At 56.1% G+C, this 227804-nt stretch carries 222 protein-coding genes, 4 tRNA genes, 1 other RNA gene, 2 pseudogenes and 1 riboswitch (1 of these 230 only partly in view); of the genes and pseudogenes, 125 read left to right on the forward strand and 104 right to left on the reverse strand.

All coding sequences use genetic code 11. The features are described from left to right. From APT89_RS13925 to APT89_RS13955, 7 genes are all read left to right on the forward strand, one after another. Nucleotides 1–1907, forward strand: the 3' portion of a protein-coding gene (locus APT89_RS13925; protein WP_041910624.1) for a ComEC family protein. It extends 358 nt beyond the left edge of the window; the window shows 1907 of its 2265 coding nt (coding positions 359–2265); its start codon lies off the left edge, out of view; its stop codon occupies nt 1905–1907. Between the two features lie 36 nt (nt 1908–1943). Continuing rightward, on the forward strand, nt 1944–3692 hold the full coding sequence (msbA, locus tag APT89_RS13930) for a lipid A ABC transporter ATP-binding protein/permease MsbA (protein ID WP_028012570.1): 1749 nt from the start codon (nt 1944–1946) through the stop codon (nt 3690–3692). Beyond that, nucleotides 3689–4666 carry a tetraacyldisaccharide 4'-kinase gene (lpxK, locus tag APT89_RS13935; RefSeq protein ID WP_041910623.1) on the forward strand — a complete coding sequence of 326 codons (978 nt, stop codon included), beginning with the start codon at nt 3689–3691 and terminating at the stop codon, nt 4664–4666. The genes msbA and lpxK overlap by 4 nt, the downstream gene beginning before the upstream one ends. Nucleotides 4667–4710: 44 nt before the next feature. Further along, on the forward strand, nt 4711–5940 hold the full coding sequence (locus tag APT89_RS13940; protein WP_060572719.1) for a winged helix-turn-helix domain-containing protein: 1230 nt from the start codon (nt 4711–4713) through the stop codon (nt 5938–5940). A 45-nt stretch (nt 5941–5985) separates the two neighbouring features. Next, nucleotides 5986–6168 (forward strand): protein YcaR, encoded by a 183-nt coding sequence (gene ycaR, locus APT89_RS13945; protein WP_006174474.1) that lies wholly within the window; start codon nt 5986–5988, stop codon nt 6166–6168. Beyond that, nucleotides 6165–6911, forward strand: a complete 747-nt coding sequence (kdsB, locus tag APT89_RS13950; RefSeq protein ID WP_028012573.1) for a 3-deoxy-manno-octulosonate cytidylyltransferase — start codon at nt 6165–6167, stop codon at nt 6909–6911. Before ycaR ends, kdsB begins: the two co-directional genes overlap by 4 nt. Nucleotides 6912–7052: 141 nt before the next feature. Next, nucleotides 7053–7946 carry a YcbJ family phosphotransferase gene (locus tag APT89_RS13955; protein WP_028012574.1) on the forward strand — a complete coding sequence of 298 codons (894 nt, stop codon included), beginning with the start codon at nt 7053–7055 and terminating at the stop codon, nt 7944–7946. Here the strand turns inward: APT89_RS13955 and elyC are convergent. Further along, nucleotides 7923–8702 carry an envelope biogenesis factor ElyC gene (gene elyC, locus APT89_RS13960; RefSeq protein WP_028012575.1) on the reverse strand — a complete coding sequence of 260 codons (780 nt, stop codon included), beginning with the start codon at nt 8700–8702 and terminating at the stop codon, nt 7923–7925. The genes APT89_RS13955 and elyC overlap by 24 nt on opposite strands. Nucleotides 8703–8826: 124 nt before the next feature. Here elyC and cmoM point away from each other — a divergent pair, with 124 nt between their 5' ends. The 7 genes from cmoM (at nt 8827) to APT89_RS13995 (ending at nt 19464) form a co-directional block, all read left to right on the forward strand. Then, entirely contained in the window at nt 8827–9606 is a 780-nt protein-coding gene (gene cmoM / locus APT89_RS13965) for a tRNA uridine 5-oxyacetic acid(34) methyltransferase CmoM (protein WP_028012576.1), read from the forward strand. 3 nt (nt 9607–9609) lie between these two features. Continuing rightward, complete coding sequence (mukF, locus tag APT89_RS13970; protein WP_041910621.1) at nt 9610–10932, forward strand: chromosome partition protein MukF; 1323 nt, start codon at nt 9610–9612, stop codon at nt 10930–10932. Then, on the forward strand, nt 10913–11617 hold the full coding sequence (gene mukE, locus APT89_RS13975; protein ID WP_008499954.1) for a chromosome partition protein MukE: 705 nt from the start codon (nt 10913–10915) through the stop codon (nt 11615–11617). Before mukF ends, mukE begins: the two co-directional genes overlap by 20 nt. Further along, the gene (mukB, locus tag APT89_RS13980) at nt 11617–16068 is read left to right on the forward strand and encodes a chromosome partition protein MukB (RefSeq protein ID WP_041910620.1); all 4452 of its coding nucleotides are present in this window, start codon (nt 11617–11619) and stop codon (nt 16066–16068) included. Before mukE ends, mukB begins: the two co-directional genes overlap by 1 nt. A 178-nt stretch (nt 16069–16246) precedes the next feature. Beyond that, nucleotides 16247–18070 carry a L,D-transpeptidase gene (gene ldtD, locus APT89_RS13985; RefSeq protein WP_041910619.1) on the forward strand — a complete coding sequence of 608 codons (1824 nt, stop codon included), beginning with the start codon at nt 16247–16249 and terminating at the stop codon, nt 18068–18070. A gap of 174 nt (nt 18071–18244) precedes the next feature. Then, entirely contained in the window at nt 18245–18796 is a 552-nt protein-coding gene (locus tag APT89_RS13990; RefSeq protein ID WP_028012580.1) for a YcbK family protein, read from the forward strand. Nucleotides 18797–18816: 20 nt separating this feature from the next. After that, nucleotides 18817–19464 carry an MBL fold metallo-hydrolase gene (locus APT89_RS13995; protein WP_028012581.1) on the forward strand — a complete coding sequence of 216 codons (648 nt, stop codon included), beginning with the start codon at nt 18817–18819 and terminating at the stop codon, nt 19462–19464. 48 nt (nt 19465–19512) lie between these two features. Here the strand turns inward: APT89_RS13995 and aspC are convergent, their stop codons facing one another. From aspC to pncB, 4 genes are all read right to left on the reverse strand, one after another. Beyond that, the gene (gene aspC / locus APT89_RS14000; protein ID WP_045630029.1) at nt 19513–20703 is read right to left on the reverse strand and encodes an aspartate transaminase; all 1191 of its coding nucleotides are present in this window, start codon (nt 20701–20703) and stop codon (nt 19513–19515) included. Nucleotides 20704–20887: 184 nt separating this feature from the next. Next, on the reverse strand, nt 20888–21994 hold the full coding sequence (locus tag APT89_RS14005) for a porin (RefSeq protein ID WP_041910616.1): 1107 nt from the start codon (nt 21992–21994) through the stop codon (nt 20888–20890). A gap of 605 nt (nt 21995–22599) precedes the next feature. Beyond that, nucleotides 22600–24000, reverse strand: a complete 1401-nt coding sequence (asnS, locus tag APT89_RS14010) for an asparagine--tRNA ligase (protein WP_047362727.1) — start codon at nt 23998–24000, stop codon at nt 22600–22602. 167 nt (nt 24001–24167) lie between these two features. Continuing rightward, the gene (pncB, locus tag APT89_RS14015; RefSeq protein ID WP_045630030.1) at nt 24168–25370 is read right to left on the reverse strand and encodes a nicotinate phosphoribosyltransferase; all 1203 of its coding nucleotides are present in this window, start codon (nt 25368–25370) and stop codon (nt 24168–24170) included. Between the two features lie 254 nt (nt 25371–25624). Here pncB and pepN point away from each other — a divergent pair, with 254 nt between their 5' ends. Further along, complete coding sequence (gene pepN / locus APT89_RS14020; protein WP_041910613.1) at nt 25625–28237, forward strand: aminopeptidase N; 2613 nt, start codon at nt 25625–25627, stop codon at nt 28235–28237. An 88-nt stretch (nt 28238–28325) separates the two neighbouring features. On the opposite strand, the gene ssuB is transcribed toward pepN, so the two are convergent. From ssuB to ssuE, 5 genes are read right to left on the reverse strand one after another with little or no spacing between them, the layout of a single operon-like run. After that, nucleotides 28326–29096: an aliphatic sulfonates ABC transporter ATP-binding protein gene (gene ssuB / locus APT89_RS14025; RefSeq protein ID WP_060572720.1), complete on the reverse strand. Its 771-nt coding sequence runs from the start codon at nt 29094–29096 to the stop codon at nt 28326–28328. Continuing rightward, entirely contained in the window at nt 29093–29884 is a 792-nt protein-coding gene (gene ssuC, locus APT89_RS14030; RefSeq protein ID WP_028012588.1) for an aliphatic sulfonate ABC transporter permease SsuC, read from the reverse strand. Before ssuC ends, ssuB begins: the two co-directional genes overlap by 4 nt. A gap of 9 nt (nt 29885–29893) precedes the next feature. Next, a complete protein-coding gene (ssuD, locus tag APT89_RS14035) occupies nt 29894–31039 on the reverse strand; it encodes an FMNH2-dependent alkanesulfonate monooxygenase (RefSeq protein WP_060572722.1) in 1146 nt (381 codons plus the stop codon). After that, nucleotides 31036–31998, reverse strand: a complete 963-nt coding sequence (locus APT89_RS14040; RefSeq protein ID WP_028012590.1) for a sulfonate ABC transporter substrate-binding protein — start codon at nt 31996–31998, stop codon at nt 31036–31038. The genes ssuD and APT89_RS14040 overlap by 4 nt, the downstream gene beginning before the upstream one ends. Then, entirely contained in the window at nt 31991–32566 is a 576-nt protein-coding gene (gene ssuE, locus APT89_RS14045; protein ID WP_028012591.1) for an NADPH-dependent FMN reductase, read from the reverse strand. The genes APT89_RS14040 and ssuE overlap by 8 nt, the downstream gene beginning before the upstream one ends. 249 nt (nt 32567–32815) lie before the next feature. Between ssuE and pyrD the strand changes: the two genes are divergently transcribed. Continuing rightward, nucleotides 32816–33826: a quinone-dependent dihydroorotate dehydrogenase gene (pyrD, locus tag APT89_RS14050; RefSeq protein ID WP_045261711.1), complete on the forward strand. Its 1011-nt coding sequence runs from the start codon at nt 32816–32818 to the stop codon at nt 33824–33826. 165 nt (nt 33827–33991) lie between these two features. Further along, nucleotides 33992–34534 (forward strand): cell division protein ZapC, encoded by a 543-nt coding sequence (zapC, locus tag APT89_RS14055; protein WP_045630034.1) that lies wholly within the window; start codon nt 33992–33994, stop codon nt 34532–34534. On the opposite strand, the gene APT89_RS14060 is transcribed toward zapC, so the two are convergent. Beyond that, nucleotides 34531–35640, reverse strand: a complete 1110-nt coding sequence (locus APT89_RS14060; protein WP_060572723.1) for a YcbX family protein — start codon at nt 35638–35640, stop codon at nt 34531–34533. The two genes, zapC and APT89_RS14060, sit on opposite strands and share 4 nt — an antisense overlap. A 98-nt stretch (nt 35641–35738) precedes the next feature. Between APT89_RS14060 and rlmKL the strand changes: the two genes are divergently transcribed. From rlmKL to rmf, 6 genes are all read left to right on the forward strand, one after another. After that, on the forward strand, nt 35739–37847 hold the full coding sequence (gene rlmKL, locus APT89_RS14065; protein WP_041910608.1) for a bifunctional 23S rRNA (guanine(2069)-N(7))-methyltransferase RlmK/23S rRNA (guanine(2445)-N(2))-methyltransferase RlmL: 2109 nt from the start codon (nt 35739–35741) through the stop codon (nt 37845–37847). 12 nt (nt 37848–37859) lie between these two features. Further along, nucleotides 37860–39767, forward strand: a complete 1908-nt coding sequence (locus tag APT89_RS14070) for an ABC transporter ATP-binding protein (protein ID WP_028012596.1) — start codon at nt 37860–37862, stop codon at nt 39765–39767. A gap of 12 nt (nt 39768–39779) precedes the next feature. Then, entirely contained in the window at nt 39780–41033 is a 1254-nt protein-coding gene (pqiA, locus tag APT89_RS14075; protein ID WP_041910607.1) for a membrane integrity-associated transporter subunit PqiA, read from the forward strand. Between the two features lie 4 nt (nt 41034–41037). Further along, a complete protein-coding gene (pqiB, locus tag APT89_RS14080) occupies nt 41038–42678 on the forward strand; it encodes an intermembrane transport protein PqiB (protein ID WP_060572724.1) in 1641 nt (546 codons plus the stop codon). After that, on the forward strand, nt 42675–43241 hold the full coding sequence (gene pqiC, locus APT89_RS14085; protein ID WP_041910606.1) for a membrane integrity-associated transporter subunit PqiC: 567 nt from the start codon (nt 42675–42677) through the stop codon (nt 43239–43241). Before pqiB ends, pqiC begins: the two co-directional genes overlap by 4 nt. 256 nt (nt 43242–43497) lie before the next feature. Then, the gene (gene rmf, locus APT89_RS14090) at nt 43498–43665 is read left to right on the forward strand and encodes a ribosome modulation factor (protein ID WP_013097261.1); all 168 of its coding nucleotides are present in this window, start codon (nt 43498–43500) and stop codon (nt 43663–43665) included. A gap of 71 nt (nt 43666–43736) precedes the next feature. On the opposite strand, the gene fabA is transcribed toward rmf, so the two are convergent. Further along, on the reverse strand, nt 43737–44255 hold the full coding sequence (gene fabA / locus APT89_RS14095; protein ID WP_000227926.1) for a bifunctional 3-hydroxydecanoyl-ACP dehydratase/trans-2-decenoyl-ACP isomerase: 519 nt from the start codon (nt 44253–44255) through the stop codon (nt 43737–43739). Between the two features lie 68 nt (nt 44256–44323). After that, entirely contained in the window at nt 44324–46084 is a 1761-nt protein-coding gene (locus APT89_RS14100) for an AAA family ATPase (protein ID WP_041910605.1), read from the reverse strand. A gap of 185 nt (nt 46085–46269) precedes the next feature. On the opposite strand from APT89_RS14100, the gene matP reads away from it, so the two are divergent. Beyond that, nucleotides 46270–46722 carry a macrodomain Ter protein MatP gene (gene matP, locus APT89_RS14105; RefSeq protein WP_023332611.1) on the forward strand — a complete coding sequence of 151 codons (453 nt, stop codon included), beginning with the start codon at nt 46270–46272 and terminating at the stop codon, nt 46720–46722. A gap of 63 nt (nt 46723–46785) precedes the next feature. On the opposite strand, the gene ompA is transcribed toward matP, so the two are convergent. Beyond that, a complete protein-coding gene (gene ompA, locus APT89_RS14110; protein ID WP_108780329.1) occupies nt 46786–47841 on the reverse strand; it encodes a porin OmpA in 1056 nt (351 codons plus the stop codon). Nucleotides 47842–48195: 354 nt separating this feature from the next. Then, a complete protein-coding gene (gene sulA, locus APT89_RS14115; RefSeq protein ID WP_041910604.1) occupies nt 48196–48705 on the reverse strand; it encodes an SOS-induced cell division inhibitor SulA in 510 nt (169 codons plus the stop codon). A gap of 217 nt (nt 48706–48922) precedes the next feature. Here sulA and APT89_RS14120 point away from each other — a divergent pair, with 217 nt between their 5' ends. Then, nucleotides 48923–49549: a TfoX/Sxy family DNA transformation protein gene (locus APT89_RS14120; protein WP_041910603.1), complete on the forward strand. Its 627-nt coding sequence runs from the start codon at nt 48923–48925 to the stop codon at nt 49547–49549. Here the strand turns inward: APT89_RS14120 and yccS are convergent. Continuing rightward, on the reverse strand, nt 49506–51668 hold the full coding sequence (gene yccS / locus APT89_RS14125) for a YccS family putative transporter (protein ID WP_041910602.1): 2163 nt from the start codon (nt 51666–51668) through the stop codon (nt 49506–49508). The two genes, APT89_RS14120 and yccS, sit on opposite strands and share 44 nt — an antisense overlap. A 19-nt stretch (nt 51669–51687) precedes the next feature. Then, nucleotides 51688–52134: a YccF domain-containing protein gene (locus APT89_RS14130; RefSeq protein WP_045630040.1), complete on the reverse strand. Its 447-nt coding sequence runs from the start codon at nt 52132–52134 to the stop codon at nt 51688–51690. A 123-nt stretch (nt 52135–52257) separates the two neighbouring features. Between APT89_RS14130 and helD the strand changes: the two genes are divergently transcribed. Beyond that, on the forward strand, nt 52258–54312 hold the full coding sequence (gene helD / locus APT89_RS14135; RefSeq protein WP_060572725.1) for a DNA helicase IV: 2055 nt from the start codon (nt 52258–52260) through the stop codon (nt 54310–54312). Nucleotides 54313–54369: 57 nt separating this feature from the next. Here the strand turns inward: helD and mgsA are convergent, their stop codons facing one another. Together mgsA and csgI are read right to left on the reverse strand one after the other, a co-directional pair. Beyond that, complete coding sequence (gene mgsA, locus APT89_RS14140; RefSeq protein ID WP_041912035.1) at nt 54370–54828, reverse strand: methylglyoxal synthase; 459 nt, start codon at nt 54826–54828, stop codon at nt 54370–54372. A gap of 80 nt (nt 54829–54908) precedes the next feature. Continuing rightward, a complete protein-coding gene (csgI, locus tag APT89_RS14145; protein WP_060572728.1) occupies nt 54909–55571 on the reverse strand; it encodes a curli synthesis inhibitor in 663 nt (220 codons plus the stop codon). Between the two features lie 173 nt (nt 55572–55744). Here csgI and APT89_RS14150 point away from each other — a divergent pair, with 173 nt between their 5' ends. Then, complete coding sequence (locus APT89_RS14150) at nt 55745–56158, forward strand: CoA-binding protein (protein ID WP_028012609.1); 414 nt, start codon at nt 55745–55747, stop codon at nt 56156–56158. 38 nt (nt 56159–56196) lie between these two features. Here APT89_RS14150 and hspQ read toward each other — a convergent pair whose 3' ends face one another. Both hspQ and rlmI read right to left on the reverse strand, forming a co-directional pair. Further along, the gene (gene hspQ / locus APT89_RS14155) at nt 56197–56514 is read right to left on the reverse strand and encodes a heat shock protein HspQ (protein ID WP_008499919.1); all 318 of its coding nucleotides are present in this window, start codon (nt 56512–56514) and stop codon (nt 56197–56199) included. 60 nt (nt 56515–56574) lie between these two features. Next, complete coding sequence (gene rlmI, locus APT89_RS14160) at nt 56575–57765, reverse strand: 23S rRNA (cytosine(1962)-C(5))-methyltransferase RlmI (protein ID WP_045630042.1); 1191 nt, start codon at nt 57763–57765, stop codon at nt 56575–56577. Nucleotides 57766–57857: 92 nt separating this feature from the next. On the opposite strand from rlmI, the gene yccX reads away from it, so the two are divergent. Further along, entirely contained in the window at nt 57858–58139 is a 282-nt protein-coding gene (yccX, locus tag APT89_RS14165) for an acylphosphatase (protein WP_045630043.1), read from the forward strand. Here the strand turns inward: yccX and tusE are convergent. Both tusE and APT89_RS24720 read right to left on the reverse strand, forming a co-directional pair. Further along, on the reverse strand, nt 58136–58465 hold the full coding sequence (tusE, locus tag APT89_RS14170; protein ID WP_028012611.1) for a sulfurtransferase TusE: 330 nt from the start codon (nt 58463–58465) through the stop codon (nt 58136–58138). The two genes, yccX and tusE, sit on opposite strands and share 4 nt — an antisense overlap. A gap of 69 nt (nt 58466–58534) precedes the next feature. Further along, nucleotides 58535–58678, reverse strand: coding sequence for a LuxR C-terminal-related transcriptional regulator (locus APT89_RS24720; RefSeq protein WP_223239634.1), 144 nt, complete (start codon nt 58676–58678; stop codon nt 58535–58537). A 24-nt stretch (nt 58679–58702) separates the two neighbouring features. Here APT89_RS24720 and APT89_RS23510 point away from each other — a divergent pair, with 24 nt between their 5' ends. Further along, nucleotides 58703–58882, forward strand: coding sequence for a hypothetical protein (locus APT89_RS23510; protein WP_072201744.1), 180 nt, complete (start codon nt 58703–58705; stop codon nt 58880–58882). A gap of 49 nt (nt 58883–58931) precedes the next feature. Here APT89_RS23510 and yccA read toward each other — a convergent pair whose 3' ends face one another. Further along, nucleotides 58932–59591 carry an FtsH protease modulator YccA gene (yccA, locus tag APT89_RS14180; protein WP_060572733.1) on the reverse strand — a complete coding sequence of 220 codons (660 nt, stop codon included), beginning with the start codon at nt 59589–59591 and terminating at the stop codon, nt 58932–58934. Nucleotides 59592–59860: 269 nt separating this feature from the next. On the opposite strand from yccA, the gene APT89_RS14185 reads away from it, so the two are divergent. Together APT89_RS14185 and APT89_RS14190 are read left to right on the forward strand one after the other, a co-directional pair. After that, nucleotides 59861–61489, forward strand: coding sequence for an ABC transporter substrate-binding protein (locus APT89_RS14185; RefSeq protein ID WP_041910595.1), 1629 nt, complete (start codon nt 59861–59863; stop codon nt 61487–61489). Nucleotides 61490–61633: 144 nt separating this feature from the next. Next, a tRNA-Ser gene (locus APT89_RS14190) sits at nt 61634–61721 on the forward strand. A gap of 67 nt (nt 61722–61788) precedes the next feature. Here the strand turns inward: APT89_RS14190 and APT89_RS14195 are convergent. From APT89_RS14195 to APT89_RS14215, 5 genes are all read right to left on the reverse strand, one after another. After that, entirely contained in the window at nt 61789–62625 is an 837-nt protein-coding gene (locus APT89_RS14195) for an alpha/beta fold hydrolase (protein ID WP_041910594.1), read from the reverse strand. A gap of 225 nt (nt 62626–62850) precedes the next feature. Then, complete coding sequence (locus tag APT89_RS14200) at nt 62851–63069, reverse strand: acyl carrier protein (protein WP_028012621.1); 219 nt, start codon at nt 63067–63069, stop codon at nt 62851–62853. Between the two features lie 17 nt (nt 63070–63086). Further along, the gene (locus APT89_RS14205) at nt 63087–64520 is read right to left on the reverse strand and encodes an AMP-binding protein (RefSeq protein ID WP_060572736.1); all 1434 of its coding nucleotides are present in this window, start codon (nt 64518–64520) and stop codon (nt 63087–63089) included. Continuing rightward, on the reverse strand, nt 64517–65635 hold the full coding sequence (locus tag APT89_RS14210) for an MBOAT family O-acyltransferase (protein ID WP_041910592.1): 1119 nt from the start codon (nt 65633–65635) through the stop codon (nt 64517–64519). Before APT89_RS14210 ends, APT89_RS14205 begins: the two co-directional genes overlap by 4 nt. 128 nt (nt 65636–65763) lie before the next feature. Beyond that, nucleotides 65764–66900 (reverse strand): D-alanyl-lipoteichoic acid biosynthesis protein DltD, encoded by a 1137-nt coding sequence (locus tag APT89_RS14215; RefSeq protein ID WP_060572738.1) that lies wholly within the window; start codon nt 66898–66900, stop codon nt 65764–65766. 279 nt (nt 66901–67179) lie between these two features. On the opposite strand from APT89_RS14215, the gene APT89_RS14220 reads away from it, so the two are divergent. Next, nucleotides 67180–67267 (forward strand) — tRNA-Ser (locus APT89_RS14220). A 44-nt stretch (nt 67268–67311) separates the two neighbouring features. Here APT89_RS14220 and APT89_RS14225 read toward each other — a convergent pair. The 3 genes from APT89_RS14225 to hpxO are packed head-to-tail and all read right to left on the reverse strand — an operon-like array spanning nt 67312 to nt 70463. Further along, nucleotides 67312–68247, reverse strand: a complete 936-nt coding sequence (locus APT89_RS14225) for a PDR/VanB family oxidoreductase (RefSeq protein ID WP_060572740.1) — start codon at nt 68245–68247, stop codon at nt 67312–67314. An 11-nt stretch (nt 68248–68258) separates the two neighbouring features. Beyond that, on the reverse strand, nt 68259–69293 hold the full coding sequence (hpxD, locus tag APT89_RS14230) for a molybdenum cofactor-independent xanthine hydroxylase subunit HpxD (RefSeq protein ID WP_060572744.1): 1035 nt from the start codon (nt 69291–69293) through the stop codon (nt 68259–68261). A 15-nt stretch (nt 69294–69308) separates the two neighbouring features. Beyond that, entirely contained in the window at nt 69309–70463 is a 1155-nt protein-coding gene (gene hpxO, locus APT89_RS14235) for an FAD-dependent urate hydroxylase HpxO (RefSeq protein ID WP_060572747.1), read from the reverse strand. Between the two features lie 239 nt (nt 70464–70702). On the opposite strand from hpxO, the gene uraD reads away from it, so the two are divergent. Further along, nucleotides 70703–71203, forward strand: a complete 501-nt coding sequence (gene uraD, locus APT89_RS14240; protein ID WP_060572749.1) for a 2-oxo-4-hydroxy-4-carboxy-5-ureidoimidazoline decarboxylase — start codon at nt 70703–70705, stop codon at nt 71201–71203. After that, nucleotides 71200–71523: a hydroxyisourate hydrolase gene (uraH, locus tag APT89_RS14245; protein ID WP_060572752.1), complete on the forward strand. Its 324-nt coding sequence runs from the start codon at nt 71200–71202 to the stop codon at nt 71521–71523. Before uraD ends, uraH begins: the two co-directional genes overlap by 4 nt. Here uraH and guaD read toward each other — a convergent pair. After that, nucleotides 71503–72819 carry a guanine deaminase gene (gene guaD / locus APT89_RS14250; RefSeq protein ID WP_060572755.1) on the reverse strand — a complete coding sequence of 439 codons (1317 nt, stop codon included), beginning with the start codon at nt 72817–72819 and terminating at the stop codon, nt 71503–71505. The two genes, uraH and guaD, sit on opposite strands and share 21 nt — an antisense overlap. Before the next feature lie 101 nt (nt 72820–72920). Beyond that, the gene (locus APT89_RS14255; protein WP_060572757.1) at nt 72921–74417 is read right to left on the reverse strand and encodes an NCS1 family nucleobase:cation symporter-1; all 1497 of its coding nucleotides are present in this window, start codon (nt 74415–74417) and stop codon (nt 72921–72923) included. Between the two features lie 144 nt (nt 74418–74561). On the opposite strand from APT89_RS14255, the gene APT89_RS14260 reads away from it, so the two are divergent. The 3 genes and pseudogenes from APT89_RS14260 (at nt 74562) to puuE (ending at nt 76965) form a co-directional block, all read left to right on the forward strand. Continuing rightward, a complete protein-coding gene (locus APT89_RS14260) occupies nt 74562–75278 on the forward strand; it encodes a GntR family transcriptional regulator (protein ID WP_045630054.1) in 717 nt (238 codons plus the stop codon). Next, nucleotides 75278–76145, forward strand: a pseudogene (locus APT89_RS14265) (aspartate/glutamate racemase family protein); the annotation flags it as partial. The gene APT89_RS14260 and the pseudogene APT89_RS14265, both read left to right, overlap by 1 nt. Then, the gene (gene puuE, locus APT89_RS14270) at nt 76066–76965 is read left to right on the forward strand and encodes an allantoinase PuuE (protein WP_370529578.1); all 900 of its coding nucleotides are present in this window, start codon (nt 76066–76068) and stop codon (nt 76963–76965) included. The pseudogene APT89_RS14265 and the gene puuE, both read left to right, overlap by 80 nt. A 48-nt stretch (nt 76966–77013) precedes the next feature. Here the strand turns inward: puuE and hpxZ are convergent, their stop codons facing one another. From hpxZ to hpxW, 4 genes are read right to left on the reverse strand one after another with little or no spacing between them, the layout of a single operon-like run. Then, a complete protein-coding gene (gene hpxZ, locus APT89_RS14275) occupies nt 77014–77400 on the reverse strand; it encodes an oxalurate catabolism protein HpxZ (RefSeq protein WP_060572763.1) in 387 nt (128 codons plus the stop codon). Then, nucleotides 77397–78794, reverse strand: coding sequence for an AtzE family amidohydrolase (locus APT89_RS14280; RefSeq protein ID WP_060572765.1), 1398 nt, complete (start codon nt 78792–78794; stop codon nt 77397–77399). Before APT89_RS14280 ends, hpxZ begins: the two co-directional genes overlap by 4 nt. Continuing rightward, nucleotides 78791–78979: an oxalurate catabolism protein HpxX gene (hpxX, locus tag APT89_RS14285; protein WP_028012637.1), complete on the reverse strand. Its 189-nt coding sequence runs from the start codon at nt 78977–78979 to the stop codon at nt 78791–78793. The genes APT89_RS14280 and hpxX overlap by 4 nt, the downstream gene beginning before the upstream one ends. Nucleotides 78980–78989: 10 nt before the next feature. Further along, a complete protein-coding gene (hpxW, locus tag APT89_RS14290; protein ID WP_060572767.1) occupies nt 78990–80573 on the reverse strand; it encodes an oxamate amidohydrolase in 1584 nt (527 codons plus the stop codon). A gap of 143 nt (nt 80574–80716) precedes the next feature. Here hpxW and hpxU point away from each other — a divergent pair, with 143 nt between their 5' ends. The 7 genes from hpxU (at nt 80717) to hpxK (ending at nt 87088) form a co-directional block, all read left to right on the forward strand. Beyond that, nucleotides 80717–81556 carry a MurR/RpiR family transcriptional regulator HpxU gene (gene hpxU, locus APT89_RS14295; protein WP_045261682.1) on the forward strand — a complete coding sequence of 280 codons (840 nt, stop codon included), beginning with the start codon at nt 80717–80719 and terminating at the stop codon, nt 81554–81556. 191 nt (nt 81557–81747) lie between these two features. After that, the gene (locus tag APT89_RS14300; RefSeq protein WP_060572769.1) at nt 81748–82530 is read left to right on the forward strand and encodes a transporter substrate-binding domain-containing protein; all 783 of its coding nucleotides are present in this window, start codon (nt 81748–81750) and stop codon (nt 82528–82530) included. A 4-nt stretch (nt 82531–82534) separates the two neighbouring features. Continuing rightward, a complete protein-coding gene (locus APT89_RS14305; protein WP_041912033.1) occupies nt 82535–83200 on the forward strand; it encodes an amino acid ABC transporter permease in 666 nt (221 codons plus the stop codon). Next, nucleotides 83200–83856: an amino acid ABC transporter permease gene (locus tag APT89_RS14310; RefSeq protein WP_014883296.1), complete on the forward strand. Its 657-nt coding sequence runs from the start codon at nt 83200–83202 to the stop codon at nt 83854–83856. Before APT89_RS14305 ends, APT89_RS14310 begins: the two co-directional genes overlap by 1 nt. Beyond that, nucleotides 83837–84574 carry an amino acid ABC transporter ATP-binding protein gene (locus tag APT89_RS14315; RefSeq protein WP_060572772.1) on the forward strand — a complete coding sequence of 246 codons (738 nt, stop codon included), beginning with the start codon at nt 83837–83839 and terminating at the stop codon, nt 84572–84574. The genes APT89_RS14310 and APT89_RS14315 overlap by 20 nt, the downstream gene beginning before the upstream one ends. A 13-nt stretch (nt 84575–84587) precedes the next feature. Beyond that, a complete protein-coding gene (locus APT89_RS14320; protein WP_060572774.1) occupies nt 84588–85829 on the forward strand; it encodes a pyridoxal-phosphate-dependent aminotransferase family protein in 1242 nt (413 codons plus the stop codon). Further along, nucleotides 85826–87088 (forward strand): allantoate amidohydrolase, encoded by a 1263-nt coding sequence (gene hpxK / locus APT89_RS14325; RefSeq protein WP_060572775.1) that lies wholly within the window; start codon nt 85826–85828, stop codon nt 87086–87088. Before APT89_RS14320 ends, hpxK begins: the two co-directional genes overlap by 4 nt. Here hpxK and APT89_RS14330 read toward each other — a convergent pair. Then, entirely contained in the window at nt 87054–88055 is a 1002-nt protein-coding gene (locus APT89_RS14330) for a magnesium transporter (protein ID WP_060572777.1), read from the reverse strand. The two genes, hpxK and APT89_RS14330, sit on opposite strands and share 35 nt — an antisense overlap. Before the next feature lie 60 nt (nt 88056–88115). Continuing rightward, nucleotides 88116–88285: riboswitch (M-box (ykoK) riboswitch) on the reverse strand. Nucleotides 88286–88440: 155 nt separating this feature from the next. On the opposite strand from APT89_RS14330, the gene APT89_RS14335 reads away from it, so the two are divergent. Next, entirely contained in the window at nt 88441–88944 is a 504-nt protein-coding gene (locus APT89_RS14335; protein WP_041910556.1) for a DedA family protein, read from the forward strand. 1 nt (nt 88945) lies between these two features. Here the strand turns inward: APT89_RS14335 and APT89_RS14340 are convergent, their stop codons facing one another. Then, nucleotides 88946–89695, reverse strand: a complete 750-nt coding sequence (locus APT89_RS14340) for an SDR family oxidoreductase (RefSeq protein ID WP_060572780.1) — start codon at nt 89693–89695, stop codon at nt 88946–88948. A 100-nt stretch (nt 89696–89795) separates the two neighbouring features. On the opposite strand from APT89_RS14340, the gene APT89_RS14345 reads away from it, so the two are divergent. Then, nucleotides 89796–90155, forward strand: a complete 360-nt coding sequence (locus tag APT89_RS14345; RefSeq protein ID WP_023335206.1) for a winged helix-turn-helix transcriptional regulator — start codon at nt 89796–89798, stop codon at nt 90153–90155. A gap of 1 nt (nt 90156) precedes the next feature. Here the strand turns inward: APT89_RS14345 and APT89_RS14350 are convergent, their stop codons facing one another. Next, the gene (locus APT89_RS14350; protein WP_028012646.1) at nt 90157–90951 is read right to left on the reverse strand and encodes an SDR family NAD(P)-dependent oxidoreductase; all 795 of its coding nucleotides are present in this window, start codon (nt 90949–90951) and stop codon (nt 90157–90159) included. A 125-nt stretch (nt 90952–91076) separates the two neighbouring features. Beyond that, nucleotides 91077–91520 carry a winged helix-turn-helix transcriptional regulator gene (locus APT89_RS14355; protein ID WP_028012647.1) on the reverse strand — a complete coding sequence of 148 codons (444 nt, stop codon included), beginning with the start codon at nt 91518–91520 and terminating at the stop codon, nt 91077–91079. A gap of 152 nt (nt 91521–91672) precedes the next feature. Between APT89_RS14355 and agp the strand changes: the two genes are divergently transcribed. Then, on the forward strand, nt 91673–92914 hold the full coding sequence (gene agp / locus APT89_RS14360; protein ID WP_060572782.1) for a bifunctional glucose-1-phosphatase/inositol phosphatase: 1242 nt from the start codon (nt 91673–91675) through the stop codon (nt 92912–92914). A gap of 34 nt (nt 92915–92948) precedes the next feature. On the opposite strand, the gene APT89_RS14365 is transcribed toward agp, so the two are convergent. Both APT89_RS14365 and wrbA read right to left on the reverse strand, forming a co-directional pair. After that, nucleotides 92949–93176, reverse strand: a complete 228-nt coding sequence (locus tag APT89_RS14365; protein ID WP_028012649.1) for a YccJ family protein — start codon at nt 93174–93176, stop codon at nt 92949–92951. Between the two features lie 18 nt (nt 93177–93194). After that, complete coding sequence (gene wrbA / locus APT89_RS14370) at nt 93195–93791, reverse strand: NAD(P)H:quinone oxidoreductase (protein ID WP_041910554.1); 597 nt, start codon at nt 93789–93791, stop codon at nt 93195–93197. Nucleotides 93792–94181: 390 nt separating this feature from the next. On the opposite strand from wrbA, the gene APT89_RS14375 reads away from it, so the two are divergent. After that, entirely contained in the window at nt 94182–94352 is a 171-nt protein-coding gene (locus APT89_RS14375) for a general stress protein (protein WP_001273664.1), read from the forward strand. A gap of 116 nt (nt 94353–94468) precedes the next feature. After that, nucleotides 94469–95389 carry a DMT family transporter gene (locus tag APT89_RS14380; RefSeq protein ID WP_041910553.1) on the forward strand — a complete coding sequence of 307 codons (921 nt, stop codon included), beginning with the start codon at nt 94469–94471 and terminating at the stop codon, nt 95387–95389. Nucleotides 95390–95498: 109 nt separating this feature from the next. Here the strand turns inward: APT89_RS14380 and rutG are convergent, their stop codons facing one another. The 7 genes from rutG to rutA are packed head-to-tail and all read right to left on the reverse strand — an operon-like array spanning nt 95499 to nt 100933. Then, entirely contained in the window at nt 95499–96821 is a 1323-nt protein-coding gene (gene rutG, locus APT89_RS14385; RefSeq protein ID WP_047364260.1) for a pyrimidine utilization transport protein G, read from the reverse strand. A 21-nt stretch (nt 96822–96842) separates the two neighbouring features. Continuing rightward, the gene (rutF, locus tag APT89_RS14390; protein ID WP_060572784.1) at nt 96843–97334 is read right to left on the reverse strand and encodes an NADH-dependent FMN reductase RutF; all 492 of its coding nucleotides are present in this window, start codon (nt 97332–97334) and stop codon (nt 96843–96845) included. 12 nt (nt 97335–97346) lie between these two features. Further along, complete coding sequence (locus APT89_RS14395) at nt 97347–97937, reverse strand: malonic semialdehyde reductase (protein ID WP_060572786.1); 591 nt, start codon at nt 97935–97937, stop codon at nt 97347–97349. Nucleotides 97938–97946: 9 nt separating this feature from the next. Next, a complete protein-coding gene (rutD, locus tag APT89_RS14400; protein WP_060572788.1) occupies nt 97947–98747 on the reverse strand; it encodes a pyrimidine utilization protein D in 801 nt (266 codons plus the stop codon). A gap of 7 nt (nt 98748–98754) precedes the next feature. Next, a complete protein-coding gene (rutC, locus tag APT89_RS14405) occupies nt 98755–99141 on the reverse strand; it encodes a pyrimidine utilization protein C (RefSeq protein ID WP_008499822.1) in 387 nt (128 codons plus the stop codon). An 11-nt stretch (nt 99142–99152) separates the two neighbouring features. Then, nucleotides 99153–99842, reverse strand: coding sequence for a pyrimidine utilization protein B (rutB, locus tag APT89_RS14410; protein ID WP_028012657.1), 690 nt, complete (start codon nt 99840–99842; stop codon nt 99153–99155). After that, nucleotides 99842–100933 (reverse strand): pyrimidine utilization protein A, encoded by a 1092-nt coding sequence (gene rutA / locus APT89_RS14415; protein ID WP_041910549.1) that lies wholly within the window; start codon nt 100931–100933, stop codon nt 99842–99844. Before rutA ends, rutB begins: the two co-directional genes overlap by 1 nt. A 245-nt stretch (nt 100934–101178) precedes the next feature. On the opposite strand from rutA, the gene rutR reads away from it, so the two are divergent. Next, complete coding sequence (rutR, locus tag APT89_RS14420) at nt 101179–101817, forward strand: HTH-type transcriptional regulator RutR (protein WP_028012659.1); 639 nt, start codon at nt 101179–101181, stop codon at nt 101815–101817. Here the strand turns inward: rutR and APT89_RS14425 are convergent. Further along, on the reverse strand, nt 101814–102209 hold the full coding sequence (locus tag APT89_RS14425) for a lysozyme inhibitor LprI family protein (RefSeq protein ID WP_060572790.1): 396 nt from the start codon (nt 102207–102209) through the stop codon (nt 101814–101816). The two genes, rutR and APT89_RS14425, sit on opposite strands and share 4 nt — an antisense overlap. Nucleotides 102210–102260: 51 nt before the next feature. After that, a complete protein-coding gene (putA, locus tag APT89_RS14430; protein WP_060572792.1) occupies nt 102261–106223 on the reverse strand; it encodes a trifunctional transcriptional regulator/proline dehydrogenase/L-glutamate gamma-semialdehyde dehydrogenase in 3963 nt (1320 codons plus the stop codon). A gap of 422 nt (nt 106224–106645) precedes the next feature. Here putA and putP point away from each other — a divergent pair, with 422 nt between their 5' ends. Then, on the forward strand, nt 106646–108154 hold the full coding sequence (putP, locus tag APT89_RS14435; RefSeq protein WP_041910546.1) for a sodium/proline symporter PutP: 1509 nt from the start codon (nt 106646–106648) through the stop codon (nt 108152–108154). A 115-nt stretch (nt 108155–108269) separates the two neighbouring features. Then, nucleotides 108270–108689, forward strand: coding sequence for a DUF3574 domain-containing protein (locus APT89_RS14440; protein WP_041910545.1), 420 nt, complete (start codon nt 108270–108272; stop codon nt 108687–108689). Nucleotides 108690–108737: 48 nt separating this feature from the next. Here the strand turns inward: APT89_RS14440 and APT89_RS14445 are convergent, their stop codons facing one another. Next, a complete protein-coding gene (locus APT89_RS14445; RefSeq protein ID WP_041910544.1) occupies nt 108738–109922 on the reverse strand; it encodes a NupC/NupG family nucleoside CNT transporter in 1185 nt (394 codons plus the stop codon). A gap of 251 nt (nt 109923–110173) precedes the next feature. Between APT89_RS14445 and efeU the strand changes: the two genes are divergently transcribed. The 4 genes from efeU to phoH all read left to right on the forward strand — a co-directional run bounded on the left by efeU (nt 110174) and on the right by phoH (nt 114752). Continuing rightward, nucleotides 110174–111007, forward strand: coding sequence for an iron uptake transporter permease EfeU (efeU, locus tag APT89_RS14450; RefSeq protein WP_060572794.1), 834 nt, complete (start codon nt 110174–110176; stop codon nt 111005–111007). Nucleotides 111008–111047: 40 nt separating this feature from the next. Continuing rightward, nucleotides 111048–112175: an iron uptake system protein EfeO gene (efeO, locus tag APT89_RS14455; protein ID WP_028012666.1), complete on the forward strand. Its 1128-nt coding sequence runs from the start codon at nt 111048–111050 to the stop codon at nt 112173–112175. A 5-nt stretch (nt 112176–112180) separates the two neighbouring features. Next, on the forward strand, nt 112181–113464 hold the full coding sequence (gene efeB / locus APT89_RS14460) for an iron uptake transporter deferrochelatase/peroxidase subunit (RefSeq protein WP_028012667.1): 1284 nt from the start codon (nt 112181–112183) through the stop codon (nt 113462–113464). Between the two features lie 499 nt (nt 113465–113963). Continuing rightward, on the forward strand, nt 113964–114752 hold the full coding sequence (gene phoH, locus APT89_RS14465; RefSeq protein WP_024908976.1) for a phosphate starvation-inducible protein PhoH: 789 nt from the start codon (nt 113964–113966) through the stop codon (nt 114750–114752). A gap of 722 nt (nt 114753–115474) precedes the next feature. On the opposite strand, the gene APT89_RS14470 is transcribed toward phoH, so the two are convergent. The 3 genes from APT89_RS14470 to APT89_RS14480 all read right to left on the reverse strand — a co-directional run bounded on the left by APT89_RS14470 (nt 115475) and on the right by APT89_RS14480 (nt 117258). Next, a tRNA-Ser gene (locus APT89_RS14470) sits at nt 115475–115562 on the reverse strand. Nucleotides 115563–115699: 137 nt separating this feature from the next. Further along, a complete protein-coding gene (locus APT89_RS14475) occupies nt 115700–116377 on the reverse strand; it encodes an isochorismatase family protein (protein ID WP_045261664.1) in 678 nt (225 codons plus the stop codon). Between the two features lie 20 nt (nt 116378–116397). Continuing rightward, nucleotides 116398–117258: a pirin family protein gene (locus APT89_RS14480; RefSeq protein ID WP_045261663.1), complete on the reverse strand. Its 861-nt coding sequence runs from the start codon at nt 117256–117258 to the stop codon at nt 116398–116400. 109 nt (nt 117259–117367) lie between these two features. On the opposite strand from APT89_RS14480, the gene APT89_RS14485 reads away from it, so the two are divergent. Then, on the forward strand, nt 117368–118273 hold the full coding sequence (locus APT89_RS14485) for a LysR family transcriptional regulator (RefSeq protein WP_028012669.1): 906 nt from the start codon (nt 117368–117370) through the stop codon (nt 118271–118273). Between the two features lie 242 nt (nt 118274–118515). Here the strand turns inward: APT89_RS14485 and APT89_RS14490 are convergent. Beyond that, nucleotides 118516–118651: non-coding RNA, RtT sRNA (locus tag APT89_RS14490), on the reverse strand. A gap of 44 nt (nt 118652–118695) precedes the next feature. Next, nucleotides 118696–118783, reverse strand: a tRNA-Ser gene (locus APT89_RS14495). 232 nt (nt 118784–119015) lie between these two features. Between APT89_RS14495 and ghrA the strand changes: the two genes are divergently transcribed. From ghrA to APT89_RS14515, 4 genes are all read left to right on the forward strand, one after another. Continuing rightward, nucleotides 119016–119954, forward strand: coding sequence for a glyoxylate/hydroxypyruvate reductase GhrA (ghrA, locus tag APT89_RS14500; protein ID WP_028012670.1), 939 nt, complete (start codon nt 119016–119018; stop codon nt 119952–119954). A gap of 84 nt (nt 119955–120038) precedes the next feature. Beyond that, the gene (locus APT89_RS14505; RefSeq protein WP_028012671.1) at nt 120039–120776 is read left to right on the forward strand and encodes a phosphatase; all 738 of its coding nucleotides are present in this window, start codon (nt 120039–120041) and stop codon (nt 120774–120776) included. Nucleotides 120777–120796: 20 nt separating this feature from the next. Beyond that, nucleotides 120797–121351: a TorD/DmsD family molecular chaperone gene (locus tag APT89_RS14510; RefSeq protein ID WP_060572795.1), complete on the forward strand. Its 555-nt coding sequence runs from the start codon at nt 120797–120799 to the stop codon at nt 121349–121351. Between the two features lie 96 nt (nt 121352–121447). After that, on the forward strand, nt 121448–121930 hold the full coding sequence (locus APT89_RS14515; RefSeq protein ID WP_072201771.1) for a DUF1097 domain-containing protein: 483 nt from the start codon (nt 121448–121450) through the stop codon (nt 121928–121930). 44 nt (nt 121931–121974) lie between these two features. Here the strand turns inward: APT89_RS14515 and csgG are convergent, their stop codons facing one another. From csgG to csgD, 4 genes are read right to left on the reverse strand one after another with little or no spacing between them, the layout of a single operon-like run. Further along, nucleotides 121975–122808, reverse strand: a complete 834-nt coding sequence (gene csgG / locus APT89_RS14520; protein ID WP_028012674.1) for a curli production assembly/transport protein CsgG — start codon at nt 122806–122808, stop codon at nt 121975–121977. Nucleotides 122809–122834: 26 nt separating this feature from the next. Beyond that, nucleotides 122835–123248 (reverse strand): curli production assembly/transport protein CsgF, encoded by a 414-nt coding sequence (gene csgF / locus APT89_RS14525; protein ID WP_028012675.1) that lies wholly within the window; start codon nt 123246–123248, stop codon nt 122835–122837. Between the two features lie 23 nt (nt 123249–123271). Next, nucleotides 123272–123661, reverse strand: coding sequence for a curli production assembly/transport protein CsgE (gene csgE, locus APT89_RS14530; RefSeq protein WP_028012676.1), 390 nt, complete (start codon nt 123659–123661; stop codon nt 123272–123274). Between the two features lie 4 nt (nt 123662–123665). Further along, a complete protein-coding gene (gene csgD / locus APT89_RS14535) occupies nt 123666–124316 on the reverse strand; it encodes a biofilm master transcriptional regulator CsgD (RefSeq protein ID WP_041910539.1) in 651 nt (216 codons plus the stop codon). A 755-nt stretch (nt 124317–125071) separates the two neighbouring features. Between csgD and csgB the strand changes: the two genes are divergently transcribed. The 5 genes from csgB (at nt 125072) to ymdB (ending at nt 127538) form a co-directional block, all read left to right on the forward strand. Continuing rightward, nucleotides 125072–125527 carry a curli minor subunit CsgB gene (gene csgB, locus APT89_RS14545; RefSeq protein ID WP_028012679.1) on the forward strand — a complete coding sequence of 152 codons (456 nt, stop codon included), beginning with the start codon at nt 125072–125074 and terminating at the stop codon, nt 125525–125527. Nucleotides 125528–125568: 41 nt separating this feature from the next. Then, nucleotides 125569–126027: a curli major subunit CsgA gene (csgA, locus tag APT89_RS14550; RefSeq protein ID WP_041910537.1), complete on the forward strand. Its 459-nt coding sequence runs from the start codon at nt 125569–125571 to the stop codon at nt 126025–126027. A gap of 61 nt (nt 126028–126088) precedes the next feature. Next, the gene (gene csgC, locus APT89_RS14555) at nt 126089–126421 is read left to right on the forward strand and encodes a curli assembly chaperone CsgC (protein ID WP_041910536.1); all 333 of its coding nucleotides are present in this window, start codon (nt 126089–126091) and stop codon (nt 126419–126421) included. A gap of 150 nt (nt 126422–126571) precedes the next feature. Further along, complete coding sequence (locus APT89_RS14560; RefSeq protein WP_028012682.1) at nt 126572–126892, forward strand: type 1 fimbrial protein; 321 nt, start codon at nt 126572–126574, stop codon at nt 126890–126892. A gap of 103 nt (nt 126893–126995) precedes the next feature. After that, on the forward strand, nt 126996–127538 hold the full coding sequence (gene ymdB / locus APT89_RS14565) for an O-acetyl-ADP-ribose deacetylase (protein ID WP_045630081.1): 543 nt from the start codon (nt 126996–126998) through the stop codon (nt 127536–127538). Nucleotides 127539–127573: 35 nt separating this feature from the next. On the opposite strand, the gene mdoC is transcribed toward ymdB, so the two are convergent. After that, complete coding sequence (gene mdoC / locus APT89_RS14570) at nt 127574–128713, reverse strand: glucans biosynthesis protein MdoC (protein WP_060572799.1); 1140 nt, start codon at nt 128711–128713, stop codon at nt 127574–127576. Nucleotides 128714–128967: 254 nt separating this feature from the next. On the opposite strand from mdoC, the gene mdoG reads away from it, so the two are divergent. The 3 genes from mdoG to APT89_RS14585 all read left to right on the forward strand — a co-directional run bounded on the left by mdoG (nt 128968) and on the right by APT89_RS14585 (nt 133354). Beyond that, entirely contained in the window at nt 128968–130521 is a 1554-nt protein-coding gene (mdoG, locus tag APT89_RS14575; protein WP_028012685.1) for a glucans biosynthesis protein MdoG, read from the forward strand. Next, nucleotides 130514–133042 carry a glucans biosynthesis glucosyltransferase MdoH gene (mdoH, locus tag APT89_RS14580; RefSeq protein WP_041910533.1) on the forward strand — a complete coding sequence of 843 codons (2529 nt, stop codon included), beginning with the start codon at nt 130514–130516 and terminating at the stop codon, nt 133040–133042. The genes mdoG and mdoH overlap by 8 nt, the downstream gene beginning before the upstream one ends. An 84-nt stretch (nt 133043–133126) precedes the next feature. Next, the gene (locus tag APT89_RS14585) at nt 133127–133354 is read left to right on the forward strand and encodes a YceK/YidQ family lipoprotein (RefSeq protein ID WP_013097162.1); all 228 of its coding nucleotides are present in this window, start codon (nt 133127–133129) and stop codon (nt 133352–133354) included. Nucleotides 133355–133360: 6 nt separating this feature from the next. On the opposite strand, the gene APT89_RS14590 is transcribed toward APT89_RS14585, so the two are convergent. The 3 genes from APT89_RS14590 to APT89_RS14600 form a co-directional block, all read right to left on the reverse strand. Beyond that, nucleotides 133361–133735: a MysB family protein gene (locus APT89_RS14590; protein WP_028012687.1), complete on the reverse strand. Its 375-nt coding sequence runs from the start codon at nt 133733–133735 to the stop codon at nt 133361–133363. Between the two features lie 97 nt (nt 133736–133832). Further along, complete coding sequence (mdtG, locus tag APT89_RS14595) at nt 133833–135050, reverse strand: multidrug efflux MFS transporter MdtG (RefSeq protein WP_045630082.1); 1218 nt, start codon at nt 135048–135050, stop codon at nt 133833–133835. Nucleotides 135051–135190: 140 nt separating this feature from the next. Next, nucleotides 135191–136117, reverse strand: a complete 927-nt coding sequence (locus APT89_RS14600) for a Kdo(2)-lipid IV(A) acyltransferase (protein ID WP_045630083.1) — start codon at nt 136115–136117, stop codon at nt 135191–135193. A gap of 221 nt (nt 136118–136338) precedes the next feature. On the opposite strand from APT89_RS14600, the gene trhO reads away from it, so the two are divergent. Continuing rightward, nucleotides 136339–137388: an oxygen-dependent tRNA uridine(34) hydroxylase TrhO gene (gene trhO, locus APT89_RS14605; RefSeq protein WP_028012690.1), complete on the forward strand. Its 1050-nt coding sequence runs from the start codon at nt 136339–136341 to the stop codon at nt 137386–137388. A 41-nt stretch (nt 137389–137429) separates the two neighbouring features. Here the strand turns inward: trhO and APT89_RS14610 are convergent, their stop codons facing one another. From APT89_RS14610 to mdtH, 9 genes are all read right to left on the reverse strand, one after another. After that, on the reverse strand, nt 137430–138008 hold the full coding sequence (locus APT89_RS14610) for a YceI family protein (protein ID WP_028012691.1): 579 nt from the start codon (nt 138006–138008) through the stop codon (nt 137430–137432). A gap of 1 nt (nt 138009) precedes the next feature. Further along, complete coding sequence (locus tag APT89_RS14615) at nt 138010–138576, reverse strand: cytochrome b (RefSeq protein ID WP_028012692.1); 567 nt, start codon at nt 138574–138576, stop codon at nt 138010–138012. A gap of 218 nt (nt 138577–138794) precedes the next feature. After that, nucleotides 138795–138908 carry a YceO family protein gene (locus tag APT89_RS14625; protein ID WP_032644857.1) on the reverse strand — a complete coding sequence of 38 codons (114 nt, stop codon included), beginning with the start codon at nt 138906–138908 and terminating at the stop codon, nt 138795–138797. Nucleotides 138909–138968: 60 nt separating this feature from the next. Continuing rightward, nucleotides 138969–140087: an N-methyl-L-tryptophan oxidase gene (solA, locus tag APT89_RS14630; protein WP_047368279.1), complete on the reverse strand. Its 1119-nt coding sequence runs from the start codon at nt 140085–140087 to the stop codon at nt 138969–138971. A gap of 116 nt (nt 140088–140203) precedes the next feature. Next, entirely contained in the window at nt 140204–140458 is a 255-nt protein-coding gene (bssS, locus tag APT89_RS14635; protein WP_023299782.1) for a biofilm formation regulator BssS, read from the reverse strand. Between the two features lie 272 nt (nt 140459–140730). Continuing rightward, nucleotides 140731–140976: a DNA damage-inducible protein I gene (gene dinI / locus APT89_RS14640; RefSeq protein WP_060572801.1), complete on the reverse strand. Its 246-nt coding sequence runs from the start codon at nt 140974–140976 to the stop codon at nt 140731–140733. Nucleotides 140977–141050: 74 nt separating this feature from the next. Then, a complete protein-coding gene (gene pyrC / locus APT89_RS14645) occupies nt 141051–142097 on the reverse strand; it encodes a dihydroorotase (protein ID WP_028012695.1) in 1047 nt (348 codons plus the stop codon). A 126-nt stretch (nt 142098–142223) separates the two neighbouring features. Then, complete coding sequence (locus APT89_RS14650) at nt 142224–142784, reverse strand: lipoprotein (RefSeq protein ID WP_028012696.1); 561 nt, start codon at nt 142782–142784, stop codon at nt 142224–142226. 123 nt (nt 142785–142907) lie between these two features. Beyond that, nucleotides 142908–144116 carry a multidrug efflux MFS transporter MdtH gene (mdtH, locus tag APT89_RS14655; protein WP_060572805.1) on the reverse strand — a complete coding sequence of 403 codons (1209 nt, stop codon included), beginning with the start codon at nt 144114–144116 and terminating at the stop codon, nt 142908–142910. Between the two features lie 236 nt (nt 144117–144352). Between mdtH and rimJ the strand changes: the two genes are divergently transcribed. From rimJ to murJ, 4 genes are all read left to right on the forward strand, one after another. Next, entirely contained in the window at nt 144353–144937 is a 585-nt protein-coding gene (rimJ, locus tag APT89_RS14660) for a ribosomal protein S5-alanine N-acetyltransferase (protein ID WP_013097146.1), read from the forward strand. Between the two features lie 9 nt (nt 144938–144946). Further along, the gene (locus APT89_RS14665; RefSeq protein ID WP_041910528.1) at nt 144947–145594 is read left to right on the forward strand and encodes a YceH family protein; all 648 of its coding nucleotides are present in this window, start codon (nt 144947–144949) and stop codon (nt 145592–145594) included. A gap of 2 nt (nt 145595–145596) precedes the next feature. After that, the gene (locus APT89_RS14670; protein ID WP_041910527.1) at nt 145597–146520 is read left to right on the forward strand and encodes a Gfo/Idh/MocA family protein; all 924 of its coding nucleotides are present in this window, start codon (nt 145597–145599) and stop codon (nt 146518–146520) included. Nucleotides 146521–146649: 129 nt separating this feature from the next. Beyond that, nucleotides 146650–148185, forward strand: coding sequence for a murein biosynthesis integral membrane protein MurJ (gene murJ / locus APT89_RS14675; protein WP_028012700.1), 1536 nt, complete (start codon nt 146650–146652; stop codon nt 148183–148185). Between the two features lie 59 nt (nt 148186–148244). On the opposite strand, the gene flgN is transcribed toward murJ, so the two are convergent. From flgN to flgA, 3 genes are all read right to left on the reverse strand, one after another. Further along, entirely contained in the window at nt 148245–148670 is a 426-nt protein-coding gene (gene flgN / locus APT89_RS14680) for a flagella biosynthesis chaperone FlgN (protein WP_028012701.1), read from the reverse strand. A gap of 4 nt (nt 148671–148674) precedes the next feature. After that, entirely contained in the window at nt 148675–148968 is a 294-nt protein-coding gene (flgM, locus tag APT89_RS14685; protein ID WP_014883360.1) for a flagellar biosynthesis anti-sigma factor FlgM, read from the reverse strand. A gap of 93 nt (nt 148969–149061) precedes the next feature. Continuing rightward, the gene (gene flgA, locus APT89_RS14690; RefSeq protein ID WP_060572808.1) at nt 149062–149721 is read right to left on the reverse strand and encodes a flagellar basal body P-ring formation chaperone FlgA; all 660 of its coding nucleotides are present in this window, start codon (nt 149719–149721) and stop codon (nt 149062–149064) included. 157 nt (nt 149722–149878) lie between these two features. On the opposite strand from flgA, the gene flgB reads away from it, so the two are divergent. The 11 genes from flgB to flgL all read left to right on the forward strand — a co-directional run bounded on the left by flgB (nt 149879) and on the right by flgL (nt 159727). Continuing rightward, entirely contained in the window at nt 149879–150295 is a 417-nt protein-coding gene (gene flgB / locus APT89_RS14695; protein ID WP_008500815.1) for a flagellar basal body rod protein FlgB, read from the forward strand. Nucleotides 150296–150298: 3 nt separating this feature from the next. Beyond that, nucleotides 150299–150703 carry a flagellar basal body rod protein FlgC gene (gene flgC / locus APT89_RS14700; RefSeq protein ID WP_013097138.1) on the forward strand — a complete coding sequence of 135 codons (405 nt, stop codon included), beginning with the start codon at nt 150299–150301 and terminating at the stop codon, nt 150701–150703. Between the two features lie 11 nt (nt 150704–150714). After that, complete coding sequence (gene flgD, locus APT89_RS14705) at nt 150715–151425, forward strand: flagellar hook assembly protein FlgD (RefSeq protein ID WP_041910524.1); 711 nt, start codon at nt 150715–150717, stop codon at nt 151423–151425. A 26-nt stretch (nt 151426–151451) separates the two neighbouring features. Continuing rightward, on the forward strand, nt 151452–152660 hold the full coding sequence (gene flgE / locus APT89_RS14710) for a flagellar hook protein FlgE (protein ID WP_041910523.1): 1209 nt from the start codon (nt 151452–151454) through the stop codon (nt 152658–152660). Between the two features lie 20 nt (nt 152661–152680). Then, nucleotides 152681–153436 carry a flagellar basal body rod protein FlgF gene (locus APT89_RS14715; RefSeq protein WP_028012705.1) on the forward strand — a complete coding sequence of 252 codons (756 nt, stop codon included), beginning with the start codon at nt 152681–152683 and terminating at the stop codon, nt 153434–153436. An 11-nt stretch (nt 153437–153447) separates the two neighbouring features. Further along, nucleotides 153448–154230: a flagellar basal-body rod protein FlgG gene (flgG, locus tag APT89_RS14720; RefSeq protein WP_000625853.1), complete on the forward strand. Its 783-nt coding sequence runs from the start codon at nt 153448–153450 to the stop codon at nt 154228–154230. Nucleotides 154231–154287: 57 nt separating this feature from the next. Continuing rightward, nucleotides 154288–154986, forward strand: a complete 699-nt coding sequence (gene flgH, locus APT89_RS14725; protein WP_023311139.1) for a flagellar basal body L-ring protein FlgH — start codon at nt 154288–154290, stop codon at nt 154984–154986. 12 nt (nt 154987–154998) lie between these two features. Further along, entirely contained in the window at nt 154999–156090 is a 1092-nt protein-coding gene (locus APT89_RS14730; RefSeq protein WP_028012706.1) for a flagellar basal body P-ring protein FlgI, read from the forward strand. Further along, on the forward strand, nt 156090–157043 hold the full coding sequence (flgJ, locus tag APT89_RS14735; RefSeq protein ID WP_060572810.1) for a flagellar assembly peptidoglycan hydrolase FlgJ: 954 nt from the start codon (nt 156090–156092) through the stop codon (nt 157041–157043). The genes APT89_RS14730 and flgJ overlap by 1 nt, the downstream gene beginning before the upstream one ends. Nucleotides 157044–157118: 75 nt before the next feature. Then, entirely contained in the window at nt 157119–158759 is a 1641-nt protein-coding gene (gene flgK, locus APT89_RS14740; protein ID WP_041910521.1) for a flagellar hook-associated protein FlgK, read from the forward strand. Between the two features lie 14 nt (nt 158760–158773). After that, on the forward strand, nt 158774–159727 hold the full coding sequence (gene flgL / locus APT89_RS14745) for a flagellar hook-associated protein FlgL (protein WP_041910520.1): 954 nt from the start codon (nt 158774–158776) through the stop codon (nt 159725–159727). A gap of 75 nt (nt 159728–159802) precedes the next feature. On the opposite strand, the gene APT89_RS14750 is transcribed toward flgL, so the two are convergent. Further along, the gene (locus APT89_RS14750; protein ID WP_045630094.1) at nt 159803–161017 is read right to left on the reverse strand and encodes an MFS transporter; all 1215 of its coding nucleotides are present in this window, start codon (nt 161015–161017) and stop codon (nt 159803–159805) included. A gap of 109 nt (nt 161018–161126) precedes the next feature. On the opposite strand from APT89_RS14750, the gene APT89_RS14755 reads away from it, so the two are divergent. Continuing rightward, nucleotides 161127–162065: a LysR family transcriptional regulator gene (locus APT89_RS14755; RefSeq protein ID WP_045261645.1), complete on the forward strand. Its 939-nt coding sequence runs from the start codon at nt 161127–161129 to the stop codon at nt 162063–162065. A gap of 41 nt (nt 162066–162106) precedes the next feature. On the opposite strand, the gene rne is transcribed toward APT89_RS14755, so the two are convergent. Next, entirely contained in the window at nt 162107–165214 is a 3108-nt protein-coding gene (gene rne / locus APT89_RS14760; RefSeq protein ID WP_060572811.1) for a ribonuclease E, read from the reverse strand. Between the two features lie 572 nt (nt 165215–165786). On the opposite strand from rne, the gene rluC reads away from it, so the two are divergent. Next, nucleotides 165787–166734 carry a 23S rRNA pseudouridine(955/2504/2580) synthase RluC gene (gene rluC, locus APT89_RS14765; RefSeq protein ID WP_028012713.1) on the forward strand — a complete coding sequence of 316 codons (948 nt, stop codon included), beginning with the start codon at nt 165787–165789 and terminating at the stop codon, nt 166732–166734. A gap of 79 nt (nt 166735–166813) precedes the next feature. On the opposite strand, the gene APT89_RS14770 is transcribed toward rluC, so the two are convergent. Continuing rightward, on the reverse strand, nt 166814–167398 hold the full coding sequence (locus APT89_RS14770) for a Maf family protein (protein ID WP_041910516.1): 585 nt from the start codon (nt 167396–167398) through the stop codon (nt 166814–166816). Nucleotides 167399–167538: 140 nt separating this feature from the next. Between APT89_RS14770 and yceD the strand changes: the two genes are divergently transcribed. From yceD to ptsG, 14 genes are all read left to right on the forward strand, one after another. Further along, nucleotides 167539–168060, forward strand: a complete 522-nt coding sequence (gene yceD, locus APT89_RS14775) for a 23S rRNA accumulation protein YceD (RefSeq protein ID WP_021240759.1) — start codon at nt 167539–167541, stop codon at nt 168058–168060. 16 nt (nt 168061–168076) lie between these two features. Beyond that, nucleotides 168077–168250 (forward strand): 50S ribosomal protein L32, encoded by a 174-nt coding sequence (gene rpmF / locus APT89_RS14780; protein ID WP_003857964.1) that lies wholly within the window; start codon nt 168077–168079, stop codon nt 168248–168250. Nucleotides 168251–168330: 80 nt separating this feature from the next. Beyond that, nucleotides 168331–169365, forward strand: coding sequence for a phosphate acyltransferase PlsX (gene plsX, locus APT89_RS14785; RefSeq protein ID WP_028012715.1), 1035 nt, complete (start codon nt 168331–168333; stop codon nt 169363–169365). 6 nt (nt 169366–169371) lie between these two features. Next, complete coding sequence (locus APT89_RS14790) at nt 169372–170325, forward strand: beta-ketoacyl-ACP synthase III (protein ID WP_041910515.1); 954 nt, start codon at nt 169372–169374, stop codon at nt 170323–170325. A gap of 15 nt (nt 170326–170340) precedes the next feature. Further along, entirely contained in the window at nt 170341–171270 is a 930-nt protein-coding gene (gene fabD / locus APT89_RS14795) for an ACP S-malonyltransferase (protein ID WP_060572813.1), read from the forward strand. Nucleotides 171271–171282: 12 nt separating this feature from the next. Next, nucleotides 171283–172017 (forward strand): 3-oxoacyl-ACP reductase FabG, encoded by a 735-nt coding sequence (fabG, locus tag APT89_RS14800; RefSeq protein ID WP_010429699.1) that lies wholly within the window; start codon nt 171283–171285, stop codon nt 172015–172017. Between the two features lie 154 nt (nt 172018–172171). Then, on the forward strand, nt 172172–172408 hold the full coding sequence (gene acpP, locus APT89_RS14805) for an acyl carrier protein (protein ID WP_003857954.1): 237 nt from the start codon (nt 172172–172174) through the stop codon (nt 172406–172408). A gap of 91 nt (nt 172409–172499) precedes the next feature. Beyond that, nucleotides 172500–173741 carry a beta-ketoacyl-ACP synthase II gene (gene fabF, locus APT89_RS14810; RefSeq protein WP_045630098.1) on the forward strand — a complete coding sequence of 414 codons (1242 nt, stop codon included), beginning with the start codon at nt 172500–172502 and terminating at the stop codon, nt 173739–173741. 121 nt (nt 173742–173862) lie between these two features. Then, on the forward strand, nt 173863–174678 hold the full coding sequence (gene pabC / locus APT89_RS14815) for an aminodeoxychorismate lyase (protein ID WP_060572816.1): 816 nt from the start codon (nt 173863–173865) through the stop codon (nt 174676–174678). Next, the gene (yceG, locus tag APT89_RS14820; RefSeq protein WP_041910512.1) at nt 174675–175697 is read left to right on the forward strand and encodes a cell division protein YceG; all 1023 of its coding nucleotides are present in this window, start codon (nt 174675–174677) and stop codon (nt 175695–175697) included. Before pabC ends, yceG begins: the two co-directional genes overlap by 4 nt. Further along, nucleotides 175687–176328: a dTMP kinase gene (gene tmk / locus APT89_RS14825; RefSeq protein WP_060572818.1), complete on the forward strand. Its 642-nt coding sequence runs from the start codon at nt 175687–175689 to the stop codon at nt 176326–176328. Before yceG ends, tmk begins: the two co-directional genes overlap by 11 nt. Further along, nucleotides 176325–177329, forward strand: a complete 1005-nt coding sequence (holB, locus tag APT89_RS14830) for a DNA polymerase III subunit delta' (RefSeq protein WP_060572820.1) — start codon at nt 176325–176327, stop codon at nt 177327–177329. The genes tmk and holB overlap by 4 nt, the downstream gene beginning before the upstream one ends. Nucleotides 177330–177339: 10 nt before the next feature. After that, a complete protein-coding gene (locus APT89_RS14835; RefSeq protein ID WP_028012723.1) occupies nt 177340–178134 on the forward strand; it encodes a metal-dependent hydrolase in 795 nt (264 codons plus the stop codon). A 297-nt stretch (nt 178135–178431) separates the two neighbouring features. Beyond that, nucleotides 178432–179865, forward strand: a complete 1434-nt coding sequence (gene ptsG / locus APT89_RS14840; protein WP_028012724.1) for a PTS glucose transporter subunit IIBC — start codon at nt 178432–178434, stop codon at nt 179863–179865. Between the two features lie 71 nt (nt 179866–179936). On the opposite strand, the gene fhuE is transcribed toward ptsG, so the two are convergent. Further along, nucleotides 179937–182126, reverse strand: coding sequence for a ferric-rhodotorulic acid/ferric-coprogen receptor FhuE (gene fhuE, locus APT89_RS14845; RefSeq protein WP_060572822.1), 2190 nt, complete (start codon nt 182124–182126; stop codon nt 179937–179939). Nucleotides 182127–182466: 340 nt separating this feature from the next. On the opposite strand from fhuE, the gene hinT reads away from it, so the two are divergent. From hinT to APT89_RS14885, 8 genes are all read left to right on the forward strand, one after another. Beyond that, on the forward strand, nt 182467–182826 hold the full coding sequence (hinT, locus tag APT89_RS14850) for a purine nucleoside phosphoramidase (protein WP_060572824.1): 360 nt from the start codon (nt 182467–182469) through the stop codon (nt 182824–182826). A 1-nt stretch (nt 182827) separates the two neighbouring features. Beyond that, nucleotides 182828–183202 carry a YcfL family protein gene (locus APT89_RS14855; protein WP_041910507.1) on the forward strand — a complete coding sequence of 125 codons (375 nt, stop codon included), beginning with the start codon at nt 182828–182830 and terminating at the stop codon, nt 183200–183202. A gap of 13 nt (nt 183203–183215) precedes the next feature. Then, nucleotides 183216–183860: a penicillin-binding protein activator LpoB gene (lpoB, locus tag APT89_RS14860; RefSeq protein WP_120266920.1), complete on the forward strand. Its 645-nt coding sequence runs from the start codon at nt 183216–183218 to the stop codon at nt 183858–183860. Continuing rightward, entirely contained in the window at nt 183841–184665 is an 825-nt protein-coding gene (gene thiK / locus APT89_RS14865) for a thiamine kinase (RefSeq protein ID WP_060572826.1), read from the forward strand. Before lpoB ends, thiK begins: the two co-directional genes overlap by 20 nt. An 11-nt stretch (nt 184666–184676) precedes the next feature. Continuing rightward, nucleotides 184677–185702 carry a beta-N-acetylhexosaminidase gene (nagZ, locus tag APT89_RS14870; protein WP_045630221.1) on the forward strand — a complete coding sequence of 342 codons (1026 nt, stop codon included), beginning with the start codon at nt 184677–184679 and terminating at the stop codon, nt 185700–185702. Between the two features lie 34 nt (nt 185703–185736). Beyond that, nucleotides 185737–186279 carry an alpha/beta hydrolase YcfP gene (gene ycfP, locus APT89_RS14875; RefSeq protein ID WP_008500781.1) on the forward strand — a complete coding sequence of 181 codons (543 nt, stop codon included), beginning with the start codon at nt 185737–185739 and terminating at the stop codon, nt 186277–186279. A gap of 237 nt (nt 186280–186516) precedes the next feature. Continuing rightward, nucleotides 186517–187821: an NAD(P)/FAD-dependent oxidoreductase gene (locus tag APT89_RS14880; protein WP_041910505.1), complete on the forward strand. Its 1305-nt coding sequence runs from the start codon at nt 186517–186519 to the stop codon at nt 187819–187821. 193 nt (nt 187822–188014) lie between these two features. Further along, complete coding sequence (locus APT89_RS14885; RefSeq protein ID WP_028012731.1) at nt 188015–188554, forward strand: glycine zipper 2TM domain-containing protein; 540 nt, start codon at nt 188015–188017, stop codon at nt 188552–188554. A gap of 59 nt (nt 188555–188613) precedes the next feature. Here APT89_RS14885 and comR read toward each other — a convergent pair whose 3' ends face one another. Further along, nucleotides 188614–189249 carry a TetR family copper-responsive transcriptional repressor ComR gene (gene comR, locus APT89_RS14890; protein WP_028012732.1) on the reverse strand — a complete coding sequence of 212 codons (636 nt, stop codon included), beginning with the start codon at nt 189247–189249 and terminating at the stop codon, nt 188614–188616. 244 nt (nt 189250–189493) lie between these two features. Here comR and bhsA point away from each other — a divergent pair, with 244 nt between their 5' ends. Then, nucleotides 189494–189751, forward strand: coding sequence for a multiple stress resistance protein BhsA (bhsA, locus tag APT89_RS14895; RefSeq protein WP_023332711.1), 258 nt, complete (start codon nt 189494–189496; stop codon nt 189749–189751). A 73-nt stretch (nt 189752–189824) separates the two neighbouring features. On the opposite strand, the gene ldtC is transcribed toward bhsA, so the two are convergent. The 3 genes from ldtC to APT89_RS14910 all read right to left on the reverse strand — a co-directional run bounded on the left by ldtC (nt 189825) and on the right by APT89_RS14910 (nt 195610). Next, nucleotides 189825–190790 (reverse strand): L,D-transpeptidase LdtC, encoded by a 966-nt coding sequence (gene ldtC / locus APT89_RS14900; protein ID WP_041910504.1) that lies wholly within the window; start codon nt 190788–190790, stop codon nt 189825–189827. A gap of 150 nt (nt 190791–190940) precedes the next feature. Further along, nucleotides 190941–194387 (reverse strand): transcription-repair coupling factor, encoded by a 3447-nt coding sequence (mfd, locus tag APT89_RS14905; protein ID WP_041910503.1) that lies wholly within the window; start codon nt 194385–194387, stop codon nt 190941–190943. A gap of 149 nt (nt 194388–194536) precedes the next feature. Continuing rightward, nucleotides 194537–195610 carry an acyltransferase family protein gene (locus APT89_RS14910; protein ID WP_041910502.1) on the reverse strand — a complete coding sequence of 358 codons (1074 nt, stop codon included), beginning with the start codon at nt 195608–195610 and terminating at the stop codon, nt 194537–194539. A gap of 257 nt (nt 195611–195867) precedes the next feature. Here APT89_RS14910 and lolC point away from each other — a divergent pair, with 257 nt between their 5' ends. From lolC to cobB, 5 genes are read left to right on the forward strand one after another with little or no spacing between them, the layout of a single operon-like run. After that, the gene (gene lolC / locus APT89_RS14915; RefSeq protein ID WP_028012739.1) at nt 195868–197067 is read left to right on the forward strand and encodes a lipoprotein-releasing ABC transporter permease subunit LolC; all 1200 of its coding nucleotides are present in this window, start codon (nt 195868–195870) and stop codon (nt 197065–197067) included. Beyond that, nucleotides 197060–197761, forward strand: a complete 702-nt coding sequence (gene lolD / locus APT89_RS14920; protein ID WP_008500772.1) for a lipoprotein-releasing ABC transporter ATP-binding protein LolD — start codon at nt 197060–197062, stop codon at nt 197759–197761. The genes lolC and lolD overlap by 8 nt, the downstream gene beginning before the upstream one ends. After that, nucleotides 197761–199005 carry a lipoprotein-releasing ABC transporter permease subunit LolE gene (gene lolE / locus APT89_RS14925; protein ID WP_041910501.1) on the forward strand — a complete coding sequence of 415 codons (1245 nt, stop codon included), beginning with the start codon at nt 197761–197763 and terminating at the stop codon, nt 199003–199005. Before lolD ends, lolE begins: the two co-directional genes overlap by 1 nt. A gap of 53 nt (nt 199006–199058) precedes the next feature. After that, complete coding sequence (gene nagK, locus APT89_RS14930; RefSeq protein ID WP_041910500.1) at nt 199059–199970, forward strand: N-acetylglucosamine kinase; 912 nt, start codon at nt 199059–199061, stop codon at nt 199968–199970. A 14-nt stretch (nt 199971–199984) separates the two neighbouring features. After that, nucleotides 199985–200806 carry a Sir2 family NAD+-dependent deacetylase gene (gene cobB, locus APT89_RS14935; protein WP_041910499.1) on the forward strand — a complete coding sequence of 274 codons (822 nt, stop codon included), beginning with the start codon at nt 199985–199987 and terminating at the stop codon, nt 200804–200806. A gap of 39 nt (nt 200807–200845) precedes the next feature. Here cobB and potD read toward each other — a convergent pair whose 3' ends face one another. The 4 genes from potD to potA are packed head-to-tail and all read right to left on the reverse strand — an operon-like array spanning nt 200846 to nt 204654. Next, on the reverse strand, nt 200846–201880 hold the full coding sequence (potD, locus tag APT89_RS14940; protein ID WP_028012743.1) for a spermidine/putrescine ABC transporter substrate-binding protein PotD: 1035 nt from the start codon (nt 201878–201880) through the stop codon (nt 200846–200848). Further along, nucleotides 201877–202668 carry a spermidine/putrescine ABC transporter permease PotC gene (potC, locus tag APT89_RS14945; protein WP_041910498.1) on the reverse strand — a complete coding sequence of 264 codons (792 nt, stop codon included), beginning with the start codon at nt 202666–202668 and terminating at the stop codon, nt 201877–201879. Before potC ends, potD begins: the two co-directional genes overlap by 4 nt. Next, entirely contained in the window at nt 202665–203522 is an 858-nt protein-coding gene (gene potB, locus APT89_RS14950) for a spermidine/putrescine ABC transporter permease PotB (RefSeq protein ID WP_041910497.1), read from the reverse strand. Before potB ends, potC begins: the two co-directional genes overlap by 4 nt. Beyond that, the gene (gene potA / locus APT89_RS14955; protein ID WP_167401640.1) at nt 203506–204654 is read right to left on the reverse strand and encodes a spermidine/putrescine ABC transporter ATP-binding protein PotA; all 1149 of its coding nucleotides are present in this window, start codon (nt 204652–204654) and stop codon (nt 203506–203508) included. Before potA ends, potB begins: the two co-directional genes overlap by 17 nt. 237 nt (nt 204655–204891) lie before the next feature. On the opposite strand from potA, the gene pepT reads away from it, so the two are divergent. Further along, complete coding sequence (pepT, locus tag APT89_RS14965) at nt 204892–206115, forward strand: peptidase T (protein ID WP_041910495.1); 1224 nt, start codon at nt 204892–204894, stop codon at nt 206113–206115. A gap of 42 nt (nt 206116–206157) precedes the next feature. On the opposite strand, the gene APT89_RS14970 is transcribed toward pepT, so the two are convergent. The 4 genes from APT89_RS14970 to APT89_RS14985 all read right to left on the reverse strand — a co-directional run bounded on the left by APT89_RS14970 (nt 206158) and on the right by APT89_RS14985 (nt 210865). Then, nucleotides 206158–207279: a ribosomal protein uL16 3-hydroxylase gene (locus tag APT89_RS14970; RefSeq protein ID WP_041910494.1), complete on the reverse strand. Its 1122-nt coding sequence runs from the start codon at nt 207277–207279 to the stop codon at nt 206158–206160. A 90-nt stretch (nt 207280–207369) separates the two neighbouring features. Further along, nucleotides 207370–208833: a two-component system sensor histidine kinase PhoQ gene (gene phoQ / locus APT89_RS14975; protein ID WP_041910493.1), complete on the reverse strand. Its 1464-nt coding sequence runs from the start codon at nt 208831–208833 to the stop codon at nt 207370–207372. Then, entirely contained in the window at nt 208834–209505 is a 672-nt protein-coding gene (phoP, locus tag APT89_RS14980; protein WP_025911763.1) for a two-component system response regulator PhoP, read from the reverse strand. Between the two features lie 73 nt (nt 209506–209578). Then, nucleotides 209579–210865: a site-specific integrase gene (locus tag APT89_RS14985; RefSeq protein ID WP_060572828.1), complete on the reverse strand. Its 1287-nt coding sequence runs from the start codon at nt 210863–210865 to the stop codon at nt 209579–209581. Nucleotides 210866–210942: 77 nt separating this feature from the next. On the opposite strand from APT89_RS14985, the pseudogene APT89_RS14990 reads away from it, so the two are divergent. From APT89_RS14990 to APT89_RS15005, 4 genes and pseudogenes are all read left to right on the forward strand, one after another. Further along, nucleotides 210943–211794: pseudogene (locus APT89_RS14990) on the forward strand (baseplate J/gp47 family protein); the annotation flags it as partial. Next, complete coding sequence (locus APT89_RS14995) at nt 211794–212381, forward strand: YmfQ family protein (protein WP_041910491.1); 588 nt, start codon at nt 211794–211796, stop codon at nt 212379–212381. The pseudogene APT89_RS14990 and the gene APT89_RS14995, both read left to right, overlap by 1 nt. Further along, nucleotides 212368–213681, forward strand: coding sequence for a hypothetical protein (locus APT89_RS15000; protein ID WP_051486103.1), 1314 nt, complete (start codon nt 212368–212370; stop codon nt 213679–213681). The genes APT89_RS14995 and APT89_RS15000 overlap by 14 nt, the downstream gene beginning before the upstream one ends. Further along, nucleotides 213681–214292 (forward strand): tail fiber assembly protein, encoded by a 612-nt coding sequence (locus tag APT89_RS15005; RefSeq protein WP_060572830.1) that lies wholly within the window; start codon nt 213681–213683, stop codon nt 214290–214292. The genes APT89_RS15000 and APT89_RS15005 overlap by 1 nt, the downstream gene beginning before the upstream one ends. A gap of 49 nt (nt 214293–214341) precedes the next feature. On the opposite strand, the gene APT89_RS15010 is transcribed toward APT89_RS15005, so the two are convergent. The 8 genes from APT89_RS15010 to rluE form a co-directional block, all read right to left on the reverse strand. Next, nucleotides 214342–215094 carry a glycosyltransferase family 25 protein gene (locus tag APT89_RS15010; protein WP_041910490.1) on the reverse strand — a complete coding sequence of 251 codons (753 nt, stop codon included), beginning with the start codon at nt 215092–215094 and terminating at the stop codon, nt 214342–214344. Continuing rightward, nucleotides 215094–216344 (reverse strand): O-antigen ligase family protein, encoded by a 1251-nt coding sequence (locus tag APT89_RS15015; RefSeq protein WP_051486100.1) that lies wholly within the window; start codon nt 216342–216344, stop codon nt 215094–215096. Before APT89_RS15015 ends, APT89_RS15010 begins: the two co-directional genes overlap by 1 nt. A gap of 138 nt (nt 216345–216482) precedes the next feature. Further along, a complete protein-coding gene (locus APT89_RS24645) occupies nt 216483–217064 on the reverse strand; it encodes a BRO-N domain-containing protein (RefSeq protein WP_081752972.1) in 582 nt (193 codons plus the stop codon). A 575-nt stretch (nt 217065–217639) separates the two neighbouring features. Next, nucleotides 217640–219010, reverse strand: a complete 1371-nt coding sequence (purB, locus tag APT89_RS15025; protein WP_041910489.1) for an adenylosuccinate lyase — start codon at nt 219008–219010, stop codon at nt 217640–217642. Between the two features lie 19 nt (nt 219011–219029). Continuing rightward, on the reverse strand, nt 219030–219659 hold the full coding sequence (hflD, locus tag APT89_RS15030) for a high frequency lysogenization protein HflD (RefSeq protein WP_060572832.1): 630 nt from the start codon (nt 219657–219659) through the stop codon (nt 219030–219032). Nucleotides 219660–219685: 26 nt separating this feature from the next. After that, nucleotides 219686–220798, reverse strand: coding sequence for a tRNA 2-thiouridine(34) synthase MnmA (gene mnmA / locus APT89_RS15035; RefSeq protein WP_028012751.1), 1113 nt, complete (start codon nt 220796–220798; stop codon nt 219686–219688). A gap of 40 nt (nt 220799–220838) precedes the next feature. Beyond that, complete coding sequence (locus APT89_RS15040; protein ID WP_060572834.1) at nt 220839–221312, reverse strand: NUDIX hydrolase; 474 nt, start codon at nt 221310–221312, stop codon at nt 220839–220841. Between the two features lie 9 nt (nt 221313–221321). Then, on the reverse strand, nt 221322–221975 hold the full coding sequence (gene rluE, locus APT89_RS15045) for a 23S rRNA pseudouridine(2457) synthase RluE (protein ID WP_041910487.1): 654 nt from the start codon (nt 221973–221975) through the stop codon (nt 221322–221324). 117 nt (nt 221976–222092) lie between these two features. Here rluE and icd point away from each other — a divergent pair, with 117 nt between their 5' ends. The 3 genes from icd to APT89_RS15060 all read left to right on the forward strand — a co-directional run bounded on the left by icd (nt 222093) and on the right by APT89_RS15060 (nt 224083). Continuing rightward, nucleotides 222093–223343 (forward strand): NADP-dependent isocitrate dehydrogenase, encoded by a 1251-nt coding sequence (gene icd / locus APT89_RS15050; protein ID WP_003857898.1) that lies wholly within the window; start codon nt 222093–222095, stop codon nt 223341–223343. A 77-nt stretch (nt 223344–223420) separates the two neighbouring features. Continuing rightward, on the forward strand, nt 223421–223768 hold the full coding sequence (locus APT89_RS15055; RefSeq protein WP_060572836.1) for a DUF1304 domain-containing protein: 348 nt from the start codon (nt 223421–223423) through the stop codon (nt 223766–223768). A gap of 69 nt (nt 223769–223837) precedes the next feature. Further along, on the forward strand, nt 223838–224083 hold the full coding sequence (locus APT89_RS15060; protein WP_028012755.1) for a DUF2543 family protein: 246 nt from the start codon (nt 223838–223840) through the stop codon (nt 224081–224083). 1 nt (nt 224084) lies between these two features. Here APT89_RS15060 and APT89_RS15065 read toward each other — a convergent pair whose 3' ends face one another. After that, nucleotides 224085–225584, reverse strand: coding sequence for an EAL domain-containing protein (locus tag APT89_RS15065; RefSeq protein ID WP_060572838.1), 1500 nt, complete (start codon nt 225582–225584; stop codon nt 224085–224087). 172 nt (nt 225585–225756) lie between these two features. Here APT89_RS15065 and APT89_RS15070 point away from each other — a divergent pair, with 172 nt between their 5' ends. Together APT89_RS15070 and APT89_RS15075 are read left to right on the forward strand one after the other, a co-directional pair. Further along, complete coding sequence (locus tag APT89_RS15070; protein ID WP_239689087.1) at nt 225757–227241, forward strand: sensor domain-containing diguanylate cyclase; 1485 nt, start codon at nt 225757–225759, stop codon at nt 227239–227241. Nucleotides 227242–227519: 278 nt separating this feature from the next. Next, nucleotides 227520–227768, forward strand: coding sequence for a GlsB/YeaQ/YmgE family stress response membrane protein (locus tag APT89_RS15075; RefSeq protein WP_028012758.1), 249 nt, complete (start codon nt 227520–227522; stop codon nt 227766–227768). Nucleotides 227769–227804 lie beyond the last annotated feature (36 nt).

The following is a 227804-nucleotide window of genomic DNA, read 5'->3' on the forward strand; positions in this document are numbered from 1 at the left end:
CGCAGAAAGCGTGTGCCGGTCAGCGCTGGGCGATGACGCTCCGGCTCAGGCCTGTACACGGCGAACTGAACGACGGAGGGTATGACCCCCAGCGCAGCGCTATTGCCCGCCATCAAACGCTAAGTGGGCGTTTTACCCATGCAGAACTCATCGATGGACGCTGCAGCCTGCGAGCGCAATACCTGACATCGCTGCAAAACCGACTTTCAGTTTATCGCTGGGGCGCGGTTATCCTCGGGCTGGGCATGGGAGAACGTCTGGATGTCCCCAGGGAAATAAAAGACCTGATGCGTGAAACCGGCACGCTGCATCTGATGGCGATTTCGGGTCTGCATATCGCGCTGGCGGCCTCCATCGTCTGGTTTCTTGTGCGCGGGCTTCAGTTTTTATTACCTTGCCATCGGGTCAACTGGCAAATGCCTCTGCTGGCAGGGTTATTCTTTGCTGCTTTCTACGCCTGGCTGACCGGTCTGCAACCGCCCGCGCTACGCACGGTCATCGCACTTGCTGTACTGGCGGCGCTGCGGATCGGTTCCCGGCAATGGTCTCCATGGCAGGTGTGGATCTGCTGTGTCGCGGCGATCCTGATAAGCGATCCCTTAGCCATACTTTCGCAGAGTCTGCTTTTGTCTGCATTTGCCGTCGCCGCGCTGATTTTCTGGTTTCAGTGGTTGCCGCTTCCTCACTGGCAGTGGGCTCGCCGGATACGTCCGCTGCTGAACCTTGTCTATCTGCAGGTCGGCATGCTGTTACTTCTCATGCCGCTACAGGTTCTGATTTTCCATGGCTTTAGCATTTCATCGTTGATCGCCAACTTCTTTGCCGTGCCGTTGGTGACGTTTGTCTGCGTACCGCTGATTTTACTTGGCATGCTGCTCCATCTGCTGCCGCTGGCGGGGCTGGAAAGCGGCATCTGGTATGCAGCCGATAAGACGCTTGCCGGGTTGTTCTGGTTGCTGATGCGCCTGCCAGACGGCTGGCAGAGTGTGGACCAGCGCTGGCAGTACATGACGTTACTGCCGTGGCTTATCCTCATCGGCTGGCGTTTCCGCGCCTGGAAAACCGTTCCTGCCGTTTGTCTGGCGGGAAGTGTCTTGCTGGCTTCTCCCCTCTGGCGAACGGCGAAAAGCGACGCCTGGACGCTCCATATGCTGGACGTGGGGCAGGGGCTGGCAATGGTTATTGAACGACAGGGAAAAGCCATTCTTTACGATACCGGGCTTGCCTGGCCGGGCGGGGATAGTGCACAGCGGTTAATTATTCCATGGCTGCGCTGGCATCATCTGCAGCCGGAAGGCGTTATTCTCAGCCATGAGCATCTCGACCATGCGGGAGGTCTTGTATCGCTGCAAAAAACATGGCCCGAAATGTGGGTAAGAAGTCCGTTGCACCAGACTGGGCATCGTCCCTGCTTTCGCGGGCAAAGATGGCAATGGCAGGGGTTAACGTTCACCGTCCACTGGCCCACTGAAAATTATCCGGCTCAGGGTAACAATCACTCCTGCGTGGTAAAAATTGACGACGGCGAGCAGAGCGTTCTGCTGACGGGAGACATTGAAGCACAGGCAGAACAGGCTATGCTTAGCCATTACTGGCAGCATCTGACGTCCACCCTCATACAGGTACCTCATCACGGCAGCAATACCTCGTCTTCATTGCCGCTGGTACAGCGCCTGGAAGGGGAGATTGCGCTGGATTCAGCGGCCCGCTATAACGCATGGCGATTCCCGTCGGCTAAAGTAGTCCGGCGCTATCGAAAAGAGGGATATATCTGGCACGATACCCCCCATTCCGGGCAAATATCGGTGACATTTTCGCACCATCGCTGGCAAATCCGGCGCGTGCGGGATCAATTTTTACCCCCCTGGTATCATCAGTGGTTTGGCGCGCCCGTAGATAACGGGTAGAATATGCGGCTATTTCAACAAATGCTGGTTTTTTGAATGCATAACGACAAAGATCTCTCCACGTGGCAAACCTTCCGCCGACTCTGGCCGATGATTGCTCCCTTTAAAGCAGGCCTGATCGTGGCGGGTGTAGCGTTAATCCTCAACGCAGCCAGCGATACTTTTATGTTATCGCTCCTCAAACCGTTACTGGACGACGGTTTTGGTAAAACGGATCGCTCAGTGTTGCTATGGATGCCTCTGGTGGTTATCGGGCTGATGATCTTACGTGGTATCACCAGCTATATCTCCAGCTACTGTATCTCCTGGGTTTCCGGGAAAGTGGTTATGACCATGCGCCGTCGTCTGTTCAGCCACATGATGGGCATGCCGGTCTCATTCTTTGACAAGCAATCCACCGGGACGCTGCTGTCTCGTATTACCTACGATTCAGAGCAGGTTGCCTCCTCCTCTTCAAGCGCGCTGATTACCGTCGTGCGCGAAGGAGCGTCGATCATCGGTCTGTTTGCAATGATGTTCTATTACAGCTGGCAGCTGTCGCTGATCCTTATCGTGCTGGCACCGGTCGTGTCCATTGCTATCCGCGTCGTCTCAAAGCGCTTCCGCAATATCAGTAAGAATATGCAGAACACCATGGGGCAGGTGACGACCAGCGCAGAACAGATGCTGAAAGGGCACAAAGAAGTGTTGATCTTCGGCGGTCAGGAAGTTGAAACCAAACGCTTTGACAAAGTCAGCAACAAAATGCGTCTGCAGGGGATGAAGATGGTCTCGGCCTCTTCCATCTCTGACCCGATCATTCAGCTGATTGCCTCACTGGCGTTGGCGTTCGTTCTTTATGCGGCAAGCTTCCCGAGCGTAATGGAGACGCTGACGGCGGGTACTATCACCGTAGTCTTCTCCTCGATGATTGCCCTGATGCGCCCGCTGAAATCCCTGACCAACGTGAACGCCCAGTTCCAGCGCGGGATGGCCGCCTGCCAGACGCTGTTCAGCATTCTGGATTCTGAACAGGAAAAAGACGAAGGTACACGCGAGGTAGAGCGCGCGCGTGGCGACGTGGAGTTCCGCAACGTGACCTTCACCTATCCAGGCCGCGAAACGCCGGCTCTGCGCAATATCAACCTGACGATTCCGGCAGGTAAAACCGTTGCGCTGGTAGGCCGCTCCGGCTCCGGTAAATCCACCATTGCGAGCCTCATCACTCGTTTCTACGATATTAACGAAGGTGAGATCCTGCTGGATGGTCACGACCTGCGGGAGTACACCCTGCAGTCGCTGCGTAACCAGGTTGCGCTGGTTTCTCAGAACGTGCATCTCTTCAACGATACGGTTGCCAACAACATTGCTTATGCGCGCACTGACGAGTACAGCCGCGAGCAGATTGAGAACGCCGCGCGTATGGCGTATGCAATGGACTTTATCAACAAGATGGATAACGGTCTGGATACGATCATCGGTGAAAACGGGGTACTGCTCTCCGGCGGTCAGCGCCAGCGTATTGCCATTGCGCGCGCGCTGCTGCGCGATAGCCCGATACTGATCCTGGACGAAGCAACATCTGCACTGGATACGGAATCTGAACGCGCGATTCAGTCGGCGCTGGATGAACTGCAAAAGAACCGTACGTCGCTGGTGATTGCGCACCGTCTGTCCACTATTGAGCAGGCAGATGAGATCGTCGTGGTTGAGGACGGCATCATTGTTGAACGCGGAAGCCATGCCGATCTGCTGGAACATCGTGGCGTTTACGCCCAGCTTCATAAGATGCAGTTCGGCGAATGATTGCACGCATCTGGTCCGGTGAATCCCCGCTGTGGCTGCTGCTTTTGCCGCTCTCCTGGCTGTACGGCCTGGTGAGCGGCATTATTCGCCTGTTTTACCGTCTGGGGATCAAGCGTGCCTGGCGCGCGCCGGTTCCGGTAGTCGTGGTGGGTAACCTCACGGCGGGCGGCAACGGCAAAACGCCAGTGGTGATCTGGCTGGTGGAGCAGTTGCAAAAACGCGGCATCCGCCCCGGCGTGGTATCGCGTGGGTATGGTGGTAAAGCGGCGCGCTACCCATTGCTGCTGTCGGCGGAAACCACGACCGCAGAAGCAGGTGATGAGCCAGTATTGATTTTCCAGCGTACCGGTGCGCCGGTTGCGGTCTCCCCGGTGCGCAGCGACGCCGTGCAGGCCCTGCTTGCTGAACACGCGGCACAAATCATCATCACTGACGACGGCCTGCAGCATTACGCTCTGGCGCGTGATAAAGAGATTGTAGTTATCGACGGCGTTCGTCGTTTCGGCAACGGCTGGTGGCTGCCCGCTGGCCCCATGCGTGAACGGGCTTCGCGTCTGAAGTCCGTTGATGCGGTGATTGTTAACGGCGGTGAAGCCGAGGCGGGTGAAATTCCTATGCGTCTGTTACCGGGAATGGCGGTCAACCTGGTGACGGGTGAACGCCGGGCGGTTGCAGAACTGCCTTCGCTGGTGGCAATGGCGGGTATTGGTCATCCGCCGCGCTTCTTCGCGACGCTGGAACAGTGTGGCGCCCGGCTGGAAAAACGCGTTCCGCTGGCTGACCATCAGGCGATGGTGGCAGAGCAGGTTGAGGCGTTTACCGCGCCTGGCCAGACGCTCATTATGACCGAAAAAGATGCGGTGAAATGCCGTGCCTTTGCGAAAGAAAACTGGTGGTATCTGCCCGTTGACGCTGAACTCAGCGGCGAACAGCCGGAACAATTGCTTAAGGAACTGATTGCGTTGGTGCAGTAGAGGCTTACGCGGTTCTGGTGGCGCTTTGACTGACAGGAAAACGCATGTCTTTACCGCAACTCTCGCTTTCAGCCGCACGTCATTTACACCTTGCCGCGCAGGGGCTGCTCAAAAAGCCCCGTCGCCGCGCGCAGCCTGCCGATATCCTCTCTACCGTCCAGCGCATGTCGCTGCTCCAAATCGACACCATTAACATTGTCGCCCGTAGCCCTTACCTGGTGCTGTTTAGCCGCCTGGGGAGTTATCCTCCGCAGTGGCTGGATGAGGCGCTCTCCAAAGGGGAGCTGATGGAGTACTGGGCTCACGAAGCCTGCTTCCTGCCCCGTAGTGATTTCGCCCTGGTACGTCACCGTATGCTTGCTCCGGAAAAGATGGGATGGAAATACCGGCAGGCGTGGATGGAGGAACATGAGGCCGAAATAGAGCAGCTTATCAGCCATATTCAGGAAAACGGCCCCGTTCGATCCGCCGATTTTGAACATCCGCGCAAAGGTGCAGGCGGATGGTGGGAGTGGAAGCCGCACAAGCGTCATCTTGAAGGGTTGTTCACGTCAGGCAAAGTCATGGTCATTGAACGGCGTAATTTTCAGCGCGTTTATGATCTGACGCATCGCGTAATGCCTCACTGGGACGACGAGCGGGATCTGCTTACTCAGGAGGCGGCCGAGGCCATCATGCTGGAGAACAGCGCCCGCAGCCTGGGCATTTTCCGTCCGCAATGGCTGGCAGACTATTACCGTCTCCGTCAGCCTGCGCTGAAGCCTCTGCTGGGGATGTGGCAGCGTGAACAGCGAGTTATTCCCGTTATGGTGGAAACGCTGGGAGAAATGTGGCTGCATGCGGAACTTGTCCCTCTGCTGCCCGAGGCTCTGGAGGGGAAACTCCGGGCGACCCACAGCGCGGTATTGTCGCCGTTCGACCCGGTTGTCTGGGACAGAAAACGCGCCGAGCAGCTGTTTGACTTCAGCTACCGGCTGGAATGCTATACCCCGGCGCCAAAGCGGCAATACGGCTACTTTGTTTTACCGCTGCTGCACAAGGGACAACTGGTCGGACGCATGGATGCCAAAATGCACCGCAAGACCGGCACGCTTGAAGTCATTGCCCTTTATCTGCAAGAGGGCATCAGGGTCACGGCGAGCCTGGAAAAAGGGTTAACGTCCGCCATTAGCGAGTTCGCGCGCTGGCAGGAGGCTCGCGACGTAACGCTTGGCCGGGTACCTGACGGGTTATTCACATCCTGTCGAAGTGGCTGGGAAACAGGCACGCCCTGAAAAGGGAATGTGTTAAGCTTTAGCGATTACCCATACGGAGGAACTATGGATCACCGTTTACTTGAAATTATTGCCTGCCCGGTATGCAACGGCAAACTTTACTACAGCCAGGACAAACAGGAGCTGATCTGCAAGCTGGACAGTCTGGCCTTCCCGCTGCGTGACGGCATTCCGGTACTGCTGGAAAATGAAGCCCGTTCCCTGGTGGCAGAAGAGAGCAAACCATGAGTTTTGTTGTCATTATTCCTGCACGTTATGCCTCAACGCGTCTGCCGGGTAAACCGCTGGTAGATATCAACGGCAAGCCGATGATTGTGCATGTCCTTGAGCGGGCGCGTGAGTCCGGTGCCGACCGCATTATCGTTGCAACCGATCATCCTGATGTCGCCCGTGCGGTTGAGGCCGCAGGCGGTGAGGTGTGCATGACCCGCGCCGATCACCAGTCCGGCACCGAGCGTCTGGCTGAAGTGGTTGAGAAATGTGGTTTCAGTGACGATACGGTCATCGTAAACGTGCAGGGCGACGAGCCGATGATCCCGGCCGTTATTATCCGTCAGGTGGCGGAAAACCTGGCGCAGCGTCAGGTCGGTATGGCGACGCTCGCGGTGCCTATTCACCACGCTGAAGAGGCATTCAATCCGAATGCGGTGAAGGTGGTGATGGATGCCGAAGGCTATGCGCTCTATTTCTCCCGCGCTACGATTCCGTGGGATCGCGATCGCTTTGCGCTCTCTAAAGAGACCATCGGTGATTCTTTCCTGCGTCATATTGGGATCTACGGCTATCGCGCCGGCTTTATTCGCCGCTATGTAGCCTGGGCACCGAGCCCGCTGGAGCATATCGAAATGCTGGAGCAGCTTCGCGTGCTCTGGTATGGCGAAAAAATCCACGTTGCCGTTGCCCGCGAAGTACCGGGAACGGGCGTTGATACGCCGGAAGATCTTGAGCGCGTCCGCGCCGAGTTGCGCTAATCCCGCCTGCATCCCTCCTTTCGGAGGGATGTCCTCTCCCCGCAAATTCCCCTTTCTTTACCCTAATTGATCTCTTCCGGGTGACATCTTCACGCTGTGCGCTCATTATAAAAGCAGTAGTCTTAATGGGGGTAATCTCATATGGAACAGCTGCGTGCCGAACTTAGCCATCTGCTGGGTGAGAAGTTAAGCCGGGTCGAATGCGTGAGTGAAAAGGTCGATACCGCGCTCTGGTCGTTGTATGACGGCCAGGGCAACCCGATGCCGCTGATGGCACGAAGCTTCTCGTCGCCGGGCGTCGCCAGGCAGCTTGCCTGGAAAATGTCGATGCTGGCACGGGAGGGAACCGTCCGTATGCCGACCGTGTACGGCGTGATGACCCACGAGGAACATCCCGGCCCGGACGTACTGCTGATTGAGCGTTTACGCGGTGTGCCGGTAGAAGCGCCCGCGCGTACGCCGGAACGCTGGGAACAGCTGAAAGATCAGATTGTTGAGGCGCTGCTGGCCTGGCACCGACAGGATAGCCGAGGGCTTGTTGGTCCGGTTGACAGCACCCAGGAAAACCTGTGGCCGCTGTGGTATCGCCAGCGGGTGGAAGTGCTGTGGGGGACGCTTAACCAGTTCAACAATACCGGCTTGACCATGCAGGACAAACGTATTCTGTTTCGCACCCGCGAGTGCTTACCGGCGCTGTTCGACGGCTTTAACGACAACTGCGTGCTGATCCACGGCAATTTTACTCTGCGCAGTATGCTCAAAGACTCCCGCAGCGATCAGCTCCTGGCGATGCTAGGGCCGGGGATCATGCTCTGGGCACCGCGGGAATATGAGCTGTTCAGGCTCAGCGACAGCGGGGCGGCGGAAGGTTTACTGTGGCACTACCTTCAACGCGCGCCCGTTGCAGAGGCGTTTCTCTGGCGTCGCTGGCTTTATCTGCTCTGGGACGAAGTGGCGCAACTGGTCAACACCGGACGTTTCAATCGCGCCAACTTCGATCTGGCGGCTAAATCACTCTTGCCCTGGCTCGCCTGACGAGCCTTTCAGCCACTGCCAGAGGCGTCCGAGCGTCTCGTAGCCAACGCGATCGCTATGCATCAACCACATCGGAGAGGGGATCACCCGTTCCCATGGGTTGAGCGGCGCGCTGATGGCCATCTGGTTTGCCGGTGCGGGAAGCGGGTGCAAACCTTGCTTCTCGAAGAAAATCATCGCTCTTGGCAGGTGCGAGGCGGAGGTCACCAGTAAGAACGGAACATCGCCAATCGCCTGCTTCACCGCGGCAGCCTCTTCCTCGGTATCCTTTGGGCTGTCCAGCGTGATGATAGAGGAACGCGGTACGCCGAGCGATTCCGCGATTCTGGCCCCCGCTTCAGCCGTACTCACCGGGTTGGTTTTGGCCGCTGCGCCGGTGAAGATCATTTTTGATCCCGGATTCGCCAGCCACAGGCGAATACCTTCGTTTAGCCGTGGCAGGCTGTTGTTGATCAGGTTCGAACTGGGGGCCCAGTCAGGGTCCCAGGTATACCCGCCGCCCAGCACAACGATGTAATCAACTTTCTGGTTTCCCTGCCACGTAGGGTACCTGTTTTCGATGGGGCGCAGCAGTCCATCCGCCACTGGCTGCAGGCTCAGCAGCAGCAGGACCAGCCAGCCGAACGTAATAAGCGTTTTGCCACTCTTCTGAAAGCGACTAAACCACACCAGCGCCAGCCCCAGCGCGATGATGATAAGCAGCAGCGGAAGGGGAAGCATCATCCCTCCAACGTATTTCTTAAGGGTAAAAAGCATCCTTTTTGGTTCCTTTTTTGACCATACAGCAGATGATTACCGGTGATATTACACCAGAGAGGTTCATTCTCCGCGCGGGTGTGACAAAATAGCGGTTTTGCAGTTAGCGAGTGGAACTCTCCCAATGCGGGATCGCAATTTTGATGACATCGCGGAAAAGTTTTCGCGCAACATTTATGGCACCACGAAAGGGCAGCTCCGTCAGACGATCCTCTGGCAGGATCTGGACACTATTCTGGCGACGTTCGGTGGTCAAACGTTGCGCGTGCTGGACGCCGGTGGTGGTGAAGGGCAGACGGCGATAAAAATGGCTGAACGCGGTCATCACGTCACGCTTTGCGATCTTTCTGCTGAAATGGTCGCCCGCGCGACGCGTGCGGCAGAAGAGAAAGGTGTGAGCGACAACATGCATTTTATACAATGCGCCGCTCAGGACATCGCGCAGCATTTGGAAACCCAGGTTGATCTGATATTGTTTCATGCGGTGCTGGAGTGGGTTGCCGATCCGCAAAGCGTGTTACAAACCCTGTGGTCAATGTTACGTCCGGGCGGTACGCTGTCGCTGATGTTCTACAATGCTAACGGCTTCCTGATGCACAACATGGTGGCAGGGAACTTCGACTATGTTCAGGTCGGGATGCCGAAAAAGAAAAAACGCACGCTTTCCCCGGACTATCCGCGCGATCCGCAGCAGGTTTACGGCTGGCTGGAAGAGATTGGCTGGCAGATCGTCGGGAAGACGGGCGTCAGGGTGTTTCATGATTATCTGCGTGAAAAACACAAACAGCGTGACTGTTTTGACACCTTAACAGAATTAGAAACGCGGTATTGCCGCCAGGAGCCGTTCGTCAGCCTTGGCCGCTATATTCACGTCACCGCGCACAAGCCGCAGATGCAAGGATAACCTATGAGTGAATTTTCCCAGACAGTCCCCGAACTGGTTGCCTGGGCCAGGAAAAACGATTTCTCCATCTCGCTGCCGGTAGACAGACTCTCTTTCCTGCTGGCGGTTGCCACGCTGAACGGCGAACGGCTGGATGGTGAAATGAGCGAGGGTGAATTGGTGGATGCGTTCCGCCACGTCAGTGATGCGTTTGAGCAAACCAGCGAAACCATTAGCGTGCGTGCCAATAACGCAATCAACGATATGGTGCGTCAACGTCTGCTGAACCGCTTTACCAGCGAGCAGGCGGAAGGAAACGCCATCTATCGCCTGACGCCGCTGGGCATCGGCATCACCGACTACTACATTCGCCAGCGCGAATTTTCCACGCTGCGTCTCTCCATGCAGCTCTCGATCGTGGCGGGTGAGCTTAAACGTGCCGCTGACGCGGCCGATGAAAACGGTGACGAATTCCACTGGCACCGCAACGTTTACGCGCCGCTGAAATACTCGGTGGCCGAGATTTTCGACAGTATCGATCTCACTCAGCGTCTGATGGACGAGCAGCAGCAGCAGGTGAAAGATGATATCGCGCAGCTGCTGAACAAAGACTGGCGTGCGGCCATTTCCAGCTGTGAACTTTTATTGTCAGAAACCTCCGGTACGCTGCGTGAGCTGCAGGATACGCTGGAGGCCGCAGGGGACAAGCTGCAGGCCAACCTGCTGCGCATCCAGGATGCGACCCTGGCGCACGACGATCTGCATTTTATCGACCGTCTGGTGTTTGATCTGCAGAGCAAACTTGACCGCATTATCAGCTGGGGCCAGCAGTCGATCGATCTGTGGATCGGCTATGACCGCCACGTGCATAAATTTATCCGTACCGCGATTGATATGGATAAAAACCGCGTCTTTGCTCAGCGTCTTCGTCAGTCGGTACAGACCTACTTTGATGCACCGTGGGCGCTGACCTATGCCAATGCCGATCGTCTGTTGGATATGCGCGACGAAGAGATGGCGCTGCGCGATGAAGAGGTCACCGGTGAACTGCCGCCGGATCTGGAGTACGAAGAATTCAACGAAATTCGTGAGCAACTTGCGGCGATGATCGAAGAACAGCTCGCCGTCTACAAAACCAGACAAGCGCCGCTGGATCTTGGGCTCGTGGTGCGCGACTATCTGGCGCAATATCCGCGCGCGCGCCACTTCGACGTTGCCCGCATTGTGGTAGACCAGGCGGTGCGCCTGGGTATCGCGCAAGCAGACTTCACCGGACTGCCGCCGAAGTGGCAGCCAATTAACGATTACGGAGCCAAGGTACAGGCGCATGTCATTGACAAATATTGAACAAGTGATGCCAGTTAAGCTGGCACAGGCGCTGGCGAATCCGTTATTTCCGGCGCTGGACAGCCAGCTGCGTGCCGGTCGTCACATTGGCCTGGACGAGCTGGATAATCACGCCTTTTTGATGGACTTCCAGGAGTACCTGGAAGAGTTTTACGCCCGCTATAACGTGGAGCTTATCCGCGCGCCGGAAGGCTTTTTCTATCTGCGCCCGCGTTCCACGACCCTGATCCCGCGCTCCGTGCTCTCCGAGCTGGACATGATGGTTGGCAAAATTCTTTGCTATCTCTACCTCAGCCCGGAACGCCTGGCAAATGAAGGCATCTTCACCCAGCAGGAGCTGTACGATGAACTGCTGACGCTGGCGGATGAGAGCAAGCTGCTTAAGCTGGTGAATAACCGTTCGACAGGGTCGGATCTTGACCGTCAAAAATTACAGGAAAAGGTTCGCTCTTCCCTGAACCGTCTGCGCCGTCTGGGGATGGTCTGGTTTATGGGCCACGACAGCAGCAAATTCCGCATCACGGAATCGGTCTTCCGCTTCGGCGCCGACGTGCGTGCGGGCGATGATGCGCGTGAAGCGCAGCTTCGCATGATCCGCGACGGTGAAGCGATGCCGGTGGAAAACCATTTGCAGCTCAATGATGAGCATGAAGAGAATCTGCCGGATAGCGGGGAGGAAGAGTAATGATTGAACGCGGTAAATTTCGCTCACTGACGCTGATTAACTGGAACGGCTTCTTTGCCCGAACCTTCGATCTGGATGAGCTGGTCACGACGCTCTCAGGTGGTAACGGGGCGGGTAAATCCACCACCATGGCGGCGTTTGTAACGGCGCTAATCCCCGACCTGACGCTGCTTCACTTCCGTAACACCACCGAAGCGGGCGCGACAAGCGGCTCCCGCGATAAAGGCCTGCACGGTAAGCTGAAAGCGGGCGTCTGTTATTCCGTGCTGGACGTCATCAACTCCCGTCACCAGCGCGTGGTGGTGGGCGTACGTCTGCAACAGGTTGCCGGCCGCGACCGTAAAGTGGATATCAAACCGTTCGCCATTCAGGGGCTGCCAACCTCCGTACAGCCGACCGCGCTGCTGACGGAAACGCTGAATGAACGCCAGGCGCGCGTCCTGACGCTGCAGGAGCTGAAGGACAAGCTTGAAGCCATCGAAGGGGTGCAGTTTAAGCAGTTCAACTCGATTACTGACTATCACTCACTGATGTTCGATCTGGGCGTGGTGGCGCGCCGTCTGCGCACCGCTTCAGACCGTAGTAAATACTACCGTCTGATCGAAGCGTCCCTGTACGGCGGTATCTCCAGCGCCATTACCCGTTCCCTGCGTGACTATCTGCTGCCGGAAAACAGCGGCGTGCGTAAGGCCTTCCAGGACATGGAGGCGGCACTGCGTGAAAACCGCATGACGCTGGAAGCGATTCGCGTTACCCAGTCTGACCGCGACCTGTTTAAACACCTGATCAGTGAAGCGACCAACTACGTTGCGGCGGACTACATGCGCCACGCCAACGAGCGCCGCGTCCATCTCGATCAGGCATTAGAATATCGCCGCGAGCTGTTTACCTCCCGTAAACAGCTGGTGGCCGAGCAGTACAAGCACGTCGAAATGGCGCGCGAGCTGGGTGAGCACAACGGTGCCGAGGGCGACCTGGAAGCCGACTATCAGGCCGCCAGCGATCACCTGAACCTGGTGCAGACCGCGCTGCGTCAGCAGGAAAAGATCGAACGCTACGAAGCGGACCTCGATGAGCTGCAAATTCGTCTCGAAGAGCAAAATGAAGTAGTGGCCGAAGCCGCCGAGATGCAGGAAGAGAATGAAGCCCGCGCCGAAGCCGCCGAGCTGGAAGTGGACGAGCTGAAAAGCCAGCTTGCGGACTACCAGCAGGCGCTGGACGTGCAGCAGACGCGTGCGATTCAATACAACCAGGCGCTGCAGGCGCTACAGCGTGCGAAAGAGCTGTGTCATCTGCCGGATCTGACGCCGGAAAGTGCCGACGAGTGGCTGGACACCTTCCAGGCCAAAGAGCAGGAAGCCACCGAGAAACTGCTCTCGCTTGAACAGAAAATGAGCGTCGCGCAAACGGCGCACAGCCAGTTTGAACAGGCTTATCAGCTGGTAGTTGCCATTAACGGCCCGCTGGCGCGTAGCGAAGCCTGGGACGTTGCCCGTGAACTGCTGCGCGACGGCGTCAACCAGCGCCATCTGGCCGAGCAGGTGCAGCCGCTGCGTATGCGCCTGAACGAGCTGGAACAGCGCCTGCGCGAGCAGCAGGAAGCCGAACGTCTGCTGGCCGAGTTCTGCAAGCGTCAGGGTAAACATTACGATTTCGACGAGCTCGAGGTGCTGCATCAGGAACTGGAAGCGCGTATTGCGGCCCTGTCCGATACCGTATCAAATGCCAGCGAACAGCGTATGACGCTGCGTCAGGAGCTGGAGCAGCTTCAGTCCCGTTCGAAGGCGCTCCTGCAACGTGCGCCGGTCTGGCTGGCAGCGCAAAGCAGCCTGAACCAGCTCAGCGAACAGTGCGGCGAGCAGTTCGAGTCCAGCCAGGAAGTGACCGAATACCTGCAACAGCTGCTAGAGCGCGAGCGCGAAGCCATTGTTGAACGTGACGAAGTGGGTGCCCGCAAGCGTGACGTCGATGAAGAAATCGAGCGCTTAAGCCAGCCGGGCGGGTCAGAAGATCCGCGTCTGAACACGTTAGCCGAGCGTTTTGGCGGCGTACTGCTGTCTGAGATTTACGATGACGTTGGCCTGGACGATGCGCCGTACTTCTCCGCGCTGTACGGTCCATCCCGCAACGCAATTGTGGTGCCGGATCTGTCGCTGATTTCTGAGCAGCTCGCAGGGCTGGAAGATTGCCCGGAAGATCTCTACCTGATCGAAGGGGATCCGCAGTCGTTCGATGACAGCGTTTTCAGCGTTGACGAGCTGGAAAAAGCGGTGGTGGTGAAAATCGCCGATCGCCAGTGGCGTTACTCCCGCTTCCCGGAGCTGCCGCTGTTTGGCCGCGCCGCGCGCGAAAGCCGCATCGAGAGTCTCCACGCCGAGCGTGAAACGCTGTCTGAACGCTTTGCCACTCTGTCGTTTGACGTACAGAAAACCCAGCGTCTGCACCAGGCGTTCAGCCGCTTTATCGGCAGCCATCTGGGCGTGGCGTTTGAAGCCGACCCGGAAGCGGAAATCCGCAAGCTCAACACCCGCCGTGGCGAGCTGGAGCGCGCGATTGCCAGTCATGAAAGTGACAACCAGCAGAGCCGCGTCCAGTTCGAACAGGCGAAAGAGGGCGTCGCTGCCCTTAACCGCATTCTGCCGCGCCTGAACCTGCTGGCGGATGACACGCTGGCCGACCGCGTGGATGAGATCCAGGAACGTCTGGATGAAGCCCAGGAAGCCGCGCGCTTCGTGCAGCAGCACGGCAACCAGCTGGCGAAGCTGGAGCCCGTCGTGTCTGTACTGCAGAGCGACCCGGAACAGTTCGAGCAGTTAAAAGAAGATTACGCCTGGTCGCAGCAGGTGCAGCGTGAAGCGCGTCAGCAGGCGTTTGCCCTGACGGAAGTGGTGCAGCGTCGTGCGCACTTCGGCTACTCCGATTCGGCTGAAATGCTGAGCGGTAACAGCGACCTGAATGAAAAACTGCGCCAGCGCCTTGAGCAGGCGGAAGCGGAACGTACCCGCGCTCGCGAAGCGATGCGCAGCCACTCCGCTCAGCTGAACCAGTACAACCAGGTGCTGGCTTCGCTGAAAAGCTCCTTCGACACCAAGAAAGAGCTGTTAAACGACCTGCAGAAAGAGCTGCAGGACATTGGCGTTCGTGCCGACAGCGGGGCGGAAGAGCGCGCGCGCATTCGTCGTGATGAGCTGCATAGCCAGCTCAGCAATAACCGCGCGCGTCGTAATCAGCTGGAAAAAGCGCTGACCTTCTGCGAAGCGGAAATGGATAACCTGACCCGCCGCCTGCGCAAGCTGGAGCGCGACTATCATGAGATGCGCGAGCAGGTCGTGACGGCGAAAGCGGGCTGGTGCGCCGTGATGCGGATGGTGAAAGACAACAACGTTGAACGTCGCCTGCACCGTCGCGAGCTGGCATACCTTTCTGCCGATGAGCTGCGTTCGATGTCGGATAAGGCGCTGGGTGCGCTGCGTCTGGCGGTGGCGGATAACGAACACCTGCGCGATGTGCTGCGTATGTCGGAAGATCCAAAACGTCCGGAACGTAAAATCCAGTTCTTCGTGGCGGTTTACCAGCACCTGCGCGAACGTATTCGTCAGGACATCATTCGTACCGACGATCCGGTCGAAGCCATCGAACAGATGGAAATCGAGCTGGGCCGCCTGACGGAAGAGCTGACCTCCCGCGAGCAGAAGCTGGCGATCAGCTCCCGCAGCGTGGCGAATATCATTCGCAAAACCATTCAGCGCGAGCAGAACCGTATCCGCCAGCTGAACCAGGGGCTGCAGAGCGTCTCGTTTGGTCAGGTCAACAGCGTGCGTCTTAACGTCAACGTGCGGGAAGCCCACGCGACGCTGCTGGAAGTGCTCTCTGAGCAGCACGAGCAGCATCAGGATCTGTTCAACAGCAACCGTCTGACCTTCTCCGAAGCGCTGGCGAAGCTGTATCAGCGCCTGAATCCGCAGATTGATATGGGCCAGCGTACTCCGCAAACCATCGGTGAAGAGCTGCTGGACTATCGTAACTACCTGGAAATGGAAGTTGAGGTAAACCGTGGTTCAGACGGCTGGCTGCGTGCGGAATCCGGAGCGCTGTCGACCGGTGAAGCCATTGGTACCGGGATGTCGATTCTGGTGATGGTGGTACAGAGCTGGGAAGATGAAGCGCGCCGCCTGCGCGGGAAAGACATCTCCCCATGCCGACTGCTGTTCCTCGATGAAGCGGCGCGTCTTGATGCCCGCTCGATTGCCACGCTGTTTGAGCTTTGCGAACGTCTCGATATGCAGCTCATCATTGCGGCACCGGAAAACATCAGCCCTGAAAAAGGCACCACCTATAAGCTGGTGCGTAAAGTGTTCCAGAACAGCGAACACGTGCATGTTGTCGGGCTGCGTGGCTTTGCGCCGCAGCCGCCGGAATCATTGCCGGAAACCACGGCAGACGCTTCCTGAGGCGTTTTGTTACAAAGAGCGGCGCAGAAGCGCCGCTTTTTTTATTCTCTTAACTTGTGTTCAGGGCTGCGTTATCTTTAAACTTCTTTACATAAGGTAAGGCAACAGAGTTGTCGTCTACCTATAATAAAAGAAAGCCCCACCGTGATGGGCATGTCGTGAAAACAGGGGGCAAGGGATGTTGCTAAAGAAAGAATGTGGTCGTCAACTGTCAGCGCTGAGTTTATGTCTGGCAGTGATGTTTGCTCCACTGTTAACCGCCCAGGCCGACGAGCCTGAAATTGTGCCGACTGACAGCACCGCAACGACAGGCGCGCAGCCGACGTCATTGTCTCAGCCGCTGGAACAGTCTACGGCAACGGCCATCATGGCCGGGATTAAGCCGCTGCCGGAAGGCATCGACGTTGAATCGCTCAGCCAGCAGCTCCAGACAGGCCTGCCTTCAGGCTACACGCCTGCCTATATCAATCAGCTCACGCTGCTATATGCTGCCCGCGATATGAAACCCATGTGGGAAAATCGTGAAGCCGTGCGCGCCTTCCAGCAACAGCTGGCGGAAGTGGCGATTGCGGGATTCCAGCCGCAGTTTACGAAGTGGGTTGAGCTGCTAACCGATCCTGCCGTCACCGGTCAGGCGCGGGACGTGGTCCTTTCCGATGCCATGATGGGTTACCTGCAGTTTGTGGCGGGTATTCCGGTCAATGGCAACCGCTGGCTGTACAGCGATAGGCCCTATAAGCTGGCGACGCCAGCCCTGTCGGTGATTAACCAGTGGCAATTAGCGCTGGATAACGGCGACCTGCCGCACTTCATTACCAGCCTCGCGCCGGCGCATCCACAGTATGCCACGATGCACCAGTCGCTCCTCGCGCTGGTGGGGGACTCGCGTCCATGGCCGCAAATGCGGGGGACCGCAACGCTGCGTCCGGGTCAGTGGAGCAGCGATGTGCCAGCCCTGCGCGAGATCCTTAAACGCTCCGGTATTCTTGATGGCGGGCCGAAGATTGCCCTGCCGGGCGACGATCCGCAAAGCGCGGTGGTCAGCCCGTCAGCGCCCATAAAAGAGAACAAGGCCACTACCCTGAGCAATAAGCCCGAGGCTTACGATCGCGAGCTGGTCGCCGCGGTTAAACAGTTCCAGGCCGCTCAGGGGCTGGGAGCCGATGGCGTCATTGGACCCTCAACGCGTGACTGGCTTAACGTATCGCCTGCGCAGCGGGCCGGGGTGCTGGCGCTTAATATTCAGCGTTTGCGTTTGCTGCCGGGCACGCTGTCTACCGGCATTATGGTCAATATCCCGGCCTATTCACTGGTTTATTATCAGGACGGTAGCGAGAAGCTGGCCTCGCGCGTGATTGTCGGGCGTCCGGATCGCAAAACGCCGATGATGAGCAGCGCGTTAAATAACGTGGTGGTTAACCCGCCGTGGAACGTGCCGCCGACGCTGGCGCGTAAGGACATTCTGCCTAAGGTCTGGAACGATCCGGGTTATCTGGAACGTCACGGCTATACGGTCATGCGTGGCTGGAACAGTAAAGAGGCGATCGATCCTTACATGGTCGACTGGTCGACGATCACGGCCTCGAACCTGCCGTTCCGCTTCCAGCAGGCTCCCGGAGCCCATAACTCGCTGGGGCGCTACAAATTCAACATGCCAAGTTCAGATGCTATCTATCTGCACGATACGCCGAACCACAATCTGTTCCAGAAAGATACCCGGGCACTGAGTTCAGGCTGCGTGCGGGTGAATAAAGCCTCGGAGTTGGCCAACATGCTGCTGCAGGATGCGGGCTGGAACGATACGCGTATTTCTGACGCCCTGAAGCAGGGTGATACGCGCTACGTGAATATTCGCCACAACATTCCGGTTAATCTTTATTATCTGACAGCGTTTGTGGGTGAAGACGGTCGCACGCAGTACCGTACAGATATTTACAATTATGATCTCACCGCGCGATCCGGCGCACAAATTTTGCCAAAAGCGGAACAATTAATCAGGTAAATGAAGTAGTTCGGGAAAAATGATTGTCGTAAGTTATGGTGAATCGGGGCCAATATCGCTGTAAGCCGCGTATTCACTGGGGTTGGGCGCCTTGACGTACCCTGTTTTGCCAGTTAAGGTGCCCTTCGTGCGCTAAGCATATTACGATTTCATTGACCTGTAGACCTGATTATCATGGACAAATTTGACGCTAATCGCCGCAAGCTGCTGGCGTTAGGTGGTGTTGCGCTTGGCGCAGCGGCCATCTTACCGACGCCAGCATTTGCCACCCTCTCTACACCTCGTCCGCGCGTTTTAACGCTCAGCAATCTTCACACCGGTGAGTCGCTAAAAGCGGAGTTTTTCGATGGCAGAGGCTATATTCAGGATGAATTAGCAAGACTCAACCATTTTTTCCGTGATTTCCGCGCGAATAAAGTAAAAGCCATCGACCCAGGACTGTTTGATCAGCTTTTCCGCCTTCAGGGCCTGCTGGGCACCAGCAAGCCGGTGCAGCTTATTTCTGGTTATCGCTCAATTGATACCAACAATGAACTGCGCGCCCATAGCCGTGGGGTAGCGAAAAAAAGCTACCACACGAAGGGACAGGCAATGGATTTCCACATTGAAGGCGTTTCGTTAGCCAATATTCGCAAAGCCGCGTTATCTATGCGCGCTGGTGGTGTAGGATATTACCCACGTAGCAACTTTGTGCATATTGATACCGGGCCGGTTCGGCACTGGTAATAACGAAACACAGGAGCAGTATGAACTATCGTATTATTCCGGTTACCGCGTTCTCCCAGAACTGTTCATTAATCTGGTGCGAGCAAACCAAACTGGCCGCGCTTGTCGATCCCGGCGGTGACGCTGAGAAAATCAAGCAGGACGTTGCCGACAGCGGCGTGACGCTGATGCAGATTTTACTGACGCATGGTCACCTCGACCACGTAGGCGCAGCGGCTGAACTGGCTAAACACTACGGTGTGCCGATTATTGGCCCGGAAAAAGAAGATGAGTTCTGGCTGCAGGGGTTACCCGCCCAAAGCCGCATGTTTGGCCTTGATGAGTGTCTGCCATTGACGCCCGATCGCTGGCTGAACGAAGGAGAGCGCGTTAACGTAGGGAATGTGACTTTACAGGTGTTGCATTGTCCTGGGCACACGCCAGGCCATATCGTCTTCTTTGACGACCAGTCCCGTCTGCTGATTTCCGGCGATGTGATTTTCAAAGGTGGCGTAGGACGCAGCGATTTTCCGCGCGGCGATCACGGGCAGCTGATTCAGTCGATTAAACAGAAGTTATTGCCGCTGGGTGATGACGTAACGTTTATCCCTGGACACGGTCCGATGTCGACGCTGGGCTATGAACGGCTCCATAACCCGTTCCTTCAGGATGAAATGCCTGTCTGGTAACCAGCATAAAAAAAGCCTGCTTAACGCAGGCTTTTTTGTGGGCGCAAATTACAGGACGGCGACAATCGCTTCGCACAGTGGTGCCATGTTGTCAGGGGTCATGCCTGCAACGTTTACGCGGCCAGAGGCTACGGCGTATACGCCAAACTCTTCACGCAGACGCAGAACCTGCTCTTTGGTCAGGCCGCTGAACGAGAACATACCGTTCTGTTTGATGATGAAGCTGAAGTCGCGTTCAGCGCCTTTCTCCGCCAGGGTGTTCACAAACAGCAGGCGCATGCGCTGGATACGCTGACGCATATCGTTCAGCTCTTGTTCCCAAATCGCGCGCAGCGCATCGTTGCTCAGAATGGTCGCAACAACAGACGCACCGTGTGCCGGCGGGTTAGAGTAGTTTGCGCGGATAACGGATTTCATCTGGCTAAACGCGCGATCGACAGTCTCATCGTTAGCCGCAACCAGCGTACAGGCGCCTACACGCTCATTGTACAGACCAAAGTTCTTGGAGTAGGAGCTTGCAACGATCAGCTCCTGATGCACGGCTGCGAACGCGCGCAGGCCTTCAGCATCTTCTTCCAGACCGCGGGCGAAGCCCTGGTAAGCAAAGTCAAACAGCGGCAGCCAGCCTTTCTCAACGGAGAGCTTTGCCAGGTGTTCCCACTGCTCAAGCGTTGGATCGATACCGGTTGGGTTGTGGCAGCAGCCGTGGAACAGCACCACGTCACCCGCCTGCGCTTCGCTCAGGCTTGCCAGCAGGCCGTCAAAGTCCAGAGAGTGATTGGCCGCGTCGTAGTAAGCATATTCACGCACTTCCAGGCCGGCAGAGTTAAAGACGCTCTTGTGGTTCGGCCAGCTTGGGTTGCTCACCCAGACGCGCTTCACAGAGGTGTTTTTCGCAAGGAAATCCGCCGCCACGCGCAGCGCGCCGGTACCGCCAGGGGTCTGCGCCGTGCGCGCACGTTTGTCACTCACAATTGCGCTGCCTTTACCGAACAGCAGCTCCTGGGTGCAGCGACCAAATTCAGGGATACCATCAATACCGAGGTAGTTTTTGGTGGTTTCATTTTCCAGCAGATACTGCTCAGCTTTCTTAACGCTGGTCAGTACCGGAGTTTTGCCGGTTTCATCTTTATATACACCAATACCCAGGTTGATTTTGCCAGGGCGGTCGTCGGCACGAAACAGATCGGCCAGGCCCAGAATAGGGTCGGCAGGAGCGGCGGTAATGTTCTCAAACATGACGAAGTTCCATTGTGATTACAGAAGTGAAATCCGCTATCAGGTTAACGGTAGATTTACAAAATGCCAACCGTTTGCGACGAAAAGCGTGCGGCTTTTCAAAAGTCGCCATTATTTTCTGTCAGGCATAAAAAAACAGGGCCGAAGCCCTGTTCATTATGCATATAACAAAGTGGTGTTCTGATTAGAACTGGTAGGTTACACCCACAGCAGCCATATCGTCGTTGCCGTTCAGACCGCCAACAGCTTTCGCGTAGTCGGTGTCTTTATCCAGCAGGTTGATGTAGTAGTCAGCCCACACGTTGAAGTTTTTGTTGAAGTAGTAAGTGGTACCAACCTGGATGAATTTAGCCAGGTCTGCATCGCCACCGCTGAAGCCGCCGACGGCAGCCAGGTCTTTACCTTTGGTCTGCACGTAGGAGATTGCTGGACGCAGGCCGAAGTCGAACTGGTACTGAGCAACCACTTCGAAGTTCTGAGTTTTGTTAGCAAAACCTGCATCACCGCTAGAACCGGTACGGGTGGTGTTACGGGTTTCTGCATAGGTAGTTGCCAGGTAGAGGTTGTTAGCGTCGTATTTCAGACCCACGCCCCATGCTTCAGCTTTATCACCCTGGCCATCAGCTTTCTGGTTCAGAGTACGGTTAGCGTTGCTGTAAGATGCGATTGCACCGAAGCCTTCGCCGAAGTCGTAACCCAGGGAGTAACCTACGCCGTCACCGTTAGAGGTTTTAACGTCAGCACGGTCATTTTTACCCTGATACTGTACGCCCAGGCTCAGACCGTCAACCAGACCGAAGAAATCGCTGTTACGGTAGGTCAGCAGGCCGGTGCTGCGGCTGGTCATAAAGTTATCAACGTAGTTACCGCCCCAGGTCATACCGGAGAAGGACGGCGCCATATCGGTGTATGACTCAACGTCGTATACGATACCGTAGTTACGACCGTAGTCGATGCTGCCAGCGTCGCCCGCTTTCAGACCAGCAAAGGCCAGACGGTTTTTGTTAGACTGAGCGGTGTTCTCAGCCTGGTTAGCCATGAAGCGGTATTCCCACTGGCCGTAACCGGTCAGCTGGTCGTTGATCTGAGTTTCGCCTTTGAAACCGATCTGCGCGTAGGTAGCGTCGTTATTGTTAGTGTCATCGCCGGAGGTCACGAAATCGTGCTCGGCGTTAACTTTACCGTAGAAGTCCAGTTTGTTGCCGTTCTTGTTATAGATTTCTGCAGCGTTAGCTGCACCGGCTACCAGCAGGGCAGGGATTACCACTGCCAGAATATTGCGCTTCATCATTATTTATTACCCTCATTGGTTTTTTTATGACACTCGCCACTGCCGTCAATAAATTCTGTCAATAAATATTTCCGGAACTATTGATGAGAGTTTGGTGTCTTTATGTATCTGACAGGCATCTTTCCATTCACCGAAGCGTTTCGCTAGCCTGAAAGTGCTACAATTCTCAAGATTGAGTTACAGAAAGAAAATATGTGTAACTAAATGTGTATTTTTGGGAACTTTGTGAACCATCTCAAATTTCAGAACCCCCTGGCGAATTAAGCATCGGTTTGTTTTCTATATATATGAATTCCTTATGTTTAATTTGGATAAAGGCAATTCCTATAAACGAATGTTAAACGACTCGTTTTTTCTTATGACCCAATAAAGACTTCTGGATGGCTGAAAAATTGGTTGAAATTTGTGCTATTACTTCAGGATGTAGTAATCGCAATAAGAATGAGGTTAATTTTTTGTGGCTGGATATTTCGCGGAAACAAAACGTAACAGGTAGCGGTTGTGACGGGGTAGTGGTTTAAAAACGCTGACTTTACGCTGACAAAAACTGACAGGGCAGAATAAAATAATGGCCAGCAAATGCTGGCCATTGTCTGTTGCGTTGCTTAGAAGCTGGCGTTGCGTGGTGTACGCGGGAACGGAATTACGTCACGCACGTTCTGAACGCCAGTAACGTAGGCGATCAGACGCTCGAAGCCCAGACCGAACCCAGCGTGCGGAACGGTGCCATAACGGCGCAGATCGCGATACCAGCTATAGTCCGCAGGGTTGAGCCCCATCTCTGCCATGCGCGTGTCAAGCACGTCCAGACGCTCTTCACGCTGAGAACCACCAATGATTTCACCGATGCCCGGCGCCAGTACGTCCATCGCTGCCACGGTTTTCCCGTCTTCGTTAAGGCGCATATAGAAGGCCTTAATGTCTTTCGGGTAGTTTTTAACGACAACCGGCGCTTTGAAATGTTTCTCGGCGAGATAGCGTTCGTGCTCAGACGCCAGATCGACGCCCCAGTAAACCGGGTTCTCGAACTTCTCACCGCATTTCTCGAGGATCGCCACCGCATCGGTGTAGTCCACCTGCGCAAAGTCGGCAGAGACGAAACGCTCCAGACGTGCTACAGCATCGCTGTCTACGCGTTCGGCGAAGAACTTCATGTCGTCAGGACGCTCTTCCAGCACCGCTTTGAAGACGTACTTCAGCATCGCTTCTGCGAGACCTGCAACGTCATTCAGATCGGCAAACGCCACTTCCGGCTCCAGCATCCAGAATTCCGCCAGGTGGCGGCTGGTGTTGGAGTTTTCGGCGCGGAAGGTTGGGCCGAAGGTATAGATCTTAGACAGCGCACAGGCGTAGGTTTCGCCGTTGAGCTGGCCGGATACCGTCAGGAAGGCTTCTTTACCAAAGAAGTCTTTGTCGTAGTCGACTTTACCTTCCGGCGTGCGCGGCAGGTTTTCCATGTCCAGCGTCGAGACGCGGAACATTTCGCCTGCGCCTTCCGTATCGGACGCGGTGATCAGCGGGGTAGACACCCAGAAATAACCCTGCTCATCGAAGAAGCGATGCAGCGCCTGGGCCAGCGTATGGCGCACGCGAGCCACCGCACCAATCAGGTTGGTACGCGGACGCAGGTGTGCGACTTCACGCAGGTATTCAATGCTGTGACGTTTTGCCGCCATCGGGTAGGTGTCCGGATCTTCAACCCAGCCAGTCACTTCAATGGCAGAAGCCTGGATCTCGAAACTCTGGCCCTGGCCCGGGGATGCCACAACCACACCGGTGACGATAACGGAACAACCCGTTGTCAGGCGCAGAACGTCATCATTGTAATTGGGCAGAGAATTATTAATGACGGCCTGTACAGGATCAAAGCAGGAACCGTCATAGACGGCAAGGAAGGAGATGCCAGCTTTAGAATCTCGGCGAGTACGCACCCATCCGCGCACGGTGACCTCCTGGTCAACGGCGACACGGCCCTGGAGTACGTCGGCTACAGGCACAACGCTCATAATATTCTCTCTGTTAATAGTCGGAAAAAATAAACACTTGTCCACCCCAAGACGGGGGGATATCTATGTTACCTGCCAACCGCTATCAGACAAGTAAATTTCGCAGTCAAAAGAGAAGAATTGAGAAATAAATAAGGGAAGGGAGCCCTGAAGGCTCCCGTAAGCGCTTAACTGGCTTTTTTGATCTGGGGGAGATCGAACGCTTTGCGCAATGCGCGAACAAACGCTTTGTCATGGCAGATGGTTTTACCCGGGCTGTCAGAGAGCTTAGCCACCGGCTTGCCGTTACATTCCACCAGCTTTATCACAATATTCAGAGGTTTTACCTGAGGAATGTCGCAGGTCAACCGGGTACCGATCCCGAAGCCCAGGTTAATTCTGGCATTGAAATGACGATACAGTTCGACGGCTTTTGCCAGGTCGAGATTATCGGAGAAGACCAGCACCTTGCTCATCGGGTCAATGCCGAGTTTTTGGTAATGAGCAATCGCCTTTTCGCCCCATTCAACCGGATCCCCTGAGTCGTGGCGTAACCCCTGGTAACGCTCAGCGAACTCGGGACCAAAGTCGCGCAGGAAGGCATCCATCGTAATACAGTCGGTCAGGGCGATCCCGAGTTGATTCGGGTACTCTTCAAGCCACGCAGCCAGCGCCGCACGCTGGCTGTTAGCCAGGTCCGGGCTAATTTGCTGATGCGCCTGGAACCACTCGTGCGCCTGGGTGCCCATTGGCGTCAGGTTGAGGCGACGCGCCAAATCGTAGTTGCTGGTACCCACGAACCACGGCTCCTGCTGCAAACGTTCAACGATAGCTTGCTGAACCTCGCGAGAGAAGCGGCGACGGGTGCCGAAATCCATCAGGCGGAAGCGGGACATATCCAGCCCTTCGGTCAGCGTTGAGAATGCCTCAAGTTTGTTCTCCAGCGAGGCGACCGCCTGTTCGACGCCCGTTTCAGGCGAACGGTAGCGGTGAGCCAGCTCGCTGATGACGGCCAGAAGCGGCACTTCCCACATGATCACTTCCCGCCACGGACCTTCAAGACGAATATCCAGCTTGCCGTTCTCGTTGGTCACGGTGACCTGTTCAGGCTTATAGCGGAAGTCGCGCAGCCAGTTCAGATAGTCCGCTTTAAAGAAAGGCAGGCCAGAAAGCCACTGATATTCGTCATCGGTGAGCGCCAGATGCTGCATCGCATCGACCTGTTCACGAATGGAGTCTGCGTAGATACCGAGCAAGTCGTCACCACGGCAGCGGAATTCCGCCGCGACGTGAACGTCATAGTAATGGTGGAAAACGGCTTGCTGCATATGCAGTTTATACGCGTCGGTATCCAGCAACGTATGCAGAACCGGAGAAGCGAATTGAGTCATAGGTGCGCTGTAGCATCCTCTCACGGGAGCGTTTAGTACAATAAACAACTCCGGAGTATACCTTGTTTAGTGATTTATTGAACCCCGATCACAACATAAGCACACTTTATGGTCGAGAGCATTTCGTGCCCCGTGTTATACAAATGTAGCGAAAAAGGTGTTTAAGCCTGAAAAGATGAACATTCTGCATAGCGCGTTTTACGCAACAGGAATATATTGAAACGTTACTCGACAAACGATGCATAAGGTTTTCTATGACACAACAGCCACAAGCCAAATACCGCCACGACTACCGTGCGCCGGAATACCTGATTAGCGATATCGACCTGACTTTTGACCTGGATGCCACAAAAACCGTTGTGACGGCGGTAAGCCAGGTGACGCGCCACAGCGCGACTGCCGTACCGCTGCGTCTGGATGGCGAAGACCTGACGCTGGTCTCCCTGCACATTAACGATGAAGCCTGGTCAGATTATAAAGAAGAAGGCAACCAGCTGGTCATCGACAACCTGCCGGAACGCTTTACGCTGCGCATCGTGAATGAAATCAGCCCTGCCGCCAACACGGCGCTGGAAGGGCTCTACCAGTCAGGCGTGGCCCTGTGTACCCAGTGTGAAGCCGAAGGTTTCCGCCACATTACCTGGTACCTGGACCGCCCGGACGTGCTGGCGCGCTTTACCACCAAAATCATTGCCGATAAAACCCTCTATCCGTTCCTGCTCTCCAACGGTAACCGCGTGGGTGAGGGCGAGCTGGAAAATGGCCGTCACTGGGTGCAGTGGCAGGATCCGTTCCCGAAACCGTGCTACCTGTTTGCGCTGGTGGCGGGTGATTTCGACGTGCTGCGCGATACCTTCAAAACCCGCTCTGGCCGCGAAGTGGCGCTGGAGCTGTTCGTTGACCGCGGCAACCTTGATCGCGCGCCGTGGGCGATGACTTCACTCATTAACTCCATGAAATGGGACGAAGAGCGTTTCGGCCTCGAATACGATCTCGACATCTATATGATCGTCGCTGTCGACTTCTTCAACATGGGCGCGATGGAGAATAAAGGCCTTAACATCTTTAACTCCAAGTACGTGCTGGCGCGTACCGATACCGCCACCGATAAAGACTACCTCGATATCGAACGCGTTATCGGCCACGAGTATTTCCATAACTGGACCGGTAACCGCGTCACCTGCCGCGACTGGTTCCAGCTGAGCCTGAAAGAGGGGCTGACCGTCTTCCGCGATCAGGAGTTCAGCTCCGATCTGGGCTCGCGGGCGGTCAACCGCATCAACAACGTGCGCACCATGCGCGGCCTGCAGTTTGCGGAAGATGCCAGCCCAATGGCGCACCCGATCCGTCCGGATAAAGTCATTGAGATGAATAACTTTTACACCCTGACGGTGTATGAGAAGGGCGCTGAAATTATCCGCATGATCCACACCCTGCTGGGTGAAGAGAATTTCCAGAAAGGGATGCAGCTTTACTTCGAACGTCACGACGGCAGCGCGGCTACCTGCGACGACTTCGTGCAGGCGATGGAAGACGCGTCCAACGTTGATCTTTCTCACTTCCGCCGCTGGTACAGCCAGGCCGGGACCCCGATTGTCACCGTTAAGGACGACTACAACCCGGAAACCGAGCAGTACACTCTGACCATCAGCCAGCGCACGCCGCCAACCGCCGAGCAGGAAGAAAAATATCCGCTGCACATTCCGTTCAGCATTGAGCTGTACGACAACGAAGGCAACGTCATCCCGCTGCAGAAGGGCGGCCACCCGGTGCACCACGTGCTGAACGTGACCCAGGCAGAGCAGACCTTTATCTTCGATAACGTCTACTTCCAGCCGGTGCCTGCGCTGCTGTGCGAGTTCTCCGCGCCGGTGAAGCTGGAGTACAAGTGGAGCGACCAGCAGCTGACGTTCCTGATGCGTCACGCCCGCAACGATTTCTCCCGCTGGGACGCGGCGCAGAGCCTGCTGGCAACCTACATCAAGCTTAACGTGAACCGCTACCAGCAGGGCCAGCCGCTGACGCTGCCGGTGCATGTGGCAGACGCGTTCCGCGCCATCCTGCTGGACGAGAAGATTGACCCGGCGCTGGCGGCTGAAATTCTGACGCTGCCGTCCGCGACTGAAATTGCGGAGCTGTTCGACATTATCGACCCGATTGCCATCGTGGCGGTGCGCGAAGCGCTGACCCGCACGCTGGCGACCGAACTGGCGGATGAATTCCTGGCGCTCTACAACGCTAACAAGCTTGACGCGTATCGCGTGGAGCATGCGGATATCGGCAAGCGTACCCTGCGCAATACCTGCCTGCGCTATCTTGCGTTTGGTGAGCCCGAATTGGCGAACGCGCTGGTGAGCAAGCAGTATCACGAAGCGGATAACATGACTGATGCGCTCGCGGCCCTGGCGGCAAGCGTTGCCGCTGAACTGCCGTGCCGCGATGCGCTGATGCAGGAATATGACGACAAGTGGCACCAGGATGGCCTGGTGATGGACAAGTGGTTTATTCTGCAGGCGACCAGCCCGGCGGCCGATGCGCTTAGCAAAGTTCGCAGCCTGCTTAAGCACCGTTCGTTCACCATGAGCAACCCGAACCGCGTTCGCTCGCTGATTGGCGCATTTGCCAGCAGTAACCCGGCCGCGTTCCACGCCGAAGACGGCAGCGGATACCAGTTTATGGTGGAAATGCTGACCGAGCTGAACAGCCGTAACCCGCAGGTTGCATCACGTCTGATTGAGCCGCTGATCCGCCTGAAACGCTATGATGCGCAGCGTCAGGCGAAAATGCGCGCCGCGCTTGAGCAGCTGAAAGGGCTGGAAAATCTGTCTGGCGATCTGTACGAGAAGATTGCTAAGGCGCTGGCCTGATGTAAAAAAGCCCGGTGGCGCTACGCTTACCGGGCCTACGTGGGGGCGCGGGGCATCGGTTTTCGCCCTCTCCCTGTGGGAGAGGGCATCAGGCATTGGCCTTTATCCGCTGAATCTCCGCTTCCCCACGTTTCATCACCCGATCCAGCACTTCGGCTTCCAGCTCCGCCAGTCTCGCCGAGCCCACGCGACGAGGGCGCGGGATGTCCACCGTCAGATCCAAACCGATTTTCCCGTTTTCTATAAGCAATACCCGGTCCGCCATCGCCACGGCTTCGCTGACGTCATGCGTCACCAGCAGTACCGTAAAGCCGTGCGCCTGCCAGAGGGATTCAATCAGATCCTGCATTTCTATCCGCGTCAGGGCATCAAGAGCGCCGAGCGGCTCATCAAGCAGCAGCAGGCCGGGACGGTGAATCAACGCTCGCGCCAGCGCCACGCGCTGCTTCTGGCCGCCCGATAGCGCCGCAGGCCATTCACCTGCACGGTTTTCCAGCCCGACGGCGGCCAGCGCCTGACGGGCTTCATCCCGCCAGTTGCCTTTGAGCCCCAGCCCGACGTTATCAATCACCGTTTTCCACGGCAGCAGGCGCGCATCCTGAAACATTATGCGCGTATCGTCCTGAATATTGGCCAGCGGCGTGGTTCCTGCCAGAATCTCTCCACCGTTGGGGGCCTCCAGCCCGGCTAAAAGACGCAGGAGTGTGCTTTTTCCGCCGCCGCTGCGCCCGACTACAGCCACAAACTGGCCGGCGGGAATGTGCAGATCCAGCCCGTTAAGAATGGTGTTTTCGCCGTAGCGTTTGGTTACGCCGTTCAGCAGCAGCGGCGTGCCCTGATTTAGTCGTGCGGTATTCATGCTTTCGCCTCCTGAAGGGTATAGGCCGGGTTCCAGCGCAGCCAGCTGCGCTCCAGCCACTGTGCGCTGACGTCGGCGAGTTTGCCGAGCAGTGCATACAGAATGATGGCGACCACCACCACGTCCGTTTGCAGGAATTCGCGGGCGTTCATCGCCAGGTAGCCAATACCGGAGTTGGCTGAGATGGTTTCCGCCACAATCAGCGTCAGCCACATCAGGCCGAGCGCAAAGCGCACCCCGACCATAATGGAGGGCAGGGCGCCCGGCAGAATCACGTGAGCAAAGAGGGAAAAACCCGATAAGCCGTAGCTGCGTGCCATCTCCACCAGACCGCGATCGATATTGCGGATGCCGTGCCAGGTGTTGATGTATATCGGGAACAGCGTGCCCAGCGCCACGAGGAAGATTTTGGCGCTCTCATCGATCCCAAACCACAAAATGACCAGCGGGATCAGCGCCAGATGCGGCACGTTGCGCAGCATCTGGATGGAGGTATCCAGCAGCCTTTCCCCCCAGCGTGAAAGGCCGCTGATCAGACCCAGCACCAGACCGATGCTGCCGCCGATGGAAAACCCAATCACCGCGCGCCAGGAGCTGATCGCCAGATGTTGCCACAGCTCTCCGCTGACGCTCAGCGACCAGAACGCTTCGATAACGCCCTCCGGAGAGGGCAAAATGCGGCTCGACAGCCAGCCGGTGGTCGACGCGAGCTGCCAGAGCGCCACGATGCCGACGGGCAAAAACCACGGGGCGGCGCGCAGCAGCCATTTTTGTGAGGTGGCAGACATGGTCACTCCTTAGCTCTGTGCGGCTTTGCGCGGAATAAACTCGTTTGCCACGGCTTCGCCCTGCAGCTGGAGCCGCTGCGGCTGCGGAATTTCCGGAACGGCGACATCCAGATGCGGGAATAACAGCTCGCCCACCCTGTAGGCCTCTTCCAGGTGCGGATAGCCGGAGAGAATAAAGCTGTCGATGCCCAGGTCAGCGTATTCATTAATACGTGCAGCCACGGTTGGCCCGTCGCCGACCAGCGCCGTGCCCGCGCCGCCGCGTACCAGACCCACGCCCGCCCACAGGTTCGGGCTGATTTCCAGATTCTCGCGCTTGCCGTTGTGCAGAGAGGCCATGCGGTGCTGCCCGACGGAGTCGGTTTTGGCAAACGCAGCCTGCGCCTTCGCAATGGTCTCATCGTCCAGATGGGAGATCAGACGGTCTGCCGCCTGCCAGGCTTCTTCATTGGTTTCGCGCACAATCACGTGCAGGCGAATCCCGAAGCGCACCTTGCGGCCATGGGCGGCGGCTTTGGCGCGGACCTGGGCAATTTTCTCTTTCACCAGCTCGGGCGGCTCGCCCCAGGTCAGATAGAGATCGACCTGCTCGGCGGCCAGATCCTGGGCCACATCCGACGATCCGCCAAAATAGAGCGGAGGGCGCGGCTGCTGCACTGGCGGGAAGTAGAGCTTCGCGTCGCGAACGTGAATATGCTTACCTTCAAAGGTGACGGTTTCGCCTTCCAGCAGGCGTCGCCAGACGCGGGTAAATTCGGCGGAGGCTTCATAGCGCTCGGTATGGTCGAGGAACACGCCGTCACCCGCCAGCTCCTGCGGATCGCTGCCCGTCACCAGGTTAAACAGAGCGCGGCCGTTGGAGAGCCTGTCCAGCGTTGCTGCCTGACGCGCCGCCACGGTGGGTGAAACGACGCTCGGACGCAATGCAACCAGGAATTTAAGGCGCTGGGTGACCGGGATCATCGACGCGGCCACCAGCCAGGCATCCTCGCACGAGCGTCCGGTCGGGATCAGCACGCCGGTAAAACCGATTCGGTCCGCCGCCTGGGCAATCTGCTGAAGATAGCCATGGTCAACCGGGCGCGAGCCCTCTTCTGTACCAAGATTGTGTCCATCACCGTGGGTGGGTAAAAACCAGAAAAGATTCAGACTCATGATTTAGCTCCTTCTTTGCCAGCGGGCTGCCAGATGCGTTCGCGAATATCGACCTGTTTTGGTACCAGGCGGTTTTGATAGAAGAGGTCAGCAGTCTGTTGCTGAAGCGCGGCGACGTGTGCGTCGACAGGCGCAATGGTGGTGGGCGGACGGTGACTGAGGTAGCTCGCGATCACCGGCTCAGGTAAGCCCATGGTTTTTGCCAGCAGGGCGATGCTCGCCTGACGCTGGCTCTGGGTCAGGGCATCTGCCTGCGTAAAGGTATCCAGTACGCCCTGAATAAACGCGCCGTTTTTTTCGGCGTAAGGGCGTGAGGCGAGGTAGAACGAACCGGTTTGCTTCAGCGTGGTACCGTCTTTCAGCACCCGTACGCCACCCTGCAGTAATGCCGCGGAGTAGTACGGATCCCAGATAGCCCAGGCATCAACGTTTTTCTGCTGGAACGCGGCGCGCGCGTCGGCGGGCGTCAGGTAAACGGGCTGAATGTCGGTGAACTTGAGCCCAGCTTCCTGTAAGGCGCGCAGCAGCAGGTTGTGCGAGCTGGAACCTTTCTGGAAAGCGACCTTACGCCCTTTAAGGTCGGAGACGCTTTTAATGTCACTGTTTTCAGGTACCAGGATGACTTCGGCTTTCGGCTTAGCGGGTTCTACACCGACGTATACCAGGTCTGCCCCGGCAGCCTGAGCGAAAATAGGCGGGATGTCGCCCGTACTGCCCAGATCGATACTGCCGACGTTCAGGGCTTCAAGCATCTGCGGCCCTGCCGGGAACTCCACCCATGAGAATTTGGTGTCCGGGAAGCGTTTTTCCAGCAGCTGGTGGCTTTTTGCCAGCACCATACTGACGCTGCCTTTTTGGTAGCCAATCCGTAAACTGTCCGGTGCGGTTTCTGCGGCATGTGCCAGCGCGGTAAACGCCATCAGGCCAGCCAGTCCGAGGCGGGTTAAGGTTTTAAACATGTGCGACTCCCTGCGGCGGATTAAAAGAAGGAACCTGGATATCCCGGCGATGCAGCGCGTGCCAGAAAGTTTCCAGCGAGGCATCAAGGCGCGTTTGCAGATTCGGCGTGAAGTGCGGCTTATGCTGGTAGTCAATGACCTGCGAATCATCCGCGAAAACGCCGTGAAGGATCTCCTGCGCCTTCAGGGCGTTTAGCACCGGCTTCAGGGCGTAATCTACCGCCAGTAAATGGGCCACCGTGCCGCCCGTTGCCAGCGGCAGAACCACTTTGCCGTCCAGTGCGCGCTCGGGGAGAAGATCGAGCAGCGTTTTCAGCGCGCCCGAAAAAGAGGCTTTATAAATCGGGGTCGCAACGATGAGGCCGTCCGCTTCCTTGAGCTGCTCAGTGAGGGTTTTCAGCGCGGGGCTGTCGAAGCGGGCATACAGCAAATCTTCAGGTTCGAAGTTATGCAGATTCCAGTGGCACACTTCCACGTCCAGGGCATTGAGCTTGTCGCGGGCATATTCCAGCAGGGCGCTGGAACGCGAAGGGAATCGTGGACTTCCGGCCAGGGTAATGACGCGCATACTTCCTCCTTATAACTAATTGTTTGCTTTTATCTAACATTCATAACAATTTTCAGGAGTGTGACACCGCGCGGTTATTCCACTAAATGATTTATCCGCAATTAAACTGCGAAAAACTGCATAAGAAAGAGAGTGGGAGGTAAACGATTGCGTTTTACACCGATTTTTTTGCCGCAGGTCAATTCCCTTTCGTGACGGGATCGCCCATAATCCCCTCCCGGTTTGCACACCGGGAATCCAGGAGAGTTCATGTACTACCCCTTCGTTCGTAAAGCCCTTTTCCAGCTCGACCCCGAGCGCGCTCATGAATTTACATTCCAGCAATTACGTCGTATTACAGGAACGCCTCTGGCGGCCCTGGTGCGTCAAAACGTGCCGGAAAAGCCTGTGCAGTGCATGGGGCTGACCTTTAAAAATCCGCTGGGTCTGGCGGCCGGTCTGGACAAAAATGGCGAGTGCATTGATGCCCTGGGCGCGATGGGCTTTGGCTCCATCGAAATTGGTACCGTCACGCCGCGCCCGCAGCCGGGAAATGACAAGCCGCGCCTGTTCCGCCTGGTCGAAGCCGAAGGGTTGATCAACCGCATGGGCTTTAATAACCTCGGCGTTGATCATCTGGTAGAGAACGTGAAGAAAGCCCATTTTGATGGGGTGTTAGGCATCAATATTGGCAAAAATAAAGATACGCCGGTTGAGCAGGGTAAAGATGACTACCTGATTTGTATGGAAAAAGTCTACGCCTATGCCGGGTATATCGCGGTGAATATTTCCTCACCCAATACCCCGGGGCTGCGCTCCTTACAATATGGCGAAGCGCTGGACGATCTTCTGAGTGCCATTAAAAATAAACAAAATGAACTCCAGGCGATCCACCATAAATATGTTCCGGTCGCGGTGAAGATCGCGCCGGATCTTTCTGTCGAAGAATTGATCCAGGTTGCCGACAGTTTGGTTCGCCATAATATTGACGGGGTGATTGCAACGAATACCACGCTCGATCGTTCGCTCGTTCAGGGAATGAAAAACTGTGACGAAGCGGGTGGGTTAAGTGGCCGTCCGGTACAATTAAAAAGCACCGAAATTATTCGCGCGCTGTCTGCGGAATTAAAAGGCCGTTTACCGATTATTGGCGTCGGCGGTATCGACTCGGTGATTGCTGCGCGCGAGAAGATGGCGGCCGGTGCGTCACTGGTGCAAATCTATTCCGGCTTTATTTTTAAAGGCCCGCCTTTGATTAAAGAAATCGTTACGCATATCTAATCTTTTTTCTTAATCAGACAACCAGGGCTTTATTTCCAGCCCTGGTTGTTTTATATTCCGTCACTGTTGCTTATTTAGACATTATCGTCTTTTATTACTAGTGTTATAAACGAAGCGGCGAACAGGACATTTTTAGTACAGGACGTTTGGGGACGGGAGAGACACATGCGAATTAAACCTGACGATAACTGGCGCTGGTATTTTTGCGACGAGCATGACCGTATGATGCTCGATTTAGCCAATGGCATGTTGTTTCGTTCTCGTTTTGCCCGCCGAATGTTAACCCCGGACGCGTTTTCTCCATCGGGCTTTTGCGTTGACGATGCGGCGCTTTATTTCTCCTTCGAAGAAAAATGCCGCGACCTGATGCTCTCTAAAGAGCAGCGTGCCGAACTGGTATTAAATGCGCTGGTGGCTATCCGTTTCCTGAAACCGCAAATGCCGAAAAGCTGGCATTTCCTGCCTCACGGCATGGACTGGACGCCAGCGACGGGCGATGCGGCCAGCGTTAACCTGAGCGATACCGCCGAAGAGGTGAGTTTGTTAGTGGTTGAGCCTGGCGAAAACGCCGCACTCTGTCTGCTGGCGCAGCCCGGCGTGACGATTGCCGGGCGCGTAATGCAGTTAGGTGATGCGATCAAAGTCATGAATGACAGGCTGAAGCCACAGCTGCGCGTCGATGCCTTCCGCCTCGAACAAGCGGTTTAAGCTTCAAGTTGTACCGACGTTTTCGGTACGCAGCTACAGCACAGGATTGTGCCGTCATTTCCAATTGCAGATTTTTTCAGCGCACTCACTTCTCCCTCCAGCAGCTTGATGCGGCAGCATCCGCAAATTCCCGCGCGGCAGGAATACGGTACGCGAATACCGGCTTGCTCCAGCTGCTCCAGTAAAACCTGTTGATTGTTGCCACGAATAACCTTGCCCTGCCAGTGAATATCCACCCCAGTGGCGACATTCGTCTCAACCTCGACCATTTCTTCTTCCTGGCCTGAGCCGTACACTCGCGCCGGCCCGCGGGCGAGAATTTTAACCTCATCGCCTACGCGGATTGCGCCGCTGGATCGCGGGATCAGGTTCTGGCCGAAATCGACATCGCCGATGTCCTTCGCGGTACGGAACGATTGCAGCGTTTTCAGCGGCTCGCCAGAAGGATGCTTCTGGCCTTTCTCAGGGCTTATCGTGGTGAAAATGCAGCGGCTGCAGGGTTTGACGACATCAAAGATGACGCTGCCAATGCGGATGACTTTCCAGGTGTCTTCATCCCAGGCGTCCGCTCCGGTCACGACCAGATTCGGGCGGAACTGTTCCATCTGTACGCTGGCTTTACAGCGATTCTGTAAATCACGCAGAGACGCTTCGTTGGTGAGCAGGAACGGGAAGCCATCCGCGAAGGAGAGGGGAACGGCATCGTGGCGCTTTACGCGACGCGTCAGTTCCGGCCCAACCCACCGCAGCTGCACGTCGCGGGAGAAGAAGCCGCTCAGCCAGCGGTTAATTTCATCCGGGGCGATGCGCGCGGTAAAATGGTTGCCCCATACTTCCGTTGGCGCGTCGACAGCCGCAAAATCCGCAAAGCGAATCACCGCGCTGGAACCGTCCGGCGCGGTAAGGTGCAAACCGTCGTGAAGCGGGGAAGGGGTAAAGCGAACCATCTGAGGGAACTGGCGTGCGGTGATAAACGTACCGTCAGGCTCGGTGACCATAAAAATACGATCGAAGGCGAACCCGCTCATGTCTGCCAGCGCGTGAGTGACGCCGATGCCGCGCATGGATTTCACCGGATGAATAAAAAGCCTGGATAACGTCGCCACTGCACACTCCCTCGAATGAAAATAAGCCTTCAACTTTATGACATACACGCCATATTAGCTATAATGCGCGACAATTTTCTAAGAGTAAAAGTGACGATATGAATTCTCTGTTTGCCAGTACGGCCCGTGGGCTGGAAGAGCTGTTAAAAACTGAACTGGAAAGCCTGGGCGCGCAAGAGTGTCAGGTGGTTCAGGGTGGTGTCCATTTTGAGGGCGACACGCGGCTTATTTACCAGAGCCTGATGTGGAGCCGTCTGGCGTCGCGCATCATGCTGCCGATGAAGGAATGCAAGGTCTATAGCGACCTGGATCTCTACACCGGCGTACAGATGATCGACTGGACAGAGATCTTCACGCCTAACGCCACCTTCGCGGTGCATTTCAACGGCGTGAACGACGAGATCCGCAACAGCCAGTACGGCGCCCTGCGCGTGAAAGACGCCATTGTGGACTGCTTCACGCGTAAAAATAAGGAACGTCCGAACGTCGATCGCGAAAACCCGGACCTGCGTATCAACGTCTGGCTGAACGGCGACACGGCGAGCATCTCCCTCGATCTGAGCGGCGCGGGTCTGCACCTGCGCGGCTACCGCGATCGCACCGGTATGGCGCCGATCAAAGAAACCCTGGCCGCCGCCATCGTGATGCGCTCCGGCTGGCAGCCGGGCACGCCGCTGCTTGACCCAATGTGTGGCTCCGGTACGCTGCTGATTGAGGCCGCAATGCTGGCAACCGACCGTGCGCCGGGGCTGCACCGCGGCCACTGGGGCTTCAAAGGCTGGGCGCAGCACGACGAAGCGCTCTGGAAAGAGGTTAAAGACGACGCGCAGACCCGCGCGCGTAAGGGGCTGGCGGAGTATACCTCTCACTTTTACGGTTCGGATAGCGACCCGCGCGTAATAGAACGCGCGCGCAGCAACGCCCGTCGCGCCGGTATCGGCGAGCTGGTCACCTTCGAGGTGAAAGACGTGGCGAACCTGACCAACCCGCTGCCGAAGGGCCCGTACGGGACCGTAATCAGCAACCCGCCATACGGCGAGCGTCTGGACAGCGAGCCTGCGCTGATTGCCCTGCACAGCCTGCTGGGCCGCAATATGAAGGACCACTTCGGCGGCTGGAATCTGTCTCTGTTCAGCGCCTCGCCGGAGCTGCTGAGCTGCCTGCAGCTGCGTGCCGATCGCCAGTTTAAAGCGAAAAACGGCCCGCTGGACTGCGTGCAGAAAAACTATCATCTGGCAGAGAAAGCGGCGGACAGCAAGCCAACCGGCGTGGCAGAGGATTACGCCAACCGCCTGCGCAAGAACCTGAAGAAATTTGAAAAATGGGCGAAGCAGGAAGGGATCGAGTGTTATCGCCTGTACGATGCCGACCTGCCGGAGTACAACGTGGCGGTTGACCGCTATGCGGACTGGGTGGTGATTCAGGAATATGCTCCGCCGAAAACCATCGATGCGCAAAAAGCGCGCCAGCGCATGCTGGACGTCATTGCGGCCACTATTGCCGTGCTGGGGATTGCGCCGAACAAGCTGGTGCTGAAAACCCGCGAGCGTCAGAAGGGTAAAAACCAGTACCAGAAGATGGGCGAAAAGGGCGACTTTATCGAAGTGGGCGAATACAACGCTCGCCTGTGGGTGAACCTGACCGACTATCTTGATACCGGCCTGTTCCTCGACCACCGCATCGCCCGCCGTATGCTCGGCCAGATGAGCAAGGGCAAAGATTTCCTCAACCTGTTTTCCTACACCGGCAGCGCCAGCGTGCATGCCGGTCTCGGCGGCGCGCGCAGCACTACCACGGTGGATATGTCCCGCACCTATCTCGAGTGGGCCGAGCGTAACCTGCGTCTGAACGGCTTAACCGGACGTCAGCATCGCCTGATGCAGGCCGACGTGCTGGGCTGGCTGCGCGATACCGACGAGCAGTTCGACCTGATCTTTATCGATCCGCCGACCTTCTCTAACTCCAAGCGCATGGAGGATAGCTTTGACGTTCAACGCGATCACCTGCGCCTGATGACCGACCTGAAGCGCCTGCTGCGCAAAGGCGGCACCATTATGTTCTCGAATAACAAACGCGGCTTCCGTATGGATCATGACGGCCTGGCAGCCCTGGGACTGAAAGCACAAGAAATCAGTCAAAAAACGCTGTCTCAGGACTTCGCCCGTAACCGTCAAATTCATAACTGCTGGTTGATTACCGCGGTCTGAAAGGAAAAATAAATGTCATTAATTAGTATGCACGGCGCGTGGCTCTCTTTCAGCGACTCACCGCTTCTCGATAATGCAGAGCTGCATATCGAAGATAACGAGCGCGTCTGTCTGGTGGGCCGTAACGGCGCGGGTAAATCCACGCTGATGAAAATCCTCAACCGCGAGCAGGGGTTGGATGATGGCCGCATCGTATACGAGCAGGATCTGATCGTCTCCCGCCTCCAGCAGGATCCGCCGCGTCATGTGACCGGCAGCGTGTACGATTTCGTGGCGGAAGGCATCTCCGAGCAGGCGGAGTACCTGAAGCGCTATCACGAGATTTCGCATCTGGTGATGACCGACCCGAGCGACAAGAATCTCAACGAACTGGCGAAAGTGCAGGAGATGCTCGATCACCACGGTTTGTGGCAGCTGGAAAACCGCATTAACGAGGTGCTGGCGCAGCTCGGGCTGGAACCCGACATGGAGCTGTCGGCGCTCTCCGGCGGCTGGCTGCGTAAAGCGGCGCTGGGGCGCGCGCTGGTCAGCGGCCCTAAGGTACTGCTGCTGGACGAACCAACCAACCACCTGGATATCGAAGCAATTGACTGGCTGGAAGGTTTCCTGAAAACCTTCAGCGGCACCATCATCTTCATCTCGCACGACCGTTCGTTTATTCGCAATATGGCGACGCGCATTGTTGACCTCGACCGCGGCAAGCTGGTCACCTATCCTGGCGATTACGACACCTATCTGCTGGAGAAAGAAGAAAACCTGCGCGTGGAAGAGCTGCAGAATGCGGAGTTCGACCGCAAGCTGGCGCAGGAGGAGGTCTGGATCCGCCAGGGCATCAAAGCCCGCCGTACCCGTAACGAAGGCCGCGTGCGTGCCCTGAAGGCGATGCGTCGCGAGCGCAGCGAGCGCCGCGAAGTCATGGGCAGCGCCAAAATGCAGGTGGAAGAGGCGTCCCGCTCCGGCAAGATTGTCTTCGAAATGGAAAACGTTAACTACCAGGTTGACGGCAAGGTGCTGGTGAAAGATTTCTCTGCGCAGGTTCAGCGCGGGGACAAAATTGCGCTCATCGGCCCGAACGGCTGCGGCAAAACCACGCTGCTGAAGCTGATGCTGGGCCAGCTGCAGGCCGACAGCGGTCGCATTCACTGTGGCACCAAGCTGGAAGTGGCCTACTTCGATCAGCACCGTGCGGAGCTGGATCCGGACCGCACGGTGATGGACAACCTCGCCGAAGGTAAACAGGAAGTGATGGTAAACGGCAAGCCGCGTCACGTTCTGGGCTACCTGCAGGACTTCCTGTTCCACCCGAAACGCGCCATGACACCGGTGCGCGCGCTGTCTGGCGGGGAGCGTAACCGTCTTCTGCTGGCCCGTCTGTTCCTGAAGCCAAGTAATCTGTTGATCCTCGATGAACCGACGAACGATTTGGATGTCGAAACGCTGGAATTACTCGAAGAGCTGATCGATGGGTATCAGGGAACCGTGATGCTGGTTAGCCACGATCGTCAGTTCGTGGATAACACCGTGACCGAGTGCTGGATCTTTGAAGGTGAAGGGCGAATTGGCCAGTACGTGGGCGGTTATCACGACGCAAAAGGGCAGCAGTCGCAGTCTCTGGCGCAGAAACAGTCGAAGTCCAGAACAAGTTCTGAACCTGCTGTAACAAAAGCAGAAACTGTCAAGAAAACCTCGGCTAAACTAAGCTATAACCTGCAGCGCGAACTGGAGGGGCTACCTCAGCGTCTTGAAGAGCTGGAGGCCGCGCTTGAGGAGCTGCAAGCGCAGGTTGCTGATGCCTCATTCTTTACCCAATCGCATGACTATACTCAGAAAGTACTGGCTGAAATGTCCGCGGCTGAAAAAGCCCTGGAAGAAGCATTTGAGCGCTGGGAGTACCTTGAGTCTCTGAAAAACGGCGCATAACAGGGATTAAATATGTGTGACCAGCACCATGCCGACAGGCATATATTATGCTCGCAATGCGATTTGCTCGTGGCGTTGCCAGAGCTTGGTCACGGACATAAAGCCCAGTGTCCACGCTGTGGCGCGACGTTGACAACAGAGTGGGACGCGCCGCGGCAGCGTCCCACCGCTTACGCGCTGGCAGCACTGTTCATGCTGCTGCTCTCCAATCTCTTCCCCTTCGTCTATATGAAGGTAGGCGGGATGACAAGCCAGGTGGATCTGCTTGAAATCCCGGGCGTGATGTTCTCGGAAGATTACGCCAGCCTCGGCACCTTTTTTCTGCTATTCGTCCAGATAGTCCCGGCGTTCTGCCTGGTCATCATCCTGCTGCTGGTTAACCGCGTCAGGATGCCGTCACCGCTGAAAATCCGGCTCGCGCGCATCCTTTTTCAGCTCAAAAGCTGGGGGATGGCCGAGATCTTTCTCGCAGGGATACTGGTCAGTTTCGTGAAGCTGATGGCGTACGGCGACGTGGGGATAGGCAGCAGTTTTATTCCCTGGTGTCTGTACTGTGTCCTGCAGCTGCGTGCTTTCCAGTGCGTGGACAGGCGCTGGGCCTGGGACGATATCGCCCCGGCACCGACGCTCGCGCAGACGGTGAAGGTCGGCGTGCCGGGTATCCGCCAGGGGCTCCGTTCTTGTCCGTGCTGTACCGCCGTGCTGCCCGCCGATCTTGAGGTTTGTCCGCGCTGCGAAACGAAGGGCCATGTTCGCCGTAAAAATAGCCTGCAGTGGACGATGGCACTGCTGGTCACGTCCGTCATGCTGTATCTGCCCGCTAATATTCTGCCGATTATGATCACCGATTTGCTCGGCGATAAAATGCCCTCGACGATCCTCGCCGGGGTCATACTGCTGTGGAGCGAAGGATCCTATCCTGTCGCCGGCGTGATTTTCATCGCCAGTATCATGGTGCCCACTTTAAAAATGATCGCCATTGCCTGGCTCTGTTGGGATGCAAAAGGCCACGGAAAACGCGACAGTGAACGCATGCATCTGATTTACGAAGTGGTCGAATTTGTCGGTCGTTGGTCAATGATCGACGTGTTTGTGATTGCCGTTCTCTCTGCGCTGGTGCGGATGGGCGGTTTGATGAGTATTTATCCCGCGATGGGGGCTTTAATGTTTGCACTGGTGGTAATTATGACCATGTTTGCGGCCATGACCTTCGACCCTCGTTTATCGTGGGATCGTGAGCCTGAATCAAGCCATGAGGAAGAGTAAGAGCATGGAAAATAAGAGTGGAGAGGCGAAAGTGCAGAAGGTCAAAAACTGGTCGCCGGTGTGGATTTTCCCCATCGTGACCGAGCTGATCGGTGCATGGATCCTGTTTTATCACTACAGCCATCAGGGACCGGAAGTGACGCTGATTACCACCAATGCCGAAGGAATTGAGGGCGGTAAAACGACCATCAAAAGCCGCAGCGTGGATGTGGGCGTGGTGGAAAGCGCAACCCTGACCGACGATTTAACCCATGTGGAGATTAAGGCGCGTCTTAATGCCGGCATGGAAAAACTCCTGCACGGCGATTCTGTTTTCTGGGTGGTTAAACCGCAGGTGGGACGTGAAGGGATCAGCGGCTTAGGAACGCTGCTCTCAGGTGCCTACATCGAACTGCAGCCGGGTGCAAAAGGCAGCCAGCCGGCGCAGTACCAGCTTCTGGATTCACCGCCGCTAGCACCGCCTGATGCAAAAGGTATCCGCGTGATCCTCGACAGTAAAAAAGCGGGCCAGCTCACGGCGGGCGACCCGGTACTTTTCCGCGGCTATCGCGTGGGTTCGGTGGAGAAAAGCACCTTTGATCCTCAGAAAAGATCCATCAGCTATCAGCTGTTCATCAATGCGCCTAACGATCGTCTGGTTACCAGCAACGTCCGTTTCTGGAAAGACAGCGGCATCGCGGTGGATCTGACCTCGGCGGGCATGCGTGTAGAAATGGGCTCGCTGACAACACTGTTTGGCGGCGGCGTGAGTTTTGACGTACCCGAAGGTCTGGACCTGGGGCAGCCGGTTGCGGAGAACACTGCTTTCCGCCTGTTCGACGATCAAAAAAGCATTCAGGATGCACTCTATACCGATCACATCGACTACCTGATGTTCTTTAAGGATTCTGTTCGCGGCCTGCAGCCTGGGGCGCCCGTTGAGTTCCGCGGTATTCGTCTGGGGACGGTGGGACAAGTGCCTTACTTTGTTCCAGGCCTTAAGCAGATGCTTGATGATGATTACCGTATTCCGGTGCTGATCCGCATTGAGCCTGAGCGCCTGATCAACCAGATTGGTGAGAATCAGGATATCGGCGAGCACATCACCGACCTGATGAATCGCGGTCTGCGCGGCTCGCTGAAAACCGGTAACCTGGTGACCGGCGCACTGTATGTCGATATGGACTTCTATCCAAAAGCGCCGCCGATTACCGGTATGCGTGAGTTTGGTGGTTACAAGATCATCCCAACGGTAAGCAGCGGTCTGGCCCAGATCCAGCAGCGTCTCATGGAAACGCTGGATAAAATTAACAATCTGCCTCTGAACCCAATGATTGAGGCGGCGACAGGTTCGTTACATCAAAGCCAGGCGACAATGCAGCGCCTGCAGACCACGCTGGATAACATCAACAAGATTACTGCAAACCAGAGTATGCAGCAGCTGCCGCAGGATATGCAGAAAACGCTGCGCGAGCTGAATCGCAGTATGCAGGGCTTCCAGCCTGGCTCGGCGGCGTACAACAAGATGGTGGCAGATATGCAGCGTCTCGATCAGGTCTTGCGTGAACTGCAGCCGGTTCTGAAAACGCTCAACGAGAAGAGCAACGCGCTGGTGTTCGAAGCGAAAGATAAAAAGGATCCTGAGCCGAAGAGGGCGAAACAATGAAAAAATGGCTAGCGATTGCAGGAGCGATGGTACTCACGGCCTGTAGCTCCGGGAGCGAAACGAAAAGCTACTACCAGCTGCCTCTGGTGACGCATGCGGTTACGCAAAGTTCCGCCTCGCAGGGCAACCGTCTGCTGTGGGTTGAGCAGGTCGCCGTGCCGGATTACCTGGCCGGCAACGGGGTGGTCTATCAGACCAGCGATGTACAGTACGTTATCGCCAACAACAACCTGTGGGCCAGCCCGCTGGACCAGCAGTTACGCAATACGCTGGTGGCGAATCTGGGCAGCCAGCTTCCGGGCTGGGTTGTTGCCTCCCAGCCTTTGGGAAGCGATCAGGACACGCTGAACGTCACGGTAACGGGCTTCCACGGCCGTTATGACGGTGCCGTTGTCATCAGCGGCGAGTGGCTGTTGAATCATCAGGGACAGCTGATTAAGCGTCCTTTCCATCTGGAGCTGAAGCAGCAGAAGGATGGCTATGATGAAATGGTGAAAGTGCTGGCTCAGGGTTGGGCGCAGGAGTCAGCCAGTATCGCCAGGGAAATTTCCCGACTGCCATAAGTAAAATTCATCATCAAAAACCGCAATCGGCCTGGGGCTGATTGCGGTTTTTTTTTCGTTTTTGCGTCAGGTTGTTACTTGTGCCGGGTCACATTTTTTGTACAAATGATCTTCTGGCTAGCTCACAAATATGACACCCGTATGAATTTTGAACATTGACGCTGGGACTAATTCGGGGTATTCGTTATCTGTGCCTGCGCATCTGGCGCGGACACTGTTTTCTTTCCACCAGACAAAAGAATGAGGGAAACGAGGCATGAAGAGACAGAAACGAGATCGCCTGGAACGGGCTCATCAACGTGGTTATCAGGCCGGCATCGCTGGACGTTCGAAAGAAATGTGTCCTTATCAGACGATAAATCAAAGGTCACAATGGCTTGGAGGCTGGCGAGAAGCCATCGGCGACAGGGCACTTATAGCCTGATAACGTCTCTTTAAAAAAAGAAACCTCCGCACTGCGGAGGTTTCGCCTTTCCGGGGTCGCTTAAAGCGATATCAGAACGCGGAAGTGTCCTGGAACAGACCTACTTTCAGGTCGTTCGCGGTATAGATCAGACGACCGTCTACCAGCACTTCGCCATCCGCCAGGCCCATAATCAGGCGACGGTTAACGATGCGCTTGAAGTGAATACGATAGGTGACTTTCTTCGCCGTAGGCAGAACCTGACCAGTGAATTTCACTTCGCCCACGCCCAGCGCGCGGCCTTTACCTTCACCACCCAGCCAGCCCAGATAGAAGCCAACCAGCTGCCACATGGCATCCAGGCCCAGGCAGCCAGGCATTACCGGATCGCCAATAAAGTGGCAACCGAAGAACCACAGGTCCGGGTTGATATCGAGTTCTGCTTCTACGTAACCCTTATCGAAGTTGCCGCCGGTTTCGGTCATTTTCACGACACGGTCCATCATCAGCATGTTCGGGGCCGGTAACTGTGGGCCTTTCGCGCCAAACAGTTCTCCGCGACCAGAGGCAAGAAGATCTTCTTTTGTATAGGATTCGCGTTTATCTACCATGTTCTCAGTAAGCCTTATTTTAGTGAAGGACGCAGGATAGCTAACACGTGTACGCTGAACAAGTCCGATCAGTTCGAACTGAACCAGCCCAGCCAGCGTAACGGCCATGGATAACGATGGCGAGCATCCTGCTGCGTCGCCTGAGCAATGCGCTCCTGGATAGTCTGCATCAAAGTTGTCTGACCTTCGCCATCCCAAACCAGGTTTGTCAGTAAGGGTAGTGCATCCTCAATCCCTTCGATGGCCCAGATGGCGAATTGTTCCTGTTCAACCGCGTCCAGAATATCCTGGCACAGGCTGAGATGGCGTACGTTAGGCGCCGGAATAATCACACCCTGTTTGCCGTTTAAACCGCGCTGCTGACAGACAGAGAAGAAGCCTTCAATTTTTTCATTCAGACCGCCAACGGGCTGAGCACGACCAAATTGATCGACCGAACCGGTAATAGCAATGTTCTGGTTGATCGGCACGTCCGCCAGGGCGCTGATTAAGGCGCACAGCTCCGCCATTGAGGCACTATCGCCATCCACTTCGCTGTAGGACTGCTCAAACGTCAGCGAGGCGGAGAAGGGGATTTGCTGCTCAAGCTGCAGCTCAGACATCAAAAATGCCTGCATGATCATCATGCCTTTGGCGTGAATGTTGCCGCCCAGTTCGGCCTTGCGTTCAATATCGGTAAACTCGCCGTCGCCAATATGCACAACGCAGCTGATTCGCGAAGGTTCACCGAACGCGCGCGGATGGCCAGGAAACTCGATCACCGAGAGGGCGTTGATCTGCCCAACGCGTTCGCCTTCTGTCTCGACCAGAATTTGTTCCAGCAGAATTTCATCCTGCATGCGGTCAGCAAGATAGCCTTCGCGCCACTCTCGCTGCGCCAGCATCTGCGTGAGCTGTTCGCCAGTAAACGCACCGTTACCGCTGATCGTACCGACTTCACGCAGCTGCTTGCCGATCCAGAGCGGGCAGAGCGGCAAGGTTTCCTGGTCACCGGTATAGCGAACGGCTTCGCGGATTAAACCCGGCCACGCGTCGGCGGCAGGCGCTGGCAATGCAAAACGTTCCGCCACGGCCATCACCCACTGACACCACTGCGCCATGTCGTCCGCATCGGCAATCTGAATGTTGTCTTCGTATTCGCTGTAAACTGCCTGCTCGGCCAGTTCCGGCTCCATCTCCTGGAAGTCCGCCAGCGATTCGCGGTCACCCGTCAGCACGACGGTCAGCGACAGCGGCATTGACGGCACGGAGACAGGAAGAGGACGAGACTCGTCGTAACCGACCCAGTCAAAGCGCTGTTGGGTCACAACGGTTTTCAGACGCATCCACAGCAGCGGCTGCGCGAGCAAAGTGCGCAGAGAGATGATGAGCACGCCTCCGTTTGCACGATGCACCAGCCCCGGCTGCAGGGAAAGCTCGCCGTTAAACTGGCGCAGACAGCCAAACAGCTGTTCAGCCTCGACCCAATTAGCGGTAATTACCTCGCCGTTAGTAGCAAAACGACCGTCGGCCTGGTCCGCCGGTCCGAAGGTAATATTATGCCCCGCGATACGATACTGGCCGCCAAATACCGCGGTGGTGTCTGGCCGCAGCTGGCGCGTGGCATCCCCAAGCAGCGACAGATATTCCGCTTCTTCCGGGGCTTTCAGCAGCATGAAGGGCGATGTCGCCCACGGGCTTAACGTCTGCTCCAGCGCATAATGTAAGCGTGGTTGCGTATCGCTAAGGATGAATTCGTGTTCTTTTGCGAGATCGGGCTGTGCAAACAGTTCCTGATAGCTCTCGGCATCCGGAACAAGGTCACGCCATGCTAGTTTCGTAATGGTCAAAGTTGATGTTTTTTAGTCAGATGTAAAAGCGTGGAGTATACCGTAAGCGGGGGGCTCTACCCAAGCAGGATTGGTGTTTCAGCAGGCGGATTGGCTGCAGTCACTCACAGGATATGATTTCTTTTCAGCAGATTGCTAAAAAACTGATATTCTGAACAGAGTTACGTGGTAACACTGAGATCGCAATGAAATATCAACAACTGGAAAATCTCGAAAGCGGCTGGAAATGGAAGTACCTGGTCAAAAAGCACCGTGAAGGGGAGCTGATCACCTGCTACATCGAAGCCAGCGCTGCGCAAGAAGCCGTGGATATTTTGCTGACCCTCGAAAATGAACCGGTACAGGTCAATGGCTGGATTGAGAAGCACATTAATCCTGCATTGTTAAACCGGATGAAGCAAACTATCCGCGCGCGACGTAAACGGCATTTTAATGCTGAGCATCAGCATACCCGGAAAAAATCCATCGATCTGGAGTTCGTGGTCTGGCAGCGTCTGGCCGGGCTGGCACAACGGCGTGGTAAGACCCTGTCGGAAACCATCGTGCAGTTGATTGAGGATGCCGAACATAAAGAGAAGTACGCCAACCAGATGTCGTCGCTGAAAAACGACCTTCAGGCGTTGTTGGGCAAAAAATAGATTTTTGTTTTCTTCAGACAATAAAAAACCCCGCATGGCGGGGTTTTTTTATAAGACGATAACTTATGCCGCTGGCTGAGTTACAACGTCTTTAACGCCTTTAACTTCGATCTCTACGCGACGATCTGGTGCCAGGCAGTCGATCAGTGCAGCGCGAGCTTTAACGTTGTCACAGGTGTTGCCAGTAACTGGGTTAGATTCGCCCATACCACGTGGGGAGATCTTGTTAGCTGGGATACCTTTAGAGATCAGGTAATCAACAACAGACTGAGCACGTTTCTCAGACAGTTTCTGGTTGTAAGCGTCAGAACCGATGCGGTCGGTGAAGCCCAGAACCACTACAGAACCGTCTTTAGGATCCAGGTTGCTCAGCTGGGTGTACAGCTGATCCAGTGCCTGCTGACCTTCTGGTTTCAGGGTCGCTTTGTTGAAGTTGAACAGAACGTCAGACTTCAGAGTGAAGTGCTTGGTCTGTACTTCTGGAGCTGGAGCCGGCGCTGGAGCAACAACTGGTGCTGCATCTTCCTGCTGGCCGAAACGGTAGGAAACACCTACGCTCAGCATGCCGTTGTCTGGACGAACGCCAACGGTAGCACCGTCACCGATGTTGTTAACCCACTGGTATTCCAGACGGGTAGCGATGTCACGGGTCATAGCCCACTCAACGCCACCAGCGAATACTGGGGAAACGCCAGTGTCATGGTCGTCGCCAGCGATGTTGTTGCTGGAGTCTGCACGCCATACCATGCCGCCCAGACGGGTGTACACGTCCAGATCGTCAGTTACTGGGTAACCCAGTTTAGCGGTCAGCTGAACGCCCTGAGCTTTGAAAGCGCCATTGATGGTGTCGCCTTTGTATGGCATACGACCTAACCAGTCGTAACCCATTTCAAAGCCAACATACGGGTTAACCTGATAGCCACCGAACGCACCTGCACCAAGCTGGCTCTCGTGAGTAGGGCCATCGTTGTTCAGGCTGCTGTTGTACCAGCCAGTGTCATGGAACTGAGACCAGCCCAGTTTACCACCTGCATACCAGGTATTATCTTTCGGAGCGGCCTGCGCTACGGTAGCGAAGCCAGCCAGTGCCACTGCAATCGCGATAGCTGTCTTTTTCATTTTTTGCGCCTCGTTATCATCCAAAATTCGCCATGAAGGTCTCAAGAGAGAATCACGGTTAAATCCTTCACCGGGGGGCGTGGTCAAATATAAATCTACCGATATCTTCGGCTTAGGCCGAGCACCCCTGGCGATGTAAAGTCTACAACGTAGCTGAAAACTTACAAGTGTGAAGTCTGTCAGGCATATGAAAAAAAAAGTTCCGTATACCTATTATTTAACATTTTTAGAACGAATTTTGTGCAATAAAATTAAGGAGAACCGCACCAGACAAGCCTTGCCGCAATTTTGAGGCCGGGAACTAAAACCGCATCCTGCGGTCAAAAAAAATTCCAGGAAAAATCTTAATTTCACTCAATGATACAAATTTGAGTGAATTTTTAGCCCAGAAAGTTGTCCTCTGCGATAAGAATCTGGACGAACCGGGCGCATGATAAACCCGATCGCATTCCCTTCTTCAGCCGCTTCGGTCAGACGAAAATGTTCCTCTTCCGTCAATTCTTCCGGTAACCACCCGATCACCACGCTGTAATTTCCGGTGCGTAGCGCGCGAATCATCGATTCGACGGTATCGCAGGGAGAAAGCTGGTTGATTTGCATAACCTTTGCCAGCGGCAGGCCCGCAGACTGCACCCATTGGCGGCTCAGTTTTTGCTGCGGCGTCAGCCAGAGCTGCCAGCGTGATTGCTGACCAAGCTGCTGTAATAACGGAAGCAGCAGGAGTTGGGTCAACAGAGGCTGGTCTTCACGGTAAACCACTTCACTAATAAGCCCCGTCGAAGCACCCCCAACGGTGTTCTGCGCGACAGTGCCCGCGGTAGAGGAGAGAGAAGTTGAGCGATTTGCATAGCCTGAAGTGTACATATTCATTCCAGCCCTGTAGTTACTGTATGGATATACAGTAACCCCTGTATGCATAAAGATCAACCTCATTTTCGGAAAGCGACTCGCAAAATTCATTCAATGTTGATGTCCTTCGAAAAATCATCTTGCTCAACGACGCTAAGTTGCCTATTTTCCTGCTAACGGATCCGCTAGTAAGAAATTTCGTTGTTACTTTATGATTTTGAAGGGAAATATCATGAAAAAGATATCTTATGAACGGATTTATAAATCCCAGGAATACCTGTCACCACTGGGTGAAATTCATCATCGCGCGCTGTTCGGCGGCTATACCCTGGCAGTGGATGATGCGGTTTTTGCCATGGTGTCAGAAGGTGAGCTCTACCTCCGCGCCTGTGAAGAAAGTGCGAAATACTGTGTGAAAAATGCCGCGTCTTTTTTGACCCTGATGAAGCGGGGCCGTCCGGTGCTTCTCAACTATTACCGGGTGGATGACGGGCTATGGCAGGACAGGGAGCGTCTGCTTCAGCTCTCCACTTTCGCACTTAATGCGGCAAGAAAAGAGCGTTACCAGCGGCATCAGCGCAATCGACTTAAGGACCTGCCAAACCTGACCTTTCAGCTGGAAGTGTTGCTCTTTGAAGCGGGCATCACCAACGAAGAAACGCTGCGGGCGCTTGGCGCTAGGGAGAGCTGGCTGAAGATGCGGGCGAAAAATAAAGCGCTGAGTATCAAAGTGCTATTCGCGCTGGAAGGGGCGATCGAGGGGCTGCATGAGGCGGCACTCCCGGCCGGCATTCGCCGGGAGTTGACGGAGTGGTTTAATGCGCTGCCTGAGCCACTGGAGAATCACTCCTCCAGGTAGCGATTTGTTGTTGCAGCCGGCAAATTTCTGGCAGCAGGGCGATGAGCAGGCCAATCTGCTGTAACACCAGAGGCGCTTTGCTGTCGTTTCCGGGCTCAAGATGCGCAATACGTTGGGTAAGTTCATCCAGCGCCTGTCTCACGCGCGGTTCATCGGCTGGCCGGTGATGCAGTGCATCATCGACATAACAGACCGCGTCATCCAGCAGATTGAGGATGCCCGGGTTGGTGAGTTTTTCGCGATGGGCGCCCAGCGTGGAAATATAGCTGGTGAAGGTATGGTTCAGGCAGAGCAGACGGAAAGCCGTCTCACGAATCTCGGCCGTGGCGCGAGGCTCCGTTGACATGTTAGAGACCACCGAGGCCAGTTCCGCATCGCTGTTGTGCGCATCGCGGCGCGCTATCCGGTAAGCCAGGCGGTTATCGCGGCCCTGATGATACTGCTCAAGGATGGCGTCCAGGTATCGGCAGTTGGCGTTCATAGCCCTGTCTAACACGCGCGGTAGATTACGGAAACGCCAGTCCGGCCAGATAAAGCTGACGGCGGCCCAGGCGATAGCGCAGCCAATCAGGGTATCGAGTACGCGGGGCAGGGCGACCTCGAACCCTTCACCCAGCAGGTTAAAGCAGAGCAGAACCAGCAGCGTGATGAACATTGTGGCATGGGCGTACTGCACGTTGCGAAACGCGAAGAACAACACGCCGGTGATCACGATCAGGATCAGCTGTCCTTCAATGGACGGCACGAAATAGAGCACCGGAAGGCCGATCGCGACGCCGACCAGGGTGCCGATAATACGCAATGCCAGGCGGTGTCGGGTGGCGTTATAGTTCGGCTGACAGACAAACAGGCTGGTCAGCAGGATCCAGTAGCCGTGGTGCAAACCGGTTATCTGGATAAAAGCATACCCCACGCATAAGACCAGGGACATTCGCACCGCGTGACGAAACAGCGCCGACTCCGGCGTGAAGTTGCGGCTCAGCCTTAGCCACATATCGCTCACGCTGTGCACGCTGTCATCTGCAAGCTGGTTATCCACCTCGCTGCCCGGCAGTGCCATCGCCTGCTCGGACTCAATCGTCGCCAACTGAGCATCAATCGCCCGCAGGTTGTTGAGCAGAAAACCCAGCGCTTTGATCTGTTCCGGTGACGTTCCGCTGGCCTGCACGCGGTCGAGCGCCGCATCAAGATGGCTAAACACGCGTTCGAAGCGGGAGTCGTGCTGATAGGGCGTGCGCAAAAGAATGGAGCGCGCGAGCTGCTGGCATGCCTGTGACTGCATGGACAGCAGGCGCTGAAAGCGGAACATGACGTCGCTGTAGCGGAACTTCTCGCGCAGGGCGGCATACTGAACGTGTGAGGAGCTGGCGCGCTCATGAATGTCCTGAGCGGCAAAATAGTAGTGCAAGGTTCTGCGCGTGCCGCGCTGGCCGCGATCCCCGCGCAGACGGGTAAGCAGCGAGGCTTTCGTCTGGTTAAGGGTGGCGACCAGCTGGCCGTTTGCCAGCGCCAGATCGTAAAGCGGCGCCTGGCTTTCTTCCTCGATATCCGGGTCGAACAGCCGGGATTTCAGTTCCAGATAATGGGCTAGCTGCTCATAGCTGCGGGCAAGGTTATCCTGCAGAGGACGAACCGGGAAGATTAGGTGGCCGGTTAACGTCAGCAGGTTATACCAGATGGCGCCCAACAGCAGCAGCACAGGCTGCTGATACCACTGGTCGTACAGGGAAACGCCCAGCATGGTGTAGATGGCGATCAGCAGGGCCCCAAAGGCGATAGTGGCATAGCGCTGCCCCAGACCGCCCAGCAAAATAAACCCGCTGGTGGAGAGTGTAAGGCCCAGAGCAAACAGCCACGGCCAGGGGAAAAGTAACTCAACGGACGCGGAGGCGATAAAAAAACAGACGAGCGTAATGACAAGATTCCGCAAACGCCCGGCCAGGCGATCGTCCAGATCCGCCAGCGCTCCGGCCACCACCCCCAGCGTGAGGGGGATGGTGAGCTTGACATCATTCAGCCACCACGGCAGGGCAGCCGTGCCGCAAAGCGCGATAAATATCCTGACGTTGTAGAGCCAGGCGCTGTTCCAGGTATAACGGCGAAGCAGTGGACTTAGCATAAACGCGGCCAGACCTTATTTACTGAAAACGACGACGTGCGTTCGCTTCACGCGCCGCCTGGGCCACTTCGACCGGAACCACCCTACGCCCGACGGGCCAAAGGGCGATGGCGGCGATCTTAAAGTTCGCGAGCCCGACCGGAATACCAATTATTGAGATGCACTGCGCAATACCGGCAAAAATATGCATGATGCACAGCCACCAGCCGAAGAAAATCAGCCACATAATGTTCAGCAAAGTTCCCCCCGTATTCATCAGGGCGCTTTTGCTCTCCGGGTTCAGCTCGTTAACGTGGATAGCTTCGTTACCGTAGGGGATGAACGAGAGTTTCGTGATTTCCCAGCAGGAACGGGTCAGGGGAAGGGTGAAGATCAGGACGATGCTCACCAGCGTGGCAAAAAGCCAGGAAAGGGTGGTGGCAAAACCGCCCAGCACAAAATTCAACACATTCAGAACTGTACGCATAAACCCTCACTTCCTTTCGATAAAATTAACGCCCAATGATTGTAACGTTTTTTTAGGCTGGAGCACCTTAAAACTGGCAGTTAAACTGTCAGGTAAATTATCTCTTCGTGGATTTGGCGGGACATGGAACTGAAAGCAACTTCTTTAGGCAAACGCCTGGCGCAACACCCCTATGACAGAGTTGTTATGCTCAACGCCGGGGTTAAAGTCTCCGGAGAACGCCACGAATACCTTATTCCGTTTAATCAGCTTCTGGCTATTCACTGCAAGCGCGGGCTGGTGTGGGGCGAGCTCGAGTTCGTTCTGCCTGACGACAAAGTCGTGCGCCTTCACGGTACCGAGTGGGCGGAAACCCAGCGTTTCCACCATCACCTGAACGCGCTCTGGCAGCAGTGGAGCCACGACATGAGCGTGATTGCCGCTCAGGTGCTGCAGCAGGTGCTGGACGATATCGCGCAAAGCAACGCGCAGAAAACGTGGCTGACGCGCCAGCAGACCGCCGGTCTGCAGCAAAAGATTCGACAGGCACTTTCGGCGCTGCCGCTCTCCGTGACGCGTCTTGATGAGTTCGACAATTGTCGCGATGCCTGGCGTCAGTGCCAGGCCTGGCTGAACGATATGGATAAAAGCCGGCTGGCGCATAACCAGGCCTGGACGGACGCCATGCTCACCCAATACGCCGACTTTTTCAGTACGGTGGAGTCTTCACCGCTCAACCCTGCTCAGGCGCGCGCGGTGGTGAACGGCGAGCAGTCGCTGCTGGTGCTGGCGGGGGCCGGAAGCGGTAAAACGTCGGTGCTGGTGGCGCGTGCGGGCTGGCTTCTCACCACCGGGGAGGCCGTTGCCGATCAGATCCTGCTTCTGGCTTTTGGCCGTAAGGCGGCACAGGAGATGGACGAACGCATCCAGGAACGGCTGCACACCCGGGATATTACCGCCAGAACCTTCCATGCCCTCGCGCTGCATATCATTCAGCAGGGCAGTAAAAAAGTGCCTGCCATCAGTAAACTGGAAAACGACGCGCAGGCGCGACAGGCGTTGTTTATTAAAACGTGGCGTCAGCAGTGCAGTGAGAAAAAGGCGCAGGCGAAAGGGTGGCGTCAATGGCTGGAAGAGGAACTCAACTGGGAGGTGCCGGAGGGCAGCTTCTGGCAGGATGAAAAACTGGCGCGTCGGCTCGGCTCGCGTCTTGACCGCTGGGTCAGCCTGATGCGGATGCACGGCGGCTCGCAGGCAGAGATGATTGAAAGCGCGCCGGAGGCGATCCGCGATCTGTTTTCAAAACGGGTCAAGCTGATGGCTCCGCTATTGAAAGCCTGGAAAACCGCGCTGAAAGAGGAAAATGCCGTTGATTTCTCCGGTCTTATCCATCAGGCGATCGTCATTCTGGAGAAGGGGCGCTTTGTCAGCCCGTGGAAGCATATTCTGGTGGATGAGTTCCAGGATATCTCACCCCAGCGTGCGGCACTGCTCTCGGCGCTGCGGGCGCAAAATAAACATACCTCGCTGTTTGCGGTGGGGGACGACTGGCAGGCCATCTACCGCTTCAGCGGGGCGCAGCTTTCACTGACGACCGCGTTCCACCACTATTTTGGCGAAGGCGACCGCAGCGATCTGGACACGACATACCGCTTCAATTCACGGATTGGTGAGATCGCCAACCGCTTTATCCAGCAGAACCCGCACCAGCTGGCCAAGCCGCTAAACAGCCTGCGGGCAGGGGATAAAAAAGCGGTCACCCTGCTGGCGGATGACCAGCTGGAGCCGCTGCTGGACAAGCTCAGCGGCTATGCGAAACCCGATGAACGTATCCTGGTGCTGGCGCGTTATCATCACCTTAAGCCTGCTGCGCTGGAAAAAGCCGCTACCCGCTGGCCGAAACTGCAGCTTGAATTTATGACCATTCACGCCAGCAAAGGGCAGCAGGCCGATTATGTGATTGTGGTGGGGCTGAAGGAGGGCAGCGACGGATTCCCGGCTCCGGCCCGCGAGTCGGTCATGGAAGAGGCCCTGCTGCCGGTGCCGGAAGACTTCCCGGATGCCGAAGAACGACGTTTGCTGTACGTGGCCATCACCCGCGCGCGTCATCGCGTGTGGCTGCTGTTCAATAAAGAGGAGCCATCCGTGTTTGTCGATATTCTGAAGAGTATTGATGTGCCGGTGGCGCGGAAGCCATAACGACCAAGGCAACGAGGGGGAGGCCGGATAAGACGTAGCCGCTACCCGGCAAAAAAGCTACTTCAGTCTCTCGGAAAGATAGCGCTGATAGTCCGGAATCAGGATCTCAACCGGCGAGTTAAACTGCGGTGATTCAATGATGAAATCCGCCGTTGACAGGTTCGTCGCCACCGGAATATTCCACACCGTTGCCAGACGCAGCAGCGCTTTGACATCCGGATCGTGCGGAACCGCATTCAGCGGATCCCAGAAGAAGATCAGCACATCAATTTTCCCTTCGGAAATCTGCGCCCCGACCTGCTGATCGCCGCCCATCGGGCCGCTCAGCATCGCATTCACCTCCAGACCCGTTTCGCGCTGGATCAGGTTACCGGTAGTGCCGGTCGCCGACAGGGCGTGCTTTTCCAGCAGCGGCTGATGGCGGCGAACCCAGTTAAGCAGCATTTGTTTACAGTGATCGTGCGCCACCAGCGCAATGTGTTTGCGTTCAGGCAGCGTGCGTGTTGTCAGTTCCATAATCATATCCATCAGGTTAACTGACTACACGATGACGGGAACCGTCTGACGCTGCAAGAGAAAGGCGTAAAAAATGTGGCTTAAGATGAAGGTTGTTGCTTTGCCCACTGTAAAAACCGGGCCCGCGTGTCGGGATCGGCCTGCTGGAACCAGAATTTAAGGCGCTGTTCCGTCAGGCTCTGGGACTGCGGCGGAATGACGTCCAGTTCCGAGACGCCGGATAGCAGCGTACTGTCGTCCGCCATCATGGTGGCAAACTGCGGAAGGGAGGCGCGTTTGCCGGCTTTGTTATAGACCTGCGTTGCGGCCTCGTAGTCCGGGCTTTTTGTGGCGCTGGTCAACGCCAGAATATCCAGCTTGACCGGGATCGGCATTGCATTCCCGTCCAGCAGCTCAACGCGCGGCGAGGCGTCGAAGGCCGCTGATTCCTTCTCCGTTTCAAGGCGAGGCAGGGTAATGTTCACCTGGCTGATTTGCTGGGTATTAAAGCTGACAATCAGCGGCGGAGAGATGTACATCCGCTGCTCATGGTTAGTCAGGCCGATCGCTTTTTCGACCCGGAACACCAGCTGATGCGGCCCGTTATCTAACTCAATGCTGTCAGCCCCGCGCAATAACGAGCTGGAAACCTTTTTCCCGTCCAAAACCAGAAGATCAATGTCGCCAGAGAGCCGAAGCGTGGTGGCAAAAACGCAAACCGGCATCGCTAACGCAATCAGAGCAGTGGCAAAACCGGTTTTCATAGAAGGCTCCCGTCAGAGATACTGTCGCCGCATTAATGTATCTAAATCTTTCGATAATCACGTTTACTAACATATAGACATATTTTGCCGTTTTGCCCTCATACATCTGTATGGGATGGATGGTTGAGATGTGCGCTTTGGCGTACACTTTTAAAAAAGCCAGGAGAAAAACCATGAAAGAGAACGATATTGCCGAGATTCTGACATCCACGCGTACCATTGCGCTGGTGGGCGCGAGCGATAAACCCGACCGTCCCAGCTATCGGGTGATGAAATACCTTCTCGATCAGGGCTATCACGTCATCCCGGTGTCGCCAAAAGTGGCGGGGAAAACCTTACTGGGCCAGCAGGGTTATGCCACGCTCGCTGACGTGCCGGAAAAAATTGATATGGTCGATGTCTTCCGTAATTCCGAGGCGGCGTGGGAAGTGGCGCAGGACGCGATTGCCGTCGGGGCGAAAACGCTGTGGATGCAGCTGGGCGTGATTAACGAGCAGGCTGCCGTGCTGGCGCGGGATGCGGGATTGAAGGTGGTTATGGATCGCTGTCCGGCAATCGATATCCCCCGTCTGGGGCTGGCGAAGTAATAAAAAAAAAGCCCGTTCATCGGGCTTTTTTTACACGCTTAGTTCCGCAGGCGCGGAGCCTGTAACTGTTTGCGGATAGTCTGAGCAAGTTCATCCATCGTGGGTTGTTCCGGATGCTCTTCCTGCAGCTCGCTACTCAGCTGCGCTTCGGCAAGGTAGGTATGTACGGGTTGTCCGTCGTCACCTTCCATCACCACATGGTACCAGGGTGCAGCGCGAAGCTCTGCGTTCACCGCCAGTTCGTCCGCTGACGGTTCATCAAGGGAATACTCCGGGTCGATATCCACGACCACACCCAAATACCCAAGCAAAGTGTGGCGGACCTGCTGGCCGATACCGAATTTGCTGGCAATCATAGTCACCTCCCGGGAAATACGACTTACACATTAAGTGCGGGCAATATTTCTCTTTTCAAGTTACATGACGCGACAGGCAAACCCTTTCAGATACAGTCCTTCCGGGTAGGTAGCAATCACGGGGTGATCGGCTGCCTGACGGAACTGCTCTATAAATTGTACATCACGACCAGCATCTATTGCGGCATCGGCGATGATTTTTTGGAATAAATCGGTGGTCATCAGCCCGGAGCAGGAGAAGGTGAGCAGCACCCCGCCCGGGTTCAGCAGCTGGATGGCCAGCATGTTGATATCCTTATACCCACGGCAGGCGCCCATCAGCTGGCTTTTGTTTTCCACAAACTTTGGCGGATCCATCACGATGACGTCGAACTTCTCGCCCCGATCGCGATATTTACGCAGCAACTTGAAGACGTCGTCGCGTATAAATTCGGCTTTGCTCAAGTCCAGTTTGTTCAGCTCGACGTTCTGTTTTGCCACGTCCAGCGCTTCCTGCGAGGTATCCACGCTGACCACCTGGGCACAGCCGCCCATCAGCGCCGAAACGGCAAAACCGCCGGTGTAGGAGAAGCAGTTCAGCACGCGTTTGTCGGCAACGTACTGACGCGTAGCCAGGCGGCTGTCGCGCTGGTCAAGGTAGTAACCCGTTTTGTGCCCGCCCTGAATATCCACCAGCAGCTTCATTCCGTGCTCTTCAATTGGCAGCAGGGCAGGCGGCAGCTCACCCGTGACCGGGCCCTGCGTCAGCTCCATGCCCTCTTTTTTGCGCACCGCCACGTCGCTACGGTCGTAAATGGCGCATTCCGGGAACAGGGTTTGCAGGGCGCTAATCAGCGCGGCACGCTGGTATTCCGCCCCGGCGCTCAGCAGCTGCAGCACCAGGAAATTGCCGAAGCGATCGATGGTCACGCCCGGCAGACCGTCGGATTCACCGGCAATCAGGCGATAGCTGTCCAGCCCGTCGCGCTTTGCCAGCCACTCGCGCCACTGCTGCGCCTGCTGCAGACGGCGGACAAAGAAATCGATATCGATGGTTTCGTCTTTATCGAAGGTCCAGACGCGCGCGCGGATCTGGGAGGCTGGCGAGTAAGCGCCTCGCGCTAACCATTTCCCCTGATGGTCAACGATATCAATGGTTTCACCGAGGCTGGCTTTGCCTTCCATACGGGCAACCGCGCCGGAAAAGACCCAGGGATGACGGCGCAGTAATGACTTCTCACGCCCTTTGGCTAACACTAAACGTACACTCATAATTTGCTGTTCTGTCGATTCAAGAAAATGGCCGCCATTTTCCCGAGTTCGCTGGGGAAATGCAACGCGCCAGACGGATAAGGAGAAGGAAGATGTCAAAAGTCTGCACCATTGCCTGGGTCCACGGCCTTGTTCAGGGCGTCGGGTTCCGCTACAGCACCCAGCGCGAAGCGATAACGCTTGGGCTAACGGGATACGCGCGAAATATGGACGACGGCAGCGTTGAGGTGGTCGCCTGCGGCGACGCGGAGCAGGTTGAAAAACTGATGGCGTGGCTGAAAGCAGGCGGGCCGCGCAGCGCCCGGGTTGATAAGGTCTTAACGGAACCGCATCAACCCGGCAGGGAATATGTGAACTTCGGTATTCGGTATTAAATACACTTCACCGGTTTAGGCAGGCCGGCAATTTTGGTGGCCTGTTTTGCCGGGCCCTTCGGGAACAGGCGATACAGATAGCGGCTGTTGCCTTTTTCTTCGCCAAATTTGTTGGCCATTGCTTTAACCAGCATGCGGATCGCCGGAGAGGTGTTGAACTCGAGATAAAACTCGCGCACAAAACGGACCACCTCCCAGTGTTCGGGGGAGAGGGCGATACCTTCGTTTTCGGCGATTTTCTCCGCCAGCGGCTCGCTCCATAGCGTGGTGTCTTTCAGATAGCCTTCGCTATCGGTCTCAATTTCCTGGCCTGCAAAAATGAACATAGTGCTCTGTCGATAAAGTAAAAACCGCCCCTAGTCTAGCAAATAAGGGGCGGCGTGAGAAACCTCGACCTACAGAAGAAGCTGGAGCAGATTGTTGGCATTAAGCTTTTTCAGCGCGTTGCATTTATACGTCGACACCTGTTTTTCACTCATCTGCGTCATATGCGCGACATGCCGTACCGATTGTCCGTTCACCAGCCTGTGCAAAGCCATTCGCTACAAAAGCGGAGCAGAAAAATGAAAATGAGACTTCTGTTCGCCGCAGGCGGTGCGCTGGCCTGCAGTACGGAATTTAACTTTAAGCGCAACGAGGGAAAAGCGAATGAGGTCCAGGTCAATACCGTGGCTCAGTTCTATTTTCATCGGGACGGGACCGGCTCTATCCCACCTATATTTGCCGCGGTGACTAGGGCATAAAAAAAGGAGAATGCCTGAGGCATTCTCCTTTTTGTTTCAGCAGGTCTGCTTAATCGCGGCTGGCGAAGCCCAGGATGCTCAGCAGGCTGACGAAGATGTTATACAGCGACACATACAGGCTCACGGTCGCGCGGATGTAGTTGGTCTCACCGCCGTGAATAATGTTGCTGGTTTCATACAGAATCGCGCCGGATGACAGCAGGATAAACATCGCGCTAATCGCCAGGTGCAGAGCAGGCAGCTGCAGGAAGATGTTTGCCACCATACCAATCAGCACCACCACGATACCCGCCATCAGCATACCGCCGAGGAAGGACATATCCTTGCGCGTGGTCAGCACGTAGGCCGAGCAGCAGAAAAACACCAGCGCGGTACCGCCCAGCGCCATGCCAATCACGTCACCCATACCGGCAGACAGGTACGCATTCAGGATCGGCCCCAGGATATACCCCAGGAAGCCGGTGAAGGCGAACGCGGAAAGAATACCGACCGGTTTATCAGCAGTTTTGTAGGTCAGGAACATCAGACCGTACATCCCCACCAGCGTCAGGATCAGGCCCGGAGACGGCAGCATCAGCACGGTGCTGGCGGTAGCGGTGATCGCCGAAAACGCCAGCGTCAGGCTGAGCATGAAATAGGTATTGCGCAGCACCTTGTGGGTGCTGAGTAGCGATGTGCGGTCGCGTGAGGAAGTAATTATACGATCCATGAGTCACTCTCTTATGACAGATGTAATTAACGGAAAGAATAGGAAACGGCGCGCCAGTCTCAAAGTGGTTTTACCCATCTTTACTCAGCACGTTAGCGCTGAAGGTGGTCGTTTCTTCTGCAAAAGCATGTGTAACCAGTATGAACGGCGGTTTAAAAGTATTTACCAGATCAACCTCTTATAGGTTACTGAAAAATATTGCGTTATTGCCTTTCGGGCGCTAAGAGTTATCTCCGGATCGTCATAAAACAGACAATAAGGCGAAGGAAATGAAACAACAAACACGCACGCGCTTTACGCTCTCTTTACTCACCGCCGGGATCCTGTGCGCCAGCACGGCGACCTGGGCGGCTAACGTGCCGGCAGGAACAGCGCTGGCCGAAAAACAGGAACTGGTCAGAAACAATGGCAGCGAACCGGCTTCGCTCGACCCGCACAAAGTCGAAAGCGATGTCGAATTCAATATTATCAGCGATTTATTCGAAGGGCTGGTGAGCGTCTCCCCGTCAGGGGAAATCCAACCCCGGCTGGCTGAAAAATGGGAGAACAAGGACAACACCGTCTGGACGTTCCACTTACGTCCGGGCATCACCTGGAGCGACGGGACGGCCATTACCGCAGAGGATGTGGTCTGGAGCTGGCAGCGCCTGGTTGATCCAAAAACCGTTTCACCGTACGCCAGCTATCCCGGCAACATGCATATCGTCAACGCGGCCGATATCGCTCAGGGGAAAAAATCCCCCGACACGCTGGGCGTAAAAGCAATTAACGATACCACGCTGGAAGTGACGCTCACCCAGCCCAACGCGGCGTTCCTGGCGATGCTGGCGCACCCGTCGCTGGTGCCGGTGGATAAAGTGCTGATTGGCCGCTTCGGCGAAAAGTGGACCAAACCGGAGCATTTCGTCAGCAGCGGAGCGTATAAGCTGTCCCAGTGGGTGGTCAACGAACGCATTGTGGCGGAGCGTAACCCGCGCTACTGGGATAACGCGCATACCGTTATTAACAAAGTCACCTATCTGCCGATCACCTCCGAGGCCTCGGATGTGAACCGCTATAAAGCGGGCGAAATTGATATTGTGTATACGGTACCCATTAACCAGTTTGCTCAGTTGAAGAAAACGCTGGGCAGCCAGCTGGACGTCTCCCCGCAGCTGGCAACCTATTACTACGAATTCAACACCACCCGTCCGCCGTTCAACGATGCCCGCGTGCGCAAGGCGCTGAACATGGCGCTGGATAAAGACATCATCGCTGAGAAGGTGATGGGGCAGGGGCAGCGTCCCGCGTGGCTGATTAGCCAGCCGGACATTGGCGGGGTCAAGCTGCAGAATCCGGATTACGCCAGCTGGCCGCTGGACAAGCGTATTGCTGAGGCGAAAAAACTGCTCAACGAGGCCGGGTATAACGAAAGCCATCCTCTGAGCTTCAACCTGCTCTATAACACCTCTGAATCGCACCAGCGCATCGCGATTGCGGCCAGCTCTATGTGGAAGAAAAACCTCGGCGTAGACGCGAAGCTGCAAAATCAGGAGTGGAAAACCATGCTGGATACCATGCACACCCACAACTTTGACGCGGTGCGCTACGCCTGGATTGCCGACTACGACGACGCGGCGACCTTCCTGAACAACTTCCGTACCGGCGACAGTGAAAACACCAGCCAGTACAGCAACCCGGACTACGATCAAGCCTTGATCAACGCCGCAAAGGCCAAAACGCCGGCAGAGCGGGGTAAGTTCTACCAGCAGGCAGAGGATCTGCTTGGGCGTGATGTGCCTGCCATTCCGGTTTATCACTACGTCCGTACGCACCTGGTGAAACCATGGGTGGGTGGCTTTACGCCGGATAAGCTGGGGTACTATTTCACAAAAGATATGTACATCAAAAAGCACTAAGCGAGAGGGCTGGATTTTATGCTGAGAAAATCGCCGATGTGTTGTCAGTTCAACCGATTAAGCACATTTTGGCTAATTTTAAAGCGAACGATTGCAGCCACTCTTTACAGCATGCGGTGAGGTGTTTATAGTTCGCCTCACTCAGGAAGTGTGGCCGAGCGGTTGAAGGCACCGGTCTTGAAAACCGGCGACCCGAAAGGGTTCCAGAGTTCGAATCTCTGCGCTTCCGCCAGATATAAACCCCAGCTTACTCGTTAAGCTGGGGTTTTTCTTTTTGCGCGTATATGAAAACCTGACGTCTATGAGCGGATAAAGGCCAGAATATCCGCGTTAATGGTATCCGCGTGGGTGGTATGCATCCCGTGCGGGAAGCCCGGATAGATTTTCAGCACGCTATTCGCCAGCAGCTGGTCCTGCAGAAGGGCTGCATTCTTATAAGGCACGACCTGATCGTCATCCCCCTGCATCACCAGAACGGGAACCGTAATGGTTTTCAAATCCTCTGTCTGATCGGTTTCTGAAAACGCCTTAATTCCCTCATAGTGGGCCCTGGCGCTACCGATCATGCCCTGACGCCACCAGTTCTGAATGGTGCCCTGTGAAACCTCGGCCCCCGCCCGGTTAAACCCATAAAAAGGACCGCTGGCGACGTCGAGGTAAAACTGGGCGCGATTCGCGGCCAGCGCTTTACGGAAGCCGTCGAAAACCTCTACAGGTGTCCCGCCAGGGTTGTTTTCTGTTTTCACCATCAACGGTGGAACGGCGCTCACGAGTACCGCTTTGGCAACGCGCCCCTGCGGCTGGCCGTACTTCGCAACATAGCGGGCCACCTGGCCACCGCCGGTAGAGTGGCCGACATGCACCGCATTGTGCAGATCCAGGCTTTCAACCACGGCCGACGCGTCAGCCGCATAATGATCCATATCGTGCCCTTCGCTGACCTGGTCCGAACGCCCGTGACCACGACGATCGATTGCGATAACGCGATAGCCTTCCGCAAGGAAGAAGAGCATCTGGTTATCCCAGTCATCGGCACTCAATGGCCAGCCGTGATGGAAAACAATGGGCTGAGCCTCTTTCGGACCCCAGTCTTTGTAGTAAATATTGACGCCGTCTTTCGTTGTTACGAATGCCATACCGCAGACTCCTCTGTTAAAGACGCAACGATCGCTGGCTGAGCGCAGAGCGAACCATTATTGTCTTCATGATGTTGGCTTGTTTTGTTTCCCGTACCGACAGTACCCCTAAAGTGTAGGAGAAATAGTAAAACCGGTGGGTTTCATTCGTGTGAATGGTATCCAGAAGGGGAAAGCGAATGATGGGCTCTGGAGTGAGTTCCAGAGCCATCAGAGGAGGGGGCGTTAACGGTTCTCTTCAATATAACGGGCGAGATCGGCCGGGGTTTTCAGCACCGTCGCCACGTCGGTAGGCGGGATCATACAGCCGTAAACGTCCTGCACCTCCAGCACCATGTCGACTGCCAGAATGGAGTCGAGAATGTCGGATTCAATCAGCTCATCGTGAAAGCCAACCTTGCGGGATAACACTTTTTCAAACAGGGCGAGAATATCGTGTTCCATCATTTTTCCTGGGATAATTAATGTGTGCGGGCGTAAGCGTCCAGCAGCTTGCGGTCAATTTTGCCGTTAGGATTCAGCGGCAAAGCGTCTTTTACGATAATTTGTGAAGGCACCATGTAGTGGGGCACCACGTTTGCCAGCGAGGTTTTGATCGTATCCGGTGCCAGCTCCGTCACGCAGAACGCGGCGATGCGCAGCACGCTGCCGCAGGGTTTCATCAGCGGCATCACCACCGCTTCGCTGATGCCGGACATGGCCAGCAGGCGGTTTTCAATCTCGCCGATCTCGATGCGGTAGCCATTCAGCTTGACCTGGCTGTCGTTGCGGCCCTGGCAGTAGATGAGCCCGTCTTCATAACCCAGATCGCCGGTCCGGTAGCCGCGGAACGCATCATTTTCCCGACGCAGCAGTTTTGCCGCGTTCTCCTGCGGCAGGCCTAAATAGCCGCGCATGACGTTTTTGCCCCAGATAATCAGCTCGCCCTCGGCGGAAATTTCCATTCTGCTGTCCGGCATCATCACGCCCACCGGCAGCACCGCGCTGTCGCTGTTAAGGATCTCATCCGTGATCTCAACCACGGTTGTCGCAATGGTCGCTTCCGTTGGGCCATAGGAGTTGATGATTTTGGCCTGCGGGAAACGGCGGCGGAGCTGTTTCACAAGCGCTTTATTGAGCACTTCGCCAATGAAGATAAAGACGCTGAGTGCAGGCAAATACTCGCTGTTAAAGTGCGGAGAAAGCAGTTGCTGGTAGGCAAAAGAGGGGGTGGAAACCCAGGCGGAGACCGCGTTGCTTTGCAGTCGCTCGAGCCAGTTCTCTTTCTGGATATCCTCTTTGGCATTCAGCACGATGTGGCCTCCCATCGCCAGGTTCGCCAGCAGAGGGATCAGGGAGAGGTCAAAGCTGAACACCGCGTGGTTCATCAGCACCGGTTTTTCCGGCAGCGAAAAGTCCTGGCTGACCCACTTCATGAAGTGCCATACGCTTTCACGTCCAATCTGCACGCCTTTCGGTTTTCCGGTGCTGCCTGAGGTAAACATGATATAGGCCAGATCCTGCTCCTCCAGCACCTTGCCCGCCTCGCCGGTGGCGATGAACTGCCGCGTCGCCACGTCGTAGTAGTAAGGGGCGCCGGTCAGGTTGCAGATCTCGCGAAGCCGCTCCTGCGGGTAGATGCAGTCCACCGGGATGTACGGAATGTTGTGCAGCAGGCAGCTATAGATTGCCACGGCGAACTCGGCCTGCTGATGGCCGTACAGCACGATCGGCGTACCGTCTGCGGGCTGGCAGCGTCGATAACGCTCTGCCCAGTCCGTCACGGCAGAGGAAAGCTGGAGCCAGCTTAAGGTTTCGTCGCTGCCGCTGATGGCCAGCTGCTGCGGGGAGGCGGGATCGCACAGTGCCGCACGCAAGAAATCCTGCAGTTCCTGAAGATCGGAGTAATTTTTCATAGAGGTGACATTCCACTGAAGATGTAAAGGGATCCTGCGGCGCTTCCCAGCGTCAGAATTCGTCCCAAAAACGCAACGGCCGGATACTGCAATCCGCGGTGTAACGTTGGGCTGCGTTTGGCTGACCACAGCAGCATATTGTGCGCGACGGAAATCGCGCCAAACAGCGCGCCGCTGATGACGTAATGGCGTTCCAGGCCATTCCACGCCCCCATGCAGAACAGGGTGCAAAAAATACCGATATTTTGCGCCAGCGTTTTGTTCTGGCGGAAAAAGTTAAACTTCATGAGGTTCATATAGACGGGCATAAAGACCACGTCGCGCAGCCATTCGGACAGGCTGATGTGGAAGCGGCGCCAGAAATCCTGCGGGTTCTTCGCAAGGAGCGGCATGTTGAAGTTTGCCGGAATATTCAGCCCAAACAGCCGACCCGCGCCGATGGCCATATTGCTGTAGCCCGCAAAATCGAAGTACAGATAGGCGCTGTAGGCAATCGACATCACCACGCCCACGGTCAGGGTAAACGGCTTATGGCTCCAGGGCTGCACGACGAGCGAATCGATCAGCATGGCAAACAGGAACTTCTGAATGATGCCGGTAATAATTTGCTCCAGCGCCGTTAAAAACTGTTCGCGGTTCAGGACAAATGCCGGCTTATTCACATCGCTCATCCATGTTCGCCAGCGATACATCGGGCCGGCCAGAATAATAAAGGGCATAAAGAGATAGCAGAAATAGTGCAGGAAATTCTGGCCCTCTTTTTTACTGCGATACAGCAGTACATCCACAGCGCGGAAGGTCATAAAAGAGAGACCGATTGTGCCGAGGTGATAATTAAAATGTAATTTCACCAGAACCAGGGGCAGCAGCGTTAAAACGACCGCCTGCCAGGTTTTTAATCTGCCTTTTTCTTTTAACGTGGCGACAAGATAAAACCAGCAAAAGACGGCCACGGGAACACTGTAATTGCCCTGAAAAATATAACCCCAGCCTAATGCTGTCACCACGGATAAGGAAACTAGCCAGGTCAGACGGTGGCGTAAAACACGATTAACCATCGCAAACACCAGCGCGGATGAAAATAAACAGACAAAAAACATTCCTGAGCTGTACATCATTTCGCCTCAGAATTTTTGATATTCAAAATGCAGCTGCATACTCATGCTGTCATCGACAGCGGTCCATGCAACGACGGTGATCGCCAGCAGTAAATAAAGGCAAAAAAGACGGATCGCGATTTTCATTATTTAAAACTCTGTGCAATAAAGCGAAGCATTGGCACCCAGGCCAGTTCGGTAGGGTGCAGACGATCCCAGTTCCAGCCGTTCTGATACGGCATGGCGTACATATCCAAATACGGGATCTGGTTCTCTTTCAGAATGGTTTGAATCTGCTTATCGAACGGGCGGAAGGTGTCGGTATTGTAAAGCGCCCAGGGGTTAACCGGGTCGACGATAGCAATCACCTGCACGTGATGCGCTTTCAAAAGCTGAACGGTTTTCCTGAACGCGGCGAACTGCCCCGGCACCACCGGCGTGTCATCCCACTGCTGCGGCTTACCGTCCTCGTCGTAAATCGTTTTGTCCATCCACAGCGTGGCCGCGCTCTGATGGCGCTTTTTATTCAACTCGCGGGCATTCGCCAGCGCTTTATCCCAGTCAGGGGAAAGACGGGCGGTTGGCTGCTGAGGCCAGGGCTGCGCCGTCTGTGGTCTGATGTTGAGCAGCGACAGCCAGTCGTTTTTAATCAGGGTGCAGAAGTTTGCAAACTGAAAACTCAGCTCGTCCCACATCAGCGCCGGATGCCAGCCATACACACGCATTTGCCCGAAGGTTAAATGGCTTATATCTTTCGCATCAATATGCTTCAGGTAATTAACCAGGAACGGGCGCGCCTGCGGATCCTTCATCAGAGGATTAAAAATCGAGCCCGGAAAATTATCCGCATAGATAGCGGGCGGCAGGCCTTTTGAATAAAAGCCGTCAGGCGCCAGAAGCAGCACCACTTTGCTGTTTGCATTAAGGCTATCTTTAAAACGCGAGAGAAGTAAAAATTGCGTTTCGTCATCGACAAACGCATCGCCATAGGCCACGACGGGCTGGTGCAATTGCTTATTAAAATAATTAAATACGGCGTAATGTTCCTCTTCTGAGGTGGCAACCTCAGACGCACCAAGGAAGAAAATAGCATTCCCTTCTAAGGCATGGGAAATTGTGGCTATTTTTTCCGCCTGTTCTTTTGTCGTCCCTGCCATGGACTTGATCAGCGGCTGGAATTTAAGCGGCGGATCAAAGCTTGTCACCAGCGGGTGAAAACTCAGGACTAAAATGGCCAAAACGGCCATCAGGATATGTAAGCAAAACGTATTTTTGATTTTCATCATCAACCAGTAAGGCGCTATGACAGTAATGCGTTAAAACCCGCATTACCCGAATTTATTACCATTACAAAACACATGGCCGTCTATTTTTTTTGGCATTCTATACCACGGTGATTTAAAAGGATGAGCGTTGCTGTGTAACGGTATGTACAAGGGGGGAAGGGGGGAGGGCAGGAAAGCGTCCGGGTGACTTTTTGCGCAGTCAAACGCCTGCAGGCAAAAATAGAAAAATTCCTGCTTTACAAGGCGCTAATAGATGTTTATAGTGCGCCTCACTTTGGAAGCGTGGCCGAGCGGTTGAAGGCACCGGTCTTGAAAACCGGCGACCCGAAAGGGTTCTAGAGTTCGAATCTCTACGCTTCCGCCAAATTCGAAAACCCTGCGATAGCAATATCGCAGGGTTTTTTCGTTTTACAGCGCAATCACCAGCTCCCCGGAGTGACTCCGCGAACAGCAGAGCGCCACCTGCTGGTCAGCCGCGCTTTTTTCTGCCTCCGACTGCACGCTATCCCTGTGGTCCACCACGCCGTCAATCACCGGCGTCAGGCAGGCGCCGCAGATCCCCATTTCGCAGGACAGCGGCACGTCCACGCCGTTTTCCTGTAATACCTGAGCGATGGTCTTATCCGCAGGCACCGGCCAGCGCTCGCCGGTAGAAGCAAGTTTGACCGTAAAGATCTCGCCTGCGACGCCGCTTGTGACAGGGGGAGCGGGCTGAAACGCCTCGCTGTGGATATGGGCGTCATTCCATCCCTTCGCCGCCGCCACATCGCGCGCTTTCTCCATAAACCCCGCAGGTCCGCACACCCACACGTGCAGCCCCGCTTCAGGCGCGGGGAAATACTCCGCCAGCGTGGTTCGTGGGGTGGTGGTATGAATAATGCAGTCACCGCACTGCGAGAGCTCGCGCGCAAACGCCGCGTTTTCCCGGTTTCTGACGTAATAGTGCAGCGTAAACGGCGTTCCGGTCGCTTTCAGCTGCAATGCCATCGCATACAGCGGCGTAATGCCAATCCCTGCCGCCAGCAGCAATACCCGCTCAGCCTGATGCAGCGGAAACAGATTGCGCGGGGTCGAGATCGAAAGCCTTTGGCCCGGACGCAGAGTTTCGTGAACGTAGCGCGACCCGCCGCGCGAGGCGGCTTCTCGCCCCACGCAGATAAGATAGCTCTCGTCGCCACATGCCCCGGTCAGAGAGTACTGGCGGACCACGCCGCAGGGCAGGTGGACATCAATGTGCGCGCCGGGTTGCCACGCAGGTAGCGCGTCGCCGTTTTCGGCCACCAGCCTGACGGCGAGGCTTTTATCCCCTTCGCGCCACAGCCCGTCAACGATCACGTTCAGCATATTGGCCTCCGTCATACCAGGAAAAATTCGCCAAAGCCCATCTTCTTCAGTCCCCGACGGTAGGCAATCGAACTCTTATCTGCCGGAATATGGGCTTCCAGAGTGAGATCCAGCGGCAGACTTTCCGGGCGCTGGGTTTCGACCATCAGGCGATCCTCTTCAAAAATGCGCAGGTTAAAGGCATGCACGTCCTCCACCGGAATATGCAGATCAAAGTTGCGCGCGATGGGCGCGAACATGCGGGTCACCCGTGACGAGACGGGCGAGGCGGCGTTCATAATCACCAGCCGCGATTCACCCGGAAAATGAATCGTCAGGGTGGCGGTAAACGGCAGATGCATTTCAAAATGGCGCAGCCACTGGAATCCTTCTGGCGCCTGCACGGGTGAACTGGCGGGATAGTTGCTCACGGAACTCCAGTAATCGGCCACGAAACCGAAGGGCGTCTCCTGCGGCTGATAGATAGGGACAAGCTGATTATTGGGATCGGCAAAGGTATCGGTATGGATCCACGCAAAGTGGGCAACATCCAGAAACCCTTCCACCTGGCGCCCGGCGAAGCCGTTCACCTCAAACGCCGGGCAGTTGATCTGCTGAAATCCGTCGTCGCTCCAGTGCGGCATGGTGGGCAGCGGCACGGGATTGTCCGGGTTAAACGCCAGGCAGGTCCAGATCAGGCCGAAGCGCTCTTCCACCGCGTAGTTAATCAGGTTCAGCTTCGCCGGAACGGGCTGGTCGGGGCTGGACGGAATGCGGTTGCAGCGGCCATCTTCACCAAAGCGTAAGCCGTGGTAGGGGCAGATAATCCCGTGCTCGTCGTGAAAGCCGAGCGTCAGCGGCACGCCGCGGTGCGGACACACGTCCCGGGCAACCACGACCTGGTCGTTAATTCGGTAAATCACCAGCTGTTCATCCAGCAGGGTGGCCTTTACGGGGGCCGGGCCGACGTCGCAGGCGCGCGCAACCGGATGCCAGCATTTCGCCAGGCGCAGCCAGTCCTCTGGTTCAAACGTGCAGTGGGCGGGTGGTGTCGGTTCTCTTTTCATCGTTGTCCCTCTTGTTCAGCCTAACGGGCCGCCCTGAATGGTCTCGCACAGACCGTTGATAATGCGTTCCCCGGTCTCCTCTTTGAGTTCCTGATACCAGGCCTGCGTCAACGCCATATCTTTCCCGTGGGTGACGTCGCAGCGTTTACGCGCTTTCAGCACCAGGTCACGCACCCGGTCGCAGCGCAGGGCTTCGTACTGCCGCAGCGCCAGCGTAATGTTGTGGTTTTCACGCAGGCATTCGCCCAGCACCACGGCGTCCTCCATGGCCGCGCAGCCGCCCTGGCCGATATCCGGCGTGGTGCTGTGCCCGGCATCGCCGAGCAGCGCGACGTTGCCGCGTACCAGGCTGTCGAACGGCTCGATGTCATGGATTTCAATGCGGTTGGTGGTCTCGGGATCCAGCGCGGCGATAAGCTTCTGTACCGGCGGCGCCCAGCCGCGGAAGTAGCCCGTGAGATCGGCGCGCAGGGTGGTGCGATCCTCCGCCAGGCCCGCGGGCAGCGGCACGTCAAAAAAGAAGTAGAAGCGTCCGCCGGAGACGGGCATCAGCGACACGCGTTTACCCTCGCCAACGAAGGTGGTCCACTGGTGCGCCGGGGCAATCTCTTCATCAATCTTCACCAGCCCGTTCCAGTTCACATATCCGGCGTAGCGGCGCTCCGGGGTATAGCTCAGCACGTACGGACGAACCGCCGAGTGGCTGCCGTCGGCGGCAATCAGAAAATCGCCTGTTGCCGTGGTGCCATCGGTAAAGGTCACGCTTACGCCCGCGTCGTCTTCATGAACGTGTTCCACGCGCTTGCCGAACTGCACCTTGTCGCGACCCCAGAAGTCCAGCATTTCGCGCTGGAGTTCAGCGCGCGAGACGGGGCAGGGACGCCCTCCGGTACGCTCAACCAGCGGGGCAAGGCTGAAGCGGGTCAGGGTGTCGCCGCGCCGGTAATCCTTGTAGGCCATAAAACGCATTGGACCGCCGTAGGTTTCGATAATGTCGCCCATGCCGAGGTGCTGCATACACTTCACGCCGTTAGGCCAGATGGAGATGGCCGCCCCGACGGGCCGGATCTCTTTTACGGCTTCGAACACGGTACAGTCGATTCCCGCTTTCTTTAGCGCGACGGCAGCGCTCAGGCCGCCAATACCCGCGCCAATGACGATTGCTTTCATGCTTCTCTCCTTTTGCAGGTTGTAAAAACATTCAGCAATTTGCGTACCAGGCTGCAGAGTGGCGAAAACGGCGTTGTGGGAGGTGAGTTTGCACTGCTAAGGTGCGCAAACACGGTGAATATGCCTTTTTATGAATCAATAATTTCCTGTCCAGCCATACAGAATCGACTGTTTCACATCGGCGACAAGAGTGGCGTGGTTTGTGCAACAACCCGGAGGAGGACAATAAAGGAGACACTATGATCGCACTGCACGACTTCAATCATCTTCCTGAGAAAGAGGCTCTCGCGCTGCTCACCCCCTGCGTGGCGCTCCCCGGCTGGGCTGAGGCGCTGGTTTGTGGACGGCCTTACCCGAGCCGGAGTGAATTGACGATCGCGGCGCAGGCGCTGATGCAGCGCTGGGACGAAGTGGCGTTAGCGCAAGCCCTGAGCGCGCACCCGCGCATCGGGGAAAAGCCCGCGGGTGAAGAGGTGGAGGCGGCGCTGTCGCGTCAGGAGCAGGGCGCGGTGAATGACAGTAACGCGGCGCTTGCGCAGGCGCTGCGCGAGGGTAACGCCCACTACGAGGCCCGCTTCGGCCGGGTGTTTCTGATCCGCGCGAAAGGCCGGAGCGGCGAGGACATTTTACAGATACTGAATGCACGGCTGGAGAACAGCGACGTGCAGGAAGTTCAGGCGGCGCTGGAACAGCTGCGGGAAATTACGCTGCTGCGCCTTGAAGGAGTTATCCACGAATGAGCACACTCAGCACCCATATTCTCGATATTTCGACGGGCAAGCCCGCAGCGGGCGTGACGGTTCACCTTGAACGGGAGGGCGAAATCATGGCGACGGGCGTGACCAACGCTAATGGCCGCATCACCGAATTTGTCCCATTCCTGCCAAAAGGACGCTATCGGCTGGTGGCGGAGATCGGCGGGTGGTTTCGCGCAACCGGCCGGGAGACGATCTACCCCTGCGCGCAAATTGAGTTTGTGGCGGGAGAAGCGGCAGACGAGCACTTCCATCTGCCGTTTGTGATTGCGCCAGGCGGGTGGTCAACCTACCGGGGCAGTTGACCACACCCGCTCGCCGTTGACCCAGGTCTCACTGATGTTGCGCTCGTCGCCCAGGGTCATCAGCACAAATAGCTGCTCGTAGATATCCTGACAGCGGCGATTGCGCAGGCGCTGCAGCGGCGTCACGTCAGGATCGATAACCACGAAATCCGCCTCTTTGCCGGGGGCGAAGTTGCCAATCTTATCGTCCAGCCTGAGGGAGTGCGCGCCGCCCAGCGTGGCGTGATAAAACGCCTCGCTGGCGCGCAGGCGGTAGCTCTGAAGCTGGCCGACCTTGTAGGCTTCTCCCAGGGTGCGCAGCATGCTGAAGGTGGTGCCCGCGCCGACGTCGGTGCCGATGCCCATCCGCACCTTGTGCTGCCAGCAGGCGGGCAGGCGAAACAGCCCGCTGCCGAGAAACAGGTTCGAGGTGGGGCAAAACGCCACCGCCGAACCGGTGTCGTGCAGGCACTGCCACTCGCTGTGGTGCAGATGAATCGCGTGGGCAAACACGCTGCGCTCGCCGGTCAGGCCGTAGTGGTGATATACGTCCAGATAGCGCTCGTGCTCCGGCCAGAGATCGTTCATCCAGGCCACTTCGTTTGGGTTTTCGCTGAGATGGGTCTGCAGCCAGGTATCCGGGAACTCCTCTCTGAGCAGGCTGACCGCGGCGAGCAGCTCGGGTGAGGACGTCGGGGCAAAGCGCGGCGTAATGGCATACCCCAGGCGACCCCGTTGATGCCAGCGCTGGATCAGCTCCCGCGTCTGCCGATAGCTCTGCTTTGCATCTTCGCTCAGGTAGTCCGGCGCGTGCCGGTCCATCATCACCTTTCCGGCGATAAGGCGCATGTTGAGGCGCAGGGCTTCGGTAAACAGCGCTTCGACCGATTGCGGATGCAGCGTGCAAAACACCAGCGCGGTGGTGGTGCCGTTGCTCACCAGTTGGTTAATGAAAAATTCGGCGATCTCTTTCGCGTAGGCTTCATCGGCAAACTGGCTCTCCACCGGGAAGGTGTAGGTGGTTAGCCACTCCAGCAGCTGTTCGCCAAAGGCGCCGATCATCTCCGTTTGTGGATAATGAACGTGGGTGTCGACAAAACCGGGCAGCAGCAGCCTGCCGCGCAGGTCCGTGTAGCCTTTGTGGGGGTCGAGATACTGCTCGCCCTCCTGCCACGCCATGTGCGCCAGAATTTTTCCGTTCTGGATAAACAGCAGCCCGTCCTCAAGGTAGCGGGCGTGTTGGGCAATCGCGTCTGCGCTGTCGCAGACCTGGGCGATATCGAAAAATGCACCGCGTATCGCAGTCTGGTATTCCATCGTGGGTCCTGCCTTAGTGTTTGCGTAGCGGGGTGAAAAAGCTCAGCAAGAACGGTGCCAGAATGAACGGGCCGCAGATAAACTGCGGCCGGAGGGAGGGGTTACTCTTTTTGCGTCGCCACGCGGGAGCTGAACGAGGCTGCCCCTGCCGTCTCGCGCTCTTCCCGCGCCAGCCAGCGGTAGGTCACGCCGCCGAGGAAGACGCCGATAAACCAGCTGAAGTTTGCCACTTCATGCAGGGCCGGGATAAAGCCAATCACCAGACCTACGGCAACGGATGGGATCAGCGCGCCAATGGCCTTCGGGTTAAAGCCGTTGCGGTACCAGTATTTGCCCTTTGGCGTGTCGTCGAACAGATCGTCTACCGACACCTTGCCGCGCTTAATCAGGTAGAAATCGGCAATCAGAATGCCGAACAGCGGGCCGATAAATGCCCCGAGCACGTCCAGGGTGTAATGGATGAGCTCCGGCGAGTTGAACAGGTTCCACGGGGTGAGCAGGATCGAGCCGACGGCGGCAATCATCCCTCCGGTGCGGAAGCTGATCTTCTGCGGCGAGCAGTTAGAGAAATCAAACGCCGGTGAGACAAAGTTCGCGACGATGTTGATCCCGATGGTGGCGGTGATCATCGTCAGCAGGCCAATTGCCACGGCCAGATCGTTGCCCACGTGGCTGACGGTCTCGATCGGATCGGTGATCATGCGGCCAAACAGCGACTGGGTGCCGGACACAATCACCACGGTGACGATGGAGAACAGCAGGAAGTTAAACGGCAGCCCCCAGCGGTTGCCGCGGCGGATCTCGCCCATGCTTTTCCCGTAGCGGGAGAAGTCGCCAAAGTTGAGCAGCGGGCCGGAGAAGTAGGAGACCACCAGCGCGATCGCGGTGATCATCTGCCAGGTTTGCTCGCCCGCGCTCAGGGATTTGCTGGCGAGAGTGAAAGAGATCCCGTCAAAACCGGTCTTGTATACAATCCAGCCCGCGAGGGCCAGCATCACCACATAGACCGCCGGACCGGCGATATCAATAAAGCGCTTAATGGCGCTCATGCCGTGCCAGAAGACCATCGCCTGAAGAACCCACATGATGGCAAAGCAGATCCAGCCCAGCGGCGACAGGCCCAGGAAGGCACCGGTGGTAAGGCTCGCCAGAGAAGGCCAGAACTTCAGCACCACCAGCATCAGCGCGTTGGCGGCAAGCCAGGTCTGGATGCCGTACCACGCAAAGGCGATAAGCCCGCGGATCACCGCCGGAATATTGGCCCCGAAGACGCCAAACGCCTGACGGCTGATCACCGCATAGGGCACGCCCGCCATCTGGCTCGGTTTGGCTACCAGGTTGGCGCACAACTGCACAATGCAGATCCCCACCAGCAGGCAGAGCAGCACCTGCCAGCTTGCCAGCCCGAGCGTAAAGAAGCTCGCGGCAACAACGTAACCCCCCATGCTGTGAACGTCGGACATCCAGAAAGAAAAGATGTTGTACCAGCTCCAGTTCTGGTCACGCGTCGGTGCCAGATCCTCATTGCAAAGACGTGGGCTGTAAACCGCACCGGAATCAGCGGCCGTACTCTGCTGTGCGTTTTGACTGTTTGGCATGAAACCTGCTCCTGTGAATGAAAACCCGTTGAGTGGGAGTGCAAACGGTGTTGCAGGATTCAGGCCAAAATAATAAAACTTGTATGCAATATTTTATTTTTATGTATACGATTCGATAACGGAAAGTAAAATTCGGAGTGGTGAATGAACAACATAAACGCCCTGCAGACCGCGCCAGACCTGCATGACAAAGACGAAACCATCTTCCAGGCGCTGATGACCGCGATTGTGGAACATCAGCTGCTGCCGGGGAGCAAATTGCCGGAAGAGGCGCTGGCTGAGGTGTTTGGCGTGAGCCGCACGGGCATCCGCAAGGTGCTTCAACGACTCGCCGCTGTGCAAATGGTCACCCTGACGCCCAAACGTGGTGCACACGTCGCCAGCCCGACGGTGGAAGAGGCGCGGCACATCTTCCGCACCCGCGCGCTGCTGGAGGTCGCTAACCTGCCGGATGTGCTGGCGCACTGTCAGCCGCCGCACCTTGCCGCGCTGGAGGCCATTATTCGTCAGGAGCAGCAGGCGCACGAGGCGTACGACGGCCCGGCGGCAATCCGACATTCCGCCAGTTTCCACATACAACTGCAGGCCATCTCCGGCAACCAGGTGCTGACGGAGATGGTGACAAGCCTGAGCCAGCGCTCCTCGCTGGTGATTGCCACCTGGGGCGCGCCGTGGCGTCAGGGCTGTCGCTGCAACGACCACGAACAGCTTGTGGATCTGCTGCGCCAGAAGGCGCTGCAGCCGCTAAGCGATGCCCTCATGCACCATTTTGAACACATCGTTGCCAGCCTCTGCTTCGAGCGGGCGGGCGAGTGCCTGCCTGATTTTGCCCGGCTGTTTGCCGGCCACAAGGAGTCGTAATGTCTGTCTGTATACAAGTGATCAACCCCAACACCAGCCTCGCGATGACGGAAACCATCGGCGCGGCGGCCCGCGCGGTGGCGGCATCGGGAACGGAGATCCTCGCGGTCTGTCCGGGCGCGGGCGTGCCGTCTATAGAAGGCCACTTTGATGAGGCCATCGCCGCCGTTGGTGTCCTGGAACAGATCAAAAAAGGCAGGGAGCAGGGCGTGGACGGTCACGTGATTGCCTGCTTTGGCGATCCGGGACTGCTGGCGGCGCGAGAGCTGGCGCAGGGGCCGGTAGTCGGCATTGCTGAAGCCGCCATGCATATGGCGACGCTGGTCGCTACGCGCTTTTCGGTGGTCACCACGCTGCCGCGCACGCTGATTATTGCCCGCCATCTGTTGCACCAGTATGGCTTTCAGGACCACTGCGCAGCGCTGCACGCCATCGACCTTCCGGTGCTGGCGCTGGAAGACGGCAGCGGTCTGGCGCAGGAGAAGGTGCGCGCGCGCTGTATACAGGCGCTGAAAGAGGATGGCTGCGGCGCCATCGTGCTGGGCTGCGGCGGCATGGCGACCCTTGCGCAGGAGCTGACCCGCGAGCTGCGCGTGCCGGTGATCGACGGCGTCAGCGCGGCGGTGAAGATGGTGGAATCGCTGGTGGCGCTGGGGCTCACGACCAGCAAGCATGGGGATCTGGCCTTCCCGGAGAACAAACCGTTAAGCGGGCATTTTCAGGCATTGAATCCATTTTAACTTTTGGGGGTGGTATGGAGCTTTTCGAACAGGATTATCCGCGGGATCTGCGCGGCTACGCGGGCAACCCGCCGCACGCGCGGTGGCCGAATCAGGCACGCATCGCCGTGCAGTTTGTGCTCAATTACGAAGAGGGGGCGGAAAACCACGTTCTGCACGGCGATGCCGGATCCGAGCAGTTCCTGTCAGACATCATCGGCGCGGCCAGCTACCCGGACAAACACATGTCGATGGACTCCCTCTACGAATACGGCAGCCGCGCCGGGTTCTGGCGGATCCACAATGAATTTCAAAAGCGCGGCCTGCCGCTGACGGTCTTCGGCGTGGCGATGGCGCTGGCGCGTCACCCGGAGATTGTGGAGGCGATCAAGGCCGCGGATTACGACGTGGTCAGCCACGGCTGGCGCTGGATCCACTACCAGAACATGGACATCAGCCAGGAGCGCGACCACCTGCATAAGGCGGTGCAGGTTCTTACCGACCTGTTCGGCAAGCCGCCAACCGGCTGGTACACCGGGCGCGACAGCCCCAACACCCGCCAGCTGGTGGTGGAGCACGGCGGCTTCGACTACGACAGCGACTACTACGGCGATGATTTGCCCTTTTGGACGGAAGTGACCTGCGGCGACGGCACCCAAAAGCCGCACCTGATCGTGCCCTATACGCTGGATGCGAACGACATGCGCTTCGCGACCGCGCAGGGGTTTAACACCGCCGAGCAGTTCTATACGTACCTGAAGGACAGCTTTGACGTGCTGTACGAGGAGGGGGAGAGCGCGCCAAAGATGATGTCCATCGGCATGCACTGCCGCCTGCTGGGAAGGCCGGGGCGTTTTCGCGCGCTGCAACGGTTTCTGGATTACGTGCAGCAGCACGATCGGGTGTGGGTCTGTACCCGCCAGCAGATTGCCGACCACTGGCGGGAAGTGCATCCGTTTCAGAAGTAATTGTGCGATGTTTTGCCGGGTGGGGGCTGCGCCTTACCCGGCCTACGGCTACGACATCAAACTCACCTGCGCCGCAACAATGCGCCACCCGTAGGCAAACCTTACCCACGTCTGCTGCTGGCGGCCAATCCGCTCCGTACCTTCACGGGTAAACTCGGTGCTGCACACGGCATAATCCTCCCCGAAGGTGGTAATCACGGTGTGGCGCAGCGTCCGCTGAAGCCCGGCAGACGGGCGCGCCGCCCTAAAGGCGCGGATTTCATCGATCCCGTACAGGTTTTCACCCGCCCCCAGACGCACCGTGTTTTTGTCGTGCCAGAACAGCTCGTCCAGCACGGCAATGTTGTTACTCACCAGCGCGTCTTCATAGCGATAAAACGTGGCGGTCACCTCGGCAACCACCCACGGCAGGTTAATGTCATCGTGATTGATCATGCTGCAACCTCCGCCGGGCGGGCATCGGTGATGCCGCTCTCTTCCAGCACGCGCGCGACGCGCAGGCAGGCCTGCTCGTTAAACGGCGCGGCAATCAGCTGCAGGCCAATCGGCGCGCCATGTGCGGTGCGCAGCGGAACGGTGGTCACGGGCAGGCCCAAAAATGAAATTGGCTGGGTCAGCATCCCCATGCTGGCGCGGATGGGGAGCGACTGACCGTTAATCTCCATGGTTTGCTCGCCGATCCGCGTGGCGCTGCGCGGCGTCGCGGGGGCGATCAGCACGTCGGCCAGGGCAAACAGTGCGTGAAACGCCTGGCGCGCCTGCGCGCGGAACCGCTGGGCCTGAATATACCAGGCGGAGGGGATCATCGCGCCTGCCAGCAGTCGCTCCCGGGAGTGCGGCTCAAAGCGCTCGGGCTCGCGGCGAAGCGCGGGCAGGTACTGATTTCCCCCTTCGGAGGCGCTGATGATAAACGCCGCGGAGCGCGCCAGCTCGGCGTCCGGAAACTGCAGCTCATCCTGCACGTCGAGCGCCTTCGCCACCCGCGCCACGGCGTCTCTGGCCTGTGCGTCGCACCAGGTGGTGAAGTAGCCGCCGAGCACCGCGCAGCGCAGGCCGTCAAGCCCGCGGTCTAGCAGGGGGCGCGTCTGCTCGCGCGAGCTCTCTGCCTGAAAACGGTCGCTGCTGTCCCGGCCCTGCAGCGCGTCGTACACGGACGCCAGGTCGCACACGCGGCGGGCGAAGGGGCCGATATGATCCAGGCTCGCGACAAACGGATGGCTGCCGGATCGTGACAGGCGGCCAAAGGTGGGCTTGAGGCCATAGATGCCGCACAGGGAGGCCGGAACGCGAATCGACCCGTTGGTGTCGGTGCCGAGCGAAAAGTGCACCAGCCCGGCGGCTACGGCGGCGGCTGAACCGCCAGAGGACCCGCCCGCAATGCGCGTCAGGTCGTGCGGGTTACGCGTCGCGCCGTAGTGGCTGTTCTCGGTGGTAAAGCCGTAGGCGTAGGCGTCCATATTCACCATCCCGGACAGCAGCCCGCCCGCGCTGCGCAGCTGGCGCACGGCGAAGCTGTCAGCGGCCGCAGCGGGACGCTGGCTGAACAGCTCGGCGCCCGCGAGGGTGGTGTGTCCGGCAACGTCGAACAGGTTTTTCACCGCGTAGGGCACGCCCGCCAGCGGCGGCAGGGGGCGCTTCTCGCGGCGCAGGGTGTCGATGTTCTCGGCCTCGGCGAGCATGCGTGCTTCCGTCACGGTGGTCCAGGCATTGATCTGCGGATTAACGCACCCAATCGCCTCCAGCGTCTGGCGGGCAATCTCATGGGCGCTCAGCTCGCCCGCGCTCAGCGCCTGTTGAATGTCGCTGATACTCATCTCGTGTAGCGTCATGCTTTATACACTCCTGCGATCTCCAGACGGTCGTCTAGCGGCAGCGCCATCAGCGGGGCGGCCATGCTGGCAATGCGGCTGAACTGCAACTGCAGCTCGGCGCGGCGGGCATCGTCCAGCGTCACGCCGAGTACGGACTCCATTTGCGCAAGATACGCCTGCCAGTCGGGTTGTTGTGTCGTCATTGTTTTCTCCTCAGTATCCGGCGGCCGCGCCGTTGCTGCGCGGGTCAAACGCCCCTTCAAACAGCCCGTTGGGGTGCCGGACAATCGCGCCCGCGTGGCCCATCGCTTCACTGAAGTCAGGGAATATTTCTACCTCATGTCCGAGTACCTGAAGCCGTGAGACCGTCTCAGCGCTAAAGCGTCCTTCCAGCTTTAACGTGTCTGAGGTTTGTCCCCAGGTGCGCCCCAGCAGCCAGCGCGGGCGGGAAATGCTTTCCTGCAAGGGCACGCCCTGAACCACGTAGCGGGTAAAGTGCGCGGCCTGGGTTTGCGGCTGTCCGTCACCGCCCATCGATCCGTAGACCATTACGCGCCCGTCCTTAAGACGCGCCGCCGCCGGGTTCAGGGTATGGAAAGGCTGTTTGCCCGGTGCGAGGGCCAGAAGATGAGCGGGGTCGAGGCTGAACGACGCCCCCCGGTTCTGCCAGACGATGCCGGTATCGGGCAGCACCACGCCGCTGCCGAACTCGTGATAAATACTCTGGATAAACGACACGGCAAGCCCGCTGTTATCCATCACCCCCATCCACACGGTATCGCCAGGCCCTTTTCCTGTTCCCCACGGCGCGGCGTGGCCGTCGTCAACCCTGTCGGCAAGCGCCTGCAGGGCGGCGGGATCCAGCAGTTCCTGAATCTCGGTTTTCAGCTCACGCGGGTCGGTAATGTGGGCATCGCGCAGGCCAAAGGCCAGCTTGGTGGCTTCAACGATGCGGTGAATGGTGTCCGCGTCGTCGGCCTCCGCCATATTCAGGCGGTCGGTGATGCCGAGTATCGCCAGCGAGACCAGCCCCTGCGTCGGCGGGGCGTGGTTAAAGATCTCCCCCTGCTGATGCTGCAGCTTCAGCGGCGCGGTGCGCCGGGCAACGTGCGCGTTAAGATCGGCCAGCGTCACGGGCATGCCCAGCGTCTCCATACCGTGCGCCAGCACGTCCGCCAGCGGGCCGCGATAGAAGCTGTCCAGACCGTCCTCTACGAGGCGCGTCAGGGTTGAGGCCATGGCGGGCTGGTAAAAACGGCTCCCGACCTGCGGCGGCTTACCGTTCACCAGCCACGTTTCCGCGAAGCCGGGGATGGCCTTAAGCTCGTCGAATTTACTGGCCGTGGCATGGGCCTGTGAGGCCGTGACCGGGGTGCCGTTTTGCGCATAGTCAATGGCGTCGGCCAGCAGGCGGGCCAGCGGCAGCGACTTGCCGGTCATCTCGCGGGAGACCTTCAGCGCCTCGTCCCAGCCGCTCACCGTGCCGGCGACGGTCAGCGCCGCCTGCGGTCCGCGATGAGGAATGTGCTTGTGCCCGTTGTAGGCGGCAAACGTCGCGCGCGATCCCGCCGCGCCGCTGGCATCAATGGCGATCGGGTCGCCTTCTGGCGGCACGATAAGCCAGAAGCCATCGCCGCCCAGCCCGTTCATGTGGGGGTAAACCACGGCGATGGTGGCCGCCGCCGCGACCATCGCTTCAATCGCGCTGCCGCCTTCGCGCAACACCGCCAGCGCGCTCTGGCTGGCAAGATGGTGGGGCGCAACGGCCATGCCGTGCGTGGAGACGTTGCTTTGCATGAGAAGTCCTCGTAACACTGAAAGTCACAAGGCGCTGCAAAAGCTGTTCCAGTTCTGAAAGAAAAGTTTCAGTAAGCTGGCACGTATAATGAATACGTATAAAGAAAGGTATAATGTGATGAAACAAAAGTTACAGAGGCGCTATGGAACAACTGGATGAACGTCTGAAAGCACAATACCCGTCGCTGTCGCCGCAGGAGCAACGGGTGGCAGACTTTATATTCGACCATTTTGACGACCTGATCAGCTACAACAGCGCCGAGCTGGCGCAGCTGAGCGGGGTGTCGAAAGCCACGGTCAGCCGCCTGTTCAAGCGTCTGGGCTATGAGAAATATAAGGATATGCGCGACGAGCTGCGCACCTTGCGCCAGAGCGGGATGCCGCTCACCGATAACCGCGACGCGGTGCAGGGCAACACGCTGCTGGCGCGCCACTACAAGCAGGAGATGGCGAACCTGACCCAGTGGGTCAATGCCCTTGACGCGCAGCAGTTTGCCGACGCCATGGCCTGCATGGTCAAGGCGCGGCGCATTGTGATTATCGGCATGCGTAACGCCTATCCGGCGGCGCTCCACCTGCGCCAGCAGCTGCTGCAGGCGCGCGGTCAGGTGCTGGTCCTGCCGCAGCCGGGGCAGAGCCTGAGCGAGGAGCTGGTGGACTTAACGCCGGACGATCTGGTGGTGATGATGGCTTTCCGCCGCCGCCCGCGCATCATTCGTCCGCTGATGCAGCAGCTTCAGAGTAGCGGCATTCCGGTGCTGCTGATGTGCGAGCCGCAGGCCCACAGCCTGTTTCCGCTGGCGAGCTGGCAGCTCTGCGCCCCGCTGGACAGCGTCTCCGCCTATGACAGTTATTCCTCGGTCAACAGCCTGATCAACCTGCTGGCGAACGCCTTCCTGCATGACATTCTCGATAAAGGCCGCCCGCGCATTCACGAGATTGCCTCCCTCTACCAGCAGCTGGACGAACTCGAACAACGATAATGGGGCATCAGGCTGGTGCTTTGCATTGAAATGGTGCAATTGAACGGGGCGAAAATAGAGATTATTTTCGCCCCGTCCGCGTTTTATCAGGCTTTAAGAGAAAATTCCCCGCTTCGCCTTACCTGGCACATTAGTTGCAAAATCACATTCAAAGAATCTTTTGTTTCATGTTAACGTTACGGGGAAGCACCATGAAAAAACTGTTTATTGCACTGGCCGGGGCCGCCTGTCTCTTCACTCAGCTGCCGGCAAAGGCTGACCAGCTTCAGGATATCGAGAAGCGCGGCACCATTCGCATTGCCGTTCCGCAGGATTTCCCGCCGTTTGGCTCGGTGGGGACCGATCTGCAGCCGCAGGGCTACGACATAGACATGGCGCGCTATCTGGCGAAACGGATGAAGCTCAAGCTGCAGCTGGTGCCGGTGACCAGCGCCAACCGCGTGCCGTACCTGCAAACCGATAAGGTGGACCTGGTCATTTCCAGCCTCGGTAAAAACCCGGAGCGCGAGAAGGTGATCGACTTCAGCCGCGCCTACGCACCGTTCTTCCTCGGCGTGTTTGGCCCGAAAGGCGCCGAGCTGAAGGACGCCGCCGCGCTGAGCGGAAAAACCATCGGCGTGACGCGCGGGGCGGTGGAGGATATGGTGCTGACCGGCCTGGCACCGAAAGACGCCAACGTGAAACGCTACGAAGACAACAACACCACGCTTTCGGCCTATCTCTCCGGCCAGGTGCAGTACGTGGCGACCGGCAACCTCGTGGTGGCGGCCATTTCGCGCCAGAACGCGGATAAAGCCCCGGTGCCGAGCTTTATGCTGAAAGACTCACCGTGCTTTATCGGCCTGAAGAAGAACGAACCGGCCCTGAAGGCGAAAGTGGATGCGCTGATTGAGCAGGGCATCAAGGACGGCACGCTGAACGGCCTGTCCGAGCAATGGCTGAAGGCCCCGCTGCCGGCAAACCTTGGCGCCTGAGCCGATGACGGAGCAACTTGATTTTTCAGCCCTCTGGCCGCACTGGCCGGAGCTGCTGGCGGGATTGTGGGTCACCATTCAGCTGACGGTAATGGCAACCGTCGGCGGGCTGGCAATCGGGATTTTCGGCGCGGCGATCCGCAGCGGACGCACCACCTGGTACAGCCGGATCTGGGGCGGCTACGTGGAGATCATCCGCAACACGCCGTTTGTGGTGCAGCTGTTTTTCATCGTCTTCGGCCTGCCGAATCTTGGCCTGAAGATGACGGCGGGGGAGGCGGCGCTGCTGGCAATGGTGGTGAACCTGGGCGCGTACAGCACCGAAATTATCCGCGCGGGCATTCAGGTCACGCCGAAAGGACAGTGGGAGGCCGGGCGCGTGCTGGGGCTGACCCGTCTGCAGACGTTTATTCGCGTGGTGCTGCCGCCCGCGCTGCAGCGCATTTATCCGGCGCTGGTGAGCCAGTGCATCATCGTGATGCTCGGCTCGTCGGTGGTGTCGCAGGTCTCCTATGAAGAGCTGACCTTCGCCGCTAACCTGATCCAGTCCAGAACGTTTTTGAGCTTTGAGGTCTATCTGGTGACAACCGGGATTTACTTAGCGCTGTCGATTACCCTGCGCCAGCTGATGATGGCGGCAGGACGCAAATGGCTGGGGGTGCAGGCATGATGACCACCTTTACCGACTGGGACATTATTCGCAACCTGCTGCTGGCCGGACGCTGGACGGTACTGCTGTCGCTGGTGGCGTTTGTCGGCGGGGCGGTGGTAACGCTGCCGCTCCTGCTGCTGCGCCTGACGGGCGGTCGCACGGTGAAGCGCATTATCCGCGGCTATATCGAGCTGTTTCAGGGCACGCCGCTGCTGATGCAGCTGTTCCTGGCCTTCTTCGGCGTGGCGCTGTTCGGCATCGACGTTTCGCCGTGGACCGCCGCCTCGCTGGCGTTAACCTTCTACACCAGCGCATTTCTGCTCGATATCTGGTACGGCAGCATTCGCGCCCTGCCGAAGGGGCAGTGGGAAGCCTCGCGCTGCCTGGGCCTGACCTTCGGCCAGACCCTGTTTCGCGTGGTCGCTCCGCAGGCGCTGCGCATCGGCATCGCCCCGACGGTGGGCTTTGCGGTGCAGGTGATCAAAGGTACCGCGCTGGCATCGATTATCGGCTTCATCGAGCTGACCAAGGCTGGCACCATGCTGACCAACGTGACCTATCAGCCGTTTAAGGTCTTTGCGCTAGTGGCGCTGGGCTACTTTATTCTGTGTTATCCGCTGTCGCGCTACAGCCGCTATCTGGAGACCAAATTCAATGCCTCTCATCACCATTAATCAGGTGCAGAAGTACTACGGCGATAACCACGTGCTCAAGGGCGTCGATCTGGATATCGATATGGGCCAGGTGATCTCCATTATCGGGCGCAGCGGATCGGGCAAAAGCACGCTGCTGCGCTGCATCAACGGCCTGGAAGGGTATCAGGACGGGAGCATCAAGCTGGGCGGCATGACCATTACCGACCGGGATTCTCAGGCGCGCGAAATCAGCCGCTCGGTCGGGATGGTGTTTCAGAGCTTCAACCTGTTCCCGCACATGACGGCGCTGGAAAACGTGATGCTCGCCCCGCGTCGGGTGCTGAAGAAAAGCGCCGCCGAATGCCACGAACTGGCCCAGCGCATGCTGGAGAAAGTGGGGCTTGGCGATCGTCTGGATTACTACCCGTCGAGCCTCTCCGGCGGCCAGCAGCAGCGCGTGGCTATTGCCCGCGCGCTGGCGATGTCGCCGAAAGTTTTACTCTGCGACGAGATCACCTCCGCGCTCGACCCGGAGCTGGTGGGCGAAGTGCTCAAGGTGCTGGAGCAGTTGGCGGCCGAGGGGATGACCCTGATTCTCGTGACCCATGAAATGAATTTTGCCCGCGAAGTGGGCGACCGCGTGGTGTTTATGCACCAGGGGAAAGTCTGGGAGCAGGGCGACAGCAAAACGCTGTTCGCCAACCCGCAGACCACGGAACTGAAGCAGTTCATCTCCTCCGTGCGCGGCCTCAACTGATAAGGACTTAACAATGGATATCGCACACTTTCCGCAAATCAACCCGCCCCAGCGCCTGCTGATGGGGCCGGGGCCGATCAACGCCGACCCGCGCGTGCTGCGCGCCATGTCGAGCCAGCTGATCGGCCAGTACGATCCGGCCATGACCCACTACATGAACGAGGTGATGGCGCTCTATCGCGGTGTGTTTCGCACCGAGAACCGCTGGACGATGCTGGTGGACGGCACCTCCCGGGCGGGGATTGAAGCCATTCTGGTCTCCGCCATCCGCCCCGGAGATAAAGTGCTGGTGCCGGTCTTTGGCCGCTTTGGACACCTGCTGTGCGAAATTGCCCGCCGCTGCCGCGCGGAGGTGCACACCATCGAGGTGCCGTGGGGCGAGGTGTTCACCCCGGAACAGGTGGAGGATGCGATTAAGCGTATTCGTCCGCGCCTGCTGCTGACCGTGCAGGGCGACACCTCCACCACCATGCTGCAGCCGCTCGCGGAGCTCGGCGCCATCTGCCGCCGCTACGACGTGCTGTTTTACACCGATGCCACCGCGTCGCTCGGCGGCAACGCGCTGGAGACCGACGCCTGGGGGCTGGACGGCGTCTCAGCCGGGATGCAGAAGTGCCTCGGCGGCCCGTCGGGCACGTCGCCGATCACCCTGAGCGCGCGCATGGAGGAGGCGATCCGCCGCCGCAAATGCGTTGAGGAGGGCATTCGCACCGACGCCCACCGAGACGGCGATGAGGAGATGATCTACTCCAACTATTTCGATCTCGGCATGGTGATGGACTACTGGGGGCCGGAGCGCCTCAACCACCACACCGAAGCGACCACCGCGCTGTTTGGCGCCCGCGAGTGCGCGCGTCTAATCCTGCAGGAAGGGCTGGATAACGGCATCGCCCGCCACAGGCTGCACGGCGATGCGCTGCTGAAGGGCATTCAGGCGATGGGGCTGGAGACCTTTGGCGATCTGAAGCACAAGATGAACAACGTGCTGGGCGTGGTCATCCCGCAGGGCATCAACGGCGACCAGGTGCGTAAGCTGATGCTGGAGGATTTCGGGATTGAGATCGGCACCTCGTTTGGCCCGCTGCACGGCAAGGTGTGGCGCATCGGCACCATGGGCTATAACGCGCGCAAGGACTGCGTGATGACCACCCTGAGCGCGCTGGAGTCGGTGCTGAACTACCTGAAATTCACCACCACGCAGGGTGCGGCGATGCAGGCCGCGTGGGACCACTATCGCCGCGAGACGCCGCAATGAGTACGGCGGCAGAACGGGTGATGGCGCGCGCCGACGCGCTGGCCGCCATCAGCGAAACCCCGGATGCGCTGACCAGGGTCTATCTCTCGGTGCAGCATCAGCAGGCCAACCAGCTGGTGGGGCAGTGGATGAGCCAGGCGGGCATGACCGTCTGGCAGGACAGCGTGGGCAACATCTGTGGACGCTATGAGGGGGCGCAGGAAGGGGCGCAGGCGGTGCTGCTTGGATCGCATCTGGATACCGTGCGCAACGCGGGACGCTACGACGGCATGCTCGGGGTGCTCACGGCCATTGAAGTGGTGGACAGCCTGCATCAGCAGGGAATGCATCTGGCGCAGGCCATCGAGATTGTCGGCTTTTGCGATGAAGAGGGCACCCGCTTCGGCATTACGCTGTTAGGCAGCCGGGGGCTGACGGGCACCTGGCCGCAGGGCTGGCTGGAAAAAACTGACGCCAGCGGCATCAGCGTGGCGCAGGCGATGACACAGGCGGGGCTCGATCCTGCCCGCGTGTCGCATGCCGCAAGGCGTCAGGAAGATTTCAGCGCCTATCTCGAGCTGCATATTGAGCAGGGGCCGTGCCTTGAGCAGGAGGCGCTCGCGCTTGGCGTGGTGGAAGCCATTAACGGCGCCCGTCGCCTGAACTGTCGCTTCACCGGCGAGGCCGGACATGCGGGAACCGTGCCGATGCTCCACCGCAGAGACGCGCTGGCCGCCGCCGCCGAGTGGATGGTTATCATTGAAAACGCTACCCGACAGCAGGGCGGCAACCTGGTGGCGACGGTCGGGGAATTGCGCTGTCTGCCGGGAGCGGTGAACGTGATCCCCGGTGAGGTTCAGCTCTCGCTCGATATTCGCGGCCCGCAGGATGCACCGCTGGACAGGTTGCTCAACGACCTGCTGGAACATGCCCGGGCGATCGCATCGCGCCGCGGGCTGGCATTTAGCGCCGAGGAGTTTTACCGCATTGCCGCCACGCCGTGCGATCTGCACCTGCAGAACGTGCTGGGGGAGGCCGTAAAATCGGTACAGGGACGCTCGCTGTCGCTGCCCAGCGGCGCGGGCCACGATGCGATTGCCATCGCGGAACGCTGGCCGGTGGGCATGCTATTCGTGCGCTGCAGGGGCGGAGTCAGCCACCACCCGGCGGAATCGGTGATGGCTGAGGATGTTGCGCTGGCGATTGAGGCGTTTTCGCGTGCGGTGATTCAGCTGGCGGATCGCGTTACTCCAGCCCCAGCGTATACTGCGCGATCTTAAAGTAGATAATCAGCCCGGTACCGTCGATAAGCGTCGCGATAAACGGCGCGGAGACGACCGCCGGGTCAATACCGCAGCGCTTGAGCACCATCGGGATCACTGACGACACAATCGCGCTCCAGAGCGTAATGCATACCAGCGTCAGGCTGACGATAAGCGTAATTTCCAGCCCGATACCCATCATCCAGGCGCGGATGCACCCGGCAATACCGAGCGTCACGGCAATCATCAGCGAGGTGGTCATCTCTTTGCGCAGCACGCGGCCTACGTCGCGCAGATGCACTTCACCCAGCGCCATGGCGCGCACCAGCGTGGAGGTGATCTGCGTTCCGCTGTTGCCACCCGTGCCGATCAGCAGCGGAATAAAGAACGCCAGCGCGATGGCAGACTCCAGCGCCTCTTCGAAGTGCTGGATCACCGAGCTGGTGTAGGCTTCCGCGACAAACAGTAGCAGCAGCCAGACGGAGCGTTTCTTCCACAGGCTGAAGGCGCTGGTTTCCAGATAGGGCTTCTCCAGCGGCAGCGTCGCCCCCTGAAGCTGGGCGTCTTCGGTAACGTCATCTTCCAGCAGATGGGCGATTTCGCGCTCGGTCAGGCAGCCGACGAGCTTGCCGTGGGTCACCACCGGCACGACGTCCGCGTCGCCGTGGGCCAGAAGTCTGGCGACATCGGCTCGTTCATCTTCCGGTTTGACCTGCAAAAACTGCGAAATCATCAGGCTTTTAATTGGCTGCACGGTATCCGTGACCTGCAATAATTTGCGTACCGCAACCATGCCCGCCAGGCGTCCATGGTCTTCAATAAAAATATGCGACGGAATATCATCGTCTTTTAATTTTTCGAAGAATTGCTCGCGCGCCAGCGCCACGCATAATGAAACGTCGAGGACAATAAAATCGGTATTCATATATTGCGCGACCGCGCTGTCATTGAATGCCAGGTTGTGGTTGTGAATAGCGTAAGACATAGTGAATTCCCTTTGAATAATAAAATCTCTCAGGGGCGAGCAAGACAGGGCATGTCGGAAAGGAGATCCCCACGTCCTGGGTTCAGCACTGTACACCGTATCCCGCAAGGGAAGTTATACTGACAAAGCCTTGATTCGACAGTGCCTGTTTTACCCTGTGCCGGTTCTCTCGAACCCACCAGAGCGATAACGTGTATTTGTACAGGAGCCTCGCCATAACGAGATCGTTGTAAAGCGTGAGGAATAATACGCCTGTTTAAATTTATCGCTCAGGAAATTAAATAATGTTTAAGGAAGGTTTAGGTAAATCTTATTAATAAAATGTTGAGGGTTTATTTAAGGTTATTCCTTTTAAATGGAGGATTAATTAACGGGGGGAAGGAAAATGGCGTGGTTTGATAATCTGCTGAATCATTTTGCGCTTTATCCGGCACATCTGTTCGCGCTGTTATTCGTAATGGCGCTGAGCAAGTCCACGGTGCTAATCTCCTCCGTGCTGCCGCCCGCCTCGGTGATGCTGCTGGCGGGCATCGGCGTCAGCCAGGGGAGCATGCACCCGGCGCTGGCGTGGCTCGCCGTGGTGCTGGGGGCAACGGCGGGTTCGGTGCTGAACTACCATATCGGCCAGTTGATGGGGCACACCCGGCTGGTCGCGCGCTTTACGGCGAAGCATGCCGCTACGTTTTTACGGGTTCAGCATCAGCTGCAAAAAAACGGTGTCATCGTACTGTTTACGTCGCGCTTTCTGGCGGTGTTGCGTTATGTCGTGCCGCTGGCGGCGGGGATGCTCAGGCTGAACGCCGTCAAAGTTTACGCCGTCAGCCTGCTTTCCGCCTGTGCATGGGCGGCGCTGTATGTCGGCGCGGTCACCGGCATCAGCGCCTTTTGAGTTACAGACTCCCCATTCCGCCGTCCACCAGCAGCTCCGTTCCTACCGTGTAGCTCGACTCGTCGGACGCCAGATAGAGCGCGGCTTTTGCCAGCTCCGTCGTCGAGCCCATTCTGCCGAGCGGCACCAGCTTGATGATCTCCGCCATCATCGCGTTAAGCGTCTCTTCGCTTAAGCCCGTCTTCGTAAATGCCGGCGTTTCCACCGGACCGGGGCTCAACCCGTTGACGCGGATCCCGCGCGGCAGCAGCTCCGCCGACAGCGTACGCGCCAGCGACAGGAGGGCGGCCTTGCTCGCGGCATACACGCTGCTGGTGGGCAGGCCGATGCGTGCGCTCACGGAGCCGCAGAGGATCACCGACGACGGGTTATTCAGCAGCGGCAGCAGCGCCTGAATTAAAAAGAACGGTCCCTTCAGGTTGATGCCCATCAGGCGGTCCCACGCATCCTCCTGCCACGCTTCCAGCGGCGCGTGCGTCACGTCGCCAGCGTTGAGAAACACCGCGTCCAGGCGTGGCCAGCGAGCGGCGAGAGTTTCCGCCAGCGCTTTTTGCGACGCGATATAGCCTGCGTCGGTTGGGATCACCCAGGCCTTATCGCCCAAAATGCGCTCTGCTTCGGCGAGGGTGTCCGGGTTGCGTCCGGTCACGGCGACTCGCGCGCCTTCGGCGATAAACGCCTGCGCGGTGGCAAGACCAATGCCGCTGGTGCCGCCGGTAATCAGCGTATATTTATCGGTTAAACGACCCATGTTCTTCTCCTGAAATGTCACTGGAGAAAGCACTATAGAAACGTTAGTATCGAAAGGAAACCAGGTAACAAATGGATACTAACGAGGCAAGAGGTGTGCTATGGCAGAAATGCTGGAGGTGTGCTGCGAAAAAAAATCTGAGGCGTATACCTGCCCGATGACGCAGTTTGTCAACCTGATATCCGGTAAGTGGGCGATCCCCATTCTCTATCGCCTGATTGTGTTCAACACGCCCGTACGCTTTGGCGATCTGCTGCGTGCCGCTGCCCCCATCACGCAGAAAGAGCTGACGAAGCAGCTCCGCCTGTTTGAGCAGCGCGGGCTGGTGACGCGGACGGTCTACCCGGAAATCCCCCCGCGCGTGGAGTATCAAATTACCGAGCTGGGGTTAACCCTCCAGGATGCGCTCTCGCCGCTGGCCGCCTGGATGAGCGAGTACGGCGACCAGCTTGAGCGTTAGGCTACTGTTTCACGTAGCGCGGTGCCGGAACCCCGGTGCGCGCGCTGTTAAACAGCTCAAGGCGCGCCGCTTCGTAGCGATCCCACAGGGCGGCGTCATGCATCGGCGGAATAGTGATCTGTTCGCCCTGATCCAGACCCGCCAGTGAAGCATCGACCATATCATCGGTGGTCATCACCGACCCTTCCGGCAGATCGTTCACCGTAACCCCTGAATGGCTCCAGATCTCCGTCGCCGTCGCGGCGGGCAGCACGGCCTGAATGCGCACGCTGCTATCGGCAAATTCTTCCTGCAGTCCGCGGGTAAAGCTCAGTACCCAGGCTTTGGTGGCGCTGTACAACGCGCTGCCCGCACGGACATGGAGCGATAACACCGAGGCGATATTGATCAGCGTCCCGCGATTGTTCTGCGCCAGGCGGGGCAGGATGGCGTAGGTCAGACGCATCAGCGCCGTGGTGTTGAGGGTGTTGATGGCCTGATGCTGCGCCACATCGCCCGCGAGGAACGGGGCCATCTGCGCGGTGCCCGCGTTGTTTACCAGCGTATCGATGGCGGTATTGTGGCGCAGTTCATTTTCCACGGCGCGGATCCCGGCTTCATCGCTGAGATCGGCCACCAGTATAGCGACGGCCACGCCATAGCGCGCGCGCAGGTCGGCGGCGAGGGTTTTCAGGCGATCCTCGCGGCGGGCGACCAGGACCAGGTTAGCGCCGCGCGCGGCCAGGCGATCGGCATAGACGGCCCCGATCCCGGAAGAGGCGCCGGTAATTAAGGCGGTGGTGATTTGCGTAGTCATTGTGTGTTACCTCAAAGCAAAGTGGGTTATTTGGTTTCAATATGAAACTGAATTAACTCTCTGCTATTTGGTTTTATAATGCAACCATTTTGCCGGGCATTTTGTGCTTTTGCCGTTGGGAACGATCAGGAGGGGAGTTTAGCCACGATCTCTTCAGGCGTCAGCTCGCGCCCATCGTCGGCGATAAGCGCGAGTTTACGCAGGGGTTTGCGCTGTTCGCTATCGACGAGAACGGTGCCGCATTCGTTTTCCGCGAACAAAAATTCATTGCCCCACTGGGAGAGAGCAACCAGCACCGTCTGGAGCGCGCGTCCCTTGTCGGTCAGAACGTATTCCTGCCAGGCGCTGCCGTCGGAGGCGGGCTGAAGCCGGAGGATGCCTTCATCGACCAGCAGCTTCAGCCGCGAGGTGAGCATGTTTTTCGCGATACCGAGGCTTTTCTGAAACTCACCGAAGCGTTTAATCCCGCGCAGCGCGTCGCGAACGATCAGCAGCGACCACCAGTCGCCAATGATATCCAGCGAACGGGCGACGGGGCAGGTGCTCTCTTCGAGGCGGGTGCGTTTCACGGTCAGGTCTCCGGTGGGGTATGGTTTTATTATAAAACTAATTAGCGCCCACCGTAAGCACGTTAATCATCAGTTTGAGAAATGCTTCCCGAAAAAACTGTCACGAATCTGTCACACTCACTGGAATATTAAAAAAACGTGAGGAACGAGGGATGAGAAAAGCACTACTCGCAGTGGCCGTGGCAGGTACCCTTTCAATGACCTTTGGCGCACAGGCGCAGGAGACGCCGAAAGGCTATCAGCTTGAGCAGGTGTTAATCATGAGCCGTCACAACCTGCGCGCACCGCTCGCTAACAACGGCAGCGTGCTGGAGCAGTCCACGCCGAAGCAGTGGCCGGAGTGGGACGTGCCGGGCGGTCAGCTCACCACCAAAGGCGGCGTGCTGGAAGCCTATATGGGCCATTACATGCGCGAGTGGCTGGCAGAGCAGGGGATGGTGAAGACGGGGGCGTGTCCGCCAGCGGATAGCGTTTATGCTTACGCCAACAGCCTGCAGCGCACCGTCGCCACCGCGCAATTCTTTATCACCGGCGCATTCCCGGGCTGCGACGTTCCCGTGCACCATCAGGAAAAAATGGGCACCATGGATCCGACCTTCAATCCGGTGATTACCGATAACTCGCCGGAATTCCGTGAAAAAGCCCTCAAGGCGATGGAGACGGAGCGGCAGAAAATGCAGCTCGCAGAAAGCTACAAGCTGCTGGAGCTGATGACGAACTTCGCGGATTCTCCGTCCTGCAAAGAGAAAAAGGTCTGCTCGCTGGCGGACGCGAAAGATACCTTCAGCGCCGACTATGAAAAAGAGCCGGGCGTATCCGGGCCGCTGAAGGTGGGTAACTCGCTGGTGGACGCGTTCACGCTGCAGTATTACGAAGGCTTCCCGGCTGACCAGGTGGCCTGGGGCGAAATCAAGACCGACCAGCAGTGGCGCGTGCTGTCGAAGCTGAAGAACGGCTATCAGGACTCGCTGTTTACCTCAACCGAGGTGGCGCAAAACGTGGCGAAGCCGCTGGTGAAATATATCGATAAAACGCTGGTCACCGAACAGGCGAAAGCGCCTAAGATTACTCTGCTGGTAGGGCACGATTCGAACATCGCTTCACTGCTCACCGCGCTGGATTTCAAGCCGTATCAGCTGCATGACCAGCAGGAACGGACCCCGATTGGCGGCAAGATTGTCTTCCAGCGTTGGCACGACAAAAACAGCAATCAGGAGCTGATGAAAATTGAGTATGTCTACCAGAGCGCGGAGCAGCTACGCAACGCCAGCGTGCTGTCATTGCAGTCGCCCGCGCAGCGCGTGACGCTGGAGCTGAAGGGCTGTCCGGTGGACGCGAACGGCTTCTGTCCGGTTGATAAATTCAATGCGGTCATGAATAACGCGGCGAAGTAAAAGAGAACCCCCCCGCTGCGGCGGGGGGAAACGCTTAGACGTTTTTACGTTCGATGGTTTGCTCGCCCCAGAAGAGCGAGTCTTTGTCCGTTTTTTCGAAGGCGCGAATCAGCACTTCATCGTTGCCTTCTTCCCAAATCTGCTCGGCCAGCTTTTCGTCGTAGTTCGCGACTTCAAAGATGGCTTCGGCAATCTCCGGAGAGGTGTTGCGTAAACTTGCCCATTCGCCCACGTGGTGAGCTTTGGATTCCTGTGTTGGCATACTTTTCCTCCTGTTGGGTTAGCCGTTCAGTTTTTTAGCGAGACCCGCGACGTATTCACCCTGATAGCGGGCGATAGAGAGTTCTTCATTGCTTGGCTGACGTGAGCCATCCCCACCGGCAATGGTGGTTGCGCCGTACGGCGTCCCGCCGCGCACCTGGGAAACGTCAAACAGCTCCTGCGCGCCGTAGCCAATTGGCACAATCACCATCCCATGATGAGCAAGGGTAGTCCAGGTTGAGGTAATCGTCTGCTCCTGGCCGCCGCCGGTACCGGTAGAGCTGAATACGCTGGCGAGTTTGCCGTACAGCGCCCCGGATGCCCAGAGCCCGCCGGTTTGATCGAGGAAGGTACGCATCTGGCCTGACATATTGCCGAAGCGGGTCGGGGTGCCGAAGATAATGGCATCATACTCCGCCAGCTCCTGCGGGGTCGCGACCGGGGCATTTTGTGTTTTTCCCCCGGCTTTGGCGAACGCTTCCGCCTGCATGGTTTCCGGTACGCGTTTTACCACAACCTCAACGCCGTCCACTCTGTTTGCACCTTCTGCTACCGCGTGAGCCATGGTTTCAATGTGTCCATACATGGAATAATAGAGCACCAGAACTTTTGCCATTTTGCATCACTCCTCGTTGGTTTTTCTGACAGCGGATCGCTGCGTTCATTTAAAGATATGACATCACGGCCAGACTGCAAAAATGAACGGCATTTCTTTGATTTATAACAACATGGTTACTATAAGGTGCTGTAGCAAAATGAAACAACTTTCTGGGCGTCGAATTTTAAAATGATAAGAAAGGCTTATAGATTTCCGTCGCGTTATCTGACCCGAAAGGCGGATATCATGTTGCAGAATATTACCCGTGGCTTGCCGGATAGCCTCAGTCCACTAAGCTTAGTTTCACGCGGCACAGATAAAGGCCCTGTCCTTTAGCCGCGAGGTGAAAGAATCCTCTTTTACTGAATGCAATATGATGTCTAATGTTTCACACTCTGGAGGTTAGAGATGGCAAACCATCGTGGTGGTTCAGGTAATTTCGCTGAAGACCGTGAAAGAGCATCAGAAGCAGGTCGTAAAGGTGGCCAGTCTAGCGGGGGTAACTTCAAGAACGACCCTCAGCGCGCATCAGAGGCTGGTAAAAAAGGGGGTAAAAATAGCCACGGCAGCAATAAGTAGTACGCCGGGTTGACTCCCTGCCGCCGGGTTTCCCGGCGGTTTTTTTATGTCTGCAACATTGAACTGTAACCAAAGGCAACGCACACTACAGAATTGATCTCACTTGTTGGTGTCGCATGTCCGTCTCACGCTTTAAATTCTCCATAAAACCGCAGGAAGCCATCCTTATTCTCATCACCATGTTCTGGGGCGGGACCTTTCTTGCCGTCCAGTACGCGGTGACCCTCAGCGATCCGTTCTTTTTTGTCGGCCTGCGCTTTGCGACAGCGGCGATAGCCGTGGGGCTGATCTCCCTTAAAACGCTGCGGGGTTTGACGCTGAAGGAACTCAAGGCCGGCGTGGCGATTGGGATTGCGATAGCGATGGGCTACAGCCTGCAGACGTGGGGATTGCAGACCATCTCCAGCAGCAAATCCGCTTTTATTACCGCCATGTACGTGCCGCTGGTGCCGCTGCTGCAATGGTTATGCCTCGGGCGGCTACCGGGAGTGATGTCCTGCATTGGCATCGTGCTGGCGTTTATCGGCCTGATTTTATTAGCCGGGCCGGAAAATAACCTGCTGGCGCTGGGGCCGGGCGAGATCATTACCCTCGTCGGGGCCATTGCCATCGCGGCGGAAATTATTCTCATCAGCGCGTGGGCGGGCAAAGTCGACGTCAAGCGCGTGACGGTGGTGCAGCTCGCGACGGCGTCGCTGGTGGCGTTTGCGACGATGGTGCCGGCAGGGGAGTCCGTGCCGCCGATGTCCACGGGGCTGGTGGTGGTCGCGCTGGGGCTTGGCATCTTCAGCGCCATTATCCAGGTGACCATGAACTGGGCGCAGCGCAGCGTATCGCCAACGCGGGCGACGGTGATCTACACCGGTGAACCGGTCTGGGCGGGCATTTTCGGACGACTGGCCGGCGAGCGTTTACCGCTGCTGGCGCTGGTGGGCGCGGCGTTTATTGTCGCCGGGGTGCTGGTGAGCGAGTTGAAGTTAAAAAAACGACGTAAGGCGATTGCCGGGGTAGGTGCTGAACAAGGTGCAGATAGCTAACAACGCGCACGCTACCGTTTTGCCCGGCGGCGCTTCGCTTGCGCGGGCCTACATCCCAACTGTAGGCCGGGTAAGCATAGCGTCACCCGGCAAGAAAGTGACACACATATCAGGTGGACGGGGTGATGGCTTCCCCCTGCGCCACATCCCCTTTCCGGCGGCTCAGCAGGGCGTTAAGCAGGATCGCGCCGAAGGTCGCCGTACCAATCCCGCCAATCGTAAACCCGCCCAGCGTCAGGGCAAAATCGCCCGCGCCCAGCACCAGCGTGACGGCCACCATGATCAGGTTGCTGTTCTGGCTGAGGTCGACCCGATGTTGTACCCAGATGCGCGCCCCGGCCACGGCGATCAGCCCGAACACCACAATCGACGCGCCGCCGATGACCGGTGACGGAATGGTGTGGATCAGCGCGCCGAACTTCGGTGAGAAACCAAGAAGGATCGCCATTACCGCCGCCGCCACGAAGACCAGCGTTGAGTAGACCTTGGTCACCGCCATCACGCCGATGTTTTCCGCGTAGGTGGTCACGCCGCTGCCGCCCACGGAGCCTGAGAGCATGGTCGCCAGCCCGTCGCCGACGAACGCGCGGCCCATGTACGGATCCATGCTGCGCCCGGTCATTCCCGCCACCGCCTTCAGGTGCCCTAAGTTTTCCGCCACCAGGATCACCGCCACCGGGGCGATAAGCATCATCGCCTGCGTGTTAAAGGTGGGCGAGGTCACCTGCGGCAGACCGAACCAGGCTGCCTGATGAAGCAGGGTAAAATCGACCGGCTTGCCCATGCCGAACACGTTCGCCAGCAGGGCGTAGATCAGGCAGGCGACAATCAGCCCGACCAGGATCAGCAGACGCTGGATCATCCCGCGCGTAAAGACTGCCACCAGGCCGATGCATAGCACCGTGATCACCGCCATCCAGCTTTCAAACGGCGAAGCGGAGACGCTTTTCACCGCAATCGGCGCGAGGTTCAGGCCTATCGCCATCACCACCGCGCCGGTGACGACGGGGGGCATCATCCGTTCGATCCAGCGCGTGCCGATCTTCATCACAACGAGACCAATCAGGGTATAGACCAGCCCGCAGGCGATGATGCCGCCGAGGGCCACGCTCAGGTTGGGGTTGATCCCCTGGCCGTTAAAACCGGTAGTGGCGATGACCACGCCGACAAAGGCGGCGCTGGATCCCAGGTAGCTGGGCACGCGCCCGCCGGTAACAAAAAAGAACAGCAGGGTGCCGATTCCCGACATCAGAATAGACAGGTTGGGATCGAGCCCCATCAGCATCGGCATCAATACCGTCGCGCCAAACATCGCGACTGCATGCTGGACGCCCATCACCATGGTTTGCCCGAGCGGGAGGCGTTCATCCGGCGCGACCACGCCTGCTTCAGTGGAGGTCGATTTCAACTGCCAGTGGGGAAATCCGAACATGGTCTGTCTCCTTAAAGCGCCTTAGCAGGCGGGTCGCATAAGCGCGTGGTAGCTGCGGTCAAACCACACCAGACCTTGCGGGGCGGGGTGGCGAATAATCGATACGATGTCGCAAAACAGAATGTCGTGAGTACCGACGCTGACCACCTGACTGATGCGGCAGTCAAACGAGGCCAGCGCATCCTCCAGACGCGGGCAGCCCGTGTCGCCCGTCTGCCAGCGGGCGGTGGTAAAGCGTTCCGCCATCGGCGTTTTGCCGCCAAACAGATTGGATAAAGACTCCTGTCCGGCACTCAGGGTATTCACGCACAGGGTGCGGTTTTCGCTGAACGTGGGCCAGACCGACGCGCCGCGGTTCAGGCACACCAGCAGGGTGGGAGGGGAATCCGTGACGCTGCATACCGCGCTGGCGGTGAAGCCCGCCATCCCCGCCGGGCCGTCGGTGGTGATGATGTTGACCGCCGCGCCGACGCAGGCCATGGCGTCGCGAAAGGTTTGTTTATCGGGTGTCATCACGATCGCTCCTTACGCCAGTCCGCAGGCATCGTCGAAGGTCAGGCGCGGCAGGCGCCCGTAAAGTTTGCGCGTATCGCCATAGCCAATGTTGATCAGCAGGTTGCTTTTAAGCGTTGTGCCGGTGAAAAAGGCCTCGTCGACCTTTTGTCGGTCAAAGCCCGACATCGGGCCGGTGTCCAGCCCCAGGGCGCGACAGGCGAAAATCAGATACGCGGCCTGCATTGAACTGTTGCGAAAGGCCGTCTCTTCCGCCAGCGCGGGGCTTGCGGTAAACCAGCTTCTGGCATCGCCGTGCGGGAACAGCTCGGGCAGGCGCTCGTAGAATTCCCCGTCCCAGGCGACAATCGCTGTCACCGGGGCGGTAAGCGTTTTCTCGAGGTTGCCGCTGGAGAGCGCCGGGCGCAGCTTCTCTTTTCCCTCTGCGCTTCGCACAAGGACAATGCGCGCCGGTGAGCAGTTGGCAGACGTCGGGCCCCATTTCATCAGGTCATACATCTCGCGCAGCGTCTCGTCGCTGACCGGCATATCCAGCCAGCCGTTGTGGGTGCGAGCACCGGTGAATAGCGTTTCCAGCGCGGCGGGGGTAATGGCTTCGCTCATTAAAGCTCCTTATAAAGCGGGTTCAGGGCTGTGCAGCAGGCTGGCAAGCCCGTTCAGCAGCAGGGTGTTAAAGGTGTCCGGTTCGGTGACGTTGCAGGCATGTCCGCCCTGGCGCATGACCGTTTTGTGGGCGTGCGGGAGGGCGGCGTGCAGTTCAGCGGAACAGACGGACGGCACCAGCACGTCGTCGGCGGAACAGATAATGTGAACCGGGCAGCGAATGCATGCGGACTGGCGGCGGAAGTCGGCTTTTTTCAGGGCGCTGAGCCTGCGCAGCAGGTTGGTTTTACCCTGGAAATGGGCCAGCGCCAGCGCTTCTTCGGCCTCCAGACGCGGCGCGCGGGCGGCCATCCAGTCTGCCGGGTAGAGAAACAGCGGCTGCGCCTCGACCCACGCCTGCGCGCCGCCGGAATGCAGCAGCCGCTCGCGAACCTCAAAACAGCGGCGGGTGTGGGCATTGAGGGTCAGCCAGCCGTTGACGCACACCAGCGCGGTGAGGGCGTCGGGCCTGTCGAGGGCCAGCTGCAGGCCGACCAGCGCGCCGAGCGCGTGCCCGACGACGCTGTAGCGCGCAATGCCTGCGTCAGCCAGCGCCTGGGCGAGCTCGTCTGCCATCTGCGCAAGGCTGTAACCCTCCGGCAGGGTGTCGGGGTTATTGCCCGTTCCCCGCTGGTCATAGCACACCACCTGATACTCCGGCTCCAGCGCGGCCTGCTGGGGCAGCCAGTAGCTGCCGCTGCCGCCGAGACCGGAAATAAAGACCACCACGGGCGCACCCTCGTATGGCGGCGGCGAGACGGAAAGTTTCATGCCTGCCTCACTTCGCGATGTGCGCAACGGTGGCGATCTCAACCAGCGCGTCCGGTTTTACCAGCCCACACTGAATGCAGAACCGCGCCGGTTTATCGCCGGGGAAGAACTCGGCGTAGATTTCGTTAATCGCGGCGTAGTTTTTCCAGTCGGTGATAAAGATGCTGTTGAAGGTCACGTCCTCCATGGTGCCACCCGCCGTTTCGATCACGGTTTTGATCGTCTCCAGCACGTGGCGGGTTTGCGCCTTTGGGTCGTTGATAAATACCACGTTGTTGTCTTTATCAAACGGCAGCGTGCCGGAGACATACACCACGCCGTCGGCGAGGGTGCCGGGGACGAACGGGGCGATGGGCGTGCTGGTGCCCGGCGGGATGATTACGGATTTCGGCATCGTGTGTCTCCTCAGGCGATACGGGCGAGCGGAGGATTCAGGGCGTCGCAGAAATCCGCAACGTTACTGACCCAGCCAAAAAAGGTTTCGATATTGAACAAAGCTGCCTTTTGGGCGAATTCCGGCCCGGCCTGATGGGTCGCGTCTTCCAGCACCACGCCGAAATACTCGAGGAAAAAGCCGTCGCGCAGGGTCGATTCCACGCAGACGTTGGTGGCAATGCCGGTGAACACCAGGTGGCGAATGCCCCGGCTGCGCAGCAGGCTGTCGAGCGGGGTGTTGAAAAAGCCGCTGTAGCGCGGTTTCGGCAGGACGATATCACCCGCCTGCGGCACCAGCTCATCCACCAGCTGATAATCCCAGCCGCCTTTGGCCAGCAGCTTGCCCTGCAGTTCGGGCCGTTTACGCATGGTTTTCAGGGCGTTGGATTTGTGGAAGTTGGGTGAGCCGGGGCCACCGGCTTCGACGTACTGGTCGTCCCAGCCGTTCTGGAACCAGATGATGAGCATTCCCGCCGCGCGCGCGGCGGCGACGGCGGTTTTGATGTTCTCGATCACCGGCCGCGTGGCGGAGACGTCGAACCCCGCCAGATCCAGATAACCGCCCTGGCTGGCATAGGCGTTTTGCATGTCTACCACAATCAGCGCGCTCTGCTGCGGCGCAAAGGTGATGGCTTCCGGGCGAGCGTTTAAGGTCGTCATTACGCCACCTCCTTCGTGACGGCAGGGATATGGGCGCGGCACTGCATCAGCGGCTGGATGCGCTCGCCGAAGGTTTCCACGCCGGTGAGGAAATCATCGAAGGTCAGCAGGACGCCCTCCGCGCCGGGTACGGCTGCCACTTCGTCGAGCATTCTGGCGACGCTGGCGTACGAGCCAACCAGCGTGCCCATGTTGATATTGACGGCGGAGGTCGGGTCGGCCATCTGACGCACGTTGGTGTCTGCGCCGGAACGGGTGTCCTTCTGGCTCTGCTCGGTAAGCCAGCTCAGGGCTTCGTCGTCAGCGCCGTCCTTATACCGTTCCCATTTGGCGCGTGCTGCGTCGTCGGTTTCGTCGGCAATCACCATAAACAGCACGTACGAGCCCACGTCGCGCCCGGTTTTGTCGGCGGCCTCCTTCATGCGCGCGGCGGTCGGGGCAAAGGCGGCAGGGGTGTTAACGCCTTTGCCGAAGCAGAAGTTAAAGTCGGCGTATTTCGCGGAGAATTCCATCCCCGCGTCGCTCTGCCCGGCGCAAATCACCTTCATCGGCACCGACGGCTGCGGGCTGACGCGGCAGTCGTTCATGGTAAAGAAGTCGCCTTTGAAGTCGCTTTTGCCGGTGCCCCACAAGTCGCGCAGCACCTGTACGTATTCGGTCAGGTAGTCGTAGCGACGGGAGAAGTAATCGTCGCCCGGCCAGAGTCCCATCTGCTCGTACTCCGGTTTTTGCCAGCCGGTGACCAGGTTAACGCCAAAGCGCCCGCCGGAGATGGAGTCGATGGTGGAGGCCATGCGTGCCACGATCGCGGGCGGAAGGGTGAGGGTGGCCGCGGTGGCGTAGATCTGGATCCGCGAGGTAACCGCTGCCAGCCCGGCCATCAGTGTGAAGGACTCCAGGTTGTGATCCCAGAATTCCGTTTTGCCGCCAAAGCCGCGCAGCTTGATCATCGAAAGCGCAAAGTCGAAATGGTAGTGCTCCGCCTTCTGCACGATGGCTTTGTTCAGCTCAAAGGTCGGCATGTACTGCGGTGCAGTGGTCGAGATAAGCCAGCCGTTGTTGCCGATGGGTACAAATACGCCAATTTTCATCACGAACCTCTCTTCATTACGTCGCAGGTGTAACGGTGGTTTTGCAAAGGCAATGCCAGTTTTGAAAACGCTTGTATTATTAATGTGTTAATCAGAGGTTGGGGAATTGATGCCGCTAAATGTGGACTAAATGGTCAAAAACATTGCACAGAAAACAGGCACTCATGCGCGATGGGAGTGCAGAAGGTCGTGGCGAGGCGGGGGTTTTGCTATGCTGAGCGCAGGAAAGAAAATGGAGAGCGGAAATGACACAAGGCGCAGTGAAAACACCCGGAAAACGTTCGCAGGCGGTGAGCGCCAAGAAGCAGGCGATCCTCAGCGCCGCGCTGGAGACCTTTTCACAGTTTGGCATTCACGGCACGCGCCTTGAGCAGGTGGCGGAGCAGTCCGGGGTGTCAAAAACCAATCTGCTCTACTATTACCCGTCGAAAGAGGCGCTGTATGTGGCGGTGATGCAGCAGATCCTCGATATCTGGCTGGCGCCGCTCAAGGCATTTCGCGAAGAGCTGGCCCCGCTGGTGGCTATCGAGGAGTACATTCGCCTGAAGCTCGAGGTGTCGCGCGATTACCCGCAGGCGTCAAGGCTGTTTTGTCTTGAGATGCTGCAGGGCGCGCCGCTGCTACAGGCGGAGCTGACGGGGGATTTAAAGCAGCTGGTGGACGATAAGTCGGCGATTATCGCCGGATGGGTTGCCAGCGGAAAGCTGGCCCCGGTCGACCCGCAGCACCTGATCTTTATGATCTGGGCCGCTACCCAGCATTACGCTGACTTTGCGGCCCAGGTCGAGGCGGTAACCGGTAAAACGCTCCAGGACGAGGCGTTTTTCCAGAGCACCCTCGAAAACGTGCAGCGGATGATTATCGAAGGGATCCGCGTGCGTTAATTGCCCGGCGGGAGAGGGCAGCTTAAGTCGCCCTCTTCACACTGCATCAGCGAGGCCAGAAACGCCTCGCGCTCCACGGTTTTTTCCGCCAGGCACTGGTTAACAATCATTGGCTGGACGCTCCCGCCTTCAGTCCCCGAACCGATAAACGCGCAGTCCGCGTCGCGCAGGGTAATCCACGCCTGTTGCGCTTTTTTCAGCAGGTCGCGCTGGGGGGCCGCCGCGCGTTTGATGGCGGCCTGGTAGGTCTGGTTGAGTTTTTTATCGGCTGCCTGGTACTGCTGCGCGCTACAGGTATTCAGTTCAAGCTGCGTAGTGGCGTTGTCGCACTCGTTGGCCAGCGCGCTGGTGCTGAGCAGCAGTGCCGCACCGGCGACAAGATATCGTTTCATATACTCCCCAATAAAATAAGGCTCCGTCTCCGGAGCCTTATTAGCACAGCGTTAGCCGATTGTCATCAGGCTGGCGTTACCGCCCGCCGCCGCGGTGTTGACGCTGAGCGAGCGCTCCACGTACAGACGCTCCAGCAGCAGGTTGGTTTCCCCGCGGGCGAAGCCCTGCACGGAAACAATCGCCCCGCTTCGGGCCGCCACCTGCTCGCACAGCTCGCGCAGCTGGTCGGAATCACCATGGTAGATCACCGCGTCAAACGGCTGGGTCAGCAGGGCATCGGCCTTCGCAAAGCGAATGCGGGCCGAGACCGCTTTCGGCAGCTGTTTGGCGAGATCGCGATGCAGCGCATCGTCCGGCCACAGCACTTCACACCCGGTGGCCATCGCGGCGGCCAGCTGTACCAGCGCGTCCTGCTCGTTATCCGCCACGCACAGTACGCGTTCGCGCGGCATCAGCGTCCAGGTGTTGCGCTCGCCGGTTGGCCCCGGCAGCAGACGCTGGGTACCGGCCTGCGCCAGCTCGCCGTACTGCTGCGCAATCGCACGCAGTTCAGGACGTTTTTCCGCCCAGGCGATCAGCGCCTCCAGCGGCTGGGTCAGCACGGTTTTCAGCTGCGCATCCACCGGATACTCCGCATCCTGACGCGCCAGGGTGACTCCCAGTGCGTTCTCAGGACGGTTCGCCAGCAGACGATACAGGTAGAGCGGGCCGCCCGCTTTCGGACCCGTACCGGAGAGGCCTTCGCCGCCGAACGGCTGCACGCCCACGACCGCGCCAACCATGTTGCGGTTGACGTACAGGTTGCCGACTTTGGCCGTGCCGGTGACCTGCGCAATGGTCTCGTCGATACGGGTATGCACGCCGAGCGTCAGGCCGTAGCCGGAGGCGTTGATCTGGTCGATAAGCGCGTTGAGGTTGTTACGGTTGTAACGCACCACGTGCAGCACCGGGCCGAAGACCTCTTTTTTCAGCTCGTCGAAGCTTGCCAGCTCAATCAGCGTAGGCGGCACGAAGGTGCCAGTCTGCCACTCGCGGGCATCTTCGCTGTTTTCGCGCACCGCCTGGAACACCGGACGGCCTTTGGCGCGCATGGCCTGAATGTGGTTTTCAATGTTGGCTTTGGCTTCCGCGTCGATCACCGGCCCGATGTCGGTGGTGAGACGGCCCGGGTTGCCCATGCGGCATTCCGCCATCGCGCCGCGCAGCATCTTCAGCGTGTGGTCAGCCACGTCATCCTGTAAGCACAGCACGCGCAGGGCGGAGCAGCGTTGACCGGCGCTGTCGAAGGCGGAGGCCAGCACGTCAACCACCACCTGCTCGGTGAGGGCGGAGGAGTCAACAATCATGGCGTTCATGCCGCCGGTTTCGGCGATAAGCGGGATAGGACGACCCTGCGCATCCAGACGGGTGGCGATGTTGCGTTGCAGCAGGGAGGCCACTTCGGTCGAACCGGTAAACATCACGCCGCGCACGCGGTTATCGGAGGTGAGTTTGGCGCCCACCGTTTCACCGCGCCCTGGCAGCAGTTGCACCACGCCCGCCGGAACGCCTGCTTCCAGAAGAATGTTGATGCCCTGGGCGGCAATCAGCGGGGTTTGCTCTGCCGGTTTCGCCAGCACGCTGTTGCCTGCGGCAAGGGCGGCGGCAATCTGGCCGGTGAAGATGGCCAGCGGGAAGTTCCACGGGCTGATACAGACCACCGGACCGAGCGGACGGTGCGTCTCGTTGTCGAAATCATCGCGCACCTGACCGGCGTAGTAGTGCAGGAAGTCGACCGCCTCACGCACTTCGGCGATGGCGTTGCTGAAGGTTTTACCCGCCTCACGCACCAGAATGCCGATGAGCGACTGCATTTGATCTTCCATCAGCACCGCGGCACGTTCCAGAATGGCGGCACGCTCCTGCGGCGGGGTGGCGAACCAGATTGGCGCGTTGTTCACCGCGCTCTCCAGCGCCTGTTCCACTTCCGCTTCGGTTGCTTCACGCGCGTAGCCGACGATGTCCTTCGGCTCTGCCGGGTTGATCACCGGCTGCATTTCACCGTCCTCAACGGACTGCTCAAGGATCGGTTTAGCCTGCCATTTCTGCAATGCGCTGTTGAGCAGGGCAGAGGAGAGCGACGCCAGACGGTGTTCGTTCGCCAGATCCAGGCCCGCCGAGTTGACGCGGCCCGCGCCGTACAGCTCGCGCGGCAGGGCAATTTTCGGATGCGGCAGACCAATCTGGCCTTCCTGCGCCGCCAGCTTCTCTACGGCCTGCACCGGATCGGCCACCAGTTCGTCGAGCGGCAGCGTGGTGTCGGCGATGCGGTTAACGAAGGAGGTGTTCGCCCCGTTCTCCAGCAGACGACGCACCAGGTACGCCAGCAGGGTTTCATGGGTGCCCACCGGGGCATAGATGCGGCACGGGCGGTTCAGCTTGCCGTCCGCCACTTTACCGGTGACCTGCTCGTACAGCGGTTCGCCCATGCCGTGCAGGCACTGGAACTCGTACTGGCCCGGATAGTAGTTCTGCCCGGCCAGGCTGTAGATCGCCGCCAGGGTATGGGCGTTGTGGGTCGCGAACTGCGGGTAAATCAGGTTCGGCACGCCGAGCAGTTTTTTCGCGCACGCGAGGTAAGAGACGTCGGTGTAGACCTTGCGGGTATAGACCGGATAGCCTTCCAGACCTTCCATCTGGGCGCGTTTGATTTCGCTGTCCCAGTAGGCGCCTTTCACCAGGCGGATCATCAGGCGGCGACGGCTGCGGCTGGCCAGGTCAATCAGGTAATCAATGACGAACGGACAGCGTTTCTGGTAGGCCTGAATAACGAAACCAATCCCGTTCCAGCCTGCCAGTTCCGGCTCGAAGCACAATTTTTCCAGCAGATCGAGGGAGATCTCCAGACGGTCAGCCTCTTCGGCGTCGATATTAATGCCGATGTCATACTGGCGCGCCAGCAGGGTCAGGGACTTCAGGCGCGGATAGAGCTCTTCCATCACCCGGTCGTACTGCGCGCGGCTATAGCGCGGGTGCAGGGCGGAAAGCTTAATAGAGATGCCCGGACCTTCATAAATACCGCGGCCGTTGGACGCTTTACCGATGGCGTGGATCGCCTGCTGGTAAGAGACCATGTAGGCCTGCGCATCGGCGGCGGTGAGCGCCGCTTCGCCCAGCATGTCATAGGAGTAGCGGAAACCTTTGTCCTCCAGCTTGCGGGCGTTCGCCAGCGCTTCGGCAATGGTTTCCCCGGTGACGAACTGCTCGCCCATCAGGCGCATCGCCATGTCCACGCCCTTGCGGATCAGCGGCTCGCCGCTCTTGCCGATAATGCGGTTCAGAGAGCGTGACAGGTTAGCTTCGTTATGGGTGGAGACCAGCTTGCCGGTAAACAGCAGACCCCAGGTGGCGGCGTTGACGAACAGCGACGGGCTGCGGCCAATGTGGGAGTGCCAGTTGCCGTTGCTGATCTTGTCGCGGATCAGCGCGTCGCGGGTAGCTTTATCCGGAATACGCAGCAGCGCTTCCGCCAGGCACATCAGCGCCACGCCCTCCTGTGAGGAGAGGGAGAACTCCTGCAACAGGCCCTGCACCATCCCGGCGCGGCCGGTGGCGGTTTTCTGGTTGCGCAGCTTGTCGGCTAACTGATACGCCAGGCTGTGCGCCTGGGCGGCAATGGCTTCCGGCAGGCGGGCCTGCTCCAGCAGCATCGGCACGGCGTCGGTTTCGGCGCGGCGGTAAGCCCCGGTAATGGCGGCGCGGCTGACGGACTGCGGCAGGATCTGCTCGGCAAATTCGAGGAACGGCTGGTGGTTTTCTTCCACCGCCGTCGCGGCGTCTTCGCTTTCGTTCGCTGCGCCTGCCAGCAGGGCAGGCAGCTCAGGCAGGTCGTCTTCACTCTCCAGCCTTTCCAGATAGTTAAAAATCGCCTGCTTGATTAACCAGTGCGGTGTGCGGTCAATGCGGGTTGCTGCGGTCTTAATCCGTTCGCGGGTCGCGTCATCCAGCTTAACCCCCATGGTGGTCATCCCCATGCCAAAACTCCTGTTGTTCTGTAATAGCGTTCTGTTGATAGCGTGAAATATCCACCATGTTGCAACTTTGTGCAACCGTGTTAAATGTGACCTGGTTTGCAAGCTAGAAAATGAATGGATTGTTAACGAATAGTTAGCTGGAAAAAAGCGCTGGCTTCTGCATGCGAAGCCTGTTTTTATGCGGTGCTTAACACTTTTCAAAGGTGCAACCCATATAAATGTGAGCGAGTGCAACCTATAGGAAAGACGTATAAAACCAGGGATGAAATTCATGTAAATGCAGTGTTAAATCGTTTGTCAGTGGGGAGCGTATACGGCAGGATAGCGCGCCCAACGGAAACACATACACACATCACTACGTTCCGGTGATGACATAACAAGGCAACCCGGACGGTTGTCGCTCGACATTTTGGAGAATTTGAATGGCTATTAGCACACCGATGCTGGTGACATTTCTCGTTTATATTTTTGGCATGATCCTGATAGGGTTTTTGGCATGGCGTTCCACTAAAAACTTTGACGACTACATCCTTGGCGGGCGCAGCTTAGGCCCAATGGTCACCGCGCTCTCTGCGGGCGCATCCGACATGAGCGGCTGGCTGCTGATGGGGCTGCCGGGCGCGATTTTCATCTCTGGTATTTCCGAAAGCTGGATCGCCATCGGCCTGACCGTCGGCGCGTGGATCAACTGGAAGCTGGTGGCAGGCCGTCTGCGCGTGCATACCGAAGCCAACAACAACGCCCTGACGCTGCCGGACTACTTCACCGGACGCTTTGAAGATAACAGCCGCATTCTGCGCATTATCTCCGCGGTGGTGATCCTGCTGTTCTTCACCATCTACTGCGCCTCCGGCATCGTGGCGGGTGCGCGCCTGTTCGAAAGCACCTTCGGCATGAGCTATGAAACCGCCCTGTGGGCCGGTGCCGCGGCAACCATCCTCTATACCTTCGTGGGCGGCTTCCTGGCCGTCAGCTGGACCGACACCGTGCAGGCGAGCCTGATGATTTTCGCCCTGATCCTGACCCCGGTGATTGTGATTTTCACCGTCGGCGGCTTTGGCGAATCGCTGGAAGTGATCAAGCAGAAGAGCATTGAAAACGTCGACATGCTGAAAGGGCTGAACTTCGTTGCCATCGTTTCCCTGATGGGCTGGGGCCTGGGCTACTTCGGTCAGCCGCACATTCTGGCGCGCTTTATGGCGGCGGATTCTCACCACACCATCGTTCACGCGCGTCGCATCAGCATGACGTGGATGATCCTGTGTCTGGCGGGCGCGTGTGCGGTCGGCTTCTTCGGTATCGCCTACTTCAGCAATAACCCGGCGCAGGCGGGCGCGGTGAACCAGAACGCCGAGCGCGTGTTCATCGAGCTGGCGCAGATCCTGTTTAACCCGTGGATTGCCGGTATTTTGCTCTCCGCGATCCTGGCGGCGGTGATGTCCACCCTGAGCTGTCAGCTGCTGGTTTGCTCCAGTGCAATCACCGAAGATCTCTACAAGGCCTTCCTGCGTAAAAATGCGAGCCAGAAAGAGCTGGTGTGGGTAGGGCGCTTTATGGTGCTGGTGGTGGCGCTGGTAGCCATTGCGCTGGCAGCCAACCCGGAAAACCGCGTGCTGGGTCTCGTGAGCTACGCGTGGGCGGGCTTCGGTGCCGCGTTTGGGCCGGTGGTGCTGTTCTCCGTCATGTGGTCACGCATGACCCGCAACGGCGCGCTGGCGGGGATGATCATCGGTGCGGTGACCGTCATCGTCTGGAAGCAGTTCGCGTGGCTGGGCCTGTACGAAATCATTCCGGGCTTCATCTTCGGCAGCATCGGTATTGTGGTGTTCAGCCTGCTGGGTAAAGCCCCGTCTGCCTCTATGCAGAAGCGCTTTGCGGAAGCGGATGCGCACTACCACACTGCGCCGCCGACTAAGCTTCAGGCAGAATAATTTTCCCACGTAACACCGTAGGCCGGGTAAGCGCAAGCGCACCCGGCTTTTTTCTTGCCAAAATTCGTATTTTCCTGTGATATCCATGTGTTTATAACAATGAGGATAGCGATACATGACCATCAAAACAGGGGTAATGGCAGCGGCATTATTGATGCTGGCGGGCTGCAACGCGCCATCGCAACATGCGGCGGTAGAGACCTGCAAAGCGGATAACCAGATGCAGCAGACCACGCTCTATTTTGGCTTGAATCGCCCGGCAGGGGCGCAGATTACCAGCAGCGAGTGGCAGCAGTTTGTTGACCAGGACGTGACGCCGCGTTTTCGCGATGGCTTAACGGTGTTTGATGCGCGCGGGCAGTGGCTGGGGAACGACGGGAAAGTGGCGCGTGAACCGAGTAAGGCGCTGATGCTCATCCACGGTAAAGATGCGCAGAGCGAGAAGAACATCGAAGCGTTGCGCGGGATCTATAAGTCTCGTTTCGCGCAGGAATCGGTGATGCGGGTCGACCAGCCGGTGTGCGTACAGTTTTAATAAAAAGCGGCGGGATAACCCGCCGTTGTTGTTTTGTAGCAAAGCTATTTACAGCACTAATCCCGCAAAGCTCGCCGACAGCAGGCTCACCAGCGTCGCACCGTATACCAGGCGCAGACCAAACCGCGACACCACGTTGCCCTGCTGCTCGTTAAGCCCCTTAATCGCCCCGGCGACGATGCCGATGGAGGCGAAGTTAGCGAACGACACCAGGAAGACGGACAAAATACCCAGCCCGCGCGGTGACATTTCATGAGCAATTTTTTGCAGTTCAATCATCGCCACAAATTCATTCGCCACCAGCTTGGTTGCCATAATGCTGCCCGCGTTTAACGCATCGCTCAGCGGAATCCCAATAAGCCACGCCAGCGGATAAAACACATAGCCCAGGATCTGCTGGAAGCTCATGCCGAATACGCTGGAGAAGAGGGCGTTAACGGCGCTGATGAGGGCGATAAAGCCAATCAGCATCGCCAGAATAATCATCGCCACCTTAAAACCGGCCAGAATATACTCGCCCAGCATTTCAAAGAAGCTCTGGGATTCATGCAGTTTTTCCAGCTTGATATCCGGCTCGGCTTCCGGACGTATCGGGTTAATGACCGAGAGAATAATAAAGGTGCTGAACATGTTCAGGATCAGCGCGGCAACGACAAATTTGGCGTCGAGCATGGTCATATAGGCACCGACAATCGACAGGGAGACCGTCGACATGGCCGTGGCCGCCATGGTGAACAGACGACGCGAGGAGAGATCCCCCAGCACGCCTTTATAGGCAATGAAGTTTTCCGACTGGCCAAGGATCAGCGAGCTCACCGCGTTGAACGATTCCAGCTTGCCCATGCCGTTCAGCTTTGACAGCAGCGTCCCGATGATTCGAATAAAAATCGGCAGGATCCGCCAGTGCTGGAGAATACCAATCAGTGCGGAAATAAAAATAATCGGACACAGCACGCCGAGGAAAATAAACGCCAGCCCTTTTTCTCCCATTCCGCCAAAGACGAAATTCGTCCCTTCCGAGGCAAATTTCAGCAGTGACTCAAAGAAGCCGGAAACGTATTTAATCAGGAATAGCCCGCTTTCGGCGTGCAGGAAAAAGAACGCCAGGGCAATTTCAATAACAATCAGCTGTAAAACATAACGAATGCGAATTTTTCGGCGGTCGAAACTCACCAGCCAGGCAAGCGCAAGAATAATCACCAGCGCCAGCAGGAAATGGACAATCTTAAACATGGAATATTTTCGGTTGGTTTTTGAGGCGGATATTTAGCCACAGCACTGGTTAACCGTAAATGGGCATTTTTATTATAACTTATAAACTTAACGGTAACGGCGGCAACTATTAACAGGCTTTGAGTTTACAACTCGTCATCAAATCACCACACATTTCGCTTGTGTTTCCTTCCGCCGTAATGATAATCACTATCACAAGAATTTACCTTTCTTTGCATCAGTTGACCGCGATAAACATTTAAGGTGTCGGCATGTTTGTTCCATTTCTCATTATGTTACGTGAAGGCCTTGAAGCGGCCCTGATTGTCAGCCTTATCGCCAGCTATCTGAAGCGCACCCAGCGTGGGCGCTGGATTGGCGTGATGTGGGTTGGCGTCTTCCTTGCCGCGGCGCTCTGCCTGGGCTTAGGTATCCTCATCAATGAAACCACCGGCGAATTCCCGCAGAAAGAGCAGGAGCTGTTTGAAGGTATCGTCGCCGTGATTGCGGTGTTCATCCTGACGTGGATGGTCTTCTGGATGCGCAAAGTTTCCCGCAACGTGAAGGTGCAGCTGGAGCAGGCGGTGGATAACGTCCTGCAGAAGGGGAATCACCACGGATGGGCGCTGATTATGATGGTCTTTTTCGCCGTGGCACGCGAGGGTCTGGAATCGGTTTTCTTCCTGCTGGCGGCATTCCAGCAGGATGTGGGCATCTGGCCGCCGCTGGGTGCCATGCTCGGTCTGGCAACGGCGGTGGTGCTGGGCTTTCTGCTCTACTGGGGCGGCATTCGCCTCAACCTTGGCGCCTTCTTTAAATGGACCAGCCTGTTCATTCTGCTGGTGGCCGCGGGGCTGGCGGCAGGGGCGATCCGCGCCTTCCACGAGGCGGGCCTGTGGAACCACTTCCAGGACGTGGCGTTCGATCTCAGCAACGTTCTCTCCACCCATTCACTGACCGGCACCCTGCTCGAAGGCATCTTCGGCTACCAGGAAACGCCGAGCTTCAGCGAAGTGGCGATGTACTTTATCTATCTGGTTCCGGCGCTGGTGCTGTTCGCGATGCCGCCGCGTACCGGTTCGCAGGCGTCGCGCGTTGCGCCGTAATTATTGTTTTAGTTACAACATACTTTTTAAGGGAAGAGTCATGGCAATTCAGTTTCGTCGTAGTGCATTGTGCGCAGGCATTGCCGCGCTGTTCGCTTCTGCATTCGCTGCGCAGGCTGCGGATATTCCGCAGGTAAAAGTCACCGTTAACGATAAGCAGTGCGAGCCGATGACCATCACGGTTAACAGCGGTAAAACCCAGTTTATCATCCAGAACCACAGCCAGAAGGCGCTGGAGTGGGAGATCCTCAAAGGCGTGATGGTGGTGGAAGAGCGCGAGAACATCGCGCCGGGCTTCAGCCAGAAGATGACCGCCAACCTGCAGCCGGGTGAATACGACATGACCTGCGGCCTGCTGACCAACCCTAAAGGCAAGCTGATCGTCAAAGGTGCAGCGACGGCGGACGCGGCCAAAGGCACGGCCCTGCTGAGCCTGGGCGACGCTATCACCGCCTATAAAGCCTACGTCACCAAAGAGACGGCGGACCTGGTCACGGGCACCAAAGCCTTCACCGACGCCGTGAAAGCGGGCGATATCGAAAAAGCGAAATCCCTGTACGCGCCAACCCGTCAGCACTACGAGCGCATCGAGCCGATTGCCGAGCTGTTCTCTGACCTCGACGGCAGCATTGATGCCCGCGAAGATGACTACGAGCAGAAGGCCGCCGATCCGAAATTCACCGGCTTCCACCGTCTGGAAAAAGCCCTGTTTGGCGATAACTCCACCAAAGGAATGGAGAAATACGCCGGGCAGCTGAACACCGACGTGCTGGAGCTGCAAAAGCGCATCAGCGAGCTTGCCTTCCCGCCGTCGAAGGTGGTGGGCGGCGCGGCCGGTCTGATTGAAGAAGTGGCCGCGAGCAAAATCAGCGGTGAAGAAGATCGCTACAGCCATACCGACCTGTGGGACTTCCAGGCCAACGTCGACGGTGCGCAGAAGATTGTCGAGCTGCTGCGTCCTCAGCTGCAGAAAGAGAACGGCGAACTGCTGGCGAAAGTAGATGCCAACTTCAAAAAGGTCGATACCATCCTGGCGAAGTACCGTACCAAAGACGGGTTCGAAACCTACGACAAGCTGACCGACGCCGACCGTAACGCGCTGAAAGGCCCGATTACGACGCTAGCGGAAGATCTCTCCTTGCTGCGCGGCGTACTGGGTCTGGACTAAGCACGATGAACAAGCACGAAGAATTCGACGTGGCGGAACCTTCCCGACGTCGTTTGTTAAAAGGGGTAGGGGCGCTGGGCGGCGCGTTTGCCCTGGCGGGAGGTTGCCCGGTGGCACATGCGGCGAAACCGCAGAGCGCGCCCGGTACGCTCTCGCCGGATGCCCGGATGGAGACCCAGCCGTTTTATGGCGCGCACCAGGCGGGTATTCTCACGCCGCAGCAGGCTTCCATGATGCTGGTGGCCTTTGATTCGCTGGCCAGCGATAAGGCGGATCTGGAGCGTCTGTTCCGCCTGCTGACGGCGCGCATCGCGTTTCTTACCGCGGGCGGGCCGGCACCGGATACGCCGAACCCGCGCCTGCCGCCGATGGATTCCGGTATCCTCGGGGCGTTTATCGCGCCGGATAACCTGACCATTACCGTGTCGGTAGGGGAGTCGCTGTTTGACGGCCGCTACGGCCTGGCAAAACAGAAGCCGAACGCGCTGCAGAAGATGACGCGCTTCCCGAATGACTCCCTCGACGCGGCGCTGTGCCACGGCGATCTGCTCCTGCAGATTTGTGCCAATACTCAGGACACGGTGATCCACGCCCTGCGCGATATCATCAAGCACACGCCGGATCTGCTGAGCGTGCGCTGGAAGCGGGAAGGGTTTATCTCTGACCACGCCGCCCGCAGCAAAGGCAAAGAGACGCCGGTTAACCTGCTGGGCTTTAAGGACGGCACGGCCAACCCGGACAGCAGCGATGCGGCGCTGATGAAAGACGTGGTGTGGGTGACGGCAGATCAGGGGGAACCCGCATGGGCGGTGGGCGGCAGCTACCAGGCTGTGCGCATTATTCAGTTCCACGTGGAGTTCTGGGACCGCACACCGTTGAAAGAGCAGCAGACGATTTTTGGCCGCGACAAGCAGAGCGGGGCGCCGCTGGGCATGAAGCACGAGCATGATGTGCCGGACTACGCGAACGACCCGGATGGCGACGTTATCGCGCTCGACAGCCATATTCGCCTTGCCAACCCGCGCACCAAAGAGACGCAGTCCAGCCTGATGATGCGCCGTGGCTACAGCTATTCGCTGGGCGTGACCAATTCCGGCCAGCTTGATATGGGGCTGCTGTTCGTCTGCTATCAGCACGATCTGGAGAAAGGCTTCCTGACCGTGCAGAAGCGGTTAAACGGCGAAGCGCTGGAAGAGTACATTAAGCCCATCGGCGGCGGCTATTTCTTTGCCCTGCCCGGCGCGCGCGATGCTGGCGCGTATCTCGCACAAGGTCTGATGGAAGCCTGATAATCGTCCCTGCGATAGTTCGCGGGGACATTATTTTTTCATATGACTATCTTATTGTTATATTTCTGTAATATTCATATATAAGACTGATTCCGCTGCAGGAACAGTCTTAAAAGTTGCATTCAGGTAAAATAAATGTTGCATTTATGATAACTCCTGATGTACTTAAGATAAGACAGCGGTAGTTCCCGGCAGTGATGCTGAATCACTATGGAGATCGCGAATGGTTGCGTCCTGTACTGGACAAGGTAAACATAACAACCGCAGCACCCGGCGCGGAGGCTCAGACTCCGGCAGCGATTTCCTCACCACTAAATTCTCCCCCACACCTCAAGAATCTGATTCGACCGACGTGCAGACCGGTGCGCGTAGCCGTTCTGTATCGTCATCTGATAAAGCAAGCAATGGCTTACAAGGAAGCCAACCCTCTGATGTTCGTGCGCATAATCGTGCCGAAGCTGGCGCGTGTGATGAATACCAACAACTCAAGGTGCTATCCATGGGAAGACAAAAAGCAGTGATCAAAGCTCGTCGCGAAGCAAAACGTGTGCTGAGACGGGACTCACGTAGCCATAAACAGCGTGAAGAAGAATCGGTCACCTCGCTTGTGCAGATGAGTGGCGTAGAAGCAATTGGCATGGCCAGAGACAGCCGTGATAATTCTCCAATTGTGGCGCGCAATGAGGCTCAGGCGCACTACCTGAATGCTATCGAGAGTAAACAGCTCATCTTTGCAACCGGTGAAGCCGGATGCGGGAAAACCTGGATCAGTGCAGCCAAAGCAGCGGAAGCACTGATCCATAAGGACGTGGAGCGCATTATTGTTACCCGTCCTGTACTGCAAGCTGATGAAGATCTCGGCTTCCTGCCCGGCGATATTTCGGAGAAGTTTGCTCCGTACTTCAGGCCCGTCTATGACGTGCTGGTGAAGAGACTGGGTGCATCCTTTATGCAGTACTGCCTGCGACCAGAGATTGGCAAGGTGGAAATCGCGCCGTTCGCCTATATGCGCGGACGTACATTTGAAAATGCGGTCGTTATTCTTGACGAGGCTCAGAACGTGACCGCTGCGCAAATGAAGATGTTTTTAACGCGCCTCGGGGAGAACGTGACGGTTATCGTCAACGGCGATATTACCCAGTGTGACCTGCCGTCGGGCGTGAAGTCCGGACTGAGCGACGCCATGTCACGTTTTGAGGAAGATGAGATGATTGGGGTGGTTCGTTTCACCAAAGAGGACTGCGTGCGCTCGGCGCTCTGTCAGCGCACGCTGCAAGCGTATTACTGAGTTTGCTGTTGTGTTCAAGGCCCGGGAAACCGGGCTTTGTTTTATGTGCATTTTATTCCCTCTCGCCTGGGGGTGAGAGATCCCCAGTAATTTTTAAGCAGAAGCATTAACGTTGTTTCAGAACGATTTAAGGCTTTCAGCGATGCTCTGGTCCGGCTGTAAATCGCTGAGGCGTTTCCTGCAGGCCGGGGCGAGGCGCAGGGATGCGCCGAGAGGGCGGGCTTTACAGGGACGTTACCTCCGCCCGTACCCGATAAGCCGGAAGGAATAAGCCGAGGGCACCGCGAAGCGGCGATTTACCGCCGGGAGCCCGGGTCGCCAGGGTGGTGGCGACTGAGCCACCCTGGCACGTTCACCGGTCATGTCGTTACAGAGTAGCAGGGAACATAAAGTGAAGGGAATGACCACCACAGCCGTATGTTTCCCTCACCCTAACCCTCTCCCCAAAGGGGCGAGGGGATTGTTCAGTGCTAGCATTAATTTGTGGGGAACCCTCAGCTCCTGGGGAGAAGGTTAGGGTCTCAGGCCGCACCGAGTTGCATATGGCTACGGGGGGGATTGACTCGCTTCGCTCGCCCTGCGGGCAGCCTGTTCGCTTTGCTCACAGTCTGTCCAACTGGCTGCGCCAGTTGTCGAACCCCAGTCGGGGGTTCTCATCCCCCCACAGGCGTGCAATATGCGAAAAAAAAGCCCGCATTTTCATGCGAGCTCTTCTTCAAATATGGCGGTGAGGGGGGGATTCGAACCCCCGATACGTTGCCGTATACACACTTTCCAGGCGTGCTCCTTCAGCCACTCGGACACCTCACCATATTGTTTTGCTGCCTGACCGCTTGGGGGGCAACGGGGCGCTACTATAGGGAGTTGCGCGAAAGCGGTCAAGCAGATTTTCTGCATTCGTGCTTGTTCGGTTAAGCCTTAATCAGCTTATGACGCACAGCGCAGGATTAGCGCTGCGAATCGAGCACTTCGCTGTTTTTCACCACCTCCTGCGCTTTGCCGTAGCTTTCGATCAGCAGCTGGTAGGCCGGGAAGATGTGGGTGTATACCTCAGCCCATTCAGCCGCATCTTCACGGTTCCAGGTTCGCTGGATCTCAGAGGCCACAGCGGCGGTATCCATCGGCACCACGCCTGCCTGGACCACGCGGGCCAGGGTGATCTCCTGCGCCATTTTGCTGTAGGTGCCGGAGGCATCAATCACCGCAAACACTTTATATCCGTCCGCCACCGCGCTGATGGACGGGAAGGCCATGCAGACGCTGGTGATCGTGCCTGCAATAATTAACGTCTTGCGACCGGTAGCTTTTACCGCCGCCACGAATTCCGGGTTATCCCAGGCGTTGATCTCACCTTTGCGGGCCACATACTGCGCATGCGGCGCGTTGGCGTGGATCTCCGGGATAAGCGGGCCGTTCGGTCCCTGTGGAACGGAGGCGGTGGTGATCACCGGGATCTTCGCCAGCGTGGCGATCTTTGCCAGCGCCGCCGCACGGGCGCGCAGCTCCGGCATGGGCATGTCGCCGACGGTCTGGAACAGCCCGCTCTGGTGGTCGATAAGCAGCATAACGGCATCATTGACGTCAATGACGGGACGTTCACCGTTGAAGTTTGCAGGGGTAGACATATTGCGCTCCTTAATTACGTTCAGATCTGGCCAAAGCGGCCGGAGTTGAAATCACGAATGGCTTCCGCGATCTCGGTTTTACTGTTCATCACAAACGGGCCGTAGCCCACAATCGGTTCATTCAGCGGCTCACCGGCCATCAGCAGCAATTTCGCGTCGCTGTTCGCTTCCAGATGCAGCTTTTCACCGCTCTGACTTAGCACAACCAGCTGCGCTTCACCCGCTGGCGTGGTGCCGTTCACCGTTACGCTGCCCTCAAGTACCACCAGCGCCGTGCTCCAGCCTTCGGGCTGGTTGAGCGTCAGATGGCTGCCCTGGTTAAGCGCGATGTCCCAGACGTTCAGCGGTGAGAAGGTATGGGCCGGGCCCGTCACGTCCTCAAGGCGACCGGCGATGACCCGCAGCGTGCCGCTGTTATCCGGCAGCGTGACCACCGGGATATCCGCTTTGGTGATGCTCTGGTAGCCGGGCGTCGCCATTTTGTCTTTGGCGGGCAGGTTGACCCATAGCTGCATCATTTTTAGTTCACCGCCTTTCTGCGCGAAGGCGCTGGAGTGGAACTCCTCGTGCAGGATGCCTGCGCCCGCCGTCATCCACTGCACGTCGCCGGGGCCAATAACGCCGCCTCTGCCGGTGGAGTCGCGATGCTCTACTTCGCCGGCGTAAACGATGGTCACCGTTTCAAAGCCGCGATGAGGATGCTCGCCCACGCCGCGTTTCGCGCCGTCCGCCGGGAAGGTGTACGGTCCGGCATAGTCCAGCAGCAGAAACGGGCTCAGCGGCTCGCCGTGCGTCTGGTAAGAAAACATTGAACGAACCGGGAAACCGTCACCGACCCAGTGCGGACGAGGTGCGGTATAAACGCCTGTTACGTTTTTCATAATGAACTCCTGATGTTCTGTTGATGTAATTAGCTTATATTCAGGGTTAATATCCCGGTAGATAGTGAAAATGACATTCACTGTTCTGAATATGGAACGATGAGGGCGTATGCAGGATCTCAATGATTTCGCGTGGTTTGTGAAGGTGGTGGACCATGGTGGATTTGCGGCGGCGGGTCGGGCGCTCGATCAGCCCAAGTCAAAACTGAGCCGCCGGATTGCCCAGCTGGAAGAGCGCCTTGGCGTGCGGTTGATCCAGCGCACCACCCGGCAGTTTACGGTGACAGAAGTGGGGCAGACGTTCTATCAGCACTGTAAAGCCATGCTGGTAGAGGCCGAAGCTGCGGAAGAGGCGGTGGCGGCGTTGCAGGCCGAGCCACGCGGCGTGGTCAGGATCACTTGTCCGGTCACCTTGCTGCACGTGCACGTGGGGCCCATGCTGGCGCGGTTTATGGCGCGCTATCCGGGGATCAATCTTCAGCTTGAGGCCACAAACCGAAGGGTTGATCTGGTAGGTGAGGGCATCGACGTGGCGATCCGCGTTCGTCCACGTCCGTTTGATGACAGCGACCTGGTGTTAAGAGTGCTGGCAGACAGGGGACACTGCCTGGTGGCGAGCCCTGCGCTGATTGAGCGGATGGGTCACCCTGCCGTGCCCTCTGAGCTTAGCGAGTGGCCGGGTTTGAGCATGGGGGTGGGAAAACAGCTGCACAGATGGGAGCTGAGCGGGCCGGAGGGAGCGAAAGCCGCGATTCATTACACGCCGCGCTTTATTACCACCGACATGCTGGCGCTGCGTGAAGCGGCGATGGCGGGGGTGGGCGTGGTGCAGCTGCCGATTTTGATGGTCAAGGATCAGCTGGCATCCGGGGAACTGGTAAGGGTGCTGGACGCATGGGAACCCCGACGGGAAGTGATTCACGCTGTTTATCCTTCCAGGAGAGGTTTGCTGCCGTCCGTCAGAACGCTGGTGGATTTTCTTACTGAAGAGTATGCGCGGATGGTGGAGGAGTAACGATCCCCTTGGCCCTTTTGGGAGAGGGTTAGGGTGAGGCGCTCAGGCCGCACCGAGCTGAATATAGCACCGGGGGGGATTGACTCGCTTCGCTCGCCCTGCGGGCAGCCTGTTCGCTTTGCTCACAGTCTGTCCAACTGGCTGCGCCAGTTGTCGAACCCCGGTCGGGGGTTCTCATCCCCCCCTTACGAGAATATAAAAGAAAAAAGCCCGTACTTTCGTACGAGCTCTCATCTTGAATATGGCGGTGAGGGGGGGATTGACTCGCTTCGCTCGCCCTGCGGGCAGCCTGTTCGCTTTGCTCACAGTCTGTCCAACTGGCTGCGCCAGTTGTCGAACCCCGGTCGCGGGTTCTCATCCCCCCTTAAGGAGAATATAAAAGAAAAAAGCCCGTACTTTCGTACGAGCTCTCATCTTGAATATGGCGGTGAGGGGGGGATTCGAACCCCCGATACGTTGCCGTATACACACTTTCCAGGCGTGCTCCTTCAGCCACTCGGACACCTCACCATATTGTCATCCCGTTGTTGCTGGGACGGGCGCTAATGTAAGGAAAAGCCGAACTGCCGTCAACCCACTTTTTCAGTAATTTAGCGCGTTTAGACAAACTTCAGGCAACATGATTCTTAAATGTGCTGAAAGCGTCTTTTTTATCAACAACACGGTCGCGCAAGAAATTTGCTATGCTGACCGTCCAGTTAAAAAGCAAAATAAATCAGCGCAATAAAAGGCAGGATTGACTATGGATATACTCTTCTATCACCCCACTTTTGATACGGCTTACTGGATTAAGGCACTTTCTGCGGCACTGCCGGGCGCTCGCGTTCGTGAGTGGAAGCGGGGCGATAACGAACATGCTGACTACGCGCTGGTCTGGCATCCGCCGGTAGAAATGCTCCAGGGCCGTAAGCTGAAGGCCGTGTTCGCGCTTGGAGCCGGCGTGGATTCCATTCTGAGCAAGCTGAAAGCACACCCTGAAATGCTGCCGGAAGATATTCCTCTGTTCCGCCTGGAAGATACCGGTATGGGCCAGCAAATGCAGGAGTATGCCGTCAGCCAGGTGCTGCACTGGTTCCGCCGTTTTGATGACTATCAGGCGCTTAAGCAGCAATCCCGCTGGGAGCCGCTGCCTGAATATCCGCGCGAAGCGTTTACCGTTGGTATCCTCGGCGCAGGCGTGCTGGGTTCGAAAGTGGCTGAAGCGCTCGCGCCGTGGGGCTTCCCGCTGCGCTGCTGGAGCCGCAGCCGTAAAGACTATCCGGGCGTTGAGAGCTTTGCCGGAACCGATGAGCTTCCGGCCTTCCTGAACGGCACGCGTGTGCTGATTAACCTGCTGCCCAATACGGCGGAAACGGTGGGGATTATCAATGAAGGCCTGCTCAACCAGCTGGACGACCAGAGCTACCTGATGAACCTGGCGCGCGGCGTGCATCTGGTCGAGCCGGATCTGCTGAAGGCGCTGGATAGCGGGAAGCTTAAAGGCGCCATGCTGGATGTCTACAGCCGTGAGCCGCTGCCGGAGGAAAGCCCGCTGTGGCGACACCCGCGCGTGGCAATGACTCCGCACGTTGCCGCCGTGACGCGACCTGCCGAGGCAGTGGCCTATATCTCGCACACGATCGGTGAAATAGAGAAGGGTAACCCGGTCACCGGACAGGTCGACCGACAGCGCGGCTACTGAGAGAAACCCGGCGTTCGCCGGGTTTTTGCTAATATTCGCCGCTGATAACTGCTATCCTTTGGAAAAAACGCAGAGGAGAGAAAGATGTATCCCGTTGACCTGCATATGCACACCGTCGCCAGCACCCACGCGTATAGCAACCTCCATGATTATATCGCCCAGGCGAAGCTTAAGGGCATCAAGCTGTTCGCGATAACCGATCACGGCCCGGATATGGCGGATGCGCCGCACTACTGGCATTTTGTGAATATGCGTATCTGGCCACGTCTGGTGGACGGCATTGGGATACTGCGCGGCATTGAGGCGAACATCAAAAACACCGACGGTGAAATTGACTGTACCGGCCCGATGCTGACCTCCTTAGATCTGATCCTTGCCGGCTTCCATGAGCCGGTTTTCCCGCCGCAGGATAAAGAGACCAATACCGCGGCGATGATTGCCACTATTGCCAGCGGCAATGTGCACATCATCAGCCATCCGGGCAATCCGAAATACCCGATTGATATTCAGGCCGTGGCGCAGGCCGCGGCGAAACACCGCGTGGCGCTGGAGATTAACAACTCCTCGTTCGTGCACTCGCGTAAAGGCAGTGAAGCCAACTGTCGCGAAGTGGCTGCCGCCGTGCGTGATGCGGGTGGCATGGTGGCGCTGGGCTCTGATTCGCACACGGCCTTCACGCTGGGGGATTTTAGCGAGTGCCTGAAAATATTGCAGGATGTGGATTTCCCGGAAGAGCGCATCCTGAACGTCACGCCGCGTCGTATGCTTGATTTCCTCGAGTCGCGCGGCATGGCGCCGATTGATGAATTTGCCGATCTTTAATTGAATAACGGAATAAAACAATGAATGAATTTTCCATCCTTTGCCGCGTGCTGGGCTCCCTGTATTACCGCCAGCCGCAGGACCCGCTGCTGGTGCCGCTGTTTACGCTGATTCGCGAAGGTAAACTGGCGCAGAACTGGCCGCTGGAACAGGATGAGTTACTGGAGCGCCTGCAGAAAAGCTGCGATATGCAGCAGATCTCAACGGACTACAATGCTCTGTTCGTGGGCGAAGAGTGCCGCGTGTCGCCGTATCGTTCCGCCTGGCAGGAAGTCGCGACCGAAGCGGAAGTGCGGGCATTCCTTTCAGAACGCGGGATGCCCCTGAGCGATACCCCAGCCGATCATATCGGTACGCTGCTGCTGGCCGCGTCCTGGATCGAAGACAACGCTGGCGACGATGAAAATGAGGCCATCGGGATCCTTTTCGAAACGTATCTGCTGCCGTGGGTGGGGACCTTCCTGGGTAAAGTGGAAGCCCATGCCACCTCTCCGTTCTGGCGAACGCTGGCCCCGCTGACGCGTGACGCCATTGCAGCAATGTGGGATGAACTGGAAGAAGAGAACGAGGAGTGATGTAAATCACAAAAATCCTGCAACGATACATTTCAACTTGCACGTAATGTGCTTCTGATCTCATTTCTATGGCGCGCTTCTGCTAAGATGCGCGCCATGAACATATTACTTTGTATTGCAATCACGACGGGCATCCTCTCCGGTATTTGGGGATGGGTAGCGGTGTCTCTCGGTCTGTTAAGCTGGGCTGGCTTCCTGGGTTGCACGGCCTATTTCGCCTGTCCTCAGGGCGGGCTGAAAGGGCTCTTTATCTCAGGCTGCACGCTGATGAGCGGCGTTATCTGGGCGCTGGTCATCATGAAAGGCAGCGCGCTGGCGCCGCATCTGGAGATGCTGGGGTACGTCATGACGGGTGTCGTTGCCTTCCTGATGTGCATCCAGGCGAAGCATCTGCTGCTGTCGTTTGTGCCGGGAACCTTTATGGGGGCCTGCGCAACCTTTGCCGGGCAGGGGGACTGGAAGCTGGTGGTTCCTTCCCTGGCGCTGGGGCTGCTGTTTGGCTACGCCATGAAGAACAGCGGTCTTTGGCTGGCGGCGCGACGGGAAAAAACGCAAAACATCACCGCGGTGAGTGAATAAAAAAAAGGCGAGATAATCATCTCGCCTTTTTTATGCGCTGCCCGTCAGGATTCCGGAGGCACCGACATATCACGGTATTTCACCAGGATCGGGTTCTGCACGTCCGCTTTGTTTTGCAGATCCCACAGCCCGCGATCGATACCATCGTTGATTAAGAAGATCACGCCGGTTTCAATGGCTGACATCAGACACATCATGACCGGTTCGTTAGAGGTGTAGCCAATTTCTCCCTCCAGCAGGCGCTGGTAATCAATAAATCGGAATACCCCAGCCTGAACTTCATAAGACAATATCGTTTTGCTGGTGTTGACCGAAGAGAGCACTTCACCGGTACTGACGTTCACGACGCGCAGGTTAACCGCAATTTGGTCGAGCTGGTACTGGGTATCTGCGCCGATACCGAAGTAGCGCGCGCCCACGCCACCCGATTTCACGTTGCTCTCGTAACCGATAATCGACCCTTCAATCATCACGTTTGCGGCGGCCAGAGACTGCAGAGGCATCCGGTTATTGTCCGCAACGGTGCCATTCTCCTGTGCGGCACGAATGATTTTTCGTTCATTTAACAGGTTCTGAAGCCCCTGGCGTTCCAGCGGAATAAACCAGTGCGAATCTTTAAGTGCAGTCACCAGCATGGCGGTGGCGCTTTGCGGCACCGCGGTGGAGAAGTTACTTGCCGGATAAGGCTTAAATTGTCCGGTTTCATCCTGAATGTTGTATACCGAGACAAATATCTTGCCCGTAGGTGAAGGCAAATGGGTTAAATCACGGTAACTTTGGGCCCGCGGCATTAATGTGGGTTTTGCAGCTTCTTTAGGCGGAGCAGTTAAACAACCGCTCAATAAGCACACTGCAACAAATATCAGGAAGCGCTGCATGGTCGTTGTCCTTATTTAGCTATTGTTTAAAAGTCAGTTGAATTATTTTGCAGGCCGGAAACCTCGATGGTGGAAGTTTTTCCGGTTTTACGATCGGTCACATTCAACTGGAGCTGTCCGTCCCTGTTGGCGATGTCGACGATAAAGTCGTTGGTCATCATTCGGCCGGGTTTGCCGGTATTAATGTTGGTCAGCAATCCCCCTAAAATCTGCGACTGGATAGCCTGGGTGAAGTTATCCAGTGCGGAAGGGGTATCAACGGTAAAATCCTGAAAGCTCGGATCTTTATAGGAGTTTTGTGCCTGAGCTTGATTCAGCAGAAAGGCACCGTTGTTGGGGTTACCGCCAAAGTTAGGGTTACGGAACTGGAAGGTCATATTTCCGGCCCAGCTCAGGGGAGCAATAAGCATGATTGAAACAACTGCATATGCAATACGCATGACAGCCTCCGCATATCGGTTCGCTAGAACTCATCTTTTGCTAAATCGCTGGTGCTTAATAGGGCTTTATCTATTTGCAGGCGATTAATAGCGTCTTCAGTTTGAGCCAGTGCTAAGGCTACGTTTTTTTCGAAGTCTGTTTTCGAGGGGAATAAAAACGTTTGATAAATAACGTCCTGATTGGCCGTTATGGTTATCCAGCTTCCCCATCGTGCACTGGGCCGCTCGTTGATTGTTAAATTACCCGTGTAAGGACTGTCCCATTTATCGCTGAAGGCCCGGTAAAAACTGTGCCCGATCGATGAGACAGTGTGGTCAGTTAACAATCCGGGAACTTCGACCTCAACGGCCTGCAGGTTCCCTGCAGCGAGCAGGAGACTCGCTGCGGCGATCCAACTCAACGTGCGCTTCATGTGATTAACGCCTGAGGTTATCGTTTGCCCATGAAACCGCCTGAGTTCGGTTTTTAACAGCTATCTTCTTGAAAAGATTATAAAGGTGCGTCTTTACCGTATTTTCGCTGATAAATAACGAACGGGCGATTTCAATATTTGAAGCACCAATGCGTAATTTGTTCAGGATCTCTTTCTCACGGTGGGTGAGCAGCGCTGATTCCGAACTGTTATAGCGGTAATTTCCGGAGTGCGTGATGAGGTAGCTGGCCAGCTTTTGCGAGAAATAGCATTCGCCGCGCAATATGCCTTGCAGACCATCTACCACCCGAACCTCTTCTTCAGTGACGTAGAACACGCCATTGATATGCGGCCAGCTTTCAATATCTCGGAAAGGATATTCATCAGGCGTATTCAATAATAACACGCGGATATTATTGTTTTTCCTGCTTAAGTTATCTTGCCAGTAATGGATAAGCTTTTTATCGGCTTCCATCATATCAAACAGAATGATGCTGCCAGGCACAATATCATCAAAAGAACGTTGAATATTATGCAATTTCCCGTTCATTGATAGAGATTGCTTTAAATGTTGTAATAAAGCTGTCGCTTGCAGAGAAGGTTTTGTGATCAACAGTAATGTATGACCATGTAAACTATGGACTTCATTATACATGATGAAACCCCACTTATTATTGGCACCTGACAGCCGCCCTCTCTGTAAAGAAGAGGGCACCAGAAGTACTGACAGATGTTGCACTGCTGTGTGTAGAATCAGAACATAACCTCCACAGGGAGGTAAATATAAAACCAATTTCGTACATCTAATTTCAATCTAGCTTTTACGAATTTTAAAGCAAGTGTTAATCATGTAACAAGATGTAAAAATCAATATTAATTTGTGAAAATTGCAGATTTTGAATGTTGCTATTTGATATGAAAGTTGTACATGGAAATAGTAGTGCATAGATTTTAAAAATCATACAAATATAATTAACCAGTTAATATTTATAAGTATTTATTATTTTTTTTTAGTTTGTACCCAGGTATGAGTAACTGATACTTTCTAAGTCATGCCGTTCTGGTTTTTCTGGCTTAAGAAAACTCGCCTTGTGTCACGCCCTGAAGAAAATCTCATCCTGGCGTTACGCTTAAACAACGCGGGAAGGGACATGGACGGCTGTCTCGCCGTTGTACAACATTTCGCGCATAAATATTTCATAAAAAATAAAAACGCCCTGAGTCATGCCTTTTATGGTGCAAATTACAACTTTGTGGTGACCTGAAAAATAAAAATAAGCCGCGCGGGTGAGATATTTAAAATGTTTCAGCGGACATACTCTTCACCGTAACGACGCGTTAACAAAAACGAGTCGTTTAATACGAAATACGATCAGGGTGTTTTCAGGTAGCCGGGTCCAGGGTGACAACATGAAAAACACATCGTTATTTTTGATGTTTACATTACTGGGTGCGCCTGGATTTGTAACCGCCGCGAATTCAGATTTAGCAAACGCTGAATATAATTTTGCGGTTAATGAATTAAGTTATTCATCATTAAATCAGGCAGCCATTATTGGTCAACAGGGTGTATTTAATGACGCTCAGCTTCGCCAGGAAGGTTCTAAACTCTTGTCCGTCATTTCTCAGGATGGGGCAGGCAACAGAGCGAGAGTTGATCAATCAGGGACTTACAATATTGCCTGGATCGATCAGAGCGGTAACGGGAACGATGCAGGTATTACGCAGGATGGATATGGTAATAGTGCGAAAATTATCCAGAAAGGGTCGGGTAATAGAGCAAATATTACGCAGTACGGTACGCAGAAAACCGCAGTTGTAGTGCAGAAACAGTCGCAGATGGCAATTCGCGTTATTCAGCGCTAGCTATTTCGCGACGACGTTAATCAATCCGATGGGGGTTTACCATGAAATTTATCAAAGTGGCAGCACTTGCAGCAATCGTCGTTTCTGGTAGTGCTATGGCTGGTATCATTAATCAGGGCGGATGGGGTCATGGACACGGTCATGGCCAGGGCGGAAACAGTGGTCCAAATTCAACCCTGAATATTTATCAGAACGGTGGCGGTAACTCCGCGCTGGCGTTGCAGACAGATGCCAGAAATTCCGTTCTTAATATTAGCCAGACCGGTGGCGGTAACGGGGCTGATGTCGGTCAGGGTTCTGACGACAGCAAAATCAACCTGACCCAGAACGGCTTTGGCAACAGTGCGACACTCGATCAGTGGAACAGCAAAAAATCCGTTATGAATGTTAGCCAGTACGGCGGCCTTAACGGTGCGCTCGTAGACCAGACGGCGTCTAACTCCACCGTCAACGTTACCCAGATCGGCTTTGGTAACCACGCGACAGCGCATCAGTACTGATACTGAAATCTGTACTACAAAAAAACAGGGCCGATGCCCTGTTTTTTTTCGGGAGTTCCTCATGAATACCTTCATTCTCCTTGCCGCGCTTTCCGGCCAGATAACCTTTCAAACGTCACAGCAGGGAAATATGACGACCATTATTCCGCAGGTCATTTTGACGGAACCGTGTGATTGTCAGGTCCAGATCCTCTCTTTGAAGGAAGGGCAGAGTGGGCAAAGTGCTTCGCGACAGCAAAATACCCTTTTTATTCCCGCTAATCAGCCGATTGATTTAACGCGGTTGAGTTTAACTATTTCTGCGGAAGACACGATCAACATCGTTGTCACCGTCACGGATGGAAAAGCGCTTCATTTATCACAGCAGTGGTCGCCAGCCGGGGGTGCGCTGTAAATATTCATGAAATCAATGCATTGTGAATATTTGCCGTTGAACTAAGCTGTTATCAGGAACTGCGTTGTTAGGTTCCGTAACGTCAGCCTTCGTTTGCATAATGAAGCGCGTTTGCCCCTCATGGACGATTTTCATTGAGGAGTACATATCGTGACCCACTCTTTTGCACATCTTATTTCAGGTCTGGGCCTGCTTGTTTCGGCATTTATCGCTCCAGCTTATTCGGCCACGCTCGCGCAGGGCGGCGTTATTCACTTTCGCGGCGCAATCGTTGCTGACCCTTGCGAAGTTACCCAGCAGCAGCGGCAGCTGGCGGTGTCGTGTCCGGAAAAAAATCGTATGCAAACGCGTATGGTGAGTTACGGCGACGCGCTGGACGGCAAGGCGACGGCTTCCGGCCTGGCGACAGTGAATATGACGTACCTGAATCCTGAAAAAACGCTCGCGGTTGTTCAGATCCAGTACCGTTAATACCCGTGAGCGCCCGCCGGTGGGCGCGGTTTTATGCCTATCGTTTTTCTCAATAACCCCTCTGCGATACACTTATAAAAAAGGCGGGCAGCAGAGGGGCTTTATGAAACCGCAAATTGAAGTTATTCATGGCGATATTACGACAGTTCATGTCGATGTCATCGTCAATGCGGCCAATCCTTCCCTGATGGGGGGAGGAGGCGTAGACGGCGCTATTCACCGGGCTGCCGGACCGCAGTTACTGGAAGCCTGTAAAATGGTGCGTCAGCAACAGGGTGAATGCCCACCGGGCCATGCGGTGATTACGCTGGCGGGCAACCTTCCTGCCAAAGCGGTGATTCATGCTGTCGGGCCCGTGTGGCACGGCGGAGACCAGCATGAAGCGAGCCTTCTGGAGGAGGCATACCGAAACTGTCTGCGGCTTGCCGCCGACAACGGCTATAAAACGATGGCGTTCCCGGCCATCAGCACCGGCGTGTATGGATATCCTAAGGCGGCAGCGGCGACCATCGCCGTCGAAACGGTTTACCGCTATTTGTCGCTTAAACCGCTGCCAGAGAAGGTGATTTTTGTCTGCTTCGATGAAGACACCACGCATCTTTATCAGCGGCTTTTGACTCAGCGCAGACAAGAGCTGGAGAGCTGAAGCGAAGGCGGCGCACCGTGAGTGCGCCGCGCTGCTCAGGCGGCTTTCGGCTGAGGTTTTCCTGAAAACAGAAAGCGCAGAAGAGGGATCCGCAGATGGATCTCGTAGAGTACGACGGCAATCCCCACCACAAACACCAGCCCGGTAAAGAAGCCCAGCGTATTGGATGCGATATGCGGCGTGATGTATGCCCCGAAGAACAGCGTCAACGGGTGGTGCACCAGATAGATAAACAGTGAGGCATTGACGAAGTAGGTCACGCGGCTGGACTTAAAGTTCAGCAAACGGTGCCCGAGCGCGAACACTACGTTCACCATCCACAAGCCCAACAGCATGGTGATCACGCTTTCCGTTTCATACATCCAGGCGTCGCCGCTCCCGTAGCGCTGGTTCACCAGGTAGGCCACGAAGGCAATGGCCGCACCCACCGCGCACCACGGTGACGGGGTGGTAAACAGCGCTTTAAGCCTCGGATGAATAAAGGCCAGCGCGCCAATTAAAAAGAACGGAATGTAGAACAGCGACTGCATCACCACAAAATTAAACAGGCCGTCGCTCAGTATCGGTGGATAGACAATAAACAGCGTGCGTCTCACCGCGGCATAGGCGATCCCCAACAGTAAGAAGAGCACCGACAGTTTGCCCAGCGTGACGTTAGCGAAGAAAGAGTCTGCTGTCGTGCTGAGATGACGGCGCAAGCGGCTGAAAATCACCAGACTGACCGTGGTCAGCACCACCAGAACCAGCAGGAACCAGAGGTGAGACACCAGCTCCCAGACCAGCGTGTTGTACTTTTCATACAGCGACAGATTCGGCCAGTTCTCCGCCTTGCCTTTAACGTATTGCAGCATAATGAACTGCGGCAGCGTCAGGAGCGGTATGGCGGTTAACATGGGAATACCTACGCGCTCCACGCGCACTTTCCACCAGCGCTTAAGCGGATAGCGTAAAAAAAGCATGTACGAGAAATAGCCGGAGATGACAAAAAACACCTGCATGCGGAAGGCGTGAATAAAGTCATTAAAAAGCGTCAGCCACCAGGAGGGCATCTGGCTATTAACATGCCACGTGTGGCTGGAGTAAATCAGTGAAATATGAAAGGGGATCCCCAATAGCATCAGCCATGCCCGGATCGAGTCGAGGAAATATTCCCGTTGTATCGGTGTTGTGCTCATATAACGTTGCGCATTCTCAGACTTTTCGCCTTATCCCTAAGGCTCATAATGGTTACATTCGACGCCAACCCTACACCAAGACCGACACACTGTCTCCAGGATAAGCACGCAAAGTGAATAACGGGTTCTTTCATTTGCTTAATCCATGAGCCAGCAGCTGAACAAAGCAGTGATTATGTTGTCGGATTGCCTGAGTTTCCATTAAAATGGATCGGATCGATATAAGCACACAAAGGGGGAAGTGCTTACTTATTATGAAACATAAACCACAGATGATGAAAATGCGTTGGTTGGGTGTTGCGGTGGTGTTATCACTGTATACCTCATCGGCACTGGCCTTTAACATCGACGATGTCGCAAAACAGGCAAAATCGATGGCAGGCAAGAGCTACGAAGCGCCGAAAAGTAACCTGCCCTCCGTTTTCCGCGACATGAAGTATGCGGACTATCAGCAGATCCAGTTCAACCACGATAAAGCGTACTGGAACAACGTTAAAACCCCGTTCAAGCTTGAATTTTATCATCAGGGTATGTACTTCGACACGCCTGTTGCCATCAATGAAGTGACGGCGACCGCGGTACGTAAGATCAAGTACAGCCCGGATTACTTCAATTTTGGCAATGTGCAGCACGACAAAGATACGGTGAAAGACCTGGGCTTCGCAGGCTTCAAGGTGCTTTACCCGATCAACAGCAAAGATAAAAACGACGAAATCGTTAGCATGCTTGGCGCCAGCTACTTCCGCGTGATTGGCGCGGGGCAGGTGTACGGGCTTTCTGCGCGCGGTCTGGCTATTGATACCGCGCTGCCATCAGGTGAAGAGTTCCCGCGTTTCCGCGAGTTCTGGATTGAGCGTCCAAAACCAACGGACAAACGTCTGACTATTTATGCGCTGCTGGATTCCCCACGCGCAACCGGTGCCTATCGCTTTGTGATTATGCCTGGTCGTGACACGGTCGTTGACGTGCAGTCTAAGGTTTACCTGCGTGACAAAGTGGGCAAACTGGGCGTCGCTCCGCTGACCAGTATGTTCCTGTTTGGGCCGAACCAGCCGTCACCGGCAACCAACTTCCGCCCGGAACTGCATGACTCCAACGGTCTGTCTATTCATGCCGGTAACGGTGAGTGGATCTGGCGTCCGCTGAATAACCCGAAACATCTGGCGGTCAGCAGCTTTGCGATGGAAAACCCGCAGGGCTTTGGCCTGCTGCAACGTGGCCGTCAGTTCTCTCGCTTTGAAGATCTCGACGACCGCTATGACCTGCGTCCAAGCGCCTGGGTTACGCCGAAAGGTGACTGGGGTAAAGGCAAGGTAGAGCTGGTTGAAATTCCAACCAACGACGAAACCAACGACAACATCGTCGCATACTGGACGCCGGATCAGCTGCCGGAAGCCGGTAAAGAGATGAACTTCAAGTACACCATTACCTTCAGCCGCGACGAAGATAAGCTGCATGCGCCGGATAACGCGTATGTGACGCAGACTCGCCGCTCTACGGGTGACGTGAAGCAGTCTAACCTGATCCGTCAGCCTGACGGTACGGTAGCGTTTGTCGTGGACTTCACCGGCCAGGATATGAAGAAACTGTCTCCTGATACTGCGGTGTCGGCCCAGGCCAGCATCGGTGACAACGGTGAAATCGTAGAGAACACCGTGCGTTACAACCCGGTAACCAAAGGCTGGCGTCTGACCCTGCGCGTGAAAGTGAAAGATCCGAAACAGACCACTGAAATGCGTGCTGCGCTGGTCAGTGAAGATCAGCCGCTGAGTGAAACCTGGAGCTACCAGCTACCTGCCAATGAATAATACATCTGAATATATTGATGCCATGCCGCTGACGGATATCGAAAAAGCGGCGCTGCCTAAGAGCGACATCCGCGCGGTTCATACCGCGCTGGATGGCGAACATCGTCAGTTTTCCCGTGATGATGATACGCCGCTGGGGTCAGTCAAGGCGCGTCTGGAGCAGGCCTGGCCGGACTCGCTGGCAGAAGGGCAGTTGATTAAAGACGACGAAGGACGCGATCAGCTTCAGGCGATGCCGAAAGCGACGCGTTCCTCAATGTTCCCCGATCCATGGCGCACCAACCCGGTTGGCCGCTTCTGGGATCGCCTGCGCGGGCGTGACGTCACGCCGCGCTATCTGTCGCGCCTGACGAAAGAAGAGCAGGCCTCCGAACAGAAATGGCGTACCGTGGGGACAATTCGCCGTTATATCCTGCTGCTTCTGACGCTGGCGCAGACGGTTGTCGCGACCTGGTATATGAAAACCATTCTGCCTTACCAGGGCTGGGCGTTTATCAACCCGACGGACATGATGGGCCAGGATCTCTGGGTCTCCTTCATGCAGCTGCTGCCGTATATCCTGCAGAGCGGCATTCTCCTGCTGTTCGCGGTCCTCTTCTGCTGGGTCTCGGCCGGTTTCTGGACCGCGCTGATGGGCTTCCTGCAGCTGCTGATGGGACGGGACAAGTACAGCATTTCGGCGTCAACGGTCGGGGATGAACCCCTCAATCCCGAGCACCGTACCGCACTGATTATGCCTATTTGTAACGAAGACGTTGACCGCGTATTTGCGGGCCTGCGTGCAACCTGGGAGTCCGTAAAGGCAACCGGTAATGCGGCGCATTTCGACGTTTACATCCTGAGCGACAGTTACAACCCGGATATCTGCGTGGCAGAACAAAAAGCCTGGATGGAGCTGATTGCAGAAGTGCAGGGCGAAGGACAGATCTTCTACCGCCGCCGCCGCCGTCGCGTGAAGCGTAAAAGCGGCAACATCGATGACTTCTGCCGCCGCTGGGGTAACCAGTACAGCTACATGGTCGTGCTGGATGCTGACTCCGTCATGAGCGGTGACTGCCTGAGCGGTCTGGTGCGTCTGATGGAAGCCAACCCGAACGCGGGGATCATTCAGTCTTCGCCAAAAGCATCCGGCATGGACACCCTGTACGCGCGCTGCCAGCAGTTCGCCACCCGTGTTTACGGCCCGCTGTTTACCGCCGGTCTGCACTTCTGGCAGTTGGGTGAGTCGCACTACTGGGGCCACAACGCCATTATCCGCGTGAAGCCGTTCATCGAACACTGTGCGCTGGCGCCGCTGCCGGGCGAGGGTTCGTTTGCCGGTTCGATTCTGTCGCATGACTTCGTGGAAGCGGCGCTGATGCGTCGTGCTGGCTGGGGCGTCTGGATTGCTTACGACCTGCCGGGATCGTACGAAGAGCTGCCGCCGAACCTGCTGGACGAGCTCAAGCGCGACCGCCGCTGGTGTCACGGTAACCTGATGAACTTCCGCCTGTTCCTCGTAAAAGGGATGCACCCGGTTCACCGTGCGGTGTTCCTGACGGGCGTAATGTCTTATCTCTCCGCACCGCTGTGGTTTATGTTCCTCGCGCTCTCCACTGCGCTGCAGGTCGTCCATGCCCTGACGGAGCCGCAATACTTCCTGCAACCGCGCCAGCTGTTCCCGGTGTGGCCGCAGTGGCGTCCGGAGCTGGCGATTGCGCTGTTTGCTTCCACCATGGTGCTGCTGTTCCTGCCTAAGCTGCTCAGTATCATCCTGATCTGGTGCAAAGGCTCGAAAGAGTACGGCGGATTCTTCCGCGTCACCCTTTCGCTGCTGCTGGAAGTGCTGTTCTCCGTGCTGCTGGCGCCGGTGCGTATGCTGTTCCACACCGTGTTTGTGGTCAGCGCGTTCCTGGGCTGGGAAGTGGTCTGGAACTCACCGCAGCGTGATGACGACTCCACGCCGTGGAGTGAAGCCTTCATGCGCCACGGCTCTCAGCTGCTGCTGGGCCTGGTGTGGGCGGCCGGAATGGCCTGGCTGGATCTGCGCTTCCTGTTCTGGCTGGCGCCGATTGTCTTCTCGCTTATCCTGTCGCCGTTTGTGTCCGTGATCTCCAGCCGTTCAACGGTAGGGCTGCGTACCAAACGCTGGAAACTGTTCCTGATCCCGGAAGAGTATTCCCCGCCGCAGGTGCTGGTGGATACCGATACCTATCTGGAGCAGAACCGTAACCGCACGCTGGACGATGGCTTTATGCACGCCGTGTTTAATCCGTCATTCAACGCTCTGGCGACGGCAATGGCCACTGCGCGCCACCGCGCAAGCCAGGTGCTGGAGATTGCCCGCGATCGTCACGTTGAGCAGGCGCTTAACGAGACTCCGGAAAAACTCAATCGCGACCGTCGTCTGGTGCTGCTGAGCGATCCGGTCACGATGGCAAGACTTCACTATCGCGTATGGTCCGCTCCGGAGAAGTACTCTTCGTGGGTGAACTACTACAAAGAGCTGAAGCTGAACCCGCTGGCGCTGAAGGCGAAGTAAGCGGTTAAGCAAGGCGGGTAAGCAAAGCGCCACCCGCCAGATAAAATACCGGCTGTGAGGCCGGTATTTTTTTAGAGGTTACTGATGAAAATAATCATCGTCGTCATGATGGCATGCCTGCTTAGCGGCTGCGGCAGCATCATCAGCCGCACTATTCCAGGTCAGGGCCATGGCAACCAGTACTACCCGGGCGTAAAATGGGATGTCCGTGATTCCGCATGGCGCTACCTGACGGTGCTCGATCTGCCGTTCTCGCTGATTTTCGACACGCTGTTGCTGCCCATCGATGCCAGCCACGGCCCGTACGAGTAGCGTAAATTAACGCTCGTCCCATTCATCGGCTGCGGTTTGACCTTCTTCCGTATCCAGCGGTGGCTCGAGCTGAAATTCGCCCTCATCCCACTCGTGCAGCGTATTCTCCTCCAGCCATTCCTGGCGTAACTCGATTTCATCATAGTCGCCATCAAACACGGCCTGCGCACCTGCACCGCTCAGGACCGGCAAACATTCACCTTCTTCACCTTCGTCGGCAAAGAATTCGGCCTGCCACATAATATCCCCATCCTGCAGAACATATTTTTGGATATTAAGTTGTTGCACGTCAGCATCTTCTTCCTCAACGCCGGGATTATCGGCAAGGAACTCTTCACGAGCGGCATCAATAGCTTCTTCCAGCGTGGCGTACATGGTCATTGGTGTCTCCCTGTTTTCCAGAAGGTTTCAGGGAAAGAATAGCTGAATATCAGATTCTGCAAGTATGAATGCGAAAATAAGCCGTCAGGCGTTCTTCTTATTCCGTCACTGGCCGTAACGCGCGGGATAAACTGAACCACGAGTAAATCGCGTTGAACAGCACCACGCCTGCCGTCACGATAAAGACGGCGCGAAAACCGAAGCTGGCGGAAATACCCGCCCCGAGAAGCGGCCCGGTGACGTTACCGATATCGCGAAACGACTGGTTATAGCTAAAGATACGCCCGGCAATCTGATTCGTGGAGTTGTAGACCAGCAGGGTCTGTACGGCGGGCAGCAACGCTCCGTCGGCGGCGCCCAGCAAAAAGCGAAGCACGCCCAGCTGCCATGGAGAGTGCACCATCGACATGGGGATAAGCAGCAGGACGGAAATGATCAGTGCGCAGATCAGGATCTTTTCCGGGCCGACCCGGTCACCCAATTTCCCCAGTCTCGGTGCGCTAACCAGCGCCGCCACGCCGGGCACAGAGGCAATCAGTCCGCTGATAAACGCAATATTGCTGACGTTACCCGCCAGGTCGCGAACGTATAGGGTGAGAATAGGAGCGATCGATCCGGTTGCCACCTGAATGATCAATGTCGTTACGAACAGGCTCAGCACCAGTCTGGGATTTTTAAGCGAGGTCAGCACGTCTCTGGCGTGAAGCATCTCTTTTTTGGCGACGGGCGTAAATTTTTCACGGATGCAGACCAGGGTGACGATAAAGCACAGGAACAACACGCTGGCGGTGATGAAAAAGACCGGGCGCAGGCCGTAGTTATCCGCCAGTAATCCCCCCGCCAGCGGCCCAAGCAGGGCGCCGCTCACGCCACCGGTTGAGAGCGTGCCAAGCGCCCAGCCGCTCTTATGGCGAGGAATTTGCGTGGCGATCAGGGCGTTCGCGTTGGGAATAAACCCGCCCAATAAGCCCAGCAATGCGCGCAATATCAGGAACTGCCAGACGTTCTGCGCCACGCCCATCAGCGCCATGATTATCGCCATCCCCAGCGCCGAACGCAGCAGCATGATTTTACGTCCCTTGCGGTCGGCAAGGCCGCCCCAGAAGGGCGAGGCAATGGCGGAAAAGAGAAACGTGATGCTGAATACCAGGCCAGACCACATGTTGAGTGCGCTATGGCCCGTCACGCCCAGCTGTTCGACGTAGAGCGGCAGGAAAGGCATGACCAGGCTAAACGCCGCGCCGGTAAGAAAACAGCCAAGCCACGCAACCGTGAGGTTACGCTTCCAGTTTATGGGGGCATCTGAGGGTGTCATAACAATCCGCATAGTGAGGTGCAGAGCACCTGAGGCATGAAGTAATAAGCCTGCTAATTATGCGCCTGGGTTATGATTGCCGCAATGAGGGGGAGCTTTTAAAGCTAAAATAGCATGCGGCCCTGAGGGCCGCATGAGGATCAATAGCGGGAAGGCGTTCCTTCTGGCCGCGTTTTAAAGCGTCGATGCAGCCACATGTACTGCTCGGGTGCCAGCATGATGCACTTCTCCACAACGCCGTTCATCCAGCGCGCGGTAGTTTCCGCATCTTCCAGTGGCGGCGCGAGTTCCGGCTCAAGCATCATCAGCTCGTAGCCTGAGCCATCCGGCATACGGCGGGGAACAAAGGGAACGATGGCGGCTTTGGACATCCGCGCCAGCATCCAGGTGCCGGTCGTGGTGGCGGCCTCATCAACGGCGAAGAAGGGGACAAAGACGCTGGCCTGGGGGCCATAGTCGTGATCGGGGGCATACCAGACCACTTCACCGGACTTCAGCGCGCGGATCATGCCCTTCAGATCCTTACGGTCGATCATGCTTTTGTTGGAGCGCATGCGGCCGTTCGTCTGGATGAGATCGATAACCGGGTTGTCGTTAGGACGGTAAACCCCGATGCCGGGCGCTTGCATGCCAAACATACGCGCCCCGATTTCGAGCGTCAGGAAATGGACGCCGATCAGCAACACGCCGGTCTGATTGGCCTGAAGCGTATGCACCGGCTCCATGCCGGTGCCTGTAACCTTGCTCCAGCGGGCCATACGTTTGTCCGACCAGAACCACGCCATGCCGGTCTCCATGAGACCCATGCCGACGGATTCGAAATTCTTCGAGACCATATCATGGCGCTCTGCCTCGCTCATCTGCGGAAAGCACAGCTCAAGGTTACGATACGCGATGCAGGCGCGGCGCTTCATAAGCGTTTGCGCGAGTCGGCCTAATGATGTACCTAACCGGAAGATAACAGGGTAGGGAAGCTGTACCAGTAGCCATAAAAAGCCAATGCCAAGCCAGGTCATCCAATAGCGGGGGTGCAAAAGGGCGACGGTAAATTTTGGTAACTGGGTCATGTCTTTCCTGTGTTCAAACGTCCTGTTTCGCTATTGTCGCATTTTTTGAGACGTAGCCAAAATATCTGCCGTCGAAACCTGCACGACGACGGCGATTGTTAAGCCTGATTCATCAGGGTGTGTGAAATGTAGCGTAAATTGTGTGGATGTAAATTGGTTTTGTTTGCTATATGATGCCGACCGATTTTGATTCTCTCTGACGATTGCAGGACTTGTACACCATGCCAGTGTTACACAACCGCGTTTCGAATGAGATGTTAAAGGCGCGCATGTTGGCTGAAACCGAACCGCGCACGACCATCTCCTTCTACAAATACTTCACCATCGACGATCCGCAGGCGACCCGCGATGCGCTTTATCAGGCCTTCACGGCGCTGAACGTATTCGGCCGCGTCTACCTTGCCCGCGAAGGCATTAACGCGCAGATTAGCGTGCCGGAAAGCAAAGTGAATGCGTTCCGCGACGCGCTTTATAGCTTCGATCCGGCCCTCAACGGCTTACGCCTGAACATTGCCCTGGATGACGATGGAAAATCCTTCTGGGTGCTGCGCATGAAGGTGCGTGAACGCATCGTGGCGGACGGTATTGACGATCCTGAGTTTAACCCGGCGGACGTCGGGGAATATCTGAAGGCCGCGGAAGTGAATGCGATGCTGGACGATCCGGATGCCGTGTTCATTGATATGCGTAACCACTACGAGTACGAAGTGGGGCATTTCGAAAACGCGATGGAGATTCCGGCCGATACCTTCCGCGAGCAGCTGCCTAAAGCGGTGGAGATGATGCAGGAGCATAAGGATAAAAAAATCGTTATGTACTGCACCGGCGGTATCCGCTGCGAGAAGGCCAGCGCGTGGATGAAGCACAATGGGTTCAACAAGGTCTGGCACATTGAAGGCGGTATTATTGAGTACGCCCGCCGCGCCCGTGAGCAGGGCTTACCGGTACGCTTTATCGGTAAAAACTTCGTCTTTGACGAGCGCATGGGCGAGCGCATTTCAGAAGATGTGATTGCCCAGTGCCACCAGTGCGGCGCGCCGTGCGATACCCACACCAACTGCAAAAACGACGGTTGCCACCTGCTGTTTATTCAGTGCCCGGCCTGTGCCGAGAAGTTTAACGGCTGCTGTAGCGAGCTGTGCAGCGAAGAGAGCGTCCTGCCGGAAGAAGAGCAGCGTCGTCGTCGCGCGGGGCGTGAAAACGGTAATAAGATTTTTAATAAATCACGCGGCCGTCTGAATACCAAACTGGGTATTCCTGACCCGGAATGATAATAACGCCCGGCACGGCGAAAGCCTGCCGGGCGAATCTATTACGACTTCTGCTGCACACCTTCAACGGAAATAACCAGCTCAACGTCCTGCGACGCCGGGCCTAAATCCGTTGTGATATTAAAATCTTTCAGGTGAATTTTACCCGCCGCTTCAAAACCTGCGCGTTTTCCGCCCCACGGATCGTCGCCCTGACCGATCAACTTCGCATCCAGAGTAACGGGTTTGGTTACGCCATTCAGCGTCAGATTCCCGGTAATAGCCAATTTATCACCGTCTTTCTTAACTTCCGTGGAGGTGAAGGTGGCCTGTGGGAATTTTGTGACGTTGAGGAACTCTGCGCTGCGCAGGTGTTTATCGCGCTCAGCATGGTTCGTGTCGACGCTGTTCGTATTAATGGTCACATTGACTTTATCTGCCGCAGGATTTTTCTCGTCAAAAGTAAATGTGCCGTCGAAATCTTTAAAGGTGCCGTACAGCCAGCTGTATCCCAGGTGCTGAATGCGGAAATTGACGAAAGCGTGCTGGCCCTCTTTATCAATTTTATAGTCAGCCGCTACGGCAGAACCGGTGGTGAATAACAGAGAACCGAGGGCAATACCCAGCAGGTGTTTTTTCATTTTATGCTCCAGAGTCAACTGACGAGCGGCCAAGCATGCGCTTAAGCGTATCGTCTTTATCAATAAAATGGTGTTTAAGGGCGGCGAGCCCGTGCAGTACGGACAGGATCACCACGCTCCAGGCAAGCCAGAGGTGAACGACGCCTGCCGTATCGGCCTGAGCCCCGGCATCGCTGAGCGTTGCCGGAACCTCGAACAGGCCAAAAACGCTAATCGGTTTGCCGTCTGCCGTTGAAATGAGATAGCCGCTGATCAGAATGGCAAAGAGCAGCGCGTAGAGCGCAATATGCGCGGCAACGGCGCTGACGCGGGTTATTTTTCCATATGTCTTTAGTGGCGCGGGCGGTGGGGAAATATGTCGCCAGATGGCGCGAAACACCAGCCCCAGCATCAGCAGAACCCCGATGCTTTTATGCAGCTCGGGTGCCTGATGATACCAGCCATCGTAATAGCTGAGCGTGACCATCCAGAGTCCAAGTCCGAACATACCGTAGACGGCAATGGCAAATATCCAGTGCAAACTTATGGATATTATTCCGTAGCGCCGGGAGGAGTTACGCAATTGCATCAGAATGTCCATTTTCAAATTAACCGAAAGGTAAAAATGAACGGGAAGACGCGATATTGCAACTGAAATAATTGACTATTGATTTTTATTTTATTTATTTCAGCGATTTTGAAAAGAAACGGCAAGGTTAATTCAATGGCTTCGTGCAAGACGTATTTAGCAGAAGAAAAAACCTTAAATAAACATAAAGTAACGTCAGTTAACGTCAATTGTCACTTTCAATAAAACACAATGTAAATAACATCAACGATAGCGAGCAGCGCCCACAATAAGATATAGAGCATAAAGTGTTCGCGAATGTTATTGATGAGGAAATCCACTATCCTGCGCATAACGCCCCACAATTGAGTACGAAGAAAACGGGCCCCGATACCGCCGGGGCCCGTGGCCGATTATCCGTTAAAACGCGAGAGTGAGAACGGCGTCAGATCAAACTGCGGCGTGATACCCTGGGCAAACTGCGCGGCGATTTCACCCAACACCGAAGCGAACTTAAAGCCGTGGCCACTCAGCCCGGTAATCAGCAGGGTGTTGTCATGTCCCGGCAGCGTATCAATGATAAAGTCTTCATCCGGCGTGTTGTCATAGGTGCAGGCCGCGCCATAAAGCAGGCCGCCGACGCCCGGGAGAATATTGCGCAGGAACGAGAAGGCTTCTGAGCCGTCCTGCGGGCAGGCGCCAAACGGCTTGCGCTCCTCAGGTGATGAGATGACCTGCCCGCCGTTGTGTTTTCCAATCTTGAGAGCGTCCTTCTCGGAAGGGAAACCGTAGAACTGATCGCCGTTGGGTAACTCGCCGGTAAACGCCGGGAATTTATTTTGCGCGCTGTAACGCCCGTCCGACTGGAACCAGGAGAAGACCTTGCGTACCGGCTGGATCGGCAGGTCCGGGAGCAGGCGGGTTACCCAGGTTCCTGCGCTAATAAGCAGGCGGGAAGCCGAATATTCCCCGTCTACGGTTTTCACCGTAACGCCGTTTGCATCATGCGTGATGGCCTCTACGGGGCAATTGAATAGCTGCGCACAGCCCGCTTTGGCGGCAAGATCGACCCAGGTTTTGATCGCCGTTTCACAGTGCAGCACACCGGAGTTGGCTTCAAAGAGACCGATATAATCCTCCGGGACGGTAATTTCAGGCCAGCGCGAGGTAATGGCCGCCGCGTCCAGCTTCTCAACGTCAAGATTAAAGGCTTTCGCGCTGCGTTCGACGTTGGCGAGAAATTCTGAACGGGCCGGACCGAGGTTGATGATCCCCGTGCGTTCGAAAATGCGCTCTTCAGTCTGTTTCGCCAGCTCGTCCCACAGCGTCTGGGCGCGAAGCACCAGCGGAACGTAGCGCTCCCCCTCGCCATAGGCATGGCGAATGAGACGGGTGTCGCCATGATGGCTACCTTCGCTATGCGGCGGCAGGTGCGCGTCAATCATCAGGACGTTTAGCCCTGCCTGCGTTGCGTAATAACCGGCGGCCGATCCAACGGAGCCGCTACCAATAATGATTAAGTCGTATCTCATATGCATCTCGTAAACTTACGGTTTGTTAGCAGAGTAATTAACAACGCGGGCGTAAACAAGCGGGAAATAAATAAGGCACCGCGAGGGTGCCTGTTGAGTGAAAAGTGGGCATAAGGTTAGTGCCGTTTATACTCATTTTCCTGATAGTCGCCAGATTCTATTTTTGCAATGCCTGCCTCTAAAATAGAAATAAACTGACGGGCGACGTCTGTTGTTAGCCACAGCGTCTGTCCCACTTCCGCTTCGTCACGGTTGAGTTGATTTGGGGTCTGGTAGTGCAAACGCAGCATCAGTGCATCGTAGCTATCTACGGTACTGATATCCCAGCCTACAAGCGGATGGGTCTGGATGACTTCGTTATTCTTTTCCATTATAACCCCCTTAATGCGTGTTAGAAGACAACGGCTCTGAGGTTCAATGCATGTTTTTCTGAAAGCTTCTTCAGTATACCAAGTAATAAGGGTTCCAAAGGGAAAAATAAACAGGTAGCAACACATTTTTCTGCTTTTTAGGATTGTTCGAACAATAAAACACCATCTCGTTCACGATTTTTTAAGAACACGCTGAATTAATTTGAACTTTCGAAATTACAGGCAAAAAAAAGCCGGGGCGACCCGGCAAAAAACACAATGAGGGAGCAGTGTTAATCGGTAATGAACCAGTCGTCTGCGCTTTCCCACGTTTCCTGCAGGATTTCGTTGATGCGATCTTTATCTTCTTTTGCGGCACCCATGACGGAGAGGTTGTTCGCTGCGGCGTAACGCACCGTTACGGCGCCCGCGTTGTCGGGAAAGGTGTTGTTAATACGACGGGATAATTCGCCTGCCAGAGCGTCAAGCGCGCCGGCAGGCAGAACGGTAGTTTTGGCTATGGTGACTTCAATACGCATAAATGCCCCCTGTGTAATATACTGTTTATTTATACAGGCATATTATCGGTTTGACAACAAGGGGCGTTGATTTTTTAGCGTTTTACCGTCCAGCTTACGGTTTCACCTGCCAGGAAGGGGATCAGCGTGTCATCCGTCAGCGCGATAGACTCCTCAACCTGGCTCGCTTTGCGCTCCAGCTCAATGAAGGTGTCATTGACCGGCAGGCCGTAGAAGCGCGGGCCGTTGAGGGAGCAGAACGCTTCGAAATGTTCCAGCGCGTTCATCTCTTCAAATACGGTTGCGTAGCTGGCAAGCGCCGTTGGGGCGTTGAAACAGCCCGCGCAGCCGCAGCTTGCCTCTTTGCGATGGCGGGCGTGAGGCGCGGAGTCTGTGCCCAGGAACGCACGCGTGAATCCGCTGGCGACCAGTTCGCGCAGCGCCTGCTGGTGAACGTTGCGCTTGAGGATCGGCAGGCAGTACAGGTGAGGGCGCACCCCGCCCACCAGCATATGGTTACGGTTAAACATCAGATGCTGGGGGGTAATGGTCGCAGCGATCAGCTCGTTACCGTCGCGAACATACTCTGCCGCGTCTTTGGTGGTGATATGCTCAAAGACCACCTTAAGCGCCGGCAGGCGCTGGCGCAGGGGCTCCATCACGGTTTCGATAAAACGGGCTTCACGGTCGAAGATGTCAATCTCCGCATGCGTTACTTCACCGTGTACCAGCAGCGGCATGCCCAGTTTCTGCATGCGCTCCAGCACCGGCATGATGGCATCAATACTGGTGACGCCGTGGCTGGAGTTGGTGGTGGCGTTCGCCGGGTAGAGTTTCGCCGCCGTAAATACGCCTTCGTTAAACCCGCGTTCCACTTCGTTCGGATCCAGTGAATCGGTCAGGTAGCAGGTCATCAACGGGGTGAAATCATGTCCCGCCGGAACGGCATCCAGAATGCGCTGACGGTAGGCAATGGCGGCATCGACGGTGGTGACTGGCGGAACCAGGTTTGGCATGACAATCGCGCGGCCATAAATTTCACTGGTATAGGGCACGACGGTTTTCAGCATATCGCCATCGCGCAGATGGATATGCCAGTCGTCTGGGCGGCGGATTTTAAGAACCTGGGGTTGTGCAGTCATGGAAGCTCCGGCTTGTCAGGAATCAGTCATAAGGATGGCTGTTTTTGCCGGACACAAATCATAAGCGGAAACGTTTTCGTTTGCACACTTTTCCGTAAAAAAAAGGGCGCCGCAGCGCCCTTCAGGTTAATCGGTGAAAGGAATAACGATCTCTCCCGGTTTCACCTCTATCCCTTTTGCGTATTTCTTCGCGAGGGCTTCACCCTTGCTGTTGTCTTCGCTTAAGACGTACGCCGGCTGCTGGTTAAAGTAGTTTCGCAGCGACTGGTTCAGATAGGGCATCAGGGTTTGCAGTACCGGCGCCATTTTGTCCGGCGAAACCTGCGCATCGACCACTTCCATCTCCTGCAGGAATATCGCTCCTTTCTCTTTGTTGAAAACGGGGAGCGCCTTCAGCTTGAGCTTGATGTTGGCTTTCTGATTGCCAAAAAGGGACGTCATATCAAGCGCGGCATCGCCTGCGAGAGTGACTTTATTCGGCTCTTCGCGGCCAATCTGGCTGGTGAGATTGGTGAGCACGATGTGGGCATCGGCCAGCCCCGGCACGCCAATGTCTTTAGAGAAATTGTTATGTTTTTCTAGCGCCTGATTAATTTCCTGCTCACTGACGGTATATTGCGTAAGCTGGTTACAGCCGACCAGCAGACCGCTGACAACGAATGCCGCGGCTAAGACAATTTTCTTCATAGTGCTCCTCAACGAAAAATCGGCGCTTCTGTCCTGTTACGCCAGTATGTCAGCGTGAATGGGCAGAAACCAGCAGAAAAAACTGAGAAGTGGGGCGGGAGAGGCTCCCGCCCGAGGGAAAGGCTACGCGCCAGGCTCCAGCATGCCGCTCGCGCTGCGCTTCTGGCTGAACTGCCACCACAGGGCGAGAAGCGTCATGATGCCTACCACGCCGAGCATCATCCAGGGGAGTTCCGGCTGGTTCAGCGCTTTGCCGGCATCGAACAGCCAGCCGCCGCCGGCGTAACCCAGCGCACCGCCAAAGGCCAGACCCAGGCGGCTGAAGCCCATATAGCTGCCGCGCGCACGCGCATCCGCAAGCGAGGCGCTCAGCGTTTCGCGGGCGGGCTCGGCGATGATGGAGCCGATATAGAAGGTGCAGATCAGCGTAAAAAGCTGCTGAAGCGTGTTTACCAGACCGATCGGCATCATGCTCAGCGTCATCAGAAACAGGCCTGCCATCAGGCGATGCTCCAGGCGAAAACGTCGTTCACTCCAGCGGGCAATCGGATAAAGCAGCGTTAATGACAGGCAGGCTTCGATGGCGTACATCCATTTTACGGCAGCAGGCGTGCCCGCAATATCGTTCACCATGATTGGCAGCATCAGCATCACCTGTACGGCCAGCATGTAATAGCCGGTCAGGGTCAACACGTAGGTGACAAAACGCCTGTCGCGCAGGACGCGTCCTAGCCCCTCGCGCACCGGGGCTTTTACCGTCGACAGCTTCCAGGCCGGAAGGTAGAGGCCGTTAAACAGGGCGCACAGAATAAACAGCACCGCCCCGGCCGCGCAAACCAGGCGGAAATCGTACTGCAGCAGCCAGCTGCCCAGCAGGGCGCCAACAACCGCCCCGGCGCTGTCCTGCATCATCAGAATGGAGAAGAAGCGGCCGCGGTGCTGAGGACGAATCAGCTTGACCACCAGCGCGGTGCGCGGCGGGTCAAACAGCGTGCCCCCGATGCCGGAGAGAAAGCAGGAGAACCACAGCAGCCAGGGCTCGTGGGCAACCGCCATCGTGGCAAAGCCTGCCGCGCGGAGCAGCATCCCGGTCACGATCATCGGTTTAGCGCCAAAGCAGTCAGCGATCGCGCCGCCAAAGACGCCAAGACCCTGCTGGACAAACTGGCGTAGCCCCAGGGCAATCCCAACCATCAATGCCGCCCAGCCCATTTGATCGACAAAGCGGATCGAGATGAGGGGGAACACGACAAAAAAGCCGAGCACGACCAGCATGTTATCGACGAGCAGGAAATATTTACCCAGGCTCCTGGCCTGTGATACGCGGGACATTTTCCCTCCAGGGAAAATAAGAAGGTGAGCACGCTAACATTCTGCGGTGTCGCCGCGTTTTTTCCCACCCCCGGGCGCGACAATATTTTTTTATCAAAACGGTGCTTTGATAGAGAGTTCTCATCGAAAAATGTGAAAAGAGGTCAAAATGGTATGTCACTGTTTTCACAGACGGCACGGGCGCAGGTATAGTAAAGCTAATGGGTAAGCTGAAGTGACGGGAAGGAGTGGTATTGATGTTTGGCTATCGCAGTAATGTGCCAAAAGTGCGTCTGACAACGGACAGGCTGGTCGTTCGTCTTGTGCATGAGCGTGATGCCTGGCGTCTGGCGGATTATTACGCCGAGAATCGCCAGTTTTTAAAACCCTGGGAACCCGTTCGGGATGAGAGCCATTGTTACCCCTCCGGCTGGCAGGCACGCCTCAGCATGATCGCTGAATTTCATAAGCAGGGCAGCGCGTTTTATTTCGCGCTGCTGGATCCAGAAGAGAAAGAGATTATCGGGATCGCCAATTTTTCAAACGTGGTGCGGGGATCGTTTCACGCCTGCTACCTTGGCTATTCCATCGGCCAGAAATGGCAGGGGCAGGGACTGATGTACGAGGCGTTAACGGTAGCCATCCGCTATATGCAACGCACGCAGCATATCCATCGCATTATGGCGAACTACATGCCGCATAATCAGCGCAGCGGGAATTTGCTGGCGCGTTTAGGGTTTGAGAAAGAGGGTTATGCCAAAGACTATCTGCTGATAGACGGAGAGTGGCGCGACCACGTTCTGACGGCATTAACCACCCGTGACTGGACCGCAGGTCGTTAAGGAGAAAAGATGAAGTATCAGCTAAACGGTACGGAAGCGCGCGTGATTGGGTGCTTACTCGAAAAACAGGTCACCACGCCGGAGCAGTATCCGCTCTCTGTTAACGCCGTGACCATGGCCTGCAACCAGAAGACCAACCGCGAGCCGGTGATGAATCTCAGCGAGCATGAGGTTCAGGACGTGCTGGATGCGCTGGTGAAGCGCCACTATCTGCGCACCGTCAGCGGCTTCGGCAACCGCGTGACCAAATACGAGCAGCGCTTCTGTAACTCCGAATTTGGCGATCTGAAACTGAGCAGCGCGGAAGTGGCGGTTATTACCACACTGCTGCTGCGCGGGGCGCAAACGCCGGGGGAACTGCGAACGCGCGCTTCCCGAATGCATGAGTTCAGCGACATGCAGGAAGTCGAGCAGACCCTGGAAGGGCTGGCCGCGCGTGAGGATGGCCCTTACGTGGTGCGCCTGGCGCGCGAGCCGGGTAAACGTGAGAGCCGCTACATGCATCTCTTCAGCGGCGACGTTGACGCCGCAAGCGCGGCGACGGAATCGAGCCCTGCAACCCGTGACGACCTTGCCGCGCGCGTAGAGGCGCTGGAAGACGAGGTGGCCGGGCTGAAACAGCGTCTGGATGCACTGCTGGCACATTTGGGAGACTAACGGTGAAAAAATTACGCATTGGCGTGGTGGGGCTGGGCGGTATTGCGCAGAAAGCCTGGCTGCCCGTATTGGGCGCTGCGTCAGACTGGACGCTGCAAGGGGCATGGTCACCCACCCGAGAAAAGGCAGAACGTATCTGTGAAACCTGGCGTATCCCGTATGCGGCATCGCTCCAGGATCTGGCCCGCGAGTGCGATGCGGTCTTTGTGCATACCTCAACGGCAACCCACTATCAGGTGGTGAGCGAGTTGCTCAATGCGGGGGTTCACGTCTGCGTGGATAAACCGCTGGCGGAAAATGTTCAGGACGCTGAACGGCTGATTGAGCTGGCGGCACGTAAAAAACTGACGCTGATGGTCGGTTTCAACCGCCGCTTCGCGCCGCTTTACCAGCAGCTGAAGGCGCAGTCCGGCAATATGGCCTCGCTGCGCATGGATAAGCACCGCACCGACAGCGTGGGGCCGAACGATCTGCGCTTTACCCTTCTCGATGACTACCTCCACGTGGTGGACACCGCGCTGTGGCTGACTAACGGCGAGGCGCTGCTGAAAAGCGGCACTCTTGTCACCAACGAACAGGGGCAGATGGTGTATGCGGAACACCATTTTGCCGTTGAGCATCTTCAGGTCACCACCAGCATGCACCGCCGCGCGGGCAGCCAGCGGGAATCCGTGCAGGCGGTAGCCGACGGCGCGCTGTACGACGTTACCGACATGCGTGAATGGCGGGAAGAGAAGGGCAGCGGCGTGGTGATGCAGCCGGTCCCCGGCTGGCAAAGCACTCTGGAGCAACGAGGTTTCGCAGGATGTGCCCGCCACTTTATCACCTGCGTGCAAAATCAGACGGTTCCTGAAACGTCCGGCGAGCAGGCCATTCTGGCTCAGCGCATTGTGGAACGGCTCTGGCGCGAGGCCATGAGTGAATAACTCGCTGTAACATCTGCGGATAGTAATTCGTTGAAATCGGGTTAGACTAAGCGCCGCTTGTTGGCTTTGCCGGGTGGCGCTTGTGCGTTCCCGGTCTATAAATCCGTATGGTTCTGGAAATTCACGTTAATGAACTTATTAAAATCGCTGGCGGCCGTCAGCTCGATGACCATGTTCTCTCGCGTTCTCGGTTTTGCGCGCGATGCCATTGTGGCAAGGGTCTTTGGTGCAGGGATGGCAACGGACGCCTTTTTCGTGGCGTTCAAGCTGCCGAACCTGCTGCGTCGCATTTTTGCTGAAGGGGCGTTCTCCCAGGCGTTTGTGCCCATTCTGGCGGAATATAAAAGCAAGCAGGGTGAAGACGCGACGCGCGTGTTTGTCTCTTATGTCTCCGGGTTGCTGACGCTGGCGCTGGCCGTGGTGACGGTAGTCGGTATGCTGGCCGCGCCCTGGGTCATTATGGTGACCGCGCCCGGCTTTGCCGACACGGCGGATAAATTTGCCCTGACCTCGCAGCTTCTGCGCATTACCTTCCCCTATATTCTGCTGATCTCGCTGGCCTCGCTGGTGGGGGCGATCCTGAACACCTGGAACCGTTTCTCCGTTCCGGCGTTTGCGCCGACGTTTCTCAACGTCAGCATGATCGGTTTTGCGCTGTTCGCCGCGCCGCACTTCAACCCGCCGGTGCTGGCCCTGGCCTGGGCGGTCACCGTGGGCGGCGTGCTGCAGCTGGCTTATCAACTGCCGCATCTGAAGAAAATCGGCATGCTGGTGCTGCCGCGCATCAACCTGAAAGATGCCGGGGCGATGCGCGTTATCAAGCAGATGGGGCCCGCCATTCTTGGCGTCTCCGTCAGCCAGATCTCGCTGATTATCAACACCATCTTTGCCTCTTTCCTGGTGTCGGGTTCCGTCTCGTGGATGTACTACGCTGACCGCCTGATGGAGTTCCCGTCCGGCGTGCTGGGCGTGGCGCTGGGGACCATCCTGCTGCCGTCGCTGTCGAAAAGCTTTGCCAGCGGCAACCATGACGAATACTGCCGCCTGATGGACTGGGGCCTGCGTCTTTGCTTCCTGCTGGCCCTGCCAAGCGCGGTGGCGCTGGGGATCCTCGCCAAGCCGCTGACGGTGTCGCTGTTCCAGTACGGGAAATTCACTGCGTTTGACGCCGCGATGACCCAGCGCGCGCTGGTCGCTTACTCGGTGGGATTGATGGGGCTGATTGTCGTCAAAGTGCTGGCGCCGGGCTTTTACTCGCGTCAGGACATCAAAACGCCGGTGAAAATTGCCATTGTAACGCTGATTATGACGCAGCTGATGAACCTGGCATTTATCGGCCCGCTGAAGCATGCCGGCCTGTCGCTGTCTATTGGTCTGGCGGCCTGTCTGAATGCCGGGCTGCTTTACTGGCAGCTGCGCAAGCAGGATATCTTTACGCCGCAGCCGGGGTGGGCAAGTTTCCTCGTGCGTTTGGTCGTGGCGGTGCTGGTGATGTCTGCGGCACTCATCGGGATGATGTACGTCATGCCGGAATGGTCTCTGGGCACGATGCCTTATCGTCTGATGCGGCTGATGGCCGTGGTGGGCGTTGGGGTGGTAGCGTATTTTGCCACGCTCGCCGTGCTGGGCTTCAAAGTGAAAGAGTTTACCCGCCGGACGGCATAAACGCTAAAAGGGGAGTTCACCTCAGGGTGCTCCCCACTGCAAGATTTGTCGCTTACGCGTCAAATCGAAATCTTTTTTACACCCGCAATACGTGCCGTCGCCGTCTGACCATCCGCGCCGTACAGTCCGGTTTCTTTATGCGGCTTCAGCACCTCAAGCGCCTGCTGATTACGCTCTATCTGGCCTTCAAGCAGCCAGCCGTTATGCTGGTTGAGATCGCGCAGATGCTGGGTTTTTTCGGTAATGGTCTGCCAGCGCTCGGCAATATCGTCATTGGCGCTGCGCTTCGAGTCCTGCTCGGCGCGGCGCTGCTGCTCCAGATAATCCAGCGTGGCCAGCAGCGAACTCTTATCTTCAGTAATACGCTGCAGCGCGCTGCCGTTAATGTGACCGGAAGAGAGATGTTGTTGTTCAGCATCCATTACCGTTTTCAGGTCGTTCAGGACAACCGTCATTTGATCCAGTATTTCTGACAGTCGACTCATACGGTTAGTTACTCTGTAAGAAACTCTGTGCTTCCTGAATCAGGGCATCAGCGATTTTGCTGGTGTCCATTTTCAGCTCACCGTTGCGAATAGCCGTTTTCAGCGCTTCAACACGTTCCATATTGATATCGTTGCTGCCTGGCTGCATCAGTTTTGCCTGGGCATCGCTCAGGGTCACGCTGGTGCTGTTAGACGTTGACGGTTTTTCCAGACGCGTTTTCTGAGGGGTAGCGTCGTTCGTTTCGCGAGGCTGTACAGCGCTTACCGGCTTCAGGGCTGATGTACGATCAATGCTCATAGTGTTGTCCTCATCGAGGGTTCGCGGCGTTTGCGCCTGACATCATCATTAGTGGAATATTTATCGGCACGCGCCGCGAAATCTTTAAAAAGATTATAGGTTAATCAGAATATTCCCATCAGAATCGACGGTTCCGCTCACCACCTGGCCTGAGGACATTCTGACGCGGGCGTTTTGCGCTACCGCGGCATTGTTCAACGCTTTCCCTTCACTGTTGATGCTAAAGCCGTCTCCGTTGGCAACGACCATCACCTGCTGTCCCGCTTTGACACGCCACGCCTGGCGCAGCATGGAGAGCTGAATCGGTTGGCCCGGCGCGACATCGCGCAGGCTGACGGCGTTCTGTGCCTGGTTAATGTCCAGCATTGTCCGCGGCGGGAGCTGATCCAGACGCCCGCGCTTTAACGTCACGCTGTTTGCCTGCAGCGCGCTGCCACGCACAATGGGTACGGCGGCGACAACATAATTGCCCGTCGCCTGAACTGCAACCTGTAAATAGCGTTTTTCGTTGGCGCAGCGTGCCAGGACGTTCACATTGCCCCACAGCTTCGTGGTCCCCGTCACGCTGAATGACGGTTGCTCGCAGGTCGGATACAGATTCGGCGGCGTGCGGATGGTCACGTTAACGTCATCGCTAAAGCCCGCCAGCTTCTGGGCAAAAAAATTCGTCAGCGCATCCTGTAAATCCCCGGCATTCACCAGAGGGCTAAACAGTATGAAAGTTGCCATCAGGCCACGTTTTAACGTTTGCATCGCAAGTTCCACCGTTTCCAGAGTTGGATGAATTCTACCTGCAGTGGTTTTGCATCAACGGAATAAATAGCGACGCATTTTGTGCTTATTCCGTCGATAGGGGAGACCGGGTGAGATTTAAGCTGTGAACTGAAATTTTGCCATCAGCGGAGGAGATATGCTCGATAAACTCGACGCCGCGTTACGTTTTCAGCAGGAAGCGCTCAATTTACGCGCCCAGCGGCAGGAGATTTTAGCCGCCAACATCGCTAACGCCGATACGCCCGGGTATCAGGCGCGCGATATTGATTTTTCCAGTGAGCTCAAAAAGGTGATGGAGCGTGGACGTGCCGAAGGAACCGGTGTTGCACTCGCCATGACATCCTCTCGCCATATTCCCGCTCAGGCGATGACCGCGCCAGCGACCGATTTACTTTATCGCATCCCTGACCAGCCTTCACTCGACGGTAACACCGTGGATATGGACCGGGAGCGTACGCAGTTTGCCGATAACAGCCTGAAATACCAGACGGGCCTGACCGTACTCGGCGGACAAATCAAAGGCATGATGAACGTCCTGCAGGGGGGCAACTGATAAATGGCCTTGCTGAATATTTTTGATATCGCTGGCTCGGCGTTAACCGCCCAGTCCAAACGTCTGAACGTGGCCGCCAGTAACCTGGCGAACGCCGACAGCGTGACCGGACCTGACGGACAGCCTTATCGTGCCAAACAGGTTGTGTTTCAGGTCGACGCTGCGCCAGGCGCGGCAACGGGCGGCGTGAAGGTGTCTGACGTGGTTGAGAGCCAGGCGCCGGACAAGCTGGTGTATGAGCCAGGTAACCCGCTCGCGGACGCTAACGGATACGTGAAGATGCCAAACGTGGATGTGGTAGGCGAGATGGTGAACTCCATGTCGGCGTCCCGTAGCTACCAGGCGAACGTCGAAGTGCTTAATACCGTGAAGAGCATGATGCTCAAAACACTCACTCTCGGCCAGTAAAGGAGACATGCATGTCCATCGCCGTAAATGTGAATGATCCGACGAACACGGGTGTTAACAACACCAAAAGTTCGACAAGCTCCAGCTCCCTGACGGGAAGCAATGCCTCCGATTTGCAGAGCAGTTTTCTGACGCTGCTGGTGGCGCAGCTTAAGAATCAGGATCCGACTAACCCAATGCAGAACAACGAACTGACCACGCAGCTTGCGCAGATCAGTACCGTGAGCGGCATTGAGAAACTGAACACCACCCTCGGTTCCGTCTCCGGTCAGATTAACAGCGCTCAGTCCCTGCAGGCGGCAAGCCTGATTGGTCACGGCGTAATGATCCCGGGGACCACGATCCTGGCGGGCACCAGCACCACCGACGGTACATCGACCACCACCACGACGCCGTTCGGCGTTGAATTGCAGCAGGCGGCTGACAAAGTGACGGCGACGATCACCGACTCAACCGGCGCCGTGGTTCGCACCATCGACATCGGCGAGCTGAAAGCGGGCGTTCACACCTTTACCTGGGACGGCAGCCTGACCGACGGCACGAAAGCACCAAATGGCTCCTACAAAGTCGCGATTAGCGCCAGCAACGGGACAACCCAGCTGGTGGCGCAGCCGCTGCAGTTCGCGCTGGTTCAGGGCGTGATTAAAGGGGGCGACGGCAACAAACTGGATTTGGGTACTTCCGGTACCACCACACTCGACGAAGTTCGGCAGATTATCTAAGCCTTAACACTTATCAGGAGTAAGTCATGGCCTTTTCTCAAGCGGTCAGCGGCCTGAATGCTGCGGCCACCAACCTGGACGTCATTGGCAACAACATCGCCAACTCCGCGACCTATGGTTTCAAATCCGGTTCTGCGTCTTTTGCAGATATGTTTGCCGGTTCCAAAGTGGGTCTGGGCGTAAAAGTTGCGGGCATCACTCAGGACTTTACCGACGGTACCACCACCAACACCGGTCGTGGCCTGGACGTTGCCATCAGCCAGAACGGTTTCTTCCGTATGGTCGATGCAAACGGCTCGGTGTTCTACAGCCGTAACGGCCAGTTCAAGCTGGACGAAAACCGTAACCTGGTGAACATGCAGGGGATGCAATTAACGGGGTATCCGGTTGCCGGAACGCCATCAACGGTTCAGACCGGTGCGAATCCACAGGCGATTAATATCCCGACCACGCTGATGGCCGCGAAGTCCACCACCACGGCTTCCCAGCAGATTAACCTCAACTCCACCGATGCTGCACCAACCGCCGCCTTCGATCCGGCCAACCCGGATACCTACAACAAAAAAGGTACGGTAACCGTCTTTGATAGCCAGGGTAATGCGCACAACATGAACCTGTTTTACGTCAAAGATGCGACCCCGGCTAACTCCTGGAAAGTGTATGCCCAGGACGGCAGCGTGGCAGGCAGCGCGGCGGCAGTGGCCACGACGTTGACCTTCGATAATAACGGTACATTGATCGGGGGTGGAAACATCAACATCACTACCGCGACTATCCCAGGTGCGGACCCGGCGACCTTCGCGATGAGTTTTGCTAACTCCATGCAGCAGAACACCGGAGCGAACAATATCGTGGCGACCAACCAGAACGGCTTCAAGCCGGGCGATCTGGTCAGCTATCAGATTAATGATGACGGCACCGTCGTCGGGAACTACTCCAACGAGCAGACTCAGGTGCTGGGCCAGATCGTGCTGGCAAACTTCGCCAACAACGAAGGGCTGAAGTCTGAAGGCGATAATGTCTGGTCGGCTACCCAGTCCTCCGGCGTGGCGCTGCTCGGCACCGCGGGCTCCGGTAACTTCGGCACGCTGACCAACGGCGCGCTGGAAGCCTCTAACGTGGACCTGAGTAAAGAACTGGTGAACATGATTGTCGCACAGCGTAACTATCAGTCGAATGCGCAGACCATCAAGACCCAGGATCAGATCCTCAACACGCTGGTTAACCTGCGTTAAGCGGCTAACAGGAAAGCGCAATGGATCACGCAATATATACCGCGATGGGCGCGGCAAGTCAGACGCTCAGCCAGCAGGCCGTTACCGCCAGCAACCTGGCAAACGCCTCTACGCCGGGCTTCCGCGCGCAGCTGAATGCGCTGCGCGCGGTGCCGGTGGAGGGGCTCTCCCTGCCGACCCGTACGCTGGTGGCGGCATCCACCCCGGGCGCAGACATGACGCCAGGGCAGATGGATTACACCTCACGCCCGCTGGACGTTGCTCTGCAGCAGGACGGCTGGCTGGCGGTGCAAACGGCGGACGGTGGTGAAGGCTATACCCGTAACGGGAATATCCAGGTCAGCGCGACCGGTCAGCTGACGATTCAGGGGCATCCGGTGATGGGTGAAGCGGGCCCGCTGACCGTGCCGGAAGGCTCTGAGCTGACCATCGCCGCGGACGGCACCATCTCGGCGCTGAACCCGGGCGATCCGGCCAACACCGTTGCCCCCGTCGGGCGTCTGAAGCTGGTCAAAGCGGAAGGCAAAGAGGTGCAGCGCGGCGACGACGGCATGTTCCGTCTGACCCAGGCAGCTCAGGCTACCCGTGGTGCCACATTACAGGCCGATCCGAGCATCCGCGTGATGTCCGGCGTTCTGGAAGGCAGCAACGTTAAGCCGGTAGCCGCCATGAGCGACATGATCGCCAGCGCCCGTCGTTTTGAAATGCAGATGAAAATTATCAGCAGCGTGGACGAAAACGCGGGCAAGGCTAACCAACTTCTGTCGATGAGTTAACAGGACTCTTTATGATCAGTTCTTTATGGATCGCGAAAACTGGCCTGGACGCGCAGCAAACCAACATGGATGTGATTGCCAACAACCTGGCAAACGTGAGCACCAATGGTTTCAAGCGTCAGCGCGCCGTTTTCGAAGATTTGCTTTATCAAACCATCCGCCAGCCGGGCGCGCAGTCTTCTGAACAGACGACGCTGCCGTCAGGCCTGCAGATCGGTACCGGCGTTCGCCCGGTGGCGACCGAGCGTCTGCACAGCCAGGGCAACCTGTCTCAGACCAACAACAGCAAAGACGTGGCGATCAAAGGCCAGGGCTTCTTCCAGGTGCAGCTGCCTGACGGGACCTCTGCCTACACCCGTGACGGTTCCTTCCAGGTCGATCAGAACGGTCAGCTGGTGACGGCGGGCGGTTTCCAGGTTCAGCCTGCGATCACCATTCCGGCGAACGCCCTGAGCATTACCATCGGCCGCGACGGCATCGTGAGCGTGACCCAGCAGGGGCAGGCCGCGCCGGTCCAGGTCGGCCAGCTCAACCTGACCACCTTCATGAACGATACCGGTCTGGAAAGCATTGGTGAGAACCTCTACACCGAAACGCAATCCTCCGGTACGCCAAATGAAAGTACGCCAGGCCTGAACGGTGCCGGTCTGCTGTATCAGGGGTATGTTGAAACCTCCAACGTGAACGTGGCGGAAGAGCTGGTGAATATGATCCAGGTCCAGCGCGCGTATGAAATTAACAGTAAAGCAGTCTCGACGACCGATCAGATGCTGCAGAAACTGACGCAACTCTAAGGTGTAGCCCGGTGCGGTAAACCCCGCACCGGCTCCCTGTTTTCGAAGATGAAGGCAATGCAAAAAAACGCGGCGTTTCGTTATCCGATACTGACTGTTCTGGCCGTCACCCTCAGCGGGTGCGCTTTGATCCCGTCTAAACCATTGGTCCAGGGTGCGACGACTGCCCAACCCGTTCCTGGCCCTGCGCCAGTTGTAAACGGCTCCATTTTCCAGACCGCGCAGCCGATTAACTACGGCTACCAGCCGCTGTTTGAAGATCGCCGCCCGCGTAATGTCGGCGATACATTGACCATTGTGCTGCAGGAAAACGTCAGCGCGAGCAAGAGCTCGTCGGCGAACGCCAGCCGCGATGGCAAAACCAATTTTGGCTTTGACACCGTTCCACGCTATCTGCAGGGCCTGTTCGGCAATGCCCGTGCGGATGTTGAGGCCTCCGGCGGCAATACCTTTAACGGTAAAGGTGGCGCGAACGCCAGCAACACCTTCAGCGGTACGCTGACGGTCACGGTTGACCAGGTGCTGGTTAACGGCAATTTACACGTCGTGGGTGAAAAACAGATCGCCATTAACCAGGGCACTGAATTCATTCGCTTCTCGGGCGTGGTGAATCCACGCACCATCAGCGGCACTAACACCGTTCCGTCCACCCAAGTGGCGGATGCGCGCATTGAGTACGTCGGCAACGGCTACATTAATGAAGCGCAGAATATGGGTTGGCTGCAGCGCTTCTTCCTTAATTTATCGCCGATGTAAGCGAGGTGACCCATGTTTAAATCGATCTTCGCCGCGGCGCTGGTTCTTGTCGCAACGTTTGCCCAGGCCGACCGCATTCGCGATCTCACCAGCGTTCAGGGCGTCCGCGGGAACTCGCTGATTGGCTATGGCCTGGTGGTGGGGCTGGACGGTACCGGTGACCAGACCACCCAGACGCCGTTTACCACCCAAAGCTTAAACAACATGCTTTCCCAGCTCGGCATTACCGTGCCGGCGGGAACCAACATGCAGCTAAAAAACGTGGCCGCGGTTATGGTCACTGCCTCCTACCCGGCGTTTGCGCGCCAGGGGCAGACCATTGACGTGGTGGTCTCCTCAATGGGTAACGCCAAAAGCCTGCGCGGCGGTACGCTGCTGATGACCCCGCTGAAAGGCGTCGACAGCCAGGTCTACGCGCTGGCGCAGGGGAACATCCTGGTCGGCGGGGCAGGCGCATCCGCTGGTGGAAGCAGCGTACAGGTGAACCAGCTGAACGGCGGGCGCATCACCAACGGTGCGATCATCGAGCGTGAACTGCCGACCCAGTTTGGCGCGGGCAACACCATCAACCTGCAGCTGAATAATGAAGACTTCACGATGGCGCAGCAGATTGCCGACACCATCAACCGCAGCTATGGCAATGCCACGGCACTGGATGCGCGTACCGTGCAGATCCGCACCTCCACCGGCAGCAGCAACCAGGTGCGCATGCTGGCGGATATCCAGAATCTGGAAGTGAACGTGCCGGTGCAGGATGCCAAAGTGATCATCAACTCCCGTACGGGCTCCGTGGTGATGAATCGGGAAGTGTCGCTGGATAGCTGTGCCGTGGCGCAGGGTAACCTGTCGGTGACGGTTAACCGTTCCGCCAACGTCAGCCAGCCGGATACACCATTTGGTGGCGGCCAGACGGTAGTGACGCCGCAAACGCAGATTGATTTACGCCAGAGCGGCGGTTCCCTGCAGAGCGTGCGCTCCAGCGCCAACCTGAACAGCGTGGTGCGTGCCCTGAACGCCCTGGGCGCGACGCCGATGGATCTGATGTCCATTCTGCAATCCATGCAAAGCGCGGGCTGCCTGCGCGCCAAACTGGAAATCATCTGATGCTGACCGATAGCAAACTGTTGACCAGTGCCGCCTGGGACGCCCAGTCGCTCAACGAACTGAAAGCCAAAGCAGGTAAAGACCCGGCGGCGAATATCCGCCCGGTTGCCCGCCAGGTGGAAGGGATGTTTGTACAGATGATGCTGAAAAGCATGCGCGAAACCCTGCCGAAAGACGGGATGTTCAGCAGCGATTCAACGCGTCTCTACACCAGCATGTATGACCAGCAGATTGCGCAGCAGATGACCGCCGGTAAAGGCCTCGGTCTGGCTGACATGATTGTCAAACAGACCGCCGCCGCACAGGGTGTTCAGCCAGAAGAGCAGCCGCCGCAGGTGCCGATGAAGTTCGACCTCGAAACGGTGACCAGTTATCAGAACCAGGCGCTGACGCAGATGGTGCATAAAGCGATACCGAAGGCAACGGGCAGCGGCGACGAGGCGCTCTCCGGTGACAGCAAAGACTTCCTGGCGCAGCTTTCTCTGCCAGCACGGCTTGCCAGTGAACAGAGCGGCGTGCCTCACCACCTGATTCTGGCCCAGGCCGCGCTGGAGTCGGGCTGGGGCCAGCGCCAGATCCGCAAGGAAAACGGCGACCCGAGCTTCAACATCTTCGGCGTGAAGGCCACCTCCAGCTGGAAGGGACCGACCACGGAGATCACGACTACGGAATACGAGAACGGCGCGGCGGTGAAGGTGAAAGCCAAATTCCGCGTTTACAGCTCGTATCTGGAAGCCTTATCCGATTATGTAGGCCTGCTGAGCCGAAATCCGCGTTATACCGCCGTTACGCAGGCGGCAACGGCGGAGCAGGGCGCTCAGGCCCTGCAAAACGCGGGCTACGCGACCGACCCGAACTACGCGCGCAAGCTTACCAGCATGATCCAGCAGCTGAAATCCATGGGCGAGAAGGTCAGCAAAGCCTATAGCACAGATATCGAAAATCTGTTCTGAAAGTTCTCAAGTCCCGGTGGAGGTTGCCGATAACCTTCATCAGGACTCGTGTCTGAACGTATAAAAGGAACCCCCATGTCCAGTTTGATTAACAGCGCCATGAGTGGCCTCAGTGCCGCGCAGTCGGCACTCAATACCGTCAGTAATAATATTTCAAGCTATAACGTGGCAGGTTACACCCGCCAGACGACGGTGCTGGGTGCATCTAACAGCACGCTGACCGGCGGTGGCTGGGTGGGTAACGGGGTGTATGTCTCCGGTGTCCAGCGTGAATATGACGCTTTCATCACCAACCAGCTGCGCGCCGCGCAGACCCAAAGCAGCGGCCTGACCACGCGCTATCAGCAGATGTCAAAAATTGACGATGTGCTCTCCGATACCACCAACTCGCTTTCCACCACTCTGCAGGATTTCTTTAAGAGCCTGCAAACGCTGGTGAGCAACGCGGAAGACCCGGCTGCGCGTCAGACGGTGCTGGGAAAAGCGAGCGGCCTGGTCAATCAGTTCAAAACCAACGATCAGTATCTCCGCGATCAGGATTCGCAGGTGAATACCGCGATTTCAACCAGCGTGTCGCAGATCAACAACTACGCCAAACAGATTGCCAACCTGAACGATCAGATCTCCCGTCTGACCGGCGTTGGCGCGGGCGCATCCCCGAATGATTTGCTCGACCAGCGCGATCAGCTCGTCACTGAGCTGAACAAAATCGTGGGCGTGGAAGTCTCTGTGCAGGATAGCGGCACGTATAACATCTCTTTCGGCAATGGTTACAGCCTGGTGCAGGGCAGCAAAGCTAACCAGCTGGCGGCCGTGAAGTCCAGCGCCGATCCGTCCCGTACCACTATCGCCTACGTTGATGACGTGGTGGGTAATGTCGAGATCCCGGAAAAGACGATCACGACCGGTTCGTTAGGCGGTTTGCTGACGTTCCGTGCTGAAGATCTGGATAAAGCTCGTAACACCCTGAACCAGATGGCGCTGGCCTTTGCTGATGCGATGAACAAACAGCATGAGGCCGGTTTTGATGCCAATGGCGATGCGGGCGGTAAGCTGTTCGACTTTGGTTCTCCGGCCGTGCTTTCCAACAGCAAGAATAGCGGCACGGCGGCGATCACTGCCACCGTTGCGGACAGCACCAAAGTTCAGGCAACGGACTATACGCTGCAGTTTAACGGCACCGACTGGACCATCACCCGTGCCTCGGACAAGACCAGCTTTACAATGAGCCCGGATGCCAGCGGTAATCTGTCGTTTGATGGCCTCAACGTGAACGTCAGCGGTTCGGCAAATACCAAAGACAGCTTTACCGTGAAGCCCGTGGCCGATGTCATCATGAATATGGAATTGTCCATCAGCGACGAGTCCAAACTGGCCATGGCCGCGGTGCAGAACGGCGGTGAGAGTGACAACCGCAACGGGCAGAAAATGCTCGATCTGCAAAACAGCAAAGTGGTTGGCGGAAACAAAACCTTCAACGATGCGTACGCTTCGCTCGTCAGCACCGTCGGGAGCACCACTGCCTCACTGAAGGTGAGCAGCCAGACAAAAGCCAACGTGGAAACGCAGTTAACCAAGCAGCAGCAGAGCATCTCTGGGGTCAACCTCGACGAAGAGTATGGCAACCTGCAGCGTTATCAGCAGTATTACCTCGCCAACGCGCAGGTGCTTCAGACTGCCAGTACGCTCTTCGATGCAATTATCAACATTCGTTAAGGTTGAGGTGAAAAATGCGTATTAGCACCCAGATGATGTACGAACAGAACATGCGTGGGATCACCGATTCCCAGAGCAGATGGCTGAGCTACGGTGAACAAATGTCCACCGGTAAGCGCGTTAACCGTCCGTCGGACGATCCTATCGCGGCTTCACAGTCTATTGTGCTGTCACAGTCTCAGTCTCAAAACAGCCAGTTCGCGTTAGCGCGCACCTTTGCCACGCAAAAAGTGTCGCTGGAAGATAACGTGCTGACCCAGGTGAACACCGCGTTATCAAGCGTGCGTGAGAAGCTGGTCTACGCGTCAAACGGCACCTTAAGCGATGACGACCGTCTCTCTCTGGCGACCGATATCCAGGGGATCCGTGACCAGCTGATGAACCTGGCTAACACGACGGATGGCAATGGTCGCTTTATCTTTGCGGGATACAAAACCGAGAGTGCACCGTTTGATGCCGCAACCGGCACCTACAATGGTGGTACTGAGGCGATCACTCAGCAGGTCGATACGGCGCGCAACATGGCGATCAGCCATACCGGCCAGCAGATCTTTGAGAGCATTACCAGCAATGCACAAGAGCTGCCGGGCGGTGGGTATGGCGATACCAACATGTTTAAAATCCTTGATTCCGCCATTGCTTCGCTGAAGACGCCGATTGAGAACGATCCGGCCGCGGCCGCCGCGCAAGGCCAGGTGATTTCCAACGCGCAGATCGGTATTAAAAACGCTCAGAACAACGTCCTGACGGTCGTTGCGGATGTGGGTACTAAGCTGAACGAACTGGAAAAACTCGATACCCTGGGTGACGACCGCGCGCTGGGTCAGACTAAGCAGATGAGCGACCTGGTGGACGTGGACTGGAACGAAGCGATTTCCTCTTACACCATGCAGCAGGCGGCCCTGCAGGCCTCTTATAAAGCGTTTAGCGATATGCAGGGCATGTCTCTGTTCCAACTGAACAAATAACATCTTGACCTCTTGGAACATGTCTTGAAACTGGGCATGTTTTACTGCCCAATCCGTCTGGATTGGGCATTTTTTTTATGCCATTTCTGCTGGTGCCGAGGCGACCCGCGCGCTTTCAATCATACGGATTGCCAGCGCAATGATGCCGCAAACCGTTGCCAGCGCAACCACGCCCGTCCAGCCAGCCAGCGTGTAAATATTGCTGCCTAACGCGGAACCCAACGCCATGCCGATAAAGATCACGGTAAAGAGCAGGGCGTTCAGACGACCCCGCGCCTGTGGCTCAAGGCTGTAAACCAGATTCTGGTGCGCGACCAGGCTGGACTGCAGGCCCAGATCGAACCCGATAGCAGAGACGGCAATCAGAATCAGCTGTCCGTGAACTCCCAGGGCGGGCATCAGGAACATCAGGGCAAACGAGACGGTCACAAGGACGGCACCAAGTTGCGTGACTTTCCCGGCACCCAGTTTATCCGCCAGGCCGCCCGCCAGCGGGGCTGCCAACGCACCGGCTGCCCCTGCGATACCAAAACCACCGGCGACGGCACTCCCGAGGTGATAGCGTTCCAGCAGCATGACCGCAAGCGTAGACCAGAAGGCGCTAAAGGCTATCGACAGAAAACCCTGGGCCAGCGCGGCACGGCGCAGAGCGGGATAGCGACGCCACAGATGTTCCATCGAGCGCAGCAGAGCGGGATAGCTCAGCGTGGAGTGAACGGCGAAACGAGGGAGTACAGCCCACATCACCACGCCGATAAACGCAATACTTCCCGCAGCCAGCTGATACATCACGCGCCAGCCAAACGCTTCGCCCACCACGCCGCTGACGGTTCGGGAGAGCAAAATGCCCAGCAGCAGACCGGTCATCACCGTACCCACGGTTTTCCCCTGTTTGCCTTCCGGCGCAAGGATCGCCGCAGCCGGGACAATATCCTGCGCCATGGTGGCGGCCATGCCGATGAGCAGGCTTGCCAGCAGCAGGGAGTGGATCTGTCCGGTCAGGCTACAGCCCAGCAGGAACAGCGCCAGGGCCGCGCTCTTTATCAGGATTAATGTTCTGCGGTCGTGGCGATCGCCGAGCGGCAGCAGGAACAGGATCCCTGAGGCATATCCCGCCTGGGTGAGGGTCGGGACCAGGCCCATTCCTTCGATACTCAGGTGAAGGTCGGCGCCCATCAGAGGGAGCAGAGGCTGGGCATAATAGATGGATGCCACGCTGAAGCCTGCACCGAGCGCCAGCATTAAGATTACCCAGCGGCTTACGGCATGGGCGACGGTTGTTGTGTTCATAAGACGTTCCTCATTCATCGTGTGAGGCTATTTTTCATCAGTACGCCTTGCGGCGGTAGCGGGCGCGGTGGTAAAACGCTTATACGTTGAACGTATAGATGAAAAGTAAATGAAAAGAGTTGAGCGTATAGACAGGGTAGAGCTGATGCGGACGTTTGTCCGCATTGTGGAGGCGGGTTCCCTTTCTGCGGCGGCACGGCAGCTGGACACCACCCAGGCTACGGTGAGCCGGCGGCTGCAGTCGCTTGAGACAATGCTGGGCGTGCGTCTGATGTTGCGCACCACCCACACGACGCGGCTGACGGATGACGGGGAGCGCTGCTATCAGCATGCCCGTCGGGTAATTGACAGCTGGCTGGCGCTGGAAGACGAGGTGGGGCAGACGGAAGATGAACCTGTAGGCGTGCTGCGGGTGCGGGCACCGCATGCGTTTGGTCAGGATCAGCTCCTGAAACCACTAACCGAATTTCTACAGCGTTATCCGCAGCTTTCTATTGAGTGGATGCTCAACGATCGGTCGGCTGATTTTCTGGGCGACAATCTTGACTGCGCTATTCGGGTGGGAATGGAAGTCGACCCGGCGACCGTGTCCGTGCTGCTGGCCGAAGTGCCGCGCTCGGTGGTGGCTTCTCCGGCATTGCTGGACCGCTTTCCGACGGTTAACACCCCGGAGGATCTGCAGCAGCTTCCCTGGATTGCCATCAGCTCTTTCTACCAGCGCCATGTGGAGCTTTTTCACGAGGCATCATCCGCCACCGCGCGCGTGATAATTACCCCACGCCTGAGCACTGACAGTCTGTATGTCGCACGCAATACGGCACTCACCGGTCTTGGCGTGGCGGTAGTATCCAGCTGGACGGTACAGGATGATATCCGGGAAGGTCGGCTGGTACATTTGCTGCCAGAGTGGCAGCCGGCGGCGTTACCGGTGCATCTGGTTTACCCCTGGTCCCGCTATTATCCGGCGCGCTTGCGACGATTTCTGGAGCTAATGCGGCAGATCATGCCGGAGGTCACCGGGATGAGAAAGCCCGTGCAGCAGCCATAAAAAAAGCCGACCCGAAGGTCGGCTTTTTACTTTCTGCGTCGTTATTCGACAGACTGCGGACGCGTCGCTGGTGCAGTCGCGTGATGCGTTGCACTGTGGCCGCCTGCAGCGCCTTTACCGTCAAAGCTGAACGCCGGGCGAACCCAGTCGCTGTGACGCGGTGCTTCAGGCACATACTCTGGTGCCGGAGCGCGCGTCATCGGCGCTGTCGCAATGTGAGCAGGCGCAGGAGCGGCAACAACCTTAACCGGCTCTGGCTCCACTTCAGGCGCTTTCGCTTCTTCAACAACCGGTTCAACCTGAATCTCAACGTCCTGAACGATTTCTTCAGTGGTGGTTTCGACGAGGGTTTCAGCGGCTTCTTCCACTGCGGCTACTGGTTCAGCCTCTTCAGCGACTTCCTCAGCCACCACGACATCTTCTTCGGCGATAATCTGCGGTGCGGCATCAACCGGCGCGGCAATCACTTCAGGATGGGTGGTTTCGACGTCCACTGCGTGTGGTTCTGCTGCTTCAACAACCTGAGGTTCAACCACGGTTGCTGCTTCGGTCACCGCATCTTCAACCGCTGCTACAGGAGCAATCACCTCTTCGGTCACTGCCTGCTCTTCAACAGCCTGCTCCAGGCGAGCGACCGGATAACGGATCCAGACTTTGCCGGATGCCATTTCTGGTGACGCGCACGCCACGGTCAACGGCATTGGAGACTGAGTCGGATAACGCTCGTCACGGTAGCGACGACGACGCTGGCCACTCACGCGCAGATGACGCGGAGAACGGCGGGAGCGACGCGGCATACCTGCGTTGTCACGGTTTTCACCGTTTTCATCCTGCTCGACGTTATTGTCCACGACGGCTGGCAGGTCAACTTTTGCAACCTGCGTGCCTGTTGCGGTTTCTGCCGCTTCAGCCGCAACTACGGTAGTTTCTTCTACCGGAGCCGCACCAACGCGCACTTTCTGTGACAGCTGGCGCTGCTTACGACGAGGCATCACCTGAGTACGTTCTTCCTGCTCGCCGTCCTGCTGCTCAGCGGGCTCTTCGCGGTTCAGGTTTTTAACTTCCTGCTGCGCCTGACGCTTCTCGTCGTTACGACGACGGTTGCGTTCGCGGCGTGGCTGCTGCTCGTCGCGCTGTTTGCTCTTCTCGGACTCATCGCCCGCCTGCTGGCGAATTTCACGATCTTCAACATTCTGCTGCTGTTTCTCGCGACGGTTGCGACGGTTGTCTTCGCGCTGCTCACGGCCTTCGTTACTGTCTGAACGGCTGTCACGACGCTCGTTACGGTCGCTGCGGTCGTTACGATCGCGGCGGTTGTTCTGACGCTTGCGACGGTCCTGCTGACGTTCAGGTTTGGCTGCTTTAGGTTCTTCTTTCGGCTGCTCTGGCTGAACTTCTTCACCCGCAAACATCTTCTTCAGCGCGCCGAAGAAGCGGCTCAGCAGACCCGGTTGCGCCGGCTGGGCTTTCACTGCCGTTACTTCTGGTTTCTGCGCCGCCGGTTTGGCTGCAGGTTTTTCCAGCGCCGCTTCCGGTGGTGCTTCAGGCATAATGAAGGTCGCTAACGCAGGCTGCTCTGGCAGTTTGCGCTCGGCAGGTTCTTCATCGGAAGGCAGCGCCATCTCTTCTTCATGCAGCTTCGGCAGCAGGTAGCTGAGGGTGCTGGTCTCTTCGCCCTTACGGACACGCAGCACGTGATAGTGCGGGGTTTCCATCTGGTCGTTTGGCACGATGATGCAGCGAACGCCGCCCTGACGGGCTTCGATTGCGCTGACCGCTGCACGTTTTTCGTTCAGCAGGTAGGAGGCAATCGGCACAGGCACAATGGCGTGAACCTCTTTGGTGTTCTCTTTCAGCGCTTCTTCTTCAATCAGACGCAGGATAGAGAGAGACAGCGATTCGTTATCACGCACGGTACCGGTACCGGAGCAGCGCGGGCAGACGTGATGGCTGGACTCACCCAGCGACGGGCTCAGACGCTGGCGGGACATCTCCAGCAGGCCGAAGCGCGAGATGTGGCTAATCTGGATACGCGCGCGATCCTGACGCACCGCTTCACGCAGGCGGTTTTCAACCGCGCGCTGGTGGCGAACAGGGGTCATGTCGATGAAGTCGATAACAATCAGACCGCCCAGGTCGCGCAGGCGGAGCTGGCGGGCGATTTCATCAGCGGCTTCAAGGTTGGTGTTGAAGGCCGTCTCTTCGATGTCCCCGCCGCGGGTTGCACGCGCGGAGTTGATGTCGATAGCGGTCAGCGCTTCGGTGGTATCGATAACGATAGAACCGCCGGACGGCAGGCGCACTTCACGCTGGAAGGCGGACTCGATCTGGGATTCGATCTGATAGTGGCTGAACAGCGGGATTTCACCGGTGTACAGTTTAATTTTGCTGGTGAAATCCGGACGACCCAGCGCGGCGATGTGCTGGCGAGCCAGCTCAAGCACTTTCGGGTTATCGATCAGAATCTCACCGATGTCCTGACGCAGGTAATCACGGAAGGCACGCACGATAACGTTGCTTTCCTGGTGGATCAGGAACGGAGCAGGGCGGCTTTCTGCGGCTTTCTGGATAGCTTCCCAGTGCTTCAGACGGAAGCTCAGGTCCCACTGCAGCGCTTCGGCAGATTTGCCCACGCCCGCGGTACGCACGATAAGCCCCATGCCATCCGGCAGCTCAAGGCTTGCCAGCGCTTCTTTCAGCTCGGTACGGTCATCACCTTCGATACGGCGAGAGATGCCCCCCGCGCGCGGGTTGTTTGGCATCAGCACCAGATAGCTCCCCGCCAGGCTGATAAAGGTGGTCAGTGCGGCACCCTTGTTGCCGCGCTCTTCTTTATCAATCTGAACGATAACTTCCTGACCTTCACGCAGAACATCTTTGATGTTTGGGCGGCCATGGGCGTTGTAGTTTGCAGGGAAATATTCGCGGGCGATTTCTTTCAGAGGGAGGAAACCATGACGCTCAGCACCGTAATCGACAAATGCAGCTTCAAGGCTTGGTTCAATGCGGGTGATTTTACCTTTGTAAATGTTCGCTTTTTTCTGTTCGTGTCCAGGACTTTCGATATCCAGATCGTACAGGCGCTGCCCATCCACAAGGGCGACACGCAACTCTTCTTGCTGAGTTGCGTTGATTAACATTCTTTTCATCGTAACTTACTCGTTATTCTTACATTGACGACAAAGCTGCGGGCAAGGTGACGCTTTCCGGGGTATGAACCGATGGCCTCGTGTCTGTTCACGTCGCCAACCTCACGGTTGTCGCTCGCTTAAGAGGCGCAGAGTGTCGGTTGCCTGTATTTCATACGGAAACACAGCGCAATTATCAGGGGAATTGCCTGGGTAGAACTCTCCAGAGAACAATCCTTATACCGGGAAGTACTGCAACCCGCAGCCCGCTAACTGCCTGAAAGATCAATACGTCTTACGCCATTGCTGCGTGGATGATCGGTCAGACAAAATTGGTCATTCCGTCGACATCCTTACAAAACCCGGATTTAACGCGGAAAACAGCCCCATTATTCCACTGCTCGCCGGGTTATAGCAAGATGACTTTTACCAATTATCACCCGGTTACTCACAGTTTCTTCACCTCAAGGTGGTGATTGGTTTAATAACCACCAAATCGATTGCGTGAAACGGGGCGCAGGCCGGATAAAAGTAAATATAAGCATAGAAAAATGAGTGGCGCTAATGGCTGACGATATTTAGAATCGCCAACCATGAAAACAGAGACTCCAGCCGTAAAAATGGTTGCTATCGCGGATGACTACGCGGGGCAACGCATCGATAACTTCTTGCGCACCCAACTGAAGGGCGTGCCAAAGAGTATGATTTACCGCATCCTGCGTAAGGGCGAGGTGCGGGTGAATAAAAAACGCGTGAAGCCTGAGTATAAGCTCGAAGCCGGTGATGAAGTGCGTATTCCACCGGTGCGCGTGGCTGAACGTGAAGAAGAGGTGGTTTCGCCGAAGCTGCAAAAAGTCGCGGCCCTGAGCGATGTCATCCTTTATGAGGACGATCATATTCTGGTGCTGAATAAGCCATCGGGTACCGCGGTCCACGGTGGTAGCGGTCTGAGCTTCGGCGTGATTGAAGGGTTACGTGCGCTGCGTCCTGAAGCCCGTTTCCTCGAACTGGTTCACCGCCTGGACCGTGATACCTCAGGCGTGCTGCTGGTAGCGAAAAAGCGTTCAGCGCTGCGTTCCCTGCACGAGCAGCTGCGTGAAAAGGGCATGCAGAAAGATTATCTGGCGCTGGTGCGCGGTCAGTGGCAGTCCCACGTGAAGGTGGTGCAGGCCCCGCTGCTGAAGAACATTCTGCAAAGCGGCGAGCGCATTGTGCGCGTGAGCCAGGAAGGGAAACCGTCGGAGACGCGCTTTAAGGTTGAAGAGCGCTACGAGTTTGCCACGCTGGTGCGCTGCAGCCCGGTGACGGGACGTACCCACCAGATTCGCGTGCATACCCAGTTTGCGGGCCATCCGATTGCGTTTGATGACCGCTACGGCGATCGCGAGTTCGATAAGCAACTGGCGGGTACGGGCCTGTCGCGTCTGTTCCTGCATGCGGCAGCGCTGAAGTTTACCCATCCTAATACCGGGGAAGTTATCCGTATTGAAGCGCCGCTGGACGAGCAGTTGAAACGCTGCCTGAAGGTTCTGCGCGGCTGATTAGGTGCCGGGTGGCGCTGCGCTTACCCGGCCTACGAAACCCGTAGGCCCATGCAAGCGAAGCGCCGCTGGGCATAACTTACACGATCAGCGGATTACACTCTTCTCGCCGTAACATCTGGCACAAGGCAATCAGCGGCAATCCCACCAGTGTGTTCGGATCCCGACCGTCCAGCTTGTCGAACAGCGCAATTCCCAGCCCCTCACTTTTGAAGCTTCCTGCGCAGTTCAGCGGACGTTCCCGGCGCACGTAGTCCATAATCTCCTGCTCGCTAAGATGGCGGAAGTGCACGTCGAACGGCTCGCATTCGGTTTGCAGATGGCCGGAGGCGGAGTTATAGAGCGCCAGGCCCGTGTAAAAGGTCACGATAGTGCCCCGCGCACGCAGAAGCTGCTGGCAGGCATTCTCCTCCGTATGGGGCTTGCCGGTGATTTCGCCGTCCAGCACGCAAACCTGATCGGAGCCTATAATCAAATGTGCAGGATAACGTGCGGCCAGCGATTGCGCTTTCTCCTTAGCGAGACGCGTTACCAGATGACGCGGTGATTCGCCCGGCTGCGGCGTCTCATCAACGTCCGGCGCGGCGCATTCAAACGGGATCCCGAGCTTTTCCAGCAGCGTTCGACGGTAGGGAGAAGTGGAAGCAAGGACGAGATTTGGCATATTTTTATCACCAGATATAGCGTATCGATGCCAGCCATTTTAAACTACAGGCCGCAATGTGTGCGAATAATTGGCAAAAGGCAGCTCTGATTGCCTTTTTCTTTGACTCTATGACGTTACAAAGTTAATATGCGCGCCCTATGCAAAAGGTAAAATTACCCCTGACTCTTGATCCGGTTCGTACGGCTCAAAAACGCCTTGATTACGAAGGTATCTATACTTCCGATCAGGCCGAGCGTATTGCCGAATCTGTAGTCAGTGTGGACAGTGATGTAGAATGCTCCATGTCGTTCGCTATCGACAACCAGCGTCTCGCCGTTTTAACCGGTGATGCAAAGGTAACGGTAACGCTCGAGTGTCAGCGTTGCGGGAAACCGTTTGTACAGCATGTTCACACAACGTATTGTTTCAGTCCGGTTCGTTCTGACGAACAGGCTGAAGCACTCCCGGAAGCGTATGAGCCGATTGAGGTTAACGAATTCGGTGAAATCGATCTTCTGGCTCTGGTTGAAGATGAAATCATCCTCTCCTTGCCAGTTGTTCCGGTGCATGATTCTGAACACTGTGAAGTGTCCGAGGCGGACATGGTCTTTGGGGAACTGCCTGATGAAGCGCAAAAACCAAACCCATTTGCCGTATTAGCCAGCTTAAAGCGTAAGTAATTGAGGAGTAAGGTCCATGGCCGTACAACAGAATAAACCAACCCGTTCCAAACGTGGCATGCGTCGTTCCCATGACGCGCTGACTGCAGTTACCAGCCTGTCTGTAGACAAGACTTCTGGTGAGAAACACCTGCGTCACCACATCACCGCTGACGGTTTCTACCGCGGCCGCAAGGTTATCACTAAGTAATCGCGCGAAAGCGTGATTAGGCTTAGTGAGGATTTCCCCGTGCAAACGGGGAAGTTACCGAACCAGGCTGCGACGATACCTTGACACGTCTAACCCTGGCGTTAGATGTCATGGGGGGAGATTTTGGCCCTTCCGTGACAGTGCCTGCAGCATTGCAGGCACTGAATTCTAATTCGCAACTCACACTTCTTTTAGTCGGCAATCCCGACACAATCACGCCATTACTTGCAAAAGCTGACTTTGAACAACGTTCGCGTCTGCAGATTATTCCTGCGCAGTCAGTTATTGCCAGTGATGCACGCCCCTCACAGGCGATTCGTAATAGCCGTGGCAGCTCTATGCGCATGGCGCTGGAGCTGGTAAAAGAAGGGCGAGCGCAGGCTTGCGTCAGCGCCGGCAATACCGGTGCGCTGATGGGGCTGTCGAAATTACTGCTCAAGCCGATTGAGGGCATTGAGCGCCCGGCACTGGTGACGGTGTTACCGCATCAGCAGAAGGGGAAAACGGTGGTGCTCGATTTGGGCGCTAACGTGGATTGTGATAGTACCATGCTGGCTCAGTTCGCCGTGATGGGGTCGGTGCTGGCAGAAGACGTGGTCGGGATCAACAATCCCCGCGTTGCGTTATTGAATATTGGTGAAGAAGAGACCAAAGGCCTGGACAGCATTCGCGACGCTGCTGAAATGCTCAAACAGGTTCCCTCCATCAACTATATTGGTTATCTCGAAGCCAATGAGTTGCTGACGGGAAAAACGGATGTTCTGGTGTGCGATGGCTTCACCGGAAACGTAACGTTGAAGACCATGGAAGGGGTCGTGCGCATGTTCCTTTCTCTGCTGAAATCTCAGGGAGAAGGCAAAAAAAGCGCCTGGTGGTTGATTTTATTGAAGCGTTGGTTACAAAAGAGCCTGACGCGGCGATTCAGTCACCTCAACCCCGACCAGTATAATGGCGCCTGTCTGTTAGGATTGCGCGGCATCGTGATTAAGAGTCATGGCGCCGCCAATCAGCGAGCATTTTCTGTCGCCATTGAACAGGCAGTGCAGGCGGTGCAGCGACAAGTCCCTCAGCGGATTGCCGCTCGCCTGGAATCTGTATTAGCTAAAAGTGACTGAGCGTACATGTATACGAAGATTTTAGGTACCGGCAGCTACCTGCCAAAACAAGTGCGTACCAACGCCGATCTGGAAAAAATGGTAGATACGTCTGACGAGTGGATTGTCACGCGCACAGGTATCCGTGAACGTCGTATCGCCGCGCCAGACGAAACCGTGTCCACCATGGGTTACGAAGCCGCACAGCGCGCTATCGAAATGGCGGGTATCGATAAAGAAGAGATTGGCTTGATCGTGGTTGCCACGACGTCTGCCACGCATGCTTTCCCAAGCGCGGCGTGTCAGGTGCAGAACATGCTCGGTATTAAAGGCTGCCCGGCGTTTGACGTTGCCGCCGCGTGCGCAGGTTTCACCTACGCGCTGAGCATTGCCGATCAGTATGTTAAATCTGGCTCCGTCAAATATGCGCTGGTTATCGGTGCTGACGTTTTGGCGCGTACCTGCGATCCAACCGATCGCGGAACGATCATTATTTTCGGTGATGGTGCCGGTGCGGTGCTGCTGGGGCAGTCCGAAGAGCCGGGTATCATCTCCACGCATCTGCATGCCGATGGCCGCTACGGCGAGCTGTTAACGCTGCCTAACGCCGATCGCGTTAATCCGGACAGCTCCATCTACCTGACCATGGCGGGTAACGAGGTGTTCAAGGTGGCGGTGACCGAGCTTGCGCACATTGTCGATGAGACGCTGGAAGCAAATAACCTTGAACGCACCGCGCTCGACTGGCTGGTGCCGCATCAGGCGAACCTGCGTATCATCAGCGCCACCGCTAAAAAGCTGGGCATGTCGATGGATAACGTTGTGGTGACGCTGGATCGTCACGGCAACACCTCTGCGGCGTCGGTACCGTGCGCATTTGATGAAGCGGTACGCGACGGACGAATCAAACGGGGCCAGCTGGTCTTGCTTGAAGCCTTCGGTGGCGGGTTCACCTGGGGTTCCGCGCTGGTTCGTTTCTAGTATAAGGAATAAAAAATGACGCAATTTGCTTTTGTGTTCCCGGGCCAGGGTTCTCAAACCGTTGGGATGTTGTCTGAAATGGCAGCAAACTACCCGGTCATTGAAGAGACTTTTCGTGAAGCTTCTGATGCGCTGGGTTATGATCTGTGGGCGCTGACCCAACAGGGTCCGGCCGAAGAGCTGAACAAAACCTGGCAAACTCAGCCAGCGTTGCTGACTGCGTCCGTTGCGCTGTGGCGCGTATGGCAGCAGCAGGGCGGTAAAGCGCCAGCGCTGCTCGCGGGCCATAGCCTGGGTGAATACTCTGCGCTGGTGTGCGCCGGTGTGATTGCGTTTGCTGACGCGGTGCGCCTGGTAGAACTGCGCGGTAAATTCATGCAGGAAGCGGTGCCAGAAGGAACGGGTGGCATGTCTGCCATTATTGGTCTGGATGATGCCGCGATTGCAAAAGCGTGTGAAGAATCTGCTGAAGGGCAGGTGGTTTCTCCGGTTAACTTCAACTCGCCGGGCCAGGTTGTTATTGCTGGTCATAAAGAGGCCGTTGAACGTGCCGGTGCTGCCTGTAAAGCCGCGGGCGCCAAACGCGCACTGCCGCTGCCGGTCAGCGTACCGTCTCACTGCGCACTGATGAAGCCCGCAGCCGAGAAACTGGCGGCTGAGCTGGAAAAAATTACCTTTAACGCACCGACGATTTCCGTTGTGAACAACGTCGATGTGAAATGCGAAACCGCGCCGGAGGCTATCCGTGACGCACTGGTTCGCCAGCTCTATAGCCCGGTACAGTGGACCAAAACCATTGAGTTTATGGCCTCTCAGGGCGTTGAGCACCTTTATGAAGTCGGTCCTGGTAAAGTCCTCACCGGTCTGACGAAACGTATTGTTGACACCCTGACTGCCTCGGCGATTAACGAGCCGGAAGCGATGTCAGCGGCACTCTCGCAATAAAAGAGGAATACCATGAGTTTTGAAGGAAAAATTGCCCTGGTTACTGGCGCAAGCCGCGGTATCGGGCGTGCAATTGCTGAAACACTGGTCGCGCGCGGCGCGAAGGTGATTGGTACAGCAACCAGCGAGAATGGCGCTCAGGCCATCAGCGAGTATCTGGGTGCGAACGGTAAAGGTCTGGTACTGAATGTGACCGAACCTGCATCTATCGAATCTGTTCTGGAAAATATTCGCGCAGAGTTTGGTGAAGTGGATATTCTGGTCAATAATGCCGGGATCACTCGCGACAACCTGCTGATGCGAATGAAAGATGATGAGTGGAACGATATTATCGAAACCAACCTGTCATCTGTATTCCGTCTGTCAAAAGCGGTAATGCGCGCTATGATGAAAAAGCGTCATGGTCGTATTATCACTGTTGGTTCTGTGGTTGGTACCATGGGAAATGCTGGTCAGGCTAACTACGCTGCGGCGAAAGCAGGTCTGATCGGTTTCAGTAAGTCGCTGGCGCGTGAAGTCGCGTCCCGCGGGATTACTGTAAACGTTGTTGCTCCGGGCTTTATTGAAACGGACATGACGCGTGCGCTGACTGATGATCAGCGTGCGGGTACGCTGGCGGCAGTTCCGGCGGGTCGTCTTGGCGACCCTAAAGAAATCGCCAGTGCGGTTGCATTTTTAGCCTCTGACGAAGCGGGTTACATCACTGGTGAGACCCTCCACGTCAACGGCGGGATGTACATGGTTTAATCACGATCGAAAATATTTGCGTTATTAGGGCAAATGGCCTCAAAATAACGTAAAATCGTGGTAAGACCTGCCGGGATTTAGTTGCAAATTTTTCAACATTTTATACACTACGAAAACCATCGCGAAAGCGAGTTTTGATAGGAAATTTAAGAGTATGAGCACTATCGAAGAACGCGTTAAGAAAATTATCGGCGAACAGCTGGGCGTTAAGCAGGAAGAAGTTGTGAACTCCGCTTCCTTCGTTGAAGACCTGGGCGCAGATTCTCTTGACACCGTTGAGCTGGTAATGGCTCTGGAAGAAGAGTTTGATACTGAGATTCCGGACGAAGAAGCTGAGAAAATCACCACCGTTCAGGCTGCCATTGATTACATCAACGGCCACCAGGCGTAAGTGAACATCTCCAGGCGGTCATTCGACCGCCTGAGTTTTATCTTTTTTAGTTCCACGTATCTCTTTTTTTATCCCTCCCTGGAGGACAAACGTGTCTAAGCGTCGTGTAGTTGTGACCGGACTTGGCATGTTGTCTCCTGTCGGCAATACCGTAGAGTCCACCTGGAAAGCTCTCCTTGCCGGTCAGAGCGGCATCAGCCTAATCGACCATTTCGATACTAGCGCCTATGCAACGAAATTTGCTGGCTTAGTAAAGGATTTTAACTGTGAAGAGATCATCTCGCGCAAAGAACAGCGCAAGATGGATGCCTTCATTCAATATGGAATTGTAGCTGGCGTTCAGGCCATGCAGGATTCTGGCCTTGAGATTACGGAAGAGAACGCAACCCGTATCGGCGCCGCTATTGGCTCCGGGATTGGCGGTCTTGGCCTGATCGAGGAAAACCATACATCGCTGATGAATGGCGGACCGCGTAAGATCAGCCCGTTCTTCGTTCCGTCCACGATTGTTAACATGGTGGCAGGTCACCTGACCATTATGTTCGGCCTGCGTGGTCCAAGCATCTCTATCGCTACCGCGTGTACGTCTGGCGTACATAACATCGGCCAGGCCGCGCGTATCATTGCGTACGGCGATGCAGATGCTATGGTTGCGGGCGGTGCTGAAAAAGCCAGTACCCCACTGGGTGTTGGTGGTTTCGGCGCAGCGCGTGCGCTCTCTACCCGTAACGATAACCCTCAGGCGGCGAGCCGTCCGTGGGATAAAGACCGCGATGGTTTTGTGCTGGGTGACGGCGCAGGTATGCTCGTACTGGAAGAGTACGAACATGCGAAAAAACGTGGCGCGAAAATTTATGCTGAAGTCGTTGGCTTCGGGATGAGCAGCGATGCGTATCACATGACGTCTCCTCCGGAGAACGGCGCGGGTGCTGCGCTGGCGATGGAAAATGCGATCCGTGATGCGGGTATTACCCCTGCACAGATTGGCTACGTTAACGCGCACGGCACTTCTACGCCTGCAGGCGATAAAGCAGAAGCGCAGGCGGTTAAGTCTATCTTCGGCGAGGCTGCCAGCCGCGTAATGGTCAGCTCCACGAAATCCATGACCGGTCACCTGCTGGGTGCGGCGGGTGCAGTAGAGTCAATCTACTCTATCCTTGCGCTGCGCGATCAGGCTGTGCCGCCAACCATCAACCTGGATAACCCGGATGAAGGTTGCGATCTGGACTTCGTTCCGCACGAAGCGCGTCAGGTTAGCGGTATGGAGTACACCCTGTGTAACTCCTTCGGCTTTGGCGGTACGAATGGTTCTCTGATCTTCAAAAAGGTCTGAGCCTGACTGCCTGAAAGCTATAAAAAAAGGTCCGCTTGGCGGGCCTTTTTTATTAGGGAAAATCCCCTTGTCCGGCTTTTAACATCCTGCCAGACTGAGCCTCCACGCATAAGGAGCCACCATGTTTTTAATTAATGGCCTTGAGCAAGAAACGCTGCCGGCAAGCGACAGGGCAATCCAGTTTGGCGATGGCTGTTTCACCACTGCGCGTATTCTTGACGGTGAGGTGAGCCTGCTTGACGCCCATATCCGTCGTTTACAAAAAGCCTGCGAGAAATTGCTGATTCCCTTCATGCAGTGGGACACTCTCGAGCGCGAGATGCGCCGGCTGGCGTCAGGTAATACAAACGGCGTTTTAAAAGTTATTCTTAGCCGCGGCAGCGGCGGGCGAGGGTACAGCGGTTCCGCCTGTCAGCATCCCACGCGTATTCTTTCCGTATCAGCGTACCCTGCTCACTATGCGCGCTGGCGTGAGGAGGGGGTAACGCTGACGCTGAGCCCGGTACGGCTGGGGCGAAACCCTATGCTCGCCGGAATAAAACATCTTAACCGCCTTGAACAGGTGCTTATTCGTACTCATCTTGAACAGACGGACGCCGATGAGGCGCTAGTCCTTGACAGCGAAGGGTTCATTACGGAATGCTGTGCGGCTAATTTACTCTGGCGGAAGGGCCGTGAGGTCTTCACCCCTTCGCTGGAGCAGGCTGGGGTTAACGGCATCATGCGCCAGTTTTGTTTGCAACAGCTGGCACATGCAGGCTTTCGCGTTGTCGAAGTAAACGCGAAGGAAGAGGCGCTGCTGTCCGCCGATGAAGTTGTGATCTGCAATGCGCTGATGCCTGTTATACCCGTTCGGGCGTATGGTCAACAGCGCTGGTCTTCGCGAGAGCTCTTTACGTTTTTAGCCCCGATATGTGAGCAAATCAAAAAGTCATGAAGAAAATGTTGCGCTTTGTCCTTCTCCTGATCGTTGCGCTGGGTATTGCCGGCGGAGCGGGAGTATGGAAGGTTCGCCAGCTGGCGGACAGTAAAATCCTGATTAAAGACGAGACGATTTTTACCCTGAAAGCCGGTACCGGGCGGATGGCGCTGGGCGAGCAGCTTTACGGGGATAAAATCATCAACCGTCCACGCGTGTTCCAGTGGTTATTGCGTATCGAGCCTGAACTGTCTCACTTCAAGGCTGGTACCTATCGCTTTACGCCCGGCATGACCGTCAGAGAGATGCTGCAGCTGCTGGAAAGCGGTAAAGAGGCACAGTTCCCGCTGCGCTTTGTTGAAGGGATGCGCTTAAGCGATTACCTCAAGCAGCTGCGTGATGCGCCTTACATCAAGCACACGCTAAAAGACGATCGCTATGAGACGGTCGCCGAGGTGCTGAAATTTGAACATCCTGAGTGGGTGGAAGGCTGGTTCTGGCCAGACACCTGGATGTATACGGCGGGCACGACCGACGTGGCGATTCTTAAACGGGCACACAAAAAGATGGTTGAGGCAGTTGATTCCGCCTGGGAAGGGCGTATGGACGGGCTGCCTTATCAAGATCAAAACCAGTTTGTGACAATGGCCTCGATCATTGAGAAAGAGACGGCCGTGGCGGCTGAGCGCGACCGGGTCGCGTCGGTATTTATCAACCGCCTGCGCATCGGCATGCGTCTGCAAACTGACCCGACTGTTATCTACGGCATGGGCGAGAGCTATGCCGGTAAGATCTCCAGAAAAGATCTGGAGACGCCAACGGCGTATAATACCTACGTGATTAACGGCTTGCCGCCGGGCCCGATAGCCACGCCGAGCGAGGCTTCGCTCAAAGCCGCCGCGCACCCGGCCAAAACACCGTACCTCTATTTTGTGGCTGATGGGAAAGGGGGGCATACCTTTAACACCAACCTTGCCAGCCATAATCGCTCTGTTCAGGACTATCTGAAGGCACTTAAGGAAAAAAATGCGCAGTAAATACATTGTCATTGAGGGACTAGAAGGGGCGGGTAAAACCACCGCCCGTAACGTGGTAGTGGATACGCTGAAATCGCTTGGCGTCGCTGACATGGTCTTTACCCGCGAGCCGGGCGGTACTCAGCTGGCGGAGAAACTGCGCAGTCTGGTGCTGGATATTAAATCCGTTGGCGACGAGGTTATTACTGACAAAGCCGAAGTGCTGATGTTCTATGCGGCGCGCGTCCAACTGGTTGAGACCGTGATTAAACCTGCGCTGGCCGACGGCAAGTGGGTGATCGGCGACCGTCACGATCTGTCGACTCAGGCCTATCAGGGTGGCGGACGCGGTATTGACCAAGCGATGCTGGCAACCCTTCGCGATGCCGTACTGGGGGATTTTCGCCCGGACCTGACCCTCTACCTGGATGTGACCCCGGAAGTGGGCCTCAGGCGCGCCCGCGCGCGCGGCGAACTGGACCGCATTGAGCAAGAGTCTTTCGATTTCTTTAACCGCGCGCGCGCGCGCTATCTTGAGCTGGCCGCGCGGGATAGCGCAATTCGTACCATTGACGCCACGCAATCTCTGGACGACGTCACGCGCGATATTCAACAGACCGTTACGCAGTGGCTACAGGAGCAGCAGGCATGAAATGGTATCCATGGTTGCGCCCGCACTTTGAACAGCTGATCGCCAGCTATCAGGCCGGTCGGGGGCATCATGCGTTACTGATTCAGGCGTTGCCGGGAATGGGCGATGATGCGTTGATCTACGCCATCACTCGTTTTCTGATGTGCCAGCAGCCGGAAGGGCATAAAAGCTGCGGTAAATGCCGCGGCTGCCAGCTGATGCAGGCCGGCACGCATCCTGACTACTACACGCTTGAGCCTGAGAAGGGCAAAAGCGCGCTCGGCATTGATGCCGTGCGTGAAGTCAGCGAGAAACTGTACGAACATGCGCGTCTGGGCGGGGCAAAAGTGGTCTGGCTCAACGACGCTGCGTTGCTTACCGAGGCGGCGGCGAACGCGCTGCTTAAAACCCTGGAAGAGCCGCCGGAAAAGACGTGGTTTTTCCTTTCCTGCCGGGACCCGGGACGTTTACTGGCGACGCTGCGCAGCCGTTGTCGTCTCCATCATCTGGCGGTACCTCAGGAATCGTGGGCGTTAAGCTGGCTTGAGCGAGAGGTGACAACGTCACAGGAGAGTGCGTTGTCTGCGCTGCGCCTCAGCAGCGGCGCCCCCGCGGCGGCGCTGGCATTACTACAGCCTGACGTCTGGTCGCAGCGAGAAGCGCTCTGCAGGGCCGTTGAGGCTTCACTTAACAACCAGGACTGGCTGAGTTTACTGCCTGCGCTGAATAGCGATCGGGCCGTTGAGCGTCTGCACTGGCTGGCCTCCTTATTGCTCGATGCGCTAAAAATCCAGCAAGGAGCTACGCTGCTGACTAACCCGGACGCGTGGCCCCTGGTGAACATGCTGGCGAGCCGCCTTACAGGCGCGTCTCTGCACGCTATCCTTCATGATGTTTGCGAGAGCCGCGAACAGCTTTTAACCGTGACGGGTCTTAATCGCGAGCTTTTGCTGACCGACCAGTTACTGCGTATTGAACACTACCTGCAACCGGGCGTTACGCCGCCTGTTTCCCATTTCTGAGAGAGACATTATGTTTTTAGTCGACTCACACTGCCATCTTGATGGCCTGGATTATCAATCCCTGCACAACGACGTGGATGACGTGCTGGCGAAAGCCGCTGCCCGCGATGTGAAATTTTGTCTTGCGGTGGCGACGACGCTGCCAGGGTATCGCTCAATGCGTGAGCTGGTGGGCGATCGCGATAACGTGGTGTTCTCCTGCGGCGTTCATCCGCTGAACCAGGATGAAGAGTATGATGTAGAAGAGCTGCGCCGACTGGCAGCAGAAGCGGGCGTCGTGGCGATGGGTGAAACCGGGCTGGACTATTTTTACACGCCGGAAACGAAAGCGCGCCAGCAGGCGTCTTTCCGCAACCATATTCGCATCGGCCGCGAACTGAATAAACCGGTCATCGTACATACACGCGATGCGCGCGCCGATACGCTGGCGATCCTCCGGGAAGAAAACGTGACGGATTGCGGTGGCGTACTACACTGTTTCACAGAAGACAGAGAAACGGCGGGTAAACTGCTTGATTTGGGGTTTTATATTTCGTTTTCCGGGATCGTGACGTTCCGTAACGCTGAGCAGCTCCGTGATGCTGCGCGCTATGTCCCGCTCGATCGCATTCTGGTGGAAACAGACTCTCCGTATCTGGCGCCGGTACCGCATCGCGGTAAAGAGAACCAGCCGGCCATGACGCGAGACGTCGCAGAGTACATGGCCGTGCTTAAAGGCGTCAGTATCGAAGAGCTGGCCCGCGTCACGACGCAAAACTTCTCTGCGCTGTTCCATATCGACCCCGCCCGCCTGCAATCCGTCTGATAAGCCTGTTTTTTTTAGGCTCGTAATTAATAAATAAAACGAGTAAAGTTCACCGCCTCATTTGGGGCGGTGACGGTGTTCTTAGAAACATCCAGACATGCTTTTTGTAAATTACTGAAAGTTTTTCGACCGTCTTAAGCTGAAACGTGATAGCCGTCAAACAAACTCAGAGGGAATTATTTTACTCTGTGTAATAAATAAAGGGCGCTTAGATGTCCTGTCCACGGCACGGTACTCCCCCCGGGCCAATGCGTGAAAGCGTAAAAAAAGCACAAATACTCAGGAGCACTCTCAATTATGTTTAAGAATGCATTTGCTAACCTGCAAAAGGTCGGTAAATCGCTGATGCTGCCAGTATCCGTACTGCCTATCGCAGGTATCCTGCTGGGTGTCGGTTCTGCTAACTTCAGCTGGCTGCCAGCCGTAGTTTCCCATGTGATGGCTGAAGCAGGCGGTTCCGTCTTTGCTAACATGCCTCTGATCTTCGCTATCGGTGTGGCGCTGGGCTTCACCAATAACGACGGCGTTTCTGCGCTGGCTGCAGTGGTTGCTTACGGCATCATGGTGAAAACCATGGCTGTGGTTGCGCCGCTGGTTCTGCATTTACCTGCAGAAGAGATTGCCGCGAAACACCTGGCGGATACCGGTGTTCTGGGCGGTATCATCTCCGGTGCGATTGCAGCGTATATGTTCAACCGCTTCTATCGCATCAAGCTGCCTGAGTATCTGGGCTTCTTCGCGGGCAAGCGTTTTGTTCCGATCATCTCTGGTCTGGCAGCGATTTTCACTGGCGTGATCCTGTCCTTCATCTGGCCACCAATCGGTTCCGCTATCCAGACCTTCTCTCAGTGGGCTGCTTACCAGAACCCGGTTGTCGCGTTCGGTATCTACGGCTTCATCGAGCGTTGCCTGGTGCCATTCGGTCTGCACCACATCTGGAACGTTCCATTCCAGATGCAGATTGGTGAATTCACCAACGCAGCAGGTCAGGTGTTCCACGGCGATATCCCACGTTACATGGCGGGTGACCCAACTGCAGGTAAACTGTCTGGTGGCTTCCTGTTCAAAATGTACGGCCTGCCGGCTGCTGCGATTGCAATCTGGCACTCTGCTAAGCCAGAAAACCGTGCAAAAGTGGGCGGTATCATGATCTCCGCAGCGCTGACCTCGTTCCTGACCGGTATTACCGAGCCGATCGAGTTCTCCTTCATGTTCGTTGCGCCAATCCTGTACATCATCCACGCTGTACTGGCTGGCCTGGCGTTCCCAATCTGTATCCTGCTGGGTATGCGTGACGGTACGTCCTTCTCTCACGGCCTGATCGACTTTATCGTTCTGTCCGGTAACAGCAGCAAGCTGTGGCTGTTCCCAATCGTGGGTGCGTGCTACGCCGTTGTTTACTACACCATCTTCCGCGTGCTGATCAAAGCACTGGACCTGAAAACTCCGGGTCGTGAAGATGCAACTGAAGACAGCAAAGCAGGCGCGACCAGCGAAATGGCTCCGGCACTGGTTGCTGCGTTCGGCGGTAAAGAGAACATCACTAACCTGGACGCGTGCATCACTCGTCTGCGTGTGAGCGTTGCCGACGTTGCGAAAGTGGACCAGCCGGGTCTGAAAAAACTGGGTGCAGCGGGCGTGGTTGTTGCAGGTTCGGGCGTTCAGGCTATCTTCGGTACTAAATCCGATAACCTGAAAACCGAAATGGATGAGTACATCCGCAACAGCTAAGCTGTGACCTGGGGAGACTAAGGCAGCCGAATGGCTGCCTTTTTTATTGCTGTGGTTTGTTGTGCCAACACTCAGAAGTCGTAGCTTGCGCTCACTGAGACGTTCAGCGGTGCGCCATAAACCACGTAAGAGCCGACGTAATCGTAATACTCTTTGTCGAACAGGTTGTTGACGTTCGCCTGAATAGCAAAATCTTTGGTGACCTGATAGCGGCTGAACAGATTAACCAGTCCGTAGCTGCCTTGCTCTGCGCGGGATTGTCCCGCCGGGCCACCGTCCACATCCGTCCACACTTTGTTCTGCCAGTTTACGCCACCGCCCACCGTCAGCGCCGGCAGCATTGGCAGCTGATAACGGGTAAACAGCTTCATTGTCGTGCGCGGCTGATCGGAACTGACAGCGCTGCCGTTCTTATCTTCCGCAATGTAGCGGGTCGCGCCGAACGTCAGCTGCCAGTTATCGGTCAGGGCGCCGTTTAGCTCGAACTCAATCCCTTTGCTGACCACGCCGTCCAGCGATTCATAAATCGACTCACCGCTCGGCATGTAGGTATAGGTGTTGCTCGCCACGTTATCCTGCTCGATGCGGAAAATCGCCAGCGAGGTGGTCAGACGGGTATTAAACCAGTCTGCTTTAACACCGGCTTCGTAGCTTTTGCCCGTGGTTGGATCGAGATAACGTCCGCTGGCGTCGCGCTTGTCCTGCGGCTGGAAGATGGAGGTATAGCTGATGTAGGTCGACCAGTCTTCGTTGATATCGTAGACCAGGCCCGCGTAAGGCGTTACGTCATCTTCAGTGCTTTCCAGACGGGTGTCAGGAGAGCCCGCCGGGTTATAGCGAATGTTGTAGTTGGTGTAGCGCGCACCAAGGATCAGGTGCAGCGGGTCAGCCAGCGAGAAGCGGGCGGACGTGTAAGCTGAGGACTGGCGAATGTCGTCCTGGCTGTAGAGCTTCCACGGCGTCCACTGCGGATCGGCGATATTTCCGTTCCAGTTTTTGAAATTCCCCACGTCCACCATGCCGTACAGCGCATCCGGCATTCTGTTGTCATAGTGGTTGCGCTGTCGGCTGAAGCTGCCGCCAAACATCATCTCATGCTGGCGGCCGAAAAGATCGAAGCCGCCGCGCAGGAAGGCATCAACCGCATCCTGTTTGCGTTCACCTCTGTTCCAGCCGCCGTAGCCAACCATGCCCGCCCCGGTCTCTTTTTCCGGATAGCCGGACATATACATCAGCTTGCTGTCGAAGTTGGTCTCCGCGTGCATGCCGTTGACGTGCGCTTCCCAGCCGTTGTCGAAACGCTGGGTCAGGTTAGCGAAGATGCGGGTGCTATCCTTGTCTGAATAGGCCCAGTCAGGCGCAACGGTCTGGCTGCGATTGTAGTCGGTTTTACTCCCGTCGCTGTACCAGGTCGGCAATCCGCCCCAGGTCGGATCGGCGGTGTGGCTTTCCTGATATTCATACCCTACAGAGAGGGTGGTGCTGTCGGTGACGTCCGCATCCACCACGCCGTAGAGGAACTTCTTCCGGTAGTGGTAGTTATCCACGAAGCTGTCGTTGTCCTGATAGCCCGTAATCAGGCGTCCCCGTACCTTCCCGGGCTCTACCAGCGGTGCCTGGAGATCCAGCACGTAGCGCTGTTTGTCCCAGCTGCCGTAGCTGGCGGAGACATTGCCTTTGAACTCATTGCTGTCCGCATGCTTACGCACCATATTGACGTACGCCGCCGGGTTACCGGTGCCGGACATCAGCCCGGTCGCGCCGCGAACCACTTCGATACGGTCGTAAATCGCGGTATCGGCGGCGGTGTCGCCGAAGTTCCACACTTCGCTGATGGAGGTGGGCAGGTCGTCAAAGGCGTAGTTACTGACGAAAAATCCGCGCGAGTAAAATACGGTACGATCGCTGTCCTGCACCTGCGCTGTTACGCCAGTCGTGTTGGTTAAGACCTGGCCGATAGACTGCAGGTTCTGATCCGCCATGCGCTGTTGGCTAATGACGCTAACGGACTGTGGGATATCGCGTGGAACCAGCAACAGCTTTGTGCCGGTGGTGGTGGTTTTTACGCTGTAATCCCGGTCCTGACTTGCGGAAGGATCCTGCGTATTGTCAAAACCTCCATCCACGACGACGGTGTCTTCGGTTGCTGATGCAGCGAAAGCGGCGGCTGGCGTCAATGCCATAGCAATACAGGCTGCCAGCAACGAAGGCGTTGCGACAGGCTGACGTTGCCCATCCCTGGTGTGATCAATGAAAGACATTATCAAACCCTTATGAACGGTGAAGAGTGTTTGCGTCAGTCCCACAAATACGGTCTGACGTCGTTTTCTATGTTAAAAATGCGCATGAAAATGCAAATGCGAAATATACGCATTGCCATTAATGCTGTAAACAGATGTGTCGTGCGAAACTGAAATAATGTTTCAGCCCGTTAAGCCACGCGAGCGGTCACTCTTCAGTCAGCTGATGAATATTCAGCAAAGAATTCGGGGGAGAAGGTTGAAAGGACAGGAGAAACTCGCTCATACTCTTGAATTGTGTCACACAGTCCTCCAGAGAGTGTGTTAACAGCGGACGCACCTAACAAAAAAGGAAAAGGTCATGGCTGAAGAAACGATTTTCAGTAAAATTATTCGCCGCGAAATCCCGTCGGACATCGTCTATCAGGATGAACTGGTAACGGCTTTCCGGGACATTTCCCCTCAGGCACCGACACACATCCTTATCATTCCTAATATTCTGATTCCGACCGTAAACGACTTAAAAACCGAGCACGAAGTGGCGTTAGGTCGTATGCTGACGGTGGCGGCGAAAATTGCCGAGCAGGAAGGCATAGCGGAAGACGGTTATCGTCTGATCATGAACTGTAATCGTCATGGCGGCCAGGAAGTTTATCATATTCACATGCATCTGCTGGGTGGACGTCCGCTGGGACCGATGCTGGCTCACAAAGGTCTGTAACATGTTTAAAGGGCGTATTGCAGCGCTGGTAATGACGATGATGGTTGTGGGGTGCAGCACGCGTCCGGCGATCCCCGTCAGCGATGAACAGACGCTGGTGATGGAATCCTCCGTGCTGGCTGCGGGCATCACGGCGCAACAGCCCGCACTGACCATCAGTGAAATTAAATCTTCTGCCTCCTCTACGCTCTATAACGAAAGAAATGAACCGGTGACGGTCCACTACCGTTTTTTCTGGTATGACGTAAGAGGTCTTGAGATGCACCCGCTGGAGGCGCCGCGCAGCGTCACTCTTCCGGCAAGGTCGTCGGTAACGCTCTATGACAGCGCCAGCTATCTGGGTGCGCATAAGGTGAGACTTTATCTTTATCTCTAAGGGGTGAACCTTGATTAAAAATATGAGCCGTTATGCGCTCGTGACCGCATTCGCGCTGTTCCTCGCAGGGTGTGTGACCCGTACAGAACAGCCAGCACCTGTGGAAAAGGCAAAGCCGGGTACCGAGCAGCCGACACCGCCAACGCAGACCCAGCCAACCGTGCCGTCTGTACCGTCTATTCCGTCACAGCCTGGCCCGATTGAACATCAGGACCAGACGTCACAACCTGCGCCGCGCGTGCGCCATTACGACTGGAACGGTGCGATGCAGCCGATGGTCGGTAAAATGCTGCAGGCTCAGGGCGTGACGGCAGGCAGCGTGCTGCTGGTCGATAGCGTGAACAACCGTACCAACGGTTCGCTGAACGCGGGCGAAGCCACAGAAACGCTGCGCAATGCACTGGCAAACAACGGTAAGTTTACGCTGGTCTCTGCTCAGCAGCTCGCGTTAGCCAAACAGCAGCTGGGCCTGTCGCCGCAGGATAGCCTCGGTACCCGCAGCAAGGCGATTGGCATTGCCCGCAACGTTGGCGCCCAGTATGTGCTGTACTCTAATGCGACCGGTAACGTGAATACCCCAGCCCTGCAGATGCAGCTGATGCTGGTTCAGACAGGCGAAATTATCTGGTCAGGTAAAGGTGCGGTTACGCAACAATGACACCACGCGTGAAGAGATTCTGACGCGTTATTTTCCACAGTACCGCCTTATCGCGCCGCAGGCCCACTCCGGGCTTAGCGGCGCGAGTTGCATTATAGCGCGGGGCGCGCACCGTCTGGTCTTGCGGCAGAACCACGATCCCTTCGCCCCGGCTTTCCAGTTTCGCCGTCAGTTTCGCGCCCTCAAACGCCTTCCGTCGGATCTCGTGCCTGAACCCCGATTTTTCAGCAAGGGCTGGATGGCCGTCGACTATCTGGAGGGGGAGGTGAAAAGCGCGCTGCCGGACACCCCAGCGCTTGCGGCGATGCTGTATCATCTGCACCAGCAACAGCGTCTGGGGTGGCGAATCGCCTTACTTCCACTGCTGGAAAACTACTGGCAACAAGCCTCTCCAGCAAGACGTACCCCAGTGTGGCTTGCGCATCTCAAACGGCTGCGTAAAGCGGGCGAGCCGCAACCGATTCGGCTCTCGCCGTTACATATGGATGTGCACGCCGGGAACATCGTGCATACGCCACAGGGCGCCAGGCTTATCGACTGGGAATATGCCGGAGACGGCGATGTGGCGCTGGAGCTGGCCGCGGTCTGGACGGAAAGTGAAGCCGCGCGGCAGAAACTCATCAGAGAGTATGCCAGCGTTGCGCACTTTAACGCCGATGCGCTGGCACGCCAGGTGAGACGCTGGCGGCCCTGGGTCATCATGCTGATGGCGGGCTGGTTTGAGATGCGTTTGCAGCAGTCCCGAGATAAACAATTTATTGCGCTGGCAGACGATGCCTGGCGCCAGTTACAAACGAAAGGATAAGAGAGGTGAGTGTGGGTCCAGTCATGTTGGATGTAGAAGGGTTTGAGCTGGATGCGGAGGAGCGTGAAATTCTGGCGCATCCGCTGGTGGGCGGCCTGATCCTGTTTACCCGCAACTATCACGATCCGGCGCAACTGCGTGAACTGGTGCGCCAGATCCGCGCCGCGTCGCGCAATCATCTGGTGGTGGCCGTCGATCAGGAAGGCGGCCGCGTGCAGCGTTTTCGCGACGGTTTTACCCGCCTGCCGGCAGCCCAGTCTTTCGCCGCGCTGCTCGGCACGGAAGAGGGTGGGAAACTGGCGCAGGAAGCCGGCTGGCTGATGGCCAGCGAAATGATTGCCATGGATATCGACATCAGCTTTGCCCCGGTGCTGGATGTGGGCCATATCAGCGCCGCGATTGGCGAGCGCTCCTACCATGAAGATCCGCGTATTGCGCTGGAAATGGCGACCCGGTTTATCGACGGGATGCACGATGCGGGAATGAAAACCACCGGGAAACACTTCCCGGGCCACGGGGCGGTGACGGCAGATTCCCACAAAGAGACCCCGCGCGACCCGCGTCCGGAAGCGGAAATTCGCGCCAAAGATATGTCGGTGTTCCGCTCGCTTATCACCGATAACAAGCTGGACGCCATTATGCCCGCGCACGTGATTTACAGCGACGTTGATCCGCGTCCTGCCAGCGGCTCCCCGCACTGGCTGAAAACCGTTCTGCGCCAGGAGCTGGGTTTCAACGGCGTCATTTTCTCCGACGATCTGTCGATGGAAGGGGCGGCAATCATGGGCAGCTATGCTGAGCGCGGCCAGGCCTCGCTGGATGCAGGTTGCGATATGATCCTTGTCTGCAATAATCGTAAAGGTGCCGTTAGCGTGTTGGATAACCTGTCACCGATCAATGCAGAGCGTGTTACGCATTTGTATCATAAAGGTTCATTTAGCCGTCAGGAGCTGATGGATTCGGCGCGCTGGAAGTCGGTCAACGCCCGGCTTGAAGACCTGAATGAGCGCTGGCAGGCACATAAAGCCAGCCTGTAAACCCTCCCGGAAGGCGTAGCGTGGTGAGAAGACAATGATCATCTATTTACACGGTTTTGACTCAAACAGTCCTGGTAATCATGAGAAGGTGCTACAGCTGCAGTTTATCGATCCCGATGTACGGCTGATTAGCTACAGTACGCGCCATCCGAAGCATGATATGCAGCATCTGCTCAAAGAGGTGGACAAGATGCTGCAGCTTAACGTCGACGATCGCCCGTTGATTTGCGGCGTGGGGCTGGGCGGCTATTGGGCGGAGCGGATTGGCTTCCTGTGCGACATCCGCCAGGTGGTCTTCAATCCTAACCTTTTCCCGAATGAGAACATGGAAGGCAAAATTGACCGCCCGGAAGAGTATGTCGATATTGCGACCAAGTGCGTGAGCAACTTCCGTGAGAAAAACCGCGATCGCTGTCTGGTGATCCTCTCGCGTAATGATGAAGCACTGAACAGCCATCGGGCCGCAGAGCTGCTGCATCACTATTACGAGATCGTCTGGGACGAAGAGCAGACCCACAAGTTCAAGAACATCTCCCCGCACCTCCAGCGCATCAAAGCCTTTAAAACGCTGGGCTAAACCACAGCCTGCCACTTCAGAAACCCGGTCGCGAACGCGCACCGGGTTTCTTTTTGTCCAGAATTGTCTACTTTTAAGCCATCAAAACTTGATGCATATCAATTTTGGTATGACCAATGCGCCTGACGTGTTATTCTCAATGCACCTGAATGGTTTCAGTGTTGTAACCTGTTGTTAATTAAGGGTTATTTTCATAACTTTTAATTAACAATTGGTTAATAATTTGAGGGGGTCACGTTGACTACGCCATTGAAAAAGATAGTGATTGTAGGCGGTGGTGCTGGCGGGCTGGAGCTGGCCACACAGTTGGGCAAGAAGCTGGGGCGCGGTAAAAAAGCCAAAATCACGCTGGTGGATCGTAACCACAGCCACCTGTGGAAACCGCTGCTGCACGAAGTGGCGACCGGCTCACTGGATGAGGGCGTGGACGCGCTGAGCTATCTGGCGCACGCGCGCAACCATCATTTCCAGTTCCAGCTGGGCTCGGTGGTTGACATCAACCGTGAGAACAAAACCATTACCCTGGCCGAGCTGCGTGATGAAAAAGGCGAGCTGCTGGTCCCCGAGCGCAAGCTGGCGTATGACACGCTGGTGATGGCGCTCGGCAGTACCTCCAACGACTTCAACACGCCGGGCGTTAAAGAGCACTGTATCTTCCTCGATAACCCGCACCAGGCGCGTCGTTTCCATCAGGAAATGCTGAACCTGTTCCTGAAGTACACCAGCAATCTGGGTGCAAATGGCAAGGTTAACATTGCCATTGTCGGCGGCGGCGCGACGGGCGTTGAGCTGTCCGCAGAGCTGCACAATGCGGTTAAACAGCTGCACAGCTACGGTTACAAAGGGTTAACTAACGAAGCGCTGAACGTGACGCTGGTTGAAGCGGGTGAGCGTATTCTGCCTGCGCTGCCTCCGCGCATTTCCGGCGCAGCGCACAATGAACTGACGAAACTGGGCGTGCGCGTCCTGACGCAGACCATGGTGACCAGCGCTGACGAAGGTGGACTGCACACCAAAGACGGCGAGTACATTAAAGCGGATCTGATGGTCTGGGCGGCAGGTATCAAAGCGCCTGACTTTATGAAAGATATCGGTGGTCTGGAGACGAACCGCATTAACCAACTGGTCACCGAGCCGACGCTGCAAACCACGCGCGACCCTGAAATCTTCGCTATTGGTGACTGTGCTTCCTGCGCGCGTCCTGAAGGGGGCTTCGTGCCGCCGCGCGCTCAGGCCGCTCACCAGATGGCAAGCCTGGTGCTGCACAACATCCTCGCGCAGTACAAAGGCAAGCCAATGAAGGCGTATGTCTATAAAGACCACGGTTCGCTGGTATCGCTGTCAAACTTCTCTACCGTCGGTAGCCTGATGGGTAACCTGATGCGTGGCTCGATGATGGTGGAAGGGCGCATTGCACGCTTCGTGTATATCTCCCTGTACCGTATGCACCAGATCGCGCTGCACGGCTACTTTAAAACGGGCCTGATGATGCTGGTGGGCAGAATCAACCGCGTCATTCGTCCACGTCTGAAGCTGCACTAATCTTTCACTCCCTCCGGGCCCTCCGGAGGGATTTTTTAGCATATCATGCTGCTCGTCGTGGATTAGGTGCCTAAGAGTTCTCCTAAACGCGATATATCTCTCCCCGATGTCCACTTTTTGATCCTTTGTCTTATTGGCGAAGCCGCGCCTCCATAGCAGAATTGTTACCAATAGCAACAAAGGAGGAAGTCCCGTGAATAAATCAATGTTGGCGGGTATAGGGATCGGCGTCGCAGCTGCGTTAGGTGTGGCTGCTGTTGCCAGTCTCAACGTTTTAGATCGCGGCCCGCAGTATGCGCAGGTGGTTTCTGCAACGCCTATTAAAGAAACCGTAAAAACCCCACGTCAGGAGTGCCGTAACGTCTCCGTAACCCACCGTCGTCCGGTACAGGATGAAAACCGTATTGCCGGCTCTGTTCTGGGTGCGGTAGCGGGTGGGGTGATTGGTCACCAGTTTGGCGGTGGTCGGGGTAAAGATGTCGCGACCGTGGTCGGCGCGCTGGGTGGCGGCTATGCCGGTAACCAGGTGCAGGGCGCAATGCAGGATAACGATACCTACACCACGACCCAGCAGCGCTGTAAAACCGTCTATGACAAGTCGGAAAAAATGCTGGGCTATGACGTGACCTACAAAATTGGCGATCAGCAGGGCAAAATCCGCATGGATAAAGACCCGGGCACCCAAATTCCACTGGATGGAAACGGCCAGCTGGTACTGAATAACAAAGCGTAAAAAAGATGTTCTCTGAACTTAGCTCCTCAAGCGCTCAGGCTGAGGAGCTTTTTTTTGCGTCAGATTTTGAGCAGTTCAGGCCACAGGCGCAGCGTGGTGTCGGAAATGTTCTGCAGTTTTTCCAGCGTCGCCCCTTCACGGGCGCTGATCGACATTCCCTGTAAAATACAGCTCAGGTATTGCGCCAGCATCTGAGGCTGGCAGTGCGCGGGAATTTCACCGCGCTGCTGGCGCTGAGCCAGAAATGCGCTGAGCGTCTCCTCCTGCATCGCATGACGCGATTTCACCGTATTGGCGATCTCTTTTGATGCTGCCGCCAGGGTGGCAGAGGTGTTAATCATAAAGCAGCCCGCGGGCGTCTCTTTACTGGTGAAGCAGGTGGCAACGGCGGTGAAGTAATCCCGTAGCGCCTGTTCAACGCTTTTCTCTTCACAAAATAGCTGGGCTTCGTGTTTCGCCGCAAAGCGCGAAATGTACCTGTCCAGCACCGCCCTGAACAGCCCCTCTTTATTGGTAAATTCAGCATAAAGCGTCGGCGCTTTAGCTCCGGTGGCTTCTACCAGATCGGAAAGCGAGGTCGCTTCATACCCATGTTGCCAGAAGAGAGTCATGGCCTTATCAAGCGCTGCATCCCTGTCAAACACTTTTGGTCGGCCACGGCTTTTCTTCACACAACTCGTGACGTCGGTTGTCATTTGCCGTTGGTCCTCTGTTGGTTTGTTGAATGACCATTATAAAAATAAACGCAACCCACCACCAGTGCAGAATGCTTAAAAATAAATTAATCATATATGTATGAAAAATAACAATTTTAAAATTTAATTAATGCTCGTTATAAAAATGTGTTGACGCGTGAGCTGGATCACATTTATGATTTACCTATCGATCGTTAACTAAATAGCTAACGACCAAAAAATTCATCTGCCAAAGGTAAACATTATGAAAAACGTAAAAACCCTCATCGCTGCTGCTGTACTGAGTTCACTCTCTTTCGCAAGCTTTGCTGCTGTACAGGTACAATCCACTCCAGCCGATCAGCATAAAGTCGGGACGATCTCTGCGTCTGCCGGGACTAACCTGGGCTCTCTGGAAGATCAGCTGGCACAAAAAGCGGAAGCAATGGGTGCAAAATCTTACCGCATCACCTCTGTGACCGGTCCTAACACCCTGCACGGCACCGCTGTCATCTACAAATAAGCCGGGCATAAACCCTCATTTATGCCACTGCAATAAAAAACGCCCTGCTTAGCAGGGCGTTTTACTTTCCGTCTTACATGGACTGCTGGATAACATCGTGATGCCGGGTGACGTCGGTCGGCATGCCTGACCGCGCTTCCATCGCGCGCTCCATCACCAGGCTATCGGTATTCGCATTCGTTTTGAAGCTCACCATCGTGGCATTCAGGTTAATGGGTAACGTCTGGGGATCGTCGCCGATATTTTTTGATAGCGGCTGGTGAATCTCAACCAGCCGCACGCCGCCTGGCTCTTCAGAGACCTTAATCGGCGTATTGATAATATTCACCTTTGTTCCCGGCGTAACGACGTTAAACAGCGTTTTGATATCGTCATCGCGCAGACGAATGCAGCCGGAACTGACGCGCATGCCGATGCCAAAATCCGCGTTCGTACCGTGCAGCAGGTAAACACCGCCGTATGCGGCAAGGCGGATCGCGTGATGACCCATCGGGTTATCCGGGCCTGCCGGAATCACGGCAGGAAGATCGATGCCCTGAGCCTTATAGCGGGCGCGAATGTTGGCCGTCGGCGTCCAGGTTGGGTTGGCGCGTTTATCCGAGACGGTGGTGACCATCGTCGGCGTCAGCGTATCGCCGCCCAGTTGACCAATACCGATAGGGTAGACGGTAACCTCATTTTTACCCGGCGGGTAATAGTACAAACGCAACTCCGCCAGGTTGATCACGATCCCCTCCCGCGGGGCATCCGGCAGGATAGTCTGTAACGGAATGGTCAGTACGCTGCCCGCGCGCGGGACGTACGGATCGACGCCGGGGTTCGCCTGCAGCAGGGCCAGAAAACCGACGTTATATTTTTTGGCTATCGCTTCAAGAGAGCCACCATTGTTTTCAACCACATGAAAACGGTTTTCGCCCACCACCTTGCTGCCGGGCGGGGGAAGGGGCCAGGTGTTTGCCCGCGCAGGAAGCGCAACCGCGACGGTGGCTGCCAGCGCAAACAGGGTTATCCAGCGGGTAAAACGCGAAGAGGTCATCATCACCATAATCCATGTAAATGATAAGCTTATTGTTTTATAAGGGGTTAAAGATAATTATGGCGAATGGGTGTGTCGGGAAGATCGGGTGAAGTGCAAAGAGTTTGTAAATTGTCCCCCCGCCAGCACTGCGCTAACGGGGGGAAGGGCGAGTTACGCGACAGCGTTCTCTTCCAGCTGACGCATAAAGTTACGCACCCAGTCCATGCGCGTTTTGCGCTCCGTCAGCTCCTGGGTAAATTTCAGTCGCGTCGGGCCATCAAGACGGAAGTGCTGCGGCTGTTTTTGCAGCAGGCCGATCAGCCACATCGGGTTGACGTGGTTCTTCTCGGCAAATTCAATGACGCCGCCTTTTTCGTTGCCCTCAAGCTTGCGAATGCCCAGCTTCTGCGCCTGCTGGCGCAGGCGCGCGATATCCAGCAGGTTACGCGCAGCATCTGGCAGCAGGCCGAAGCGGTCGATCAGCTCCACTTTAATCTCTTCCAGCTCGTTCTCATTCTTCGCGCTGGCGATGCGCTTGTAGAACGACAGGCGGGTATTCACGTCCGGAATGAAATCGTCCGGCAGCAAGGAAGGCATTCGCAGCTCGACCTCAGTTTGCTGGCTGGTCAAATCTTCCAGAGACGGCTCGCGCCCGGCCTTCAGGGCATCCACCGCGTTTTCCAGCAGCTCCATATAGAGCGAGAAGCCGATGGTCTCCATGGAGCCGCTCTGGTCCTCACCCAGTAGTTCACCCGCGCCGCGGATCTCCAGGTCGTGCGTGGCCAGCGCGAAGCCTGCGCCGAGGTCTTCCAGAGAGGCGATGGCTTCCAGACGCTTTTGCGCGTCGGTGGTCATCGCTTTCGGATGCGGTGTCAGCAGCCAGGCGTAAGCCTGATGGTGCGAACGTCCGACGCGGCCGCGCAGCTGGTGAAGCTGCGCCAGACCAAAGTGATCCGCACGTTCAATGATGATGGTGTTCGCCGTCGGAATGTCGATCCCGGTTTCGATGATGGTGGTGCACACCAGCACGTTAAAGCGCTGGTGGTGGAAGTCGTTCATCACCCGTTCCAGCTCGCGCTCGCGCATCTGTCCGTGACCGATAGCAACACGCGCCTCCGGCACCAGCTCCGCCAGCCTGTCGGCCGCTTTCTGGATGTTTTCCACGTCGTTATACAGATAATAGACCTGACCCCCGCGCAGTACTTCACGCAGAATGGCCTCACGCACCACCAGATTATCGTATTCGCGGACGAAGGTTTTCACCGCCAGACGGCGCGCCGGCGGCGTGGCGATAATCGACAGATCGCGCATGCCGCTCATCGCCATGTTCAGCGTGCGCGGGATCGGCGTGGCGGTCAGGGTCAGGATGTCGACGTCCGCGCGCATCGCTTTGATGCGCTCTTTATGGCGAACCCCGAAGCGGTGCTCTTCGTCGACGATCAGCAGCCCCAAATCTTTCCACTTCACGTCGCTTTGCAGCAGCTTATGGGTGCCGATCAGAATATCGATCTTGCCTTCGCTTGCCTGCTCCAGGATCTGCGTCTGCTCTTTGGTGCTGCGAAAACGCGACAGCATTTCGATGCGTACCGGCCAGTTGGCGAAGCGGTCGCGGAAGTTGTCGAAGTGCTGCTGAGCGAGCAGGGTGGTTGGCACCAGCACCGCCACCTGCTTGTTGTTTTCAACCGCAAGGAAGGCGGCGCGCATCGCCACTTCGGTTTTACCGAAGCCGACGTCGCCGCAGACTAAGCGGTCCATTGCCAGCGGCTGGCACATGTCGCTCAGCACGGCATTGATCGCCTGGGCCTGATCCGGCGTGGTTTCAAACGGGAAGCTGTCGCAGAACAGCTGGTACTGTTCTTTGTCGTGCTTAAAGGCGAAGCCCTCTTTGGCCGCGCGCTGGGCGTAGATATCCAGCAGCTCGGCCGCCACGTCGCGCACTTTTTCCGCCGCTTTCTGGCGTGCACGCGCCCAGGCGTCGCCGCCCAGCTTGTGCAGCGGCGCATTTTCCTCCGCGCCGCCCGCATAGCGGCTGATCAGGTGCAGCGACGAGACCGGTACATAGAGTTTGGCGTCGTTGGCGTAGGTCAGCATCAGGTATTCACCTTTGATACCGCCCGCTTCCAGCGTGGTCATCCCCTGATAGCGGCCAACGCCGTGCTCCAGGTGAACAATCGGCTGGCCTGGATGCAGCTCGGCCAGGTTGCGGATCAGCGTGTCCGGGTTGATGGTCCGACGGCTGTCCTGACGGCGGCGCGCGACGCGCTCGCCCAGCAGGTCGCTTTCGCAAATCAGCGCCAGGTTGTTGAGCGTGTCGATGAACCCGTGCTCGGCGGCGCCGATCATCAGATAACGACCGTTTCCGGTCGCTTCGCTCAGACGCAGGATGCGCTTCGGCGCCACCTTAATGCGTCCCAGCAGCTCACCCAAAGCTTCGCGTCGGCCTTCACTCTCAACGGAGAACACCACCGGGCCGGTAAAGGACTCCAGGAACTTGCGCAGATTATCCAGCGGCGATTTCTGCTGAGCCTGAACGGCCAGCTCCGGCAGCGTGCGGAAGGCGAGGTTGGTGTTGGCGGCCTTATCGGCAAGCGAATCGGTTTTCAGCTGCATGCGCGGCCAGCGCTTCAGCTCGGCGTTGAGTTCGTCGGTGCGCAGCCACAGCGCTTCCGGCGGCAGAAGCGGACGCATCGGGTCAACGCCCCGGTTTTCGAAGCGCGCGCGGGTTTCGCTTTCAAAGCGGCTGGCGCTGGCGTCGATATCGCCGGTGTTCACAATCAGCGTATTCGCCGGGAAGTAGCTGAACAGGGCGGGCAGCGGCTCGCTGAAGAACAGTGGCTGCCAGTATTCGATTCCGGCCGGGAGCGTACCTTTGCTGACCTGCTGATAGATATGTTCTGCATCACGCTTTACGTCGAACCTGTCGCGCCACTGGCTGCGGAACAGCTCGATGGCGGTTTTGTCCGTCGGGAACTCGTGGGCAGGCAGTAAATTGATGGATTCCACCTCTTCCAGCGTGCGCTGGGTGTCGGCATCGAACACGCGCAGGCTGTCGATTTCATCATCAAAGAAATCCAGACGATACGGCTGGTCGCTGCCCATCGGGTAAAGGTCGAGCAGCGCGCCGCGGGTGGCATATTCCCCGTGCTCCATGACCTGATCGACATGGCGATATCCGGCACCGTCAAGCTGGTCTCGCAGGGTGTCGCGAGACAGGCGCTGGCCTTTTTTCATCACCAGCGCGTGGCCGTGCAGATAGCTGTGCGGGCAGACGCGCTGCATCAGGGTATTCACCGGCACAATCAGCACGCCGCGCTGCATGGTCGGGAGTTGATATAGCGTCGACAGGCGCGAGGAGATGATCTCCTGATGCGGGGAGAAACTGTCATACGGCAGCGTTTCCCAGTCGGCCAGGCTGAACACCAGGCTATCGGTGAACTGGCGGATTTCATCGTGCAGGCGCAGGGCGTTTTGCATATCCGGGGCAACCAGCACCACCGGGCCAGGATGCCGCTCAGCGATTTCTGCCACCAGCGTGGCGCAGGCCGCGCCCGTGAGTTCACCCAGCTGGCGCTGGTCGCCCGCTTTGACGGGCAAGGAATAACGATAGTGTTCAGGCATGGCTATGTCAGAGTCTCTTATGGATATACCATCAGTATTGGGGCATATCACTGATACGCAATGTCTTTATTATCCTCGATCGTTTTACATAAGCAAATTGTAACCGCACGGCAGGGCTAAACGCCCCCAAAACGGGGGCGGAGAGGGCATTAACGGGTGGCAGGTGACAGGCTCCGCGTAGACGGAGGAGAGAAGAAAAGGTCCCCGAACAGCGAGGTGGAAATTTTACGCACCCCAAGCCCGGCAAGGGTACAGATCAGCAGGCTGGCAAACGGGTAGATCAGAATTAAGCACAGCTCTGCCCAGACCGGCCAGTAAGCGGCATTCATCTCGCCAATCAGGATCAGGCTGAAGGCCTCAATTAAGATGCGGTGGGTGGTATAGATCGCAATGGTGTTTGAGCCAATCACGTTCAGCAGGTTGTTGGGATGTACGGCATAACGCTGCTCAAGGCTGTAGAACAGCTTCATGATCAACACGATCGATAGCAGAGAAAGCAGGAGAGGAACGTTAGCAAACCACAGCACCACGGAGACGGCCGCGAAAGCGCCAGTAGCCAGCCAGGTGCGGCGAAGGTTGAAGCTTTTCATCCACGCCATCAGCTCGGCGCCATACCACGCCCCCAGGCTGTAGTAGATCATGTTGCGTACCACGCTGTTCATTCCCCACCACGGCAGCGGCAGGAAGTTGATCGCGATGCTCGCCAGCGCAAGCAGTCCGAGTACCGGCAGCTTCCAGCGGCTCAGCAGTTTACACAGCGTGAAGTAGACCACCAGAGCATACAGATACCACAGGCTGGTGCTGGCGGTGAGCATGCCCCGCACAAATCCTGCCAGGGAATCGGCGTAGGCCGCGTTCGACGAGGTGGCAAGCTCGCGTTCGGGCGCCAGCCAGGCGTTCAGGTGGGTCAGCGCCTGCCATTGCAGGATCCCCCACAGCGCCAGAACCCAGACAATGCTCCAGATCCGCTTGTCGAGGCTGGTGCGCCAGTCTACCTCATCAATATAACGACGGATCAGATAGCCGGAGATAAAGAAGAAAACCGGCATCCGGAACGGGGCGAGATAGAGGTTAAAATAGACCCAGCATTTGGCGAGAAGACCGGAGAGCGGATGCTGTACCCCGCTGAGATGAGGATAAAAGGTGATGACCGAGTGGTAAATCACCACCAGACAGATGCACAGCCCTTTTATCTGATTAATCCATAATGCTTTTTGTTTCATTGGTAACCCATACCAGTTTTGCCATAAACGTAGGGGCAATTGTTCTAAAACGACAGAGAGATGTAACGGGTAACTGTCTGTATCGGGACGTTTTTCGGAAAAGGTGGAGACTATCCAGAGGGGAAATGGAAAGTACCACCCTGATTTATCTGAGTTTTTCGGAAAAATGATTACCAAAGCTTACGGTTTCAGTCATTTACGCTTAACGGATTCGCTTATATACTCGTGGGTCTGCTATCAGCAAACAGACGGATTTCATGTATCAACCTGTCGCACTCTTCATAGGCTTACGTTACATGCGTGGGCGCGCCGCGGACCGCTTCGGTCGCTTTGTCTCCTGGCTTTCGACTATTGGCATTACGCTCGGCGTGATGGCTCTGGTGACGGTGCTTTCCGTCATGAATGGCTTCGAGCGCGAGCTGCAAAACAACATCCTGGGGCTGATGCCGCAGGCCGTTCTCTCATCGAATAACGGTTCCGTTAACCCGCAACAGCTGCCGGAAAGCGCGGCGAAGTTACAGGGCGTCACGCGCGTTGCGCCCTTAACCACTGGCGATGTGGTGCTGCAAAGCGCCCGCAGCGTGGCGGTCGGCGTGATGCTGGGGATTGACCCGGCGCAAAAAGACCCGCTGACGCCGTTCCTGGTTAACGTGAAGCAAACCGATCTGGAAGCCGGAAAATACAACGTGATTCTGGGTGAGCAGCTTGCCGGGCAGCTTGGCGTCAACCGCGGCGATCAGCTGCGCGTGATGGTGCCGTCCGCCAGCCAGTTTACGCCAATGGGTCGCCTGCCGAGCCAGCGCCTGTTTAACGTGATTGGTACTTTTGCCGCCAACAGCGAAGTTGACGGCTATCAGATGCTGGTGAACATTCAGGATGCGTCACGCCTGATGCGTTACCCGGCGGGAAATATCACCGGCTGGCGCCTGTGGCTCGATCAGCCGCTGAAGGTCGATACCCTCAGCCAGCAAAAACTGCCGGACGGCACCAAATGGCAGGACTGGCGCGAGCGTAAAGGCGAGCTGTTCCAGGCCGTGCGCATGGAAAAAAACATGATGGGGCTGCTGCTGAGCCTGATCGTCGCCGTGGCTGCATTTAACATCATCACCTCGCTGGGCCTGATGGTGATGGAGAAGCAGGGCGAAGTCGCCATCCTGCAAACCCAGGGTTTGACGCCGCGCCAGATCATGGCGGTCTTTATGGTGCAGGGGGCCAGTGCAGGCATTATCGGCGCGCTGTTGGGCGCCGTGCTCGGCGCACTGCTTGCCAGCCAGCTTAATAATTTAATGCCGATCATCGGCGCGCTCCTTGACGGCGCGGCGCTGCCGGTGGCTATCGAGCCGCTGCAGGTGGTCGGAATTGCGCTGGCCGCGATGGCCATTGCGCTGCTTTCTACGCTTTATCCTTCCTGGCGCGCTGCCGCCACTCAACCCGCTGAGGCTTTACGTTATGAATAAGATCCTGTTGCAATGCGACAACCTGTCCAAACGCTATCAGGAAGGCACTGTGCAGACTGACGTGCTGCACAATGTGAGCTTCAGCGTGGGCGAGGGCGAGATGATGGCGATTGTCGGCAGCTCCGGCTCGGGCAAAAGTACGCTGCTGCACCTGCTGGGCGGGCTGGACACGCCAACCAACGGCGACGTGATCTTCTCCGGTCAGCCGATGAGCAAAATGTCCTCTGCGGCGAAGGCCGAGCTGCGTAACCGTGAGCTGGGCTTTATCTACCAGTTCCACCACCTGCTGCCGGACTTTACGGCGCTGGAAAACGTGGCGATGCCGCTGCTGATTGGCAAAAAGAAACCGGCAGAAATCAACGCCCGCGCCAGCGATATGCTGAAAGCGGTAGGGCTGGGCCACCGGGGAAATCACCGCCCGTCGGAGCTGTCCGGCGGCGAGCGCCAGCGCGTGGCGATTGCCCGCGCGCTGGTCAATAATCCGCGCCTGGTGCTGGCGGATGAACCGACCGGTAACCTGGACGCGCGCAATGCGGACAGTATCTTCCAGCTACTCGGCGAGCTGAACGCCTCGCAGGGAACCGCGTTTCTGGTGGTGACCCACGACCTGCAGCTGGCAAAACGCATGGGGCGCCAGCTTGAGATGCGCGACGGCCATCTGAATGCGGAACTGACCCTCATGGGGGCAGAGTAATGGCGTCACCGTTATCGTTACTCATCGGGTTACGCTTTAGCCGCGGCCGCCGTCGCGGCGGCATGGTGTCGCTGATCTCCGTTATCTCGACCATCGGTATTGCGCTGGGCGTGGCGGTCCTGATTGTCGGCTTAAGCGCCATGAACGGCTTCGAGCGCGAGCTGAATAACCGCATTCTTGCGGTGGTGCCGCACGGGGAGATCGAGCCGGTTAACCAGCCGTGGGCCAACTGGAGCGATGCACTCACCAAAGTGGAAAAAGTGCCGGGCGTTGCCGCGGCCGCGCCCTACATTAACTTTACCGGGCTGGTGGAGAGCGGGGTTAACCTGCGCGCCATCCAGGTTAAAGGGGTCAACCCGGCCCAGGAGGAGCGGCTCAGCGCGCTGCCGAAATATGTTCAGAACGGCGCGTGGGTGAACTTTAAGGCCGGCGAGCAGCAGATCATTATGGGTAAAGGCGTTGCCGATGCCCTGAAGGTGAAGCAGGGCGACTGGGTGTCAATCATGATCCCGAACGCCAGCGCCGATCACAAACTGCAGCAGCCAAAACGCGTGCGCCTGCACGTCACCGGTATTCTCCAGCTGAGCGGCCAGCTTGACCATAGCTTTGCGATGGTTCCGCTGGAAGATGCGCGCCAGTATCTCGACATGGGCGACAGCGTGACGGGCATTGCCATTAAGGTGAACGACGTCTTTAACGCTAACAAACTGGTGCGTGATGCCGGCAGCGTGACCAATAACTATGTCTACATCAAAAGCTGGATCGGCACTTACGGCTATATGTACCGTGATATCCAGATGATCCGTGCGATCATGTATCTGGCGATGGTGCTGGTGATTGGCGTGGCGTGCTTTAATATCGTCTCGACGCTGGTCATGGCGGTTAAGGATAAGAGCGGCGACATCGCCGTGTTGCGTACCCTCGGGGCAAAAGACGGTCTTATTCGCGCCATCTTCGTCTGGTACGGTTTGCTGGCAGGGCTGTTCGGCAGCCTTTGCGGCGTGGTGATTGGCGTGGTGGTTTCTCTGCAGCTGACGCCGATTATCAACGGGATTGAAAAGCTTATTGGTCACCAGTTCTTGTCCGGTGACATCTATTTTATTGACTTCCTGCCGTCTGAACTGCACTGGCTGGACGTTTTTTATGTGCTGGTTACAGCACTTTTACTGAGTCTGCTGGCAAGCTGGTATCCGGCGCGTCGCGCAAGCCGAATTGATCCGGCGAGGGTATTAAGTGGCCAGTAATTACGTCATGATCTAGCGGCTCTCGGGTCGCCAGATCGAAAGAGGAATGCGTTATGTATTATGGATTTGATATTGGCGGCACCAAGATTGCGCTCGGCGTGTTTGATAAAGACCTCAAACTGCAGTGGGAAACCCGCGTTCCCACGCCGCGCGAAAGCTACGATGAATTTTTAACTGCCATTGCCACGCTGGTGGCGCAGGCGGATGAACGATTTGGCGTGAAAGGCAGCGTCGGCATTGGTATTCCGGGGATGCCGGAAACCGATGACGGCACGCTGTATGCCGCTAACGTGCCTGCCGCCAGCGGTAAACCGCTCCGCGCCGACCTCTCGGCCCTCCTTGAACGCGACGTGCGTTTAGATAACGATGCCAACTGCTTTGCCCTCTCTGAAGCCTGGGACGATGAATTCCGCCGCTATCCGCTGGTGATGGGGCTGATCCTCGGTACCGGCGTAGGCGGGGGGATTGTCATCAACGGCAAGCCGATTACCGGGCGCAGCTACATCACCGGGGAGTTTGGTCATATCCGTCTCCCGGTGGATGCGCTGGAGGTGGTGGGGCGTGATTTCCCGCTGACCCGCTGCGGCTGCGGCCAGCACGGCTGTATCGAGAACTATCTCTCAGGACGCGGGTTTGCATGGCTTTACGAACACTTCTATCATCAGAAACTTGAGGCCCCTCAAATCATTACCCTGTGGGAGCAGGGGGATGCGCAGGCGCATGAACACGTCGAGCGCTATCTGGATCTGCTGGCGGTGTGTCTGGGAAATATTCTCACCATCGTCGACCCGGATCTGCTGGTGATCGGGGGAGGGCTGTCAAACTTTACTGCGATTACGGAACGGTTGTCCGGGCGTCTGCCCCGACATTTATTGCCGGTCGCCCGCGTGCCGCGCATTGAACGCGCGCGACACGGGGACGCGGGAGGCATGCGTGGAGCCGCATTCCTTCATCTCACCGATTAGTTTACGAGGTCTTTATGCTGTCGCGTCGCCAGGGTCGACTCAGCCGTTTTCGCAAAAACAAACGCCGCTTACGAGAGCGCTTGCGCCAGCGGATCTTTTTCAGAGACAGAATCATGCCAGAAGCGATGGATAAACCCAGAGTGGTGGTACTGACCGGGGCGGGGATTTCCGCCGAGTCAGGAATTCAAACCTTCCGTGCGGCAGACGGGCTGTGGGAAGAGCACCGCGTCGAGGACGTGGCGACGCCGGAAGGCTTTGCCCGCGATCCGGATCTCGTGCAGGCGTTTTACAACGCTCGCCGTCGGCAACTTCAGCAGCCTGAGATTGCGCCGAACGCGGCGCATCTGGCGCTGGCGAAGCTGGAAGAGGCGCTCGGGGACCGCTTTCTGCTGGTGACGCAGAATATTGATAACCTGCACGAGCGGGCCGGTAACAAGAACATCATCCACATGCACGGTGAGCTGCTCAAGGTTCGCTGCGCCTGGAGCGGCCAGGTGCTGGACTGGAAAGAGGACGTGCTGCCAGAGGACAAGTGCCACTGCTGCCAGTTCCCGTCGCGCCTGCGTCCGCACGTGGTCTGGTTTGGCGAAATGCCGCTGGGGATGGATGAGATCTACAGCGCGCTGGCGATGGCGGACGTGTTTATCGCTATTGGCACATCAGGGCACGTTTACCCGGCGGCGGGGTTTGTTCACGAAGCGCGACTGCACGGGGCGCATACGGTGGAGCTCAATCTGGAGCCGAGCCAGGTGGGCAGCGAGTTTGAAGAGAAGCAATATGGTCTGGCGAGCGAGGTGGTGCCAGCGTTTGTAGATAAGCTTCTGAAGGGGCTGTAAGAGTAACGGGCGACGTTGCGTCGCCCGTTATGTATTGCATTAACGACCTGCTTTTAACTTCTGATAATACTCTTCGTAAAGGCGGCTCGCGTCGCCTACATCGTTCTGCCATTCTCCTTTGCTGATGGTTTCGGCATCCGGATAGAGTGACTTATCGTTAGCCACGTCAGGCTTCAGCAGCTTGCGGGCGGCCAGATTTGGCGTCGGGTAGCCAATCGTCTCGGCTACCTGTTTCGCCACGTCCGGACGCAGCAGGAAATTAATCAGCTTCAGTGCACCGTCCACGTTCTTCGCGTTGGCCGGGATCGCGAGGCTATCCATCCAGAAGATCCCGCCTTCCTTCGGCCAGACCACCTCCAGCGGCGTCCCGGCCTGACGGGCAACATACGCAGAGCCGTTCCACACCATCCCCAGGTTTACTTCGCCTTCCATATACGGATTCGCCGGGTTATCAGAGTTGAATGCCGCCACGTTAGGCATCAGCTTTTTCAGCTCGTTGTAAGCCGCGTCGATCTCTTTCGGATCGGTGGTGTTACCGGAATAGCCAAGCTTACGCAGCGCGATCTGGAACACTTCACGCGCGTCATCGGTTAACAGCAGGCTGCCTTTGTATTCCGGTTTCCACAGATCCGCCCAGCCGGTGACCGTTTTCGGATCGATGGCCTCGCTGTTCACGCCAATCGCCGTCGCCCCCCAGATATACGGAATGGAGTAGTCGTTATTCGGGTCGAACGGCTTGTTGAGCATCTCAGGATCGAGGTTTGAAAAATTAGTTAGCTTCGTTTTGTCGATCTTCTGGATCATGCCCTCTTTGCGCATTTTATCGACAAAGTAGGTGGAAGGAACGACCAGATCATAGGCGCCGTCCTTGTAGGTTTTGAGCTTGGCGTACATGGTTTCATTCGACTCGTAGGTCGAGTAGATCACCTTGATGCCCGTCTCCTTTGTGAACTGTTCCAGCAGGCCCGGCGGCACGTACTCGGTCCAGTTGTAGAAGTAGAGCGTTTTGCTGTCATCAGCGTGCGCGGCACCCATGCCGAGCACCAGCGCCGCAGCGGCGAGCATTTTTTTCATTTCATTGTCCCCTGAGATTTTGTTTTATCACGAGCAATAACCTGGCTGGCGATCACCAGAACCAGCGAAAACAGCAGCAGTATGGTCGCCAGCGCGTTCACCTCCGGTGAGACGCCAACTTTTACCATCGAATAGATCTTCAACGGCAGAATTTCGTAGCTCGGCCCGGTCACGAAGGAGGAAACCACGACGTCATCCATCGACAGGGTAAAGCTGAGCAGCCATCCGGCGGCGACGGCAGGCATCGCCAGCGGCAGGATGATTTTGCGCAGGATGATCATCTCGCTGGCACCCAGATCTTTCGCCGCCTCCAGCATGCGCACGTCGAACCCTTTCAGACGCGCGTAGACGGTGACCACCACAAACGGCAGGCAGAAGGTGATATGGGAAAACAGCAGCGACCAGAAGCCAAGCTGTACGCCCAGCAGCATAAACAGCACCAGCAGCGAAATCGCCATCACGATGTCCGGCGACATCATCACTACAAACAGCATGCCGCTGACGAACGGCTTGCCGCGAAAACGGTAGCGATACAGCGCCACGGCGGTCAGCGAGCCAATCAGCGTGGCGAAGGTGGCGGAGACGATCGCCATCGTCAGCGAGTGCTGTGCGGCCTGCAGCAGGCTGTCATTGTTCATCAGCAGGCTGTACCAGTTGGTGGTAAACCCCTGCCAGCTGATCCCGAACCGCGAGCTGTTAAACGAGTTCACGATCAAAATGATAATCGGGATATAAAGGTAAGCGTAAATGGCGGTCATAAAACCGCCGCGAAGCAGTCGACCGATCATTCGAGTTCCACCTTCTTGTTGAGCAGGCGAGAAGCGCGCCAGTAGACCAGCAGCATCAGCCCCATCACCACCGTGAGCGTAATGCTGGTCGCGGAGCCGAACGGCCAGTCGCGAATGTTCAGGAACTGACTCTTGATCACGTTCCCAATCAGCAGGTTTTTCGCCCCGCCCATCAGGTCAGACACGTAGAACAGGCCCATCGCCGGGAGCATCACCAGCAGACAGCCCGCAATAATACCGGGCATGGTCAGCGGAATGATAATACGGATAAAGGTCTGCAGCTTGCTGGCCCCCAGATCTTTTGCCGCTTCCAGCAGCGGTTTATCGAGCTTCTCAATGCTGGAGTAGAGCGGCATCACCATAAACGGCAGCAGGATATAGACCAGGCCAATGATTACCGCACCTGGGGTAAACATGATGCGCACTGGCGTATCAATCACGCCCAGCCACAGCAGAAACGCGTTGAGGTAGCCTTTGGTGCTGAGGAAGATTTTCAGCCCGTAGATGCGAATCAGCGAGTTGGTCCAGAACGGCACAATCAGCAGAAACAGCAGCAGCGGGCGCACCTTTTGCGGCAGTCCCGCCAGGAACCATGCGAAAGGGTACCCCAGAAGCAGGCAGGCCACGGTGGCAATCAGCGCCATATTGAGCGAGTGCAACAGCACGTCGAAATAGAGCGGATCGAGCAGGCGCGCGTAGTTGTCCAGCGTAAAGACCAGCGAAACGAAGTTTGCATCGTCGCGGGTCAGGAAGCTGGTGGCGATGATCATCAGGTTGGGTAAAAAGACAAATAACACAAGCCAACCGACGATAGTGGCAATGACCACCTTCTGGAACTTACTTGTGTTCTTCATCAGCCAGCACAACCTCCCAGCTTTCTACCCAGTTGATAACCATTTTCTGGTCAAGAGAGTGGTCAAAGTCAGGATCGTCCTCGTTAAAGAATTCGCTGACCATCACCATTTTGCCGTTCTCCAGTTCCACAACGGACTCGAGGGTCATCCCTTTATAGTTACGTTCGCGAACGTAACCGATCAGACCTTCGACGTCGGCCGTGTCGTGGATCTCATCAACGCGAAGATCTTCCGGGCGCAGCAGGACGTTGAGTTTTTGTCCTTTCTCGACGGCAAAGTTCACGGTGATAATGCAGTCGCGTCCCTCGACGTTCGCGCGAACGCGCTGTGCATCCAGACGCTCAAGTACGGTGGCGTTGAAGATATTGATCTCGCCAATAAAGCTGGCGACAAACAGGTTTTTCGGCTCTTCGTATATTTCACGCGGCGTACCGTCCTGTTCAATCTTACCGTCACGCATTACCACGATACGGTCTGACATGGTCAGCGCCTCTTCCTGATCGTGGGTGACGAAGACAAAGGTGATACCGAGCTTGCGCTGTAGCGCTTTCAACTCGTTCTGCATCTGCTTGCGCAGCTTGTAATCCAGCGCGGAGAGGGATTCATCCAGCAGAAGCAGGCGCGGTTTATTGACGACCGCGCGGGCAATGGCCACGCGCTGCTGCTGACCGCCGGAGAGCTGGTGGGGCTTTCGCTGGGCAAACGTCTCCAGCTGAACCATGCGCAGGGCTTCGGTGACGCGCGGTTCGATCTCATTAGCCGGGGTTTTTTGCATCCGCAGGCCAAACGCCACGTTCTCAAACACGGTCATGTGCGGGAACAGGGCGTAGCTCTGAAAAACGGTATTGACGTGGCGATCTTCGGCAGGAACCTGGGTTATGTCCTGGTTCTCAAGATGGATGCGGCCATTATCAACGCTTTCCAGCCCGGCGATAAGGCGCAGTACGGTGGTTTTGCCGCAGCCGGAAGGGCCAAGCAGCGTAAGAAACTCACCATCATTGATGGTCAGGTTGAGGTCGGAAATGACGTCTTTGCCATCAAAGCTTTTACGAATTCGTTCCAGTTGCACCAGCGGTGAACGAGAACGGGATTGTGTATTCAATTTTTGCGCTGTCCCATATAGACGCCTCAGGCAGCAGACTGAAGCGGGGTTTGTGTGTAACCACCTTGGTGACTCGTAATGAGGGCGGACATTCTACGGCAATCCCCCGTAATCGCCAATCCTTGTTACTGATTCATAAGCTACATTTATTAACGCATAAAGATATAAACGTAAAAAGTTCTCGTTTGCGGGATAAAAGTGACCTGACGCAATATTTGCGTTTTGATGCTTACTGATAATGTTGTCACAAAAAGTGAGGGTGACTGCATGGATAAATTACTTGAGCGTTTTTTACAGTATGTTTCGCTGGATACCCAATCTAAGCCGGGTGTCCGCCAGGTGCCAAGCACCGAAGGCCAGTGGAAGTTGTTAAACCTGCTTAAAGAGCAGCTTGAGGCCATGGGGCTGGTCAACGTCACGTTAAGCGAAAAAGGCACTGTGATGGGAACGCTGCCGGCGAATGTGCCGGGTGATATTCCGGCGATTGGCTTTATTTCTCATGTCGATACCTCACCTGATTTTAGCGGCAAACACGTGAACCCGCAGATTGTGGAAAACTACCGCGGCGGTGATATCGCGCTGGGGATTGGCGACGAAGTGCTCTCTCCGGTGATGTTCCCGGTGCTGCACCAGCTGCTCGGGCAGACGCTGATCACCACAGACGGCAAAACGCTGCTGGGGGCGGATGACAAGGCGGGCATCGCGGAAATCATGACGGCGCTGGCGGTGCTGAAAGGTAAAAACATCCCGCACGGGGACATCCGCGTTGCTTTTACCCCGGACGAAGAGTTAGGTAAGGGCGCGAAGCACTTCGACGTGGACGCTTTTAACGCGCAGTGGGCGTATACCGTCGACGGCGGTGGCGTGGGCGAGCTGGAGTACGAAAACTTCAACGCGGCGTCGGTGACCATAAAAATTGTCGGAAACAACGTTCACCCAGGGTCTGCCAAAGGGGTGATGGTGAACGCGCTGTCGCTGGCGTCGCGTATTCATGCGGAAGTCCCGGCGGAAGAGAGCCCTGAACAGACAGAGGGGTACGAGGGCTTTTATCACCTCACCAGCATCAAAGGCACCGTGGACAGCGCGCAGATGCACTACATCATCCGCGATTTTGACCGTAAAGCTTTTGAGGCGCGCAAGCGCAAAATGATGGAGATCGCCAAGAAGGTTGGGAAGGGATTGCATCCTGACTGCTATATTGAGCTGATCATTGAAGACAGCTATTACAATATGCGCGACAAGGTGATGGCCCATCCGCACATTCTGGATATCGCCCAGCAGGCGATGCGAGACTGCGATATTGAACCGGTCTTAAAACCGATTCGCGGCGGTACTGACGGCTCGCAGCTGTCGTTTATGGGGCTACCGTGCCCAAACCTGTTTACCGGGGGCTATAACTACCACGGCAAGCATGAGTTTGTGACGCTGGAAGGGATGGAAAAGGCGGTGAAGGTGATTGTGCGCATAGCCGAGTTAACCGCGAAGCGGTAAGAAAAAGCCCGGTGGCGCAGCGCCACCGGGCATTATCACAACTCAGTCCTCAAAGAACCAGTACCCGCTGTTGACCAGCGCGGCCAGCATCGCGAGGAAGGATGGGTCTTCCAGCGCGTCGCCAAAGGTTTCTGCAGTGAGTACCATATGGCTGGCAATGGCTTCCAGCGCCGGACGGTGCGGGGAGTCGAGCTTCTCACCGTTGACGAAGACCTCTTCACCAATGCGCAGCACGCGTAATCCGCCCAGACGAACCAGCTTGTCACCCTGCTGCAGCGCATCATAGATCTCATCTGCCTGATATGGCGGCTCCGGCGGTGCAACGTCCAGCTCGTGGCGTGACTGGCTGATAAATTCGCCAAACCACTGCCTGAAATGTTCCGGCTCGTTGATCAGATCCAGCATCATGCCGCGCAGCTTATTCAGCTCTTCTGGCACGATGTCTGCCGGATGCTCGCGTGCAGGCACATCCGGATCGCTGTAGCGATAGCTGCCCAGCTCGCGCTGCAGGACATAGTCGGCAAAGCCGCTGATCATCTCGCGGCCGCTCGGCGCACGGAACCCGACAGAGTAGTTCAGCGAGTTCTCCAGGGAGTAACCTTCGTGAGGGAATCCTGGCGGAATGTAGAGAATATCGCCTGGCTCCAGTTCTTCGTCGATAATGCCTTCGAACGGATCCACCTGAAGCAGATCCGGGTGCGGGCAGTGCTGCTTCATCGGCACTTTTTCGCCCACGCGCCAGCGGCGGCGGCCCGTGCCCTGAATGATAAACACGTCGTACTGGTCCAGATGCGGACCCACGCCGCCGCCAGGTACGGAGAAGGAGATCATCAGATCGTCCATTCGCCAGTCGGGCAGGGCGCGGAACGGGCGCATTAGCGCGGCAGTCGGCTCGTGCCAGTGGTTAACCGCCTGCACCAGCAGCGACCAGTTGCTTTCGCCGAGATGATCGTAGCTTTCGAAAGGACCGTGGCTGACCTGCCATTTCCCGTCCTGGTGGCTGACCAGACGGCTGTCGACTTCGTTTTCCATGGCCAGACCGGCCAGCTCGTCAGGTGAGATAGGGTCGACAAAGTTGCTGAACCCGCGTTTCAGAACCACCGGGCGCTTTTGCCAGTAACGTTCAATAAACTTGGGCCAGTTAAGTGTTAAATGATAATCCATATTTTTTTATCCGCAGGCTCTTACTGACTCGGATTATAACGGAAGCTCAGCCCCCCGGCTGCGAGATCCTCGCATTTTTCACATAACGGGTTAACTATCGTCCGATGTGGGCTGCTGACGACCAAAAATCACTTCCATTCTGGCCCCGCCGAGCAAGCTTTCGCTGGTTTCGATTTTTCCGTCATACTGGTCGACAATCTCGCGGGCGACGGCTAAACCCACGCCCTGACCGGGGCGCAGCGTATCCGCTCGCTGACCGCGATCGAACACCACATCACGTTTATTAAGCGGGATCCCGGGGCCATCATCCTCAACGATAATGTGTAACTCGTTATCCGTCTGGCGCGCCGATACTTCAACAAACTCCAGGCAGTATTTACAGGCGTTATCCAGCAGGTTCCCCATCACTTCCATAAAGTCATTTTTTTCGCCTACAAAGCTAATCTCAGGCGAAATATCGAGACTGATGTTGACCCCTTTACGCTGATACACCTTGTTAAGGGCGGACGTGAGATTATCCAGCAGCGGGGCCACCGGGTGCAGCTCGCGGCTCAGGAGCGCGCTGCCGGAACGCATGCTGGCGCGGTGCAGATAGTAGCCAATTTGCTGCGAGATTCGGCTGATTTGTTCCAGCATCACCGGCTCGGCATCGTCGACGCTCAGCCTTGAGCTGCGCATGGAACGCAGGGTGCTTTGCATTACGGCCAGCGGCGTTTTCAGGCTGTGGGTGAGGTCGGTCAGGGTCGTACGGTACTTATCATAGCGTTCACGCTCGCTTTTCAGCAGGCGATTGAGGTTACGCACCAGACTGGTCAGCTCACGGGTGGTTTCCGGATTGAGCTTTTCACGATGATGTTCCTCAAGCTCGCGCACCTCTCGCGCCAGGGACTCAATAGGGCGCAAGCTCCACCACGCCGCCACCCAAAGCAGCGGGATCACCAGCAGCAGGTTTGCGGCCAGAACATAAACGAACCAGCCCCAGACCTTATAGGAACGTTTTAGCTCAACCGGAATGGTGTCGATCACCACAATGGTTAACTGCGGCATGTTCATGGTCGCCGGGTAGATATTGATCGCCACCGAGTGCGTCATTTCCGTCTCGGCATCGTCAGCCCGGATTTCATTGAGCTTTTGTTGCATCGAGCGATCTTCGCGAATCAGCGTGCTGGTGGTATTGAGATCGGCTTCTATCTCATGAAACCCGTTGGTTTTGAGCCACTCCGGACGAATGCTTTTCGCCAGCCACGGAATATCGCGTTGCGCCCAAAGCAACTTTCCCTTTTCATTGTAAATCAGGGCTAAAGTAGGACTCTGTTGATCCAGGTTCTCCGGCATTTCAACGGTGATGTGGTTGTCTTCCCATTTGGCCAGGGTATAAAAAAGATTACTTTCGCCGCGTAACAGTCGAAAGGTCGTTTTATCGAAGCTGACGCTGTAGCCCACCAGGGCGACCAGACCGTAGGAGAGCGACAGCACCAGCACCACCGCGGCCGTTGCCAGTAAAAAACGAACCCGCAGCGAGAGGGGCAGAATGTGGCGCAAAATCCGTCTCATTTAGCGTAATTCGAACAGGTAGCCCTGGCCGCGGACGGTCGTAATCACGTCCTGCGGATACTGCGCCTGAATTTTCTTACGCAAACGGCCCATCAGCACGTCTATGGTGTGACTCTCGCGCAGCTCAGCGTCAGGGTAGAGCTGGAGCATTAAGGAGTCTTTGCTCACTACTTTTCCGCTGTTACGGATCAGCGTTTCCATAATGGTGTATTCGAACGCGGTGAGCTTGATCACTTCATCGTTAATCGACAGCTCGCGACGGGAGAGATCCACCTGGAAAGGCGGAATGGAGATAACCTGTGAAGCCAGCCCGCTGTTGCGGCGTAACAGCGCCTGCATGCGCGCCGCCACTTCTTCAATGTGAAACGGTTTGGTGACGTAATCATCCGCACCGGCGCTGAGCACTTCAACTTTGTCCTGCCAGCCTTCGCGGGCGGTGAGAACCAGAACCGGCAGGGAAACGTCATGGCTGCGCCAGCGACGAATTAACGACAGGCCGTCTTCATCAGGCAGGCCTAAATCGACAATGGCGATGTCCGGCAGGTGTTCATTGAGATAATAATCGGCTTCTTTTGCATCTTCCGCATCATCCACCTGATGTCCCATCTCCTGAAGCTGAACCTTCAGGTGGTGGCGTAGCAATGCGTTATCCTCAACAACCAGTACGCGCATCATCTTTTCTCCCAGAATAAATAGTATGAATAGTTTAACGCTGATTATGGAGTTTGAAACCAGCGCTATGAAATTAAATGACTTTTTTCATGCTCCCTATGCCTTGGGGGCGTCCTGGGGGCAAAGCTGTCGGCATCTGATTGTTCAGCATGTTGACCTGATCCTGGTTCATATCGCCAATCCACTTCGAATAAACCTCATACACCATACGCGCATCCTCATGGCCCATCTGGCTGGCGATAAAGGATGGGTTCGCGCCGGCCATAAGCGTCCAGCAGGCGTAAGTGTGCCGGGACTGATAAGGGTTTCTCTCACGAATACCTGAAAGTTTAGTTCCCTGTCGGCAGCCATACGAAATCGAATTTTTAGAAAAGTAACTCTCATTCACTGAAGATTTCTTTTCCGGCGAAAAAACGAAACGCAGATTTTGTTGTTCGGTCTTGCCGATTTCGCGATGATGAAAAATAATCTGCTGGCGCGGGTTGTTGCCGGTGATTTCGTACTGCTCCAGCAGCGCATCATGCGCGGGCTTGAGCAACGTGATCGTTCTGATTCCCGCATCTGTTTTCGGCGGCACAAATACCCGTTTGTTTGTCAGACTCCTGGACATGTGAATCTCACCTTTTTTCAAATCAATGTCATCCCACGCCAGGGCGCAAATTTCGCCGGGCCTCATTCCCGTATGCACGGCAACGATGATGATCAAAGCCAGTTTGCGGGGAAGGGCTGCAATTAGCGCCTGGTACTCATGAAGTAGAAGCGGATCGGGGTCTGCCTTAGATAGCTTGAGCCTGGATACGCCCTCATAAGGAGCGTGTAATATAAACTGACTTCGATTCGCAAGCTTCAGCATTTCTGATAAAACAGCCATCTGTTTATTGACCGTTGAGGGCGCGCGCCCCTTTTTAACCAGGTTAGGCATAGAAGGGTTTAACACGCAGCCCGTCAGCAGCTCTTTGCGATAATGCAGTATGTCGGCGTGTTGAATATCAGCCAGGGGGGTATTTGCTCCCACTACACGCTTCAGGGTGTTAACTGCAGATGTGAGTGAATGCAGAGTAGCTCCTGACACCTCCAGTGCTTTTGTCTCGATGAAAAAATCGCTCAGCTCACTGAACGTCGCGATCCGCTTTGCTGATGAGAATTTTTTAAGGGCCTTTGACTCAGGGAAGCGCGCCGCATAGTCGAACTGGCCGAACTGGATCTCACTTACGATGACGGCGCGAAGGTTTCCCGCCTTCTTGATGCTGCTGTTGTTAACCACCCAGCCACGGAGAACTTCGCGGCAGCGAATGCCGCGATAGGTAAACGAGATCCTGATTTTTCCGTTATGAAGTTCAACGCCGGTTGGAAAGTTCATCATGCTTCCTGAATAAATCTATTAATCAGCGGAAAGTTGTACCAGACCAAAGAGCGTTTGCTTTCCCCACCGGGTACCGCGGGAAGCGTTGTCCCCGTAAGGATGCCGTTGCCGCATCGGGCTATGTGCGCTGGGATGGAATAAGCGGAACGCCGACGCTTCCCGCCGGTACGCAAATCCAGCGTGATGATCAGGTGACCTTTACCACCACGCAAACTGTGAAAGCAGCAGGTGGCGTGTTGCGCGTGCCGCTGGTGGCGGATAACCCCGGATCTGCAGGAAACACCGATGACGGCATTGCCTTACGCCTGGGCACGCCAGTTAGTGGCATCCCGTCAACGGGGTACGCCGACACGGTGGCAGGCGGCGATGACATTGAAGAGCTGGAGACCTGGCGCGCCCGCGTGATGGAACGCTATTACTGGATCCCCCAGGGCGGTGCTGATCCGGATTATGTCATCTGGGCAAAAGAGATTGCGGGTATCACCCGGGCGTGGACTCTCCGACACTATAAGGGGACCGGAACCGTAGGCGTCATGGTGGCAACCGGCGACCCGACGCACCCGGCACCGGGCGATGACCTGGTTCAGGCCGTCCGTAACCATATCCTGCCGTTGGCACCCATTGCAGGCGCAGGCCTTTTCGTTTTCGCGGCCACGGAAAAAGTAATTCCGATGACGATCGCGCTGGCGAAAGATACCGCAGAAATCCGCGCAGCCGTATCCGCGGAGCTGAATTCACTGATGCTGCGCGACGGTGTTCCTGACGGAAAAGTTTACCTGTCACGCATCAGCGAAGCGATAATCCTGGCAACAGGGGAGGTTGCTCACCAGCTGCGTGCGCCGGTTGCAGACGTTGCGCTGGGAACTACCGAATTGCCCGTTGTTGGAACCATCACCTGGGCAACCTATACGGAGGTGAGCAGCTGATGGCAATGCAGGATGAATATGAGCAGCTGCTCTACAGGTTGCTTCCGCCGGGTCCGGCATGGGAGGGGGAGATCCCGTTAATTGAAGGCCTGGCCCCGTCGCTTACGCGCGTGCACCAGCGTGCCGATGCGCTGATGAAGGAAATTGACCCGGCGCAGACAACAGAGTTGATTGACCGCTATGAAACCGTCTACGGCCTGCCGGACTCCTGTACCCCTGACGGGGTGCAATCGCTGGTCCAGCGTCAGCAACGTCTGGATGCAAAGGCCAACGTGGCGGGCGGTATCAACGAACAGTTCTACCGTAACCAGCTGGACGCGCTGGGTTATACCACCGCAACGATCGAACAGTTTCAGAACCTCGACAGCAGCCCTAACCCGGAATGGGGGGAATTCTGGCGCTATTACTGGCGTGTGAATATCCCGGCTGACGCCAACGTTAACTGGCAGACCTGCACCAGTGCGTGCAACTCCGCAATCAGAACCTGGGGCGACACGGTCGCTGAGTGCGTTATAGAAAAACTTGCGCCGTCACATACCGTCGTCGTTTTTGCTTACCCGGAAGGAACAGACAATGCATCGAATTGATACACCCACGGCTCAGGCCGATAAATTTGGTCAGGGCAAAAATGGTTTTACAAATGGTGAGCCGGCCACCGGCCGCCGTGCTACTGATCTGAACAGTGATATGTGGGATGCCGTTCAGGAAGAAATTTGTAACGCTATCGAGAAATCAGGCGCGGTGCTTAATAAAGGGCAACATGATCAGCTGTATCAGGCTATCGTTACGCTCATCACTGACCGTGTGCCGGATGCGCTTTTACGCAGCCAGAATCTTGCTGACGTGGTAGATAAAGCACTGGCACGCACTAATCTGGAGCTTGGTACGGCGGCAACACGTAACACAGCTGATAACAGCAACAATAATGCTCTGGTACCGGTTGGTTACAAGGGGAATTTTACAGCCGACTCGAATCACGGCGCGATTGATTTTGCGACTTACCCCTTTGTCGTCGGTGAATCACTGTTTATAGATACCCGTGGATGTACCAACACCCCGCCATTCCTGACGCAGGATTTTTACTATATCGATGTCGTATGTGCTACCGGCCCCGCTCAGGGGGGAAGGGTAAACCGGCCGTTAGTCCAGTTCGTGAGTTACACGAATTCGAAGTTGATCCTCGCCATTCGTGAGGATGATGGCAACAATATCGGCTGGCGGTATTTCAGGGCGGTGCAATACGATACTGATAATAATACTGTTACCATCCCTGGGGCGCTTAAGGCTGTCAATGGAGGTACAGAGCTTTCACAAAATGCGATAAATATTCGAGGTGCAGGTAATAAACACCTCTGGTTTTTTAATGCTTCCGGTGCAGAAATGGGGCTCGTTTATGCCTCAGATGATAAAGTGCTTCATCTTCGCGCAGCGCAGGGACCTTCAGTAGATGTTCAATCAAACGGAAACGTTGTTGCCCCAAATTATCTTGAGGCTAGGGATGATATTCACTCAGGGAGGAATATCAGCAGCGTAGGGCTGATTCAGGCGGGGGCGGGCCTGTACGACACACCGGGCGTTCGAGCATTCTCCCCAAACTATATGCCCACATTTCCTGTTACCAGCGTTAACGGGATGCAAGGGGCGGTCGTTATTGATACAAGTCCATATGCTCAATCGGCATGGGTTTCTGCAAATTTCTTGCAGGGTGGTGTCAGGTTAGCTTCACCTGGAACGGCAGATAACGGAAATAATGATGGTAACTTTGCATATGCTCCAGATGGGGCTGTAGTTACTGCTGTGATGCAAAAGACAAACTATACGGCAGTACAATTTCGATATATTCAATATAACATCAACGGCAACTGGTATACTGCACGGGTATCTTAATGGAAATGCAATCAGGCGTGTTTAAAAAATACAACCCATTAGAAATCTGGGGAAACTATACAGCGGAGCAGGTCGCTAAGTTTTCACAATGTGAACTTGAATTATATTACATTGCAAAAGCTCCAGATATGAATGTCGTCTTTCTAAGGGATGAGTATGGAAATGATTGGTGTCAGTGGTTAAAGACGCTCTCCAAAAAGACTCTAAAAATATCATACAATCCTGAAACCAAGAAAATAATTCATTTTTCATATGATGCTAGTTCGATATTCCCTATTGATCAGATTGTAGTGGAAGTCTTACCTGAAAATGTACCAGATAGATTTGTTGATGCTGGAAATAATGCGTTTGGGGATTCTTTCATCTTTGATAAAGGGAAAATCATCACTGCACCAGTGGATTATGAGCTAAAAGCTCAACGCAAAAAACAGGAGTTATTAGCCTATGCAAATAATATAATTGAGCTTCTTAAAGATGCTATTGATTTAGGGATGGCAACAGAAGAAGAGAAAAATACTTTATTAGCGTGGAGGAAGTATCGAGTGTTTTTATTGCGCGTTGATACATCGCATATATCTAATATAATCTGGCCGATAACACCTTCATCATAGTTGCACGTATATATTAAGAAGCGCTGATTTTTAATCAGCGCTTGGAAAATCACTGCTTGATTATTTTCTGAAATGGACGATGAAAAAGAAGGGTGCAAGCTTTAGCTATTTTGATTTTAAAGGAACGGCTTGAATAAATATCCTTCCATGCTTCATTCTTTTTTTTCATGGTTATATCGTCATTCCGATTGCCGATGGTGGTTACACTCTCATAAACTGGATTGGTGTTGATGTATTCAGGTATAACTCCACGTAAATTAATAAAGCCGAATTCTTTAAATGTCTGCCACTGATCGGCTACGCACCAAACAGGGAATAATTTTTTGTAAAGAATGCGAGCGGCAGCTTTATTTATAATATAAGCATGAGAAAAGGCTGCATTATAAACATCATGAACAGAATGTCCGTTAGATAATTTTAAAATGCTTTTATTGTTGTAATGGTTAACTCTAGAAAGCAAATAAACATATGGAATGTTTTTTGGGATTGATAACTCAATTTCATCAAGGAAAAGAGAAATATCATTAGGTAAGAAAATGTCATCCTCAAGCACTAGCGCGCAATCATCTTTGGAAGCATCCAGCGCTTTATAAACTGTCAAATGGCTCAGGGAACATCCAATTTCCCCAGGAGTCACCGCGTAGCTATGTTCTCTTTTCAAAAGAGAAAACACATTTTCTGGAATACATTTTCCGTTTACAGCTGGAATTAACTCGTAATCAAGCATTAGACGCTTTGCTTGGGATTCCATTGATTCCCTTCGCTCAGTATCGCCTTCGAGATTAATAATATATATTTTCATTATTTAGAAGCTCCTTGCCAATAATTACTTGCCATACTTGCAAGAATAATTGTAGTGGAAAAAATAACTATCAATTCTATTGATGTCAACAATACATCTGTGGAACCATAGAATAAAACTGCTAAGGTAGGTATGCCAATTGGCCCAATTATAGCCGGATGGCTACTTTTAAAAATCAACATAAAGAAAAAAACAAACAACACAAGTATGCCGAAAATACCAAAAATTGATGCGTACTGAATAAATTCATTATGTAAATGCACTGTTAGATAACCTGCGGCTTCTGATTTTTCGTTAGCATTTTTCAAAAAATTAATTATTTCATTATTTCGATGAGTCTCACTTTGTCCAAAAGGGGATTTAGCAAAAGCCATGGTTCCAAGTTTCCACATGCTGAATCTGGCTCCCAGAGATGTATGGTCATTTCCAAGATTGTACTCCCTTATTTCAATCATTGTGGAATCGAGACGATTAATTATTATTTTGGAATTTAAGGAAGCAACAACTAATAATGACAAAACTGAAAGAATCAGCGTCTTGAAATTAAGTAACTTATCTCGCCACATCCATGACAGAAGCAACAGCAAGCCGAGCAAAGGATGGATAAGCATGGCCGCTCTTGTTTGAGTTAAGAAAATGATATAAGTGGAAATTATAAGAACGATTAATTGAAATAGATACTTCTTTTTAGTTGTAATAGTAGCTGCTATGATCGCTGAAAAAGCTAATGAAAATGCACTGAAAGCATATGCCGTAAGAGTTGCTCTATTAATGCCAAGAAGAATGCGCGTATCGCTGTTTATTCCTTGCAAGATCCCATAAGTGCTTGCAACAATGAAAGCTAAAGTCATCACTGATACTATGATCGTAGCGCTGGGGAATTTCTTTAGCTTATCCTTACCGTTTAAGATAAAGAGAGAAATTATTGCTGCTATAAGCCATCTTTTTCCTGGTGTATATAACAATTCAGAAGATTTTTCTCCTGATAAAAATCCAGATAACAATGACCATCCCAAGAAAAGAACAGATAGCATCAAAAAAGAAAAAGTAATCCTGTTGCAATTTATTTTCTCTTCTTTTTTGAATAAGTTGAGTAATAAACCTGCTAGCGATAAATACCCGCACCAATAAAATATTACGCGTGAAGTTTTTTCATGGATAAATGCACAAGGCAGTACCACCAATAAAAGCGTAAATGTTGTTATGTAAAGTGCTTTACTAATGAACTGCACTTGTTGTGAATTAATCATTTTTTGCATATCCTTTGATCATTAACTCTTCTTGATATGTTGTTGTTAACAGTAGTCTCAAATTCTAGAGAAGCCCCTTACTCATTTTATGCTAACTGAGCAGCCTGACTATATGCAATAGCGGGCTGCCCTGTGTAGTTAAGGTTGCATCCACCGATCACGTGCTCGCCGTGCTATGGTGATCATTTTGTGTATCTCTCCGAGAGTGAATTTTTCTACTTCATCGCACGGCATCACCACGTAGCCGGAGCGAATCACATGCTCTAGGCATGAATCGGGGTTCATAACTACTTCACCAGGCATAAGAGGGTGGCAGGCCACGGGCAAGCCGTTTTCGAAGTATGTTATTACTGCGTAATTTTGTCGAGCAGATACCTCATTTACTTGCGGAGTTGCCTCCAAAACCTCTTTATCGAGGACGTCTAATACCCATCTGCGGAATTCTTTTGCGACTGGCGTTCTGGCGAACATGGCGATCAGATGGGCTCCGCGAAGGGAGAAGATGCGGACCTTTTTTCGATAATTTCCTGCGGTCACTGATTCAGTGACCTGAGTCATTTCAGGTGTGAACTCGTCTTCATTTTGGTTGTATAGGTTGGTTATTGATTTAGTGCTTGAGTATTCGAGAGCTTCTGCAATCTGGGAAGACGTTAACCAGAATTTGTTGTCGCAGATAGCTGGTGTGAAAGTATGACTACGGAAAGTTAACTCAGTATTCATGGGATAATCCTTTGCTGCTTAAGTTATCACCACTACTGACGCCAATCAGTGAGGTGGTGAGACGTACAGGGTTGGCGTAACCGGCAGCAAAGACCCGGCGCGGATTTCTCCGCCCCCGCACGCCCCACCATAATTCGAAAGTGGCCGTGCTCAACGCATAAAAAAACCGCTTAGCGCGGTTATGCGCTCTGCTGATTCCGGGACGCCAATCCCGACACCAGATTTTGCTGGTGTAAGGCGAGTATGGGAAAAAATCATTTTTATGTCAACGGTGGTTAAAAAAGTTCTCAATATGCAGTGAAAAATTGCCGCGAAAAAGAGTCGATTCTGGGGGCAAATTTGGGGGCAAAATCGTGCTGGGGGCATGATCTGGGGCGATAAAATGCCCATTATTGTCCGATAAAGTCCGCATCATGATTAACGTAAGTTACTGAATGATAAGTAAGTTATTGTTTATGTGGTGTTTGTGATTTTTGCTGTGCAGTCTAACGCTGATTATGTTGCTGTGGGGATAAACATTCAGTAAACCGGGGAAAAGCAACCCCCTTTCCGGGCGGAAAGGGGGGGAAGGAACATTACTTCAGCTCATCAACCATGGTGATGGCGCGGCCAATGTAATTCGCCGGAGTCATGGCCTTCAGGCGGATTTTCTCTTCTTCCGGCAGTGCCAGACCGTCGATAAACTGTTTCATGCCTTCGGCATCGACGCGTTTACCGCGTGTCAGCTCTTTCAGCTTCTCGTACGGTTTTTCGATACCGTAGCGGCGCATCACGGTCTGAATCGGCTCTGCCAATACTTCCCAGTTGTGATCCAGCTCGTCCAGAAGACGGTCACGGTTCACTTCGAGCTTGCTCACGCCCTTCAGGGTGGACTGATACGCGATCAGCGCGTAGCCAATGCCCACGCCCAGGTTACGCAGCACGGTGGAGTCGGTCAGGTCGCGCTGCCAGCGGGAAACCGGCAGCTTGCTCGCCATATGCTGCAGCACGGCATTCGCCAGGCCCAGGTTGCCTTCGGAGTTTTCGAAGTCGATTGGGTTCACTTTGTGCGGCATGGTGGAGGAGCCAATTTCCCCGGCGATGGTCTTCTGCTTGAAGTGGTTCAGCGCGATGTAGCCCCACACGTCGCGATCGAAGTCGATCAGGATGGTGTTGAAGCGCGCGATGCAGTCAAACAGCTCTGCAATATAGTCGTGCGGCTCAATCTGGGTGGTGTACGGGTTCCACTGGATCCCCAGAGAGGTCACGAACTCTTCGCTGAACTGATGCCAGTCCACTTCCGGGTACGCGGCAATGTGGGCATTGTAGTTACCGACCGCGCCGTTGATTTTACCCAGAATTTCAACCTGCTCCAGCTGACGGTATTGGCGCTCCATACGGTACGCCACGTTCGCCATCTCTTTACCCATCGTGGATGGGGTGGCTGGCTGGCCGTGAGTACGGGAAAGCAGCGGAATGTCGCGGTATTCCACGGACAGCGCTTTCACCGCGTCGATGATTTTACGCCAGTAAGGCAGCACCACTTCTTTACGCGCGGTGGAGAGCATCAGCGCGTGAGACAGGTTATTGATATCTTCGGACGTACAGGCGAAGTGAATGAACTCGGATACCGCATGCAGGGCCGGGACGCTTTCCACTTTCTCTTTCAGGAAATACTCAACCGCTTTCACGTCGTGGTTGGTGGTGCGTTCAATGGTCTTAATACGCGCGGCATCTTCTTCGCTAAACTCAGCAACGATTTTATCAAGGTAATCGTTTGCCTTTTCGTCAAAAGCAGGAACTTCCTTGATTGCTGCCTGGGCGGCCAGCTTCTGCAGCCAGCGTACTTCAACCTGAACACGGAACTTCAGCAAACCATATTCGCTGAAGATCCCGCGCAGCGCGCTGACTTTATCGCCGTAGCGTCCATCGACAGGGGATACGGCGGTCAGTGAGGATAATTCCATAATTCGCAACTCCGGGAGGTTAACAATGAGCAAGAATTTGTTTTGCCTGAGTAGTCAGGCGATTACGAGAAAACATTAACTGCAGGCGGCCACCGCCAACCTGATGCCACAGCACGGCGGCGCGGATCCCAGCCAGCAGGGAAGCGCGGACCTTCGCCTGCACCTGCGGGCTTTGCAGTACGGCAGGGGAGCCGGTGACCTGAATGCGCGGGCCCAGCGGGCTGATGACGTCAACGTAAATGCCCGCCATGGCGCTCAGCAGCGTTTCAGATTGCAAGTCAAAATGGTCGAGCTGACGTTGTAGCCCGGCGATGCGATCGCCCAGGGTATTGAGCGCGCCTTTCGCCGCGCTCAGCTTACGCTCAAGCACCATCAGGCTTAAGGTGTAGCGGGTCAGTTCCGCGTTTAACCCCTGACGGCTACTGGCGTTAAGCACGCCAAGCAGGGTTTCAAGACCGAGACGAAGATTGGTTTCGCTGCCGCCGAACACGCCCAGGGTTGAACCGGGGTTGAGGTCGATAACGCTGTTGAGCGAAACGTGCAGGGCATCAGCGTCACAGTGACCCTGATGCGCCAGCTGTTGCACCAGACGAGCAGACTGGCAAATTCCTGCCAGCGCCAGGGTGATGTTATAATAATTCTTCGCCACACGGTCTCCTTTATGTGTGCAATCGGTTAAACAGCGGGCAGCGGCAGGCGCTGTTCAATGATCCCGCCGCCCAGGCAGATTTCGCCGCTGTAGAAGACAGCAGACTGGCCCGGGGTAACGGCGGCGACCGGCTCGTCGAAACGGACGTCAATACGGTCGTCATCAAGCGCGGTGATGGTGCAAGGAATATCGGTCTGGCGGTAGCGCGTTTTCACCGTGCAGCGCAGCGTGCCTTTCAGGGGCTCGCGATCGACCCAGTGCAACTGCTGTGCGATAAGGCCAACGGACATCAGACGCGGGTGGTCGTGACCCTGAGCCACCACCAGAATATTGTTTTCGACGTCTTTGTCGACCACGTACCACGGATCTTCGCTGCCTTCTTTCGTCCCACCAATACCCAGGCCTTTACGCTGGCCTAAGGTGTGGTACATCAGCCCCTGATGCTGACCAATCTCGTCGCCATCAACGGTGACAATTTTACCTGGCTGTGCAGGCAGGTAGCGGCCCAGGAAATCACGGAATTTGCGCTCGCCGATAAAGCAGATACCGGTGGAGTCTTTTTTCTTCGCGGTGATCAGGTCCAGCTCTTCGGCAATTTTACGCACTTCCGGCTTTTCCAGTTCGCCGACCGGGAACAGGCTTTGCGCAATCTGTTCGTGGCTCAGCGTATAAAGGAAGTAGCTCTGATCTTTATTGCCGTCGAGGCCGCGCAGCAGCTGGCTTTTGCCATTCACGTCCGCACGACGCACGTAGTGACCGGTCGCAATGTAGTCAGCGCCCAGATCTTCCGCGGCGAATTCCAGGAAGGCTTTAAATTTGATCTCTTTGTTGCACAGAATATCCGGGTTCGGGGTACGGCCCGCTTTGTACTCTTCCAGGAACAGTTCAAAGACGTTGTCCCAGTATTCTGCGGCAAAGTTAACGGTGTGCAGTTCAATGCCGAGTTTGTCGCATACGGCCTGCGCGTCGGCGAGATCCGCTGCGGCAGTGCAGTATTCCTCGCCATCGTCTTCCTCCCAGTTCTTCATGAACAGGCCCTCCACCTTATAGCCCTGTTGCTGCAACAGGTAGGCGGAAACGGAGGAATCGACACCGCCGGACATGCCGACGATCACTTTTTTCTGGCTGTTATCTGACATGGAATACTCACGACATTGAACTTCAAGGCGGCGTATTCTATCACGCCCCCCCACCGTTGACACCCTCTGTAAACGGCCAGTTAAATTCTCCGATGACACCCAGCGGCAGGCGTGCGCCTGACTGCCAGCAGCGGATGCTTTCCGCAACCAGCGGCGAGCGCAGGTTTGGCGCGCTCAGGATCTCCTCGGCGGTGACCCACAGGCAGCGATCGATATCGTCATCGTGCGGTTCAGTGGCGCACGTTTCGCTAAGCTCAACGGCGAATAAAAAGCGCAGGAATGGGGTGCTGTCGGGCGCAATCCACTGGTGCATGCGAATGAAGTGCTGGGGCTCAGCGCGAATGCCGGTCTCTTCCCAAAGCTCGCGCTTCGCGGCCTGCAGCAACGTTTCATTGGCTTCAAGATGCCCTGCAGGCTGATTCCACAGCGCCCTGCCGTTGATGCTCTCTTCCACAACGAGGAATTTTCCCTGCGCGTGCACCACGCAGGCGACCGTAACATGAGGTTTAAACATCGTTTCTCCTTAAGGGGCAGCGTCGCGCCATTCGCCGTTTGCCAGCGTATCCAGCGTGTACCTGCCCATGGCGTAGCGAATCAGACGTAGGGTAGGGAAGCCGACGTGCGCGGTCATTCGCCTCACCTGGCGGTTGCGGCCTTCATACAGGGTGATTTTGAGCCAGCTTGTCGGGATAGATTTGCGCTCGCGAATGGGCGGGTTACGCGGCCACAGCCACTCCGGCTCATTCACGCGTTCAATACCGGCGGGCAGGGTGGGACCGTCGTTCAGCGTCACCCCGCTGCGCAGTTTCGCCAGCGTCTCTTCGTCCGGCTCACCTTCAACCTGCACAAAGTAAATTTTGCCGCTGCGTTTGCCCGGTTGTGTAAGCTTTGCCTGTAGGGCGCCGTCGTTGGTCAGGACCAAAAGTCCTTCGCTGTCCCGGTCCAGGCGACCGGCGGCGTAGACGCCCTGAACAGGGATGTAATCCTTGAGCGTGCTGCGTCCGGCCTCATCGGTAAACTGCGGCAAAACATCGTAGGGTTTATTGAACAGAATAACCCGCTTTGGCTGGGTTTCTTGCGGTCGTCTGGCGGCTTGTCGTGAGCTGAATCGCTCAACCCGGTGTTTTGTAAAAGAAGTTTTCTTCATGGTATTTTCAGGTGTTATCAATTGCCGCATTATAGCCTAATAACGAAGACCTTTCATGGCGCAGGACAATCAGGTACTATCGAAGGGCTCATTACAATTTATTAACATAAGATCAGTAACAACCAGAAGCGCTCGAAGGAGAGGTTAATGGAAAGCAAAGTAGTTGTTCCGGCGGAAGGTAAAAAGATCACCCTGCAAAACGGCAAGATTAACGTTCCTCACAATCCGATTATTCCGTTCATCGAAGGCGACGGTATCGGTGTAGACGTTACCCCGGCAATGCTGAAAGTGGTTGATGCCGCTGTTGAGAAAGCCTACAAAGGCGAGCGTAAAATTTCCTGGATGGAAATTTACACCGGTGAGAAATCAACGCAAGTTTATGGCCAGGACGTATGGCTGCCAGCAGAAACGCTGGACCTGATCCGCGACTACCGCGTTGCTATTAAAGGCCCACTGACCACTCCGGTCGGCGGCGGCATCCGTTCCCTGAACGTGGCGCTGCGTCAGGAGCTGGACCTGTACGTGTGTCTGCGTCCGGTTCGTTACTATCAGGGCACCCCAAGCCCGGTTAAGCACCCTGAACTGACCGACATGGTTATCTTCCGCGAAAACTCAGAAGACATCTACGCGGGCATCGAGTGGAAAGCGGACTCTGCTGATGCAGAAAAAGTGATTAAATTCCTGCGCGAAGAGATGGGCGTGAAGAAAATTCGCTTCCCTGAGCACTGCGGTATCGGCATTAAGCCGTGCTCTGAAGAAGGCACCAAGCGCCTGGTGCGTGCGGCCATCGAATACGCGATCACCAACGACCGTGATTCTGTGACCCTGGTTCACAAGGGCAACATCATGAAGTTCACCGAAGGCGCGTTCAAAGACTGGGGCTACCAGCTGGCGACCGAAGAGTTCGGCGGTGAGCTGATCGACGGCGGCCCGTGGCAGAAGATCAAGAACCCGAACACCGGCAAAGAGATCATCATTAAAGATGTGATCGCCGATGCGTTCCTGCAGCAGATCCTGCTGCGTCCTGCTGAATACGACGTGATCGCCTGTATGAACCTGAACGGTGACTACATTTCTGACGCCCTGGCGGCACAGGTTGGCGGTATCGGTATCGCCCCTGGCGCGAACATCGGCGACGAGTGCGCCCTGTTCGAAGCAACCCACGGTACTGCACCAAAATACGCAGGCCAGGACAAAGTGAACCCAGGCTCTATCATCCTCTCCGCAGAGATGATGCTGCGCCATATGGAATGGTTCGAAGCCGCAGACCTGATAGTCAAAGGTATGGAAGGCGCGATCAACGCGAAAACCGTAACTTACGATTTCGAACGTCTGATGGAAGGCGCTAAGCTGCTGAAATGCTCAGAGTTTGGCGACGCGATTATCGCGAACATGTAATCCAGATTCTGGGTTAAACAAGAGCGGGGGCCTGAGGGTTCCCGTTTTTTTTGCCTTTGCCTGCGGGAAATAACACGATGCTCGCTACTGTTCTTATCGCTGTCGTTGCATTCATCCATATCTACATTCTTGTGCTGGAAATGTTCCTGTGGAACACCAGAACAGGGCACAAGGTCTTTAATCTGCGTCCCGATTTTGCGCGCGACACTCGCGTGCTGGCCGCGAATCAGGGGCTTTATAATGGTTTTCTGGCTGCGGGTCTGCTCTGGAGCCTCTGGCTTGGTGAAAAGGGTATATCTGTGGCCATTTTCTTTCTGACCTGCGTGTTGATTGCCGGACTCTTTGGTGCAGCGACCGCCAGCCGAAAGATACTGTACGTTCAGGCCATACCTGCTCTTGCAGCCCTGCTTGCCCTGCTTATCTGACGCAACGCGTTGGTTAACCGTACGTCGTCGGATATACTTGTGGCTTCACCCTCAGAGATTAACGCTGTTATGAATAACGAAATCCCACTGAAGTATTATGACATCGTCGAAGAGTACGCGACGGAAGCCACAAAGCCCGTGAGTGAGTCAGAGCAGGATTCGCTGGCGCATTATTTCCAGCTGCTTCTCACGCGTTTGTCGAATAATGAGGAGATCGATGAGGAAGCTCAGCAGGAGATGGCGCGTGAAGCCGGGGTTCGTGCCGAACGTATTGATGATATTGCGAACTTTCTCAATCAGTGGGGAAACGAGTAACCTACCGCGCGATCCCAGCGAGTCGCTTCGCAAGCTCGCTTCGGGTGACGGATTTTGAGAAATACCATCCCTGAATCAGCGCCTCGGGGTATCTTTCAGCAATAAAGCGATACTGTATTTCGCTCTCTACGCCTTCGAAAACAAGCGTTTTATTCAGTTTTGAGAGGGCGTCGCTAAAAATGACAAAAATGTTCTGCTTGTAATGTTCACTGATGCCATCGACCAGCGACTTGTCGATTTTGATCTCATCATATTCAAGCAGCGAAAGCCTTGCCAGGTTTGAGTTTTGCACCCCGAAGTCATCAATGGATATTCTCACGCCAAGGTTTTTTAAATCCTTGCAGAAATCTTCCAGAATATTCCCCGTTGAAATGGCTTTTTCAGAAAGCTCGACTTTGATCAGAGAGAGCGGAATGTTATTAGCTAAACAGCTACGGCGCAAAATGCTGATAAACTGTCCGTCTTCAATTTCCGTTCGGCCAACATTGAGCGAAACAACCAGATGATATTTAATAATAAGTGGCGCGATATCCGAAAGGGATTTTTGGAGAATATTAATATAGTAATTTTTATACAGGCCAATTTTTTTGATTAATGGAATAAACAGTTCCGGGGAGACGTCACCGTATCTTGCGTCACGCCATCTCGACAAGACCTCCACGCCTACAATTTTTTTATCCTCAATCCGAACAATGGGCTGGTAATGAACGCCGATGGTATTAGTGATAACAGCTTTGACCAGCGTCCGCTCCAGGGAGAACCGATCCTCGTTGAGTCGAAAGAAAAAGAGCGTTATCGCAATCCAGATAAAACATAAAATGACCGCGAGAACGATAAATACAACGGGAGATAACGAGGCTAGTCCCGCGTTGTGATGCTTCACAATGACGCACAAATCCCATGTGGTGCTGCACCGGGTGAGGGTCAGGGTAAACAAGGAGGAATTCAGTTCGCTCTGTTGGTTTAATTCAGGCGTAGCCGAAAAAAACGTTCTGCTTAAGTCCCTGGTGGTGGTGCTCAGAGAATAGCTCTCCGTAACCGGGGTGAATTTATCGTAAGCATAGCGGGAGGTGAAGATAATGTGATTATTATAGATGGCCGCATTGCCGGTAAAAAAATCCTTTCTCGAAAATTGCGCGAGGAGAAATCCTCTGGTCGTTTCATGGAGCTCTTCAGGAAGCGGGACAGGATTAACGTATTTACCCCAAAAAGCGGTACAGACTATTTTTCCCTTTTCAATAAAACCGACGTCAGCGACATAGCGGCTTTCGAGCTTGACCTGCCGGTAGCGATCGAGGCTGTCTCTGTCGCATCCCTGTGTGGTCAGGTTTTTGAGCGTCTGCGCCATGCTCTGGGTCAGACTTTCTGAATGCTGTAAAAGGGTTCGGGAAATCTCAAGCTGTTTGCTTTTCTGCTGGCTCCCGATAACTGCATTAACCGCAAAAAGAGACAGGAAGACCAGAAACGCTGAAACGATAGTAACGGCAATGATCTTTTTCATTTTCCAGATACCCTGTCCGCTCCCTCATCTCTCAAATCTTATCACAGGCAGTGCAAGCTACAAGCCTGATAATAACGGCAGCCGTTATGCTTAAGTGCAATTTGTTTTCCTCTTAACCTGAGCTTTGTTACAGTGACAAGAGTTGTCAGCCAGGGATGCCAGGCGTGATAAGGTGGAAAAGCTCGTGCACGTGAAAAATACTTTTTACACAACAACCATTACCGTCATCATTGTCTCATTGATTGTTTCATTGTCGCTTGCCGTCCAGATTGCCACGTCCCGACAGCAGTCAATCCAGCAAATCAATACCAGCGTTGCCAACCTGAGCCATACCCTTAACGTCTACACGGAAGGGATCATTCGCCAAAGTGAAATGTTGATTACCACCGTTTCCGACACAATTGAAATTTATGGTATGACCCCGCAACAGGCGATCAATATTCAGCGAATGATAAGCAATCAGGATAATCTTCTTACTCAGATTAATAATGTGGTTGTCTATGATGCGCATGGGGATATCTTCACTGCATTGCACAAAAATTTTGCGGGCCCCCATAATGGCGCGGACAGAGCATTTTTTGTCTATCACAAGGAAAATAAAAGTCAGCAGATTTATATTGGTGAGCCGGTGATAAGCAGAACCAATGGTAAATGGGTTATTACTCTTAGCCGACGCCTTGAAACCCACACCGGTGCATTTAACGGTGTTGTGGTGGTGACGCTGGGTATCGAAAATTTTCTGGCACTTTATGGACAAATTAATATTGGTCACGCGGGCGTTATTGGTTTAACGACGCAAGCAGGCGTTTTACTGATTCGTTATCCCTTTAAAAATAACTATATCGGTACGATTTTTTCTGACTCACCTCTCTTCAGAAAATACCTCAAGGTACAAAATACAGGGATAGCCAGCTCTGTCTCCAGGTTTGATAAAATCGAACGCATTTATGCCTATGAGAAAAACAGGCGCTACGGACTGGTTACGACGGTAGCGGTAAGCATTGATGAAGCCCTTTCACCGTGGCGCAAGCAGGCGATTCAGCTTGCCGCACTTATTTTGGTGTTTACCGCGACGCTCATCGTGGCGTCCTGTTTCCTCTATTCCGACTTATCCAGAAAAGCACGGGATAACAAAGCGCTAAAGATTATTGCCTCGGAGGATGCGCTGACAGGGCTTTATAACAGGCGCATCTTTGATGAAAAAATCCTCTCGGAAATTGCGGCGTGTGCGGCAAAGGACGAGCCGGTTTCGCTGCTCCTTGTGGATGTGGACTACTTCAAAAAGTACAACGATAACTACGGTCATCCGGAAGGGGACAGATGCCTGGCGTTGCTGGGAAACTGCCTCAGGGAAAGTCTCACCCGCGACAACCAGATTGTGGCGCGCTATGGCGGGGAGGAGTTTGCGCTGATTTTGCCTGAAACGGATATCCAGGAGGCGCTCCGCCTTGCGCAGACGATTATTCGCTATGTTTTCTCTCAGCAAATTGAACACGCGTTTAGCCCCTTCGGGCGGGTCACGGTAAGCGTAGGGGTCTCCAGTGCGCGTGCTGTCAACATCGCGGGTAGCCAGCAGAATATTATTAATGCTGCCGACCAGGCGCTCTATCAGGCAAAACGCGGCGGGCGCAACCGGCACGCTTTCGTTGGGGCTTGATCAAAAAAAAGCCCACTCATGAGTGGGCAAGAAATACTGGAAGCAATGTGAGCAATGTCGTACTGAATACCTGAGTGTTTTTCTCAACTATTCAGTGTTGAGAAAGATAATCTTTCTCAATAAAAGATGCAACCCCACAGTTCTTGTGGAAGGGCATGTTGATGAAGAAATGCGCAGACTCTCTCTGTGAGGCTTATCACAAATTTCCTTTCTCAGATCCTGTGCTATCCTTTTTGTGTCGTTGATTTAATGACAAAAACCATACAGAGAGGAAAGTTATGGGAATTTTATCCTGGATTATCTTTGGGCTTATTGCGGGTATTCTGGCGAAGTGGATCATGCCGGGCAAAGATGGCGGTGGGTTTATCGTCACCATAATACTGGGTATTGTCGGCGCGGTAGTCGGCGGTTGGATCAGTACGCTGTTCGGTTTTGGTAAAGTCGATGGCTTTAACTTCGGCAGTTTCGCGGTCGCGGTGATCGGCGCGCTGGTTGTGCTGTTTATCTACAGAAAGATCAAAAGCTAATACTGAAGCGTTAAAAAGGCTGCCATATGGCGGCCT

This window comes from Enterobacter sp. 50588862 (genome assembly GCF_001462935.1).
Lineage (GTDB): Bacteria > Pseudomonadota > Gammaproteobacteria > Enterobacterales > Enterobacteriaceae > Enterobacter > Enterobacter bugandensis.

Coding starts and splice junctions, on each gene's coding strand:
- msbA (WP_028012570.1), top strand. CDS start 1,944: ATGCATAACGACAAAGATCTCTCCACGTGGCAAACCTTCCGCCGACTC.
- lpxK (WP_041910623.1), top strand. CDS start 3,689: ATGATTGCACGCATCTGGTCCGGTGAATCCCCGCTGTGGCTGCTGCTT.
- APT89_RS13940 (WP_060572719.1), top strand. CDS start 4,711: ATGTCTTTACCGCAACTCTCGCTTTCAGCCGCACGTCATTTACACCTT.
- ycaR (WP_006174474.1), top strand. CDS start 5,986: ATGGATCACCGTTTACTTGAAATTATTGCCTGCCCGGTATGCAACGGC.
- kdsB (WP_028012573.1), top strand. CDS start 6,165: ATGAGTTTTGTTGTCATTATTCCTGCACGTTATGCCTCAACGCGTCTG.
- APT89_RS13955 (WP_028012574.1), top strand. CDS start 7,053: ATGGAACAGCTGCGTGCCGAACTTAGCCATCTGCTGGGTGAGAAGTTA.
- elyC (WP_028012575.1), bottom strand. CDS start 8,702: ATGCTTTTTACCCTTAAGAAATACGTTGGAGGGATGATGCTTCCCCTT.
- cmoM (WP_028012576.1), top strand. CDS start 8,827: ATGCGGGATCGCAATTTTGATGACATCGCGGAAAAGTTTTCGCGCAAC.
- mukF (WP_041910621.1), top strand. CDS start 9,610: ATGAGTGAATTTTCCCAGACAGTCCCCGAACTGGTTGCCTGGGCCAGG.
- mukE (WP_008499954.1), top strand. CDS start 10,913: ATGTCATTGACAAATATTGAACAAGTGATGCCAGTTAAGCTGGCACAG.
- mukB (WP_041910620.1), top strand. CDS start 11,617: ATGATTGAACGCGGTAAATTTCGCTCACTGACGCTGATTAACTGGAAC.
- ldtD (WP_041910619.1), top strand. CDS start 16,247: ATGTTGCTAAAGAAAGAATGTGGTCGTCAACTGTCAGCGCTGAGTTTA.
- APT89_RS13990 (WP_028012580.1), top strand. CDS start 18,245: ATGGACAAATTTGACGCTAATCGCCGCAAGCTGCTGGCGTTAGGTGGT.
- APT89_RS13995 (WP_028012581.1), top strand. CDS start 18,817: ATGAACTATCGTATTATTCCGGTTACCGCGTTCTCCCAGAACTGTTCA.
- aspC (WP_045630029.1), bottom strand. CDS start 20,703: ATGTTTGAGAACATTACCGCCGCTCCTGCCGACCCTATTCTGGGCCTG.
- APT89_RS14005 (WP_041910616.1), bottom strand. CDS start 21,994: ATGATGAAGCGCAATATTCTGGCAGTGGTAATCCCTGCCCTGCTGGTA.
- asnS (WP_047362727.1), bottom strand. CDS start 24,000: ATGAGCGTTGTGCCTGTAGCCGACGTACTCCAGGGCCGTGTCGCCGTT.
- pncB (WP_045630030.1), bottom strand. CDS start 25,370: ATGACTCAATTCGCTTCTCCGGTTCTGCATACGTTGCTGGATACCGAC.
- pepN (WP_041910613.1), top strand. CDS start 25,625: ATGACACAACAGCCACAAGCCAAATACCGCCACGACTACCGTGCGCCG.
- ssuB (WP_060572720.1), bottom strand. CDS start 29,096: ATGAATACCGCACGACTAAATCAGGGCACGCCGCTGCTGCTGAACGGC.
- ssuC (WP_028012588.1), bottom strand. CDS start 29,884: ATGTCTGCCACCTCACAAAAATGGCTGCTGCGCGCCGCCCCGTGGTTT.
- ssuD (WP_060572722.1), bottom strand. CDS start 31,039: ATGAGTCTGAATCTTTTCTGGTTTTTACCCACCCACGGTGATGGACAC.
- APT89_RS14040 (WP_028012590.1), bottom strand. CDS start 31,998: ATGTTTAAAACCTTAACCCGCCTCGGACTGGCTGGCCTGATGGCGTTT.
- ssuE (WP_028012591.1), bottom strand. CDS start 32,566: ATGCGCGTCATTACCCTGGCCGGAAGTCCACGATTCCCTTCGCGTTCC.
- pyrD (WP_045261711.1), top strand. CDS start 32,816: ATGTACTACCCCTTCGTTCGTAAAGCCCTTTTCCAGCTCGACCCCGAG.
- zapC (WP_045630034.1), top strand. CDS start 33,992: ATGCGAATTAAACCTGACGATAACTGGCGCTGGTATTTTTGCGACGAG.
- rlmKL (WP_041910608.1), top strand. CDS start 35,739: ATGAATTCTCTGTTTGCCAGTACGGCCCGTGGGCTGGAAGAGCTGTTA.
- APT89_RS14070 (WP_028012596.1), top strand. CDS start 37,860: ATGTCATTAATTAGTATGCACGGCGCGTGGCTCTCTTTCAGCGACTCA.
- pqiA (WP_041910607.1), top strand. CDS start 39,780: ATGTGTGACCAGCACCATGCCGACAGGCATATATTATGCTCGCAATGC.
- pqiB (WP_060572724.1), top strand. CDS start 41,038: ATGGAAAATAAGAGTGGAGAGGCGAAAGTGCAGAAGGTCAAAAACTGG.
- pqiC (WP_041910606.1), top strand. CDS start 42,675: ATGAAAAAATGGCTAGCGATTGCAGGAGCGATGGTACTCACGGCCTGT.
- rmf (WP_013097261.1), top strand. CDS start 43,498: ATGAAGAGACAGAAACGAGATCGCCTGGAACGGGCTCATCAACGTGGT.
- fabA (WP_000227926.1), bottom strand. CDS start 44,255: ATGGTAGATAAACGCGAATCCTATACAAAAGAAGATCTTCTTGCCTCT.
- matP (WP_023332611.1), top strand. CDS start 46,270: ATGAAATATCAACAACTGGAAAATCTCGAAAGCGGCTGGAAATGGAAG.
- ompA (WP_108780329.1), bottom strand. CDS start 47,841: ATGAAAAAGACAGCTATCGCGATTGCAGTGGCACTGGCTGGCTTCGCT.
- sulA (WP_041910604.1), bottom strand. CDS start 48,705: ATGTACACTTCAGGCTATGCAAATCGCTCAACTTCTCTCTCCTCTACC.
- APT89_RS14120 (WP_041910603.1), top strand. CDS start 48,923: ATGAAAAAGATATCTTATGAACGGATTTATAAATCCCAGGAATACCTG.
- yccS (WP_041910602.1), bottom strand. CDS start 51,668: ATGCTAAGTCCACTGCTTCGCCGTTATACCTGGAACAGCGCCTGGCTC.
- APT89_RS14130 (WP_045630040.1), bottom strand. CDS start 52,134: ATGCGTACAGTTCTGAATGTGTTGAATTTTGTGCTGGGCGGTTTTGCC.
- helD (WP_060572725.1), top strand. CDS start 52,258: ATGGAACTGAAAGCAACTTCTTTAGGCAAACGCCTGGCGCAACACCCC.
- mgsA (WP_041912035.1), bottom strand. CDS start 54,828: ATGGAACTGACAACACGCACGCTGCCTGAACGCAAACACATTGCGCTG.
- csgI (WP_060572728.1), bottom strand. CDS start 55,571: ATGAAAACCGGTTTTGCCACTGCTCTGATTGCGTTAGCGATGCCGGTT.
- APT89_RS14150 (WP_028012609.1), top strand. CDS start 55,745: ATGAAAGAGAACGATATTGCCGAGATTCTGACATCCACGCGTACCATT.
- hspQ (WP_008499919.1), bottom strand. CDS start 56,514: ATGATTGCCAGCAAATTCGGTATCGGCCAGCAGGTCCGCCACACTTTG.
- rlmI (WP_045630042.1), bottom strand. CDS start 57,765: ATGAGTGTACGTTTAGTGTTAGCCAAAGGGCGTGAGAAGTCATTACTG.
- yccX (WP_045630043.1), top strand. CDS start 57,858: ATGTCAAAAGTCTGCACCATTGCCTGGGTCCACGGCCTTGTTCAGGGC.
- tusE (WP_028012611.1), bottom strand. CDS start 58,465: ATGTTCATTTTTGCAGGCCAGGAAATTGAGACCGATAGCGAAGGCTAT.
- APT89_RS24720 (WP_223239634.1), bottom strand. CDS start 58,678: ATGGCTTTGCACAGGCTGGTGAACGGACAATCGGTACGGCATGTCGCG.
- APT89_RS23510 (WP_072201744.1), top strand. CDS start 58,703: ATGAAAATGAGACTTCTGTTCGCCGCAGGCGGTGCGCTGGCCTGCAGT.
- yccA (WP_060572733.1), bottom strand. CDS start 59,591: ATGGATCGTATAATTACTTCCTCACGCGACCGCACATCGCTACTCAGC.
- APT89_RS14185 (WP_041910595.1), top strand. CDS start 59,861: ATGAAACAACAAACACGCACGCGCTTTACGCTCTCTTTACTCACCGCC.
- APT89_RS14195 (WP_041910594.1), bottom strand. CDS start 62,625: ATGGCATTCGTAACAACGAAAGACGGCGTCAATATTTACTACAAAGAC.
- APT89_RS14200 (WP_028012621.1), bottom strand. CDS start 63,069: ATGGAACACGATATTCTCGCCCTGTTTGAAAAAGTGTTATCCCGCAAG.
- APT89_RS14205 (WP_060572736.1), bottom strand. CDS start 64,520: ATGAAAAATTACTCCGATCTTCAGGAACTGCAGGATTTCTTGCGTGCG.
- APT89_RS14210 (WP_041910592.1), bottom strand. CDS start 65,635: ATGTACAGCTCAGGAATGTTTTTTGTCTGTTTATTTTCATCCGCGCTG.
- APT89_RS14215 (WP_060572738.1), bottom strand. CDS start 66,900: ATGAAAATCAAAAATACGTTTTGCTTACATATCCTGATGGCCGTTTTG.
- APT89_RS14225 (WP_060572740.1), bottom strand. CDS start 68,247: ATGCTGAACGTGATCGTTGACGGGCTGTGGCGCGAAGGGGATAAAAGC.
- hpxD (WP_060572744.1), bottom strand. CDS start 69,293: ATGAAAAGAGAACCGACACCACCCGCCCACTGCACGTTTGAACCAGAG.
- hpxO (WP_060572747.1), bottom strand. CDS start 70,463: ATGAAAGCAATCGTCATTGGCGCGGGTATTGGCGGCCTGAGCGCTGCC.
- uraD (WP_060572749.1), top strand. CDS start 70,703: ATGATCGCACTGCACGACTTCAATCATCTTCCTGAGAAAGAGGCTCTC.
- uraH (WP_060572752.1), top strand. CDS start 71,200: ATGAGCACACTCAGCACCCATATTCTCGATATTTCGACGGGCAAGCCC.
- guaD (WP_060572755.1), bottom strand. CDS start 72,819: ATGGAATACCAGACTGCGATACGCGGTGCATTTTTCGATATCGCCCAG.
- APT89_RS14255 (WP_060572757.1), bottom strand. CDS start 74,417: ATGCCAAACAGTCAAAACGCACAGCAGAGTACGGCCGCTGATTCCGGT.
- APT89_RS14260 (WP_045630054.1), top strand. CDS start 74,562: ATGAACAACATAAACGCCCTGCAGACCGCGCCAGACCTGCATGACAAA.
- hpxZ (WP_060572763.1), bottom strand. CDS start 77,400: ATGATCAATCACGATGACATTAACCTGCCGTGGGTGGTTGCCGAGGTG.
- APT89_RS14280 (WP_060572765.1), bottom strand. CDS start 78,794: ATGACGCTACACGAGATGAGTATCAGCGACATTCAACAGGCGCTGAGC.
- hpxX (WP_028012637.1), bottom strand. CDS start 78,979: ATGACGACACAACAACCCGACTGGCAGGCGTATCTTGCGCAAATGGAG.
- hpxW (WP_060572767.1), bottom strand. CDS start 80,573: ATGCAAAGCAACGTCTCCACGCACGGCATGGCCGTTGCGCCCCACCAT.
- hpxU (WP_045261682.1), top strand. CDS start 80,717: ATGGAACAACTGGATGAACGTCTGAAAGCACAATACCCGTCGCTGTCG.
- APT89_RS14300 (WP_060572769.1), top strand. CDS start 81,748: ATGAAAAAACTGTTTATTGCACTGGCCGGGGCCGCCTGTCTCTTCACT.
- APT89_RS14305 (WP_041912033.1), top strand. CDS start 82,535: ATGACGGAGCAACTTGATTTTTCAGCCCTCTGGCCGCACTGGCCGGAG.
- APT89_RS14310 (WP_014883296.1), top strand. CDS start 83,200: ATGACCACCTTTACCGACTGGGACATTATTCGCAACCTGCTGCTGGCC.
- APT89_RS14315 (WP_060572772.1), top strand. CDS start 83,837: ATGCCTCTCATCACCATTAATCAGGTGCAGAAGTACTACGGCGATAAC.
- APT89_RS14320 (WP_060572774.1), top strand. CDS start 84,588: ATGGATATCGCACACTTTCCGCAAATCAACCCGCCCCAGCGCCTGCTG.
- hpxK (WP_060572775.1), top strand. CDS start 85,826: ATGAGTACGGCGGCAGAACGGGTGATGGCGCGCGCCGACGCGCTGGCC.
- APT89_RS14330 (WP_060572777.1), bottom strand. CDS start 88,055: ATGTCTTACGCTATTCACAACCACAACCTGGCATTCAATGACAGCGCG.
- APT89_RS14335 (WP_041910556.1), top strand. CDS start 88,441: ATGGCGTGGTTTGATAATCTGCTGAATCATTTTGCGCTTTATCCGGCA.
- APT89_RS14340 (WP_060572780.1), bottom strand. CDS start 89,695: ATGGGTCGTTTAACCGATAAATATACGCTGATTACCGGCGGCACCAGC.
- APT89_RS14345 (WP_023335206.1), top strand. CDS start 89,796: ATGGCAGAAATGCTGGAGGTGTGCTGCGAAAAAAAATCTGAGGCGTAT.
- APT89_RS14350 (WP_028012646.1), bottom strand. CDS start 90,951: ATGACTACGCAAATCACCACCGCCTTAATTACCGGCGCCTCTTCCGGG.
- agp (WP_060572782.1), top strand. CDS start 91,673: ATGAGAAAAGCACTACTCGCAGTGGCCGTGGCAGGTACCCTTTCAATG.
- APT89_RS14365 (WP_028012649.1), bottom strand. CDS start 93,176: ATGCCAACACAGGAATCCAAAGCTCACCACGTGGGCGAATGGGCAAGT.
- wrbA (WP_041910554.1), bottom strand. CDS start 93,791: ATGGCAAAAGTTCTGGTGCTCTATTATTCCATGTATGGACACATTGAA.
- APT89_RS14375 (WP_001273664.1), top strand. CDS start 94,182: ATGGCAAACCATCGTGGTGGTTCAGGTAATTTCGCTGAAGACCGTGAA.
- APT89_RS14380 (WP_041910553.1), top strand. CDS start 94,469: ATGTCCGTCTCACGCTTTAAATTCTCCATAAAACCGCAGGAAGCCATC.
- rutG (WP_047364260.1), bottom strand. CDS start 96,821: ATGTTCGGATTTCCCCACTGGCAGTTGAAATCGACCTCCACTGAAGCA.
- rutF (WP_060572784.1), bottom strand. CDS start 97,334: ATGACACCCGATAAACAAACCTTTCGCGACGCCATGGCCTGCGTCGGC.
- APT89_RS14395 (WP_060572786.1), bottom strand. CDS start 97,937: ATGAGCGAAGCCATTACCCCCGCCGCGCTGGAAACGCTATTCACCGGT.
- rutD (WP_060572788.1), bottom strand. CDS start 98,747: ATGAAACTTTCCGTCTCGCCGCCGCCATACGAGGGTGCGCCCGTGGTG.
- rutC (WP_008499822.1), bottom strand. CDS start 99,141: ATGCCGAAATCCGTAATCATCCCGCCGGGCACCAGCACGCCCATCGCC.
- rutB (WP_028012657.1), bottom strand. CDS start 99,842: ATGACGACCTTAAACGCTCGCCCGGAAGCCATCACCTTTGCGCCGCAG.
- rutA (WP_041910549.1), bottom strand. CDS start 100,933: ATGAAAATTGGCGTATTTGTACCCATCGGCAACAACGGCTGGCTTATC.
- rutR (WP_028012659.1), top strand. CDS start 101,179: ATGACACAAGGCGCAGTGAAAACACCCGGAAAACGTTCGCAGGCGGTG.
- APT89_RS14425 (WP_060572790.1), bottom strand. CDS start 102,209: ATGAAACGATATCTTGTCGCCGGTGCGGCACTGCTGCTCAGCACCAGC.
- putA (WP_060572792.1), bottom strand. CDS start 106,223: ATGGGGATGACCACCATGGGGGTTAAGCTGGATGACGCGACCCGCGAA.
- putP (WP_041910546.1), top strand. CDS start 106,646: ATGGCTATTAGCACACCGATGCTGGTGACATTTCTCGTTTATATTTTT.
- APT89_RS14440 (WP_041910545.1), top strand. CDS start 108,270: ATGACCATCAAAACAGGGGTAATGGCAGCGGCATTATTGATGCTGGCG.
- APT89_RS14445 (WP_041910544.1), bottom strand. CDS start 109,922: ATGTTTAAGATTGTCCATTTCCTGCTGGCGCTGGTGATTATTCTTGCG.
- efeU (WP_060572794.1), top strand. CDS start 110,174: ATGTTTGTTCCATTTCTCATTATGTTACGTGAAGGCCTTGAAGCGGCC.
- efeO (WP_028012666.1), top strand. CDS start 111,048: ATGGCAATTCAGTTTCGTCGTAGTGCATTGTGCGCAGGCATTGCCGCG.
- efeB (WP_028012667.1), top strand. CDS start 112,181: ATGAACAAGCACGAAGAATTCGACGTGGCGGAACCTTCCCGACGTCGT.
- phoH (WP_024908976.1), top strand. CDS start 113,964: ATGGGAAGACAAAAAGCAGTGATCAAAGCTCGTCGCGAAGCAAAACGT.
- APT89_RS14475 (WP_045261664.1), bottom strand. CDS start 116,377: ATGTCTACCCCTGCAAACTTCAACGGTGAACGTCCCGTCATTGACGTC.
- APT89_RS14480 (WP_045261663.1), bottom strand. CDS start 117,258: ATGAAAAACGTAACAGGCGTTTATACCGCACCTCGTCCGCACTGGGTC.
- APT89_RS14485 (WP_028012669.1), top strand. CDS start 117,368: ATGCAGGATCTCAATGATTTCGCGTGGTTTGTGAAGGTGGTGGACCAT.
- ghrA (WP_028012670.1), top strand. CDS start 119,016: ATGGATATACTCTTCTATCACCCCACTTTTGATACGGCTTACTGGATT.
- APT89_RS14505 (WP_028012671.1), top strand. CDS start 120,039: ATGTATCCCGTTGACCTGCATATGCACACCGTCGCCAGCACCCACGCG.
- APT89_RS14510 (WP_060572795.1), top strand. CDS start 120,797: ATGAATGAATTTTCCATCCTTTGCCGCGTGCTGGGCTCCCTGTATTAC.
- APT89_RS14515 (WP_072201771.1), top strand. CDS start 121,448: ATGAACATATTACTTTGTATTGCAATCACGACGGGCATCCTCTCCGGT.
- csgG (WP_028012674.1), bottom strand. CDS start 122,808: ATGCAGCGCTTCCTGATATTTGTTGCAGTGTGCTTATTGAGCGGTTGT.
- csgF (WP_028012675.1), bottom strand. CDS start 123,248: ATGCGTATTGCATATGCAGTTGTTTCAATCATGCTTATTGCTCCCCTG.
- csgE (WP_028012676.1), bottom strand. CDS start 123,661: ATGAAGCGCACGTTGAGTTGGATCGCCGCAGCGAGTCTCCTGCTCGCT.
- csgD (WP_041910539.1), bottom strand. CDS start 124,316: ATGTATAATGAAGTCCATAGTTTACATGGTCATACATTACTGTTGATC.
- csgB (WP_028012679.1), top strand. CDS start 125,072: ATGAAAAACACATCGTTATTTTTGATGTTTACATTACTGGGTGCGCCT.
- csgA (WP_041910537.1), top strand. CDS start 125,569: ATGAAATTTATCAAAGTGGCAGCACTTGCAGCAATCGTCGTTTCTGGT.
- csgC (WP_041910536.1), top strand. CDS start 126,089: ATGAATACCTTCATTCTCCTTGCCGCGCTTTCCGGCCAGATAACCTTT.
- ymdB (WP_045630081.1), top strand. CDS start 126,996: ATGAAACCGCAAATTGAAGTTATTCATGGCGATATTACGACAGTTCAT.
- mdoC (WP_060572799.1), bottom strand. CDS start 128,713: ATGAGCACAACACCGATACAACGGGAATATTTCCTCGACTCGATCCGG.
- mdoG (WP_028012685.1), top strand. CDS start 128,968: ATGAAACATAAACCACAGATGATGAAAATGCGTTGGTTGGGTGTTGCG.
- mdoH (WP_041910533.1), top strand. CDS start 130,514: ATGAATAATACATCTGAATATATTGATGCCATGCCGCTGACGGATATC.
- APT89_RS14585 (WP_013097162.1), top strand. CDS start 133,127: ATGAAAATAATCATCGTCGTCATGATGGCATGCCTGCTTAGCGGCTGC.
- APT89_RS14590 (WP_028012687.1), bottom strand. CDS start 133,735: ATGACCATGTACGCCACGCTGGAAGAAGCTATTGATGCCGCTCGTGAA.
- mdtG (WP_045630082.1), bottom strand. CDS start 135,050: ATGACACCCTCAGATGCCCCCATAAACTGGAAGCGTAACCTCACGGTT.
- APT89_RS14600 (WP_045630083.1), bottom strand. CDS start 136,117: ATGACCCAGTTACCAAAATTTACCGTCGCCCTTTTGCACCCCCGCTAT.
- trhO (WP_028012690.1), top strand. CDS start 136,339: ATGCCAGTGTTACACAACCGCGTTTCGAATGAGATGTTAAAGGCGCGC.
- APT89_RS14610 (WP_028012691.1), bottom strand. CDS start 138,008: ATGAAAAAACACCTGCTGGGTATTGCCCTCGGTTCTCTGTTATTCACC.
- APT89_RS14615 (WP_028012692.1), bottom strand. CDS start 138,576: ATGCAATTGCGTAACTCCTCCCGGCGCTACGGAATAATATCCATAAGT.
- APT89_RS14625 (WP_032644857.1), bottom strand. CDS start 138,908: ATGCGCAGGATAGTGGATTTCCTCATCAATAACATTCGCGAACACTTT.
- solA (WP_047368279.1), bottom strand. CDS start 140,087: ATGAGATACGACTTAATCATTATTGGTAGCGGCTCCGTTGGATCGGCC.
- bssS (WP_023299782.1), bottom strand. CDS start 140,458: ATGGAAAAGAATAACGAAGTCATCCAGACCCATCCGCTTGTAGGCTGG.
- dinI (WP_060572801.1), bottom strand. CDS start 140,976: ATGCGTATTGAAGTCACCATAGCCAAAACTACCGTTCTGCCTGCCGGC.
- pyrC (WP_028012695.1), bottom strand. CDS start 142,097: ATGACTGCACAACCCCAGGTTCTTAAAATCCGCCGCCCAGACGACTGG.
- APT89_RS14650 (WP_028012696.1), bottom strand. CDS start 142,784: ATGAAGAAAATTGTCTTAGCCGCGGCATTCGTTGTCAGCGGTCTGCTG.
- mdtH (WP_060572805.1), bottom strand. CDS start 144,116: ATGTCCCGCGTATCACAGGCCAGGAGCCTGGGTAAATATTTCCTGCTC.
- rimJ (WP_013097146.1), top strand. CDS start 144,353: ATGTTTGGCTATCGCAGTAATGTGCCAAAAGTGCGTCTGACAACGGAC.
- APT89_RS14665 (WP_041910528.1), top strand. CDS start 144,947: ATGAAGTATCAGCTAAACGGTACGGAAGCGCGCGTGATTGGGTGCTTA.
- murJ (WP_028012700.1), top strand. CDS start 146,650: ATGAACTTATTAAAATCGCTGGCGGCCGTCAGCTCGATGACCATGTTC.
- flgN (WP_028012701.1), bottom strand. CDS start 148,670: ATGAGTCGACTGTCAGAAATACTGGATCAAATGACGGTTGTCCTGAAC.
- flgM (WP_014883360.1), bottom strand. CDS start 148,968: ATGAGCATTGATCGTACATCAGCCCTGAAGCCGGTAAGCGCTGTACAG.
- flgA (WP_060572808.1), bottom strand. CDS start 149,721: ATGCAAACGTTAAAACGTGGCCTGATGGCAACTTTCATACTGTTTAGC.
- flgB (WP_008500815.1), top strand. CDS start 149,879: ATGCTCGATAAACTCGACGCCGCGTTACGTTTTCAGCAGGAAGCGCTC.
- flgC (WP_013097138.1), top strand. CDS start 150,299: ATGGCCTTGCTGAATATTTTTGATATCGCTGGCTCGGCGTTAACCGCC.
- flgD (WP_041910524.1), top strand. CDS start 150,715: ATGTCCATCGCCGTAAATGTGAATGATCCGACGAACACGGGTGTTAAC.
- flgE (WP_041910523.1), top strand. CDS start 151,452: ATGGCCTTTTCTCAAGCGGTCAGCGGCCTGAATGCTGCGGCCACCAAC.
- APT89_RS14715 (WP_028012705.1), top strand. CDS start 152,681: ATGGATCACGCAATATATACCGCGATGGGCGCGGCAAGTCAGACGCTC.
- flgG (WP_000625853.1), top strand. CDS start 153,448: ATGATCAGTTCTTTATGGATCGCGAAAACTGGCCTGGACGCGCAGCAA.
- flgH (WP_023311139.1), top strand. CDS start 154,288: ATGCAAAAAAACGCGGCGTTTCGTTATCCGATACTGACTGTTCTGGCC.
- APT89_RS14730 (WP_028012706.1), top strand. CDS start 154,999: ATGTTTAAATCGATCTTCGCCGCGGCGCTGGTTCTTGTCGCAACGTTT.
- flgJ (WP_060572810.1), top strand. CDS start 156,090: ATGCTGACCGATAGCAAACTGTTGACCAGTGCCGCCTGGGACGCCCAG.
- flgK (WP_041910521.1), top strand. CDS start 157,119: ATGTCCAGTTTGATTAACAGCGCCATGAGTGGCCTCAGTGCCGCGCAG.
- flgL (WP_041910520.1), top strand. CDS start 158,774: ATGCGTATTAGCACCCAGATGATGTACGAACAGAACATGCGTGGGATC.
- APT89_RS14750 (WP_045630094.1), bottom strand. CDS start 161,017: ATGAACACAACAACCGTCGCCCATGCCGTAAGCCGCTGGGTAATCTTA.
- APT89_RS14755 (WP_045261645.1), top strand. CDS start 161,127: ATGAAAAGAGTTGAGCGTATAGACAGGGTAGAGCTGATGCGGACGTTT.
- rne (WP_060572811.1), bottom strand. CDS start 165,214: ATGAAAAGAATGTTAATCAACGCAACTCAGCAAGAAGAGTTGCGTGTC.
- rluC (WP_028012713.1), top strand. CDS start 165,787: ATGAAAACAGAGACTCCAGCCGTAAAAATGGTTGCTATCGCGGATGAC.
- APT89_RS14770 (WP_041910516.1), bottom strand. CDS start 167,398: ATGCCAAATCTCGTCCTTGCTTCCACTTCTCCCTACCGTCGAACGCTG.
- yceD (WP_021240759.1), top strand. CDS start 167,539: ATGCAAAAGGTAAAATTACCCCTGACTCTTGATCCGGTTCGTACGGCT.
- rpmF (WP_003857964.1), top strand. CDS start 168,077: ATGGCCGTACAACAGAATAAACCAACCCGTTCCAAACGTGGCATGCGT.
- APT89_RS14790 (WP_041910515.1), top strand. CDS start 169,372: ATGTATACGAAGATTTTAGGTACCGGCAGCTACCTGCCAAAACAAGTG.
- fabD (WP_060572813.1), top strand. CDS start 170,341: ATGACGCAATTTGCTTTTGTGTTCCCGGGCCAGGGTTCTCAAACCGTT.
- fabG (WP_010429699.1), top strand. CDS start 171,283: ATGAGTTTTGAAGGAAAAATTGCCCTGGTTACTGGCGCAAGCCGCGGT.
- acpP (WP_003857954.1), top strand. CDS start 172,172: ATGAGCACTATCGAAGAACGCGTTAAGAAAATTATCGGCGAACAGCTG.
- pabC (WP_060572816.1), top strand. CDS start 173,863: ATGTTTTTAATTAATGGCCTTGAGCAAGAAACGCTGCCGGCAAGCGAC.
- yceG (WP_041910512.1), top strand. CDS start 174,675: ATGAAGAAAATGTTGCGCTTTGTCCTTCTCCTGATCGTTGCGCTGGGT.
- tmk (WP_060572818.1), top strand. CDS start 175,687: ATGCGCAGTAAATACATTGTCATTGAGGGACTAGAAGGGGCGGGTAAA.
- holB (WP_060572820.1), top strand. CDS start 176,325: ATGAAATGGTATCCATGGTTGCGCCCGCACTTTGAACAGCTGATCGCC.
- APT89_RS14835 (WP_028012723.1), top strand. CDS start 177,340: ATGTTTTTAGTCGACTCACACTGCCATCTTGATGGCCTGGATTATCAA.
- ptsG (WP_028012724.1), top strand. CDS start 178,432: ATGTTTAAGAATGCATTTGCTAACCTGCAAAAGGTCGGTAAATCGCTG.
- fhuE (WP_060572822.1), bottom strand. CDS start 182,126: ATGTCTTTCATTGATCACACCAGGGATGGGCAACGTCAGCCTGTCGCA.
- hinT (WP_060572824.1), top strand. CDS start 182,467: ATGGCTGAAGAAACGATTTTCAGTAAAATTATTCGCCGCGAAATCCCG.
- APT89_RS14855 (WP_041910507.1), top strand. CDS start 182,828: ATGTTTAAAGGGCGTATTGCAGCGCTGGTAATGACGATGATGGTTGTG.
- ycfP (WP_008500781.1), top strand. CDS start 185,737: ATGATCATCTATTTACACGGTTTTGACTCAAACAGTCCTGGTAATCAT.
- comR (WP_028012732.1), bottom strand. CDS start 189,249: ATGACAACCGACGTCACGAGTTGTGTGAAGAAAAGCCGTGGCCGACCA.
- bhsA (WP_023332711.1), top strand. CDS start 189,494: ATGAAAAACGTAAAAACCCTCATCGCTGCTGCTGTACTGAGTTCACTC.
- ldtC (WP_041910504.1), bottom strand. CDS start 190,790: ATGATGACCTCTTCGCGTTTTACCCGCTGGATAACCCTGTTTGCGCTG.
- mfd (WP_041910503.1), bottom strand. CDS start 194,387: ATGCCTGAACACTATCGTTATTCCTTGCCCGTCAAAGCGGGCGACCAG.
- APT89_RS14910 (WP_041910502.1), bottom strand. CDS start 195,610: ATGAAACAAAAAGCATTATGGATTAATCAGATAAAAGGGCTGTGCATC.
- lolC (WP_028012739.1), top strand. CDS start 195,868: ATGTATCAACCTGTCGCACTCTTCATAGGCTTACGTTACATGCGTGGG.
- lolD (WP_008500772.1), top strand. CDS start 197,060: ATGAATAAGATCCTGTTGCAATGCGACAACCTGTCCAAACGCTATCAG.
- lolE (WP_041910501.1), top strand. CDS start 197,761: ATGGCGTCACCGTTATCGTTACTCATCGGGTTACGCTTTAGCCGCGGC.
- nagK (WP_041910500.1), top strand. CDS start 199,059: ATGTATTATGGATTTGATATTGGCGGCACCAAGATTGCGCTCGGCGTG.
- cobB (WP_041910499.1), top strand. CDS start 199,985: ATGCTGTCGCGTCGCCAGGGTCGACTCAGCCGTTTTCGCAAAAACAAA.
- potD (WP_028012743.1), bottom strand. CDS start 201,880: ATGAAAAAAATGCTCGCCGCTGCGGCGCTGGTGCTCGGCATGGGTGCC.
- potC (WP_041910498.1), bottom strand. CDS start 202,668: ATGATCGGTCGACTGCTTCGCGGCGGTTTTATGACCGCCATTTACGCT.
- potB (WP_041910497.1), bottom strand. CDS start 203,522: ATGAAGAACACAAGTAAGTTCCAGAAGGTGGTCATTGCCACTATCGTC.
- pepT (WP_041910495.1), top strand. CDS start 204,892: ATGGATAAATTACTTGAGCGTTTTTTACAGTATGTTTCGCTGGATACC.
- APT89_RS14970 (WP_041910494.1), bottom strand. CDS start 207,279: ATGGATTATCATTTAACACTTAACTGGCCCAAGTTTATTGAACGTTAC.
- phoQ (WP_041910493.1), bottom strand. CDS start 208,833: ATGAGACGGATTTTGCGCCACATTCTGCCCCTCTCGCTGCGGGTTCGT.
- phoP (WP_025911763.1), bottom strand. CDS start 209,505: ATGCGCGTACTGGTTGTTGAGGATAACGCATTGCTACGCCACCACCTG.
- APT89_RS14985 (WP_060572828.1), bottom strand. CDS start 210,865: ATGAACTTTCCAACCGGCGTTGAACTTCATAACGGAAAAATCAGGATC.
- APT89_RS14995 (WP_041910491.1), top strand. CDS start 211,794: ATGGCAATGCAGGATGAATATGAGCAGCTGCTCTACAGGTTGCTTCCG.
- APT89_RS15000 (WP_051486103.1), top strand. CDS start 212,368: ATGCATCGAATTGATACACCCACGGCTCAGGCCGATAAATTTGGTCAG.
- APT89_RS15005 (WP_060572830.1), top strand. CDS start 213,681: ATGGAAATGCAATCAGGCGTGTTTAAAAAATACAACCCATTAGAAATC.
- APT89_RS15010 (WP_041910490.1), bottom strand. CDS start 215,094: ATGAAAATATATATTATTAATCTCGAAGGCGATACTGAGCGAAGGGAA.
- APT89_RS15015 (WP_051486100.1), bottom strand. CDS start 216,344: ATGATTAATTCACAACAAGTGCAGTTCATTAGTAAAGCACTTTACATA.
- APT89_RS24645 (WP_081752972.1), bottom strand. CDS start 217,064: ATGAATACTGAGTTAACTTTCCGTAGTCATACTTTCACACCAGCTATC.
- purB (WP_041910489.1), bottom strand. CDS start 219,010: ATGGAATTATCCTCACTGACCGCCGTATCCCCTGTCGATGGACGCTAC.
- mnmA (WP_028012751.1), bottom strand. CDS start 220,798: ATGTCAGATAACAGCCAGAAAAAAGTGATCGTCGGCATGTCCGGCGGT.
- APT89_RS15040 (WP_060572834.1), bottom strand. CDS start 221,312: ATGTTTAAACCTCATGTTACGGTCGCCTGCGTGGTGCACGCGCAGGGA.
- rluE (WP_041910487.1), bottom strand. CDS start 221,975: ATGCGGCAATTGATAACACCTGAAAATACCATGAAGAAAACTTCTTTT.
- icd (WP_003857898.1), top strand. CDS start 222,093: ATGGAAAGCAAAGTAGTTGTTCCGGCGGAAGGTAAAAAGATCACCCTG.
- APT89_RS15055 (WP_060572836.1), top strand. CDS start 223,421: ATGCTCGCTACTGTTCTTATCGCTGTCGTTGCATTCATCCATATCTAC.
- APT89_RS15060 (WP_028012755.1), top strand. CDS start 223,838: ATGAATAACGAAATCCCACTGAAGTATTATGACATCGTCGAAGAGTAC.
- APT89_RS15065 (WP_060572838.1), bottom strand. CDS start 225,584: ATGAAAAAGATCATTGCCGTTACTATCGTTTCAGCGTTTCTGGTCTTC.
- APT89_RS15075 (WP_028012758.1), top strand. CDS start 227,520: ATGGGAATTTTATCCTGGATTATCTTTGGGCTTATTGCGGGTATTCTG.